Source organism: Streptomyces sp. NPDC002446, from assembly GCF_053595675.1.
The window spans coordinates 113,032-332,168 of the sequence record NZ_JBSFYC010000002.1 but is presented as its reverse complement, the minus strand read 5'-3'; the positions used below and the strand labels follow the sequence as shown (position 1 = coordinate 332,168).

General features: G+C 69.9%; 195 protein-coding genes, 1 tRNA gene and 5 pseudogenes (1 of these 201 running past the window's edge). 104 read left to right on the top strand and 97 right to left on the bottom strand.

Features of this window, described 5'->3' with window-relative positions:
- Nucleotides 1-889, top strand: an 889-nt coding sequence (locus ACWD6P_RS03185; protein ID WP_451442251.1) for a sensor histidine kinase, incomplete at its 5' end; no start/stop codon positions are given.
- The gene (locus ACWD6P_RS03180) at nt 886-1,557 is read left to right on the top strand and encodes a response regulator (RefSeq protein WP_451442250.1); all 672 of its coding nucleotides are present in this window, start codon (nt 886-888) and stop codon (nt 1,555-1,557) included. The genes ACWD6P_RS03185 and ACWD6P_RS03180, both read left to right, overlap by 4 nt.
- A gap of 92 nt (nt 1,558-1,649) precedes the next feature.
- On the opposite strand, the gene ACWD6P_RS03175 is transcribed toward ACWD6P_RS03180, so the two are convergent.
- On the bottom strand, nt 1,650-2,522 hold the full coding sequence (locus tag ACWD6P_RS03175; protein ID WP_451442249.1) for an HpcH/HpaI aldolase/citrate lyase family protein: 873 nt from the start codon (nt 2,520-2,522) through the stop codon (nt 1,650-1,652).
- Between the two features lie 33 nt (nt 2,523-2,555).
- Entirely contained in the window at nt 2,556-3,623 is a 1,068-nt protein-coding gene (locus tag ACWD6P_RS03170) for an HpcH/HpaI aldolase/citrate lyase family protein (protein WP_451442248.1), read from the bottom strand.
- A gap of 367 nt (nt 3,624-3,990) precedes the next feature.
- Between ACWD6P_RS03170 and ACWD6P_RS03165 the strand changes: the two genes are divergently transcribed.
- The 3 genes from ACWD6P_RS03165 to ACWD6P_RS03155 all read left to right on the top strand — a co-directional run bounded on the left by ACWD6P_RS03165 (nt 3,991) and on the right by ACWD6P_RS03155 (nt 6,403).
- Nucleotides 3,991-5,103: an ABC transporter substrate-binding protein gene (locus ACWD6P_RS03165; RefSeq protein ID WP_451442247.1), complete on the top strand. Its 1,113-nt coding sequence runs from the start codon at nt 3,991-3,993 to the stop codon at nt 5,101-5,103.
- A gap of 104 nt (nt 5,104-5,207) precedes the next feature.
- Nucleotides 5,208-5,582, top strand: coding sequence for a 5-carboxymethyl-2-hydroxymuconate Delta-isomerase (locus tag ACWD6P_RS03160; protein WP_451442246.1), 375 nt, complete (start codon nt 5,208-5,210; stop codon nt 5,580-5,582).
- Complete coding sequence (locus ACWD6P_RS03155) at nt 5,579-6,403, top strand: M55 family metallopeptidase (protein ID WP_451442245.1); 825 nt, start codon at nt 5,579-5,581, stop codon at nt 6,401-6,403. Before ACWD6P_RS03160 ends, ACWD6P_RS03155 begins: the two co-directional genes overlap by 4 nt.
- Here the strand turns inward: ACWD6P_RS03155 and ACWD6P_RS03150 are convergent.
- Complete coding sequence (locus tag ACWD6P_RS03150) at nt 6,381-7,679, bottom strand: MFS transporter (RefSeq protein ID WP_451442244.1); 1,299 nt, start codon at nt 7,677-7,679, stop codon at nt 6,381-6,383. The two genes, ACWD6P_RS03155 and ACWD6P_RS03150, sit on opposite strands and share 23 nt — an antisense overlap.
- Before the next feature lie 101 nt (nt 7,680-7,780).
- Here ACWD6P_RS03150 and ACWD6P_RS03145 point away from each other — a divergent pair, with 101 nt between their 5' ends.
- Nucleotides 7,781-8,680 carry a LysR family transcriptional regulator gene (locus ACWD6P_RS03145; RefSeq protein ID WP_451442243.1) on the top strand — a complete coding sequence of 300 codons (900 nt, stop codon included), beginning with the start codon at nt 7,781-7,783 and terminating at the stop codon, nt 8,678-8,680.
- Nucleotides 8,681-8,756: 76 nt separating this feature from the next.
- Nucleotides 8,757-9,572: an endo alpha-1,4 polygalactosaminidase gene (locus ACWD6P_RS03140; protein WP_451442242.1), complete on the top strand. Its 816-nt coding sequence runs from the start codon at nt 8,757-8,759 to the stop codon at nt 9,570-9,572.
- A gap of 21 nt (nt 9,573-9,593) precedes the next feature.
- On the opposite strand, the gene ACWD6P_RS03135 is transcribed toward ACWD6P_RS03140, so the two are convergent.
- Nucleotides 9,594-9,935 (bottom strand): hypothetical protein, encoded by a 342-nt coding sequence (locus ACWD6P_RS03135; RefSeq protein WP_451442241.1) that lies wholly within the window; start codon nt 9,933-9,935, stop codon nt 9,594-9,596.
- Nucleotides 9,936-10,199: 264 nt separating this feature from the next.
- On the opposite strand from ACWD6P_RS03135, the gene ACWD6P_RS03130 reads away from it, so the two are divergent.
- Nucleotides 10,200-10,916 (top strand): hypothetical protein, encoded by a 717-nt coding sequence (locus ACWD6P_RS03130; RefSeq protein ID WP_451442240.1) that lies wholly within the window; start codon nt 10,200-10,202, stop codon nt 10,914-10,916.
- 27 nt (nt 10,917-10,943) lie between these two features.
- Here ACWD6P_RS03130 and ACWD6P_RS03125 read toward each other — a convergent pair whose 3' ends face one another.
- Entirely contained in the window at nt 10,944-12,257 is a 1,314-nt protein-coding gene (locus tag ACWD6P_RS03125; RefSeq protein ID WP_451442239.1) for a helix-turn-helix transcriptional regulator, read from the bottom strand.
- A gap of 270 nt (nt 12,258-12,527) precedes the next feature.
- On the opposite strand from ACWD6P_RS03125, the gene ACWD6P_RS03120 reads away from it, so the two are divergent.
- The 7 genes from ACWD6P_RS03120 (at nt 12,528) to ACWD6P_RS03090 (ending at nt 19,938) form a co-directional block, all read left to right on the top strand.
- Nucleotides 12,528-13,466 carry an NADP-dependent oxidoreductase gene (locus tag ACWD6P_RS03120; protein WP_451442238.1) on the top strand — a complete coding sequence of 313 codons (939 nt, stop codon included), beginning with the start codon at nt 12,528-12,530 and terminating at the stop codon, nt 13,464-13,466.
- A 226-nt stretch (nt 13,467-13,692) separates the two neighbouring features.
- On the top strand, nt 13,693-15,018 hold the full coding sequence (locus ACWD6P_RS03115) for a M64 family metallopeptidase (RefSeq protein WP_451442237.1): 1,326 nt from the start codon (nt 13,693-13,695) through the stop codon (nt 15,016-15,018).
- A gap of 149 nt (nt 15,019-15,167) precedes the next feature.
- The gene (locus tag ACWD6P_RS03110; protein ID WP_451442236.1) at nt 15,168-16,046 is read left to right on the top strand and encodes an aminoglycoside phosphotransferase family protein; all 879 of its coding nucleotides are present in this window, start codon (nt 15,168-15,170) and stop codon (nt 16,044-16,046) included.
- Nucleotides 16,047-16,156: 110 nt separating this feature from the next.
- On the top strand, nt 16,157-16,462 hold the full coding sequence (locus ACWD6P_RS03105) for a hypothetical protein (protein WP_451442235.1): 306 nt from the start codon (nt 16,157-16,159) through the stop codon (nt 16,460-16,462).
- Nucleotides 16,463-16,641: 179 nt separating this feature from the next.
- Nucleotides 16,642-16,713: transfer RNA gene (locus ACWD6P_RS03100), tRNA-Pro, on the top strand.
- A gap of 3 nt (nt 16,714-16,716) precedes the next feature.
- A complete protein-coding gene (locus ACWD6P_RS03095) occupies nt 16,717-19,068 on the top strand; it encodes a hypothetical protein (protein WP_451442234.1) in 2,352 nt (783 codons plus the stop codon).
- Between the two features lie 156 nt (nt 19,069-19,224).
- Complete coding sequence (locus tag ACWD6P_RS03090; protein WP_451442233.1) at nt 19,225-19,938, top strand: SDR family oxidoreductase; 714 nt, start codon at nt 19,225-19,227, stop codon at nt 19,936-19,938.
- A 47-nt stretch (nt 19,939-19,985) separates the two neighbouring features.
- On the opposite strand, the gene ACWD6P_RS03085 is transcribed toward ACWD6P_RS03090, so the two are convergent.
- The 3 genes from ACWD6P_RS03085 to ACWD6P_RS03075 form a co-directional block, all read right to left on the bottom strand.
- A complete protein-coding gene (locus ACWD6P_RS03085; RefSeq protein WP_451442232.1) occupies nt 19,986-20,423 on the bottom strand; it encodes a VOC family protein in 438 nt (145 codons plus the stop codon).
- A 78-nt stretch (nt 20,424-20,501) separates the two neighbouring features.
- A complete protein-coding gene (locus ACWD6P_RS03080) occupies nt 20,502-22,337 on the bottom strand; it encodes a glycoside hydrolase family 15 protein (protein ID WP_451442231.1) in 1,836 nt (611 codons plus the stop codon).
- A gap of 197 nt (nt 22,338-22,534) precedes the next feature.
- Entirely contained in the window at nt 22,535-23,524 is a 990-nt protein-coding gene (locus ACWD6P_RS03075; protein ID WP_451442230.1) for a GlxA family transcriptional regulator, read from the bottom strand.
- 162 nt (nt 23,525-23,686) lie between these two features.
- Here ACWD6P_RS03075 and ACWD6P_RS03070 point away from each other — a divergent pair, with 162 nt between their 5' ends.
- Nucleotides 23,687-24,583 carry an NAD(P)-dependent oxidoreductase gene (locus ACWD6P_RS03070; RefSeq protein ID WP_451442229.1) on the top strand — a complete coding sequence of 299 codons (897 nt, stop codon included), beginning with the start codon at nt 23,687-23,689 and terminating at the stop codon, nt 24,581-24,583.
- A 123-nt stretch (nt 24,584-24,706) separates the two neighbouring features.
- On the top strand, nt 24,707-25,060 hold the full coding sequence (locus ACWD6P_RS03065; RefSeq protein ID WP_451442228.1) for an MmcQ/YjbR family DNA-binding protein: 354 nt from the start codon (nt 24,707-24,709) through the stop codon (nt 25,058-25,060).
- Between the two features lie 11 nt (nt 25,061-25,071).
- On the opposite strand, the gene ACWD6P_RS03060 is transcribed toward ACWD6P_RS03065, so the two are convergent.
- Entirely contained in the window at nt 25,072-25,233 is a 162-nt protein-coding gene (locus tag ACWD6P_RS03060; RefSeq protein ID WP_451442227.1) for a hypothetical protein, read from the bottom strand.
- A 413-nt stretch (nt 25,234-25,646) separates the two neighbouring features.
- A complete protein-coding gene (locus ACWD6P_RS03055; protein WP_451442226.1) occupies nt 25,647-26,528 on the bottom strand; it encodes an NmrA family NAD(P)-binding protein in 882 nt (293 codons plus the stop codon).
- A 197-nt stretch (nt 26,529-26,725) separates the two neighbouring features.
- Between ACWD6P_RS03055 and ACWD6P_RS03050 the strand changes: the two genes are divergently transcribed.
- Nucleotides 26,726-28,006 carry an MFS transporter gene (locus ACWD6P_RS03050; protein ID WP_451442225.1) on the top strand — a complete coding sequence of 427 codons (1,281 nt, stop codon included), beginning with the start codon at nt 26,726-26,728 and terminating at the stop codon, nt 28,004-28,006.
- A gap of 81 nt (nt 28,007-28,087) precedes the next feature.
- Complete coding sequence (locus tag ACWD6P_RS03045) at nt 28,088-28,525, top strand: hypothetical protein (protein WP_451442224.1); 438 nt, start codon at nt 28,088-28,090, stop codon at nt 28,523-28,525.
- Here ACWD6P_RS03045 and ACWD6P_RS03040 read toward each other — a convergent pair.
- The 5 genes from ACWD6P_RS03040 to ACWD6P_RS03020 form a co-directional block, all read right to left on the bottom strand.
- Nucleotides 28,480-29,208, bottom strand: coding sequence for an ArsR/SmtB family transcription factor (locus tag ACWD6P_RS03040; protein WP_451442223.1), 729 nt, complete (start codon nt 29,206-29,208; stop codon nt 28,480-28,482). The genes ACWD6P_RS03045 and ACWD6P_RS03040 overlap by 46 nt on opposite strands.
- Before the next feature lie 252 nt (nt 29,209-29,460).
- Complete coding sequence (gene hemC / locus ACWD6P_RS03035; RefSeq protein ID WP_451442222.1) at nt 29,461-30,396, bottom strand: hydroxymethylbilane synthase; 936 nt, start codon at nt 30,394-30,396, stop codon at nt 29,461-29,463.
- Between the two features lie 271 nt (nt 30,397-30,667).
- Nucleotides 30,668-32,179, bottom strand: coding sequence for a glycine betaine/L-proline transporter ProP (gene proP, locus ACWD6P_RS03030; protein WP_451442221.1), 1,512 nt, complete (start codon nt 32,177-32,179; stop codon nt 30,668-30,670).
- Between the two features lie 220 nt (nt 32,180-32,399).
- Nucleotides 32,400-33,098, bottom strand: coding sequence for a class F sortase (locus ACWD6P_RS03025; protein ID WP_451442220.1), 699 nt, complete (start codon nt 33,096-33,098; stop codon nt 32,400-32,402).
- Nucleotides 33,099-33,226: 128 nt separating this feature from the next.
- Nucleotides 33,227-33,571, bottom strand: a complete 345-nt coding sequence (locus ACWD6P_RS03020; protein WP_451442219.1) for a hypothetical protein — start codon at nt 33,569-33,571, stop codon at nt 33,227-33,229.
- Between ACWD6P_RS03020 and ACWD6P_RS03015 the strand changes: the two genes are divergently transcribed.
- On the top strand, nt 33,566-33,979 hold the full coding sequence (locus ACWD6P_RS03015; protein WP_451442218.1) for a hypothetical protein: 414 nt from the start codon (nt 33,566-33,568) through the stop codon (nt 33,977-33,979). The two genes, ACWD6P_RS03020 and ACWD6P_RS03015, sit on opposite strands and share 6 nt — an antisense overlap.
- A gap of 1,014 nt (nt 33,980-34,993) precedes the next feature.
- Here ACWD6P_RS03015 and ACWD6P_RS03010 read toward each other — a convergent pair.
- Nucleotides 34,994-35,719 carry a Mut7-C RNAse domain-containing protein gene (locus tag ACWD6P_RS03010; RefSeq protein WP_451442217.1) on the bottom strand — a complete coding sequence of 242 codons (726 nt, stop codon included), beginning with the start codon at nt 35,717-35,719 and terminating at the stop codon, nt 34,994-34,996.
- A 265-nt stretch (nt 35,720-35,984) separates the two neighbouring features.
- On the opposite strand from ACWD6P_RS03010, the gene ACWD6P_RS03005 reads away from it, so the two are divergent.
- The 3 genes from ACWD6P_RS03005 (at nt 35,985) to ACWD6P_RS02995 (ending at nt 39,528) form a co-directional block, all read left to right on the top strand.
- A complete protein-coding gene (locus tag ACWD6P_RS03005; protein WP_451442216.1) occupies nt 35,985-37,274 on the top strand; it encodes an ATP-binding protein in 1,290 nt (429 codons plus the stop codon).
- Nucleotides 37,275-37,503: 229 nt separating this feature from the next.
- Complete coding sequence (locus ACWD6P_RS03000) at nt 37,504-38,700, top strand: cytochrome P450 family protein (protein ID WP_451442215.1); 1,197 nt, start codon at nt 37,504-37,506, stop codon at nt 38,698-38,700.
- A gap of 126 nt (nt 38,701-38,826) precedes the next feature.
- Nucleotides 38,827-39,528 carry a bleomycin resistance protein gene (locus tag ACWD6P_RS02995; protein ID WP_451442214.1) on the top strand — a complete coding sequence of 234 codons (702 nt, stop codon included), beginning with the start codon at nt 38,827-38,829 and terminating at the stop codon, nt 39,526-39,528.
- A gap of 6 nt (nt 39,529-39,534) precedes the next feature.
- Here ACWD6P_RS02995 and ACWD6P_RS02990 read toward each other — a convergent pair whose 3' ends face one another.
- Complete coding sequence (locus ACWD6P_RS02990) at nt 39,535-40,302, bottom strand: chitinase (protein WP_451442213.1); 768 nt, start codon at nt 40,300-40,302, stop codon at nt 39,535-39,537.
- 307 nt (nt 40,303-40,609) lie between these two features.
- Between ACWD6P_RS02990 and ACWD6P_RS02985 the strand changes: the two genes are divergently transcribed.
- Both ACWD6P_RS02985 and ACWD6P_RS02980 read left to right on the top strand, forming a co-directional pair.
- A complete protein-coding gene (locus ACWD6P_RS02985) occupies nt 40,610-41,305 on the top strand; it encodes an aspartate/glutamate racemase family protein (RefSeq protein WP_451442271.1) in 696 nt (231 codons plus the stop codon).
- Nucleotides 41,306-41,447: 142 nt separating this feature from the next.
- A complete protein-coding gene (locus tag ACWD6P_RS02980) occupies nt 41,448-41,762 on the top strand; it encodes a hypothetical protein (RefSeq protein WP_451442212.1) in 315 nt (104 codons plus the stop codon).
- Nucleotides 41,763-41,940: 178 nt separating this feature from the next.
- Here the strand turns inward: ACWD6P_RS02980 and ACWD6P_RS02975 are convergent, their stop codons facing one another.
- Nucleotides 41,941-42,171, bottom strand: a complete 231-nt coding sequence (locus ACWD6P_RS02975; protein WP_451442211.1) for a DUF6296 family protein — start codon at nt 42,169-42,171, stop codon at nt 41,941-41,943.
- 787 nt (nt 42,172-42,958) lie between these two features.
- Between ACWD6P_RS02975 and ACWD6P_RS02970 the strand changes: the two genes are divergently transcribed.
- Complete coding sequence (locus tag ACWD6P_RS02970) at nt 42,959-43,123, top strand: hypothetical protein (RefSeq protein WP_451442210.1); 165 nt, start codon at nt 42,959-42,961, stop codon at nt 43,121-43,123.
- 143 nt (nt 43,124-43,266) lie between these two features.
- On the opposite strand, the gene pqqE is transcribed toward ACWD6P_RS02970, so the two are convergent.
- From pqqE to pqqA, 5 genes and pseudogenes are all read right to left on the bottom strand, one after another.
- On the bottom strand, nt 43,267-44,346 hold the full coding sequence (pqqE, locus tag ACWD6P_RS02965; protein WP_451442270.1) for a pyrroloquinoline quinone biosynthesis protein PqqE: 1,080 nt from the start codon (nt 44,344-44,346) through the stop codon (nt 43,267-43,269).
- 173 nt (nt 44,347-44,519) lie between these two features.
- Nucleotides 44,520-44,777, bottom strand: coding sequence for a pyrroloquinoline quinone biosynthesis peptide chaperone PqqD (gene pqqD, locus ACWD6P_RS02960; protein ID WP_451442209.1), 258 nt, complete (start codon nt 44,775-44,777; stop codon nt 44,520-44,522).
- The gene (gene pqqC, locus ACWD6P_RS02955) at nt 44,774-45,451 is read right to left on the bottom strand and encodes a pyrroloquinoline-quinone synthase PqqC (protein WP_451442208.1); all 678 of its coding nucleotides are present in this window, start codon (nt 45,449-45,451) and stop codon (nt 44,774-44,776) included. Before pqqC ends, pqqD begins: the two co-directional genes overlap by 4 nt.
- Nucleotides 45,448-45,594 (bottom strand): hypothetical protein, encoded by a 147-nt coding sequence (locus ACWD6P_RS02950; RefSeq protein ID WP_451442207.1) that lies wholly within the window; start codon nt 45,592-45,594, stop codon nt 45,448-45,450. Before ACWD6P_RS02950 ends, pqqC begins: the two co-directional genes overlap by 4 nt.
- Before the next feature lie 89 nt (nt 45,595-45,683).
- Nucleotides 45,684-45,758 (bottom strand): annotated as a pseudogene (pqqA, locus tag ACWD6P_RS02945) (pyrroloquinoline quinone precursor peptide PqqA); the annotation flags it as partial.
- A gap of 626 nt (nt 45,759-46,384) precedes the next feature.
- Between pqqA and ACWD6P_RS02940 the strand changes: the two are divergent.
- From ACWD6P_RS02940 to ACWD6P_RS02930, 3 genes are all read left to right on the top strand, one after another.
- Nucleotides 46,385-47,554, top strand: a complete 1,170-nt coding sequence (locus ACWD6P_RS02940; protein WP_451442206.1) for a PQQ-dependent sugar dehydrogenase — start codon at nt 46,385-46,387, stop codon at nt 47,552-47,554.
- Between the two features lie 180 nt (nt 47,555-47,734).
- The gene (locus ACWD6P_RS02935) at nt 47,735-48,448 is read left to right on the top strand and encodes an alpha-ketoglutarate-dependent dioxygenase AlkB family protein (protein WP_451442205.1); all 714 of its coding nucleotides are present in this window, start codon (nt 47,735-47,737) and stop codon (nt 48,446-48,448) included.
- A gap of 150 nt (nt 48,449-48,598) precedes the next feature.
- Complete coding sequence (locus ACWD6P_RS02930; protein WP_451442204.1) at nt 48,599-48,868, top strand: DUF2277 domain-containing protein; 270 nt, start codon at nt 48,599-48,601, stop codon at nt 48,866-48,868.
- 83 nt (nt 48,869-48,951) lie between these two features.
- On the opposite strand, the gene ACWD6P_RS02925 is transcribed toward ACWD6P_RS02930, so the two are convergent.
- Together ACWD6P_RS02925 and ACWD6P_RS02920 are read right to left on the bottom strand one after the other, a co-directional pair.
- Nucleotides 48,952-49,779, bottom strand: a complete 828-nt coding sequence (locus ACWD6P_RS02925; protein ID WP_451442269.1) for an endonuclease/exonuclease/phosphatase family protein — start codon at nt 49,777-49,779, stop codon at nt 48,952-48,954.
- A 465-nt stretch (nt 49,780-50,244) separates the two neighbouring features.
- Nucleotides 50,245-50,862, bottom strand: coding sequence for a flavin reductase family protein (locus tag ACWD6P_RS02920; RefSeq protein WP_451442203.1), 618 nt, complete (start codon nt 50,860-50,862; stop codon nt 50,245-50,247).
- Nucleotides 50,863-51,209: 347 nt separating this feature from the next.
- On the opposite strand from ACWD6P_RS02920, the gene ACWD6P_RS02915 reads away from it, so the two are divergent.
- The 5 genes from ACWD6P_RS02915 to ACWD6P_RS02895 all read left to right on the top strand — a co-directional run bounded on the left by ACWD6P_RS02915 (nt 51,210) and on the right by ACWD6P_RS02895 (nt 56,277).
- Complete coding sequence (locus ACWD6P_RS02915) at nt 51,210-52,022, top strand: phytanoyl-CoA dioxygenase family protein (protein WP_451442202.1); 813 nt, start codon at nt 51,210-51,212, stop codon at nt 52,020-52,022.
- 250 nt (nt 52,023-52,272) lie between these two features.
- Nucleotides 52,273-52,845: a hypothetical protein gene (locus ACWD6P_RS02910; protein ID WP_451442201.1), complete on the top strand. Its 573-nt coding sequence runs from the start codon at nt 52,273-52,275 to the stop codon at nt 52,843-52,845.
- A 402-nt stretch (nt 52,846-53,247) separates the two neighbouring features.
- On the top strand, nt 53,248-53,985 hold the full coding sequence (locus ACWD6P_RS02905) for a VOC family protein (RefSeq protein WP_451442200.1): 738 nt from the start codon (nt 53,248-53,250) through the stop codon (nt 53,983-53,985).
- 622 nt (nt 53,986-54,607) lie between these two features.
- A complete protein-coding gene (locus tag ACWD6P_RS02900) occupies nt 54,608-55,396 on the top strand; it encodes an ATP nucleotide 3'-pyrophosphokinase (RefSeq protein WP_451442199.1) in 789 nt (262 codons plus the stop codon).
- 419 nt (nt 55,397-55,815) lie between these two features.
- The gene (locus ACWD6P_RS02895; protein WP_451442198.1) at nt 55,816-56,277 is read left to right on the top strand and encodes a hypothetical protein; all 462 of its coding nucleotides are present in this window, start codon (nt 55,816-55,818) and stop codon (nt 56,275-56,277) included.
- 342 nt (nt 56,278-56,619) lie between these two features.
- On the opposite strand, the gene ACWD6P_RS02890 is transcribed toward ACWD6P_RS02895, so the two are convergent.
- The 6 genes from ACWD6P_RS02890 to ACWD6P_RS02865 form a co-directional block, all read right to left on the bottom strand.
- Nucleotides 56,620-57,630 (bottom strand): ABC transporter substrate-binding protein, encoded by a 1,011-nt coding sequence (locus ACWD6P_RS02890; RefSeq protein ID WP_451442197.1) that lies wholly within the window; start codon nt 57,628-57,630, stop codon nt 56,620-56,622.
- 47 nt (nt 57,631-57,677) lie between these two features.
- Nucleotides 57,678-58,451, bottom strand: a complete 774-nt coding sequence (locus ACWD6P_RS02885) for an ABC transporter ATP-binding protein (RefSeq protein ID WP_451442196.1) — start codon at nt 58,449-58,451, stop codon at nt 57,678-57,680.
- A gap of 1 nt (nt 58,452) precedes the next feature.
- Entirely contained in the window at nt 58,453-59,472 is a 1,020-nt protein-coding gene (locus ACWD6P_RS02880) for a FecCD family ABC transporter permease (protein WP_451442268.1), read from the bottom strand.
- A gap of 242 nt (nt 59,473-59,714) precedes the next feature.
- The gene (locus tag ACWD6P_RS02875; RefSeq protein ID WP_451442195.1) at nt 59,715-61,043 is read right to left on the bottom strand and encodes an MFS transporter; all 1,329 of its coding nucleotides are present in this window, start codon (nt 61,041-61,043) and stop codon (nt 59,715-59,717) included.
- Nucleotides 61,040-61,885: a Rossmann-like domain-containing protein gene (locus ACWD6P_RS02870; RefSeq protein WP_451442194.1), complete on the bottom strand. Its 846-nt coding sequence runs from the start codon at nt 61,883-61,885 to the stop codon at nt 61,040-61,042. The genes ACWD6P_RS02875 and ACWD6P_RS02870 overlap by 4 nt, the downstream gene beginning before the upstream one ends.
- A gap of 80 nt (nt 61,886-61,965) precedes the next feature.
- The gene (locus ACWD6P_RS02865) at nt 61,966-62,970 is read right to left on the bottom strand and encodes a pyridoxal-phosphate dependent enzyme (RefSeq protein ID WP_451442193.1); all 1,005 of its coding nucleotides are present in this window, start codon (nt 62,968-62,970) and stop codon (nt 61,966-61,968) included.
- A 508-nt stretch (nt 62,971-63,478) separates the two neighbouring features.
- Here ACWD6P_RS02865 and ACWD6P_RS02860 point away from each other — a divergent pair.
- Entirely contained in the window at nt 63,479-64,372 is an 894-nt protein-coding gene (locus ACWD6P_RS02860) for a GHMP family kinase ATP-binding protein (protein ID WP_451442192.1), read from the top strand.
- Between the two features lie 82 nt (nt 64,373-64,454).
- On the opposite strand, the gene ACWD6P_RS02855 is transcribed toward ACWD6P_RS02860, so the two are convergent.
- The 4 genes from ACWD6P_RS02855 to ACWD6P_RS02840 are packed head-to-tail and all read right to left on the bottom strand — an operon-like array spanning nt 64,455 to nt 68,405.
- Complete coding sequence (locus ACWD6P_RS02855) at nt 64,455-65,411, bottom strand: class I SAM-dependent methyltransferase (RefSeq protein WP_451442191.1); 957 nt, start codon at nt 65,409-65,411, stop codon at nt 64,455-64,457.
- A 51-nt stretch (nt 65,412-65,462) separates the two neighbouring features.
- Complete coding sequence (locus tag ACWD6P_RS02850) at nt 65,463-66,248, bottom strand: ABC transporter ATP-binding protein (RefSeq protein ID WP_451442190.1); 786 nt, start codon at nt 66,246-66,248, stop codon at nt 65,463-65,465.
- The gene (locus ACWD6P_RS02845; RefSeq protein WP_451442189.1) at nt 66,245-67,405 is read right to left on the bottom strand and encodes a FecCD family ABC transporter permease; all 1,161 of its coding nucleotides are present in this window, start codon (nt 67,403-67,405) and stop codon (nt 66,245-66,247) included. The genes ACWD6P_RS02850 and ACWD6P_RS02845 overlap by 4 nt, the downstream gene beginning before the upstream one ends.
- On the bottom strand, nt 67,395-68,405 hold the full coding sequence (locus tag ACWD6P_RS02840) for an ABC transporter substrate-binding protein (RefSeq protein ID WP_451442188.1): 1,011 nt from the start codon (nt 68,403-68,405) through the stop codon (nt 67,395-67,397). Before ACWD6P_RS02840 ends, ACWD6P_RS02845 begins: the two co-directional genes overlap by 11 nt.
- 114 nt (nt 68,406-68,519) lie before the next feature.
- Between ACWD6P_RS02840 and ACWD6P_RS02835 the strand changes: the two genes are divergently transcribed.
- From ACWD6P_RS02835 to ACWD6P_RS02815, 5 genes are all read left to right on the top strand, one after another.
- Nucleotides 68,520-69,344, top strand: coding sequence for a TauD/TfdA family dioxygenase (locus ACWD6P_RS02835; RefSeq protein ID WP_451442187.1), 825 nt, complete (start codon nt 68,520-68,522; stop codon nt 69,342-69,344).
- A 414-nt stretch (nt 69,345-69,758) separates the two neighbouring features.
- Nucleotides 69,759-76,001: an SDR family NAD(P)-dependent oxidoreductase gene (locus ACWD6P_RS02830; RefSeq protein WP_451442186.1), complete on the top strand. Its 6,243-nt coding sequence runs from the start codon at nt 69,759-69,761 to the stop codon at nt 75,999-76,001.
- Nucleotides 76,001-76,342, top strand: coding sequence for a hypothetical protein (locus ACWD6P_RS02825; protein WP_451442185.1), 342 nt, complete (start codon nt 76,001-76,003; stop codon nt 76,340-76,342). Before ACWD6P_RS02830 ends, ACWD6P_RS02825 begins: the two co-directional genes overlap by 1 nt.
- Nucleotides 76,339-77,907, top strand: a complete 1,569-nt coding sequence (locus ACWD6P_RS02820; protein ID WP_451442184.1) for a PfaD family polyunsaturated fatty acid/polyketide biosynthesis protein — start codon at nt 76,339-76,341, stop codon at nt 77,905-77,907. Before ACWD6P_RS02825 ends, ACWD6P_RS02820 begins: the two co-directional genes overlap by 4 nt.
- A 73-nt stretch (nt 77,908-77,980) precedes the next feature.
- Entirely contained in the window at nt 77,981-78,472 is a 492-nt protein-coding gene (locus ACWD6P_RS02815; protein WP_451442183.1) for a peptidylprolyl isomerase, read from the top strand.
- Nucleotides 78,473-78,816: 344 nt separating this feature from the next.
- Here ACWD6P_RS02815 and ACWD6P_RS02810 read toward each other — a convergent pair whose 3' ends face one another.
- The 5 genes from ACWD6P_RS02810 to ACWD6P_RS02790 form a co-directional block, all read right to left on the bottom strand.
- Nucleotides 78,817-80,460, bottom strand: coding sequence for a purine-cytosine permease family protein (locus ACWD6P_RS02810; RefSeq protein ID WP_451442182.1), 1,644 nt, complete (start codon nt 80,458-80,460; stop codon nt 78,817-78,819).
- 169 nt (nt 80,461-80,629) lie between these two features.
- Nucleotides 80,630-81,046 (bottom strand): hypothetical protein, encoded by a 417-nt coding sequence (locus ACWD6P_RS02805; RefSeq protein ID WP_451442267.1) that lies wholly within the window; start codon nt 81,044-81,046, stop codon nt 80,630-80,632.
- Nucleotides 81,047-81,221: 175 nt separating this feature from the next.
- Nucleotides 81,222-82,067, bottom strand: coding sequence for a calcium-binding protein (locus ACWD6P_RS02800; protein WP_451442181.1), 846 nt, complete (start codon nt 82,065-82,067; stop codon nt 81,222-81,224).
- Nucleotides 82,068-82,312: 245 nt separating this feature from the next.
- Nucleotides 82,313-83,257 carry an alpha/beta hydrolase gene (locus tag ACWD6P_RS02795; protein ID WP_451442180.1) on the bottom strand — a complete coding sequence of 315 codons (945 nt, stop codon included), beginning with the start codon at nt 83,255-83,257 and terminating at the stop codon, nt 82,313-82,315.
- 311 nt (nt 83,258-83,568) lie between these two features.
- Nucleotides 83,569-84,579, bottom strand: a complete 1,011-nt coding sequence (locus tag ACWD6P_RS02790; RefSeq protein WP_451442179.1) for a zinc-binding dehydrogenase — start codon at nt 84,577-84,579, stop codon at nt 83,569-83,571.
- A 120-nt stretch (nt 84,580-84,699) separates the two neighbouring features.
- Here ACWD6P_RS02790 and ACWD6P_RS02785 point away from each other — a divergent pair, with 120 nt between their 5' ends.
- Entirely contained in the window at nt 84,700-85,332 is a 633-nt protein-coding gene (locus tag ACWD6P_RS02785) for a TetR/AcrR family transcriptional regulator C-terminal ligand-binding domain-containing protein (protein WP_451442178.1), read from the top strand.
- 321 nt (nt 85,333-85,653) lie between these two features.
- Here the strand turns inward: ACWD6P_RS02785 and ACWD6P_RS02780 are convergent, their stop codons facing one another.
- Together ACWD6P_RS02780 and ACWD6P_RS02775 are read right to left on the bottom strand one after the other, a co-directional pair.
- Nucleotides 85,654-86,151 carry a DUF488 domain-containing protein gene (locus ACWD6P_RS02780; protein ID WP_451442177.1) on the bottom strand — a complete coding sequence of 166 codons (498 nt, stop codon included), beginning with the start codon at nt 86,149-86,151 and terminating at the stop codon, nt 85,654-85,656.
- A 355-nt stretch (nt 86,152-86,506) separates the two neighbouring features.
- The gene (locus tag ACWD6P_RS02775) at nt 86,507-87,094 is read right to left on the bottom strand and encodes a cupin domain-containing protein (protein ID WP_451442176.1); all 588 of its coding nucleotides are present in this window, start codon (nt 87,092-87,094) and stop codon (nt 86,507-86,509) included.
- A 168-nt stretch (nt 87,095-87,262) separates the two neighbouring features.
- On the opposite strand from ACWD6P_RS02775, the gene ACWD6P_RS02770 reads away from it, so the two are divergent.
- Nucleotides 87,263-88,438: an alanine racemase gene (locus tag ACWD6P_RS02770; RefSeq protein ID WP_451442175.1), complete on the top strand. Its 1,176-nt coding sequence runs from the start codon at nt 87,263-87,265 to the stop codon at nt 88,436-88,438.
- 79 nt (nt 88,439-88,517) lie between these two features.
- On the opposite strand, the gene ACWD6P_RS02765 is transcribed toward ACWD6P_RS02770, so the two are convergent.
- On the bottom strand, nt 88,518-89,261 hold the full coding sequence (locus ACWD6P_RS02765) for a thioesterase II family protein (RefSeq protein WP_451442174.1): 744 nt from the start codon (nt 89,259-89,261) through the stop codon (nt 88,518-88,520).
- 193 nt (nt 89,262-89,454) lie between these two features.
- On the opposite strand from ACWD6P_RS02765, the gene ACWD6P_RS02760 reads away from it, so the two are divergent.
- The 5 genes from ACWD6P_RS02760 to ACWD6P_RS02740 all read left to right on the top strand — a co-directional run bounded on the left by ACWD6P_RS02760 (nt 89,455) and on the right by ACWD6P_RS02740 (nt 102,094).
- The gene (locus ACWD6P_RS02760) at nt 89,455-96,903 is read left to right on the top strand and encodes an SDR family NAD(P)-dependent oxidoreductase (protein ID WP_451442173.1); all 7,449 of its coding nucleotides are present in this window, start codon (nt 89,455-89,457) and stop codon (nt 96,901-96,903) included.
- An 85-nt stretch (nt 96,904-96,988) separates the two neighbouring features.
- Nucleotides 96,989-98,503 (top strand): MFS transporter, encoded by a 1,515-nt coding sequence (locus ACWD6P_RS02755; RefSeq protein WP_451442172.1) that lies wholly within the window; start codon nt 96,989-96,991, stop codon nt 98,501-98,503.
- 178 nt (nt 98,504-98,681) lie between these two features.
- Nucleotides 98,682-99,875 carry a macrolide family glycosyltransferase gene (locus ACWD6P_RS02750; RefSeq protein ID WP_451442171.1) on the top strand — a complete coding sequence of 398 codons (1,194 nt, stop codon included), beginning with the start codon at nt 98,682-98,684 and terminating at the stop codon, nt 99,873-99,875.
- A gap of 321 nt (nt 99,876-100,196) precedes the next feature.
- Nucleotides 100,197-100,910 carry a tRNA-dependent cyclodipeptide synthase gene (locus tag ACWD6P_RS02745; protein ID WP_451442170.1) on the top strand — a complete coding sequence of 238 codons (714 nt, stop codon included), beginning with the start codon at nt 100,197-100,199 and terminating at the stop codon, nt 100,908-100,910.
- Nucleotides 100,907-102,094: a cytochrome P450 gene (locus tag ACWD6P_RS02740; protein WP_451442169.1), complete on the top strand. Its 1,188-nt coding sequence runs from the start codon at nt 100,907-100,909 to the stop codon at nt 102,092-102,094. The genes ACWD6P_RS02745 and ACWD6P_RS02740 overlap by 4 nt, the downstream gene beginning before the upstream one ends.
- A 179-nt stretch (nt 102,095-102,273) precedes the next feature.
- Here ACWD6P_RS02740 and ACWD6P_RS02735 read toward each other — a convergent pair whose 3' ends face one another.
- Entirely contained in the window at nt 102,274-102,918 is a 645-nt protein-coding gene (locus tag ACWD6P_RS02735; RefSeq protein ID WP_451442168.1) for a LysE family translocator, read from the bottom strand.
- Between the two features lie 35 nt (nt 102,919-102,953).
- On the bottom strand, nt 102,954-104,237 hold the full coding sequence (locus tag ACWD6P_RS02730) for an NAD(P)/FAD-dependent oxidoreductase (protein WP_451442167.1): 1,284 nt from the start codon (nt 104,235-104,237) through the stop codon (nt 102,954-102,956).
- Between the two features lie 139 nt (nt 104,238-104,376).
- Between ACWD6P_RS02730 and ACWD6P_RS02725 the strand changes: the two genes are divergently transcribed.
- From ACWD6P_RS02725 to ACWD6P_RS02670, 12 genes are all read left to right on the top strand, one after another.
- Complete coding sequence (locus ACWD6P_RS02725; protein WP_451442166.1) at nt 104,377-104,910, top strand: GNAT family N-acetyltransferase; 534 nt, start codon at nt 104,377-104,379, stop codon at nt 104,908-104,910.
- Nucleotides 104,911-105,169: 259 nt separating this feature from the next.
- Nucleotides 105,170-105,814 carry a hypothetical protein gene (locus ACWD6P_RS02720; RefSeq protein WP_451442165.1) on the top strand — a complete coding sequence of 215 codons (645 nt, stop codon included), beginning with the start codon at nt 105,170-105,172 and terminating at the stop codon, nt 105,812-105,814.
- A gap of 223 nt (nt 105,815-106,037) precedes the next feature.
- Nucleotides 106,038-107,570 carry a PepSY-associated TM helix domain-containing protein gene (locus ACWD6P_RS02715; RefSeq protein ID WP_451442164.1) on the top strand — a complete coding sequence of 511 codons (1,533 nt, stop codon included), beginning with the start codon at nt 106,038-106,040 and terminating at the stop codon, nt 107,568-107,570.
- A 1-nt stretch (nt 107,571) separates the two neighbouring features.
- Nucleotides 107,572-107,841 carry a hypothetical protein gene (locus tag ACWD6P_RS02710; protein ID WP_451442163.1) on the top strand — a complete coding sequence of 90 codons (270 nt, stop codon included), beginning with the start codon at nt 107,572-107,574 and terminating at the stop codon, nt 107,839-107,841.
- A gap of 59 nt (nt 107,842-107,900) precedes the next feature.
- The gene (locus tag ACWD6P_RS02705; protein WP_451442162.1) at nt 107,901-108,809 is read left to right on the top strand and encodes an ABC transporter ATP-binding protein; all 909 of its coding nucleotides are present in this window, start codon (nt 107,901-107,903) and stop codon (nt 108,807-108,809) included.
- The gene (locus ACWD6P_RS02700) at nt 108,806-109,585 is read left to right on the top strand and encodes an ABC transporter permease (RefSeq protein ID WP_451442161.1); all 780 of its coding nucleotides are present in this window, start codon (nt 108,806-108,808) and stop codon (nt 109,583-109,585) included. The genes ACWD6P_RS02705 and ACWD6P_RS02700 overlap by 4 nt, the downstream gene beginning before the upstream one ends.
- An 86-nt stretch (nt 109,586-109,671) precedes the next feature.
- A complete protein-coding gene (locus tag ACWD6P_RS02695) occupies nt 109,672-111,114 on the top strand; it encodes a sensor histidine kinase (RefSeq protein ID WP_451442160.1) in 1,443 nt (480 codons plus the stop codon).
- A gap of 15 nt (nt 111,115-111,129) precedes the next feature.
- Nucleotides 111,130-111,759 carry a response regulator gene (locus ACWD6P_RS02690; protein WP_451442159.1) on the top strand — a complete coding sequence of 210 codons (630 nt, stop codon included), beginning with the start codon at nt 111,130-111,132 and terminating at the stop codon, nt 111,757-111,759.
- 294 nt (nt 111,760-112,053) lie between these two features.
- Complete coding sequence (locus ACWD6P_RS02685; protein WP_451442158.1) at nt 112,054-112,872, top strand: AraC family ligand binding domain-containing protein; 819 nt, start codon at nt 112,054-112,056, stop codon at nt 112,870-112,872.
- Nucleotides 112,873-113,067: 195 nt separating this feature from the next.
- Complete coding sequence (locus tag ACWD6P_RS02680; protein ID WP_451442157.1) at nt 113,068-114,531, top strand: L-lactate permease; 1,464 nt, start codon at nt 113,068-113,070, stop codon at nt 114,529-114,531.
- A 57-nt stretch (nt 114,532-114,588) separates the two neighbouring features.
- A complete protein-coding gene (locus tag ACWD6P_RS02675) occupies nt 114,589-115,449 on the top strand; it encodes an MOSC domain-containing protein (RefSeq protein ID WP_451442156.1) in 861 nt (286 codons plus the stop codon).
- A gap of 137 nt (nt 115,450-115,586) precedes the next feature.
- Entirely contained in the window at nt 115,587-116,147 is a 561-nt protein-coding gene (locus ACWD6P_RS02670; RefSeq protein ID WP_451442155.1) for a 2'-5' RNA ligase family protein, read from the top strand.
- Between the two features lie 73 nt (nt 116,148-116,220).
- Here the strand turns inward: ACWD6P_RS02670 and ACWD6P_RS02665 are convergent, their stop codons facing one another.
- Entirely contained in the window at nt 116,221-117,480 is a 1,260-nt protein-coding gene (locus ACWD6P_RS02665; RefSeq protein WP_451442154.1) for an MFS transporter, read from the bottom strand.
- Between the two features lie 528 nt (nt 117,481-118,008).
- On the opposite strand from ACWD6P_RS02665, the gene ACWD6P_RS02660 reads away from it, so the two are divergent.
- The 3 genes from ACWD6P_RS02660 to ACWD6P_RS02650 are packed head-to-tail and all read left to right on the top strand — an operon-like array spanning nt 118,009 to nt 121,559.
- On the top strand, nt 118,009-119,436 hold the full coding sequence (locus ACWD6P_RS02660; protein WP_451442153.1) for a family 2B encapsulin nanocompartment shell protein: 1,428 nt from the start codon (nt 118,009-118,011) through the stop codon (nt 119,434-119,436).
- Nucleotides 119,437-119,452: 16 nt separating this feature from the next.
- Nucleotides 119,453-120,670, top strand: a complete 1,218-nt coding sequence (locus ACWD6P_RS02655; protein WP_451442152.1) for a family 2 encapsulin nanocompartment cargo protein terpene cyclase — start codon at nt 119,453-119,455, stop codon at nt 120,668-120,670.
- Between the two features lie 28 nt (nt 120,671-120,698).
- Nucleotides 120,699-121,559, top strand: a complete 861-nt coding sequence (locus ACWD6P_RS02650; RefSeq protein ID WP_451442151.1) for a geranyl diphosphate 2-C-methyltransferase — start codon at nt 120,699-120,701, stop codon at nt 121,557-121,559.
- A 137-nt stretch (nt 121,560-121,696) separates the two neighbouring features.
- On the opposite strand, the gene ACWD6P_RS02645 is transcribed toward ACWD6P_RS02650, so the two are convergent.
- Nucleotides 121,697-122,584, bottom strand: a complete 888-nt coding sequence (locus ACWD6P_RS02645) for a LysR family transcriptional regulator (RefSeq protein WP_451442150.1) — start codon at nt 122,582-122,584, stop codon at nt 121,697-121,699.
- A gap of 184 nt (nt 122,585-122,768) precedes the next feature.
- Here ACWD6P_RS02645 and ACWD6P_RS02640 point away from each other — a divergent pair.
- From ACWD6P_RS02640 to ACWD6P_RS02615, 6 genes and pseudogenes are all read left to right on the top strand, one after another.
- Nucleotides 122,769-123,320 (top strand): annotated as a pseudogene (locus ACWD6P_RS02640) (DUF6817 domain-containing protein); the annotation flags it as partial.
- A complete protein-coding gene (locus ACWD6P_RS02635; protein WP_451442266.1) occupies nt 123,315-124,208 on the top strand; it encodes a ketopantoate reductase family protein in 894 nt (297 codons plus the stop codon). The pseudogene ACWD6P_RS02640 and the gene ACWD6P_RS02635, both read left to right, overlap by 6 nt.
- Nucleotides 124,209-124,534: 326 nt before the next feature.
- The gene (locus tag ACWD6P_RS02630) at nt 124,535-124,726 is read left to right on the top strand and encodes a hypothetical protein (protein ID WP_451442149.1); all 192 of its coding nucleotides are present in this window, start codon (nt 124,535-124,537) and stop codon (nt 124,724-124,726) included.
- A 304-nt stretch (nt 124,727-125,030) separates the two neighbouring features.
- Nucleotides 125,031-126,089 (top strand): PP2C family protein-serine/threonine phosphatase, encoded by a 1,059-nt coding sequence (locus ACWD6P_RS02625; protein ID WP_451442148.1) that lies wholly within the window; start codon nt 125,031-125,033, stop codon nt 126,087-126,089.
- Nucleotides 126,090-126,221: 132 nt separating this feature from the next.
- Nucleotides 126,222-126,719, top strand: coding sequence for an EF-hand domain-containing protein (locus ACWD6P_RS02620; protein ID WP_451442147.1), 498 nt, complete (start codon nt 126,222-126,224; stop codon nt 126,717-126,719).
- 691 nt (nt 126,720-127,410) lie between these two features.
- Nucleotides 127,411-128,742, top strand: a complete 1,332-nt coding sequence (locus ACWD6P_RS02615; protein ID WP_451442146.1) for an aldehyde dehydrogenase family protein — start codon at nt 127,411-127,413, stop codon at nt 128,740-128,742.
- Between the two features lie 134 nt (nt 128,743-128,876).
- Here the strand turns inward: ACWD6P_RS02615 and ACWD6P_RS02610 are convergent, their stop codons facing one another.
- From ACWD6P_RS02610 to ACWD6P_RS02590, 5 genes are all read right to left on the bottom strand, one after another.
- Nucleotides 128,877-130,601, bottom strand: a complete 1,725-nt coding sequence (locus tag ACWD6P_RS02610; protein WP_451442145.1) for a mycolysin — start codon at nt 130,599-130,601, stop codon at nt 128,877-128,879.
- A gap of 271 nt (nt 130,602-130,872) precedes the next feature.
- Nucleotides 130,873-132,771, bottom strand: a complete 1,899-nt coding sequence (locus tag ACWD6P_RS02605; protein ID WP_451442144.1) for an ArnT family glycosyltransferase — start codon at nt 132,769-132,771, stop codon at nt 130,873-130,875.
- A gap of 139 nt (nt 132,772-132,910) precedes the next feature.
- Nucleotides 132,911-133,393 carry a poly-gamma-glutamate biosynthesis protein PgsC/CapC gene (locus ACWD6P_RS02600; protein WP_451442143.1) on the bottom strand — a complete coding sequence of 161 codons (483 nt, stop codon included), beginning with the start codon at nt 133,391-133,393 and terminating at the stop codon, nt 132,911-132,913.
- Nucleotides 133,390-134,727: a poly-gamma-glutamate synthase PgsB gene (gene pgsB, locus ACWD6P_RS02595; RefSeq protein WP_451442142.1), complete on the bottom strand. Its 1,338-nt coding sequence runs from the start codon at nt 134,725-134,727 to the stop codon at nt 133,390-133,392. Before pgsB ends, ACWD6P_RS02600 begins: the two co-directional genes overlap by 4 nt.
- Before the next feature lie 13 nt (nt 134,728-134,740).
- Nucleotides 134,741-137,071 carry a cache domain-containing protein gene (locus tag ACWD6P_RS02590; protein WP_451442141.1) on the bottom strand — a complete coding sequence of 777 codons (2,331 nt, stop codon included), beginning with the start codon at nt 137,069-137,071 and terminating at the stop codon, nt 134,741-134,743.
- 987 nt (nt 137,072-138,058) lie between these two features.
- On the opposite strand from ACWD6P_RS02590, the gene ACWD6P_RS02585 reads away from it, so the two are divergent.
- Nucleotides 138,059-139,348: an alpha/beta hydrolase family protein gene (locus tag ACWD6P_RS02585; protein ID WP_451442140.1), complete on the top strand. Its 1,290-nt coding sequence runs from the start codon at nt 138,059-138,061 to the stop codon at nt 139,346-139,348.
- Between the two features lie 109 nt (nt 139,349-139,457).
- Nucleotides 139,458-142,130, top strand: a complete 2,673-nt coding sequence (locus ACWD6P_RS02580) for a terpene synthase family protein (RefSeq protein WP_451442139.1) — start codon at nt 139,458-139,460, stop codon at nt 142,128-142,130.
- A 105-nt stretch (nt 142,131-142,235) separates the two neighbouring features.
- On the opposite strand, the gene ACWD6P_RS02575 is transcribed toward ACWD6P_RS02580, so the two are convergent.
- Complete coding sequence (locus tag ACWD6P_RS02575; protein WP_451442138.1) at nt 142,236-142,688, bottom strand: hypothetical protein; 453 nt, start codon at nt 142,686-142,688, stop codon at nt 142,236-142,238.
- Between the two features lie 89 nt (nt 142,689-142,777).
- Here ACWD6P_RS02575 and ACWD6P_RS02570 point away from each other — a divergent pair, with 89 nt between their 5' ends.
- The gene (locus tag ACWD6P_RS02570; protein ID WP_451442137.1) at nt 142,778-143,236 is read left to right on the top strand and encodes a nucleoside deaminase; all 459 of its coding nucleotides are present in this window, start codon (nt 142,778-142,780) and stop codon (nt 143,234-143,236) included.
- A gap of 110 nt (nt 143,237-143,346) precedes the next feature.
- Here the strand turns inward: ACWD6P_RS02570 and ACWD6P_RS02565 are convergent, their stop codons facing one another.
- Nucleotides 143,347-143,859 carry a DUF1877 family protein gene (locus tag ACWD6P_RS02565; RefSeq protein WP_451442136.1) on the bottom strand — a complete coding sequence of 171 codons (513 nt, stop codon included), beginning with the start codon at nt 143,857-143,859 and terminating at the stop codon, nt 143,347-143,349.
- 245 nt (nt 143,860-144,104) lie between these two features.
- Nucleotides 144,105-144,557, bottom strand: a complete 453-nt coding sequence (locus ACWD6P_RS02560) for a winged helix-turn-helix transcriptional regulator (protein WP_451442265.1) — start codon at nt 144,555-144,557, stop codon at nt 144,105-144,107.
- Nucleotides 144,558-144,661: 104 nt separating this feature from the next.
- Here ACWD6P_RS02560 and ACWD6P_RS02555 point away from each other — a divergent pair, with 104 nt between their 5' ends.
- A complete protein-coding gene (locus ACWD6P_RS02555; RefSeq protein WP_451442135.1) occupies nt 144,662-145,951 on the top strand; it encodes an MFS transporter in 1,290 nt (429 codons plus the stop codon).
- Nucleotides 145,952-145,981: 30 nt separating this feature from the next.
- Here the strand turns inward: ACWD6P_RS02555 and ACWD6P_RS02550 are convergent, their stop codons facing one another.
- Nucleotides 145,982-146,677: a hypothetical protein gene (locus tag ACWD6P_RS02550; protein ID WP_451442134.1), complete on the bottom strand. Its 696-nt coding sequence runs from the start codon at nt 146,675-146,677 to the stop codon at nt 145,982-145,984.
- Between the two features lie 554 nt (nt 146,678-147,231).
- On the opposite strand from ACWD6P_RS02550, the gene ACWD6P_RS02545 reads away from it, so the two are divergent.
- On the top strand, nt 147,232-148,392 hold the full coding sequence (locus tag ACWD6P_RS02545) for a hypothetical protein (protein WP_451442133.1): 1,161 nt from the start codon (nt 147,232-147,234) through the stop codon (nt 148,390-148,392).
- Here ACWD6P_RS02545 and ACWD6P_RS02540 read toward each other — a convergent pair.
- The 4 genes and pseudogenes from ACWD6P_RS02540 to ACWD6P_RS02525 form a co-directional block, all read right to left on the bottom strand.
- A pseudogene (locus tag ACWD6P_RS02540) lies at nt 148,383-148,574 on the bottom strand (hypothetical protein); the annotation flags it as partial. The gene ACWD6P_RS02545 and the pseudogene ACWD6P_RS02540 sit on opposite strands and share 10 nt — an antisense overlap.
- Nucleotides 148,555-149,424 (bottom strand): NAD-dependent epimerase/dehydratase family protein, encoded by an 870-nt coding sequence (locus ACWD6P_RS02535; protein ID WP_451442132.1) that lies wholly within the window; start codon nt 149,422-149,424, stop codon nt 148,555-148,557. The pseudogene ACWD6P_RS02540 and the gene ACWD6P_RS02535, both read right to left, overlap by 20 nt.
- 63 nt (nt 149,425-149,487) lie before the next feature.
- Entirely contained in the window at nt 149,488-150,114 is a 627-nt protein-coding gene (locus tag ACWD6P_RS02530; RefSeq protein ID WP_451442131.1) for a LysE family translocator, read from the bottom strand.
- Between the two features lie 147 nt (nt 150,115-150,261).
- Nucleotides 150,262-150,839, bottom strand: a pseudogene (locus ACWD6P_RS02525) (alpha/beta hydrolase); the annotation flags it as partial.
- A gap of 379 nt (nt 150,840-151,218) precedes the next feature.
- Here ACWD6P_RS02525 and ACWD6P_RS02520 point away from each other — a divergent pair.
- Nucleotides 151,219-152,883: a GAF domain-containing protein gene (locus ACWD6P_RS02520; protein ID WP_451442264.1), complete on the top strand. Its 1,665-nt coding sequence runs from the start codon at nt 151,219-151,221 to the stop codon at nt 152,881-152,883.
- 107 nt (nt 152,884-152,990) lie between these two features.
- Here ACWD6P_RS02520 and ACWD6P_RS02515 read toward each other — a convergent pair whose 3' ends face one another.
- The gene (locus ACWD6P_RS02515; protein ID WP_451442130.1) at nt 152,991-153,737 is read right to left on the bottom strand and encodes a response regulator; all 747 of its coding nucleotides are present in this window, start codon (nt 153,735-153,737) and stop codon (nt 152,991-152,993) included.
- A 167-nt stretch (nt 153,738-153,904) separates the two neighbouring features.
- Between ACWD6P_RS02515 and ACWD6P_RS02510 the strand changes: the two genes are divergently transcribed.
- A complete protein-coding gene (locus tag ACWD6P_RS02510) occupies nt 153,905-155,380 on the top strand; it encodes a globin domain-containing protein (RefSeq protein WP_451442129.1) in 1,476 nt (491 codons plus the stop codon).
- A 150-nt stretch (nt 155,381-155,530) separates the two neighbouring features.
- Nucleotides 155,531-156,028, top strand: a complete 498-nt coding sequence (locus tag ACWD6P_RS02505) for a pyridoxamine 5'-phosphate oxidase family protein (protein ID WP_451442128.1) — start codon at nt 155,531-155,533, stop codon at nt 156,026-156,028.
- 184 nt (nt 156,029-156,212) lie between these two features.
- On the opposite strand, the gene ACWD6P_RS02500 is transcribed toward ACWD6P_RS02505, so the two are convergent.
- Nucleotides 156,213-157,418 carry a winged helix DNA-binding domain-containing protein gene (locus ACWD6P_RS02500; protein ID WP_451442127.1) on the bottom strand — a complete coding sequence of 402 codons (1,206 nt, stop codon included), beginning with the start codon at nt 157,416-157,418 and terminating at the stop codon, nt 156,213-156,215.
- Nucleotides 157,419-157,515: 97 nt separating this feature from the next.
- The gene (locus tag ACWD6P_RS02495) at nt 157,516-158,226 is read right to left on the bottom strand and encodes an NADPH-dependent F420 reductase (protein WP_451442126.1); all 711 of its coding nucleotides are present in this window, start codon (nt 158,224-158,226) and stop codon (nt 157,516-157,518) included.
- 90 nt (nt 158,227-158,316) lie between these two features.
- On the opposite strand from ACWD6P_RS02495, the gene ACWD6P_RS02490 reads away from it, so the two are divergent.
- Nucleotides 158,317-159,279, top strand: coding sequence for a helix-turn-helix transcriptional regulator (locus tag ACWD6P_RS02490; RefSeq protein WP_451442125.1), 963 nt, complete (start codon nt 158,317-158,319; stop codon nt 159,277-159,279).
- 594 nt (nt 159,280-159,873) lie between these two features.
- Nucleotides 159,874-160,065, top strand: a complete 192-nt coding sequence (locus tag ACWD6P_RS02485) for a hypothetical protein (RefSeq protein WP_451442124.1) — start codon at nt 159,874-159,876, stop codon at nt 160,063-160,065.
- A gap of 248 nt (nt 160,066-160,313) precedes the next feature.
- Here the strand turns inward: ACWD6P_RS02485 and ACWD6P_RS02480 are convergent, their stop codons facing one another.
- A complete protein-coding gene (locus ACWD6P_RS02480) occupies nt 160,314-160,886 on the bottom strand; it encodes an EF-Tu/IF-2/RF-3 family GTPase (RefSeq protein ID WP_451442123.1) in 573 nt (190 codons plus the stop codon).
- Nucleotides 160,887-161,526: 640 nt separating this feature from the next.
- Here ACWD6P_RS02480 and ACWD6P_RS02475 point away from each other — a divergent pair.
- The 8 genes from ACWD6P_RS02475 to ACWD6P_RS02440 all read left to right on the top strand — a co-directional run bounded on the left by ACWD6P_RS02475 (nt 161,527) and on the right by ACWD6P_RS02440 (nt 168,882).
- Nucleotides 161,527-162,057, top strand: coding sequence for a hypothetical protein (locus tag ACWD6P_RS02475; protein ID WP_451442263.1), 531 nt, complete (start codon nt 161,527-161,529; stop codon nt 162,055-162,057).
- Nucleotides 162,058-162,374: 317 nt separating this feature from the next.
- Entirely contained in the window at nt 162,375-163,559 is a 1,185-nt protein-coding gene (locus tag ACWD6P_RS02470; RefSeq protein WP_451442122.1) for a zinc-dependent alcohol dehydrogenase, read from the top strand.
- 495 nt (nt 163,560-164,054) lie between these two features.
- Nucleotides 164,055-164,648: a hypothetical protein gene (locus tag ACWD6P_RS02465; protein ID WP_451442121.1), complete on the top strand. Its 594-nt coding sequence runs from the start codon at nt 164,055-164,057 to the stop codon at nt 164,646-164,648.
- 501 nt (nt 164,649-165,149) lie between these two features.
- Entirely contained in the window at nt 165,150-165,383 is a 234-nt protein-coding gene (locus tag ACWD6P_RS02460; protein WP_451442120.1) for a hypothetical protein, read from the top strand.
- Nucleotides 165,384-165,525: 142 nt separating this feature from the next.
- Nucleotides 165,526-166,008: an AAA family ATPase gene (locus ACWD6P_RS02455; RefSeq protein ID WP_451442119.1), complete on the top strand. Its 483-nt coding sequence runs from the start codon at nt 165,526-165,528 to the stop codon at nt 166,006-166,008.
- Between the two features lie 343 nt (nt 166,009-166,351).
- Complete coding sequence (locus ACWD6P_RS02450; protein ID WP_451442118.1) at nt 166,352-167,263, top strand: SigB/SigF/SigG family RNA polymerase sigma factor; 912 nt, start codon at nt 166,352-166,354, stop codon at nt 167,261-167,263.
- Between the two features lie 407 nt (nt 167,264-167,670).
- A complete protein-coding gene (gene gvpJ, locus ACWD6P_RS02445) occupies nt 167,671-168,165 on the top strand; it encodes a gas vesicle protein GvpJ (RefSeq protein WP_451442117.1) in 495 nt (164 codons plus the stop codon).
- A 3-nt stretch (nt 168,166-168,168) separates the two neighbouring features.
- The gene (locus ACWD6P_RS02440; RefSeq protein WP_451442116.1) at nt 168,169-168,882 is read left to right on the top strand and encodes a GvpL/GvpF family gas vesicle protein; all 714 of its coding nucleotides are present in this window, start codon (nt 168,169-168,171) and stop codon (nt 168,880-168,882) included.
- Between the two features lie 39 nt (nt 168,883-168,921).
- Here the strand turns inward: ACWD6P_RS02440 and ACWD6P_RS02435 are convergent, their stop codons facing one another.
- Nucleotides 168,922-169,479, bottom strand: a complete 558-nt coding sequence (locus ACWD6P_RS02435; RefSeq protein WP_451442115.1) for a hemerythrin domain-containing protein — start codon at nt 169,477-169,479, stop codon at nt 168,922-168,924.
- A gap of 358 nt (nt 169,480-169,837) precedes the next feature.
- On the opposite strand from ACWD6P_RS02435, the gene ACWD6P_RS02430 reads away from it, so the two are divergent.
- The 3 genes from ACWD6P_RS02430 (at nt 169,838) to ACWD6P_RS02420 (ending at nt 172,690) form a co-directional block, all read left to right on the top strand.
- Nucleotides 169,838-170,368 carry a hypothetical protein gene (locus tag ACWD6P_RS02430; RefSeq protein ID WP_451442114.1) on the top strand — a complete coding sequence of 177 codons (531 nt, stop codon included), beginning with the start codon at nt 169,838-169,840 and terminating at the stop codon, nt 170,366-170,368.
- A gap of 458 nt (nt 170,369-170,826) precedes the next feature.
- Nucleotides 170,827-171,912 carry an AI-2E family transporter gene (locus ACWD6P_RS02425; protein ID WP_451442113.1) on the top strand — a complete coding sequence of 362 codons (1,086 nt, stop codon included), beginning with the start codon at nt 170,827-170,829 and terminating at the stop codon, nt 171,910-171,912.
- Nucleotides 171,913-172,084: 172 nt separating this feature from the next.
- A complete protein-coding gene (locus ACWD6P_RS02420; protein ID WP_451442112.1) occupies nt 172,085-172,690 on the top strand; it encodes a lipoprotein in 606 nt (201 codons plus the stop codon).
- Nucleotides 172,691-172,775: 85 nt separating this feature from the next.
- Here the strand turns inward: ACWD6P_RS02420 and ACWD6P_RS02415 are convergent, their stop codons facing one another.
- A complete protein-coding gene (locus ACWD6P_RS02415; RefSeq protein ID WP_451442111.1) occupies nt 172,776-173,336 on the bottom strand; it encodes a hemerythrin domain-containing protein in 561 nt (186 codons plus the stop codon).
- A 309-nt stretch (nt 173,337-173,645) separates the two neighbouring features.
- Between ACWD6P_RS02415 and ACWD6P_RS02410 the strand changes: the two genes are divergently transcribed.
- Nucleotides 173,646-174,218 (top strand): hemerythrin domain-containing protein, encoded by a 573-nt coding sequence (locus tag ACWD6P_RS02410; protein ID WP_451442110.1) that lies wholly within the window; start codon nt 173,646-173,648, stop codon nt 174,216-174,218.
- 60 nt (nt 174,219-174,278) lie between these two features.
- Here ACWD6P_RS02410 and ACWD6P_RS02405 read toward each other — a convergent pair whose 3' ends face one another.
- The 9 genes and pseudogenes from ACWD6P_RS02405 to ACWD6P_RS02365 form a co-directional block, all read right to left on the bottom strand.
- Nucleotides 174,279-174,455: a hydrophobic protein gene (locus ACWD6P_RS02405; protein WP_451442262.1), complete on the bottom strand. Its 177-nt coding sequence runs from the start codon at nt 174,453-174,455 to the stop codon at nt 174,279-174,281.
- A 79-nt stretch (nt 174,456-174,534) separates the two neighbouring features.
- The gene (locus ACWD6P_RS02400; protein ID WP_451442261.1) at nt 174,535-174,927 is read right to left on the bottom strand and encodes a gas vesicle protein K; all 393 of its coding nucleotides are present in this window, start codon (nt 174,925-174,927) and stop codon (nt 174,535-174,537) included.
- A gap of 102 nt (nt 174,928-175,029) precedes the next feature.
- Nucleotides 175,030-175,230: pseudogene (locus tag ACWD6P_RS02395) on the bottom strand (gas vesicle protein); the annotation flags it as partial.
- A gap of 14 nt (nt 175,231-175,244) precedes the next feature.
- A complete protein-coding gene (locus ACWD6P_RS02390) occupies nt 175,245-176,129 on the bottom strand; it encodes a GvpL/GvpF family gas vesicle protein (RefSeq protein ID WP_451442109.1) in 885 nt (294 codons plus the stop codon).
- The gene (locus tag ACWD6P_RS02385) at nt 176,126-176,620 is read right to left on the bottom strand and encodes a gas vesicle protein (RefSeq protein WP_451442108.1); all 495 of its coding nucleotides are present in this window, start codon (nt 176,618-176,620) and stop codon (nt 176,126-176,128) included. Before ACWD6P_RS02385 ends, ACWD6P_RS02390 begins: the two co-directional genes overlap by 4 nt.
- Nucleotides 176,621-176,623: 3 nt before the next feature.
- Entirely contained in the window at nt 176,624-176,890 is a 267-nt protein-coding gene (locus ACWD6P_RS02380) for a gas vesicle protein GvpG (RefSeq protein ID WP_451442107.1), read from the bottom strand.
- Nucleotides 176,891-176,912: 22 nt separating this feature from the next.
- Complete coding sequence (locus ACWD6P_RS02375) at nt 176,913-177,626, bottom strand: GvpL/GvpF family gas vesicle protein (RefSeq protein ID WP_451442106.1); 714 nt, start codon at nt 177,624-177,626, stop codon at nt 176,913-176,915.
- A gap of 3 nt (nt 177,627-177,629) precedes the next feature.
- Nucleotides 177,630-178,070, bottom strand: a complete 441-nt coding sequence (locus tag ACWD6P_RS02370) for a gas vesicle structural protein GvpA (RefSeq protein ID WP_451442105.1) — start codon at nt 178,068-178,070, stop codon at nt 177,630-177,632.
- A 110-nt stretch (nt 178,071-178,180) separates the two neighbouring features.
- Nucleotides 178,181-178,501, bottom strand: coding sequence for a gas vesicle protein GvpO (locus tag ACWD6P_RS02365; protein ID WP_451442104.1), 321 nt, complete (start codon nt 178,499-178,501; stop codon nt 178,181-178,183).
- A 335-nt stretch (nt 178,502-178,836) separates the two neighbouring features.
- Here ACWD6P_RS02365 and ACWD6P_RS02360 point away from each other — a divergent pair, with 335 nt between their 5' ends.
- From ACWD6P_RS02360 to ACWD6P_RS02350, 3 genes are read left to right on the top strand one after another with little or no spacing between them, the layout of a single operon-like run.
- A complete protein-coding gene (locus tag ACWD6P_RS02360; protein WP_451442103.1) occupies nt 178,837-179,394 on the top strand; it encodes a hypothetical protein in 558 nt (185 codons plus the stop codon).
- A gap of 32 nt (nt 179,395-179,426) precedes the next feature.
- Complete coding sequence (locus ACWD6P_RS02355) at nt 179,427-179,855, top strand: hypothetical protein (protein WP_451442102.1); 429 nt, start codon at nt 179,427-179,429, stop codon at nt 179,853-179,855.
- 23 nt (nt 179,856-179,878) lie between these two features.
- Nucleotides 179,879-180,031, top strand: coding sequence for a DUF6131 family protein (locus ACWD6P_RS02350; RefSeq protein ID WP_451442101.1), 153 nt, complete (start codon nt 179,879-179,881; stop codon nt 180,029-180,031).
- On the opposite strand, the gene ACWD6P_RS02345 is transcribed toward ACWD6P_RS02350, so the two are convergent.
- The 6 genes from ACWD6P_RS02345 to ACWD6P_RS02320 form a co-directional block, all read right to left on the bottom strand.
- A complete protein-coding gene (locus tag ACWD6P_RS02345) occupies nt 180,022-182,082 on the bottom strand; it encodes a SpoIIE family protein phosphatase (RefSeq protein WP_451442100.1) in 2,061 nt (686 codons plus the stop codon). The genes ACWD6P_RS02350 and ACWD6P_RS02345 overlap by 10 nt on opposite strands.
- 197 nt (nt 182,083-182,279) lie before the next feature.
- Complete coding sequence (locus tag ACWD6P_RS02340) at nt 182,280-183,284, bottom strand: HEAT repeat domain-containing protein (protein WP_451442099.1); 1,005 nt, start codon at nt 183,282-183,284, stop codon at nt 182,280-182,282.
- A gap of 3 nt (nt 183,285-183,287) precedes the next feature.
- Nucleotides 183,288-183,959 carry a HEAT repeat domain-containing protein gene (locus ACWD6P_RS02335; RefSeq protein WP_451442098.1) on the bottom strand — a complete coding sequence of 224 codons (672 nt, stop codon included), beginning with the start codon at nt 183,957-183,959 and terminating at the stop codon, nt 183,288-183,290.
- A gap of 145 nt (nt 183,960-184,104) precedes the next feature.
- Nucleotides 184,105-184,860 (bottom strand): PE-PPE domain-containing protein, encoded by a 756-nt coding sequence (locus ACWD6P_RS02330; RefSeq protein WP_451442097.1) that lies wholly within the window; start codon nt 184,858-184,860, stop codon nt 184,105-184,107.
- A 179-nt stretch (nt 184,861-185,039) separates the two neighbouring features.
- Entirely contained in the window at nt 185,040-187,238 is a 2,199-nt protein-coding gene (locus ACWD6P_RS02325; protein ID WP_451442096.1) for a serine/threonine-protein kinase, read from the bottom strand.
- A 196-nt stretch (nt 187,239-187,434) separates the two neighbouring features.
- Nucleotides 187,435-187,965, bottom strand: coding sequence for an NTPase (locus ACWD6P_RS02320; protein ID WP_451442095.1), 531 nt, complete (start codon nt 187,963-187,965; stop codon nt 187,435-187,437).
- Between the two features lie 123 nt (nt 187,966-188,088).
- Here ACWD6P_RS02320 and ACWD6P_RS02315 point away from each other — a divergent pair, with 123 nt between their 5' ends.
- On the top strand, nt 188,089-188,541 hold the full coding sequence (locus tag ACWD6P_RS02315; RefSeq protein WP_451442094.1) for a YbhB/YbcL family Raf kinase inhibitor-like protein: 453 nt from the start codon (nt 188,089-188,091) through the stop codon (nt 188,539-188,541).
- A gap of 125 nt (nt 188,542-188,666) precedes the next feature.
- Here ACWD6P_RS02315 and katG read toward each other — a convergent pair whose 3' ends face one another.
- The 5 genes from katG to ACWD6P_RS02290 form a co-directional block, all read right to left on the bottom strand.
- Nucleotides 188,667-190,856, bottom strand: a complete 2,190-nt coding sequence (katG, locus tag ACWD6P_RS02310) for a catalase/peroxidase HPI (protein ID WP_451442093.1) — start codon at nt 190,854-190,856, stop codon at nt 188,667-188,669.
- A gap of 330 nt (nt 190,857-191,186) precedes the next feature.
- Nucleotides 191,187-191,888, bottom strand: a complete 702-nt coding sequence (locus tag ACWD6P_RS02305) for a response regulator (RefSeq protein ID WP_451442092.1) — start codon at nt 191,886-191,888, stop codon at nt 191,187-191,189.
- Between the two features lie 142 nt (nt 191,889-192,030).
- Entirely contained in the window at nt 192,031-193,254 is a 1,224-nt protein-coding gene (locus tag ACWD6P_RS02300; protein WP_451442091.1) for a sensor histidine kinase, read from the bottom strand.
- Nucleotides 193,255-193,439: 185 nt separating this feature from the next.
- Nucleotides 193,440-194,756 carry a serine hydrolase domain-containing protein gene (locus tag ACWD6P_RS02295; protein WP_451442260.1) on the bottom strand — a complete coding sequence of 439 codons (1,317 nt, stop codon included), beginning with the start codon at nt 194,754-194,756 and terminating at the stop codon, nt 193,440-193,442.
- Between the two features lie 246 nt (nt 194,757-195,002).
- The gene (locus tag ACWD6P_RS02290; RefSeq protein WP_451442090.1) at nt 195,003-195,578 is read right to left on the bottom strand and encodes an AAA family ATPase; all 576 of its coding nucleotides are present in this window, start codon (nt 195,576-195,578) and stop codon (nt 195,003-195,005) included.
- A gap of 292 nt (nt 195,579-195,870) precedes the next feature.
- On the opposite strand from ACWD6P_RS02290, the gene ACWD6P_RS02285 reads away from it, so the two are divergent.
- A complete protein-coding gene (locus ACWD6P_RS02285) occupies nt 195,871-197,130 on the top strand; it encodes a pyridoxal phosphate-dependent aminotransferase (protein WP_451442089.1) in 1,260 nt (419 codons plus the stop codon).
- Between the two features lie 105 nt (nt 197,131-197,235).
- On the opposite strand, the gene ACWD6P_RS02280 is transcribed toward ACWD6P_RS02285, so the two are convergent.
- Entirely contained in the window at nt 197,236-197,595 is a 360-nt protein-coding gene (locus tag ACWD6P_RS02280; RefSeq protein WP_451442088.1) for a hypothetical protein, read from the bottom strand.
- A 420-nt stretch (nt 197,596-198,015) separates the two neighbouring features.
- Between ACWD6P_RS02280 and ACWD6P_RS02275 the strand changes: the two genes are divergently transcribed.
- Nucleotides 198,016-199,569, top strand: coding sequence for an alpha/beta hydrolase (locus ACWD6P_RS02275; protein WP_451442087.1), 1,554 nt, complete (start codon nt 198,016-198,018; stop codon nt 199,567-199,569).
- Nucleotides 199,570-199,619: 50 nt separating this feature from the next.
- Here ACWD6P_RS02275 and ACWD6P_RS02270 read toward each other — a convergent pair whose 3' ends face one another.
- Nucleotides 199,620-199,853 carry a hypothetical protein gene (locus tag ACWD6P_RS02270; protein ID WP_451442086.1) on the bottom strand — a complete coding sequence of 78 codons (234 nt, stop codon included), beginning with the start codon at nt 199,851-199,853 and terminating at the stop codon, nt 199,620-199,622.
- Nucleotides 199,854-200,109: 256 nt separating this feature from the next.
- On the opposite strand from ACWD6P_RS02270, the gene ACWD6P_RS02265 reads away from it, so the two are divergent.
- A complete protein-coding gene (locus ACWD6P_RS02265) occupies nt 200,110-201,996 on the top strand; it encodes a sulfatase (RefSeq protein ID WP_451442085.1) in 1,887 nt (628 codons plus the stop codon).
- Here the strand turns inward: ACWD6P_RS02265 and ACWD6P_RS02260 are convergent.
- From ACWD6P_RS02260 to ACWD6P_RS02240, 5 genes are all read right to left on the bottom strand, one after another.
- Nucleotides 201,951-203,126: a sensor histidine kinase gene (locus tag ACWD6P_RS02260; protein ID WP_451442084.1), complete on the bottom strand. Its 1,176-nt coding sequence runs from the start codon at nt 203,124-203,126 to the stop codon at nt 201,951-201,953. The genes ACWD6P_RS02265 and ACWD6P_RS02260 overlap by 46 nt on opposite strands.
- A complete protein-coding gene (locus ACWD6P_RS02255; protein ID WP_451442083.1) occupies nt 203,123-203,953 on the bottom strand; it encodes a response regulator transcription factor in 831 nt (276 codons plus the stop codon). The genes ACWD6P_RS02260 and ACWD6P_RS02255 overlap by 4 nt, the downstream gene beginning before the upstream one ends.
- Before the next feature lie 4 nt (nt 203,954-203,957).
- Nucleotides 203,958-204,512, bottom strand: coding sequence for a DM13 domain-containing protein (locus tag ACWD6P_RS02250; RefSeq protein ID WP_451442082.1), 555 nt, complete (start codon nt 204,510-204,512; stop codon nt 203,958-203,960).
- Between the two features lie 117 nt (nt 204,513-204,629).
- On the bottom strand, nt 204,630-205,511 hold the full coding sequence (locus ACWD6P_RS02245; RefSeq protein ID WP_451442081.1) for an NAD(P)H-binding protein: 882 nt from the start codon (nt 205,509-205,511) through the stop codon (nt 204,630-204,632).
- Nucleotides 205,508-205,942 (bottom strand): nuclear transport factor 2 family protein, encoded by a 435-nt coding sequence (locus tag ACWD6P_RS02240; RefSeq protein WP_451442080.1) that lies wholly within the window; start codon nt 205,940-205,942, stop codon nt 205,508-205,510. Before ACWD6P_RS02240 ends, ACWD6P_RS02245 begins: the two co-directional genes overlap by 4 nt.
- A 99-nt stretch (nt 205,943-206,041) precedes the next feature.
- Here ACWD6P_RS02240 and ACWD6P_RS02235 point away from each other — a divergent pair, with 99 nt between their 5' ends.
- A complete protein-coding gene (locus tag ACWD6P_RS02235; protein ID WP_451442079.1) occupies nt 206,042-206,650 on the top strand; it encodes a TetR/AcrR family transcriptional regulator in 609 nt (202 codons plus the stop codon).
- Nucleotides 206,651-206,810: 160 nt separating this feature from the next.
- Here the strand turns inward: ACWD6P_RS02235 and ACWD6P_RS02230 are convergent, their stop codons facing one another.
- Entirely contained in the window at nt 206,811-207,704 is an 894-nt protein-coding gene (locus tag ACWD6P_RS02230; RefSeq protein WP_451442078.1) for an MBL fold metallo-hydrolase, read from the bottom strand.
- Between the two features lie 82 nt (nt 207,705-207,786).
- Between ACWD6P_RS02230 and ACWD6P_RS02225 the strand changes: the two genes are divergently transcribed.
- The gene (locus ACWD6P_RS02225; RefSeq protein WP_451442077.1) at nt 207,787-208,638 is read left to right on the top strand and encodes a LysR family transcriptional regulator; all 852 of its coding nucleotides are present in this window, start codon (nt 207,787-207,789) and stop codon (nt 208,636-208,638) included.
- Nucleotides 208,639-208,734: 96 nt separating this feature from the next.
- On the opposite strand, the gene ACWD6P_RS02220 is transcribed toward ACWD6P_RS02225, so the two are convergent.
- Nucleotides 208,735-209,112, bottom strand: a complete 378-nt coding sequence (locus ACWD6P_RS02220) for a hypothetical protein (RefSeq protein WP_451442076.1) — start codon at nt 209,110-209,112, stop codon at nt 208,735-208,737.
- Between the two features lie 679 nt (nt 209,113-209,791).
- Between ACWD6P_RS02220 and ACWD6P_RS02215 the strand changes: the two genes are divergently transcribed.
- A complete protein-coding gene (locus ACWD6P_RS02215; RefSeq protein ID WP_451442075.1) occupies nt 209,792-211,033 on the top strand; it encodes a cytochrome P450 in 1,242 nt (413 codons plus the stop codon).
- A gap of 140 nt (nt 211,034-211,173) precedes the next feature.
- Here the strand turns inward: ACWD6P_RS02215 and ACWD6P_RS02210 are convergent, their stop codons facing one another.
- A complete protein-coding gene (locus ACWD6P_RS02210; RefSeq protein ID WP_451442074.1) occupies nt 211,174-212,754 on the bottom strand; it encodes a phosphodiester glycosidase family protein in 1,581 nt (526 codons plus the stop codon).
- A 363-nt stretch (nt 212,755-213,117) separates the two neighbouring features.
- Here ACWD6P_RS02210 and ACWD6P_RS02205 point away from each other — a divergent pair, with 363 nt between their 5' ends.
- A complete protein-coding gene (locus ACWD6P_RS02205) occupies nt 213,118-213,657 on the top strand; it encodes an EF-hand domain-containing protein (RefSeq protein WP_451442073.1) in 540 nt (179 codons plus the stop codon).
- Nucleotides 213,658-213,704: 47 nt separating this feature from the next.
- Here ACWD6P_RS02205 and ACWD6P_RS02200 read toward each other — a convergent pair whose 3' ends face one another.
- Nucleotides 213,705-214,919: a carboxylate-amine ligase gene (locus ACWD6P_RS02200; protein WP_451442072.1), complete on the bottom strand. Its 1,215-nt coding sequence runs from the start codon at nt 214,917-214,919 to the stop codon at nt 213,705-213,707.
- A gap of 73 nt (nt 214,920-214,992) precedes the next feature.
- Here ACWD6P_RS02200 and ACWD6P_RS02195 point away from each other — a divergent pair, with 73 nt between their 5' ends.
- The 3 genes from ACWD6P_RS02195 to ACWD6P_RS02185 all read left to right on the top strand — a co-directional run.
- Nucleotides 214,993-215,214, top strand: coding sequence for a hypothetical protein (locus ACWD6P_RS02195; RefSeq protein WP_451442071.1), 222 nt, complete (start codon nt 214,993-214,995; stop codon nt 215,212-215,214).
- 91 nt (nt 215,215-215,305) lie between these two features.
- A complete protein-coding gene (locus tag ACWD6P_RS02190; RefSeq protein ID WP_451442070.1) occupies nt 215,306-216,589 on the top strand; it encodes a hypothetical protein in 1,284 nt (427 codons plus the stop codon).
- Between the two features lie 384 nt (nt 216,590-216,973).
- Nucleotides 216,974-219,137, top strand: partial view of an ATP-binding protein gene (locus ACWD6P_RS02185; protein WP_451442069.1) — the 5' portion only. 383 nt of this gene lie beyond the right edge of the window; the window shows 2,164 of its 2,547 coding nt (coding positions 1-2,164); the start codon lies at nt 216,974-216,976; its stop codon lies off the right edge, out of view.

The following is a 219,137-nucleotide window of genomic DNA, read 5'->3' as shown; positions in this document are numbered from 1 at the left end:
GCTCAGCGTGCTGGCCGGGCTGATCAACATGTCCTTCGCCGCCCCCGGCCGCGACAACGACCTCCCTTTCGGCGCCGTGAGCTTCGCGACCGCGGTGGTGGTCGGCGCCTCGCTGCGCCTGAGCCGGGTGGCCCGTACCCGGCTCGTCGAGCAGAAGGTGCTCACCGCCGAGGAACGAGCCCGCCGCACCCTGCTGGAGGAGCGCGGCCGGATCGCCCGCGAGCTGCACGACGTGGTGGCCCACCACATGTCGGTGATCTCCATCCAGGCGCAGGTCGCTCCGCATCTGGTCGAGAATCCGTCGGACGCGCTGAAGGAGAACCTCGCGGGCATACGGGAGAACGCGGTGGAGGCGCTGACCGAACTGCGGCGTGTGCTGGGCGTACTGCGCTCGGAGGACGCCCCGGCGCAGGGCGCGCAGCATGCCCCGCAGCCCACTCTGGACCGGCTGGACGAGCTGCTCGGCAAGGTCCGCACGGCCGGGGTCGCCGTCGCCGCCGAGACCACGGGAGAGCCGCGCCCGTTGGCACCGGGCGTCGAACTGTCGGCGTTCCGCATCGTGCAGGAGGCGCTGAGCAACGCGATGCGGCATGCGCCGGGGGCGGCGGTGCGGGTGACGGTCGGCTACCACGCCGGCGGGCTGGCGCTGCGCATCGCCAACTCCGCGCCGGACGGTCCCGCACCGCCCTCCCCCGGCTCCGGGCACGGGCTGCTGGGGATGCGCGAACGCGCCGCCATGCTCGGCGGTGAGCTGGCCACCGGCCGTACCCCGGACGGCGGCTACGAAGTGACCGCGCTCCTGCCCGACAACGCCCTGGAACCACCCGCCGCTCCCGCCGGCCCTACTGCCCCGGCTTCGTCTGACACCCCTGGTGAGGACATCCGATGACGACCATCCGTGTGCTGATCGCCGACGACCAGGTGATGGTCCGCCAGGGCTTCACGGTGCTGCTCAACGCCGAGCCCGGCATCGAGGTCGTCGGCCAGGCCGTGGACGGTCTGGACGCCGTCGCCAAGGTCGGCGAACTCGCCCCGGACGTCGTCCTGATGGACGTCCGGATGCCCCGGCTCGGCGGTATCGAGGCGACGCGCCGCATCACCGAACCGGCCGGCGCGACCGTCAAGGTCCTCGTCCTGACCACCTTCGACCTCGATGAGTATGTGTACGAGGCGCTGCGCGCGGGTGCCTCGGGGTTCTTGCTGAAGGACGCCTCGGCCGCCGAGCTCGCGCAGGCGGTGCGGGTGGTGGCGGCCGGTGACGCGCTGCTCGCCCCGAACATCACCAAGCGGCTGATCGCCGAGTTCTCCCGGGTCACCAGCGCCCCTCGTGCCCCGCTCAAGGACCGCGTCGGGGATCTGACGGAGCGTGAGACCGAGGTGCTGTCCCTGATCGCACAGGGACTTTCGAACGGGGAGATAGCCGAGCGGCTGGTGGTGGCGGAGCAGACGGTCAAGAGCCATGTGGGCCGGATCCTGGTCAAGCTCGGTCTGCGCGACCGTACGCAGGCGACCGTCTTCGCCTATGAGACGGGACTGGTGCGCCCGTCCGGGTACTGAGGGCGCCGCGGATGCCCGGTACGCGTCCGCGCCCGGGCATCCGCAGCACGCTTCCCGCGTCCTGCCGGGAAGGCCTCGTCAGGCCCCGGAACTCATCGCCCGGCGACCGCCGCGGCGAGCGCGAGGATCCGGCGGGCGTCCTCGACATGCAGGTTCTCGATCAGGCGCCCGTCGACGGTGGCGACTCCGCGCCCCTCACGGGTCGCCTCGTCGAACGCCTCGATGATCTTTTGTGCACGGTCGATCTGCGCGTCGGACGGCGCGAACACCCGGTTGCAGGGTTCGACCTGCGCGGGGTGGATGAGGGTCTTGCCGTCGAATCCGAACTGCCGTCCCTGCACGCATTCGGCCTCGAAGCCCTCGGGGTCCTTCACGTCGTTGTAGACGCCGTCGAGGATCACCTTGCCGCTCTCGCGGGCGCCCAGCAGCGCCAGCGACAGGCCGGTCAGCAGCGGGGCCCGGCCGGGGACGTGTTCGGCGTGGAGCTCCTTGGCCAGGTCGTTGGTGCCCATCACCAGCACGGTGAGCCGCTCGCTGGCGGCGGCCACCGCACGGGCGTCCAGCATGGCGCGGGGGGTCTCGACCATCGCCCAGATGGCCGTGCGGTCGGGGGCGCCGGCCGCTTCGAGCGCGCGCTCGACGTCGCGCACGGTCTGTGCGGACTCCACCTTGGGCACCACGACCGCGTCCGGCCCCGCCTCGGCGGCGGCCCGCAGGTCGTCGGCGTGCCAGGCGGTGCCCGGCGCGTTGACGCGGATCGTCACCTCGCGGTAGCCGTACTCGCCCGAGGCCGCGGCGGCCGCGACCCGCTTGCGGGCGTCGGCCTTGGCGTCGGGGGCGACGGCGTCCTCCAGGTCGAGGATGAGGGCGTCGGCGGGGATGGCCTTGGCCTTCTCCAGGGCCCGTTCGTTGGCGCCGGGCATGTAGAGCACGGAGCGGCGCGGCCGCAGGGTCGCGTCGGACATCGGTCTTACTCCTTGTTCTGCTGGTCCTAGGTCCTAGCTCTGCTGGGATTCCGCGGCCGCGTAGGCGTCGCGCAGTTCGGGGTCACGGGCGGCGAGGGCGTCCGCGAGCTGGGCGACCACCTGGCACTGCTTGTACGAGGCGTCGTCCTGCATCTTGCCGTCGATCATCACCGCGCCGGTGCCGTCGCCCATCGCCTCGATGACCCGGCGGGCCCAGGCGACGTCGGCGGGCTCGGGCGAGAAGACCCTCTTGGCGATGGCGATCTGGACCGGGTGCAGGCTCCATGCGCCGACGCAGCCGAGGAGGAAGGCGTTGCGGAACTGGTCCTCGCAGGCGGTGGTGTCCTTGATGTCCCCGAACGGCCCGTAGTACGGCAGGATGCCGTGCGCCGCGCAGGCGTCGACCATGCGCGCGAGGGTGTAGTGCCACAGGTCCTGCTGGTAGGTGGCCCGCGGCGCGGTGCCGTCCGGGCCGTGCGGGTCCTCCCGGACCAGGTATCCGGGGTGTCCGCCGCCGATGCGGGTGGTCTTCATCCGGCGGCTGGCGGCCAGGTCGGCGGGGCCGAGCGAGATGCCCTGCATCCGGGGGCTGGCTCCGGCGATCTCCTCGACGTTGGCGACGCCGGTGGCGGTCTCCAGGATGGCGTGCACCAGGATCGGCCGCTGGATCTGGGCCTTGGCCTCCAGCTGGGCGAGCAGCCGGTCGACGTAGTGGATGTCCTCGGCGCCCTCCACCTTCGGCACCATGATCACGTCAAGCTTGTCGCCGATCTCGGTGACCAGCGTCAGCAGGTCGTCCAGCGCCCACGGCGAGTCCAGGCTGTTGATCCGGGTCCACAGCTGGGTGTCGCCGAACTCCGTGGCCTTGGCGATCTTCACCAGGCCCGACCGCGCCGCCTCCTTGCGGTCGGCTGCGACGGCGTCCTCCAGATTGCCGAGCAGTACGTCCACGGTGGGGGCGATGGCCGGCACCTTCGCCGCCATCTTCTCGTTGCCCGGGTCGAAGAAATGGATCATCCGGGACGGCCGGAACGGTACGTCACGCACCGGTGTCGGCGCGCCGACGGCCAGCGGGCGGAAGAAGTCCTTCGGAGAGCGCATGCAGTCTCCCTGGTCGGATCGAGGGGTGCGGGCCGCCGCCGGGTGTCCGGCGGCGCATCCGGCCTCACTTTAGGCCCGCGCGACGGTGACGCTACTGATCAGTACGTGTGCTGTTGGTCACCGATCCGGATCCGGGTGTGAGCAGTTGCGGTACTTGCGGTACAGAAGGCGCAGCCGAGATCGATCTCGCTGAAGTCGGCGAACAAATAATCGGTTGCCTGTTGGCGATGGTGGTGTATGCAATGTCCGGCATGGTCACCCGGTGCGCCCGCCACGGCGAGATTCAGACGAACGCGGACCACCGGGCCTTACCGCTCTGCGATCTGGGCAGACCGCAACCGCATCGTCACTCGGGAGACGCCAACGCATGACTACGCCACCACCGTCACCTGTTGCGGAGCGGACTGACGGATCGTCCGTCCAGATCGGCGCTCTCGTGCCGCTGACCCGGCCTGGTTGGGTCGAGGCGGGCCAACACCTGCTCGCTGGGCTTGAGTTGGCCGTGAGCGACGTCAATGAGGCCGGCGGGATCGCCGGAAGGCCCCTTGAGCTGGTGGTCCGGGACACCGCTGCTGATCCGCAGCGGGCCACGGCGGCCGTCGAGGAACTGGCCCGCCTGGGCGTGGCCGCCTTGGCGGGCGAGTACCACAGCGTCGTCGCTCGCGCCGCTGCCACCAGGGCCGATGCCCTCGGCCTGCCGTACCTCTGCTCGTCAGCGGTTCTCGACGCGCTCACCGAACAGCCGACGGAATGGGTCGCGCGCCTCTCCCCGCCGCAGTCCCACGGCTGGCAGACCTACGCGGACTTCCTCCTCGGCGCGGGCCACCGTCGCATCGCCGTGGCAGCCCAGCCGAGTGTCTACTGGGCCGCCGGAGCCCGCATTCTGCGGGACCACCTCGCTCCACGCGGCGGCACCGTCATCGAACTCGACATGAGCGCACTCACCCCCGCGGCCGTGTGCGACGCACTCGTCGAGCATGGCGCGACAGCCGTCCTTCTTCTGGTCGGCCTCCCGGAGCCGGCGGTCTCGATCGTCACGTCCGTCCGCCGCGACCAGCGCCTCGCCGAGATCCTGATCGGTGCTCCGGCCGGGCAACCGGAGTTCGCCGAATGGGCGACGTTGCTGGGCGACGACGGCACCGCGGTCCCGTTCTTGCGCTACCTGCCCGAGCGCCTGACCCCACTCGGCGCACGAGTCGAGACGACCCTTTGCGAGCGGCTGGCCGAAGCGCCCTCCTTCGTCGCCTTCGAGGGCTACGACACGGTCACCGTCCTCGCCGAAGTGCTGCGTTCGCACGGCGCGGACCGGGCGCGCATCGCCGCATCCTGGCCGCGCGTCGCAGTCGAAGGCACCCGCGGTCAGATCCGGTTCGCCCGCACGCCGGGCATCAGCGTGTGGCAATGGGCTTCGCCGCCGGTCCAAGTCGTTGATCGAGACCCGGCGGAACCCGATCGCTTCCGGATCCGCCACACCGGCTGAGAGAGCACGGAGGTCCGACTGCACCGCCTCCCCCGCCCTCCCCGGGCATCCTCATCCGCAAGCCCCCCCCGGCGCCCCTCCACAAGCCGAAGGAGAACCCGAAAATGCCGCACATCCTCGTCGATTACGACGAAGCCCTGCAGAAGTCCTTCGATCGCCCTCGCTTCGCCCGCGAACTGCACTCCCTGGCCGCCAAGACGGTCGACGGCATCACCGTCGAAAGCTGCAAGACGCGTTTCCGCCGCGTCGACGAGGCCGTCATCGCGCACGGCGAGCCCGGACAGGCCCTGATCCACGTGGAGTTCGCGATCCTGCCGGGCCGCACGGCGGAGGCCAAGGTGGCGCTGGGCCAGGCGGTCCTGGATCTGGTGCGCAGCCACACGGCGTCGGTACCCGGCGTGGCGGTCCATGCCTCCGTGGACGTACGCGACCTCGGCGCGGCCTACGCCAAGCATGTGGCGCCGGCGAGCGAGCGGTGAAGATCTTCGTGTCCTCCGACATGGAGGGCACCGCAGGGGTGGTCGACTGGGAGCAGTGCAGGGCCTCCGGCCCCCGCTACGAGTACTTCTGCGAGCTGCTGCAGGAGGAGGTCAACGCCGCGATCGAGGGCGCCCTGTCCGCCGGGGCCACCGCGTTCCTGGTCAACGACTCGCACGGGGCGATGGCCAACCTCCGGCCGGACGGGCTCGCCGGCCGCGCCCGGTACCTGTCCGGCCGGCACAAACCGCTCTACATGATGCAGGGCCTCGACGCCTCGTTCGACGGTGTCTTCTTCGTCTCTTACCACGGGTCGATGGCCGGCACCCCGTCAGCCCTGTCCCACACCTACAACCCGCGGGCGATCGCGGGTGTGTGGCTGAACGGGACGCCTGCCGGGGAGAGCGCGGTCAATGCGCTGGTCGCGCTCGCGCACCGGGTTCCGGTGGTGCTGATCACGGGGGACCGGACGACCGCGGAGGAGGCCGAGCCGTTCTGCCCCGGTATCCGTGCCGCGGTGGTCAAGACCTCGGTGTCGCGCTTCGCCGCGGACAGTCTGCATCCCCAGGAGGCACGTGAGGTGATCCGGGAGGCGGCCCGGGAAGCGGTCCTGCGGCTGCCGGATGCCGCCCCGCCCGCCATCGAGCTGCCGGCCACGCTCACCGTCCGCTTCCGCAACGCGGACATCGCCGAGATGGCGACCTGGATCAACCGGGTGGAGCGGACCGACGAGGTGACGGTCCGGGTGACCGACGACGACCCGCTGCGGCTGTACCGGACCTTCGTCACGATCGTGCTGCTCACCCGGGGAATCGCGGAGTGACGCCGCCCCGGCCCCGGTTGAGCAGGACGAACGCGGCGCAGACCAGCACCGCCAGCAGCGCGCCCGTCCCGAGCAGCGCCGGTATGCCGATCGCGGTGGAGGAGAGTGCGGTGAGGGCGTACGGCGTGAACATGCCGGTGTAGGCCAGGGTCCAGAACAGGGCGGTCAGCCGGGCCAGGCGCGCCCGCGGGGCGAGGGCGGCGACTTCCGTGAGGCCGAAGCTCAGGGTCAGTCCGTAGCCCGCGCCGAGGATCGCGGCCGCGCCGAGCGCGAGCCACGGCTGCGCGGTGGCCGCGGCGGGTGCGGCGCAGCCGAGTCCGGCCGCGATCACCAGGAGTCCGGTGATCCCGTTGGCCAGCCGGTGCCGGGTGGCGAGGTGACGGGCCAGCGGCTGTACGGCCAGTCCGGCACCCGGGACGACGGCGGTGGCGACTCCGGCGTAGACGGTCTGCCATCCCGTCAGGCCGCCGTCGACCATGCCGGGCAGGGTGACGAAGCCGACCGTCGGTGCCGCGAACACCCAAGGGGCGACCGGCAGTACGGCCCGCCAGAACCGGGCCCGTGAGAACGGCTCCGCTGCCGGTGCGGTGGCGGCGGTGCCAGGCTCCTCGGCCGGCCGGGGCCGCCCAGGCCGGGACTCCGGCGCGCCGAACGCGGCCGCGCCCGCTCCGATGGCCAGTACGAGGTGCGGCAGATACGCGGTGAGCATCGGGTACGGCGCCCACTGGGCGATCAGTGCGGCGACCAGCCCTCCCGAGGCGAAGCCCGCCGAGACGAACATCCCCGCCCGCTTGGCGGCGGTGCCCGGCGACGCCGTCGGGTCGTACGGCGGGGAGGACAGCTCCTTGACCCATGCGCTGCCGGCGGCCAGCAGCGCGCCCGCCCCTAGGCCAGTCAGAAAGCGGCCCGGCAGCAGGCACCAGGTGGCGGCCGCGCCTGCCATGAGCAGGCCGGTCGACAGCAGACTGACGCCCAGGGCGAGGAGCGCCACCGGGCGGCGGCCGTATCTGTCGGCCAGCGGGCCGCCGGTCAGCAGCCCGGGGATCAGGCCGACGACGTACACCGCGAACAGTCCGGTGACCGCGGACTCGGACAGGCCCGTCTCGGTGCGGTAGGCGCCCAGCAGGGCGGAGAACTGGTTGGCGCTCCAGCCGGAGGCCGTCATCATCCAGCCGACGCGTCGTCCGTAGCGGCGCCGCGGCGCGGGGGCGGGGTCGCTGGTGTGGTCGGCGGCGTACGGTCCGGGCCGGGCCGGGCGCTTGGCTGTGCTGTTCATGGCGCTCAGTCTTGCCAGCGCCGGTCCCCGGGCGCGGCCGCCGTTCACACATCATGAATGCCCGTGCGGGCTCCGCCCTGCCGCCCTTTAGGCTGGCTGACATGGACCTTCGCTTGCTGTCGTCCTTCCTGGCGGTGGTCGAGGAAGGACATTTCAAACGGGCGGCCGCCCGGCTGTTCCTCTCCCCGCCCGCGGTCACCCAGCATGTGCGGCAGCTGGAGAGCCAGCTCGGCACACGGCTGCTGCACCGCAACCCGGTCTCCCCCACCCGTGCCGGAGCGCGGCTCGCCGGGCACGCCCGTACCCTGCTGGCCGCCGCGAACGCCGCGCTGGACGACATCGCCGACGTCATCCGCGAGCCCCTCCCCGATGCGCCGCGCCCGCTGCGGATCGGCATCATGGGCCATGGCTCGGCGGAGCTGACGCCCGCCGCGATCAATGCGTTCCGAAGGGCCCGGCCGGAAGTCCCCGTCACGCTGCGGCAGTTGGACTTCACCGAACACGTCACCGCGCTGACCGAGGACCGGGTGGACGTCGCCTTCGTGCGGCCGGCGCCGGACGACGAGCGCGTCGCGGCGGATGTGCTCACCACGGAGCAGCGCATCGTCGCGGTGCCGGCGGCGTCCGCCCTCGCGGACGCCCGGCAGGAGGGTGTGCGCGTGGCGGACATCATCGACCTGCCGTTCGTCCGCGTACCGGGCCACACCCCGGCCCCGTTCACCGACTACCTGTACTTCAACCACGAGGCGCAGCGCCGCAGTCCGGACTGCGCGCTGACGCCCCACGAGGTGCTGACCGGCGTGGTCGCCGGCCGCGCGGCCGGCTCGGGGCTGAAGTCCTTCGCCCGCTACTACGCCTGGCCCGGGGCGGCGTTCGTACCGGTACTGGACGCTCCGTGGGAGAGCAGCTACCTCGCCGTACGGGCGGACGACGCGAATCCGGAGGTGACGGTCTTCCGTGCCCTGACCTTGGCACTGGCCCCGGAGCTGAGCCCCCGATGAGCCGCTCCGTCGCGGGCCCGGCTCGGCGAGGTGCCCGGAACGCGAAGGGCCCGAGGCCCCCGCGTAGGCTCCGCTCATGCCCCCGCTCCGCCCCTTCGCCGTCGTCGCCGTCGTTCTGACCCTGGCTCTCGGCACGGCGTGCTCCGCCGCCCGCCCGCACCAGGACACCGGCTCCGTGCGGCCGCCGGACGCGAACGCCGTGTTCGACTATCAGCTCGGCGGCGCCTATCCGCCGCCCGGCAAGGTACGGGCCGTCTCCCGTGACCGCACCGCCAAGCCCGCTCCCGGCCGCTACAACATCTGTTACGTCAACGCCTTCCAGGCCCAGCCCGACGCCGCGGACACCTGGGGCGCCCGCCACCCCCAACGGCTCCTGCGCGACGAGCACGGCGAGCCCGTCATCGACGAGGACTGGGACGAGCCCCTGCTCGACATCTCCACCGCCGCCAAACGGGAAGCGCTGATGGACATCGTCGGCCCCTGGATCGACGGCTGCGCCGAGGCGGGATATGACGCCGTGGAACCCGACAACCTCGACTCCTACGAACGCTCCGGCAACCGGCTCACCGCCCGCCATGCGGCGGCCTTCGCCGAGCTCCTCGCCCGCCGCGCCCACCAGCGGCAGCTCGCCGTCGCCCAGAAGAACACCACCGATCTGCTGCCTCAGCGCCGTCGCATCGGCTTCGACTTCGCCGTCGTCGAAGAGTGCACCCGCTTCAAGGAGTGCGCCGAATTCGCGAAGGCCTACGACAACAGAGTCTTCGTCATCGAATACCGGAAGAAGGACTTCACGGCGGCCTGCCGCGCCTGGGGCAGCAGCCTGTCCATCACCCTGCGGGATCGCGAGGTGCGGCCGGCCGGCGCGGACGGCCATGTCGACGAGCGCTGCTGAGCGGCCGAGGAGCGGGCACGGCTATGCGGTCCCCTGACCGACCGCGGTGCCGTTGATCTTCTCGATCGCCTGCCGGGCCTGCTCCTGCGGGGAGCGTGCGGGCAACGGCGACACGGTCGTGCCGGCGACCGCCGGCTGCGCCCGCTCCGGTGCCACCGCCTTGGGCTGGGGCGCGGGCGGCCGGATGCGCAGCCGCTGACCGGCGGCCTCGTCCAGGGTCACCGGACGCTTCACCCGGGCGGCGAGCCTGGCCGCCTCCTGGCCGAGCGCGGCGACGTCCTCCCACTGCAGACGCACCACCAAGGTCAGCTCGGCCTCTCCGTCCGGCAAGGCCTGGATCGATGGGAAACCGCGGTCAGTCATGGGCCCTCCTCGCGTCGTGGACCGGTGTCCACGGAACTCGAAAACGATGAGACCGGGACACGGACATGAAGGAGTACGCAGAGCCGGCCGCCACCGTTCACCACTGATCGCTTCCGTTCACCGCAGATCGCCGTCGGCCGGGCACCGGCCCATGCCAGGGGCGCATTCGCGTCGGTCGCGTCGATCCCCGTGCGCCCTGCCCGACTGTCACACCCAGCCGTCACCATGGAGCCAGCAGCCCACCACCGGCTTGGAGGCCGACTGATGGACGCACAGCGCCTGCCCCGACTCGACGACGCCGACTACGAACAACTCGTCCTCGACAACGCCCATCCCCCCGCGCGCGACCCGGACATCTGGGCGGCCCTGATCGACCCCGCTCATATCGACCGGACCCGCACCGCCCTCAACACCCTCTTCCAGCGCAACTCATCGGTGCTCCGCAAACGCCGTGAGGAGCGCGAGCAGTTCCGGCTGGCGTGCTTCGCCCGCGGTCAGGCCGGCAAGGAGGAGTGGTTCGCCTCGAAGCGGGAGTACGACGCATGGCGGCACCGCGCGGCGAACTTCAGCCGGACGGTGCAGAACGCCCTGTCGGAGATCAACAAGGTGAAGAAGGACATCAACCGGTCCCTGAACCACCAGGTCGCGCAGAACCACCGGGACCGCCTGCGCGACCTCGCCCTCGCCGTGCACCGACACCAGGCCGCGCATGCCAGGTCCGGCGGCATCGCCGAGCAGGCCGACTACGAACTGTGGCGCGCCCTGGACCGGATCACGGTGCCGATAGGGCCGTCGAGTGAGCCAACCTCGCTGCGGACGATGCTCGACATCTACTGGACCGATGTGACACCGGTGGAGGAGACCGAGGAGCAGCGGGCGCAGGCCGAGCTGACGATGCGTTCGGCGCCGGGCGGGCAGGCCGCACGGTTCAGCGGTGTGCCCCGGGCCCGGCATGTCGACAACGGAAAGCACCTCGCCTGACCTGGTCTTATGGTCCGGGTCGGGCGTTCAGGCGACGGCGTGGAAGAGCGCCGCCGCCTCGCCCCGCGATCCGACGCCCAGTTTGGTCAGGATCTTGGCGACATGGAACTTCACCGTCGACTCGCTGATGTGCAGGTCCTGGGCGATCGCCCGGTTGCGGTGTCCGAGCGCGAGCCGGGCCAGCACCTCCAGCTCCCGTTCGCCGAGCGCGATGAGCGGGTCGGGGGCGGGGTCCTGGGAGACCCGCAGCGGGATCGTCACCGACACCGTGGTCCCCCAGCCGGGCACGGCATCGACGTCCAGCCGTCCGTTCAGTACGTCGAGGCGATCCGTGACCCGGCCGCTCGCCAGGGCGTCAGGAGTGAAGGCGCCGGGCCCGTCGTCCCGTACGGTCGCGCGCAGTTCGTCATCGGTGACCTGCCAGCCGACGTGGACACGGCTCACGGTCTCCTGCTCCAGCACCTTCAGCAGCACGGCCCTGACGACCGCTCGCGCCGTATGTGCCACGTCGGCGGCCACCGTCCGCGTGGAGTCGGGCGCGCCCAGCTCCAGCCGGACGGGGCTGTAGCGCACCAGCGGCCGGAGCGAGTCGGCGAGCCGGGCGAAGGCCGCTGCGGCGGGCTCTTCGGCGATCTCCTGGTCCCGTTCGGCCTCCGCCCGCAGCTCCACCAGAGCCGAGACCGCGAGGTCCGTAGCGGTGGCCCGGGCCGCCGCATCGTCGAGGGTGCGGCTGCGCAGCACACCCAGCAGCCCGGTGAGCGCGGCCGAGTACGCCTCGCCCAGCTCCGCGATCACTCGGGCCCGGGTCCCGGCGGCGGTCCGCGAGCGGGCCAGCGCACCGGGCATGGCCTCGGCCGCCAGCCGGTCGAAGTGGCTGGTCACCACGTCCCACAGCGCCTGTACGAGGGCGGCGGCGGGCGCAGCGACCACCGGCAGCGCGTCCCCCTCGCCGACCGCCCCGCCGCCGTCTCCGGCCCCGTCCCCCGCGCCCTCCCGTACGAGCAGCAGGACGGCGCCCCGGGGTGTCGCATGGCTCGTCACGACGAGCACGGGGTGCTCGGCACCGGCGAGGGGGAGGGTGCCCTGCCACGGGCGGCCAGGGGTACCCGAGGCGAGCAGCGGCGCCAGGTCGGCGGTGGAGAGCCGGCCGGTGATCTCCGGGTCGCCGTACGTCTTGAACGGTGAGTGCGCGCAGTGGGTGGAGAGTTCGGCCGCCGCCCGGTGCGGGACCAGTTCGGCAAGGACAGCGGAGAGCCGCGGCAGGATCTCGCCCAGAGGCTGGCGGATCACCTCGTATGCGGCGGTCAGGGCGGGTACGGATCCGGTTGCGGTCAACTCCATGTGCCTCAGCGTAGTCAGCGGCTCCGTGGCGGGCGCTGGCCTTTCGGCCAGGCGGGACTGTCCTGATGGCCGGCGGCCCGCCCCCTCCCCACCGACAAGGCTTGAAGCCGGCACACGGATCCAGCAGACCCGGCACGCCCCACACCTGCAGTGCATCGGGCGCATCGGGTTCGTCGGTGAGATCCAGCACCTTCAGTGCAGTGCCCACTTCATCTACGACTTCATCTACTACCTCATCTACTACTTCAGGGCATCAGCGGGGAGTTCTCTATGCAGGCGATCATCTACAACGAGTTCGGCGGCGCGGACGTGCTCACGTTCGGGCAGACCGACAAGCCGGAGCCCGGCCCGGGTGAGGTGCGGGTCAGGGTCGTGGCGGTCGGCGTCAATCCACTGGACTACAAGCGGCGTTACGGGTGGGTGGAGCAGCACTACCCGACGACGTTCCCCGCCGTGCCCGGCCTGGAGTTCGCCGGTGTGGTGGACGCGCTGGGCCCCGACGTCGAAGGCACCGCCGACCGGGGGGCGGGGGACAGTCTGGCCGTCGGCGACGAGGTCTTCGGCTGGACCAGGACCGGCGCGTACGCGGAGTACGCCATCGCGGGTGATCTCGCACGCAAGCCGGCCGAGCTCTCGTTCGCGGCCGCGGCGGCGCTGCCCGTCGCCGGTGAGACCGCACAGCGCGTACTCGATCTGCTGGGCCTGAAGGCGGGCGAGACCCTGCTGCTGCACGGCGCGGCGGGGGCGGTCGGCCAGGTCGCCGTGCAGCTGGCGAGGGCCCTGGGCGCCAAGGTGATCGGTACGGCGTCACCGGTCAACCACGACTTCCTGCGCGCGCTGGGCGCGGTCCCGGTGGCGTACGGGGAGGGCCTCGCCGACCGGGTCCGGGCGGCCGCCCCGCAGGGCGTGGATGCGGTCTTCGACGCGGCCGGTCATGACGCGCTGCCGGCCTCGATCGCACTGCGCGGGACCACGGACCGCATCGTCACCATCGCCGACATGAACGCCACCGATCACGGCGTGCCGTTCTCCGCGGGTGGCACGCCGCCGGAGCAGGTCCGCGCGGGCCTGGCCGCGCACGCCCGCCTCGCCGTCGAGGGCAAGCTGACCGTGCCGGTGGTCGAAACCTTCCCGCTCGCCGACGCCGCCAAGGCCCAGGAGCTGAGCGAGGCGGGCCACGTGCGCGGCAAGCTCATCATCGAGATCTGAATGGAGATCTGAACCACCGTGCCGGGTGGGGTAGGCAGGTGCGCGCGGCCCGCCCCTCCCGGCATCGGCGAGGCAGAACCACGCTCGCCTCGTCCCGAACTCACCCATTCCCATACTCAACTTGTCACACTTCCGTTGCCCATACCCTCCGAAGCCGCTTACGTTGAGCGCGCTCGATCCGTCTCAACTCGCCGTCCCTACGGCGGGCTTCGGAAGGAAACCCCCCATGATCAGACGCACCTCCGTCGGCATATCCATACGGACCGCCGTCACCGCCGGTCTGGCCATCACGGCACTGGCCGCCGCGACGGCCGCCTCGGCCGCACCCCCAGACGCCACCCCGGCCGCCCCGCACGGCCAACGCACCCAGCAGGTCGAGTACTTCACGGGTACGGGCGGCCACCCCCACAAGGCCACCGTCCCCGTCTCCAAGCCCCTCACCAGGTCCGAAAAGGCCGCGATCGCCGCGGGCGACGGCGATGTCACGCCGATCGTGCAGAACGGGCCGGTCGGCAAGAAGCTCGATGTGGCCTTCATCGGCGACGGCTACACCGCCGACCAGCAGGAGGACTTCCACGCCGACGTCCGCGCCAAGTGGGCCAAGATGACCGCCGTCGAGCCGTACGCCTCGTACACCAACCTGTTCAACGTCTGGGCGGTCGACGCGGTCTCGAACGAGTCCGGTGTCTCCGGCGACCCGGCGCAGGACGTGGTCCGCGACACCGCGCTCGACTCCGCCTTCTTCTGCGACGGCATCGAGCGTCTGCTCTGTGTCGACACCGGCAAGGTCGAGTCGTACGCCTCCAAGGCCCCGGCCGCCGACCTCGTCGTCGTGCTCTCCAACTCCACCAAGTACGGCGGCGCGGGCTACAACGACGTCTCCTCGCAGGTCGGTTACGACGGGATCGCCACCGCCTCCTCCGACAACGACCAGTCCGACCAGATCGCCGTGCACGAGACCGGTCACTCGCTGGGCAAGCTCGCGGACGAGTACGACTACGGCCAGTCCGGCACCTACACCGGCCCCGAGCCGGCCGAGGTCAACATCAGCAAGCTCTCCGCCGAGGAGATGACCGCCCAGCAGCAGAAGTGGTACCGCTGGATCGGCCAGGAGTCACCGGACGGCGGCCAGGTCGGCGCGTACGAGGGCGGCGGCTACTACCAGTACGGGCTCAACCGCCCCACGGAGAACTCGATCATGCGGACGCTCGGCCGCGAGTTCAACCTCCCCGGCCGCGAGGCGATGATCGCGGGCTTCTACCGCTATGCGAGCACGCTGAGCAGCCCGGTGGCCACCGACCGCGCGCTGCGCCGCGGAGACCGTATCCGTGTCACGGCATCCACGTCCGCGCAGCTCAAGTGGTACGTGGACGGCCGTGAGCGCAAGGCCGCGCGCGGGAAGACAGCGGTCACGCCACGGGCTCTCGGCGTCCCCGCCGACGGCCGCGGCCACACGGTCACCGCCCGCGCGACGGACGGCACGAAGGCGGTCCGCGACCCGGCACTGCGCAAGCTGCTCACCGGATCGCTGAGCTGGCGGGTCGCCCCCTAGTACCGGCCGACGACCTACGATGATCCGCGCTGTGGCAGCCGGTCTTGCCGACCGGCTGCCACAGCCGCGTGGACGGCTGCTCCGGCTGTCCGGCTGCGCTGACACACACCGACGTCAGGCTGGGGGAAGCTGCTATGTGCGCCGGCAGGATGCACGCCGACGAAGTGGACATCGACGAGTCGCTGGTACGCCGCTTGCTCGGCGGGCAGTGTGCGCGGTGGGCGGACCTCCCCGTCGCACGGGTCGACTCCGCCGGCACGTCCAACGCCATGTACCGGCTCGGCGAGGACATGGTGGTACGGCTCCCCCGCGTCCCGGGCGCCGCCGACGACGTGGCGAAGGAGCACCGGTGGCTGCCGCTGCTCGCCCCGCCGCTTCCGGTCGCCATCCCCGTACCGCTGGGCAGGGGAGCGCCCGCCGAGGGCTACCCCTTCCCGTGGTCCGTCTACCGCTGGCTCGAAGGCGAGACCCCGGTCATCGGCCGCATCGCCGAACCCGGCCTGCTGGCAAAGGACCTGGCGGAGTTCGTCACCGCGTTGCACCGGATCGACCCGGCGGACGGGCCGCCTTCGTACCGCAGCGAACCCTTGGCGGCGCGGGACGCTGCGACCCGTGAGGCGATCGCGGCGCTGCCCGGTCTCGTCGATGCCGAAGCGGCGGTCGCGGTCTGGGAGGCCGCCCTGGCGGCGGCCGTGTGGCCCGGACGGCCCGTGTGGATCCACGCCGACCTGCAGCCCGGAAATCTGCTGACGGCCCGTGGACAGCTCAGCGGCGTCATCGACTTCGGGTGCCTGGGCCTGGGGGATCCCGCCGTCGATCTGATCGTGGCGTGGTACGTCCTCCCCGCCGAAGCCCGTGCCGCCTTCCGGGCCGCCCTGGACGTCGATGAGGCGACCTGGACCCGAGGGCGCGGCTGGGCACTCTCCATCGCCCTGATGGAACTGCGCTACTACCGGGAGACGAACCCGGTGATGGCGGACATCGCACGGCAGGTCATCCATGAGGCCCTCGCCGAACGCCGCCCATGACGCATGTGACCCAGGTCACACGCAAGGCTGTCATACGCCGAGCGCTCCCCGTCCGTGTACGGAGCGACGGGCCCGCAAAGGGGCCCAACACTACGGGGAAAGGAAATCACGTGCGTAACAGGCGAATTCTGACCACGGCCCTCGCTGCCGCCGCGCTCACCGTCGTCAGCCTGGGCGGCGCCGCCCAGGCCCACGCCACCACCGGCGCCAAGGCCGCCGAGCCGACCGTCTCCCCCGCGCAGCACCAGGTCAAGCCGATGGACGGTCCTCCCGGAACGGTGTGGACCGGCAAGAAGTTCTGGACCCTCAGCGGATGCCAGGCAGCCGGCACCGACCTGGTCAGCAGCGGCAAGTGGGCCGACCCGTTCTGCGACGGCTCGGGCCTGCAGTGGGACCTGTGGGCGCGTCCGCTGTAAACCCTCGCGGCTTCCGGAGCATCACGAGTAGCCGCAGATAGCAGCATCGAGCAAGTCGGCTCGTCCCCGCGCAGGTCCGCGGCAGCGCGGGGACGAGCCGATGCGATGCCTCTCCCCACCCGAAAACCCGTTTGAACCACCATGGCGCACGGGCCTAGTCTCCAGCTCATCGACACCGACGGCGTGTAGCTCAGCAGGAGAGCACCGGGCTTGGGACCCGGAGGGCGCGGGGGCAGAACCCGCCACGCCGGCTTATGAACGATGACGCTGAGCAGCAGCCTCGCACCGGGACCGCGCCGTACCCAGTCGGTCGGTCCTACGCCCTGGGCCAGTTGACCCGGGCCTTCACCACCGCGCTGACCCACGAGGACGCCGCCACCCGCGGCCGCGCCGAGGACCGTGCCCGCCGCTGGCGGGACGTGCTGGGCGGCCTGGCCGAAGGCCGGCTGACGGTGGGATCACGCACCCCGGTGGCCGGGCTTCCGGCCTGGGTGACTCCCGAGGTGGTCCGCGGAGGGTTCGCGACCGGCGCGGCGAGCGCCGGCGGACCGCTCCAGCCGTACGAGAGGGACGCGGCGCGCCGGGCGGGCGTGCCGGCCGACCGCCGGGCGCTCTTCCTGTACTTCCTGACGGATGCCGGGCTGGCCGAACTGTGCGCGCTGCTGGACACCGGGCGCTACGAGGTGACGGTGCCGGAGGAAGCCGCGCTGCTCACCGTCGCCTGGCTGGTGCGCTCGGGGCGGGTGGCCGAGGCCGTGGAACTCGCCGACGTACTGGAGCCGTTCGCCGACCGGCTGCGCTTTGCTCCCCGGCCGTCCGCGGCGCCCGCTCCGGAGGTCACCGCGGTGCACCGCCGAACGGTCGCCGACGCCGGCCGGACACTGGCGCGACGGCGGCCCCACCCGGCCGTCGAGGCGCAGCAGGAGGCCCTCACGGTCTGGCAGCCGTTCGCCGACGAGCTCCTCGTCCACTGGCTGGAGACCGCCGGATCCGGTCGCCTTCTTCTCCCCGCCCCGCACGATGGCTGGTACGAGCGCGGTGCCGCCCTGCTGCGCCGATACGAGCAACTGGCGGCGGCGCACACGCGCTGCGGTAAGCATCGCAGCCCCAAGGAGAACCTGGGCATCCTGCGCGGCGCCCTGGAGGAGGCCGTCGCCGGGCGTCCCCTCGACCCGCGCCGGCTCGGTCTGCTGCGGCACGCCGTCGATTCCATGGTGCGGCGGCGCGGGGTGCCCGGTTCCGAGCCGCACAGGGCGCTGCGTGCGCATCAGGCGGCACAGGCGGCGCTCCCCTCGCACCACGCCCTGGCTCAGCTGGTGCTGCGCCGGCTCGGTGAGCTCCCCCAGGACACGGGCGCCCCCGATGTCGCCCCGCTGGTCGCCGCGGTGACCGAGCAGGAGCATCGGGAGACCGGTCTGCCCGTAGGAGCCCTGGTTCCGGCCCCGATCCGCCGGGTCGTCGAGGCCACGCTCAGCGCTCCGATCGGCACCCTCGTCGAGCGGGGTGTGGTGCCGTCGGCCGAGGTCCTGGCCGAGCTGGTGCCGCAGCTGGTCGCCGCGACCACCGCCCAGGCCTACTCCGACCCGGCCCTGCGGACGCTGGTGGCGGCGAACTACCGGGCGTTCCGCCGTCGTCGTTCGCTGCTGCTGCTCAATCTGCAGCGCCAGGTACGGTTCGAGGAGCTGCCCTGGGCGCGGGCGGTGGCCGGGCAGCGGGGTGACGACGCGGCCCGGGAGGACGCCCACACCGCCCTGCGGCAGCTCGGTGAGCTGGCCGTACAGGGGTTCCCGGGGACCGTCCTGCCCAACCCGCTGATCCGGGAACTCGGCGTGCTCGCCCGCCAGGCCGACCTCGGCGCGCCCATGGTCGAGGAGCTCGCCGCGGACATCTTCATGGGCACCTTCACCCCGAAGTTCCTCACGGCCGCGCGCATCGCCGCCGACCTGCTGCGCGGCACGCTCTACGAGCGCTACTACGGGATCGACTACGCGGCGATCCGCAACCTGGCGATCGCCGAGGCGAGCAGCGCGCTGACCCGCGGATACCCGTCGCGCACCGCACCGGATTTCGCGAAGCTCTGCGTCGAACGGGCCGGGGGATCCCCGTTCGGCTCGGTGGCGGCGAACGGCAAGGTGATCGAGCAGGCGCAGATCCTCACCACCCACAATCTGGCCACGCTGGTCCACCGCGTCGGCATCGCCCCGGCGCCGGGCTGGGACGACCTGGCCCGCCGCAGCTTCCGTACGGTGTGCCGGCTGACGGCCCGGGTGCAGCACAACCCCCGCCCGCTGACCACGATCAAGGACGCGGCGTACGCCTGGCGGCATCTGCTGTTCCAGCTGTCGCTGTGCGCTCCCGGCGAGCAGGCCCGTGTGCTCGCCGGCCTGGACGAGGAGACCGCCCGTCATCCGGCCCATGTCGCCGCCCGGCTCGCTCCCGCGCTGGAGGGGCTGCGACTGGTCGCCGCCGGCGGGAGCTTCGCCCCCGACGGGACCGCGCTGCGCGGCCGCGCGCGCCGGTTCCTGGGCTGGAGCACGGAGCGCCACTGGATGCGGGACGGCGCAGCGCTCCCGCACCCCAAGGACCGGGGCGGACAGCCCAGTTGACATAGAACGCACTCCAACTGATGGAATCCGGATCCGCGCCTGCAGCATCGAACACCAGCAACGGACGCGACCCCGCGGTCCTGCCATCGGCAGTCCCGCAACGCCCTGGTCAGGGGCCTGGTCAGCGGACGTGATCACACGCATCCAGGGGTACCCATGACCGACTCTTCCGCCGCTTCTCCCGTCACCCTGATCACCGGGGGTGGCAGCGGCATCGGAGCGGCAACCGCCCGGCAGCTGCTGGACCGAGGGCATCGGGTGACCGTCACCGGACGCGATCAGGGCCGTCTGCGCCGGTTCGCCGAGGAACTCGGCACGCCCGCCGGGTTGTTGACCGTGCCCGGGGACTCGGCCGACTACGACACGGTCCGATCGGCCGTCGAGGCCACCGTCAAGGAGTTCGGGCGGCTGGACACCGTCGTCGCCAATGCCGGTTTCGCCACCCATGACACCCTCGCCGACGGGGATCCCGCCGGCTGGCGGGAGATGGTCCTGACCAACGTCCTCGGCCCCGCCCTGCTGATCAGGGCCGCCCTGGCCGAGCTCAAGGAGACGCGGGGGCGGATCATTCTCGTCGGCAGCGTTGCGGGGTTCGTCCATACCCCCGGCAATATCTACGGGGCGACGAAGTGGGCGGTGACCGGGCTCGCCGAGAACACCCGGCGCATGGTGACCGGCGATGGCGTCGGTGTCACCCTGATCGCGCCGGGGCGTGTGGAGACGCCGTTCTGGGAGGGCCTGGGCGCGCTTCCGGAAGGAAACCTCCTGACGGCCGATCAGGTCGCCGACTCCATTGTGTGGGCGATCGGACAGCCCAGCGGCGTCGACGTCAACAACGTCATCATCCGGCCGGTGGGCCAGCCCGTGTGACCTGACGCGGCCCGGTGTGCCCGCCTCCCAGGCGGGCACATCTGCCCTCAGACGACCGGCTGCCCGATGCCCAGCATGTTCCCCTCGCTGTCACGGAACCAGGCGCCGCGTTCACCCCGGGCGCCCTTGCTCGGGTAGTTCCCGTCGATCTCGACGATCCCGTCGCTGGTTCGCCCGCCGCCCAGCAGGCCGGGCAGATCGACGTCCTCGAACACCACGCCACGCCGCCTGAGTTCCGCCACGACGCGTTCGATGTCGTCGACCTCCCAGGCCATCTGGGTGAACGTGCCGGGCGAGGAGCCCGCCGACTGGAACACCACGAAGTCCCCGCCCGCGCACCGGTACAGCAGGCCGCCGGGCCGTTCGTCGACGGGCTCCAGCCCGAGCCGCTCGGAGTAGAAGCGGCGGGCCCGGTCCAGGTTCTGCGCGGGAAGCCTGGTCGCCACGCGGGCGCCGGCCAGAATGTCGCTATTGTCTGCCGTCATGGGTCCACTGTGCCGTGAGCAGCGGCCGGAGGGACGGAGGCACGGGCAGCTGCCACGGCGAGGGGCGCGGGCCCCTCCTCACCCCAGCGCCCGGTCCAGGTTGAAGGCCGCGCTGATGAGGCCCAGGTGGGTGAAGGCCTGCGGGAAATTGCCGATCTGTTCGCCGGTGCGGCCGATTTCCTCGGCGTAGAGACCGAGGTGGTTGGCGTACGTCAGCATCTTCTCGAAGGCGAGGCGGGCCTCGTCCACCCGGCCGGCGCGGGCGAGCGCCTCGACGTACCAGAAGGAGCAGATCGAGAAGGTGCCCTCCTCGCCGCGCAGTCCGTCCGGGCTGCTGCGGGGGTCATAGCGGTAGACCAGGGAGTCGGACACCAGGTCCTCGCCCAGTACGTCGAGGGTGGAGAGCCATTTCGGGTCGGTGGGTGAGATGAATTTGGCCAGCGGCATCATCAGAACGGCAGCGTCGAGAACGTCGTCGCCCTCGTGCTGGACGAATGCCTGCCGCTCCTTGGACCAGCCGCGGTCCATGATCCGCCGGTAGATCGCGTCGCGGGCCCGGCCCCAGCGGAGCATGTCCGCCGGCAGACCGCGGTGCTGTGCGATGCGCATCGCCCGTTCGATGGCCACCCAGCACATCAGCTGCGAGTAGAGGAAATTCTGGATCTTTCCGCGGGTCTCCCAGATGCCTTCGTCCGGCTGGTCCCAGTGCTCGCAGACCCAGTCGACCAGCGTGCCGATGGTGTCCCAGTGGCCGCTGGAGAGGGGCTGGCCCCATTTGTCGTAGAGGTAGAGGGAATCGATGAGGGCACCGTAGATATCGAGTTGCAGCTGGTTGACGGCGTCATTTCCGATGCGGACGGGTGCCGAGCCCAAGTGGCCTTCCAGGTGGGTCAGTTCTTCCTCGGGGAGTTCGCTGCGGCCGTCGATGCCGTACATGATCTGCAACGGGCCGTCGCAGCCGGAATCGCGGCAGACATTCTCGGACAGGAAATGCACAAAGGACTCGGCCTCGTCCGAGAATCCCAGTCTGAGCAGCGCATAGATGCAGAATGCGGCATCCCTCACCCATGCGTAGCGGTAGTCCCAGTTGCGCTCGCCGCCGATCTGTTCGGGCAGGCTGGTCGTGGGCGCGGCCACAATGGCGCCGGTCGGCGCGTACGTCAGCAGCTTGAGGGTGAGCGCGGAGCGGTGCACCATTTCCCGCCAGCGGCCCCGGTAGCGGGAGTGGGACAGCCAGTTGCGCCAGTACCGCACCGTGGCGCCGAACAGTTCCTCCGCCTCCAGCAGGGCACAGCTCCGCTGCTCCACCCCGTCGCCGATCCGGTCGAGGGCGAAGACCGCGGCGTCCCCCTCCTCCAGCGTGAAGGAGGACCGGGCGTCCGGGCCGTCGACCGTCACCGGGACGCTGGACGTCAGCGCCAGGGACAGGTCCGGGGAGTCGAAGACGGTCTGGCCGGACCGTGTGCTCACGGTGTGCGTCTGCCGGCCGTAATCGAACCGGGGCGATACCCGGGCGGTGAACGGCAGCGATCCGCGCACGCACAGCACCCGGCGGATCAGCCGGTGGCGGTCCGCCTCGCGTGAGTCGTCGACGATCGGCATGAAGTCCTGGACCTCGCCGACGCCGTTGTCCGCGAAGAACCGGGTGATCAGGATGTTGGTGTCGGGGAAGTAGAACTGCTTCGTCCGGGCGGGCACATCCGGTGCGAGCTCGAAGGCCCCGCCGCGATCGGCGTCCAGGAGCGCCGCGAAGACGCTGGGGGCGTCGAAGCGTGTGCAGCAGTACCAGTCGATGGTGCCGTTCGTGCCGACGAGCGCGGCCGTGCGCATATCGCCGATCAGGCCGTGCTCGGCGATCGGTGTGTAGCGGGGCGCGTCCGCCTTGCTGGGGCGGAGGCTCTCACAAGCGGTCATACGACCTCCCCTGCACTGGGGAGCAGGAGCAATGGATTCAGGTTACCTCTGGGTGGTCACGGGCCGCGAACAGTGCCGTCGAGGGTGGCTGACCTGCGCGGAAGCCGGGCCGCGGGGTGCAGCCCACCGGCCGGACGGCGGGCCGGTCGATCAGCCCGAGCCCGCTCCCGCCCCGGCCCGATCAGCCCCGGCCCCGATCAGCCCCCGCCCCTCGGAAACGCCCGCCGGTACTCCCCCGGCGACACCCCCACCTGCTTGATGAAGTGATGCCGGAGGTTGTTCGCGGTGCCCAGTCCGCTCAGCTCCCCGATCTTGTCGATCGGCAGGTCGGTGGCCTCCAGCAGGCTCTGGGCACGGCCCAGGCGCTGGTTGAGCAGCCACTGGAGGGGCGTCGTCCCGGTGGCCGCCTGGAGCCGGCGGTAGAACGTGCGCGGGCTCATCGCCGCCCGGCGCGCCAGGTCCTCGACCGACAGCGGCTGATCCAGGTGCTCGCGCGCCCATTCCAGTACGGGCCCGAGCCCCTGGTCGTCGGTGACGGGCACGGACAGATCGATGAACTGTGCCTGGCCGCCGGGCCGGTGTGCGGGGACGACCATCCGCCGTGCGAGCTGGTTTGCGACATGCGCGCCCAGGTCCCGGCGTACGAGATGGAGGCAGAGGTCGAGTCCGGCGGTCAGCCCGGCGCTGGTCAGCACGTCGCCGTCGTCCACGTACAGCACCGAGTCGTCGACCTGCACCTTCGGGTAACGCTCGGCCAGCTGGGCGGTGTGCATCCAGTGGGCGGTGGCACGGCGCCCGTCGAGCAGCCCCGCTTCGGCGAGCGCGAAGGCGCCCGTGCACAGGGAGACCATGCGGGCGCCCGCGTCGTAGGCGCGGCGCAGGGCACCGATCAGGTCCGGTGGCAGCGGCCGGCCGTCCTCGACGCAGGGGTCGGGCACCGATGGCACGATGACCGTGTCGGCGCCGACGAGATCGTCCAGCCCGTAGCGGGTCCGCAGCTCCAGTCCGGTGCCGTCCGCGGCGGCCGGCTGCCCCTCCGCTCCGCACAACCGCAGGTCGTACCAGGGGTCCGCCAGGTCGGGCTGCGGCTTGCCGAAAACGGTGCACGGGATGCTCAACTCGTAGAGATCCCAGGAGGGAACCCCGATGTCCGTGGGCACCACCACGGCGACGGAACCAGCGCTCATGCCCTGAAGGGTATGGCAGGAATTTGGTGCCGACCGTCACGGCTGTCACTTCTTCCGGCCACCGCAAACTGCGAGCGTGTCCTTACGCGCACGACACGAGGTCCGTACGCGAACGACAACCGCCGCGGTATCAACCGCGGTCGGCGAACAAGGAGTTGCGCCATGAACGCCCCGCACACGAACGACCTGGCTCCGCATCACCCTGCCGTCACCGTCCTCGGATTGGGCTCGATGGGCTCGGCGCTGGCCACCGCGCTGCTGGAGCGCGGCCACCCGACCACCGTGTGGAACCGCTCGGCGCACAAGTCCGAGCCGCTGGTCGCCCTGGGCGCCCGCCCGGCCGCGACACCCGAGGAGGCCCTCGCCGCGAGTCCGCTGATCATCGCCTGCGTACTGGACTACGAGGCACTGCACTCCGTCCTCGACCCCCTCACCGGCTCCCTCGCCGGCAAGGTCCTGGTCAACCTCACCTCCGGCTCCCCGGAACAGGCCCACGAAGCGAGCGCCTGGGCCCGGTCGCACGGCGCCGACTACCTCGACGGCGCGATCATGACCACCCCGCCGGGTGTCGGAAGCCCGGAGATGATGTTCCTCTACAGCGGTTCCGGCGCCGTCTTCGAAGCCCACCGGCCCACCCTGGCGGCCCTGGGCGACCCCTTGCACCTCGGCACCGACCCCGGCCTGGCCTCCCTCTACGACTCCGCCCTGCTCGGCCTGATGTGGTCGACCATGACCGGCTGGCTGCACGGCACGGCCCTGGTCGGCGCGGAGCGGACACCGGCCACCGCCTTCACCCCCCTCGCGATCCGCTGGCTGACCGCCGTGACCGGATTCCTGACCACCTACGCGCCCCAGGTGGACGCCGGCCACTACCCGGGCGACGACGCCACCATCGACGTGCAGATCGCGGCCATCGACCACCTCATCCACGCGGCATCGGCACGCGGTATCGACAACGCGCTGCCACAGCTGCTGAAGGCGACCATGGAACGCACCAAGGCCGCCGGCCACGGCCAGGCCAGCTACGCCAGCGTGATCGAGGTGCTCAGAGGCGCCTGAGCAGGCCGTCGTGGCGGGGAGCGGGCATCGGCGCACCGGCGGGGAGTCGTCCGTCATCCCGGGGATGAGAAATACACATTCATTCGTGCAGTTCTTCGTTCTTTGTACGTCTAAAGTGGTGACGTGATCGATTCCGCCGATGTCCGCCGTATCGCCCTCTCCTTGCCGGAAACGGTGGAGAAGGAAGCCTGGGAAATGCCCACGTTCCGGGTCGCCGGGAAGATGTTCATCACGATCCCCGACGATGAGACATCATTCGCCGTGCGCTGCCCCATCCACGAACGTCACGAGCTGATCGCGGCGGAACCGAAGAAGTTCTGGGTGCCTCCGCACGAGGCCGGCTCGTCATGGGTGCGGGTTCGGCTGGCCGAGCTGGAGGACATGGAAGAGCTGCGGGACATCCTCGTGGACTCCTGGAAGCAGGCAGCCCCGACGCGGCTGTTGGAAGCCTTTCCGGTGCTTCCCCCGTCGGACTGACCGCGCTCCGCTCACCCGTGGTGGCGGCGCAGATCACTCCAGTCCAGCGCCTGGGACGCCTTCAACTGCGAGCGCTCCGCGGCTTCGCGGGTCTCGGCGAGGATGTCGCCGTGCTCCTCGACGAGCTCCTCGTAGATGGGCGTGCCATTGGAGGTGTGTGTCGCGCCGTTCATGTCGATGGTCCCAATCCCGTGTGTGTTTATGGGGGCGGCTCAGCAGGTTTCGCCGCCCCGGGGAAAAGGAGCACCTCAGGTGTCAGCTGAACTCTTGGTGCGCAAAGGGAGGTTGTCCCCACTCATGCGCCGCTCCCCCGTGCGGCGCGGGACATCCTGTCATGCGCGTGCCGAGCACGCAAAAGATCATCCCAGAGGCTGAGACCGCTGATGGCCGTTGATGGCTATTGATGGACCCTGATAGCCGTTGATGAGTATTGATGAACGATGTCGACCAAATGCACGGTTTGCGCGAAGCATAAATGCGCAGTTCGCCCCTTACGGGCGGCACATCCTGCCTGACAGCCCGTCAGGCAGCGGAAGCCCCGGTAAGCCGACCGCGAAACGGAGCCGCTGCTGCCTGGCCGAACTGTTTACGACGCTTCGGCGATCCGGTGGCGGAGATGGTCGTAGGCCCAGGCGGCGAGGGTGGTCGGGGTGGTGGTCCGGATGGTGCGGCGCTGTTCGGGCACGAAGTTCTCACGCAGGCCGGTCGACATTCCCAGCACGGCCTCGACCAGCCTGTCGGCCATGCCCGCCTGCTGGAGCCGGGCGCGCATGGCGTCGTCCGTGATCCGTTCGACGCCGATCCGCCGGCCGGTGGCGTCGGCGAGGATTTCGGCGACCTGTCGCCAGGTGAGATCGGCCGGTCCGTGAACCGCCTGCACACAACGTCCGGACCAGGTAGTAGACAGCAGGCGAGTGGCGGCCACCTCGGCGATGTCGCGCGGCGCCACCCAGGCCATGGGTTGGTCGAGCGGAAGGATCACCTGGAGGGTGCCCGCTCGTAGGGCATCGAGTTGAAGTTCGAGATTGGTGAAGAAGTAGCCGCAGCGGAGGTGCGTGACGTCGACGCCAAGGCCGTCCAGAGCGGTTTCGGTGTGCGCCAGACCGTCGATCTCACCGGCGCCGTGACGCTTCTCGGCGCCGACGCTGCTCTGGAAGACGACGCGGCAGATGCGGTTGGCGGTGACGGCGCGGACCACGCTGCTGGTGGCGCGGGCGTAGTCGGCGAGGGGGTCCTGGCTGCCGGTAACCGGGTCCACCCAGAACAGCGCGTCAACGCCGTCGGTGGCGGCGACCACGGCGTCGGCATCGTATTGGTCGACCGGCACGGCATCCACCTCGTCCCGGAGGCCGGGAGCCAGCCGACCGGGGTCGCGCAGCAGGACGCGCGGCCGGACACCGGCGCGGACCAGCGTGGCGACGACATGGCGGCCGACGTTGCCGGTCGGGGTGGTGACAGCGATCTGCACGATTTCGTCCTCTCCTCGTCGATGGCTCGACTTCAGGCTAGGAGCAGAGGCGGCCTGAACCTGTCCTCCTCTCCTAGAAGGCTGCGGGCATAGATCCAACTCACTTGTCACCACCACCTTGCCCTTGCACGTAATAGGCAGAATGCTAGAGCAGTTCTTACCATCGACACTGCCGACCCGGAACGCGGAGCTTCGTCATGCCCACACTGATGCCGGATTCCGGCCCCCAGCGCGTCCTCTCCGCCTCGAACTTCGTCTACACGGTCGGCAGCGGCCTCTATCTGACCGCCGGAGTCCTGTACTTCACCGAGGCGGTCCGCCTCCCGGCGACCCAGGTGGGCCTCGGCCTCGGCATCGCCGGCGTCGTCTCACTGGCCGTGGGCATCGCTGTCGGTCATCTCGCGGACCGGCACGGAGCACGCGGCGTCTACGCCACCACCCTCGTCGTTCAAGCGCTGGCCACTGCCGGCTTCCTACTGGCGGACGGGTTCTGGCCGTTCGTCCTCGCGGTGGGCACGGCCACCGGGGCCAAAGCGGCCGGATTGGCCGCACGCAGCCCGCTCATCAGGCACTACGGCGGGGACCGCCCGCAGGCATTCCGCGCCTATCTCCGTGCCGTGACCAACGTGGGCATCTCCCTGGGCGCCCTTCTGGCGGGCTGGGCCGTCCAGGTGGGCACCCTCCCCGCCTACCAACTCCTGGTCATCGGCAACGCGGTGGCCTTCGCCGCGTCGGCAGCGATCCTGATCCACCTGCCGCCGGTCAACCCCGTCCCCACCACCGGCGGCCCCCGCTGGACCGCCCTGCGAGACCGCCCCTACCTCGTGCTCACCGCCCTCGACGGCATCATGGCCGTCCAGTTCAAGGTGCTCACGGTGGCCGTCCCGCTCTGGCTGGTCACGGCCACCACCGCCCCGCGCTGGCTCATCTCGGGCACCATGCTCGTCAACACCGTCATCGTCATCGCGTTCCAGATACGAGCCAGCCGCAGCATCGATTCCCCAGCGGCCGGCGGAGCCGCCTACCGCCGAGCGGGCGTGGCCTTCCTCGTCTCCTGCTCTCTGGTCTCGCTGTCTGCCGGGACACCGGCGTGGGCCGCGGCCACGCTTCTCATGACCGCGATGGTGATCCACACGATCGGCGAGCTGTGGCACTCCGCCGCGGGCTTCGAAGTGTCGTTCGCCCTCGCCCCACAGCACGCCACCGGCCAGTACCTCGGTGTGTTCGGCCTGGGCGCCGGACTGGCCGAAGCCCTCGCGCCGACCCTGCTCATCTCCCTCTGCATCACCTGGGGCCGCCCCGGGTGGTACGTCGTAGGAGCGCTGCTCACCCTGACGGGCCTGGCAGCACCACTCGCCGTCCGCTGGGCGCAACGCCACCCGCACGCCCAGCAGACACACCCAGAGCAGACGCCCCCAGAGCGGACGCCCCCAGAAGTTGCCCCGGCAGGAAGCCGCGCCTCGGACACGGTGAGGTGACACTCCGTCACCCATGTGCCGCGATCTCGGCGATCTGGCAGACTCCCCGGCCGGGCCGATCAGTGCAAGGGGAGGCACCTCATGGGTGAGGCGCGGTATGTGAGGTTTCAGGGGACCACGCGGAGTCCGCACGGGCACTTTCCCGGCATCTTCGCCCTCGCCAACGGTCTCGCGCGCGACGGCCGACTGACCGATGAGCAGTACCGCTTCTGGCGGGCGGGCAACGACTGGTACGACGCCCACTACGCCAACCCCTCCGACGTCGATCCCACCGTCTACGACCGCGAACTCAACCCGGGGGCGGTGGCCTGGTTCAAGACCACCGCCGTGCACCTCCTGGAGCGGGTGGACGGCTACCTCGACCTGCTCGCCCAGCACGGGGTGCCGTGCGAGCGGCTGGAGTCCGCCGCCCCGGGACGGATCGTCTACGAGGACGAGGACCAGGTCGTGGTGGTGCCCGTCGCCCCGCCCGCTCAGTCGCCCCGCAGCAACGCCTCCCCCAGCGACCTGAGCGTGTGATGGACGCTGCCGCCCGTGCGGCAGGAGGAGATCAGTCCGGCCTCGCGGAGGATCGCGGTGTGGTGGGTCGCCGTGGCCGGTGAGACGTTCAGTCTGCGGGCCAGTTCGGAGGTGGTGCAGCCGGCGGCGACGACCTCCAGCGCCGCCGCCCGGGTGTTGCCCAGCAGGGCGGCACACGGGCTCTTCGCATCGGTCCGCAGGCGGTGGTCGCCGGTGGTCCGCTCCCAGCCCGGGGTGCGTTCGACGGGATACACCAGCACCGGCGGCAGCTCCGGATCCCTGAGCATGATCGGGCTGCGCCAGCAGAAGAAGGACGGGATCAGCCGCAGTCCCCGGCCGCCCAGGTGGACGTCGCGGTCCACGCTCGCGAGATGCACTTCCAGTACGGGCGACCGCCAGCGCAGCGTCGGGTGCAGGGTGCTCAGCAGCCGCTGCACTCCGCCGCACTGCAGTGCCCGGCTGCGCTTCGACCGGTCCGCCTCGATGTGACAGCGGAGCTGGGTCTCGTACGGGCGGATGGCGACGGTGTGGTAGGCGCGTACGGCGTTCGCGATGCACGGAAGATCCCTGGAGTCCAACTCGCGTACCCACAAGGGGACTTGGCGTGCCCGGGCGAGCCGTGCGAGATCGGTGCGGAGCCGGGTGCGCGGGGTGGCGGCCAGATCCTGGAGGCCCTCCTCCACGCAGACTGAGCAGGACCTCCCACAGCGGGTCGGGCCGTTCGGCGATATGCGTCCTGGCGAGATCTTCCAGGCTGAAGTGAATGCGCACGGTCATCCGTGCTCCCCCGTTTCCCCCGGTCACAGATCACCGCCCGCTGAACGGCGGCGACCTATCCGTTTCAGCCTACGACGTGACCATGCCCGGTCAAGGGAACCGTGCCGCGCGTCGGTCCGGGGCGGGCCGGGTTCCCCCGGCCCGGGAAGCGGGCGACTTCAGTGCGCGATGCCGTCGATCAGCTCGCGCGCACCCTGCCGCAGCAGGGCGACGGCCACGGAGGTACCGAGCGTCTCCGGAGTGAGCGGTCCGGCCCATTCGTGCGCGTTGAGGACCGTCTTGCCGTCCGGGGTGAAGACGCAGGCCCGCAGGGAGAGTTCACCGCGCCGGTCGGTCCGGGCGTACCCGGCGATCGGGCTGTTGCAGTGGCCTTGCAGGACGTGCAGCAGCATGCGCTCGGCGGTGGTCTCCTGGTACGTCTGGGGGTGGCCCAGGCCGCTCACGGCGTCGATGGTCCTGGTGTCGCCCTCGCGGCACTGGAGCGCCAGCACGCCCGCGCCGATGGGCGGGCACATCTCGTCCACGGACAGGATCTGGGTGATCACATCCGTACGGCCGATGCGTTCGAGCCCCGAGACCGCCAGCAGCAGCGCGTCCGCCTCGCCGGCCGCGAGCTTCTCCATCCGGCGGTTGGCGTTGCCGCGCATCGGCACGCACTGCAGATGCGGGTGGGAGGCGGCGAGTTGGGCGATCCGGCGGACGGACGAGGTGCCGATCCGGGTGCCCGCGGGGAGTTCGTCGAGGCCGAGCCCGCCCGGGTGGATCAGTGCGTCACGGACGTCATCGCGCTCCAGGAAGGCGGCGAAGGTCGTGCCGGCCGGCAGCGGGCGATCGCCGGGGATGTCCTTGACGCAGTGCACCGCGAGGTCCGCCTCGCCGGCCAGGAGGGCGGCGTCGACCTCCTTGGTGAACGCTCCCTTCCCCTCTACCTGGGAGAGCGCGCCCATCCAGCGGTCGCCGGTGGTCTTGACCGGGAGTACCTCGGTGACGATGCCGGGGTGCAGCGCACCGAGTTCGGTGCGGACGCGCTCCACCTGGGCCAGAGCCATCGGCGAGTCGCGGGAGACGATGCGGATCAGTTCAGGGGCGGACATGGGCCCACGATAGACCGTCAGTTCCGCCCTACGGTCACCGGCAAGCCCCGACCGCGTCCGGGCACGTCGTGCGCGAGGGCGGTGCGCCCTGGCACACCCTGCTGGGGGCCACCCGACGCGCCGCCGCCCTGCCGGGACACCCCCGCCTGACCGGTCGGAACCCGGGGCGCAGACGTCCGCCGATACGTTCCGGGCGCTTGCGCCGACCGGGTGAGCGGGCGTCAGGCCCGCGCCGGCGGGTACGCCGACCGGTCATGCCGTCCGGCCGCCCTCAATGCCGCGCCCACGGGTGCCGGAGCCGGATCCAGATGTCCCGCGCCCGCCGCCCCGCCTCCGTGCGGCTCCTGGCGACCAGCTGGTGGGCCTGCTCCTCGGTCTCCACCATCGGGCCGGAGCCACGCAGCGGCTTGCCCGCCGTCTCGTGCAGGAAGAAGGTGGCGATCAGCCCGATGACACCGGCGGCCATCAGGTAGTACGCGGGGATCATGGTGCTGCCGGTCGCCTGCACCAGCGCGGACGCGAACAGCGGCGTCGTACCGCCGAAGAGCGAAACGGAGATGTTGAAGGAGATGGAGAGCGCGCCGTAGCGCAGCCGGGTCGGGAACAGCGCGGGCAGGGTGGCGGCGGACGTGCCGGCGAAGCACACCAGCAAGAGCCCCAGGATCAGACATCCGAAGGCCGGCAGCAGGATGCCGCCGGCGCGAATGAGCAGCACCGCGGGCACCGCCAGGGCGATCATGGCGGCGCTGCCCGCCATGAAGACGGGCCGGCGTCCCCAACGGTCGGAGGTACGGCCCACGGTGGTGATGGTGAGCACCACGACGATCATGGTGCCGAGTACGAGCAGCTGGGAGGTGAGGGGGTCTTCGCCGAGGGTCTCGGTCATGAACGTCGGCAGATACGAGGTCACCATGTAGTTGGTGACGTTGTAGAGCAGCACCAGGCCCATGCAGATCAGCACCGCCTGCCAGTGCCGGGTGAAGATCTCCTTCAGTCGGCCCTTGCCGGACTGCCGGGCCTCCTCGACCGGGTCCGCGCCGACCGCGGCGCGCACCTCCTCCGCATCGTGGTGGGCCTGCTCGGCCTCACGCTGGAACGCCGGGGTCTCCTCCAGCCGCAGCCGCATGTACAGGCCGATCAGCCCGAGCGGTCCGGCGACCAGGAACGGCAGCCGCCAGCCCCAGTCCACCAAACCGTCCTCGCCGAGTACGGCCGTCAGGACGGTCACCAGTCCGGAGCCGAGCGAGTAGCCGACGAAGGTGCCGAAGTCGAGCCAGCTGCCGAGGAATCCGCGCCGGGTGTCCGGAGCGTATTCGGCGATGTATGTGGTGGCGCCGGCGTATTCGCCGCCGGTGGAGAACCCCTGCACCAGGCGGCAGATCAGCAGCAGAATCGGTGCGGCGAAGCCGATGGTGCTGTAGGAGGGCAGAAATCCGACGGCGAAGGTGCTGACCGCCATCATGATCATGGTGGCGGCGAGGACGCGTTGCCGGCCGATACGGTCGCCGAGCGGGCCGAATACCAGGCCGCCGAGCGGACGGACGAGGAACGCCGCGGCGAACGTGGCGAACGCCGAGACCACCTGGGCCCCCGGCGAACTCGACGGGAAGAACACCTTGCCCAAGGTGCCCGCCAGATAGGCGTAGACCCCGAAGTCGAACCACTCCATGGTGTTGCCCAGCGCGGCCGCCGACACCGCCCGGCGCACCGCGGGCCGGTCGGTGACCGTCACGTCCTCCGCGCTCAGCGGCTGTTTGCGGCGGCGCAGCAGGGTGCGGAGCATACGGTCGGTGGCGGCGGAACCTCCGCGGGCCGGCTTCCTGCCCGTGCGTGGTTTCGGCGGCCTTCGGCGTCCGGCGCTCATCTCATGTTTCCTCGCCGCTCGTGGTTTCCCTCAGGTGGTACGGCAGTGCCCAGGCCTGCGGTGTGCGGCGGCCTGGGCACTGTCCGGATACACCGGTGCGGAAGCGGCAGGGGAACCTCCGGGTGCGGAAGGGCCCCGCTCAGGCGCGCCGGTACGTGTCGAGGTGGGCGAAGACCACCACGTTGTCGACGTAGTCCTTGACCTTCCTGTCGTATGCGCCACCGCAGGTGATCACACGCAGCTGCGCACTCGGCACGTCGGCGTAGACCCGCTCGTTGGGGAACTTCGCCTTGTTGAAGACCTCGACGGAGTCGACCCTGAAGGTCGCGATCACGCCGTCCTCACGGGTGATGTTGATCGAGCTGCCGGGCTTGAGCGATTCGAGTTGCATGAACACCGCCGGTCCGGTCTTGGTGTCCACATGCCCCGCGATGATCGACGAGCCGCGCTCACCCGGCGCCGGACCCTCCTTGAACCAGCCCACGAGGTTCCGGTTCGTCGAGGGTGGTGCGTCGAGCTGTCCGGTGGGCCCGATGGCCAACGGTGTGAAGGGCGCGTCGACGGCGATCGCGGGGATCGTCACCCGCTTCGGCGCGGAGCGGGGCAGGGCCAGGCCGGGTGCGGCCGGGGCGGTGGCCCGGGGCGTGGCGGAGGCGGCGACGGCGGTGGGGGACTGCGGCTTGGGATCGGCCGAGGTGTCCACGGAGTTGTAGACGAGGAGGGAGCCCAGCAGGAACGCTGCCGCGGACCACAACAGGCCGCGGCCGACGGGACGGGACGCGGAGGCGGTCCGGGCTGGGTTGGTGTTCGGCTGGGGCGGCGACTGCTGGGCGGTCATGTGAGGGTGCCTTTCGTGAACGGGGCGGCGGCGAGGCGTGAGGGGCAGCGGAACGCAATCGCCGCGGCCACCGTCCACGAGGAACGGTGGCCGCGACGGCGCAGCGGCCTCCGTGCAGGGCAGCCTTGTCAGGCCGCCGCCGAGCCCGAGGAGCGACGGCGCAGCATGTAGGCACCGGCGCCGAGACCACCGACCATCAGCAGGGAGCCGGCTGCCATGCCGCTGTTGGTGGCCAGGCCACCGCCACCGGTGTGGATGCCACCGTGCGGCTTGCGGTGGTGACCGCCGTAGCCGCCCTTGTCGTGGTCGCCGTAGCCACCCTTGTCGTGGTCGCCGTAGCCGCCCTTGTCGTGGTCGCCATAGCCACCCTTGTCGTGGTCCCGGCCGTGGTCCCGGCCGTGGCCCCGGCCGTGGTCGTCGTCGTCCCAGTCACTGACCACGGTCTTGGCCAGGAAGCCGCCACCGGTGTGCACACCACCGCTGGGCTTCTTCTTGCCGCAGTGGTCCCGGTACCGGCCGTGGTCGCGGTCACGGTCGCGGTCCCGGTCACGACCGTTGTCACGACCGTTGTCCCGGCCGTTGTCACGACCGTTGTCCCGACCGTTGTCACGGCCGTTGTCCCGACCGTTGTCGCGGCCGTGGTCGCGGCCGTTGTCCCGACCGTGGTCGTCATCGCGGTTGGCGTGATCGTCACGACCGTTGTCCCGACCGTGGTCGCGGCCGTTGTCACGGCCGTTGTCGCGGCCGTGGTCGCGGCCATTGTCACGACCGTAGTCACGACCGTAATCGCGGCAGTGCCTGTCGCGGTCGTGGTCGCTGGAGGAAGTACCACTGGCGGCGGCGTTGTCCTCCATGATCATGGCGTTTGCGGCTGGAGCTGAGATTGCGAGGGCCGCCGTGATGGCGGCCGAAGCGAACAGGGAGCGAGCAGTGCGCATGGGGACATGTTCCTTTCGGCACGACTGCGAAGGCTGACTGTTTGTCGGCACATCGGAATCGCAGTAGCGACGTGATCACCGTCAGCCGAATCGCGGCCGCGCACCACCGGAGAACGTTGCATTCGGGGTACCCCCTGGGCTCTTCGGGTGGCGGAAAGAAGCGGATTCACCCGTTGGACGGCGCGCGTCGTCGGCGTGTCGCGTAACGAGTGGGCTAAAGGGGCTCCGACGCCGTTCCGCAGCGGCACGAGCGGCCCGGGGACGGGCCCGCGAACCGACGCCCTCCGCGACACGCCGAGGGGCCGCCGACCGTCGGAGTCCGCAGATGACGGTCATCCATCGGCCCGCCTCCTGCGGTGCGGTGCCGGGGCCGCCGACCTCGCGCTCGGCCGGGAGCCGGACCGTAGGGGCACGCACGGGCCAGCGGCCCGCCGAACCCCCGGCTGCCCCGCCCGGCCGGCCTGGCCCGCCTGGCCCGCCTGGCCCGCGGCGCCGCTTCCCCCTTCTGCCCGAACTCGCCTGACGTGGCGCGCCCGACCGCCAACCAGCTGGTGAACACGCCCCCCTGACCAGCTGTCAGCGGAACTCCCTCACGGATCCGCCGAACGACGAGGTGGCCAACGCCCCTTTACCGATGCGCGATTCCGTGGCCATGACGACGATCCCGCAGCCCTCACCAGGTACCGGGGCACGCGCACGGACGCCCGGCACAGGGACGCCCGGACGCAGGGACGCCCGGATGCACGGACACGCGGACACGCGGACACAGGGACGCCCAGATGCACGGGCACACGGGCACACAGATACACAGGCACACGAGCACACGCCCCAGCGACGACCCAGCGACGCCACAGCCCCGTCGCCCCAACCGCACCCACCACGCACCCACCACGCCCCCCATCACCCGGACTGGCGAATTCCTACCGCCGGCCGGCTGCCTCGGCGTGCCGCCGTGGTTCAGGTGGCGCTTTCCCTGAGCGCCTTCTCGACGATCGCCTCCAGCCGTGCGTGGTGAGCGCCGCGCCAGTAGACCCGGCCGCAGGCGGTGCACTGCGCGAAGACGTCGTACGTACGCTGCGTGCCGTGCTGGAGGTGCTCGCGCACCGAGTCCTTGTCGGCGTCCGCCAGTCGGCCGTTGCACGCGGTGCAGCGCGTCCACGGGGCGAGCGCGGGGGCGAAACGCTCCAGTACGTCGCGGAGTTGGTCGTCCGGCCGGTCGCTGTAGACGAACGCGCCCGCCCAGATCTCGCGCCGGCGCAGCAGCCCCCGGTCCCGGGAGAGCAGCACCCGCCGCTCCTTCGCCGAGAGCGTGGCCAGTGCCGCGTCGCCGGGGTCCTCGTTCGTGTACGCGGCGTCGACACCGAGCAGCCGCAGCCTGCGCGCCAGAGTGCCGAGATGGACGTCGAGCAGGAAGCGCAGCGGCGCGCCGGGAACCCGCTGCGGGCGCTCGACGCCGTACACCTCGATGCGCTCGCCCGCGGCCGGGACGTGGGAGGCGGAAACCTCGGCGCCGTCCACGACGAGTCGCCCCACCTCGGTGAGCGGGACGCCCAGCGACTCCACGACATGGCCGAGGGTCGACGCCCCGTCGGTCACCACGGGCGTACGGGCGGCGCTGCGCTCTGCCGCGACGAAAACGTGCAGCTCAGGGGCGAAGCTGAGGTGGATCTCGGGTCCGTTCACGCCGGACAGCATGTCATCGCCCGGCCGGGGCCAGCCAGCGGATTTTCCCGCCGGTCAAGCGGATTCCCGCCGGTCAGAGGCCCGCGGCCGGCTCGCGCGGCGGCCGGCTGCCCCCTGACCGCGGCTCCGCCGATCTGGCTACATACGGACCGTAGCGATCCACGGCCCGCTTTGTGCACGGTGGAGCAGGCCCCGCTCCCCCACCGCCCCTAGCCTCGCTGCCACCACATCACCACGATCACCATCATCACGAGGGGCGGTACCGGTGAACTGGCTCATCCATGACTACCGCGAGAAGGATCTCGCCGAAGTGGTCCACCTGATCGACTCCACCGCCGAGCTCGGGCAGGAGTCCGTCTTCTCGCTCGCCGAGTGCATCAGTGCGCTGACCTCTCGGCAGCCCGCCGTGGTGGCCGTCCACCAGGGCGTACCCATCGGGGCCGCACTCGCGTGTGTGGCCGGTGAGCGGGGCTGGGTGATGCGGATCGCGATCTCCTCGGCCTGGCGCGGGCGGGGGCTGGCGAGTGCGCTGCTGGTGGAGCTGGAGCGGCGGCTGATCGCCGCCCGGGTCAGCCGCATCGCCTACGTACTGCCCGAGGAGGACCTGCTCGGAGAGGGCCTGCTGAACGCGGGCTACACGCGCCAGCCCGCCGTGGCGTACTTCGAGAAGGTCGAACCGCACCACGGGCCGGTGGCCAGTCTCCTGGACGATCTCGGCGGGCGGTTCCTGCCCGCGGACCTGTGGGCCAAGGTGGCCGGTATGGAGGCGGAGAAGGACCTCATCGAGCGGCGGGTGGTACTGCCGCTGGCGGAGCCGGAGCGGGCCGCCAGGCACGGGGTCCGGCCGCCGCGGGCGATCGCCCTGTTCGGTCCGCCGGGGACCGGCAAGACCACCTTCGCCCGGGGCATCGCCGCCAAGCTCGGCTGGCCGTTCGTCGAGCTGCTTCCGTCCCGGCTGGCCGACGAGGGCAATCTGGCGGCGGCGCTCCGCAGCGCGTTCGCCCGGATCGCGGAGCTGGAGCGGGTGCTGGTCTTCATCGACGAGGTCGAGGAGATCGCGCCGGTGCGCCATGAGCCCGCGCAGCCGGGCGGGCTGCACGGCGTGACCAATGAGCTGCTCAAGCTGATACCCGGCTTCCGGGAACAGGACGAGCGGCTGCTGGTGTGCGCGACCAACTCGATCCGCTCGCTGGATCCGGCGTTCCTGCGTCCCGGCCGGTTCGACTACGTGATCCCGATCGGTACGCCGGACGCCGCGGCCCGCTCGGCGATCTGGTCGCGGTACACGGACGGCCGGGCCGATGTGGATGTGGCAGCGCTGGTGGCGGCCAGCGAGCTGTTCACCCCGGCCGACATCGAGCACGCCGCCCGGGTGGCGGCCCAGGCCTCGTTCGAGCGGGACCTGGAGGCGGTGGGGGTCGGCGCGGGCGTGCACGGGCGGCTCGGGGCGAGTACCGAGGACTATCTCGCCGCCATCGCCCAGTGCCGGCCGACCGTCACCCCCGCGATGATCGACGAGTTCAGCGCGGACATCACGGCCCACGCCCGCTGCTGACCAGCGGTGTCTCCCCGGGCGCGACGGCGGTCCGCGCCCGGCGGCCCGCGCACTGCGTACGGAGGACACGGCGCACTGCGTGCGGAGGACACGGCGCACTGCGTACGGAGGACATCGCACGAGGCGGCTCCTCCGCCGGGCCGATGCTGCCGCTGGTCGGCGCACATACGGTGCTGCACGGAGCCGGGCCACGGGCTTCATCGGGAATCGTCGAGAGGGCGGACAACGTATGCCGGGCATTGTCGATCTGGGTGCCTACGGTGAGGACTTCACCGCGGATCCGTACAAGTACTACGCCGAGCTGCGCGCCCAGGGACCGGTGCACCGCGTGCGTATCCCTCATGGACCGGAGGTATGGCTGATCGTCGGCCATGAGGCAGCCCGGGCCGCGCTCACCGACCCCCGCCTCAGCAAGAACTGGCGCGCGACCGACCTGCTGGACGCGGCGGCCGACGAATCGGCGCTGTTCACGAACATGCTGGACGCGGACCCGCCCCAGCACACCCGGCTGCGGAAGCTGGTGGCCAAGGAGTTCACGGCCCGCCGCGTGGAGGCGCTCCGGCCGCGGGTGCAGCAGATCACCGATGAGCTGCTCGATGCGATGCTCGCCGCGCCCGACGGCCGGGCCGACCTCGTGGCGGCCCTCGCCTTCCCGTTGCCGATGACCGTCATCTGCGAACTCCTCGGCGTCCCCGACATCGACCGGGAGGCCTTTCGCGGCTGGTCCAACGAGCTGGTCTCGCCGACCAGCGAGGCGGCGGCGCAGGCGTCGACGCGCGCGATGTCGGAGTACCTCGTCGGCCTCATCGAGGCCAAGCGGAGCACTCCCGGCGACGGCCTGCTCAGCGCGCTGATCCGCACCAGCGACGAGGACGGCGATCAGCTCTCCCGCGAGGAGCTGATCGGCACGGCGTTCCTGCTGCTGGTCGCCGGCCACGAGACGACCGTCAGTCTGCTGTCCAACGGCGTACGCGCCCTGCTGCAGCGCCCCGCCCAACTGGCCGCCCTACGGGACGACTACTCGCTCCTCGACAACGCCGTCGAGGAGATGCTGCGCTACGACGGCCCGGTGGCGACGGCGACCGGGCGCTTCAGCCTGGAGCCGGTGGACATCGGCGGCACCCGGATCCCCGCCGGCGAGACCGTACTGGTCTCCCTGGCCTCCGCCTCCCGGGACCCCGAACGCTTCGCCGCCGCGGACGACTTCGACATCACCCGCGACCCCCGCGGACACGCCGCCTTCGGCCACGGCATCCACTTCTGCCTCGGTGCCCCGCTGGCCCGTCTGGAGGCACGCATCGCCATCCGCTCCCTCCTGGAGCGCTGCCCCGATCTCGCTCTGGACACCGACCTCGACGCCCTGACGTGGCGCTCCGGAATGGTCATCCGGGGGACGGAGCAACTGCCCGTGCGCTGGAAGGCGTAGCGCACACACCCACCTGCGACCGGCGGCTTGGCCGAGCCCCCTCGACCAAGCCACCGAAAGAACCCGCACCGCACCCCTCCCCCGCACCCTCCCCACACTATTCAACTTTGACTAGAATCACGCGGCATGACCGAGAAAACCATCCCGATCCTTCCGTGCCGCACCCTCCAGCCCGTCCTCGACTTCTACCGCGCACTCGGCTTCGAGGTGACGTTCCAACAGAAGAGCCCCAATCCGTACGCGGTCGTCGAGCGCGGCGGCATCCAGCTCCAGTTCTTCGGGATGAAGCACTACGAGCCGGCCGACTCCTTCAGCACCTGCTTCATCCGGACCGATGACGTCGACGGGCTGTACGCGGCATTCCGAGCCGGACTCAAGGCCGCGTACGGACGCATACCGACCCGCGGACTGCCGCGCATCGGACCACTGAAGGACACGACCTACGGAACGCGCCAGTTCCTCATGACCGACCCGGGCGGCAACTGCCTCCGCATCGGCCGCCAGACCAGCGAGGACCTGCACCACCGACCCGCCCCCAAGGAGACCTTCGCCCGCGCCCTGCACCACGCCTCCCTCCTCGCGCACTCGAAGGAGGACCACACGGGAGCCGCCAAGATCATCGACCGGGTGCTGAACCTCGCGGACGAACAGCCCACCCCCACCCAGCTGCTGCGCCTCCTGATACTGCGCGCGGACATCGCCCGACACCTCGGCGATGAGGAGACCACCGCCTCCGCGCTCACCAGAGCGGCCGCGATCCCCCTCACCACCGAGGAACGGACAGCGGTCCACGACGACCTCACACGCCTCGCGGAGCCGCAGGCCTAGAAACGTTCAGCAGCTGAGGTTGTCGCCGGGCGTGGTCCCCAGGATCTGCACAAAGCGCTGGTAGTTGTTGATCCGGCTCTGGACCTGGTCGGGATTGCCGCCATTGCATTCCAGGGAGCCGTTGATGCTGCGAATGGTCTCGCCGAAGCCCGCGCCCGTGACCATCGCCTGGTGCGGGGTCATGGTGCCCGGCCCGGTCTGGGTGTTCCAGTACCAGAGCGCGGTCTTCCAGGCGACGGCGGCGTCCTGCTCCACCAGATAGGGATTGTTGAGCAGATCGATGCCCAGCGCATCGCCCGCCGCCTTGTAGTTGAAGTTCCAGCTGAGCTGGATCGGCCCGCGCCCGTAGTAGGCAGCCTGACCGGCCGGACATCCGTACGGCTGGGTGGCGTCGCAGTAGTGGGGGTAGTTGCCGGTGTTCTGCTCCACCACGTGCACCAGGCCGCCGGTTTCATGACCGACGTTGGCGAGGAAGGCGGCGGCCTCCTGGCGCTTGACGGTGTCACTGCCGGTGTTCGCGAACTCCGGGTAGGCACTGAGCGCCGCGGTCAGACCGCTGTACGTGTAGAACGGATTCCGGTTCGGGAACATCTGATTGAACTGCTCCTCGCTGACGACGAACCCCTCGGCTCGCACATCGGCACCGTCCAGCGCCGCGCCACACGACGGAGAGCAGCTCACCGTGGTTGCCACCGCGGCCGACACCGGCACAACGAGGGCGACACCCGCGGCCATGGCGACGGCACTCAGCAGCGCAGCGGTACGAGATCTCATACAGGACTCCTTCGCGCGGCCGCACTCCGGGCGGGCAGGCACAACGGCCGCTGCGTGTGTGTGGGGGGGGGAATTGCCTTACTGCCTTGCGGACTTACTGCCGGGCATGTGACGACCGCGTACGACGCCCATCGAGAGCCGCGGTCTAGACCAACCTCAGGCTATGGGCGGGAACTTGAGCATGTCCAGACCAATGCACTGATCCGCCGACCGCCGCCCGTCCGACGGCAAGATCGCGACGCCGCAAGAAGACGCCGCAAGAAATAGCTCAGTCGCGTCGCCACCCATGTGCGAGAGTGACCCGATGATGCGAACAATTGGCCTGCTCGGAGGCATGAGCTGGGAGTCCACCGCGGAGTACTACCGGCTGCTGAACGAGCTGACGCGCGAGCGTCTGGGCGGCCTGCACTCCTCGCGCTGTGTGCTCTACTCCGTGGACTTCGCGGAGATCGAACGGCTGCAGGTCGCAGGGCAATGGGAGCAGGCCGCCGAGATACTCTCCGAGGCTGCCCGCTCCCTGGAGGCGGCCGGCGCGGACATGCTGCTGATCTGCACCAACACCATGCACAAAGTCGCCGACCAGGTGTCCGCCGCGGTCACCATCCCCCTGCTGCATCTCGCCGACACCACCGCTGATGCCGTACGCAGCGACGGACTGCGCCGCGTCGGGCTGCTGGGCACGGCCTTCACCATGGAGCAGGACTTCTACCGCGGTCGCCTGGAAAGCCACGGCCTGGACGTACTGGTCCCGGATGCCGCTGGGCGAAGCACCGTCCACCAGGTGATTTACGAAGAGCTGTGCCGCGGCATCGTCCGCGAGGAGTCTCGCGCGTCCTTCATGTCCGTCATCAGGGACCTCGTCGCCGCCGGGGCCGAAGGCATCATCCTGGGCTGTACCGAGATCGAGCTGCTCATCGGCCCCGAACACAGCCCGGTCCCCATCTTCCCAACCACCCGGCTCCACGCCGAAGCGGCCGTCACCCAAGCTCTCGCCGCCAGCTGAACCCGCAACGCCACCCGACCTCTTGCCGCCCCTCCCCCTTCCCCCTCCCCCCGGTGACCCGTGCGACGACCGCCAACTCTTCGCGGCCCATTCATTTTTGGGTCACGCCGAGGTTTGAACCAGCGACAGGTACGCTGACGTGGTGTCGCGTACCGAGTTAGAACGACTGGCCAGGATCCGGATGCAGATCACCGGGGAGACACTCGAACGCGCCATGGCCGTGCTCGGTGGGGAGCTCACCGTTCCCAAGCCGCAGTCCGCCCGCGAACCCGGCAGCGAGGCCGAGTCCGGCCCCGACGAGGCCGCCGATATCCGCGACACGGGCGCTACGAGCGAAGCCGGCGAAGCCATCGAGGCCGACGCCGATGCCACTGCCCCTGGCCCCGCCGCCGACCCCGAACCCGACCGCGACCGTCAACGGAAGGCTCAACGGCGGACCCACCTACGCGGACTGTGATCGCACTCCGACGGCCGAAGCAGCGGCGGCAGCGGTCCGCAAGCGACCAACGACACAGCGTGATCAGCGCAGAGCGCGAAGAGCACGAAGAGCACGAAGCGCCTCACCCTCTGGGACGAAGGGATGAAGGGACGAACGGGCTGATGCCCACCGACCGCCTCAGGAGCGAGCAGCAGGCTCACGGGATGAGCGGCCGTGCCAGCAGCGGCGTGCTCAGTACCTGGTGCCCCCCGCTGGCCAGCATGCGGACCTCTCCACGGTCGCTGATCTCCGCGCGCACGATCCCCGACTCATCTTCGTAGACCGGATACCCGCCCGCTCCCGCACGCTCGGTACGCCGGACGATCACCACGTCGTCCTCCACGGCGGACGCTTGAAATACCAGCTCATAGCGTTCCGGGTAATCCATCGGGGCCTCCCGACACGGCTCGGCAGGTGCTCCGGGCGCCGCTCTCCGCCGGCGCGGCACGCGCGCCGCTGCACCTCGGCTCTTCCATCGTCGCCCACTGCCGCCCACCGCGCCTCAGGAGGGCATGAAAAGGACCGCTTACCGGCCAAGCCGACCCCTTCCGAGGTGCCCGAAAGCGAGCCGCCGCCCTGCCCGACTGCCTCGGCCGCCCCGACCGTCTCGGCCTTCACCAAGCGCATCATCCAGCAGGTCCTACCACCCCTCCTCAATCGGAACGGTCGGTGCCCCGCCCCCGTGCGCTGTCACGGGAGCGGGGCGGATCCGAGGAGCGCCAGCAGCTCGGATAGTTACGGAACCACCGTACGGGTCACCACTGACAACGGCGGGACGAAGGAACCGACGGGCCGGGCATGCGGCACCAGGGACCCGCCGCAATGAGTGGCGGCCGGCAGCAGAGACATCATCCGATCGGGTTAACACCCTGCAGCGAGCCGGACCGGGTGCTGCTCAGATCGGTCCCGGGTGGGAGACGGGCTCGAGTCCGAGTACCGTCCGCCCGCGCTACGGCCGGGTAGGGACGTACGCAGAGCGTGTGGAAATGGACACATGCGGACGGCGAGGAAGCAGAAGGGATCGGCAGTCCTTGCTGGTCAGGAAGTTGAGGTGACGTCGAGACACCGGCCGGGGCGTGAAGTGTGGCCTCACGGGCGATGCACGCGGGGAGGCGTTGTCAGTGTCTGCCCCTAACATTGCTCATATGTCCCCAACTCCTCCCGCCCATACGGGCGTGCCTGTTCCTGCCGCCGAGGCGAACGAATCGATTCGGCGGTTTGTGCGTGCCCGGCGCGGACTGGCGTGGACGGCACAGGACATGGCCGAGTATGCGGTGCTGCTGGAGATCTGGACCCTGGCGGTGCGCTCCGAAGTCACGGAGGTCGTCGAGGCGGCATAACGGACGCCCCGTCACCCGCCCCGCCCTCTCCACCTGGTGCACCGTCGAATCCGCCGCGCAGCCCCAGCCTCAGCCCCGGCCCCTGCCCCAGCCCCAGCCCCAGCGCCTCCATGCTCCATGCTCACCCCCTCGATACTTCGCGCTCAGCCCCTCGCCCCCTCAGCCGTCCCGTTTCCGTCCGGTCGTGTGGCGCGGTGCGTGGGCCTGCGCGGTCGGCCGAGTCCGGTGGCGGACTGCTGGGGCTGGGCGTCCACCACATCGCGTACGAGAGCATGGTCCGGCGACAGGCGGCAGGCGGGGTCAGTGGCCGCGGCGTCCCCGGTGAGCGCGAAGGCCTGGCACCGGCAGCCGCCGAAGTCCTTTTCGCGCAGGTCACAGCTGCGGCAGGGCTCGCGCATCCACTCCGTGCCCCGGTAGCGGGTGAAGGCCGGGGAGCGGTCCCAGATCCATTCGAGGCGGTGATCTCGGACATTGGGGGTGTCGAGGCCGGGAATCGACGCGGCTGCCGGGCAAGGCAAGGCCGTTCCGTCGGGAGCGACCGTGAGCGAGACCGCACCCCAACCGCCCATACAGGGCTTTGCATTGCCGTCGAAGTAGTCAGGGACAACCCAGACCAGTTCGAGGGTGCCGGCGAGCTCCGCCCGTCGGCGCTCCATGGTCTGCTGTGCGCGGGCGAGCTGTTCACGGGAGGGCAGCAGCTCGGCCCGGTTGCGTAACGCCCAGCCGTAGAACTGGGTGTTGGCGAGTTCTATGCGGTCCGCGCCCCAGGCCGCGCCGAGGTCGATCAGCGCGTCCAGCGCATCGAGGTTGTGGCGGTGGAGTACGACGTTGAGGCCGAGCGGCAGTCCTGCCTCGCGGACCAGGGTCGCGGCCCGTTCCTTGGCGTCGAAGGAACGGCGTCCGGCGATCAGATCCGAGGTTTTCGGCTCCGCGTGCTGGACGGAGAGCTGCACGCTCCGCAGTCCCGCGCCGACCAGCCGGCCGAGCCGTACCCGGCTGAGGCCGACGCCGCTGGTGATGAGCTGGGTGTGGATCCCGGCCCCGTCGGCCGCCGCGACGATCGCATCGAGGTCGGGGCGCAGCAGCGGTTCGCCACCGGAGAGGTGTGCACTGACCACTCCGATATCGGCAGCCTGGCGGAACACATCCACCCACTGCCCTGTCGTCAACTCCTCTGCTTTGTTGGTGAGTTGGAGCGGATTGGAGCAATACGGGCAGTGCAGCGGGCAGCTGTGGGTGAGTTCGGCGAGCAGAGCCCAGGGGCGGGGCGGCGGAGGCCCTGCCTCCGCCCTTCCTCCTGACCTCTCCCCAGGCCCAGGCCCAGGCCCCTGCCCGCTCCCCTGCCCCTGCTCCTCCTCCTGCCCCTCCTGCTCCTGCTCCTGCTCGGACGCTCTGATCACCGCAGCCACCCCTCCTCCCGTATCCGCCCGAGGAATTCCGGCACTTCCACTGCCACCGGCGCGCCCGGATAGCGGCGGCTCAGCTCCGCCACGATGTCCGCAACGTCGCGCCGTCCGTCGCACAGCCTCAGTACCGCCCCCGCGCCCCCTTCCAGCACCACGACGCGTTCGGGGAGGAGCAGCAGATCGGTGTCGCGTACCCGGTCGTGACGGAGATGAACGCCGGGCGCCAGCGCCGGGCACCAACGGGTCACGGCCCCTCACCTCTCTCGACCGCGTCCAGCAGCGCCCACAGCACCTGGCATTTGAACGTCAGCGCGGCGACCGCCAGGTCCTGCTCGGCCTCCGTGCGTGCCCACTCCAGGACCAGCGCCAGCGCCTCCTTGCTGTCCCGTCGCCCCTGGCTCTGCCGGCCGCGGAAGTAGTGCAGACCTTCGGCTTTGATCCAGCGGTAGTGCTTCTCGAACGCGTCGATGCGGGTGCGCATGATGTCCGGGGCGGACAGTTCCGTGAGCGAGGCCGCGACCGCCTCGAGCGGCGACCGCAGCCGACAGAAGTTGACATAGCCGTCGACGGCGAGCCGCACGCCCGGCAGCACACCGGACTCGTCCATCAGCAGCGACCGGTCGAGCCCGGCCGCCTCGCCGAGCCGCAGCCAGCGCTCGATACCGCCCTCGCCGTCCTGCCGCCCGTCATGGTCCTGGATCCGGCGCACCCACATTCGGCGCAGTTCCGGGGTGTGCAGCTTCGCCATGATCAGGGCGTCCTTGACGGGGATATGGCGCTGGTAGTGGAACCGGTTGCGGATCCAGCGACGCAGCTCCTCGGGCGTCAACTCCCCCTGATGCATACGGACGTTGAAGGGATGGCGATCGTGGTAGCTGTCGCGCGTCACGCCCCGCAGCCGCTCCTCTAACGGCGTGCTCATAGCGCGATCTCCATGCCTTCCGCGTCCACCGCGAGCCCCAGCTCCGCCAGCTGCTCGTGCTGTGGCGCGGTGGGGACGACGAGCGGGATGGCGCTGATCTCGACGCCGGATCCCCTGCTCCGCGATACGGTCGCCAGGCCCAACTCTCGCCATTCCAGGGCTACATAAGGCTTGAGGATGAGGATGTCATCGAGGTGCGGCGCCGAGCACCTGCTGCAGCACGGCGGGGCGCTCAGCGGTTGGCCAGCGCATAAGCGGTGACTTCGAGTGCGGTCTCGATGACCGTGTAGCCCGGAGTCTGCCAGGCGTCGGCCGGTTCGAGGCGTGGGGCGGCGGCGGGCCGGGAGGTGCCCGAGTTCCACGGCTCGACGGCGATCCCAGCGCCCTTTTCCGTGACGTCATCCGCGATGGGCTCGCTCACGGCGGCCGTACGCACAGCGACCTCATTGATGCGGGAATTCATGCCGATTCCAGCCTTTCGTAGGGGGACGGGGCGTGGAAGTGTGTGTCTGCGAGGCGGGTCGAGGAAACCAGCGGGGCAACACCCCTTGCTGCAGTGCAGAATCCTCAGCCGCCGGGTCACGGTCAAGGGCAGGACGAAATATTGGTCCAACCCCTTGGGTCCTTTCGTATCGCCCCAAGCGCCTCAGCAACTGCAACTCCGCTGCTCATTAGGGCTATCTACAGAACGCACCCTCACGCCAGAGATCTTTTGACATCAACTCGCCTCCCCACAAAGGGATATAGCTCCCACCTACCCATCCCATGACTCGCTCCCTCGACTCCCTCCCTTGACCCCACTCCTGAAGCGCAGTACTTTCCGGACGCCCTGAACCAACAGGAAACTTTCCTATCAGCCTGTCAGCCTGGCGCCGCCGATGTTCGCCCCCGAGGGAACGCCCCCACCGCACATCCCTGACCGGAGGACCTCCCATGCGCACGCGCACCAGAGCCGCGCACCACACCCGATCCACACCCCACACCCGATCCACACGCCGCACCCGATCCACACGCCACACCCGATCCACACGCCACACCACGCTCACCGCAGCCATCGCCACCGTCCTGGCCACCGGGCTCCTCATCTCGTCCGCCGGTTCGGGCGCTGCCGCCGACAGCACCGCACTCGCCACTGAGCCCGGCACTCCCAAGACCGTGTCATCGGGCTGGTCCATACCCTGGGGCCTGAGCTGGCTGCCCGACGGCTCGGCCCTGATCACCGAACGCGACTCGTTCAAGGTCTTCACACTCGCCCAGGACGGCACCAAGCGGGAGGTCGACGAGGTCCCCGAGGTCGTCACCACGGGCGGCGAGGGCGGACTACTGAGCATCGCCGTATCACCGACCTGGAAGACCGACCACCATGTCTATGTGATGCACACCGCCTCCGAAGGCAACCGCATCGCTCGCCTGACCTTCGACGGCAACACGCTCGGCGACTACAAGGTGCTGGTGGACGGCATCGAGAAGAACAGGTACCACAACGGCGGGCGCATCAAGTTCGGCCCCGACGGCTATCTCTACGCGACCACCGGCGACGCTCAGGCCCCCGACCTCGCACAGGACACGAAGTCGCTCAACGGCAAGATCCTCCGGATGACCCCGGACGGCGAACCGGCCCCCGACAACCCCTTCGGCTCACTGGTGTACTCCTACGGCCACCGCAACCCGCAGGGCATCACCTGGGATTCCCAAGGCCGCCTGTGGGAAGGCGAGTTGGGCAACACCAAGTACGACGAACTGAACCTCATCGAGCCCGGCAAGAACTACGGCTGGCCCACGTGCGAGGGTGAGTGCTCCACGGCCGGGATGACGAACCCGAAGCGGCAGTGGCCGGTCGCGGAGGCCTCACCCAGCGCGGTCGCCTACGCCGACGGGGCGATCTACATGGCGGCGCTGCGCGGCGAGCGTCTGTGGCGCATCCCCGTCGACGGGACGAATGCCGGCACCCCCAAGGCGTACTACACCAACGACTACGGCCGACTGCGTACGGTCGAGTCCGTCCCCGGCACGCAGTCCCTGTGGCTGACCACCACCAATGCCGACAACAACGGGGACGGCGGGCCCGGCTCGGACAAGGTGTTCCAGATCGACCTGACGTAGCTGCTGATCAAGCAGGTGCTGGTCCGCCAGCCGCGACGTCCCCGCAGCCGCAGACTTACCGGGAGGCTTACCGGGCGGCCGACGCCACCGGCGACCGATGACCAACGACACCCGTCATGGCACGCTGGAGAGGGAAGCGCGACAGAGCCGTAGCGCGAGGGACAGGCAGGTCAGGAGCAGATGAGCACGCCACTTCCCGGTTTCGAGGACTGCGGGGAGCCTGAAGAACGGGTCCGCGCCGCCCGTACGGGCCCAGGTCGCCGGGAACTCGCCCCCGGCGCCGTGCATGTCCCCGGCTGGCTTTCCCTGGCCCAGCAGCGTGAGCTGGTCACCGCCTGCCGTGGCTGGGCACGCGGCCCGGCCCCCATCCGCCACACCCGGCTGCCGCGCGGCGGCGTGATGTCCGTCCAGACGGTGTGCATCGGCTGGCACTGGCAGCCGTACGCGTACACCCGCACCGCCGACGATGTGAACGGCGCCCGGGTCGCCGAATTCCCGTACTGGATGGTCGAGTTGGGCCGACGCGCGCTGGTCGAGGCGTACCAGGACGCCACCGCCGGTGACGCCTACACGCCGGACACCGCGCTGATCAACTTCTACGACGGCCAGGCGAAGCTCGGTATGCACCAGGACAAGGAGGAGCGCTCCAGCGCGCCGGTGGTCTCCCTCAGCATCGGCGACAGCTGCGTCTTCCGGTTCGGCAATACCGAGACCCGCACCAAGCCGTACACCGATATCGAGCTGGCCTCGGGCGATCTCTTCGTCTTCGGCGGGCCGTCCCGCTTCGCGTACCACGGGGTGCCGAAGGTCCGCCCCGGCACCGGCGACCCGGCAACCGGTCTGAGCAGCGGCCGCCTCAACATCACCATGCGGGTCACCGGCCTCGACGGATAGCTCGACCTCGACGGAGGGACAGCACCGGCCACCGGCACCTCATGCACCGATGCGATGCCAGCGTTACGGGTCTTCGATCGATGCCGGCCGGCGTCACGGGCAGCCTCAGCTCCAACGGCCAGTGTCAGTGCCGCGAGGCACACTGGATTCATGTGCCGCAGTATCAAGACTCTCCGTCCGCCCACCACCCCCGAGGTCACCGACGAGGACATCCGGGCCGCGGCCCTGCAGTACGTCCGCAAGGTCTCCGGATTCCGCGCCCCCGCCGCACACAACCGCGAGGTGTTCGATGACGCCGTGGACGCTGTGGCGGCCGCGACCCAGAAACTCCTCGACGGTCTGCAGATCCGCGGTTCCACCGCCCACCAGCGCCCCACCCCTCAGCAACAAGACCATCGCGGCCCTCAAGCGATCAAGTGATCAAGCCATCAAGCGCTAGCAGAACCCCTCGCGAAACACTCACGCCCTCACGCCCTCGCGAGACCGGGACGGCGAAACCGTCCTCACCACTCCACCAACGCCTGCACCGGTAGGTGATCGCTTGGAAACTGACCGTGCGCGGAGTAGGTATTGATCGTTGCCCGCCGCGTACGCACCCTCGGCGAGGTGAGGATCCAGTCGATCCGGTCCCCGTCCCGCACCAAGGGCCGGTATCCGTGAAAGGTCGCGTACTGCGTGCTGCGCTCATCGGCCGCGTCCCAGCTGTCGACGAGCGTCCCCCCATTGAGCATCGCCTCGTACACGGGATTCTTGTGCGCCGCGACATTGAAGTCACCCGTCACGATCCGGGGCAGCGCGGGATCCAGTCCGCCGAGCCGTTCCGTGATCAGACCGGCGGACCGCTCCCGCGAATACTGATTCAGATGATCGAGATGCGTATTGAGCGCATAGAACTCGCGCCCCGTACGCAGGTCCCGGAAACGCACCCAGGTCGCCATGCGGATAACGGTGTTTCCCCAGGTCGCCGAAGCGATCAGATAGGGCGTGTCGGAAAGCCAGAAATGGTCGTACTCGACGGGAACGAGCCGCCGTACATCATAGAAAATCGCCGCGAACTCATCCTTGCTCCCGCCACCCCGCCCCGTCCCCACCCAGTCGTACTGCGGCCCCAGGTCCTCGGCGATATCGCGCAGCTGCCCGTACAGCCCCTCCTGGGTACCGAGCAGCTGCGGCGCCTCATGACGCAAAAGCGACCGCATCACGGGTCTGCGCTCGGCCCAGGAGTTCGGCCGGGTGTCCGAGGCGTACCGCAGATTGAAGGTCATCACCCGCAGTGCCCGCCCGCCGTCTGCGGCGTACGCGGTCCCCGACCCGTACGCCGCAGACACCATCGGACCGGCAACCGCGGTAGCAGCCACCGCCCGCAGGGCAAACCGCCGGTTGAACGGCGCAGACTCAGCGGACTCATCCGAAGCGGAAGCGAAACCCGTCACAGCGAGACCCGTCACAGCGACTCCCGTCACTCAGTCAGCCGACCCCGACCGGCCGGCCATCCCTCACGGCCAGACACCTCACGAGCCAAACCACCGGCCCGGCCCCAACCCCGACAGAGTCTCGAACACCGCAACAATCCGGAAGTAGCCCACAAAGGAACCCGCTTGGAACCTACTCGGAACCCTTGGAACCACCAGGGACACACGCCCAGGACTCACACACGACCGGGACGCACACATGGCCGGGACGCACACATGGCCGGGACGCACACCCGACCCCGTCAGGCCCAGGCCCTCCCAGACCCCAGGTCCCAGATCCCAGATCCCCCACAGTTCCTCCCCGCTCCTCCCGCGCCCCTCCCGCTAGCGGTCGCCGGCTGGCCCCTGCCAGTCCGCATGCCGGATACGAGAGATCTCCCGTACGCCACCGACCGTGGCCCACTCGTCCTTACCCAGCCGCGACAACGGCTTCAGCTTGGAAATCTCCGGGTGCCCCTCGACCATCACGTCCTGCGACACCACCGCATGCACCACCCGACCGAAGACGACGGTGGAGTCCCCGATCCCGACCGTGGTGTGCACCTCGCACTCCAACGCCACCGGCGAAGCCGCCACCCGCAACGGCTTGACCCGCAAACTCGGCTCGGAATCGATCCCAGCCGCCTCGAATTCACTCACTCCATGCGGAAAGTCGGTACCCGTGTCATTGATCTGCTCAAAGAGTTCCTCCGGCGCGAGGTTCACCACGAATTGCCCGGTTGCTTCAATATTGCGCAGAGTATCCTTGCGCCCGACGGAACTGAACTGCACAACGGGCGGCGCAACACTCGCAATCGAGAAGAAGGAGTGCGGGGCGAGGTTGTGCGTCCCATCTGCAGAAGTAGTGGCGACCCAGGCAATCGGCCGCGGGACCACCGTCGAGGTCAGCAGCTTGTAGAACTCGTTGCGGGTCATGTCAGCGGGATCAAAGTCGATGCGCATGGTGATCAGTATCCAGGAGGACGACCGCGGATCACACAGCGGATCCACGGCACCACCAAACCCCTGAGTTCGGCAGAAAGTGCCCGGCACCGGGAGCCACCGAGCCATCCTGCAACCTCCACGACCACCTGGCGTCACACGCCCCCAAGCACCCCGTCGCCTACCTGCGCATCTCCTCCGACCGCTTCGGCCTCGAAGTCGGCGTCGACCGCCAGCCGCGGGATCTCGAAGACCTCATCGATTTGCTTCCGGTCTCAGAGAGGCAAGAGGGGGCTCGGTGATCACCCGACAAAGACGGTGCGGCGAATGTCGGGTGATCGGGAACGGTGTCGCCGCACGATGGGGGCATGGATGACACGACCTTGATATCCCGATTCCTCCGCGACGGCTTCGTGAAGTTGGAGGGCGCCGTCGCACCGCGCGTGGCCGCGGACTGCGCACGGCTGCTGTGGCGAGAGACGGGCTGCGACCCGGACGATCCAGCGACGTGGACGCAGCCCGTGCACTGGGTGGCCGGCATGGCGCAGGGGCCGTTCGCCGCCGCACCCAACTCCCCGACCCTGCACCGCGCGTACGACCTGCTCGTCGGCGCGGGACGCTGGGAGCCGCGCTACTCGCTGGGCACGTTCCCGCTGCGCTTCCCGCACGAGGAGGAGCCGGACGACGCGGGCTGGCACATCGAGGGGAGCTATCTGCCGGAGGGCGAGAGCTGGTACTTCACCAATCTGCGTTCCCGGGGCCGGGCGCTGCTGATGCTGTTCCTGTTCAGCGAGGTCGGTGAGGAGGACGCCCCGACCCGGATCCGGGTCGGCTCACACCTCGATGTGCCGAAGGTGCTGGAGAAGTACGGGGAGGACGGGGCGAGCGGGCTAGCCCTTGCGCCCGACCTGGTGGCGGCGTCCGACCACCGGCCACTCGCCCTCGCCACCGGGTCCCCGGGCGACGTCTTCCTGTGCCATCCGTTCCTGGTGCACGCGGCGCAACCGCACCATGGGGTGCGGCCGCGTTTCATGGCCCAGCCGCCGCTGATGCCGGCCGCGCCGTACGAACTGGAGCGGGCCGACGGTGCGTACTCACCCGTGGAGATCGCGATCCGTCGGGGCCTGGGACAGAACACCCCCGGTCCGGACGGGGACGGCACCGACTGCAGCGCCGGGTAGCCACGCTTTGTCCGTTCCTGGAACTGGGCGGAGGACCAGTGCCCGGGCAGCGGCACGTCCGGCAGCGCCACGCCATACCCTGTCGATCTGCCGCACACCCTGGCCGAGGACGCCGTCGAACCGAGGGAACTGCTGCGCGCCGCGTCTGTGCCGGGCCCCTACGTGCTGGTCGCGCACTCCCTCGGCCGTGCCTACACCCGCCGCTTCGTGCAGTTGTCCCCTGAGGAGGCGGCGGGCGTGCTCTACCTCGATGGCACTTCGATGGCACCTCGATGGCATTGTCGAGCGCTGGGAGAGCTACATGCCGCGGCTGCGCCCTCAGAAGGTCCAGGGGACGGTGGCACTGCTGCTGGTGTGTTTGCTGTCGCGGGGCATGTATCGGCGGATGTTCGCGTCGTGGACTCGCGAGATACGCCAGCTTCTGGTCGCGCACCACCTCACCGTGGCGGCGCAGCGGGCGGGTGCGTTGGAGCGCAGCAACCAGCCGGAATGGCTCGACGAGCTCAGGGCCGGCGGCCCAGTGCCTGATACGCCGCTGATCGCGGTGACGGCAAGGGGCGTCGATCCCGGCATGCGTGTGATCACGCCCCCGAAGAAGCTGCGGCAACTGTACGCGGGCAAGCAGCGGCTGCGGCTCTACGACGCCCTCGCCGCGTCGGTGACGCATGGCGAACACCGCATTCTGAGGGCAGCCCGCCACAGCACGATCAACACGGACTGCCCGGACGCCGTCGCGCCCAGGTCATCCGTGATCTGTGGCAGCGAGTGTGTTGTGTTGAAAGGAGTGCCAGGGCCAATGCTCACCTTGCGGTTGCGGACTTGACCGGACTTCTCGGGGGCGGTGCACGGGACGCCTCGTCGGCGTAGGTAGGCGCGATTCGCGCGGGATGACACTGCGGGATCGACGCCTTCGTCGACCTCCAGCGCAAGATCGTGCGGCACTGCGATGCCATCCGCACCGCGCTGACCACCGGCATGTCCGACGGGCTGGTCAAGTCGACGAACACCAAGACCCACACCGAGACCCACACCAAGACCCGCCGGTCATCCGACGAGGCTTCGGCTTCCACTCCGCCGACGCGATCACCGCCCTCGTCACGCTCACCCTCGCCGGAGACAAACCCCCCTCCCCGGCCGCCGACTCGCAATCGCCCGAGCCGTACATGCAGCAGGAGAGCCTGAATTCGTACACCTGCCCGATGGGAGATCACCTAAGGTGTGCGGCATGACGCTGCAACTTGTTCAGGTGAACTTCAAGGCCCGGGACGACTCGGCGCTCGGACAGTTCTGGGCGGAGGCGCTCGGCTGGGGTGTTTCCAGCGAAGGGCCCGGCGTCACCAACCTGGAACCCGTGGGCTTCGACTGGCCGGACCCGTCCGCCGTCTGCATCGATCTCGTCCGCGTCCCGGACCCGGAGACGGTGAAGTACCACGTGCACATCGAGCTCGCCACCACCTCCGACGCCCATCAGGCGGAGTTGGTCGAACGGCTGAAGGAGCTCGGGGCGACGCCGGCCGATGTGGGCCAGGGCGACGCGCCGTGGACGGTGATGGCCGACCCGGAAGGCAATGTGTTCCGCGTCCTGGAGCCCCGGGAGCTCTACCGGGACACCGGGCCGATAGCCGCCGTGGTCGTCGGCTGCGCCGACCCGCGGGCCATGGTCCGGTTCTGGGGCGAGGCGATCGACTGGACCGTCCACGAGCTGACCGACGACCGTGCCCTGCTGCGCTCCGTCAAGGGCGTCGGGCCGTATCTGGAGTTCCGCCGCACGCCCGACGACGAGGTCGTATCGAACCGCATCCATCTCGACGTGATGTCGGACCCCGTCGAGGATCAGGCGACGGAGGTCGCCCGGCTCGAAGGCCTCGGCGCGACACGGGCCGACGTGGGTCAGGGTGACGTCTCCTGGGTCGTCCTGGCCGACCCGGCGGGCAACGAGTTCTGCGTCCTCGGCCGGGGCTGACGCGGAACTCCGTCCGCGCCCTCATGGCGGTGCGGCAGTGCGCGGCGCCGGGCCCCGCCCTCCCCGGCCGCCAACTCACGACAGCCTGACCCACGCATACGGCAGGAGAGCCCTGAAGAGGAGCCAGCAGCTTCGCTTGGCGTGCCCATGTCTCGTTGCCTGCCGCCTCGTTGGAGAAGCCGCGGGGACGTGAAAGGGGTCAGCGTGGCTGGTGACGGATGACCTGGGGGTCGCATCGAACCGCTGCTGCCGATTCACACTCGACGGGAGCGGAGTGCGGGCCGTCCAGCGGTTCTCGGAGCTCTCGGGGAACCCCATGCGCCCGCAGAGCCCGGCCCGCGGGTCACCGTCCGCAAATCCATGCCGCGCGACCGCTCGTCTGCGAGGAATGGCACACGCCGAGCGGGCGCCCGAACCGGCATGTCTCTGGTCACTTCAGGGCCTTCCGCCGGAACGGGCCACGCGAGATCTCGGCCACCAGCTGGGCTAAATAGCGTCGCAATCAGTCCACTCCGCGCCGGGCGAGGCATACCTCCGCCCTGGAGAAGCCAGGATCTCTTCCAGATCACATGGCAGCCGTATGCCGTATGGGTGCCGCATCCAGGAAGGAACCCTGCAGACGATGAGGATCACAGCCAGGGCGTTCCGGGCCGTCACCGCGCTCACCCTGAGCGCCATTGTGGGACTGGGCCTGGCGACGGGGACGCAGGCCGCGTCAGCGCAGGACAACACGGTCCACCCCAGTGCCCGGCCGGGCACCGAGGGCGGAGGTTGGCAGGGTGAGGGCGGGCTGTCGTTGAGCCCGGCGGACAACACACGCGTGGACGCCTATCTGGAGCAGGCCAAGAAGGCGGAGCGGTCCATCAGCCCGCAGGTGCGGGCGGCCGCGGTACTCAGCGCCGCTGAGGTCATCAGCTTCGACCGCCGCCTGAAGTCCCCGGATTCGCTCAAGCGCAAGGTCGCCACCTCGATGAAGGAGAACCCGGGCCAGAACGTCGGCGAGGCCCTGGCGAGGATCAGCGACTCGGTGCGCTACACCCTCCAGTGGCCCGACCACCGCTACAGCGCCGGTGTCACCATCGCCTCGCACACTCTCGCGGCCTGGGGCAACGACAGCACCAAGTGGACGAACCGCTGGGGCAGCGGGAAGGGCTACAAGGGTCTCAACACCGGCTGGCGCGCGCCGGGTTCCGGACATCCGTTCGAGATCCAGTTCCACACGCCGACGAGCAAGTGGGCACAGGAGGAGACGCACAAGCTGTACGAGGAGCAGCGGCTGCCCACCACCACACCCGAGCGCGCCAAGGAACTCCAGGAACAGCAGGACGCGATCTTCGCAATGGTTCCCGTCCCGCCCGGTGCCGACCGTCTGACCGCTCCCCGCGTACCTGTCACCGCCTCCCGTCATTGATCCGCTCACCCAGCGCAGGGCCTCGAAGCAGGTGAAGGCGGGCTTTAAGGCGAGATGGGCACCGAGCACACTGAGCACAGGAGCCGGCAACGACACCGCGCCCACATCAGCCCCCCCCCGCCATCTGGGAGGACTTCGAGGCCCCGCCATACCTGCGGCGGTCAAGTCGCCTCGACCTGCAACCCGCAACCTCCACGACCACCTGGCGGCATACGCCCCAAGCGCCCAGGCGCGTGCGCGGACAGGACGGTCATCACGGGGTTCCCTGGGGTCGCCGGTTCAGCGCCCCGGCGCGTGCGCGGACGGGACCTGCGCCCGTCGCGCGGCGTTTGGGATGCCGGCCCGCTCAGGGGCGGGCCGCGGGGCCGCGCCCCCTACGCTCGTGAACGGTGCTGTCCGTGCTGACGAGGGGGACCCGCATGACCGAGCCCGACCCGGTGATGGCCGAGATCGGCCGTGGTATCGAGCTGAGCCACAGCGGCGAACGGGAGGTGGCCCAGCGCTTGTTCGCCGGCATCTGGGACGCGATCGGCGCCACCGGCGACGCGTTCCATCGCTGCGTGCTCGCCCACTCGATGGCCGATGTCCAGGACGATCCGCGCGAGGAACTGGTCTGGGACTTACGGGCGTTGGAGGCTGCGGACCTGATATCGGACGAGCGGGCGCGGCAGGGGGGTGTCGACGGCTCGGTCGCGGTTTTCTATCCGTCTCTGCACCTCAACCTTGGGGACGTCTACCGGAGGCTCGGCGACCTCGACCGTGCCCGCGATCACCTCGCGCGCGGACGTGCCGCGGTCGGCGAACTGGGTGACGACGAGTACGGGCAGCTGATCAGGGGAGGGCTGGACCGGCTCGCTCACCTGCTGTCGGTCGGTCCTTAACCGGTTCACCGGCAAAGCAACGTTGGGGCAGTTGGGGCAGGCGACAAGCATGACCGGACAGCTCGAGTCGCCCGGTGTTGCGCGATTCACCGGTGCGCCTTCAGAGGGTACGACCGGGATTCCTCGGTCGACGAGGGCCGCCGGTGATCTCCGTCAGCTCGGCGCGCCGGGCGGCGTACCGCTCGACGATCACCTCGCGCTGACGCTGTCCGAGGGGTTCCGCTCGGTGTGGTCGGGCATGGCCACGGCGTGCTTGCAGCGCAGCACAGTGCAGCACAGTGCAGCGCACCGAGTCCGGGGCCATATCCGTTCCGACACGGCCCCGGACCTGGTGCGGCTCGCTCAGCTCTTCAGTTCGCGCAGGTACTTGCCGAACTTCTCCAGGCCGTCGATGTTGCGCGGCCCGCTGATGCCCTCGTTGTAGTCGAGGATGAAGAAGTTGTTCTTCTTGACCGCGGGCAGTTCCTTCGTGTGGGGCGACTTCTTCAGGAAGTCGATCTTCTTCTTCGCGGGCTGGTCGCCGTAGTCGAAGATGATGATGACCTCGGGCTCGGCCTTGGTGACGGCCTCCCAGTTCACCTGGGTCCACCGCTGGTCGAGGCCGTCGAAGATGTTCCTTCCGCCTGCGGCCTTGATGATGTCGTTGGGCGGGACCTGGCTGCCCGCGGTGAAGGGCTGGTCGGTGCCTGAGTCGTAGAGGAAGACGGGCACCCGGCTGCCCTTCGGCGCCTTGGCCTTGACCGCTTCCACCCGCTTCTTCAGTCCGCCGACGACCTTGTCCGCCTTGTCCTCGACCTTGAAGATCTTGCCCAGCCGCTCCAGGTCGGTGTAGAGCGCCTCGAACGGGGTGACCTTCTCGGGGTACTTGGGGTAGTTGAAGCAGCTTTCGGTGTGCATGAAGCTCTGGATGCCGAGCTTGTCCAGGATCTTCGGGGTGATGCCCCGCTCGTCCTTGAAGCCGGAGTTCCAGCCCGCGACGACGAAGTCGGCCTTGGCTTCCACGACGAGTTCCTTGTTGAGGAGGTCGTCGCTGAGCATCTTCACCTTGGCGTACTCGGAAGCCCACGGGGACTCGCTCACGGGCGGGTTCGCCGGCGGCATGACGTAGCCGTGCACATGCTTGGTGAGGCCGAGGCTGAACAGCTTGTCCGCGCTGCCGCCTTCGTAGGCGACGGCTCGCTTCGGGGTCGTGTACTCGACGGGTTCACCGCACCTCTTGACGGTGACCTTGTCGGACGCCTTGGCGTCCGATTCAACGTCGGCGCCGCAGCCGCTGAGCAGCAGCGTGCCGGCGAGCGCGGTTCCGAGAGCGGCGCGTTGCCGCACCGAACGGGGAGATCGGGTTATGCGCATGACGTGATGCTGCCTTTCACAGGGATGAGCTTCACAGGGATGAGCTTTCACAGGGATGGGTTGAGCGAATACAACAGCTGGGGGTCGCCCGTCAGCGGGTGCGAGATGACGCTGGCCTTGACGCCGAAGACGTCATCGACGAGTTCCGTGGTGAGGACCTCCTCGGGCGTACCCGCGGTCACCAAGCGGCCTTGGGAGAGCACGCCGAGCCGGTCACAGGCGGCTGCGGCGAGGTTGAGGTCGTGCAGCACGACGAGGACGGTGAGTCCCGCGCCGCGCAGGAGCGAGAGCAACTCGACCTGGTGGCGTACGTCGAGGTGGTTGGTCGGCTCGTCCAGCACCAGGATCTGCGGCTCCTGGACGAGGGCGCGGGCGAGCAGGACGCGTTGGCGTTCCCCTCCCGACAGGGTGAGGACTCCGCGGCGGGCGAGGTGGCGGATGTCGAGCTGGTCCATCGCCCGCTCACACAGGTCCCGCTCCCGGCGGCCGAGTGCCTGGTTACCCCGCAGATGAGGCGCGCGTCCGAGGGCGATGACCTCCTCGACCGTGAAGTCGAGCTCGACGGCGCCGTCCTGGGTCATGGCCGCGATGACTTGCGCACTGCGGCGCATCGCCATCCGGGAGAGGTCGTCCTCGCCGACCCAGACGGTGCCGGTGCTGGGGCGCAGTGCGCGGTACACGCACCGAAGAGCGGTGGACTTCCCGCTTCCGTTCGGGCCGACGAGGCCCACCACCTGGCCGCTCTCCACCTCCAAGGACAGGTCGCGTACCAGGCTCTTGCCGTCTGTCACCACGGAGAGTTCGTCGATCCTCAGGTCCATCTCAGCGGCCTCCGAACATGTAGCCCTTACGGCGCATCAGGACGATGAAGACCGGTACGCCGACGAGTGCGGTGATGACGCCGAGGGGCAGCTCGCGCGGGGCCGCCAGCGTCCGGGATGCCAGGTCGACCCACACCATGAAGATCGCACCGACCAGAGGCGCCACGGCCAGTACCCGGGCGTGGGTGGCGCCGACGACCATGCGGACCAGGTGGGGCATGACCAGTCCGACGAAGGCGATGGCACCGCTGACGGCGACCATCACCCCCGTGACGAGCGAGACGAGCACGAGCAGTCCCTTACGGTGCCGGTCGGGGCTGATGCCCAGGCTCGCGGCGGTCTCGTCCCCGAGGGCCAGGAGGTCCAGTGCCCGCCCGTACCGGTACAGCACGATCAGCCCGAGCACCACGGACACGGCGACGACGGGCAGCGCCCCCCAGGTCGCGGCGCCGAAGCTGCCCATGGTCCAGTACAGGACCATGCTGGTCGCCTCGCTGTCCGGCGCGAAGTAGATGATCACGCTCATGATCGCCTGGAAGCCGAGCGACATCGCCACACCCGTCAGGACGAGGCGCAGCGGTGACAGCGCACCGCGGCTGGAGGAGGCGACGTAGACCAGGAGCGACGCGATCAGGGCGCCGATGAAGGCGCCGGCGGACACCGCGTAGATGCCCAGCGCCGCCAGCCCCCCGGTGACCGTGACGCCGACGGCGCCGACGGATGCCCCCGAGGAGACGCCCAGGACGAAGGGGTCGGCGAGCGCGTTGCGGACCATGGCCTGGATGGCGACGCCGATGGCGCTCAGCCCGGCCCCGACCAGAGCCGCGAGCAGCACCCGCGGCGTGCGGATCTGCCAGATGATCTGGTACGTCGTGACGTCGTCGGCTTGGATGCGCCCACCGCTGAGAGCCGCCCACAGATAGCGGGCGGTTTCCCCGGGTGTGATGACGGCGGACCCCAGGCCGATGGCGACGACGACGGAGGCCAGGAGGACGGCGAGCAGTGCGGCGCAGGTGATCACCAGGCCCTTGCGGGAGGCGAGACGGTCCTTCACACCCACAGCGGGTTCGGAGGGTGTCACCTCGGCTGACCCCGCCGTGCCGGTGCTTGCCGGCGGTGTGGAGATCGTGGGCGGGGGCATGGTGCCGACCCTTTCATTTCGATAATGGTAACCATATTCAACAATGAAACAATGGCGGAATCTAGCACGCCGCCTCGTGTCGTCCGCCCCTGCCACCGGGGCGGACGACACCTGCCCTGCCCCTACGCGGAGGCCGGTTCGTCGTTCGGCTCCGGATCCGCCGCTGGCTCGCCCGAACCCGAGCCCGCACCCGAGCCCGCGCCCGAGCCCGAGCCGCCGCGAAGCACCAGGAACGCGGCCCCCAGCGCTGCGACGACCAAGGCGCCGAAGACGGCCGCGACGCCGGGGTAGCCGGCAAGACCGAGCCCGGCGCCCCCCAGCGCGGCGCCGACGAAGACTCCGAGGCTCTGGCCCGCGGCGTTGAGGCTCAGGGCCGAACCGCGCAGCGAGCCGCAGCGACGGACGAGGAGGCTGACGGCGCACGCGGCCACGATTGCGTGGCTGGCGGCGTGGAGCGAGGTCAGCGCGAGGGCGAGCGGCAGCCAGTGGGTGAAGTAGAAGCCCACGACCGACGCCAGGGCCGCGAACAGCCCGATGGCCAGCATGCGTTCGGTGCTGACCCGGGGGTTGTCGGCGTTCGTGATCCTCCCGGTGAGGAGGTTGCTCACGAAGAACGATGCGCCGCTCAGCGTCCAGACGAACGCGAAGAGGGCGGGGTCCAGTTGGAAGCGGTCGTCGTAGTAAGCCGCCAGGTAGGAGAGGTAGCCCATGAACACCGCGGTGCGCAGCAGGGAGATGAGGAGCAGCGGCACCGCCCCGCGAACGGCTCCCAGGGCCTTGAACGACGCAAGGTAGCTCAGACGCTGCACGTTCCCGGTGTCGTCGGCCTGCTTCCGCCTGCCCCGTGCGAAGAAGACCACGGCGAGGAGGAGGGAGACCGCGGTCACGGCAACGAGGTCTCCCTCCCAGCCCCAGAACACCGCGGGCAGGGCCACGACCGGTGCCGCGAGCATGGCGGTCATCGACTGCACCGCCGTGACCAGGGTTGCCGCGCGGCCGGCCGCCTTACCCGTGCCGAAGCGATCGGCGGCGGCCGCGGTGAGGGCCGGGTTCAGCACGGACGTGCTGGCCCCCACCAACAGACAGAACACGGCGATCAGGAGGAAGTCCCCGCTCGCGCCCAGGGCCGCCGAGGCACCCAAAGCGACCAGACCGCCCACGGCCGCCCGGTCCTTGCGCACCCGGTCGATGAAGGGTGCGAGAGCGGTGCCGACCAACAGGGCCGCGAGGCCGCCCAGTCCGCGAAGTCCGCCCATCGCCGCGACGCTGGTCCCGGCCTCCTTCGAGATGGGCACCAGGTAGGTGCTGAAGATGGTGAACGGCAGCAGACCGACCGCCGATGCCAGCAGGACCGGCCACAGGGCACGGGCCATCCGCAGATCGCCCGGCAGCGGCTCCTCGGCTTCCGTACCCCCGCGGTCCGTCGCGGGGTCCTTGGTGTCGATGCTCACTCCCCCTCCCCGTTCGCGAGCAGGGGCTTGCCGGCGCGGTAGCGGTACATGGGCGTCGGGTCGGCGCTGAACTGGGAGCAGGGGAACGGTTCGGCGTTCAGGGCGGTGACTCCGGCGGGCAGGAACGCGCGGGCCACGGCGCTTCCCGTCTGTGCGTAGACGATCAGCGGCACGCCCTGGTCCCGGCAGTGCTGGAGGATGAGGTCGAACGTGCCGTTGCTCAGGGTCATGCCGGTGGCCACCACGGCATCGGCTTCCTTGAGCACCGTGGTCATGTCGTCGCTGACCTCCTCGCCCCACTGGGTGGTGCGCAGGTTCAGGTCACAGGGCAGGCAGACGCCGCCCCGGTCGCGTATCGCCGCGACCAGTGGGTTGACCACGCCGATGAGCGCCACCTTGGCGCCCGGCTCGATGTCGAGCAGACCGGCGATGGCGGCATCCCGGGCGCGGGCACGGACTTCCGGCGTTCCCAGGGGCAGCATGACCGTCTCGGCCTCCGCTGCGTCCCGGTGCGGCTGCACCTGGGAGAGGTAGGCGTCGAGGGCGGCGATACGGACGGGCGTCGACTCGTTGCGGAGCAGGGTGTCCAGGGTGTGGCCGGAGGCGTTCTCGCAGAAGTCCGGGGCGAGTTCACCGGCCTCGAAGGAGCAGGCACCGAAGGACTGCCCCACACGGAGCACGAGGTAGTGGTTGTGGTAGGTGACCTCGCTCCCGGCCAGCCGAGTCGTGTGGTAGAGCCAGAACGCGCTCGTGACCGCCAGGTCCTTCGGATCGGGGCCATAGGCGCCAGACAGGATGGAGTCGGTCAGTTCCGCAACTGTCTGCGGCGTGGCGTGTGACATTTCAGGTTCTCTCGTCGGGATTGTTGTGGTGCTGTGAGGGAAATCGGTTCGCTGGAAGCGGGATCGTTGAGGCGCGGTGCTCAGCTCTCACCCGAAGCGCAGAGGTCGGGCCACGACGTCGTCGACCAGGGGTGTCTCAGCTCTTCAAGACCGGTGATTTCATGCGGCTTCAGGGTGTCTACGTCCGGGGCTTCCGCGTGCTTGGCATAGGCGCTTTCGACGTAGCGGTGGCCGGTGTCGGCGGCGATGAAGACGTGCGTGCGGGAACTGTCTCTTCGGCGTTCCCACAAGGTGGTGAGATAGGCCGCACCGGTCGACAGGCCGGCGAAGATACCGCTGGTCCGGAGGAGTTCCACGGCGCCGGAGAGCGCGCAGTCGAAGTTGACCCAGTGAATCCTGTCGTACAGCTTGTGCCGGACGTTCTCGAATTCGATGGCACTGCCGATCCCGGCAATGATCATGTCCGGGTCCGAAACGTGCTCCGAGCCGAAGGTGACACTGCCGAAAGGCTGTACTCCGACCAGGGACACATCTCGGCCCGCCTCGCGCAGATACGTGCCGATGGCGCCGGTGGAGGCCCCCGAGCCGACTCCGCCCACCAGGGTCAGTGGCCCGGAAGGCGCCTGCTGGTCGATCGCTTCGGCCACATCGCGGTAACCGTAGTAGTGGATGCTGTCGTGGTACTGCCGCATCCAGTGGAACGAAGGATTCTCCTCAAGGATCTCCGCAATGCGCCGCACCCGGAGTTCCTGGTCCAGGCGCAGGTTCTTCGACGGCCTGACCTGTTCCAGCGTGACGCCGAGAATCTCCAGCTGCACACGAAGGGTCCGGTCCACGGTCGTGGAACCCACGATGTGGCACTTCATTCCGTACCGGTGACAGGCAAGTGCCAATGCCTGTGCGTAAATTCCGCTTGAACTGTCGATGAGTGTGTCACCGGGCTTGACGACACCGGATTCCAGGAGGTGGCGGACCGCTCCCAGAGCCGAATAGATCTTCATCGTCTCGAACCGGAGACAGACCAAGTCCGGCTGCAGGGCAACGAGATCAGGCTTCTTGACTGCTTCTGCTATGTGTTCGTACATTCCCGTCTCCCCGTCAAGTGGCTATGTGAGCTATGTGTCGACGCAGCTTGAACAGGTAGGTCTGAACATTGTCCGTATCCCAGGTCTGCCGATAGCGCTCGGCCACCGTCCGCACACCGTCCGGGTCTACGTCGATCGCGTAGTAGCCGCGATACGGCTGCGGCTCTGCTCGCTCACGCTTCCTCCTGGTGCTGGACATGAGCCCGGGTGACCCGAGCGCCGAGAGCATCACACTAAATGAAAATGATTGTCAAGACCGGTAGGCCCATCCACCCATCCGTTACGACGGGAGTCCTGCAATAGGCCGACCGCGTAGCCCAGTTGACGCGACGCCGCCAAGCACGGGAGCACGGGCGCCGGCTTGCCCTCCAGTCCTCGTTCAGATAGAAATGATTATCACTTTCGATTTGCGTGCCGCCAGACGACAAGGAGAAGGAGCCTCGTGAAGCTGTCCCAGGAGGTCATGTCGCGACCTCGTCTGCCACGGCAGGCACCGACACCCACGGGCATGGGAACCGCCTTCGGGACATTCGGCGAACTTCTCCAAGGCGTACTGCCTGAGAAGGACGGGGACTTCCTGGTGACGCTGCCTGTCGCCCGGTGGACGAGGGCCACCTTCCGGCAGAACCCGGACTCCGACGAACTGGTCGTCCACCCGCCCCAGAAGACCAAGGCCCGCCGTCTGGCATGCATGATCCTTGAGGAGGAGGCACAGGCGACGGGAGGACTGTTGACCGTCCACAGCGTGATCCCGGAGGGCAAGGGACTGGCCAGTTCCTCCGCCGATCTGGTCGCCACCGCACGGGCGGTGGGCCAGGCGCTGAACGTCGAGATGCCGGCCTCCCGGATCGAGCGGCTGCTGGCGCGCATCGAACCCACCGACGGGGTGCTCTACCCGGCGATCGTCGCCTTCCACCACCGCACGGTGCGGCTGCGTGCCGTCCTCGGGTCCCTCCCGGCCATGGGGGTGGTGGGGATCGACGAAGGCGGCTCGGTCGACACCGTTGACTTCAACCGCATCCCCAAGCCCTTCACCACGGCGGACCGGCACGAATACGCCCGCCTGCTGGACGGCCTCGCCGACGCCGTACGCCGGCGGGACCTGGCGGAGGTCGGCAGGGTGGCGACTCGAAGTGCCTTGATGAATCAGGCACTTCGCCACAAGTGGACCTTGGATCCCCTGCGCGAGATCTGCCGTGAGGTCGGCGGACTGGGAGTGGCCGTCGGGCACAGCGGTACGACCCTGGGAGTGCTACTGGACGCCACGGACCCCGCGTACACCCACCGCGTCTCCGCGGCGGCGCAGGCGTGCGCGGAGCTGACGGGCAATGTGGCCGTCTACCGCACGCTCAGCTTCCCGAACACGCTCTACGCGGGGTCCGGCCTTCCCGTCCCCGTGTGATCCGGCTCAGGGCAGGTCGAAGGGCAAAGTCATCCCGGGGACGTGGAGGCGAACGGGCGGCGGGACATGAGTCTCCTGTACGTCAACTGGTGTGCGGCATCGGGCCGGTGAGCTCGGTGGGGGTCAGCCGGGAGCCGGCGCCTCGGGGGCGGCGGGGCGGGGCGACGCGGCGAAGGTTCCCGGTGCCGATGAGTGTGGAGCAGTCGATCGCGTCGCGGCCTTCGGCGAGCATGGCTGCTGTGAACCGCTCGCGGACTCGCTCGACCCCGTCGGCCGGCAGGCCGTCGAGCAGCTCCCTGGCGGCGGTGCCGAGCACCAGGGACCACAGCAAGTCCGAGTCGGCGGGCAGGGCGAGCGGGTGGCGCTCCACGTCGATGAACGACAGCGAACGGGCGGTGAGCCAGTCCCGGTACGACTCGGGCGTGTCGATCGCTTCGATCGGTTCGAGTGGATCGAGTGGTTCGAGTGGTTCGAGTGGATCGAGTGGATCGAGTGGATCGAGTGGATCGGCTGATGGTGGCGTGTCGGCGAGTTGCGGCCTCTCGGGCAGTACGGCGCGGAAGATCAACTCGGGCAGGGGCTCAAGCGCGCCTCGTGCCCAGACAGTCGCGCTCAACCGGCCTCCGGGCCGTAGCTGCCGCAGTAGCTGCTCCGTCCCTGCGGCCATGTCACGGAAAGAGAAGATCCCGAGCGAACACACCACTGCGTCGTAACCACCGGGCGGAGCAGGCCATTCCAGGACGTCTCCGTGCGCGAAGCGCAGGTTGGCCAGTCCGCGGGTGGCTGCCATGGCGCGCCCCCGCTTGATCGAAGGCTCCGCGAGGTCGACGGCGTCCACGGTGCCATGGGGAGCGATCTGCTCCGCGGCCGGGATCGCGGACGCCCCCGAGCCACAGCACGCGTCGAGCACGTTCGCGCCGGGCCGCAGCCGGGCAGCGTTGACGGTCGCCGCGCCGATCGGAGACCACAGCGCACCAAATAGTCGATCGAAGTCCTCGGCTCCATCCGTAGCGCCGGTCGTCAGGTCGCGCCATTTCATGCAAACCCCTCCTGAGAGCGAGGCCAGCGTATATGAAAATGACAACCACTTCTATATAGCGCGGTCGCCCGCCGAGGCAACGCCGCGGTAGGAGACTGCGAGACTTCCCATGCCGTCGTGACCGACTTCGGCGTCGACCTCGAAGACGGACGCGAGGCGGTCCGGGGTGAGGACATCCTGCGGCTTGCCTGAGGCGGCCACCGCACCTTGGTGCATCAGGATGAGCCGGTCGCAGAACCGGGCGGCCAGGGACAGGTCGTGCAAGGCGACGAGGACGGTCTGGTCCGTGGCGGCCAGCAGGCCCATCAGTTCCAACTGGTGCTTCACATCGAGGTGGTTGGTCGGTTCGTCCAGCAGGATGCCCCAGGGCCGCTGCGCCAGTGCCCGCGCGATGTGAGCGCGTTGGCGCTCGCCGCCGGACAGGGTCTGCCATGCCCTTGCTCTCAGGTCGGTGAGCCCGACCCGGGCGAGGGCAGCGTCGATGACTGTCCGGTCGGTGCGATCGAGGCCCCGCCAGCGGTCCCGGAAAGGGGTCCGCCCGAGCGCGACGACGTCGGCGACACGCAGATCGCTGTCGGCGTCGGCGGATTGCTCGACGAAAGCGATGTGCTGCGCGAGACGACGCGCAGTCCATCCCCGGATGTCGTGGCCGTTGTAACGGATCACACCCGTCGTCGGAGTCCGCAGGCCGGCGACGCAGCGCAGTAGCGACGATTTGCCCGAGCCGTTGGGACCGATCAGGCCGACCGTCTCGCCGGACCGTATTTCCATCTCCACGTCCCGGACGATGGCCCTGTCCCCCACCGCCCAGCTCACCTGCTCCATCTCGATCTTCACAGCTCACCACGTTTCCGCAGGATGACGAGGAACAGGGGGACTCCGAGCAGGGCCGTGAACACCCCTACGGGCACCTCCTGCGGTGCGAACGCGACTCGGGCCAGCGCGTCGGTCCACACCAGGAAAACCGCGCCGGCCAGTGCGCTGAACGGCAACAGGACGCGGTGGAGCGGTCCGACGAGGAACCGGACCCCGTGCGGGACGATCAGCCCGACGAACCCGATCGCTCCCACGGAAGCGACGGCCACCGACGTCAGCAACGCCGTCACGACGAGCAGCACGATCCGCGTCGCCCGCACGTTGATGCCCAACGACGCCGCAGTGTCCACACCGAAGGCGAACCCGTCGAGCGCGGTTGCGGACAGCCAGACCACGGCCAGGCCGATCACGGCAACGACGGAACAGATGATCACTGCTTCCCAGCGGGCCGACGCCATCGAGCCGAGCAGCCAGTAGGTGATCGCGCGCGTCGTGTCGGCATCACCGGCGGCGATCAGAACCAGCGAGGTGAGAGCGGTGAAGAGCTGGCCCACGACGACCCCGGTGAGCACGATCTTGGACGAGTCCAGACCGCTGCGGCGCAGCAGCAACATCAGCAGGCCGAAGGACACCAGCGAGCCCACGAAGGCTCCGCCGGTGATGCCCAGGGTGCTCGCGCCGATGCCGAGGAGTACGACCACGACGGCGCCGGCGGACGCGCCCGAGGAGACACCGAGCAGGTAGGGGTCGGCGAGCGCGTTACGGGTGATCGACTGCAACGCCGCACCGCACACCGCCAACGAGGCGCCCACCACGGCGGCCATCAGAACGCGCGGGGCCCGAAGATCCCAGATGAGCGAGTCGAGCAGCCGCGGAAGCGGTTCGACCGGCAGACCGAGACGGCTGCCCAGAGCGCGGCCGAGGTCGGCGTAGCCGACACCGCTGGTGCCGATGCGCACCGAGACAGCCATCGAAGCCAGCAGCGCCGCGACGGCGAGGAGGGACAACGCCAGCCAGGGCAACGCGGAGTTGGCCGGAAGGGGCGACAGCGGCTCGTGGGCAGCTTCTCGGACGTCGGCGCTCCGGGCCGCGGGATGCAGCACCGATACGCTTTCGTCCCCCGGTGACGGGGCGGTGGGCGGTGGTCCGCTGACCTCCTCGGTGGGGCTAGCGGACATAGCCGAGGTCCTTCATCCCGTCCACGAACCGCTGCAGGGCGTTCACGGTACGCACGGACGGGTCCATCTCGATGCCGGGCAGCTCGATGATCCGGTTCTTCCGTACCGCCGCCAGCTGTGACACGACCGGGTGCTTCCGCATCATGGTGCGCTTCTCCTCGGCGCTGTCGCCGGGCGTACCACGCTCGGACAGATCACCGATGACGATCACATCCGGATCGCGCTTGGCGATCTCCTCCCAGGACACCTCCGGCCATTCCTCGCTGACGTCGTCGAACGCGTTCCTGGCCCCGATGAGCCTGCTCATGTCGCTGGGCATCCCGCCTTTGCCCGCGACGTACGGAACGCCGTTGAACACCGAGTACACCCACACGACGGAGGGCCGGCCGACCAGGTCCTTCCGAGCCTTGACCGCCTTCGTGGTCACCTTCCGCTGCCTGGACACCAACGCGGAGGCCCGGTCCTCGACGTGGAAGATCCGCCCCAGGTTCTCGTAGTCCTGGAACAGCCGCTCAAAGGGCGTCAGGTCGGGCCGGTTCGCCTCCGGGCAGTCCACCGCGCTCACGAACGACGGCAGCCCCAGCTCCCGAAGCTCGTCGCGGGTGCCGACCCGGTCCTTCGTGTACAGGTCGGTGAACGACGAGACCACGAAGTCCGGGGTCGCCGCGCGCAGCTGCTCGCCGGTCAGGATCTTCGGATTGAGCACCGGCACCTTTTCGTAGGCGGCCCGGTACTCCGGCGCGACCTTCGTCTTCAGATTCGATGTGCCCACCATGCGCTCCTGCAGCCCCAAGGCCAACAGGGTCTCGGTGGAGGACTGGTCCAGCGTGACGACCCGCTCCGGCGGCTGCGAGAACGACAGGCGCTGCCCGCAACTTGCCACCTTCACGGTCTGTCTCGACGCGCCGGAAGCCGACGAGTTCTCGGCGGGGGCGGAGCAGCCGACACCCCCCACCAAGATCAGTGCGAGCGCGAGGCTGAGTCGAGTACGGCGCGGCATGGGACTCCTTAGCGGCCAACGAGGGCCGGAAGGGGGACGCGGGGCTACCGGGTAGCCTATCGGTAATGATTTTCATTATAGTGTTGGCGTATTGCAAGCACTTCGCAGTAAGGGATGCCGGCCGACGTCGGCTCACACAATCCGCCCCCACAGGAAGAATCGCGCGAACCGATGCACACCTCCCATTGCCCGGCCTTGGGCGTCGCACCTGCCCGCGTCGACATCAGGAACACAGACGAGATCCGGCAGAGGCTCGCCGGCGACGGCGCAGTGATCCTGACCGGACTCGACACGACCGCCGACGCACTCGTCACAGCGGCCGCCACCGCACTCGGCCAACGCCTCCGGCAGGTCTTCCCCCTGCGTAAACGGACGTCACAGGACGGCAAGTCCGTCCATCTGCACGCCGACAGCTTTGACGTCATCGTCGACGTGGGAGGCGTCCAGCACCGGCGACGTGACCCCGACGAGGACTACGTCGCCATCCAGTGCGTCCGGCCGCCGAGTTCAGGCGGCGAATCCTTCGTGGCCGACGCGTACCGCTTCGCGGACGACTGCGCAACGACGGACCCCGAACTGTGGGAATTCCTCACCCAAGCCGACGTCGACCTCTACGGAGCTTGGGGAGCGCTGCGGGGACTTCCTGCGACGCCCCGCGTCGCCAGGCACGTGGAGTACACCCGCACCGGCCGACGCATCGTGCGCCGCACCGACGGCGCCGCACCACTGCACCGGGATCCCGATACCGAGTACGTCCAGGCCATGCTGGGTCGCTTCCAGAAAGCCGTGCACGATCTGGAAGGCGCTCTCCCACGCTTTGAGCTCGCCGAAGGAGACCTCCTGTTCCTGGACAACTACCGCTGCTGGCATGGCCGCGAGCCGCACATCGGGGACCGCACCGTGCGCATTCTCACGCTGCGCAGCAGCGACGCCAGCTGACAGGCCGCGCCTGGTCCGGGCTGAGGCGGCTCGGTTCAACACCCCAGTCGACCACCGTTGACCACCGTTGATATCTGATCGGCTTTTAGAGATTGTTTATCCCGGTGATGGGAATTGGTTCTCGGTAGCGCGCGAATTCGCCGCCAAACTCCATCGCTGGAATGCGATGCACCATTCGAGCAGAGTTCCATGGCGCATACGATCGAATCTTCGGTGGTTGACTTGCTCGTCGAGGTCGGTCCATCGGGGTAGATCACTGTCCGACCTGTCAGGTGAATACCGCTACGGGCGGTCCCGGTTGGCACCTACCGGGGGAATACCAAAAGCGCTATCGTCACACAGAGAGCCCAATAATCCCGTTTCCGCCGAGCCGACAATGGGTGTCGGCTGATTCTTCCGTTGGTCGCTGTGTGAGTGGGGTGCCCAGTGGTGCAAACCGATGCTGTCGACCGCCGCCTGGCTCACGATCCGATTGCGATCGTGGGCATTGCCGGGATGTTCCCCAAAGCAAGGGACGTGCAGGAGTTCTGGGAAAACATCGTCGTGGGCCGCGACTGCTCCGAGGAGGTCCCCGAGGCGTGGTGGAGCACGGAAGACCACTACGACCCCGACCCCTTCGCCGAGGACCGGACCTACTGCCGCCGCGGGGGGTTTCTGGATCCGGTGGTGTTCGATCCGCGGGAGTTCGGGATGCCGCCGAAGAGCGTCGACTCGGTGGGCCTGGTGCAGCTGCTGAGCTTGATGGTGGCCAAGGACGTGCTGGCCGATGCGGGCCGCGGGCGTCGGGACTGGTTCGATCCGGAGCGTGCCGGGGTGGTGCTCGGCGTGTGCGGTACCAACTCCACCCTGATCCCACTCGCCTCGCGGCTGCTCGTTCCCGAGATGGTGCGGACGATGGTCGCCTTCGGGATCCCCGAGGAGCAGGCGCGCCGGGTCACGCGCACGCGCCTGACCGGCCTGCCGGAATGGACCGAGGACTCATTCCCCGGAGTCCTTGGCAACATCGTCTCCGGTCGGATCGCCAACCGGCTGGACCTGCGGGCCGCCAACCACACCGTGGACGCGGCCTGCGCCAGTTCGTTGGCCGCGCTGCGCTCATCTGTCGATGAACTCCTCAGCCGTCGCGCCGACTTGATGGTCACCGGCGGTTGCGATGCGGACAACTCGATCGTTCCCTATATGTGTTTCAGCAAGACCCCGGCGCTCTCGCTGACTGGTCGGGTGCGTCCCTTCGATGTGGAGGCGGACGGCACGCTGGTCGGGGAGGGCGTGGGGATGCTGGCGCTCAAGCGCCTGGGCGACGCCGAACGGGACGGCGACCGGGTCTACGCGGTGCTGCGGGGACTGGGCAGCTCCAGTGACGGGATGGCGCAGAGCATCTACGCGCCCTGTGGTGACGGCCAGTTGGCCGCGCTGCGCAGAGCGTACGAGGACGCCGACTGCGCACCGCGGTCGGTGGAGCTGATCGAGGCCCACGGAACCGGTACGCCAGCCGGCGACAGCGTCGAACTCAACGCGCTCAGCGAGCTGCTGTCCGCTGCCCCCGGCGAGAGCCGCTTCGCCGCTGTGGGAAGCGTGAAGTCGCAGATCGGCCACACCAAGGCCGCGGCCGGGGTGGCCGGGATGATCAAGGCGGTGCTGGCGTTGCATCACAAGGTGCTGCCGCCCACCATCAATGTGGACACCCCCAACCCGGCGGCCACTGCCGAGAACAGCCCTCTCTACCTCAACACCACCACTCGCCCTTGGGTGCGTGACGCCTCCCGGGAGGTGCGCAGGGCGGGCGTCTCCGCGTTTGGGTTTGGAGGGGTGAATTATCACGCCGTCCTGGAGGAATATCCCTGTGGGGAGGGGTACGCAGAGCACGCGCTGCACCGCACTCCGAAGGCAATGCTGTGGCATGCCGCCGACCCGGACGAGCTGCGGGGGCGCCTGGAGCGGGGCGACGCCCCGGACGACGGTCCGGTACCGGCCGGACACGCCCGGGTCGGATTCGTGGCCACCGGGAAGGAGCACCGCGACGCGCTGCTGGCCACGGCCGTCCAGCAGCTACGGGTGAACTCCGGCCACGACAGCTGGAGCCACATTCGTGGCATCCACTACCGGCGCCGGGCCCTGCCGCAGGAGGCGAAGGTCGGCGCACTGTTCTCCGGTCAGGGCAGCCAGTACGTGGAGATGGGCCTGCATGCCGCGATGGCGGTGCCCCCGGTGCGGACCGCCTTCGACGCCGCGAACGCGCTCTTCCCCTCCGCTGACAGTCTGGCCCGCACGGTCTTCCCGCCGCCCGGCGACCGGGACGGCCGAGCGGGTGAGGACCGGCTGCGGCGGACGACCTACGCGCAGTTGGCGATCGGTGCGCTGTCCATGGGGCAGTACCGCTACCTGCGGGAGCTGGGATTCGCTCCGCACGGGCTGCTCGGCCACAGCTTCGGGGAACTGACCGCACTGTGGGCGGCCGGCGTCTGGGACGACGAGGCGTTCATGGCACTGGCACACGCGCGTGGGCGGGCCATGGAGCCCCAGCCGGGCCGGGAGGGCGACGCCGGCACACTGGCGGCGGTACGGGCACCCGAGCCGGAGATCCGCCAGGCGCTGTCCGCGCACCCCGGACTGACGGTGTGCAACCGCAACGCCCCGAACGAGTACGTGGTCGGTGGCCCGGTCCCCGTTGTGGAGCAGTTCGTGCGCGAATGCGTCAGCCAGCGGGTTCCGGCACAGCGACTGCCGGTCGCCGCCGCCTTCCACACCTCCCATGTGCAGCACGCGGTCGAGGCATTCGGCGCGGCCTGCGCCACGACCGCATTCGCGCCCCCGGCCCTGCGGGTCTACGCCAATACGGCCGGGGCCGGCTACGGCCAAGCCCCCGAGGCCAACCGCCACACCCTCGTCGAGCAGCTTTGCCGGCCGGTGGACTTCGCCGCCCGACTGGAGGAAATGTACGCGGACGGTATCCGGGTCTTCGTGGAGTTCGGGCCCAAGCGCACCCTGACCGGTCTGGTGGAGCGAACCCTGGGCGAACGCGACGTGACGGCGGTCGCCTGTGACATCGGCGGTGCCGCCGACAGTTGCGCGGCCTTGAAGCAGGCCGCTGTCCGACTTGCCGTTCTGGGGCTGCCGCTGAGCGGCATCGACCGCTACGACGCGCCGCCGCGGGCCGAGCGCCCCGCCCCTTCCAAGGTCGCCCGCGTCCTGGAGGGCCCGCTCTTCGCGACCGTGTCCCGCCGCCCCGTCTACGAGGGTCTGCTCGCCGAGGAGGCGTCTCGTACCGTGGGTCAGGAGGGCCGCGCCCTGCCCCAGGAACAGGAACCCCCGGCGCCCGCCGCCGACGCGGGCCCCGCGGCAGAGGAATGGCGGCCCGACCCGCTCTCCCGCGCCGCCGCCGAGCATTTGGCCGCGCACACCCGCTACCTGGAGGGCCAGTTGCACACGGCGGAGCAGTTGACCCGACTGCTGAGCCAGAGTGCCGCGGACGGGCGGGTGGACGCGTCACTGGCCGCCGCGGTCAACACCGTCGCCGAGCACAGTCTGGCCCTGGGGGATGCGCACACCCGGGCCGGGGAGGTCATCAGCAGCCTGCTGCGGCTGCCCGCCAACGGCCAGGCGCCGCCGCCGGGTCCGTACCCGCACGGCGACGCGTCACCGGAGCTGTCGGGCCACCGGGAGGCGGACGACGACAGGCCCTCCTCGCTCGTCGATTCTCCAGCCGGAGAGCCGCCTGCCGATTCGGGTACGTCGCAGAGCTCGGGCAAGTCGGCGTTGGCGCAGCTGTGGGCTGTGGAAAGGGGCGACGCCGAAGACGAGCGGCCTCCGATGGACATCGGCGACCTGGATCTGGAGGAGTTGGAACGGGTCTTCCGCGAAGTCGTGGCCGAGAAGACGGGCTACGACGTCGACATGATCGAGCCCGATATGGACATCCAGACGGACTTGGGCATCGATTCGCTGAAGCAGGTGGAGATCGGCGCGGAGATGTGGCGTCGCTACCCGGTGATCAGTCGGGGCGAACTGCACCAGTTCAGCGAGGCCAGAACGGTGCGCGAGCTGATCGAGAAGCTCCATGAGGTCCTGACCATCTCCCAGCCCCAGCTGCAGTTCTACATCGGCGACGGCGAACTGGGCCGCGCCTTCGTCGCGTTGCGCGAGCTGCCCGAGCCGGACGTGTGCCCGGACGCGTACCCGGATCAGCCGCACGCCCTGCTGCTGGACGACGGCGGCGACCTGTCCGCCACGCTCGACGCGTCCCTGCGCTCGCGCGGCTGGCGGACCAGCCGCTTGTACGTCCCCTGCGCCGCACCGGGCACCACTGACGGGCAGACCCGTGCCTGGGGGCTGGAGGACTGGGAGGAGGCCACGCTCTCCGGGCGCCTTGCCGAGGTCTTGGCCGATGAGCCCCGTCTCGATCTGTGCGTCCTCCCGATCAGCCCTTCCCACGCTTTGCCTGCCGCCCAGATGGTCGAACGGCTCCGGTACGCCGTGCTGGTGGCCAAGCACGTCTGCCCCGCACTGCGCAGGGCGGCTGCGGGCGGGAAGCGCGTCGGGCTGGTGACGGTGACACAGCTCGACGGGGCCCTCGGCTACGCCGGGGCCGGCGGCGACCCGGCCCTGGGCCTGGCCGGTGGTCTGAGTGGGCTGGTCAAAACGGTCGCCCTGGAGGAAACGAGCCTGTTCTGTCGTGCGCTGGACTTCGCGCCCGGGCTGTCCGCTCAGCGCGTGGGCGATGCCTTCATCGCGGAGATCACCGACATCGCCACGGACCTGCGGGAGGTCGCCCGGGACGAGACGGACCGCCGCACGCCGTTCCTGTCCGAGACACCGTTCCCGCCCGAGGACTCTCCCCCGTCGCTGCCCTCGCCGCGGGAGGCGGAGCCCGCCGACGCACGGGAATCCGGTGCGACGACGACGCTGACCGGGGACGATCTGCTGCTGGTCACCGGCGGAGCCTCCGGGATCACCGCCTGGTGCGTGGCCGCGCTGGCCCGCGAGCACCGGTGCGGCTACCTTCTCCTCGGCCGCACCCCACTGGCCGAGGAACCGGACTGGGCGGCCGGGGCGGACAGCGCCGAGGAGCTGCGTGCCGCCCTGCAGAGCCGGGCACGCGAGGCGGGCGAGGACCCCCGCGAACCCGCAACCCGAACACGGATCGACGAGCATGCCGGGCAGCTGCTGCACCAGCGGCGGATCCGCACCGCGCTCGACGAGCTGCGCGCGCAAGGCGTCGAAGCCGAGTACGTGGCCGCGGACGTCCGCGACGCCCACGCGCTGGCGCAGGCCCTTGCCCCGTACGCACCACGCATCACCGGGGTCATCCACGGGGCGGGTGTTCTGGGCGACCGGCCGCTGGCGGAGGTGACCGCGGAGTCGATCACACCGGTGGTGGACACCAAGCTCCGCGGCCTCCAGCATGTGCTCGACGCGCTGGACGTCGACCGCCTTCGGCATCTGGTGCTCTTCTCCTCAGTGTCCGGCATCTGGGGCAATCTGCGTCAGGCCGACTACGCCCTTGCCAACGAGGCGTTGAACCGCTTCGGCTGCGCCTTCCAGGTCGCCCACCCCCGGTGCCGGGTCGTGCCGATCGCCTGGGGCCCATGGACCAGCGGCATGGCGTCCGCGGTGCAGCAGCTCTACAAGGAAGCGGGGGTGCCGATGCTGACCCGGGAAGCCGGGTGCGCATACTTCCTGGACCGGATGAGCGACCGGGAGCGCGACGCGGCCGGGGTCACCGTCGTGGGTCCGCTCGTGCCGCTGTACCGCCGGGTCGACCAGTTGCCCCCCGCGGGTATCACCGCGCACCGCCTCCTGACCGGCCTCGGCAAGGAGCCGGTCCTGCGCGACCACCGTATCGGCGAGGTGCCGGTGCTGCCCATGACGGCCGCCGTGGGCTGGGCCCTGCACACCGCCGAACGTGCCCAGGGCGGCAGTCAACCGGTGTTCGATGTCCGCGACTTCCGTATCGTCCGGGGCGTCTTCTTCCCCGAAGGACACCCGGAGCGGTACCGCATCCAGCTGAAACCGGAGCCGGAGGCCGGCCCGGACACCGTACGGGTGACCGTCCACGACGCCACCACCGCGGACGAACAGCTCCACTACGAGGGCGTCTTCCGACGGGCCGAGCGGGCACCGGATGCGCCGCGCGAGCAGCTGCCCCACTACGAGGTCACCGAGGCACTGCACCCCGGCTACGACGACGGAAGGCTCTTCCACGGCCCGACCCTGGCCGGTCTGCGGAACGGTTTCGTGGACGAGTCCGACCGGCTGATCGTGACCGCCCGAATGCCCGACCCGCCGCTCGGCAAAGGGTCTTTCGGGGGCCGCCTCTACAGTCCGGCCCTGGCCGATCTGTTGCTCCAGGCCGGACTGCTGAACCTGCGGCGGCAAGGCGGCGACGGACTCCTCCCGATGCCGGTCAGCGTCGAACGGATCGAGCTCTTCACCCCCTTGCCCAGCGATGAGCCATTTGTGATCATCTCCTCCGGCCACTCCAGCGACAACCCACTCTTCACCACTGGCACATTGACCGCCTGCGCACCCGATGGACGGATCCACCAGCGCTGGAGCGGGGTGCGCTCCCTGTGGATCGATCCGGAGACCGCAGCCCGCGGCACCAGGGCCCGTACGGGCTCCCCCATCCGCAGCCAGCTGTTCCCCGGGACGCCGTGATGGAAGAACTCACCTTCGAGGGCGTCTCGCTCGGCGAACTCACCGCCCCGCTCGGCCCCCCGTCGCCACGGCAGGCGGACGGGGCGCCGGTCGGACGGCCCGGCACGCCCCTCCCCCTCTCTCCCGCTGCGCTGGTCGCAACGCTGGTCGAGCAGCTCCAGCGGGCCCACGCCTCCGTACTCGATGCCCACCAGGCCATCGCTGCCTGGCAGTTCGCCCACACGGCCCCGCTCGCCAACACCGCGGACACCCGCCGGACGAACGAGCGGTGGACGTCAGGTGGGCAACATCGGCGTACAGGTCACGTCCGTACGGCGGAACGACAGGGGGACGCGGAATGACGACCGTCCGGCACGACCCCGAGGGGTTGTACGAGGTGCTCTCGGCACTCGACCTTCCCTGCTACATCGTCCGAAGCGGGGGCCGGACCGGTGCCACCAACCGCCTCCCCGCGCCGGGCTCCGACACCACCCTGCTCGCCGCCGTGGGGCCGCTGCTCCCCCAGCGGCTGGGCTCCGCGGACTTCCGGCGCCACCACGGCGTCCGCTACGCCTATATGGCGGGCGCGATGGCCGACGGCATTGCCTCCGTGGAGCTGGTCACCGCGCTGGCCCGCGCCGGGTACCTGGCCTCGTTCGGCTCCGCGGGGCTGCCCGAGGGCCGGATCGACCAAGCCCTCGGACGCCTGGCGGGTGAACTCGCCACCACGGGCACGCCGTTCGCCTGCAATCTCATCCACAGCCCCCTCGCGCCGGCGATGGAGAGAGCCTGCGTGGACCTGTGCCTGCGCCACAGGGTGCCCTGCCTGGAGGCATCCGCCTTCGTCCAGCTCACCCCGGACCTGGTGCGCTACCGGGTGGCCGGACTGCGCCGGGACCCTGCCACCAGGGTCCGGGTCGGGCACCGGCTCATCGCCAAGGTTTCCCACCCGCACACCGCCGAACTGTTCCTGCGCCCGGCCCCCCACGAGATCGTCGCCGAACTCAAGGCCCGCGGACTGGTCTCCGCCGAGCAGGCCGAACTCGCCCGCACCGTTCCCATGGCCGACGACATCACGGCCGAGGCGGACTCCGGCGGACACACCGACCGCCGTCCGCTGGCCATTCTGCTGCCCGCCCTCATCCAGCTGCGCGACCGGATCGCTCACGAACACCCGCACCCGCACGGCACCCCGGTACGCATCGGGTCCGCCGGCGGCATCGGCACCCCGCACGCCATGGCGGCCGCCTTCGCCCTGGGCGCGGACTATGTCGTCACCGGCTCGATCAACCAGTCCACCACCGAAGCAGGCACCTCCCCCGGCGTGAAACGCCTGCTGGCCCAAGCCGACCTGGCCGACTGCACCATGGCACCGGCAGCCGACATGTTCGAACAGGGCGTACAGGTGCAGGTCCTGGCCCGCGGAACCCTGTTCCCCGGCAACGCAGCCCGCCTCTACCGCCTCTACCGGGACAACCCCAGCCTGGACGACCTCCCAGCCGACGAAAGCCGCACGCTCCAAGAGCGCATCCTGCGCCGCCCGTTGGAACACGTCATGGACGAGTGCACCGTCTACCTGAAGACCCATCATCCTGACCAGCTCCCACGCGCCGAGCGAGACCCGAAATACCGGATGGCCCTGGTCTTCCGCTGGTACCTGGCGATGGCCTCACGCTGGGCCACCTCCGGACACGCCGAGCGCTCCCGCGACTGGCAGATCTGGTGTGGCCCGGCGATGGGCGCGTTCAACGCCTGGACCGCGGGTAGCGTCCTGGCCGCCCCGGAACGGCGCCAGGCCGCTACCGTCGCCGAACATCTCCTGCGCGGCGCGGCCTTCCACAGCCGGGTCAGCCAGCTGCGCCTGTCCGGCGTACGCCTCCCGGCCTCCTGCGCCGCATACCGCCTGCCGTCACCTGAGCCCAGGTGAGCCAAGTGAGCCCATCCTGGACACGTAGTCGTCCTTACGCCTGAGTGCTCTCCGGCAATGCCAGACTGACGGCATGCAAAATATCTACTTTGACATCACGATCGACGGCAAGGACGCCGGACGGATCGTCTTCCGTCTCTTCGACGATGTGGTTCCTGAGACGGCAAGGAACTTCCGCGAACTGGCCACTGGCCAGAACGGATACGGCTATGCCGGGTCGAGCTTCCACCGGGTGATCCCGGAATTCATGCTGCAGGGTGGCGATTTCACCCACGGCAACGGAACCGGCGGCAAGAGCATCTTCGGGGCGACGTTCGCCGACGAGAACTTCTCCCTCAAGCACGACAGGCCCTTCCTGCTGTCGATGGCGAACCGTGGGCCGAACACCAACGGCTCTCAGTTCTTCATCACCACCGTGGCCACACCGTGGCTCGACGGCAAGCACGTCGTGTTCGGCGAGGTCACCGAGGGTGAGGACCTGGTCAAGCGGATCGAGGCGCTCGGCTCCCGCAGCGGGGCGCTGTCGTACGACGTCGTCATCGCCGAATCCGGAACCGTCACCTGACGCGTGGCGAACGCCGAATTCCCTGTCGGTACCAGCATCAAGCGCAACCAGGCCCTTACCAACGGCCGCGGCGACTCCGCCTTACGGCTGCAGGAAGACGGCAACTTCGTCCTTTACCGCGATGACAAGGCCGCCTGGAGAACCGAGGCTCCACCCTCGTAGTACAGGACGACCACAACGTCGTCATCTACAACCCGGAGGGCCGCCCGATCTGGTCCACCAACACGGGCGACTGATCCAACTGATCCATACGACAGTGCGGCGCCCCGTGCCGACGCTTCGTCGGCGCGGGGCGGCGCGTGGGTGCTGCGGACGGCGGGGCAGTCGGCCCGCCAGTCGCGCACCTAGTAGGCGGCGGGCAACACATGGTCGCCGGCGCGGTCGGTGCTCAGGCACAGCGAGCAGACCACCGCGTCGTGGGTGTGGCAGGCGGCCAGGTCCGGGCGCTCGAAGTCCTGCCGGCAGACATGGCAGGTGGAGATGGTCGCGCTGGGGTTGCCGTCCGCGTCCAGCAGCGGTTCGTCGATTCCGTCATCGGTGCGCCGCAGGTAGTAACGGCCCTTGGTGGCCAGCGCCATCAGCGGCGTGAGGACGAAGGCGATCAGGGCCGCCGCGACCGGTGAGTACGGCTGGAGGAAGTCGCCCAGGACATGGAAGTACATCGCGATCGACAGCCCGGAGGCGGCGACGAAGGCCACCACTCCTACGGGGTTGACCGGATAGAGCATGCCTCGGCGGAACTCGGGAGCGTGCGGGGACAGCTTCAGCAGGTACTTGTTGACGATGATGTCGGTGGCGACGGTGACGACCCAGGAGATGGCGCAGTTGGAGTAGAAGCCCAGGATGGCGTTGAGGAAGCTGAACATGTCCGCCTCCATCAGGACCAGGGCGAACGCCAAGTTGGCCAGGACGAAGACCATGCGGCCGGGGTAGCGCTTGGTGACCCGGGTGAAGGAGTTGGTCCATGCCAGCGAACCGGAGTAGGCGTTCGTCACGTTGATCTTGATCTGGCTGATCACGACGAGGACCACGGCCAGCGGCACCACCAGCCACGAGGGCAGCATCGCGGCGAAGGCGCCGGTGAACTGCTGGATGGGCTCGGTGGCCGCGGCCGGGCCCACCTCCGCGAGGACGTAGACGGCCAGGAAGAGCCCGATGGCCTGCTTCAGCGCGCCCAGCACCACCCACCCGGGGCCGGCCATGACCACGGCGGTCCACCAACTGCGCTTGTTCGCCTCGGTCTTGGGCGGCATAAAGCGCAGATAGTCGATCTGCTCACCGATCTGCGCGATCAGCGACAGGCAGACGCCCGCGCCCAGCAGCACCGATGCGGTGTTGACGCCGCTGCGGCCGTCGGAGCCTGCATACGAGACGAAGCGTTGTACCGTTCCCGGGTCGGTGGCGACCAGATAGAGCAGCGGGCCCGCCATTAGCAGCAGCCAGACCGGGGTCGTCCAGACCTGGAGCTTGCTGAGCGCCTTCATCCCGTAGATGACCAGCGGGATCACCATGAAGGTGGAGACCAGATAGCCCAGCCACAGCGGCAGCCCGAAGCCCAGCTTCAGCCCCTGCGCCATGATCGAGCCTTCCAGCGCGAAGAAGATGAAGGTGAAACTGGCGAAGATGACGCTGGTGAGCACCGAGCCGTAATACCCGAAGCCGGAGCCGCGGGTGATCAGGTCCAGGTCGATGTTGTACCGCGCTCCGTAGTAGGCGAGCGGAAAACCGGTGACGAAGATGACCACGGCCGCGACGAGGATCGCGGCCAGCGCGTTCCCGGTGCCGTGGGTGAGGCCGATGCCCGCGCCTATGGAGAAGTCGGCCATATAGGCGATGCCGCCCAGCGCGGTGGTCGCCACCACCATCGGTGTCCAGCGGCGGTAACTGCGCGGCGCGAACCGGAGGGTGTAGTCCTCCAGGGTCTCCGATACCGCCTGCCCGCGGGCGGGCTCCGCCGCGACAGCCGGTTTCGCATCAGCCTGGGTCATGCCGCGCCTCCTGGGGTGCCGGGGGAACTGCGACGTGCTGCGTCGCTCACGGCCGGACGTTAGGAAGCGCGTGTTACCGCGGCGTACTTCCCGGGTGAACCGGCTGTTTCCGAATGCCCGGCCGCCGCCGGCCCCCGCGCGGGGGGGCAGCGTTCCTGCCGCAAGGCCGTTACGACGAAGACACCGAAGCCCCGTATATCGACAGGGCTGCAATCCCGAACACGCAGGCAACTATCACCCAGTAGCCGAAGCCCCTCCTCCTCGCTCTTCTCCCCTTTCCCGCGGCGGAGTTGGTCGCTTGGTGAGGTGCCGCCGGTCTGGATGCGGCTGGCGTGGGGCCGGAGGCCGCTTCGGCGAGCAGACGGCGGCAGGTCGCCGCCAGCTGGACGGTTTCAGTGGAGAGCGGCACCACAGCTTCTGACCGCGCCGGCGCGGTGGTACCACCGTCGAGGATGCGCCCCGCACGGACGAGGATCTCGTCCCTGCCTCCAGCTGGCGCGAGACTGATCCAGCGCTGTACATGCTCGCCCCGGATGACCACTCCCCCGGACCGCTCGCGGTAGACGGTGTGTTCCCGCCAGAGCATCTGCGCTAAAACCTGTGCGGTTTCCCGCAGTTGGACGCTCACGATCTCCCCCTACGCCACTTACCGAATCGAACAAGCATCGCACTGTAGCGGTAGGCCACGGCTCTGGGCCATTCCATGGGAACCCGTGCAAGCTGCGGGACGGACGACCGTGGGGGCGGTCATCCGGTGCAGCTCAGTCCTGGTGCAGTTCGTTGCGGCCGGGGCCGCCGGAGAGCTTGTCGGTGCCCGGGCCGCCCCACAGGGTGTCGTCGCCGCTGTTGCCCCACAGCGTGTCGTTACCCGCCTCGCCGTACAGCTTGTCGTTGCCCTTGCTGCCGTAGAGGACGTCGGCGCCGCCACTGCCGTGCAGGACGTCGTTGCCGTCGTCGCCGTGCAGGTTGTTCTCCTCGCCGGTACCGGTCAGGGTGTCGTTCCCGGTTCCGCCGGAGCAATCCTGCCCGCAGTGGGTGAGGGTGTCGTTGCCCGGGCCGCCGAAGGAGCCGAAGCCGAACGGGCCACCGCCGCCGTCGAGGCGGTCGTCGCCGTCGTCGCCGTGGAGCATGGCGGACGCGGATCCCTTGAGCACGTCGTTGCCCGAGCCGCCGTAGACCCCGGCCCACGCATTGCTGTCCGGTTCGAGCGTGCCGGTGTCGTCGTTGTCGCCGAGGTCGATGTCGTAGCTGTCCGAGTCATCCGAGTTCTGCGGGATCTCGACCGCGCAGCGCACGACGGTGCGGTCGCCCCGCGTGGGGTACGTGCACTCGTCCGCGCTCGCCGCACTCGCGTCGATGGCGATGTCGTACCGGTCGCGGAAGGTGAGGACGTAGTACGACTCGAACTCACCGCGGTGCTCGATCTCTTCGTCGACCGTCAGCTTGTTCTGCTGGCCCGGGGCGGCCTTGTACCAGAGCTCGCCTTCCTCGTGGACGACGGTGGCCGTGGCCCTCGGGGCTGCCTGGGCGGCCGGCGCCGCGAGGGCGGTTGCGCCGAGGGCGAGGGCAAGGGTGGCGGTGGCAGCGAGGGTGGAGTGGGTGCGCATGCGGAAGTGGCCCTTCGGGATGTCAGTGCGCCGGGGTGCTGGTGGTCACTGGGTTAGACCAGGGGGCCGAGAACGGAGTTGCGCCATCGGTCATGAACAACGGCGGACCAGGCAGTGGCCGGGACGTGGACGGCTCCGCAGGGACGGCAACCCGCAACGGCCGCAGGGCCCTTGAGCTTGGCTACTTCCGATCACTATCACTGGCTGGCAAGCGGGCTTGTCACCCTGCCGACTCCTCCCACGGCTCAGGCCGTGGTGTTGAGCCGGCGGGTGAGCTGGGTGTACAGCTCGGCGACGGCGGCGTCGGCCTCGGGCGAGAGGGGGAACATGTTCAGGAAGCCGTGGATCAGCCCGTCGTAGTTGCGGACGAACACCTCCACATCGGCGTTCCGAAGGGCCTGGGCGTAGGCGAGGCCCTCGTCGCGCAGCGGGTCGTACTGGGCGGTGGCGACGATCGCGGGTGCCAGTCCTGCGAGGCTCTTGGCGCGCAGCGGGGAGACTTGGGCGGTCCTGCGGAGCACGGGGTCGTCTCCGGCATAGAGATGCTGGAGGTCGGCGATGTTCTCGGCGGTGAGCATGTAGCCGGTGGCGTTCTCGGCGCGGGACGGGTAGTCGCCGTCGAAGTCGGTTGCCGGGTAGGCGAGTAGCTGGGCGGCGAGGGGGAGGTTCTCGTCGCGGAAGGTCTGAGCGATCACGGCGGCGAGGTTGGCGCCCGCGCTGTCCCCGGCGACTGCGAGGCGGTCGCGCTGAGCGCCGTACTGCTCGATGTGGTCGGCGACGTGGCGGGTGGCGGCCAGGCAGTCCTCGTAGGGGGCGGGGAAGGGGTGCTCGGGGGCCCGGCGGTAGTGGACGGCGACGACGACGGCGCCTGCGTCGCGGCACAGGCGGCGGGTGACGAGGTCGTGGGTGTCCAGATCGCCGGTGATCCAGCCGCCGCCGTGGAAGAAGACCACCGTCGGGACCGGCCCCCCGACGGCGGGCCGGTAGATCCGCACGGGGACGTCCCCGGCGGGACCGGGCACCGCGGTGTCCTGCACGGAGCCGACGTCGATCGGATGGCTGAGGGCCGTCGTGGCCGCCAGCTGCCGCTGCGCCTCACGCAGCACCTGGGGGTCGGTTGTCCGGATGGGCGTCGAGGTGACGGCGTTGGCCTGGTCGAGGACAGCAGCGAGAGCGGGGTCGAGAGTCATGGATGGCCCCTTCCTGAAGGAACAGTGCTGTGGGGGGATGGGAGGGCGGATCTGTGGGGTGGGAGGTGCAGGTGGGGTGGGAGGTGCAGCGGGAGCGGGCGCGGGCGCGGCGGCTGCCCGCTGAGAGGACGGGATCGATGAGCTCTTGGGCATCGACCGCGAACGGTTTGCGGCAGCGTGGCGGGCGGTGTTCACAGCGCGGCTGGGGCCGCCGTCGGATCTTGTCGGGACACTGTCGGACATTCTCGGGACACTGCTGCGGCTGCTCTGCCGGTGGCGGTTGTGCCGGCCGGACCGGGCGGCGGATGAGGTCAGGGGCGCAGGATCAGCCGGATCGGCTCGCCTTCTTTGGTGTGCAGGCGTTGGACGGCCTTGGGGGCGTCGGCGAGGGGCAGCACGTCGGTGATGGAGCGTGAGAAGTCCAGCCGGCCGCCTTCCATCAGGGCGACCAGCTCTGGGACGGCGTCCACGGCGGAGCCGTAGTGGCCGAGGATCTGGTGCTGCAGATAGCTGAAGAGTGCGCCGTCGGTGACGCTCAGAGGTTTGTCGGTCAGCCCTACCAGGACGAGGCGTCCCTTGGGCGCGAGAACGGTCAGTGCCTGCTCCCGGACGGCGGCGACACCGGCGAAGTCGAAGGCGACCTCCAGCGCCCGGCTGCCGGTGGCCGCCAGGACCTGCTCGCGCAGCTGGGGATCGGCCGGGTCCAGGGCCAGGTCGGCACCGAACTCCACGGCACGTCGGCGGGCGGCCGGGAGGGGGTCGACGGCGATGATCGGGTAGGCGCCGACGGCGCGCAGCAGCTGGACGGCGTGGGCCCCGAGCCCGCCTATCCCCCACACGCCCACGGCTTGCGCCGGCCGGACCCCGGCAGTGGCGGTGATGGCTCCCCAGGGGGTGGAGACCGCGTCGGGGATGATCGCCGCCTGTTCGAAGGGGATCACGTCGGGCAGGTTGAACAGCGTGTCGACACTGGCCAGCGCGTACTCGGCCCAGCCCCCGTCGTAGTCAACCCCGCGGGTCAGGACCAGATCGTCGCGGATGTCCCCCGCCTGCAGCACGACCCGCTGCCCGGCCGACCAACCGGTCACATCCCGTCCGAGCCCGGCGATCGTGCCGGCGACCTCGTGCCCGAGTGTGACGGCATCCCGCTGCAGGTACGAAGGGGTGAGGGTGCCGTCGATCAGGTGGACGTCGGACAGGCACACCCCCGCGGCTTCGACCTTGACCAGGACCTGTCCGGGTCCCGGGACGGGTCTGGGCACCTCCTCGATCGTCAGGGTGCGCGTGGGGATGTGCAGCCGCGCGGCGCGCATGAGCTCCATGACGGGGTCTCTCGTTCCGGTCGGTGACCTTGACCTGCGGTCTATCGCAAGTCGTCTTGCGTTACACCGTACGTCCGCCGATCCCCTATCGCAAGAACACTTGCGATAGGGTTTTGTGTCATGACGAGCGAGAAGGAGGCGCCGCCGCTCAGGCGCCGTGGTGAACGCATGCGCCAGGCCGTCCTGGCCGCCACCGTCGACCTGCTGACCTCGCAGGGCCTGGCCGCGACCACCGTCGGCGCCGTCGCGCGCGCGACCGGCGTCCACGAGACCTCCGTCTACCGGCGCTGGAAGACCCGCGAGAACCTCGTCTTCGACGCGCTGGCCACCCACTCCGACCAGGCCCTCCCAACACCCGACACGGGCGACGTGCGCGCGGACCTCACCGCGCTGTTCACGGCTCTGGCCCGATACCTCGCGACACCGGCCGGCAGCGCGCTGCTCCACCTCGGCACCCTGCGCGGGGAGGACGACCTGGAAGACGGGCGGCGCTCCTACTGGAGCACCCGCCTTGAGCGTGCCGAGGCCCTGGTGCGCCGCGGCATCGACCGAGGAGAACTGGCCGCGGACGCCGACCCTCACCTGGTGGTCGAGGCCATCACAGGCCCCCTGCTGGCGCGGGTACTGCTCACCGGCGAGCCGCTGGAAGAGACTCTGGTCCCGCGCCTCGTCGACCTGGTCCTGGAGGGGGCGCGCGGAGAGGGGGCGCACGGAGAGGGGGCGCACGGACTTCGCGATCAAGGTCAGCGATAGGCAGCGCCTTGTCGATCATGAGGTGAGCCGGATGCCAGGCCCTGCATCCGGCACGGGCCTGTGCGCCTCGCCCGCTCGACTGCTGCCCGCAAGGCCGCCCTCCGGCGGTCGGCTTCGCGGCGCTGCCTGATCCCGGTCCCGGCCGTTTTCCGATCAGCTCGCGCGTTCCCATAAGCCCGCGCCGAACCGCCGGGCCGGCCTCCCTTTCCCATCAGCTCGGGGCCTTCCCATCAGCTCGGGGCCTTCCCATCAGCCCGCGGGTTCCCATCAGCCGCGCGTTCCCCGAAGTTGCTCCACCGGGGAACCCGCCGCGCGCCGGCCTCAGCCGGGAAGGAACTGCTGGCCCGCGTCGTAGATGAGCAGCCGGCGTTCGGGCCACAGCCGTGCCTCCGGGCTGACCAGGTGCGGATGCAGCCTGCCGTCGTGCATAAGGTGCAGCACCTTCGCCTGGCGGGCCAGGACCAGGAAGTCGGAGACCATCTTGCGGTGGCAGCGCCACCACACGGATTCGGCGCACATCAGCGCGGTGCGCTCCGCGGCAGCGTCGGCGAGCAGATCGTCGATGGCACCAAGGAACTCCGGGGAGCGCATATGTGCGGCGTACCCGGCGAAGGCCCGGTTGCGCAGTGCGGTGTCGGGCGTGTCCGGCCGTGGCGTCCGTCGTCCGCCGAGCCGCTGCTCCCAGCGGTAGGCGATCCCGGCCTGCGGGAGCCACCGCTCCATGAGGTGGCGTCCGGCGTCGGGATTGTGCCGACTGCCGGGCGCCCGCCGCACATCGACCAGGCGGCGCACCCCGGCACCCTGCAACAAGTGCGTCATCTCTGCGGCACCGGCCGTGCCGTGGCCGAAGGTCAACAGGAGCACGCCGGCGCCGGGCCCGGTAGCGTACGCCGACGCGCCGCCAGCGGCGTCGTCAGGCCGGCCCTGGTGTCGAAACCGCGCCATGAACGTGCTGCCCTCCTTCGCCCTGTGCGCTCCTTCGCCCTGTGCCTCTCCTTCGCCCTTGTCACATCCCCCGCACAGCCCGAGGCTGCCTTTGCCGGTCACCCCCTGCCCTCCCATGCTCGCCAACCAGCCGATCGCCTGCCACACCGGCATCCTGGTCGGCAGGATGCCGGGGCGCCGGGACGGCATGCGTTACTCGTGAACCGATCGCACCGGGGAGGGTCAAGGGTCAGAAACTCGGCGGGGTCTCGGCCCAGACGCAGACGGCCGGGACGTCGCCGGGGTTGCTGTAGCGGTGCGGGGTGGCGGAGGGGAAGCTGACGCAGTCGCCAGGGCCCAGGCGGTAGTGGACGCCGTCGACCCAGTAGTCCAGTTCGCCGCTGAGCAGGACGCCGACCTCCTCCCCGGTGTGGCTGTGCGGCCGGTCACCGGAGGAGGCTCCCGGGGCCACCTCCAGCATCATCATCTCCAGCCGGCCGCCGTGCTCGGGGTTGAGGAGGGTGTAGGTGACCCCCTCCACACCGGCCCGGGTCAGCTCGACGCGCTGGTCGGGGCGGGTCAGGACGCGCTGTTCGCGGTCGACGGCGTGCAGCAGCCGGCTGAGGGTGGTGCCGAGGGCGTTGACGATGGTGCGCAGCGTGTTGATCGTCGGGCTGTTCACGTCCCGCTCGACGTTGCTGAGGTAGCTCCGGGACAGCCCGGTCTTCTCGGCGAGCTGCTCCAGCGTCAGCCCCCGCGCCTGCCGTTCGCGGCGCAGGTGCCGGCCGATTCCCTCGTCCGCGTCGGATGCCGCGCCCTGGACACCGTCTTTCGCCACGTACCTTCGCCCCTCTCCCGCGTCTAGTAAACAGGACGTCTCGTCCACTATACCGTTTGCCCGTCCGTCTCATATCCTCTACTGTCCGTCGTCTATAGAAGACGCAGAAGACGCCGAGGCGAGCGTCCGCTCGACACGGACGTACCGCCGACACCCCCTTGAGGACAGATGGACTCCGCTCCCGCTCACCCCGCTCACCCCGCCCACCACCAAGCTCGCACACTGCCCGAACTCCGCCTCCATCTGGGCGCGTTGGAACACAACGTGCACCTCATGGCGGACTGGTGCCGCGCACACCGCCTCGAACTCTGCCCCCACATCAAGACCACGATGACCCGCCCCGTGGTCGAACGGCAGCTGACCGCCGGGGCATGGGGCGTGACCGTGGCCACCGCCCGTCAGGCCGGCATCGCGCTCGGCTGGGGAGTGCGCCGGATTCTCATCGCCAACCAGGTCGTACACCCCACCGACCTGGCGCTCCTGCGACAACACCTCGACGCCACACCCGATCTGGAGCTCTACTGCCTCGTCGACTCCGAGACCGGGCTCCACCGCGCCCGTGCGGCCTTCAGCGGCGCCGGCAACCCCCTCCGGATGCTGGTCGACGTCGGCGTGCCGGGCGGCCGTACCGGAGTGCGCGGCGCCTTGGCGGCATACGAGCTGGGGGCGGCCGTGGCGAAGACGGGCGACGGGCTGCGGCTGGCCGGTGTCGCCGGGTACGAGGGCGTGCGGCCCAACCGCCGGGACGCCGCCACGCTCGCCGCGGTCGACGCCCACTGCCGCACGACGGCCGACGCCTTCGCCTCCCTCGCCCCCCTCTACCAGAACCCGCGCCCCGTCTTCAGCATGGGCGGCTCCGCCTTCCCCGACCGCGTCGCCGAGACCGTGGCCGACCTCGCACACCGGGCCCCCGACCAGCCCCTGATCCCGGTGCTGCGCTCGGGCTGCTACGTCACCCACGACCACGGCACCTACGCCCAGGTCTCACCCCTGCCCGGACTCCGCCCGGCCCTCACCGTCCGCGCCGCCGTACTGTCCACCCCCGAGCCCGGCACCGTCGTCGTCGGCGCCGGAAAGCGCGAACTCCCCTACGACGCCGGCCTGCCCGTCCTCCTCGCCGCACACACGGCAACGGGCGCCCCGCGTCCCACGGCACAGGCCACCGCGGCCCAGATCTACGACCACCACCTGGTCCTCACCGACGCACCGGGCCTGGACGTGGGCGACACCGTCGACCTCGGCATCTCCCACCCCTGCTCAGCCTTCGACCGCTGGCCCGACATCGCCGTCACCGACGACAGCGGAGACATGCTCGACGTGTGGCACCCGCAGTTCCACCCGTAACCACCGTGCGCGCACCGGCGGACGCGGACGTGTTACGTGTTACGTGTTACGTGCTCCAAGGGCGCTTACGCCCGATTGCCTAGCTGTGCACTACTGCACGCAGGATTTGAGCGATCGGAGTGACCGCCTGCGAAATGTATCCATGCCCACCCAGAATGTTGTGGCGAACGATGGGGCAGCACGCGGCGTGTGCCCATTTTTCGGCTGAAGACGGCGGGATCACTTCATCATTCAGGGCAGTGATGACAGTGACGGGGCACGTCAATGGGCGAGCCTCGCTGCCGTGTTGATAGGTGTCGACCAGCGAGAGGTCGTGCCTCAGTGCGCGGAGCATTTTCTGCCGCATCGGCTCTGCGTTCGGCAGGGGGATCCCGAGTTGACCGGCGAGGTTCTCGATGTCTGCCGCCGACTTTTCATCGGTGCCCAGGCGGATTTCTGAGTATTCGATGGGCGACAGTGCAGCCGAGGAGTAGAGGCCGAGCGCAGGCTGGGAAATCTCCTGAAGGCGCCAGGCGGTCTCGTAGCCGATCAGCGCGCCCATGCTGTGACCGAAGATGACCAGAGGTTCGGTGATGTAACGCCGTACCTGGTCCGCCAGTTCAGCAGCGAGGCTTGCGACGCTGGGAGCAGGCGGTACGTCATCGCGTGCCCCGCGGCCAGGGTATTGAGCCGCCAGGACACGGAAACCGCCACCGAGGTGTCGCACCCACGTCGCATAATCAACGGCGTTTCCACCGAGGGCGGGCATCAGCAGGATCGCTGTGTCACCGTAAGTGCGTGGCGGGGTGAAGTCGTACAGCACACCACTGCCAATTCGTTTCACGGGCTTCCCCTATGCGCTTCCGGCGGATAAGCGGAGAGCATCTCCCTCTCGCCTCCTCGTCATACAGTATGACTATGCCATCCACCGCCGAGGCGATTTCGGTAATTAAGGCACACGGAGGGTCGTTGTAGTACTTTCGTGCGCGCATGCACTGCATCGTCCGGCACATTCGATCGCGGAATGGGATGTCTACGTGCGATCCGATAATCAGAAAACTCTTGTAGCGATTACAGGGGTGGGGTTCCGCCTGCCTGGCGGCCTCGACAACCTGGATGCGCTGTGGACCGCTCTCGTACAGGGGAGGGACGTCGTCACGGAGGTCCCGCCCCAGCGGTTCGACTCGGGTTCGTTCGTTCACGCCAATCCGCGGCGTCCGGGAAAGACCTATACCGCAGCGGGGGGATTTCTGGACGACATCGCGTCCTTCGACGCCGAGTACTTCGGTATTTCGCCGCGCGAGGCCGGTCGCATGGACCCTCAGCACCGGCTGCTGCTGGAGATGACCGCCGAGGCGGTGGATGACGCCGGTCTGCGCCCCCGCGACCTCGCGGGCTCTGACGCGGGCGTGTTCGTGGGAGTGTCGAACCACTCCTACGCAACGCTTCAGATGAGCCGGCTGGCCACCGTCGATCAGCACACCATGACGGGCATCGCGAGTGGGAACACCGCCAACCGGATCTCGCACGCCTTCGACCTGCGAGGGCCCAGCCTCGCCCTCGACACCGCCTGCTCTTCCAGCCTGGTCGCCCTGCACCACGCCTGCGAGCTGCTGCGCACGCGCGGAGGGGTCGCCCTGGCCTGCGGCGTGAACGTACTGCTGGGGCCCCACGAATTCGTCGGCTTCTCCAAGGCGGCAATGCTGTCGCCCACAGGACGCTGCCGCTCGTTCTCGGCGCAGGCCGACGGGTTCGTACGGGCCGAGGGCGGGGCGGTCCTGGTCCTCAAGACGCTGGCGGACGCCGAGGCGCACGGAGACCGGATCCACGCGGTCATCGCCGCGACAGGCACCAATACCGACGGGCGCACCCCGGGTCTGGCTCTTCCCAGCGCCGATGCTCAGGCCGCCCTGCTGAGGGACGTCTACGCCGGCGCTGGACTCGCCCCCGCCGACCTCATCTATCTGGAAGCCCACGGCACCGGGACCCCGGTCGGCGACCCGTTGGAGTGCCGGGCCATCGCGGAGGCGCTGGCGCACCACCGTCCGCAGGGCCAGCCTCTGCCCATCGGTTCCATCAAGTCGAACGTCGGCCATCTCGAACCCGCCTCGGGGCTGGCGGGGCTCCTCAAGGCCCTGCTCGTCCTGCGGCACCGCAAGATCCCTGCCTCCCTGCACGGTGAGCCGGCCAATCCTGCGATCGACTTCCCCGCCCTCAATCTGCTTCCGGTCTCGGCCGTGACACCGGTGGGGACCCACAGCACAGGGCTGGTGGGCATCAACTCGTTCGGCTTCGGCGGAGCCAACGCGCACGCGGTTCTCGCACCGGCACCCGCCTCCGTTCCCCGGCCGGAGGTTCCCCGGGGCGCGCTTCCTGTGATGGTCTCGGCCCGGACGCCTCAGGCACTGGAAGAATCCGCCGCCGCATTGGCCAGGCATTTCGAGGGCGTGGCCCCCGAGGGGTTCTACGACACCGCCTACACCACCGTCAGGCGCCGTGGGCACCATCCCTGCCGTTCGGTGGTACTCGCCCCCGATCCGGGCACCGCGGCCACCCAACTGCAGGACGAGGTCAAGCAGACGGGGCCGGTCGAGGCGCTGCCACGGGGTGAAGTCGCCTTCGTCTTCAGTGGCAATGGAGCGCAGTGGGCGGGAATGGGGACTCGGCTGCTCGCCGAGTCGCCGTCGTTCAGGGACGCCGTGGAGACCGCGGACCAGGCGCTCACACCGTTGGTGGGCTGGTCGGTCCGCGACGAGCTGAGCGCACCGGACGAGGGCCGTCTGGCGTTGACCGAGGTCGCCCAGCCGCTGCTGTTCGCGGTGCAGGTGGGGCTCGTCGCGGCGTTGGCCGAGCGCGGGGTGCACCCAGCGGCGGTTATGGGACACAGTGTGGGGGAGATCGCCGCCGCCTACGCGGCGGGCGCCCTCGACCTGGCCGCCGCCGCCCGGGTCGTCGCCGTGCGCAGCCAGGCACAGGCCCTGACCGCCGGCAGGGGAGCGATGGCGGCCGTCGGGCTGTCGGCCGAGCAGGCCGAACGGGAACTGGCGGCCTTCTCCGGGAGCCTGGAGCTGGCCGCCGTCAACAGCCCCCAGGACGTCACCGTTGCGGGCAGCGAAGACAGTCTGAAGAGACTCGCCGATGTGCTCGCGGCCCGCCAGGTCTTCTTCCGCAGGCTCGACCTCGACTACGCCTTCCACAGTCGCTGGATGGACGGCATCGAGGAGCCGCTCCGCACGCGGCTGGCCGGCCTGTCTCCGGGCGAGACCCGGATTCCGTTCGCGTCTACGGTGACCGGACGGCTTGCCGCGGGTAGCGACCTGGCGGCCGAGTACTGGTGGCGCAACGTCCGCGAGCCGGTGCGCTTCTTCGACGCCGTTGAGGCGCTCGCCGAGCAGGGCTGCGACGCTTTCGTCGAGATCGGGCCGCATCCCGTACTGGCCCACTATCTGCGCCGAAGCGCGAAGGCCTGCTCCTCGGAGACGATCGCGGTGGTGCCCACCATGGCCCGGGACGAGGATGGTGCCGATGCCGTGGACGCCGCTGCCACCCATCTCATGGCGGCCGGCGCCACCATCGACTGGGGCGCCTGGTTCCCGGTGGCGGGGCGTGCAACGGACCTGCCCGCCTATCCCTGGCAACGTGAGAGTCACTGGAACGGTTCGCCGGAATGGTTTCGGCAGGACTGCGGGGAGGGACCCGCGGTCCACTCCCTCCTGGGCGGGAGCACCTCGCACCCGGACCCTCTGTGGCAGGCGGACCTCGACCCCGACACCCTGAGCTGGCTGGCCGACCACCGTGTGGGCGGGTCGACGATCGTTCCTGCCGCCGCCTACGTCGAACTCGGTCTGGCTGCCGGTTTCGCTCTGCACCAGGCGCCCGTGCAGGTCGAGGCAATGGCCGTCAACCGTGCACTGGCGCTGCCGTTCGACGACGCCGCCATGGACGTGAAACTGCAGGTCCGAGTCGACCCGGAGGATGGCGGCCTGCGGATCTCCAGCCGTAATGGAGCCGGGCCCTGGCGCGAACACGCCCGCGGGCGCATCCGGCGGATGCTCGGCCGTCAACCGGAGCGGCTCGACCCCGCCACGCTCCTCGCGGCCCTGCCCGGTCATCTGCCGGCAGATGACCACTACGCAGCCGCGGCGCGTGCCGGGATCGCGTACGGGCCGGCCTTCCAGGTCCTCACCGACCTGTACGTCGGGGACCAGGAGGTCATGGCGCGCTACGCGTTCGCCGGATCCTGCGAGGGCTATCGCATCCATCCCGCGCTTCTCGACGCCGCGATCCAGGCAGGGGCCCCGCTGCTCGGCACGTCGGAGTGGGCTCATGAGTTCCAGCAGGCGGCCATGCTGCCCGCCGCCGTCGAAAGGGTCCGGGTGTGGAAGAAGCCCCCTGCCGAGGGCTGGGCGCACGTACGGCAGAGGGAGAGTTCGGACAACGAGGTGTGCTGGGACATCCGGCTCCTCGATGACGAGGGATACGTCATCGCCGAAGTGGACGCATGCAGGCTGCGGCGCTTCGCATCCGGCGCCGGCCCCGCCAAGCGGCTCACGACCGTGCTGCGCGCGGCCCCCGCCGGGCCCGACCCCGATGTCGCCCGGTACCGCCCGCCGGGCCCTCACGAGTTGACGCGGGCCGTTGCCGCCGCCAACGATGCCCGACGCCGCCGGTGGGACGGTCCTCTGTACGAGCGTCTCGCCGGCCTGGTCGAGTTGATGTGCGCACACTTCACCCTGCGCGCCGTCGAGATCATCGCTCCCGACAGGCAGAGCTTCTCGGTCGAAGACCTCATCGCCGCCGGCGTCCTGCCCCGCCACCGGCGCCTGCTGGGCGCCCTGCTCGGCCAAGCGCAGCGCCTGGGGCTGCTTCACCACGACAACGGGCTATGGACACGGGAGCAGCCAGCCGATCCACAGAATGCCTTGGCCCGCGTCTTGCACAGCACGCCCGGCTCGGCCGCCGAAACCATGCTCTACACCAAGTGCGGCACCCACCTCCCGGACGTACTGATGGGCCGTCAGGAGGCCGTGGACCTGCTCTTCGGCGACAACGAGCACCATCTGCTGGAGAACCTCTACACCGCCACCCCCGTGGCGCGGCACTACAATGCCGCGGCCGCGCTGCTCATCGGCGAGCTCGCACGACGCTGGCCGGCCGACCGCCCACTGCGCGTCCTGGAGATCGGAGCGGGCACCGGCGGACTGACCGCCGCCCTCCTCAAGGTCCTCCCGCCGGAGCGCACCTGCTACACCTTCACCGACGTCTCCGAAACGTTTCTCACCAGGGCCCGTTCCCGTTTCGCCGAGTATCCGCATGTGCGCTTCAGCACCCTCGACATCGACCGGGAACCGGCCGCCCAGGGCATGCTCGCAGGAGCCTTCGACCTGGTCGTCGCCGGGAACGTGCTGCACGCCACGAGCGATCTGCGCCAAAGCCTGCACCGTGTCACGGAGATGCTCGCCGACGGCGGGCATCTGCTGGCCATCGAGACCCACAACCCCGACGTCCTCGTGCCCTGCTTCGGGCTGCTCGACAGCTTCTGGTCCTCATCCGACGCCGACCTGCGGCCCGGGCACCCGTTGCTCGACGCGCGGCAGTGGCCCGCTGTCCTGAACGGCTGCGGTTTCGACGAGGTGGCTCAGATCGGGGCGGAGGCTGACGTAGCCCGTGGGGACTATTCGGTTCTCCTGGCCCGCCGCGCCGACCGGCCGCTCCCGGCCCCGGAGCACGGACAGGCACCGAGCCATGAGGCGGCCACCTCCTGGCTGGTGGTGGCCGAGGATCCAGGAGGAGCGGCGTCCGACGCACTCGTCGAGGTCCTCAAGGAGTCCAGCGAGGCACCCGTCGCCGTGATGTGCGCGACCACCGACCCGGATCAGTGGTCGGCCCATCTGTCCTCCAGCGATCCGCGGCCGGGCATCGTCCTTCTGTGCAGCGATCGTTCCGACTCCCCGGACGGGTCCGGCCCCCGTCCCCTCCTCGGTGACGAGGCCACCCTGGAGCAGGCCGTCGCACGTACGGCCATGCTGGGCGGCCTCGCACGAGCGTGCACCCGGCTGCCGCAGCAGAGCGCCCCGCGCCTGTGGCTCGTCACCCGGCCCTCGGGGGCGCTGCCGTCACCGGATGCTCCCATGGCGGTGCACGATGCGGTGCCGTGGGGCGCGGCACGCACGCTCGCCAACGAACTGACCAAGTTGGCCGTACGCCGCGTGGCCCTCACCCCTACCGCGGACCCGGCCGCCGATGCCCGCCGCCTGGCACGCGAACTCCTCACCGGCCTCCCCGAGGAGGACGAGATCGCCCTCACCCCGGGCGGCCGTTTCGTGGCCCGCCACCAACCGATGCCGACGATCACCAGCGCTGCCCACCAGAGCCACTACCAGCTTCAACTGCGCCGCCCAGGAAGGACGTACGAGCTCAGGTGGGTCCCTGCGGCCCGACCTGCCGAGCCCGGCCCGGGCGAGGTGGTCATCGAGGTTCGAGCGGCCGGCCTCAACTACCGCGACGTCATGATGGCCGCCGGCCAGCTGCCTCCCGGCGCGGAGAGCCCGGCCCCGGGCGACACCAGCCTCGGGCTCGAATGCGCCGGTGTCATCACCGCGGCGGGCCCCGGCACACCGCCCGATGAACTCAAGGCGGGAGACCGGGTCTTCGCCTTCGCTTCCGGCGCGATGGCCTCCCACGTGGTCGTCCCAGCGGGCGCGGTCGGCAAGATCCCCGATCACCTCTCCTTCACCGAAGCCGCCACGATGCCGGCGGTGTTCTTCACCGTGCACCACGGCCTGGAGCACCTGGCGCGCCTCGCCCCCGGCGAAACCGTACTGATCCACGGGGCCGCGGGCGGTGTCGGACTCGCTGCCCTCCAGTACGCGCGGCACATCGGGGCCCACGTCATCGCCACGGCCGGCACCCCCGCCAAACGTGCCCTGCTTCAGCTCCTGGGAGCCGCACACGTCCTCAACTCACGGACGCTCGCCTTCGCCGACCAGGTACGGGAGCTGACCGGCGGCCAGGGCGTCGACGTCATCCTCAACTCCCTCGCGGGCGAGGCCATCGCCCGCAACCTCGACATCCTCCGTCCCGGCGGGCGCTGCGTGGAGCTGGGCAAGCGTGACATCCACACCGGTGGCCGGCTCCCCCTCCACCCGTTCCGCAACAACCTCACGTTCCACGCCGTCGACGCCCACCAAATGCTCAGCAGGCAACCGGACCTGTCTGCCACGCATTTCGCCGAGATCACGGGGCGTACCCGGGACGGCGTCCTGCGGCCCGTGTTGCACCAGGTGTTCCCCGCGGCCCATGTCGCAGATGCCTTTGCCGTCATGCAGCACTCCCGGCACGTCGGCAAAGTCGTGATCTCCCTGGAGGACCCGCCGGACATCACCGTCAGCCACCCGGCCCTGACCTGCGACCCCACCGCAACGTACCTGGTCACCGGCGGTCTCAGCGGACTGGGCGCCACCACCGCCGAGTGGCTGGCCGACCGCGGGGCCCGCCACCTCGCGCTGCTCAGCCGCCGCGGCAACGCCTCACCCGAGGCAGCTGCCCTCCTCGACCGGCTGGCGGCGCGAGGAGTGACCGCCACGGCCTACGCGGCCAGCGTCACCTCCCCCGGCGCTCTCGGCAACGTCTTCGCGGACATCACTGCGACCGGACACCCCCTGCGCGGCATCGTCCACTCCGCGATGGCGATCGAAGACCACCTGCTCACCGACCTCCAAGACCACCACATCCGCGCCACGTTGGCCCCCAAGGTGCGCGGCACGGCCCTCCTCGACTCCATGACCCGGCAGCTGAACCTCGACTTCTTCGTCGTCTACTCCTCGATCGCAGCGCTAGTGGGCAACCGCGCCCAGGCCGCCTACGGCGCCGGCAACCTGACCATGGAAGGCGTCATCCGCTCCCGCCGGGCCGCTGGATGTCACGGTCTGTCCGTGGGCTGGGGTCTGATCGGCGAGGTCGGCGCGGCCGCCGACGAGGCGATCTCGACCACCTTGCAGAGAATGGGCCTTGACCCCATCGCCCCGCGGGAGGCCATGGCAGCGCTCGAAGACCTCCTGGCTCAGGACACCACCGTCGCCACGGTGGGGTACTTCGACTGGGTACGGCTCACCAGCCTCCTGCCCTCCCTGCGCGCCCCTCGGTTCGAGCTGCTCCGGCCCCCCGTTGACGAGAGCTCCGAAAAGGAGGGAGGGCTCTGGCGGACCCTCGCGGCCTGCACCGAAGAAGACCGGGCCACAGCCATCGCGGACCTGCTCACCCGCCTCATCGGCCGCGTCACCCACATCCCCGCCGACCGTCTGAACCGCAGCACCCGCCTGGACCGCCTCGGGCTGGACTCGCTCATGGCCACCGAACTCGTCGTCGCCCTCCAAAGCGAACTCAACTGCGAGGTCCCGGCCATGGAAGTCATCAACGCCGACAGCATCAACGACCTCGCCCAACGCATCATGCGCCTCCTCTCCACCGCCATGGAGACGGTGTGAACGGCCGGCGACGCCGCGCCGTCACCGCACGTCTTCGCACCCGTGCCCGTGACACGGCCGGCCTCCCCTGCCGCCTCCGTACGCCATGAACGCCCCGTCGGCCGCCTCACCCCACCGCGCCGCCGCCACCGCCGTACTCTGCCTGGGCCTGTTCGTGCTCGGCCTGGACCTGACCGTCCTCAACGTCGCCATCCCCGACCTTCAAGAGGACCTGTCGCCCCCGATGGCACAGGTGCAGTGGATCGTCGACGGGTACGCCCTCGTCCTGGGCGGCACCGTACTGGCGGCCGGAGCGGTCACGGACCGCATCGGCCGACGCCGGGCCTTCGTCCTGGGACTGGCGGTGTGCGGGGCGACATCCGTCCTGGGCGCGACCGCCACCGCCCCGGGACAGGTGGTCGCCGCCCGGGGCGGGATGGGTGCGGGCGCCGCGTTGATCATGCCCGCCACCCTGTCGGTCATCACCCACCTGTATCCCGAACCGGCCCTGCGCAGACGGGCCATCGCCATCTGGGCCGCCGTGGGCAGCGCCGGCGGTCTGACCGGGCCGGTGCTCGGCGGATGGCTCGTCGAACACTTCTCCTGGCGCGCAGGGTTCTGGATCAACCTCCCCGTCACAGCCGCCGCCATCATCCTTGCGGTCTACCTGGTACCGGAATCCCGGGCCCCGAACCCGGACCGCATCGACCTGATCGGCGCCGCACTCTCCTCCCTCGGCCTGCTCACGCTGGTCTGGGGCATCATCGAGGCGCCCACCCGCGGCTGGGCCAGCCCGCCCGCACTGGCCGCGTTCACCGCCGCACTCCTGCTGCTCGCCGCCTTCCTCGGCTGGCAGGCACGCTGCCGGGCACCCATGCTGCCGCTGCCGCTGCTCCGGGACCGCCGCATCAGCGCGGGCGCAGCGGCGCTTGCGCTGATGTCCTTCGCGCTGTTCGGCGCCTTGTTCGTCATGACGCTCTACCTGCAGGGCGTGCTCGGCTTCACCCCGTGGCAAGCGGGACTGCACACCTTGCCGCTGCCGGCAGCGCTGGGCTTCGGAGCGCTGACAGCGCTCCCCCTGCTCGCCCGCCGTGACGCGGTGCTCACCATCGCCCTCGGTCTGGCCCTGGTGACCGTGGCCTTCGCCGTTCTGGCCGGCACCGGCACCGACTCCGGCTATGCCCGACTCGCCGTCTTCCAGCTCATCGCCGGATTCGGCGCGGGCCTGGTGGCCGCGGCAGGCACCGAATCCGTCATGGGCGCCGTACCGCCGCGCCAGGCGGGCCTCGGCTCCGCGATCAACGACGCCACCCGCCAGGTCGGCTCCACCCTCGGGGTCGCCGTCCAGGGCTCCGTCCTCACCACCTTCTACACCTCCCGCCTGCACACGCTCACGGCCCGCGCCGACCTCCCGCCCGACACCCTCCGCATGCTCACCAGGAGTTCATCACCCAACGCCGCGACATTCGCCCGCGTCCCCGTCGGCGCCCGGCTCGAACTGCTCACGGCCGCCCGCCAGTCCTTCATCGACGCCACGGCGATCACCGCGACGACAGCGGGCGCCGTCACCCTGGCAGCCACAGCAGGGGCCGCCTACTGGCTCCTCCAGGGGTCCCGGTAGTACTCGCCGAGGAGTTGGCCGGAGGCCCGGTCGGTCACCGGTCGGTCACTGCCGAGTACGTGCCTTCCCAGTGTCCCGGGCGCTGTGCGCCGCGTTGCCTTGTTGCGCACTGCCGCGTTGCCCGGTGGCGCCCCTCAGCGTTTGCCTGCCGTAGACCTCTCTTGAAGGAAGTTTCGATATGCCCCTTCCAGCCCATATCGCCATGATCGGCACGCCTATGGCGAGCCATGTGCTGCCCAGCCTGGAGATCATCCGCGAGTTGGTGGCCCGCGGCCATCGCGTGACGTACGCCAACGCCGACCACATCGCCGAGCTGATTACCGACACCGGTGCGGAGCTGGTCCGCTTGACCTCCACTCTGCCGACCGCCGCCGGCGACTGGCCGCAGGATCCCATCGCCACCGCATCCCTCTTCCTCGATGAGGCGATGGCCGTACTGCCGCAGCTGCGCGCCGCGTACGACGACGCCCCCGCCGACCTCTACCTCTACGACATCGGCGCATACGCGGGCCGCGCGCTGGCCGAGGCGCAGGGCCGCGGCCACGTCCAGCTGTCACCGACGCATGTGGCCTGGGACGGTGCCGAGGAGGAGATGGATGCGGCGTTTGCCGGGCTACCCGGAGGCGCCGCCCACCGTGCGCGCTTCGCAGCCTGGCTGGACCGGTGCGGTGCGGTGACCACGAACGTGGAAGAGTTCACAGCTCGGCCGCGGCGGGTGCTGGCCTTGATCCCGCGCGCCCTGCAACCGCATGCGGACCGGGTCGACAGCAAGGCGGTGACGTTCGTCGGCCCGTGCTGCAGCACCGGTGAGAAGCAGGGCGGCTGGAAGCGGCCGACCGATGCGGAGAAGGTGCTGCTGGTGTCGCTGGGCGGCTCGGCCTACCCCAGGCAGCGGGAGATCTACCAGCAGTGTGTGGCGGCCTTCGCGGACCTTCCGGGCTGGCATGTGGTGCTGCAGATCGACAGCGGCAGCGATCCGGACGGGCTGGGGGAACGGATTCCTCCCCACTTCGAAGTGCTGCCGTGGGTGCCGCCGTCGGCGATCCTTGAGCAGGTGGACGCATGGGTGACACACACCGGTATGGGCAGCAGCGGTGAGGGCCTGTACGCCGGTGTGCCGATGATCGCGGTACCGCACGGGGCCGAGCAGTGCCTCTACGCCGACCGGCTCGTCGAACTGGGTGTCGCCCGTCGGATCGACTCCGCGGACGTCACGGCGGCGGCGCTGCGTACGGCCCTGATGGAACTCATCGGCGATCCACAGGTCGCCGCGCGCTCGGCATGGCTGTGGGCCGAGGTGCGCACCGAGGGCGGCATCCGTCGGGCCGTGGATCTGATCGAGGAGCAGCTGGCAGAGGAGCGAGTGGGCTGATAGCGCCGGGCAGGCGCCACGCGGGGCCGGCCGACCAAGGAGGCGGCGAGGAACGGCAGCCGGGCAATGGCGCGCCTTCCCCGCCCCCCGAGGGTTCGGCCCGCACAGCTTCGCAACGAGCTCATTCGCGATCACCAGGCCGCACGCGATCATCAGGCCGCACTTGTGAACGCCATATGAACTCAACTAGGCGGCCTGACCTGGGAGTTAATTCCTGGTTCGGCATCATCCAGAACCGACGTTCAGGTAGGTTTCCGCTGTCGCCGCCACACCGGGAACACCGGGTTCCCAGGGACTAGCGGCACGTAGGGACATCGTCTCTTGACGACAGCGACCGAGACTTTTCACGTCCGTCCGTACACCCCGCACTGCCAGGTCATCACCGACGAAGGTGATCACGCCGTCATCGGCATCTCTCCGGGGAACTCCTACTTCACCCATCAGCGAGTCCTCGGCCTCGCCGCCTGGGGAGTGGAGAACTTCCGCCAGGTCGATCTCATCTATACGGATCTGCATGTCGCCGACATGTACGAGGCGCTCGGATATCCGGCCGTCGACGCCCAGCGCAAGGCCGTGAAGAACCTGCGCGGTGTACGGGCAAAGGTGACCGCCGCCGTCGCCGCACTCGACCCGGACGGCACCAGGCTCCGCGGCCGCCCCATGTCCGCGCTGCTGGACAACCCCGCCTATCGGGTCATACGCGAGGGCCTCGACGATCGGCTGTCCACCGACCCGGCGTTCCGCGAGGTCTGCGATCAGCTCGTGACCCAGTTCCTCACCAGCAAGGTTCTCCACGGGCAGCAGCCCACCGACCGTCAGCGTCAGGTCTGCCTCGACTACATCTGCGCCGAAGCGCCGCTGTTCATCGACACCCCCGCAATCATGGGCGTCCCCTCGTCGCTCAACTGCTACCACCAGGCACTGCCGATGGCCGATCTCCTGTACTCCCGCGGGCATGGCCTGCGCGCCACACGCAACCAGGGCCACGCCGTGATCACCCCCGCCGGCACTCTCACCGAAGGACACGTCCAGTGACGACCGCCCCGACCCTGATCGACTTCCCGTTCTCCCCGCGCGGCGACCGCCTCCCCCCGGAGATCGAGCGGCTTCGTGCCACCCCGGTCACCCGGGTGCGCACCATCGCCGGGGACGAAGCCTGGCTCGTCTCCTCCTACGAGCTGTGCAGACAGGTGCTAGAAGACCCCCGCTTCAGTCTCAAGGACACCTCCGCCCCCGGAGTCCCCCGGCAGTACGCGCTGACCATCCCGCCCGAGGTGGTCAACAACATGGGCAACATCACCGGCGCCGGTCTGCGCAAGGCCGTACTCAAGGCGATCAACCCCAGGGCCGGCGGCCTGCCGGAGTGGATGACCGACCACGCCGCCCACCTGGTCGACGGCATCCTCAGCTACGGCCCGCCGGTCGACCTGCGCGGACGGTTCGCCAGCCCCTACGCCGAGCACCTCCACTGCCACATCCTCGGCATCCCCCGCGATGACGCACCACTGCTGGCGTCCAGCCTCGACATCGCGTTCATGAACTCGGCGTGCCCCATCGCCGGGGCGCGCCTGAACTGGGACCGGGACATCGCCTATATGACCGGGCGGCTCAACGACCCCGCCACCGACGGGCTCATGGCCGAACTCGCCGCCCTCCGCGGTGACCCCGACTATGCACACCTCACCGACGAGATGCTCGCCACCGTCGGCGTCACCATGTTCGGCGCCGGAGTCATCTCCACCATGGGCGCCTTGACCATGGCCGTGTTCACGCTCCTTCAGAACCCCGAGGTGTGGGAGCAGCTGTGCGCGGAGCCGGGCAAGATACCGGCCGCCGTGGACGAGCTGCTGCGTGTGAACCTCTCCATCGCCGACGGACTGCCCCGCCTGGCCATGGACGACATGCAGCTCGGCGACACCGAGATCAAGAAGGGCGAACTCGTCCTCGTCCTGGTCGAGGCCGCCAACACCGACGAGAGCGTGTTCCCCGACCCGCACACCATCGACATCGACCGGCCCAACGCGGCCGCTCACCTCTCGTTCGGCTACGGCGGGCACTACTGCCCCGCCGTACCGCTCGGCAAGAAGCACATCGAGACGGCGATCGAGACCCTTACCACCCGCATACCCAGCCTGCACCTGGCCGTCCCCATCGACCAACTCGTCTGGCGCACCCGCTTTATGAAGCGCATCCCGGAGCGCCTGCCGGTCGCCTGGTAGGAACGGCAGTGCCGGTGGTAGGAACAGCAGTGCCGGCGTGAGCCGGCGCCCGGCACCACACGATGGTCCCGACCTGAGAGAGGTCGGGACCATCGCTCTTATGGAAATCGCGGGACGACTCAGCAGCCGCGGATCGAACAGGCCGGGTCCCGTCCCAGCAGGGCTTTCTGCCACACGCATCAGTCGGCGCGGCCCGTCGCAGCCACCGTCACGCCCAGGCCGATCATCGCAAAGCCGCCCGCCCCGCCGATCATCGACAGACGTCGGTCCGAGCGGGCGAACCAGGCACGGGCCGCCGAGGCACCCAGGCCCCACAGCGTGTCCGTGACCAGGCCGATCGTGACCGGGACCAGGCCCAACAGCATCATCTGGAGGGGAACACGGCCCGCCGAGTGGTCCACGAACTGCGGCAGCACCGCCGCGAAGAAGACAATGCCCTTCGGATTGGTGACGCCCACGAAGATCCCGTCCAGGATCGTGCGCAGATCGCCGTGCCGCTCACCCGCCGGGGCCGCCATGTCCGCCGCGCGCATGTCTTTGCGGCGCCGGAACGCCTGCACACCCAGGTAGACGAGGTACGCCGCGCCGGCCAGCTTCACGCCCATGAACACTGCCGCCGAGCTCTCCACCAGCGTGCCAAGGCCCCACGCCATAGCGATCACCAGGACGTACGAACCGACCAAGTTGCCGACGACCGTCGCCAGCGCCGTGCGCCGGCCGTGGGCAAGAGCTCTGCCGATCACGAACAGCACACTCGGCCCCGGAACAACGATCACCAGCAGCGACATCGCCGCGAACGCGAGAATGCTCTCCAAGGACACCATGTGTCCGTCACCTCCTGGAGTGGTAAGGGCGCCGGTCATGACCCTGTGTGTGACAGGTGCGCGGATGGCGCAGCCGCCTCGCGATGCCTGATGTTGACGGCCGAGGCCTTGGCCACTGCCATGGGGTTCAAGAAACGCAGCGGACCGATCAGGCGGGATCCAAACAGATGCATGTGCCGCGCCACCGACTCATCGCGCGTTGCCGCCGAATACATCAGCCGTTCCAAGGGATTGAACGGACGGGCCTTGGCGTAGTCGGCGGCCAGAAATTGGTGACCGCTCAGCCGGCGCCGGTGTCTGCGTGCGTACAGCGCGAGCGACCTGTCGAGGTCGCCCCGACCGGTCGCGGCCGAGGCGACCGCCGCTGCCAGCCATTGCGCGGACTGCAGAGCCCACCCGCATCCCACTCCCCACAGGGGATCGCTGGTCAGGGCGGCGTCGCCGATGAGCGCGACGCCCGGTGCGGTCGGCTTGCGGCTGTGGAGCGGGTAGTTGACAGTGCCGGTGATCTTCGTGATGCGCTCGGCGGAGTCGATGGGCGGCGCCTCGGGCAGGGCGCGGACGAATTCGAAGAAGCTGCCCTCCAGGTCTTCCCGGAAGGCCGGCAGCCGCTTCTTGTCCGGGAGCACCGCGAGGACCGTCACCCCGTCGTCGTTCGGAAACGCGTACGCCATGTCGGGCTCGAGGAACCAGGCGTGAGCGACCCCGCCGTGCAGCGGAAGGTTGCGGAAGTGCGCGAAATAGCCGAACCGCGCGTTCTCGTACAGCCGAGCAGGCACCCCGGCGAACGTCGCTACGGCCGAGTCCTTGCCGTCGGCGCCGACCACCAGGCGGGCCCGGATCTCGCGCTCGCCCTGTGGTGTCGACGCGCACACCCCCACGGTTCGCCCGGCTTCCCGGACCAGCCTGGTCACCTGGTGGCCGAGGAGCAGATCGACGCCAGGGGTCTCGGCCGCCTGGGACCTGATCATCGGGTCGAGGGTGCTGCGCCGGATGTTGTACCCGTACGGCAGCTCGGGGCCCGCCGGCGCGGCCCGCGGCTCGATCCAACCCCAGCGGGTGTACCAGCGGGCCTTGTTGCGAACGGCCCCCGCCTTCTCCAGAGCGGGGATGAGGCCGAGTTCGTCCAGCACCGGGTAGGCGTTGGCCGTGAGGGAGTGGGTGCACAGCACCTTGTACGCATCGGGGTCCGAGCGGCGTTCCAGCAGTGCGACGCGGACACCGCGTCGAGCGAGCAAGATCGCCGCGGCGCTGCCGGCGAGGCTGGCTCCGCTGATGACGACGTCGTAGTCGTATCCCGCGCTCTCAGGCTTGGTCATGCGCTGATCGCCCCCTTTGGAGTGTGGTGCCGTTCATGGGAGTGGTGCAGTGCAACTGCTGTCAGGTGCATGAATAGTTGTCAAGAGTTGTGGATCGCCGATTACCGGTGAGGCCCTTGCATTGGGCAGGATGGGCGCCATGACCGAGATCCACACCCCCCGCCTCCTGCTCCGTCGCTGGAGTGACGACGACCTTGCGCCCATGGCGGACATCAATGCGGACCCGCGGGTCATGCGCTGGGTGGACGACGGCTCGGTGCGCGACCTGGACCACACGGCAGAGGCCATCGAGCGGTGGGAGGAGGAGTGGGACGAGGAGGGCTTCGGTCTCTTCGCCGTCGAGCTGCTGGCCTCGGGTGAACTGGCCGGCTTCACCGGGCTGTCCGTACCCGAGTTCCTGCCGGAGGTGATGCCCGCCGTGGCGATCAGCTGGCGGCTCGGCGCACAGTTCTGGGGCCAGGGATACGCGTCCGAAGCCGCCCAAGCCACACTGGAGTTCGCTCTGCAGGACCGTGGCCTCGACCACGTCATCAGCATCAGCCGGGCGGGCGACGACGCCTCCGAGAACGTCATCCGCAAGCTCGGCATGGTGCTGGAGCGCGAGACGACACACCCGCTGTACGGCTTTCCGCTGCGCGTGCACACCATCGATCTCACCGAGTACCAGGCGTAAACAAGCCAGTCGTAGCCCAGCCCCGTGGCGGTATGGGAGCTCTGGCCGGTTTGACCTGCCGGCACCTCGTGTGATTCCCCTCACTCGGAGGGTCGGCCCCACCTCCGTACGCGGCCGCCCATGTACGCGCTGCACGCACAACAGCCGCTACGGGGCGTGGAGGTGACTTCCCATCATGGACGTCACCTCCATCCATACGGCTCGTCGCGTCTCACTGACATCTGATCGCTTGCGCATAAATGCTGGATAAGTTGTGCCGGTGCGCAGACCGGGACGTTGGGCCGGGCGGACCGGAAGGGGTCTGCTGTGCGCTTCCGCGTGCCTGCTCCTGGGTGCTGGGAGCCATGTCTCCGCTGGTGGGCGACTGCCCGGCGCGGGCGCGCTGGGTTTCCTGTTCGCCGTCCTGACCGTCCAGGGCGCGGTGCTCTTCGGTGGGCGGCGGCGACGCTTCGATGTGACGACGCTGACGCTGGGCGGGACTCAGTTCGCCCTCCACCTCGCGTTCCATCACCTCTCGATGCTCGACGGCGGCCACGCCATGCCCGTCGGGCATTCGGCACACCACATGGCCGGGAGCATGACCGGGAGCATGACCGGCCCGCACATGGACGGCATGGGCCCGGCGGACATGGCGGCCGGTGGCGGGCATGCGTTGTCACCGGCCATGTCCCTGGCCCACGCGGTCGCCACGCTCGGGACCGCGCTGTGCGTCATCTACGGAGAGCGGGTACTGCGAGGGCTGGCGGCCCTGGTCGTACCGGACGTCTGCTTCCAGGCTCCCCGGGCGCTCCCCTTCACCCCGCGCCTTCGGCCGGTCCTCCCCTCGTCGGCGCGCCCCCGGTTCGGTGTGCTGCTCGCACGTTCCCGACCCCGGCGGGGCCCTCCCCCAGCGGCCCTGGCCTGACGGGCCCCTCTCGCCGTTCTCTCGCGCCGCCTGTGCAGCGGCGCCGATGAGGCATGCGCAGGGCGGAGTCGGACCGGGGCACTCGCGTCATCAACACCGCCACCCCGGCGGATTCCCCCTTCACGGCTTCGCGGCGCCTCCGGCACGTCCGGTATGTCCGGCACATCCGGCACGTTCGGTACATCCGGCACGTCCGGCGGATGCCGCCCTCTGAGGAACGTGCATGTCTTCCATAACCGAAGAACCACCACAAAACGACCACGACCAGATCGACGCCCCACCGGCCGAGGACGCCGCCGCGGTCGGCCTCGCCGTCGCCGTCGCCGAACCCGAGCCCACCCCCGCGCCGGAATCCCGGCCCGGCCGCTCCTGGCAGGGCGTGCGGGCCCTGCTCGTCCGGCTGCACTTCTACGCCGGCGTGCTCGTCGCCCCCTTCCTGCTGGTGGCCGCCCTGACCGGGCTGGCCTACACCTTCACTCCGCAGCTCGACCAGCTGGTCTACGGCGACCAGCTGCGCGTCGAGCGGGTGGGTGACAAGCCGCGTCCGCTGGCGGACCAGATAGCCGCCGCGCGGGACGCGCACCCGGAGGGCAGCCTGGCCTCCGTCATCACCCCGCCCGGTCCGGAGGACACCACGCGAGTGGTGCTGTCGGTGCCGGAGCTCGGTGAGAAGCAGCGCACCGTGTTCGTCGACCCGTACACCGCCGAGGTGCAGGGCGAGCTGACCACGTCATGGGGCGCGACCCCGCTCACCACCTGGCTCGACGAACTCCACCGCGATCTGCACCTGGGGGAAACCGGGCGCCTCTACGCAGAGGTCGCCGCAAGCTGGCTGTGGGTGATCGTCGTGGGGGGCCTCATGCTCTGGCTCGGACGCAGCCGGGGGCAGCGGGCCAAGTCCGTACGCGGCGTGCTGCTGCCGGACCGTTCTGCCCGTGGCGTGCGTCGCACCCGGAGCTGGCACGCGGCCACCGGTGTGTGGCTGGCTCTCGGTCTGCTTTTCCTCAGCGCTACCGGCCTGACCTGGTCGAAGTATGCGGGTGAGCGGTTCGGGCAGATGCTGGACGCGGTCAGGGGCCACGCCCCGGAACTGGACACCTCGCTTCCCGGCGCGAAGCCGTCCGCAGAAGACGGGGGCGCGTCCGCAGAAGACGGGGGCGGGGAGCACGCGGGGCACGGCGCCGCCCACGAGACCGCCTCGGCGGATCCGGCCGACTTCGACGCGGCCCTGGCGGTTGCCCGGGACGCCGGGCTGGGCGGCAAGGTAGAGGTGACGCCTCCCGCCGACAGTGCCGGCGCGTGGACCGTGGCGCAGAAGGACAACGTGTGGCCGGTGCACTACGACCAGGTCGCCGTGGACGCGGAGAAGGGCGAGGTCACCTCGCGCAGCCGGTGGGCGGACTATCCGCTGCTGGCCAAGCTCAGCAAGCTCGGTGTGCAGGGGCATATGGGGGTGCTGTTCGGGATCGCCAACCAGATCGTGCTGGCCCTGGTCGCCCTCGGCCTCACCACCGTGACCATCTGGGGCTACCGCATGTGGTGGCAGCGCCGCCCCACCCGCGACGACCGCAAGGCGGTACTCGGTAAGGCCCCGGCCCGCGGGGTGTGGCGCGGGCTGCCGCTGCCCGTGCTCATCTTGGGCATACCGGCCGTCGTCGCTCTCGGCTGGGCGCTGCCCGTCCTGGGCGTCACCCTGGCCGGGTTCCTCGTCCTGGACGCGGTGGCCGGTCTCGTCCGACGGAGCCGGGCGGCATGACGTGAGCGGGAGGGCGCGCCTCGCACGCGCCCTCCCGCTGCTCGTCAGGCACCGGGGAGACCGGCGGGCGCGGGTCTGCCCGGCCGCCCTCCGGGACGTGGCCGCGGTGGAGCGCAACACCCGCCGCACGATGGGCAAACGGCCCTCGGGGCGGCCGGCACAAGTGGTCGATGAGCTGGTCGAGACCGTGGCGGGCACCCGCCATCTGCGGGAACAGACCGCTTTGCGGCTGTCGGGGATCCGCGTACCCCGGCATCAACCGATCGGTTGATGCCCCTTCGAGCGCGATGGGCGATGCCCGCGGGAGCCGTACGCGGCGATGCTCGGAGCATGTCAGTCATCGAGGTCAGCGACCTGCGCAAGGTCTACGGCGAGCGGGCCGTGGTCGACGGGGTGTCCTTCTCCGTCGAGGAGGGCGAGATCTTCGGGATCCTCGGCCCCAACGGCGCCGGCAAGACCACCACCGTCGAATGCATCGAGGGACTCCGCATCCCCGACGCCGGATCCGTCAAGGTCGCCGGGCTCGACCCGAACACCGACCACGACCGGGTCACCCAACTCCTCGGCGCCCAGCTCCAGGAGAGCGAGCTGCAGGCCAAGCTCACCGTCCAGGAGGCACTCGAGCTGTACAGCGCCTTCTACGACCGGCCCGCCGACTGGCGGCCCCTGGCCCTGCGCCTCGGTCTCACCGACAAGCTCGGCACCCGCTTCGGCAAGCTGAGCGGCGGCCAGAAGCAGCGCCTGTTCATCGCGCTCGCGCTGGTCGGCGGCCCCAGGGTCGTCGTACTCGACGAGCTCACGACGGGGCTCGACCCACGCGCCCGCCGGGACACCTGGCAGCTGATCGAGGAGGTGCGCGCAAGCGGTGTAACCGTGCTCCTGGTCACCCACTTCATGGAGGAGGCGCAGCGGCTCTGCGACCGAATCGCCGTGATCGACCAGGGCCGGATCGCCGCCCTCGACACCCCGGCGGGCCTGATCAGCAGGTCCGCGAGCTCGACGGTCATCTCCTTCACGCCGTCGCGCCCGCTCGACCCCCGCGAACTGGCCGAGCTGCCCGCCGCCGTCTCCGTCTCGACGGGCGACAAGGACGGCCGGGTCTCCATCAACGGCACCGACGAGACCGTGAACGCGGTCATCACGTTGCTCGCCCGCCATCACATCACCGCCCATCAACTCCGAGTGTCCGACGCGACGTTGGACGACGCGTTTCTGGACCTGACGGGAGCCACGGCATGAGCACAGCCACCGCCACCACCACCGCGACCGGCCGCCCCGCCGCGGCCCGTGCCGTCTTGAAGGCCGAGGCACGGCTCTTCCGCCGCGAGCCCGCCGGGCTATTCTGGATCATGGTCTTCCCGACGTTGCTGCTCGTGGTGCTCGGCTCCATCCCGAGCTTCCGCGAGACCAACGCCTCCCTCGGCGGTATCCGCCTCGTCGACGCGTACGTCCCCGTGGCGGTCCTGCTCGCCATGATCATGGCCGGACTGCAGGCCATGCCGCCGGTCATCACCGGCTACCGCGAACGCGGCATCCTGCGCCGGATGTCCGCCACCCCGGTGCGGCCCGGTGCGCTCCTCGGCGCACAGATGGGGCTGCACGGCGCGGCCACCCTGGTGTCCACGGCACTGATCCTGCTCGTGGGCCGCCTGGCCTTCGGCGTACCACTGCCGCGGCAGATCTTCGGTTACGTCCTGGCCCTCGCCCTCGCCGTCCTGGTGACACTCGCCCTGGGCGCCCTGGTGTCGGCGCTCTCCCGCACCCAGAAGATCGCGACCGCCTTCGGCTCGATCGTCTTCTTTCCGATGATGTTCAGCGCGGGCGTCTGGCTGCCGGTGCAGGCGATGCCCGACACCCTGGCCCGCATCGTCGAGCTGCTGCCGTTCGGCGCCGCCGCGCAGGCCCTGGGCGAGGCCGCGTTGGGCGACTGGCCATCCTGGTCCCACCTCGGTCTACTCGCCCTGTGGACCGCGGTGCTCTCCACGGCCGCGGCCCGCTGGTTCCGCTGGGAGTGAGGGGTGGCGGGACGGGTGGCGGGGCAGCGGGCGTGACGATTGGCATGACGAGTGGCGTGACAGGTGGCGTACAGGACACTGAGGCCATGCTGAGCCACACAGGGGCGGGGCGGACGCGTAACGAGTCCGTCCGGGGTGCGCCGACCGGGGACGCGGGGGCAGAGCCCGAGAACCGGCCGATGGGACTGCTCGCCGTCGGTCCCGCCGCGCCCACTCCGCCCGCCGCGCCCGCTTCACCCGCCGAGCCCGCTTCCCCCGCCGTCCCCACCGACCTGCGGGCCGTGCAGGCCCATGCCGAAGTAGAGCAGCGCTGGGGGTCCTTCCTGCGCTGGGGCCCCTACGCCTTCCTCGGCGTGGGCACCCTTCTGTCGGCCGCCACCGCCGCCCCGCTGATGAGCACGGGTGAGCGGTACGCCGCCGCGGCCCTCGTGCCCGCGGCCCTCGCGCTCCAGCTGTGGTGGAGCCGGGCGAACCGCCGGCACACCGGTCCGTCCGTCGCAGGCACCCTCTACTACGGCCTGCGCTGGGGCCTCGCCTTCACCCTTACCTGGCTCAACCCGCTCTTCGCCTTCTACGCCGTGATGGGCTACTTCGGTGCCGAACGGCTGCTGCCCCGGCGCCTGGTGCGCACCGGCCTGGTCGCGACCGCCGTCATCATGGCGGGATCCAACTCCGGTGGCCTGCCGCCGCACGGACAGACAGGCTGGTTGCTGTTCGGCGGTGTACTCGCCGCCCACATCGGACTGCTCTATGTCTTCAGCCATCTCACCGCCCAGGAAGAGGAGCGCACCCGCGTCCAGGCCGACACCATCGCCGAGCTGGAGGACACCAACGCCCGGCTGCAGCAGGCCCTCGACGAGAACGCGGCCCTGCACGCCCAACTTCTCGTCCAGGCGAGGGAGGCCGGTGTCAGCGACGAGCGGCGCCGGCTCGCTGCCGAGATCCACGACACCATCGCGCAGGGCCTGACCGGCATCATCGCCCAGCTCCAGGTCGTCGCGAACGCCACCGACCCGGACCTCGCCCGGGACCACCTGGACCGCGCCGCCGACCTGGCCCGGCACAGCCTCGGCGAGGCCCGCCGCTCCGTACAGAACCTCGGACCGTCCGCCCTGGAGCACCATGCCCTGCCGGAGGCCCTGCAAGCGACCGTCACCGAATGGGCCGGGCGGGTGGGCGTCCGCGCCGAGTTCACCGTCACCGGTACCGCCGAACCGCTGCACGAAGAGATCGAGGGAACCTTGGTCCGCATCGCCCAGGAGGCCCTGTCCAACACGGCCCGGCACGCCCGGGCGACCCGCGTCGGCGTCACCCTCTCCTACATGGACGACGAGGTCGCCCTCGACGTACGCGACGACGGCCACGGCTTCGACCCGCTCGCCATCCCGCCCCGCACCGGCACCGGCGGCTTCGGCCTCGACGGCATGCGGGCCCGCGCGGAACGCGTCGCGGGCACCGTGGACGTCGAGTCGGAACCGGGGCACGGGACGGCGATCTCGGCCCGCGTACCGTTGGTGCGCCACAACTGACAAGGACCGGACGCTTTGATCACCCTCCTCATCGTCGACGACCACCCCGTCGTACGCGACGGACTGCGCGGCATGTTCGAGTCGGCCACCGGCTTCCGCGTCCTGGGCGAGGCCGCCGACGGCGTCGCGGCCGTCGACCTGGCCGAGCAACTCGACCCGGACGTCGTCCTGATGGACCTGCGGATGCCGGGCGGTGGCGGTGTCGACGCGATCACCGAGCTGACCCGCCGGGGCGCCCGCGCCAAGGTCCTGGTCCTGACGACGTACGACACCGACTCGGACACGCTCCCCGCGATCGAGGCCGGCGCCACCGGCTATCTCCTCAAGGACGCGCCACGCGAGGAGCTGTTCACGGCGGTACGGGCGGCAGCGGAGGGCCGCACCGTACTGTCCCCGGCGGTGGCGTCCCGCCTGGTGACGGCCGTACGCACGCCCGCGGCCCCCGCCGGCACGGCGCTGTCCGCCCGGGAGCGGGAGGTGCTGGCACTCGTCGCCAAAGGGACCTCGAACCGGGAGATCGCCCGGGTACTGTTCATCAGCGAGGCGACGGTGAAGACGCATCTCACCCATACGTACGGCAAGTTGGGCGTGAACGACCGTGCGGCGGCGGTGGCGGTGGCCTACGACCGGGGGATCCTCGGCTAGCCCCGCAGGATCTGCGTCCGCCCCGCACCGCAGCGCCGGCGCGATGCAGCCATCGGCAGCCGGCCAGCCACGACACGACTTTCGGCCATCCGGCACCTTTACAGTCGGAGAATGACGACCTCAAGCAGGAGAACGAGTCACTGAAGAAGCAGCTCGAAGAAATGCGAACGATCAGCAGGGGACCGGTCTGGCAAACGAGCGAAGTCAGACCGCTTTGAGACGTGGCTGATGCCTGGTGTCCGGGCTGTGAGCAGGGCCATATGCCCGGGGATGCTTGTCTGCGAGCATGCGCTGATGGGATCGGGAGGCGAGCATGCTCGGCTATGGACCGCAGCCGGCAGTTCGCGGGTGGATCTGCTGGCTGCTCGTTTCGAGCGCTTCGCCTTCGACCGGCACAGCCACGAGGAGCTGGCCGTCGGCGTCATCGAACAGGGCGCAGAGGGGCTGCACATGGCCGGCGGCAAGGTCGTGGTTCCGGCCGGGCAGCTGGTGGTCCTCAATCCCGGGCAGGTGCACACCGGTTTCGCCGCCGACGAGTCCGGCTGGCGGTACCGGATGTTCTACTTCGACACGGCGCTCGTCGACGAGTTGGCCCGCGAGCGCCTGGGCGCTGCGGCTGTCTGGTTTCCGGATACGGCCGTGCGGGACGCCACGCTGTTCGCCCGGCTGCGTCACGTCCACCGGGAGCAGGAGCACGCGGGCGATCCCTTGACCGCGGAGTCCCTGCTGCTCGGCGGCCTGGGCTCGTTGCTGCGTCGGCACGCCCGTACCGGCCGGGTGTCCGCCGTCGGCACGCGGCAGGATGTGCGCCGCGGTCCGGATCTGGCCCGGCAGCTGCTGCACGACCGCTGGACCGAACCGGTCACCGTCGCGGAGCTCAGCGCGGCAGCAAACATGCCGCGGGCCTCGCTCATTGCCGCCTTCCGCCAGGCGTACGGGCTGCCGCCGCACGCCTACCTGCTGCGGCTGCGCGCCAACCGAGCCCGCCGCCTGCTGCTGGCCGGGCAGCGGCCGGCCGAAGTGGCGGCCGCTACGGGCTTCGCCGATCAGTCGCACCTGACCCGCATCTGCAAGCGCTACTTCGGGGTCACCCCGGGGGCCATCCGCGCCTGACCGTCAGAGTGCGGCGTCGTCCCGCGACTTCCGTGGCCGTGATCGTCGTGCCGCGACTTCCGTGGCCGTGATCGTCGTGCCGCGACTCCCGTGGCCGTGATCGTCGTCCCGCGACTTTTGTTCAAGACCGCCGCCGGTCGTGCCGCGAGGCTGTGCCTCAGCCGTGCAACGAGAACACGAAAGGCGGCTGGAACGATGGTGTGGGCGATAGCGGTGTCCCCTCTCGTCATGGTGCTGGGGATGATCACGGGGTTGCGCCGGCCGGCGCACTGGGCAGCGCTCGCGGGCGTCGCTCTGGCGGCGGTCCTGATCTGGTGGCTGCCGGACTTCGCGCTGCCAGAAGGCGCGTTGACGGCAGCGGCCGGGGGAGCCGGTCTGCTGGTGCTGAACGCCGCCGCGGTGATGCTGCCCGGTGTCTACCTCAGCCAGGTGCTCACTCGCCGGGAGGTACACCGGTCGCTGCAGGAGTGGGTGCGCGGGCTACCACTGCCCGGCCCCGCGAAGGTCGCCCTGGTGGTGGCGGGCATCGCCCCCACGGTGGAGGCGCTCACCGGCTTCGGGGTCTCACTACTGGTCACCGTGCCGGTGCTGCTCGCTCTCACGCCGCCCGCGACCGCGCTGCGGCAGGCGATGCTCGGCATGAACATCATGCCGTGGGGCACCCTCGGCCTCGCCACGGTCATCGGCGCCGCGCTCATCGGCACGGACACGGCCGCGCTGGGCACCGCCACCGCGGTCACCAGCAGCCTGGTCTTCCCCCTGGTGACCGTCTGGGCGGCGCTGCTGGCCCGCCCGCAACACCGGCTCCGTACCGCCGTCGTGGCCGCGGGCGCGGGCGCGGCGCTCTCGCTCGGGCTGCTGCTGCTCAACCGGGCGGGTGTGGTCCAACCGGCCGGTGTCCTGGCCGGGCTGCTCACCACGGCGGTGGGGCTGGCGCTGTGCGCCGTCCGCCGGGCACCTTCCGGCGTGGGGACCGAGCCCGCCGGTCGGCTGTTCCCACCGCGCGCGGTCCTGCATGCGTACGGCCTCGTCCTCGGCGGCATCGTCGTCACCCGTGCGGCTGCAGCGCTCGGCGTTCCGCCCTTGGAGCTGCACGCGGGCAACGCAAGCTTCGCGCTGCTGTCCTCGCCGGGCCTGCCCCTGCTGGCCGCCGCCCTGCTGCTGGACCGGGGCCGGCTGCGCGGCTCGGACGCCCGGGCCGCGCTGATCCGCGCCGGCCGACCACTGCTCGCCCTGACCGGGTTCGTCGCCCTCGGCCGGCTGATGGCGGACAGCGGCATGATCGGGGAGATGGGCGCGGCGGTCGCCGCGGCGCCGCCGCTGGTCATCGCGCTTGCCTCCCCCGCGCTCGGCATGCTCAGCGGCTTCATCACCGGCTCCAACGTCGGCGGCAACGCGCTGATGATGCCGCTCCAGGAGCGGCTGGCCCCGCACGGCGACGGCCTCGACGTATGGTTCGCGGCCCTGCAGAACAGCGCGGCGGGCCATGCCGTCTTCACCTCGCTCCCCATGATCATGCTGATCCTGGCGGTGGCCGGCGAATCCGCGAAGCGCGCGGGTGTCGTGGAGCACGGCCTGCTGCGCTTCGGCCTGCGAGTGGCAGCTGCGGTATACGCCGCCCTGGCGGCGACGGCCGTCGCCCTGGTCTCGTTCGCGTGATCCCCGGACGGTACTGCGGCGAGCCACGACCAAGCGCAACGCGATGAAGGAGACACCGTGAAGAACGAACTCGGCACAGTGGAAGCCTTATGGCGCTACCCGGTCAAGTCGATGCTCGGCGAACCGGTGTCCTCTACAGCGGTGGCCGAACACGGACTGGCGGGAGACCGGTGTCTCGCGGTCGTCGACCGGGGCTCGGGGAAGGTCGCCAGCGCGAAGAATCCGCGGCTGTGGAGGGACCTGCTCAAGTGCACTGCGACTCTTGAGCAGGGTCATCCGCGTATCGAATTGCCGGACGGCAAGCTGGTCTGGAGCAACGACACCGACATCGACGACGTCCTGTCGGCCGCCCTCGGCCGGGCCGTCACACTGACCGACACGCTGCCGTCGCAGGGCATGCTCGACCGCTCCGTACCGGAGCAGGTGCTCCGAGAAGGGCTCGACGCCGAGGTCCGGGCGGACGTCCTGCAGGTCGGCTCGCTGGCGCCCGCCGGCACATTCTTCGACTTCGCCCCCCTCCACCTGATGAGCACCTCCACCCTGCGCCAAGTGGCCGCGCTCAGCCCCCGTGGGACCGTAGAAGCAGAGCGCTACCGCCCCAACATCGTCATCAAGACGGACGGTGTGGGCTTCACCGACCATGCCTGGGTGGGCAGGGAACTGAGCATCGGCGACCGGCTCACCCTCCGCGTAGTGGCCTCCACCCCCCGCTGCGCCGTCCCGACACTCGCGCACGGCGCACTGCCTCCGGACAAGGCCGCCCTGCGCAGCCTCGCCGAACACCACCGCATCATCGCGATGCCCGGACGCCGCCCCGAGCCGTGCGCCGGCGTCTACGCCCAGGTGATCCGGCCGGGGCACATCGAACGGGGCGACGTAGTGCGCCTTTCGTACGACGCCGTGGCGGGCGCACGGTGACCTCGGCGGCGCTCCGCGCGCCCCACAGGAGTGGCCGGCCCGGCCTGCCGTGGCGGGCACGCCGACTCGTGTGATGCGGGCGCGGCTCGGACCATGGGAGTGTGGGATGGAATCCGGATTTCGGCGGGGCCGAGCCGATGGACGTGCTCGAGGTAGTGCCGACGGCCCGGACTGCGGTGGCGTGGCTGCCGCCGCAGGAGCTCTGGCCGGCGATTCAGGAGATCCGCTGGGAGCATGATCCGCAGGTACGGCGGTGGCCGCCACATGTGAATCTGCTGTTCGGCTTCGTACCGGAGGACGAGTTCGCACGGGCTGTGCCGCTGCTTTCCGCGGGGGCGGCGGAGTGCGCGGCGTTCACGGCGCGTCTGGTCGGCGTTCGGTACTTCCGGCACCGGCATGACGCGACGGTGTGGCTCGATCCGGCCGCGGCAGGCCTGGAGCCGTGGACCCGTCTGCACCGGGAGCTGGGGCTGCGGTTCCCCCTCTGCCGTGGGCGTGGCGGTCGCTTCACTCCACATCTGTCCCTCGGCCGCACTCGGCATCCGCGGCCGCTGGCCGCCGTGTGCGCCGGCCGGCTCGGCGCATTGTCGGCTGTGGTGGAGGAGGTGGCCCTGCTCTCCCGGCGCGGCGAGGGCCCCATGCGGCCCCGAGCCGTGATCACGCTGGGCACGGGTGAGGTCCACCGACTGCTGGAGTAGTTGGGCCGTGTCCGGTGGGTTGTGTGGCTGACGCAGACGACTAACTACCTTCGGCCCGTGCCCCGTTGCGGGCTCAGCTACGCGGCCCGGTCGGCGCCGGGGCTCGGTGGATGCCGACCGATGCGCTGGGGAGGCGGAGGGTCGCGGTCAACGAGACCGCCAGGGCGCAGGCCATGACGGAGTAGGCGGCCCGGTAGTCACCGGTGGTGTCGGTGAGGAGGCCGGTGACGTAGGGGCCCGCGAAGCTGGCGAGGCTGCTTGCCGCGTTGACACTGGCGATGGCGGTCGCCGCGTGGGAGCCGGACAGGACCATGGTGCACCGGCTCCAGAAGGCAGGAATCGCGGTCAGAATTCCTGTCACCGCCACGGTCAGTGCGGCCAGCACGAGGACGGGTGAGGGTGAGAGTGCCGCCGCGCCCGTCGCGGCTGCGGCAGCCGCGACGGGCGCGGCGAGGAGATATGTCCGAGGGCCCACCCGGTCGCCGTGGCGGCTCCACGCGAGCATGACGATGGCTGTGGCCACGGACGGCAGAGCCGCGAGCGCGGATGCGGCGGACGCCCCGGCGCCGGGGAAGAGAGCGGTGGTGACCTTGGGCAGGAAGAACTGCAGGGCGTACGCGGCGAAGCTCGGGCCCGCATGCACCACGGTGAAGTGCGCGACGTGACCGAACGTGATCCGGTCCGCCGACGAGGGCGGGGCGTCCTGGGCCAAAAGGGCTTCGAGTTCGCCGCGTTGGGGCGCCGTCAACCAGGACGCATCGCGTGGTGTGTCGGGCAGCAGGCGCAAGGCAGCGACGCCCAGGACGACAGCGGGCGCGGCCTCGATCAGGAACATCGCCCGCCAGCCGCTGAGACCGAAGAGGGCAACGTGGTCGACGAGCAGGCCAGAGGCCGGCAACCCGACGATGTTGGAGACGGGGATGGCGAGCAAGAACAGAGCCAGGGCGCGGGTGCGCTGCCGGCAAGGGAACCAGGCGGTCAGGTAGGCGACGACGCCGGGGAAGAATCCGGCCTCGGTCATCCCCAGCGCGAACCGGGCCAGATAGAGGCTGTGCGCGTCGGTGACGAACGCGGTGGCGGCCGAGCACACACCCCAGGCGGTGATCACACAGCACAGCCAGCGCCGGGCACCGAACCGCTTCAACGCCACCGCCGCCGGGACCTGGAAGAGCACATAACCCACGAAGAAGATCCCGGCGGCAGTGCCGTAGGCGGTGGCGCTCAGCCCCAGATCCGCGTTCATCGTCAATGCGGCGACGCCGATGTTCGCGCGGTCAAGGAAGTTGACGACATACAGCACGAACAGCAGCGGCAGCAGTCTGCGTGCCACCACGCGCACCACGCCTGTGCCACCAGCCGTTGCCGCCCTGTCAGCCCTGGTCTCCGTGCCCATCGCCATCGGCCGCCTCCGTGCCAGTGGTCCCGTCGTGCCTCGTTCAATGAACGCGCCGGAGGGAGATCAGTTGTGCGGCGCGTGGGACGGCGGGTGCTCGACAACCCGAACGGGGCAGCCGCCTGGCCCACCGGTGGCGGACCTCTCCCCGCGTCCCCCGCTCCGGCCCCCGCTCCCCCTGCCCAACCGCACGTTATCGGCCACCTCGATCAAGGAGCGCGCAGCGGCGGTGCTTGCGCATGACACCACATCAGCCAGCCCAAAAGGGCAAACGTCGCGGCATATTGGACATAACGACCACTCTGTCCGGTGACGCAAATGCATCGGTGCACTTCCGGCCACCTCGACCAACATCATTAAGCGCTGCTTCACTTGCGCGGCGGGAGCCCATCATCGCCCGATCGGGGCATTTCAGGGGCTCCCTCTTGACGTATGCACGTATGCGCCAGACGGAAGGGACCGGAGCGGATGTCGACCGCAGTGCACCGGCAGCAGCCGGAGCAGCCCGAGCAGACAGCAGGCCGGGCACAGCTCAGTCTGGGGATCGCCGCCGCGCGGAACCTCGCGACCACCACCAAGACCGTGCCGCAGATGCAGGGCCTCAGCTCGCGGTGGCTGCTGCGGGCGCTGCCCTGGGTGGAGGTCAAAGGCGGCACGTACCGGGTCAACCGGCGGCTGGCGTATGAGGTCGGCGACGGCCGGGTGACGTTCGTCCAGGAAGGGGCCGCGGTCAAGGTCGTCCCCGCCGAGCTGGGCGAACTGCCGCTGCTGCGCGGGTACGACGACGCCGAGGTGCTGCGGGCGCTGGCCGAGCGGTGCGAGCAGCGGGAGTACGCATCCGGCCAGGTGATCGCCGAGCGGGGTCGGACACTCGACGAGGTCCACCTGATCGCCCGCGGCAAGGTGGAGAAGCTCGCCCCTGGCGCGTACGGCGATGAGTCCCGGCGCGGCGTGCTGGCGGACGGCGGGTTCTTCGGCGGGCAGGCTGTGGCCGAGGAGCCGGGCACGTGGGAGTTCACGGCGCGCGCGATGACGGCGTGCACGGTGCTGGCGCTGCCGCGGGCCGCGTACGAGGAGGTGGCGGGCCGCAACGAAGGGCTGCGGGCGCACGTCCGGCGGCGCCAGGCCGACAAGGCGCGGCCGCAGAACAAGAAGGGCGAGGCGGCCATCGCCCTCGCCTCCGGGCACCTGGGCGAGCCCGTGCTGCCGGGCACGTTCGTCGACTACGAGCTCCAGCCCCGCGAGTACGAGCTGAGCGTGGCGCAGACGATCCTGCGGGTGCACAGCAGGGTCGCGGACCTCTACAACGACCCGATGGACCAGGTCGAGCAGCAGCTGCGGCTGACGATCGAGGCGCTGCGTGAGCGCCAGGAGTCCGAGCTCGTCAACAACCCCGAGTTCGGGCTGCTGCACAACGCCGACTACAGCCAGCGCATCTCCACCCACTCCGGCCCACCCACCCCGGACGACATGGACGAGCTGCTCAGCATGCGGCGCGGGACCAAGGTGTTCTTCGCCCACCCCCGGGCCATCTCGGCCTTCGGTCGTGAGTGCAACAAGCGGGGCCTTGCCTTCGACACCGCCGAGGTCGATGGCCATCCCGTGCCGGCGTGGCGGGGCGTGCCCTTCCTCCCCTGCGGCAAGATCCCCGTCTCGGAGGCCGGTACCTCGGCGATCCTCGCGATGCGGCTGGGCGAGGAGGGGCAGGGAGTGGTCGGGCTGCGCCAGACCGGGATCCCCGACGAGTACGAGCCCGGGCTGAACGTCCGGTTCATGGGCATCAACGAGCAGGCGATCATCTCCTACCTGGTCAGCACGTACTACTCGGCGGCCGTTCTCGTGCCCGATGCGCTCGGCGTCCTGGAGAACGTCGATGTGTTCGGCACGCCGGCCTGAGGCCTGAGGAGTCTCCGTGTCGCTGCTGTCCCGTATGACCGCGCCCGCGGCCCGCCACGACGTGGCGCGGCTGGTGGCCACGCTGCTCACCCCTGTCCCCCACCAGAGCGTCCGCCCGGCGGCACCGAAACGGCTGCCCGGAACCGGTGGCGGCCTCCCGGAGAGGTTCGCCCTGCCCCCGACCGGGCCGACGGGGCTGGGCACCTCGGCCGCCCGTATCGCGCCCAGGCGCAAGGACGTTGGGGGCGTCGCCGTCGACGCCGGGGACACCGCCGTCCCGGACCTGTACTGCCCGCCCGCGCTCCGCGTCGACCCGGCGCTCGCCAACGAGGTCAACGCACGCCTGGTGGCGTGGGCCGAGGAGATCGGCCTCTACGCCGGCCGGCTCGACCGCGTCCGCGCGGCGGACTTCGGGCGCCTGATGATGCTGGCCCACCCCGACACCGACGACCCTGACCGGCTACTGGCGGCAGGCAAGTGTGCGCTGGCGGAGTGGGCCACGGACGACTACTACTGCGACGACGAGACGATGGGTTCCGCGACGGCGCTGCTCGGCGCGCAGCTCGGGGTCGCGTACGCGGCCGTCGACCCCGCCCACCCGCCGCTCGGTTACGTTCCCGCCGTCGAGAAGGCCATGCGGGACGACCCGGTGCGGACCGCCCTGCGCACCGGCTTCGCGCACCTGGCCCGGTACGCGGACCCGTCCCAACTGGCCCGGGTGCACCACGAAGTGGCCGTCCTGTTCGTGGGCTACTGCCAGGAGGGTTCCTGGCGCACTCAGGGCCGGATGCCCGCCGTCTGGGAGTACCTGGCGCACCGTCAGATCAACAGCTTCCTGCCGTGCATCGCGATGACCGACATGGTGGGCGGCTACGCGCTGCCCGCCGCCGAGTACTCCGATCCACGGGTGCGCCGCGCCGTGACCATGGCCTCCACGGCCGCCACTCTCGTCAACGACCTGTACTCGATGGCGAAGGAACGCCACTCGGAGAGCGTGGAGTTCAACCTGCCGACCGTGATCGCCGAGGAGGAGCGGTGCTCGCCGCGCGAGGCGGTCGAGCGGAGTGCGGCGATCCACGACGAGCTGGTGCGCACCTTCGAGACGGAGGCCGCGACCCTGGCCCTGACCGGCTCGCCCCAGCTGCGCCGCTTCCTCGCGGGGGTGTGGGCCTGGCTGGGCGGCAACCGCGCATGGCACAGCGGCAGCCCCCGCTACACCTCACCGACTTCCTGACCTCCGCACACTGCAAGGAGCCCCACCCATGACCACCACGCCTGCCGCCTCCGTTCCCGTCCTGCGCACGGCTTACCAGAAGTCCGTGGCGGACTACTGGAACCGCGAGAAGGACCCGGTCAACCTGCGCCTGGGCGACGTCGACGGCCTCTACCACCACCACTACGGCCTCGGCGACTACGACCCCTCCGTCCTGGAGGGCCCCGAGGACACCCGCGACGAGCGCATCATCGCCGAACTGCACCGCCTGGAGTCGGCCCAGGCCGATGTCCTGCTCGACCACCTCGGCCCCATAGCCCCGGAGCACCGTCTGCTGGACGCCGGCTGCGGCCGCGGCGGCACCAGCATCATGGCCAACGCCCGCTTCGGCTGCCAGGTGGACGGTGTGTCCATCTCCGAGACCCAGGTCGAGTTCGCCAACGGCCAGGCCCGCAAGCGGGGCGTCGACGACAAGGTGCGCTACCACTTCCGCAACATGCTGGACACGGGCCTGCCGACCGCCGCCTTCCAGGGCATCTGGAACAACGAGTCCACCATGTACGTGGACCTGTTCGACCTCTTCGCCGAGCACGCCCGCCAGCTCGCCTTCGGCGGCCGCTACGTCGTCATCACCGGCTGCTACAACGACGTGACGGGTGGCCGCTCCAAGGCCGTCAGCCGCATCGACGAGCACTACACGTGCAACATCCACCCGCGCAGCGCCTACTTCCGGGCCATGGCGGCCAACGGCCTCGTCCCGATGAACGTCGTCGACCTGACGGCCGCGACGATTCCGTACTGGGAGCTGCGGGCCGAGTCCTCGCTGGCCACCGGCGTCGAGGACCCGTTCCTCACCGCCTACAAGGAGGGCAGCTTCCACTACCTGCTGATTGCGGCGGACCGGGTCTGAGAGAGCGTCTGGCCCAGGTTGGCCGACGGTGGGTCACAAGGACCTCCGGTGTGGTGCAGTACGAGACGGCTCCACCACACCGGAGGTCTTCGCCGCGGTCCCCGTACTTCACCGACCGCCAGACCCGAGGACTTCGCTCAGGCCGCCGACAGGCGGGCGACGGTGTCGGCGAAGGACCGGGCCAGCGGCGAGAGCGTGTCCCAGCAACGTACCGCCCAGCCCGCGGTGAGGTTGGGCAGGGCGGGTATGGGGACCAGGCGCAGGTCGGGATGGCCGGGGCCGCGCCAACCGGGGAGGGCGGGGACGACCGCATGACCGAGGCCCAGCTCGGCCAGGAGGATCGCGGTGTCCCAGTCGGCGACGCTGGTGTCGAAGACGGGCCTGACCCCCGATTCCGCCAGCCAGGAGTCGAGATGTGACCGGGATGTCGCGTTCTCGGGGAGCCCGATGAGATGTACGCCTTCCAGGTCGGCCGGCTCGATGAGCGACCTGGCCGCCAAGGGGGCATCGGCTCTGACGGCCAGCACCCAGGGAAGCTCGACGACCGGTCGCTGCTCGATGCCGCGGACCGGGTCGCCGAGGGTGATCCATGCGAGGTCGACGCCGCCCACTGCGAGCGTCTCAAAGCAGCTGCGGCTGGAGTACTCGGTCTGAAACTCAAGGCTGACCTGGGGAAAGCGCCGGCGGAAGTCGACGACGCCGGCGGACATGAAGTGCCGGACCGTGGTGGCCCCGGTGGTGATCCGCACCGAGCCGCCATCGCCGCGTACCAGATCTTCGAGCCGGCGCAGGGCGTGGTCGATGCTTCCGAGGCCGTCGGCGACCGCCGCGCGAAGAACGTGTCCGGCCTGCGTCGGCACAACGCCCCGAGGGTGCCGTTCCAACAGGCTCAGCCCCAGCTCCCGTTCGAGCCGTTTCACATGCTGGCTGACCGCCGACTGCGTACACGACAGGTCGCGGGCGACCGCACTCAGCGAGCCGGACTGGCACACGGCGGCGAAGACACGGAGATCGTCAAGAGTCATGGTCATCAAAGGTAATGCTTGGGTGTCACCAAGGAAATCCGAGGATTGACTTGGGTTTTCAGGGTGCTTCATGATCACTGCAGGGCCCAGGGCGGCAACCCGCCCGTGCCTTCGCAACGGTCCGGACGTGAGGCGAAGGCACGGGCGGGTGCCGACCCGCCACGTGCCGAGAGGAACTGATCCCTTGTCCACTTCCCCCTCCACCACCGCTCGCGCCGTCGCGCTGCTGCGCGAGTGCGGCGCCGAAGACCTCGCTCACCCGGGCGGCACTCTCCTCGCCCACCTGCTACGCGTACGGGAACGACTCGCCGCATGGGGCGCTCGCCCCGCCCTCCAACTCGCCGGCCTGTGCCACGCGTTCTACGGCACCGACGGCTTCGCCACCGCCCTGCTTCCCCTCGACCGCCGCGATCAACTGGCCGCCGTCATCGGCACCGAGGCCGAAGCCCTGGTGTACCTCTACGCCAGTTGCGACCGCGGCGCCTCCTACCCCGCGCTCGCCGACGGCGACGCCGACGCCGACGCCGCTTTCCGCGACCGGTTCACCGGCCGTACCTTCACTCCGGATCTCGGGCTGCGACGGGACTTCGCCGAACTGTCCGCCGCCAACGAACTCGACATCGCCCATGTCGATCACGCCTTCCGCCGGACCCGGGGTCCCGACCTCCTCGCCCTGTTCACCCGCTTCCGGCCGCTCCTGAGCGGCTCCGCCTGGAAGGACTGCCACGCCATGCTCACTCCCCGGACCGTGGCGGTGCTCGGCCCGGGCGGCGTCGGCGGCCTCCTTGGCGCGCTGTTGTCCCGTGCCGGGCACCGGGTGATCTGCGTGGCGGGAGAGGCGACCGCACAGGCACTGCGCCGGGACGGTCTTCAGGTACGCAGCGCACAGTTCGGTGACTTCACCGCGCCGGTGGAGGCGGACACCGAGCTGCGCGAGCCGGTCGATCTGTGTCTGGTGACCGTCAAGCACACCGCCCTCGATGCGGCGCTGGAGCGGATCCCGCCCGGCATGCTCGGCGACGGCCTCGTGCTGCCGCTGCTCAACGGCATCGAGCACCCGGCCGCGCTGCGCCGGCGCTACGGCACGCGGAGGGTCACCCCCGGCGTGATCCGGGTCGAGTCAACTCGCGTCGCACCAGGTCGAGTTGAGCACGGCAGCCCGTTCATCGAGATCGACCTGACCGGACCGGAAGAGCAGCAGGACACACTGGAAGCACTGGCCGCGATGCTCCAGGCCGCCGGAGTGCGTACCCGTGTGGCCGAGGACGAGGCCGCCGCGCTCTGGGCCAAGCTGGCGTTCCTCGCGCCCTTCGCGCTGCTCACCACCCGCTACGGACTCACCATCGGCGACGTACGGACCGAACGGCGCGAGGAGCTGGTGGCACTCGTCGAGGAGGCAGCCTCCGTCGGCCGGGCCTGCGGAGCGCCCACCGATCCCGCCGGGGCCCTGGCGCTGTACGACGCCTTCCCGCCGGGCGCCAAGTCGTCGATGCAGCGCGACGCCGAGGCGGGCCGTCCGCTGGAGCTGGACGCGGTCGGCGGCGCACTGCTGCGGGCGGCCGCACGGCACCACATCGCCGTGCCGGTCGCGAACCGGCTGATGACCGAGCTGACGACCGGCTGATGATCGAGCTGACGGCCGGCTGACCACCAGCGTTCGGGCCGGTGTCGTGTTGGGCCGGTGTCCAGCCAGGCCTGAGGGCGCGGCACAGCTCACCCAGGTGGCGGTTCGCCCGTCTCCGCCTGGACAGCCGCCTCCGTCGAGCCGCCGTGCCCATTCGGCCCACAAGAGCAGCGCGAAAAGATGCCGTGTGCGTCACCTACGGCAAGGATGCGTAGTACGCGCAACCATCTCCGGTGCGTTCTCCCCGCTCCCCGCACCCCCAACGGGGGGCGGGGAGATACCGGCGCGTGAAGGGCCGGGGGCTGGCAACAGAGGGGCACCTCGTCATGACGGAAGAGCCACCGACCCCAGACGCCTCCGCATCCGCCCGCCGGCTGCAACGTCTCTTGAAGCCCGACACGGCCGGCGAAGAGCAGGAGCAGCCGGACGACACCGAGGGCACGGCCGCAGAAGGCAAGGACGCCAGACGTCCACTTCGCGGCCTCGGCTCGGAAGAGAACACGGAGCACACCGAATGAGCCGGGCATTCGATCGTCGACCCGGTCAGCCCATCCGCTCCGTGGCGCCGACACCCTCGGCGGGCACCTCGTCCGGCAGACGGGTCACGGCACCGACGTCTCTCTGAGCCATTGAGGCGCCCGGCCCTCCTCGGCCTCGGCACCATCGCCCAGCAGGGTGCACCGTCCGGGCGCAGGCGGCCGACTCCGACTCACCAGAGCGCCATGTCCGCTATGCGTGGATATCATGCCAAGTGTGATCAAGCCTGGACGGCTGCACCTCCGACGTCGCCACGGCCGGGGGCCACTCACTCTGCTGTCTCCGGTGATCCTGACCGTTGTCATCGCCGGCCTGGCGTACGCCACTCCCCCAGAACTGGCTTTCAGCCGGCTCCTGCCCGCAGCGCCGGCCCTCGCCGCCGCCATGTGGCCCGTGCTTCCCACGGTCCTGCTGGGGACGGTCTGCCTTCTTCTCATGATCGGCCTCGGGATCGTGTTCCCCGGCCTGGGGACGTGGTGGACGGCGGCGGGGATCGTCGCTGTCACCGTGGCGGCCGCGTACGGAAGCCATGTCCGGCTCCGGCGGGAGCAGACCCTGTTCCAGGTCCGACTCGTCGCCAACGCGGCGCAGCAGGTGGTCCTGAGCCCGATGCCGCGCCGCTTCGGGGGCGTCCAGATCGAGGCGCTGTACCTCGCGGCCGCGGCGGAGGCCAGTATCGGCGGCGACTTCTACGAGGTGGTCGACACGAAGTACGGGGTCCGGCTGCTCATCGGCGATGTGCGGGGCAAGGGGCTGCCGGCGGTGGGCTCGGCCGCGGCGATGGTCAACTCCTTCCGGGAGGCGGCCTACGACGAGGCCGACCTGGTCAATATCGCCCGCCGCCTGGAAGCCAGCAGTACCCGTTACAACGCCGCCTTTCCCCCCGAGGGCATGATGGAGCGCTTCGCCACCGCGCTTCTCGCCGAGATCCCCCACGAGGGCGGCAGTATCGGAATCCTCAACTGCGGACATCCCCCGCCGCTGCTCCTGAACCGCGGGGAGGTCCGCGCCCTGGAGCCCACCGCTCCCTCACCGCTTCTCAACCTCGCGGAGCTGATCGGTGATCACTACAGCATCGACACCTTCGGCTTCGCCCCTGGCGACCTGCTGCTCCTCTATACCGACGGTGTCGCCGAGGCGCGCGACCGCGACGGCGAGTTCTTCCCGGTGGCGGCCTGGTTGCGCCGGCAGACCCCGGGGCAACCCGGCGAACTGCTCAACGCTCTGCACCACGACCTCCTCCACTACAGCAGAGGACGCCTCGACGACGACATCGCCGCCCTCGCCGTGCGCTGGTGCGCCTCTCCGGAGCCGCTTGACGGTCAGCGGGACCAGCCCGCTTAGCCCTCCGACAACCGGCCGTCTCTTCACGGCACCGAAGGCCGACGCGTACGCCACCTCTCCGTTCACTCGTGAGGGGTAGCCGGGCGTCGGGTGCCGCCCTGCCGGGAGCTGCGACTGGCACGCTGTGGTGGCATGACCACTACCAGCAACAACGCACTCATCGAGGAGTTCCGGCGGATGGACGCCGACGGCGACGGGGTCGTCGACCTCACCGACTTCCTGCGTGCGCCACGCAAGCTCCTCGCCAGCCTCGGCGTCCCCGAGGACGCGCCCAAGGCCCAGGCTCTCATTCGGGCCAACGAGACCCAGTGGGCCTCCTTCCTCTCGCTGGGCGACGCCGACGGCGACGGCGCCCTGACCGCCGACGAGTACGTGACCACCCGCACCTCGCCCGAATTCCGCTCCCCGAACCGTCCGGGCAAGGGAGAGGTCTGCCAGACCCTCTTCGCCGTCCTCGACGGTGATGACGACGGCACCATCAGCCAGGACGAGTTTCTCCGCGCGGCCGACTTCCTGTGCATGCCGCAGCACGACGCGTCGGGCTACTTCGCGGCCCTCGACAGCGACAACGACGGACAGCTGAGCAGCAAGGAATTCCTGAAGGCGGTCAAGCGCTTCTACACGAGCTGAATCAGCCGCAGACAGTCCGTGGAGGCCACCCGTCGCGGGTGGCCTCCACACTGACGGAAGCATGTAGCCCCGTCGGAGGCTTTCCCGTTTGCTTCTGCAGGTTGCGCGGTACTCATTGCATGCTCTACCGCCAGGGGAGCAGCGAAGAGGTCCTTTGCGACCAGAAATTTCCGGAGGCATGCGTGACTCAGGTGCACTCCGACCCATCAGGTCAGCCCGGAGGAGCTGTCCGACCACTACGCGAAGATCGCGCGTGCCCATTTCGACCTGCACAACGCACGCGGCCGGCTGGACTTCGGGGACCCGTCGGAGCCGGTAGAGCTGCTTGCGGCGACCGCACAAGCCTCCGCGACGAGGTACGACGCCCAGACCAGTCTCTTCGGCGGCCTGGGCTTCGCATTCCTCACGAACGTCAAGTCGCCGACGGCGATCGAATCAACCGTAAACGTCAACTGGTGGGGCATGAGCGGCGAATACATCGGCTCGTTCGCCGGAGGCGGTATCTCCGGCGGCCTTGGCGTGGCCGGCGGGAAGGGGCAGATCGTACGCGCCTGACGGCACCGCACGCACTCCATTGGCGACGCGGAAGACCCGCCCCGCGGAGGGGCGGCGGCGCGCCCTCGCGCTGGTCTGCGGCGCGGCCATAACGTATGGGTGCAGGCTGCCGGCACGCCCGTTGGAGAGCACCGACATGGCACCACCCGTCACCGATGCGCTCATACGCGACCTGCTCGGCGCTCCCCTGCCGCAGGCGCTGGCCGCGAGCGGACTGACCGGACCGCCGGACGGCCACCTTCCGGTGATCGGGGTGTTCTCCCGCCGCCCGCTGCTGTCCCTGCCGCTCTCCCGCCCCGACGAGGCCCGGGCCGCGGTGGCGGATGCGCGGGACGCCGCGCGGTCATGGGGACGTATCTCCGCCACACAGCAGGCAGGTTGGAGCTGTCGACTGCAACGGGCGCTGGCGGTGCGCCATGCGGCGCTGCGGATCGTCCTCCAGGACGCATCAGGTCTCGGGCCCGCCGATGCCGAGGCCGAACTCCGCGGTGTTCGGGGGACATTGCTGCAGCATGCCGCCGCGGCGAGCCAGCAGCGGGCACCCTGGCGGCGCCCCCGCCCCGGCACGTCGTCCCCCTCCCCACCGCAGCGTCCCACCGTGGCCATGTCGCACGTGGACGGTGCCCGCCCCCTCGTGTCGCTGCTCGAAGGGGCCCTGCCGGCTCTGCTGACGGGAGTGGCCGTGGTCTCCGAGGTCGACCACCGCACCGCGGTCAGCGCCCTGGCCGTGCTTGCGGCGGCCCGGGAGGCCGGGCTGCCGCGCGGGATGTGGGCGGTGGTGGTGGACCGGCGGGCGGCCGACCTGCGGTGCGTACTGGCTGAGCATGTCGACCGGGTGGTACCGCAGTGCTGTGCGTGGGACCCCTGGCGCCCGCCGCCGCCCGGACTCCTGGTGCTCCGACACGACGGAGACACACGGGCCGCCGCACGGGCCACCGTCCGGTCCTGCTTCGCCCGCGCCGGACGCCGCTGCGCGGCCACCCCACTGGTCGCGGTGCACGAAGCCCGCCTCACCGCCTTCCTGGACCACCTCGCACGGGAGACCGCGCGCTTCCGCCCGGTCACCGCACTGCCGCACCGGCAGTGGCGGGCCCGTCTGGCCGCATGGACCGAGACCGCGATCGGCGCCGGGGCACGGCCGGTCCGGGCGGGGGCGGCCTCCGGTCGGGCCTCACCGTCGGTGCCGGACCCGATCATTCTGATGGCGGCACCGCTCGGTGTGGAGGGGCTGCCGAGGCCGTCCGTCGGGCCGGTTGCGCTGCTCGTCCGGTTCTCGGCCTGGGCGGAGGTTCTCCACCTCGCCCGGCGCACCGGGCCGCACCTGGGCGTCTTCACCCGCACCCGGCTCACGCAACTGGCCCCGCAGTTCGCCGGGCTGGCCGCCACCCGTATCCGGCTCAACGCGGCGCCCGAAGCCGGCCTGCCGCCCCGCCTGGCCCACGCCGACCTCGGCGACCTCGGCGTGTGATGCCTGCCAGCGGCGACTCGATCCGCCGGGGGCCTGGGCCGGGCCAGGAGCCTCCCCTTCCTTGGGAAAACGCGCACGGACCGGGCCGACGGTCGGCCCGGTCCATGGGTCCATGCAGCTGACAGCGGTCGGTATCAGTACTGGATGGTGTGGTTGTAGAGGATGTTCCGGGCTGTCGAGCCGCTGTCCAGGCCGTAGTCGGGCCGGTCGTCGACGAAGTACTCGCGGAAGCTGGACTGCCAGGTCCGGGACATCATGGTGTTGCTCTTCGTCCAGCCGCCGTCGACCTGGGACCACAGGTCGACCAGCGCGGTGGCAACGCGGGCCTCGCAGGCGTCGCCCGCGTCGATGCCGGTCGTGGTGCGGTCATTGGCGAGGTTCAGGGAACTGCCGTTGCCCCAGTAGTACGTGGTGTCGTTGAAGGTGTGGAACGCCACCGCGTTGGCGAAGCCCTCGGTCCAGCCGCAGCTGGTGGAGGAGGTGCGGTTGACGTAGTGGGGCGAGCAGTTGCTCACGTTCGGCCACCAGCCGTTGTAGAGCTTGCCCATGAGCGCGTGGCCCGCTTCGTGGACGGTGGTGTGCTCGGAGTCGGGGTCGTTGTCCGCGAGATGGATCTTGTCGTCGTTGGTGGTCCAGTACGTGCCGTCGGTGGAGCCGGGGTACCACTGGACGGTGATCGGGGTGCAGTGGCCGTCCTGCTGGCGGCTTGCCCAGCAGTTGGTCGTGGAACCGCGGTTCCACCACAGCTTGTTGAGGGTGTCGAGGGCGTGCCAGGCACGGCTCTGTCCCTCGTTGGCGTACACGTTGCCCAGGCTGGTGCTGCCCGAGATGTTGCTCAGCGAGTAGGTGGCGGTGGAGTAGAGGCGGCCGTTGCCGTCGACCACCGACCACATCCGGCCGGCCTGTGTCTGGAACTCCACCCAGGCCTGGGAGGTGACGGAGGCGCTGGGGGTGTAGCAGAGGTTGAACTTGCCGTCGCCGTTGCCGGTCATCCCCGTGGCGAGCTTCTGCGTGGCGCTGTTGGCGGTGGGCTTGCCCCACAGGGTGATGTTGGCGTTGCTGACCGGCTCGTCCCGGTTGGCCTTGCCGTTCCAACTGCCGCCCTCGGCGGACTGGAAGCGATTGCGGAAGGTGCCGCTGACACAGGTCTGGGCGTTGGACGCGGCCGCGGCGGTGGCGCGTGGGGAGGCCGGGGCTGAGGCAGCCGAGGCACGGGCAGAGACAGGGGCAGGGGCCTTGGGGGCGACCGGCCGTGCCTTGCGGGCACCGGACCCGGGGCGGTGGACCGGGGCCGCGTCGCCCTTGGTGACCGAGACGCCCTTGTCGGAGGAGCCGTTGGACGTGCCGACGGTGAGCTCCACCGAGTCGTGCCCGGCGCGCCGCGGGTCGGGATGGTCGATGTCGCTGATGTCCGCCTGGATCTGGGCGGGTCCGGCGGCGACGGCCTTGACCTTGAGCTTGACGGTGCGGGTGCCCGGGGTGAGGGCGAGTTCCTGGCTGGTGCGCTGGCCGAAGCTGTCCGTGGTGGGCGCGGCGAGGCCGGATTCCCCGCCGGTCATCCGGAGCGCGGGCGGCAGTTGGACGGACAGGCCGGCGCGCTTGACGTCGTCCTGCGCCTGGACGTCCACGGTGAGGGTGGCCTGCTCGCCGACAGCAGGAAGACGGTCGAGAGAAGCGGTGACGCCGAGACAGCTGAGCGGCGCCTCGGAGCTCTTCGCCGCGGGGCGGATCGTGCAGGTGCCGCCGGCCGGGGTGGTCGTGCCCGCGAACGCGGACGGCACGACGACGATGGCCAGACAGGCGCCGACGCCTGCCAGTGCGGTCAGAGCGGCGGGTTTGGTAACGCGTATTCGGGACATGGCATGCCTTTCTGCGGCGCGCACGGCCCCGGTCGGGCACGACCGGGTCCTGTGCACGCGGGCAGAGCTGTGAGGGGGGTAGGGCACTGCGCCCTGGGCACTGCAGCGATCAACCATCGGACCAACCTTTGGCCAGAGCAACACCCTAGGTAACAGTGGCCGAAACCATATACCTATGGCTTGCGCATGTCATCGCTCAATGCGGTGACGAATCGGACAGTCCTCGGTCGGCGGCGCGCTGATGCGTCGCCGAACTCGCCCTGCGTGCAGGTCAGTTGGCTCGTCGAGCGCAGTCGTAGAGGGTGAAGCTTCCGTCCGAGGTCCGGCCGTAGGCGCTTGGGGAGACGGGCGTGCAGTGTCGCTTCACCCAGGCCGATGCCGGTGTGGGCGGGCGGCGCGTGGTCAGCAGGGCGTAGCGCACTCGGTGGGCGGAGACCAGGTCGCTGAGCCGTTGTGCGGCCGGATAGGGGGTCAGGCCGGTGAAGCCGCCCATGACCAGAACGGGTTGGGAGGTGGCGCGCAGCAGCGGCTCGGCACCGTAGGCGGCCTGGGTGGCGAGCAGGTACTTCTCCCCGGAACGGTGCGCGGAAAGGTAGTTCAGCAATGCGGCGTCCCGCGCGGACGGCTTGTTCAAGGGGTATCGCCGGAACGTGGGCCGGTGGTGGGGCCGGTCGCGGTAGTCGGGTCCCACCGGCCCGGCCAGCGGCGACAGCGGTGAGCCGGCATACCGCGGGTCCAGGCAGGAGGTGGCCCAGACCGCCGGGGCGAGCAGTACGGACGCCAGAGAGGCCGCCAGGGCGCCGTACACCGCCCGTGGCGTGGTGCGTGGTCCGCGGGTGCACAGGCCGACGGTCCCGCACAGACCGAGCATCAGCACCATCGGCAGCAGCCAGGGCGCGAATTCGCTGTGCGAGCCCTCAATTCCCACCGCCCACAGCGCCGTGAGCCCGGTTGCGAGGGGCAGCGCCGCTCGGCGTCGGCCACCGGCGCGGTACTCGGCCCAGAAGAGGGCGACTCCGCCGCCGGTCAGCGCGGCGAGGGCCGGGGCCAGTACGGCGGTGTAGTAGCCGTGGTTGCCGTTGGAGTTGCTGAAGACCACGACGTGCACCACCAGCCAGCCTCCCCAGAGCAGGAACCCCGCCCGCGGCCCGTCGGTGCGCGGCTGTCCGTTGCGCCACCACACGCCCAGCGCCAAGGCCAGTACGGCGAGCGGCAGGAGCCAGGAGATCTGCGGGCCCACGTTCTGGTTGACCAGCATCGTCCAACCGGTGTTGTCGGTGGTGCGGCTGGCTGCGGTGCCGGCGACGGCGCCCAGCGCATGCGGGTCGTGGCCGAAGCGGCTCAGCCCGTTGTAGCCGAAGACCAGGGTGAAGGGGTTGTTGTTGGTGGTCGCGTCGATGTACGGACGGTTCGGTGCGGGGGTCGCCCACACCAGCAGCAGCCAGGAGCAGGAGACGACGAGGGCGGTTGCCCCGGCGAGCAGCAGCCGCCAGGCCCGGTTCCACCGTGAGCCGGGCGCCGCCATCTGGTACACCGCGGCGAAGACCGGCAGAACGAGCCACGCCTGGAGCATCTTGGCCTGGAAGGCCAGTCCCACCCATGTCCCGCAGATGAGCAGCGGCAGCAGCCGCCCGGTGGCGACGGCCTTCTGCAGCGATCCCGCGGCGAGGACCAGCAGCAGGACGAGCAGGGTGTCGGGGATGGTGTGCCGGTCGAGTACGACGGTGACCGGGGTGAGCGTGAGTACCAGCGCGGCGAGCAGCCCTGCCCGTGGGCCGGCCCAGGCACGGACGATCCGGTGCAGCGCCCAGACGGCCAGTACGCCTTCCAGTACCTGCGGCAGCACCGCCGCCCAGTTGTGCGGTCCGAAGAGCTTGATGGAGAGGGCCTGCGGCCACAGCGCACCGGGGATCTTGTCCACGGTGACCGAGCCGCTCGGGTCCAGCCCGCCGAAGACGAAGGCGTGCCAGTTCGCCGCCATCGACCGCGCGGCCGCGCTGTAGTACGGGTGTACCCCGGCTTGGTCGATGCCCCAGGCGTAGAGCACCGCGGCAGTGGCCAGGATCAGCAGAAGTGCGGGCAACTCCCGGTCACTGGTGATGCGTTGACGGAACCCGGTGGTGCGCCGGCGGCGGCCGCCGGGCTTCCGGGCGAGGGTGGTCGTGGCCATGGCGGGGTCTCTCATGGGACGTCGGGCTGGGGTGCGGGATCGTTCGTCGACTTCACGGGCGGCGGTCCCTACGCGACCTCGGCCGAGCTCTTCGATCGACGTGCGGATGGGCGCGGCGGACGCGGGCGGTACGGCGAGATCAGCCGATGGGCAGCGCCCCCAGCAGCAACCCGGCGACGAGCACCACATACGTGCCGAGGGTCACCGCGGTGGTGGAGATCACGGTGGCGGCCAACGGTTGGCGGACCAGCTGATACGCGATGAGGCCGGGCACGATGAAGCCCAGGGTCTGGGCGGTGTAAAGGAGCGGGAACTCGTGCTGCAGCGCGAGCAGCACCGTGGTCTGGAGCAGTACCGCGGACAGCACCACGGCCGCGAACAGCCGCTTCCCGTAGAGGATCACATGGCGCTGGAGGAGCTTGGTCGCGGCGAAGGTGAGAGCGGTGACGCCGATCACCATTGCGGCCCGGACCACATCGGTGACGAGGGTCAGCGCCAGCCAGCCGGGGGTGATCATGCCGCCGGGAGAGAGGTTGGTGGTCAGATAGCAGACCAGCGAGAAGACCAGGCCGAGGGCTATCCCCAGCGCGATGGTCTGCGGAGTGACGTTGACGGGGATCACAGCGGGTTCCTTGTCGGCTGGTACAGGGCGTCGGCATGGGCAGCGGCGGGGCTCGGGATGTGCGGGCCGGGCCGGCGGCGGTTCAGCGGCGCCACCCAGCTGTAGGGCTGCGGCTCGGGCGGGTGCGCGACCGGAAGCGGCTCGTCGGCGTCGTCAGCGGGCAACTTGCCGAGGTGCTCCAGGAACAGCTCGCCCTGGCCGTGGATGTTGCCGACGGCCACCAGCGAGGAATCCGGGCCCAGTTCGGCGAGGATGGCGCGGGTGAGCTCCTGTGCGTCGCGCCGGTCGCCGCCCAGGTCCACCACCCGACCTGACGACCAGCTCGGCGGGATGCCGTCGCGGGCGCTCTTGGTCGGATGCCCGATGAGCAGGACGGTCTCGGGCGCAAGGTCGGGGATGATCGCTCCCATCTGCCCATTGCGTTCGACCCGGTCCGGGCGGCAGTTGATGACCACGTTCAGCGGGCGGCGGATCGCACCGAGCTCCTCCAGCTGACGGACGTTCATCAACGTCGACTCGGGGTCGTTGGCGGCGAAGACATTGGCGAAGCGCAGCCGCTTGCCGGCGGGTGTGCGGTAGCGCTCGACGGAGAGCACGCCGGGGTCCGGCGGTGCGCCCCACATACCGCGCAGTGCGGTGGCCCGGTCCACCCCGAGCAGTTCGGCCACGGCCAGCGCGATGGCGACGTTCTCCTTGAAGGTGAACCAACTGAACCCGCGCAGCTCCTCATCGGTGACCGACTCCGGATCCACCACGAGAAGGCGGCACCTCCGTTTGGCCGCCTCCTCCTTGAGGATGTGCAGCCGCTCCCGCTCAGCGGTGACACAGACCCCGCCGACCGGCATCGACCGGGACAGGGAGCGGGCCACATCGTCCAACGTCGGCCCCATTTCGGCGAGATGGTCCTCGCGTACGTTGCACAGCACGCCGATGGTGGAACGGATCAGCTTCTCCTGGTTGATCTCCTGAAGCGCAGGCATCACCGCCATGCACTCGATCACCAGAGCGTCCGGCCGGTAGGCCGCAGCGCGCCGGACGATGCCGATCTGCTCGACGACGTTGGCGATGCCCAACTTGCGGTACACCGGTTCCTCGGTGGCATCCGGGTGGATGAACCGGGCAGCGGTGCCGGTGGTCTTGGCCACGGTGACCAGATCACCGCCGCGCAGCGCCCCCGCGCACAGCCGCGTGATCGAGCTCTTGCCGCGAATGCCGTTGACCAGCACCCGAGTGGGGATCTGCGCCAGCGCGGCGTAGTGGCGGCGCTGCTCCAGCACACCGGCGACGAGCAGCACGGCACAGCTCAACAGCAGCACAACATAGAGGAAAAGCACGTCAGTTGATCCTTCACTGCCGCGGCGAGCCGCCGCTCTGGAACGATGGGACAGGGGCAGCTGCCGCGTAGGCCCTCCCGCCGCCACGGTCCCGCTCCACCAGCGCCTGCCGGAGCAGTTCCAGGCTGCGCGTGACCGAGCCGCACTCGTCGTGGTGGACCGGGTACAACACCGTGCGACGGTCACCGGCGGCCAGCCGCTCCGCGCATCCGGTGACGGCGCGCAGCGGCCTGACCACCACGATGTGCAGCCAGCTCAGGCATGCGACGCCCACGGACAGGGCGAGCAGACCGGCCAGCATGGTGCGCGCTTGCAGCTGATAGGCCGCCAGTTTGAGCGCTGCGGCAGGCTCGGCGGAGACCACCCGCCAGCCGAGTCCGGCGACGGGCCCCTTCTGCGCCAGTGGCGCCGCGGCCGCGACCGACGGGCCCTCGCCCGGGGCGGTCCCCGCATGCAGTACGGCCGACGCCGGGCTGCCCGCGCTGCCAGGTGCTGCCTCGGTCCTGGCCGCCAGACGGGTGAGGCCCCGGTGGGGAAGAGGCTGGAAGGCCTGAAAGCCGACGCTCGCCGCAAGCACCCTGTGGCGCTCGTCGGTCAGCCACACACTGCCGAGCCCCTGTCGCGCCACCAGGGAGTTCAGCGCGTTCACGCCGATCTCGGCGACGACGACGGCCGGGACGGCGTCCTTGGTGTTCCCGGCCTTCCCGGCCGCCGGGATCTGGGCGTAGGCGGCGATCGCGGGGATCGTGCCCGACGTGTTGACCTGGGTGATTCCGTCGCCGGTTGGCGCACGGTCGAGGGTGCGCAGTGGCTGCTTGCCCACCCGCAGTACGACTGCTCCGGTGCGGTCCAGCACATACAGCGACCGGAACGTGGGGTGGTCGGCGTGTTCGCGCCGCAGCACCTCCGCCGCCCGCTCGCGTGACGCACCGGAGAGGGCTGACGCCGCCGCCGCGAGGTCGGTGCAGCTCCGGCCGAGGGACCGCCGCACCCGGTCAGCGGCGGCCTCGGTGCGCGCCTGCTGGTTGGCGACGGCGGCTGCCGGTGCGGCCTCGGCTGCCGGTACCCGGTTGAGCAGGAACAGCAGCGGCACTCCCCACGCGGCGATCACGAGTGCGCAGGCGAGGACCAGAGCCCGGCCACCGGGGCGGCGCCGCACCGGGCGCACGGGCTCCGGTCCCGTCTCGCCGAGCAGTTGGCGGCGTATCGACTCCAGCGCCCGGCCGATCCTGCCGGGCTCGCCGAACGCGGCAACCGGCACCGGCCGCGCCAGCCCTGCGCGATCCCCGGGCATTTCGCCTGCAGCCTTCGCCAGCCGGGCAGCGGACAGGTGCAGCCGCAGCAGCGGACGCTGCATGCTGGCCCACTGCACCAGGGTCACCAGCACGGCGATGACCACCAGCGCACCCGCGGCCACGAGGGCGAACCAGGTGTGGTCGGCTCCCTCCTTCGCCGGGGGCACATCCCTGACCGTGAGGACGGTCAGTTCCAGGCCGGAGGTGTCTCCCTTGCCGTCCGCCGCGGCGACCGATGCCCACCCCGTGACCCTGCGCAGCCCTTCGCGACCGTCACCGAGCACGCTGCCCGAGACGTCGCCGGTGTGGGGACCGCCGTTCGCGACGTTCGCCGCAGCGGCAGGCAGAGCCCGGTGGTCGGTGAGGGGTGCCAGGGCCGGGCCGGTGGTGGTGGCGGCTGCAAGCACCCTTCCCTTCCGGTCCACCAGTTGACCGGTGCGCCCCGCCCCGTACACCGCTGGAGCAGCGACCTTTTCCGAGACGACAAGCAGGAGTTCGCGCTCCGCAGCATCCTGACGTTCCGTCAGATCACCTGCCTGATCGTGGTTCTCGTCCTGCTTGCCGCCGTCCGGAGCGGCGACGGCCACCCTGGCGAAGAGCAGCAGCCGCGGTTCGCCACGGCCCGAAAGGACCAACCGGGGCGCGATGTTCGCGGTTCCGGGCCGCGCCAGCGCCGCCACATCCACCCCGGTCAGCGGCACCTTTTCGCCACTGGCGGCCAGCGGTCTGCCGGTGTGCGGGTCGAGCAGCACACCGCCGCCAGCAGGGTGCCCGGCCGGAAGGAGGGACCGCAGTAGGGCAGCCGGAGTGCTGCGGCCGGCGGGCGCGTCCGACGCCGCAGCGCGGCGCACTGCCGTGGCCCTTGCGTTGATGGAGGTCCCGACCGAGTCGGCGGCATCCTCGGCGATCTGGCGTTCCGCATCGCGTAAGGCCTGGGGGACGTCCTGTTCGTGAACGGTACCGAGACCGAGTGCGGTGAGCGCGGCAACTGCCAGCAGGGCGCAGAGCAGTGCGGCGATCGGCGGGCGGACGCCTCCGAGCAGCGGCATGTCGGCGCGGCGTCGGATGCGGTGCGGACGGGGCGCGCGGGCAACAGCGGGCAGGACAGTGTCCTCTCGGCGGGTGGGGAATGGCCGTGCGACAACTCGACCAGGATGAATACGGGGAGCACAGGATAATCACAAGCCTGTTCGTGCTGGGCCCTTGTATACCGGCTCACGGGAACTGCGCTCAACTCCCCTTGGGGGAAGTTGTTTCATCCAACTCCAGCCCCATGCCGGTCCTGGCGTAATTCCCAAGCCCCCTACCAACCAGGGCGATTGCCCGCAGGTTCCCTGTCCGCATTCGCCGCGTCACTTACAGTCGCAAGTCCGCTGAAGGCGCCCCTTGAAGCCGCCCCTTCTCAAGGAATCTGCAAACACGCAAGGGCAGTTGGCGAGGCTCGACGATCACGAACTGGCGCGTAACAAAAACACTCAGTGAAAACGATGAGCAACGCAGCGGAATTCTGGATCCGATGGCCACCATCCGGCGATGGCGTGAATCAGCCATCTCCCCCAGTGGCCTTCTGACCGGGGCAGGTGCCCGGCAGCCGCCGCGCCGAGGCACCGGAACAGCCGCCCGCGCAGGCCCTCCGGCGACTTGGGCCTTTGCTGCTGCGACTGGTTCCCCGAGGCCGCCGACCCGCCCGGATCCGACAACTACCACCGGCCGCATCAGGCCAATTCTCCAGCGCGTGCCCCGCATTGACACTCGACAGCGCTCGACTCGATGGCATACTCCACGAGCGCCGACAGGACGTTCTCAGCGCATATGAGTCCCGGAAAAGTCCGGTCGCAGATGCCCGGAATCGGAGGGGACACGAAGCCGACACCGTGCATTTCTGTACGCGTCAGCAGCGCCCATCCCACCAAGCGTCGCGGGTATAACTGCCCGCGAAATCACGTGGGTTGGCGCGGCCATGGCAAACTGCCTATACGATGCTCGCCAGCCGATCACTGGTCACACGGCGATCACCACCATGGAGGGGGCTGCCCATGAAACACGCACGAAGGCGCCAGAGCCGGTTGCGCACCCGGGTCGCCGGCACCACAGGACTACTGACCCTCGCCCTGGGCGCCGGGATCGCGCCGGCCACCGCCGCCGAGAAGACCACCACGACACCCATGACCACGGCAGCGGCCCTGGATACAGCGGCGCCCTCGGACACCGCGGCGCCCATCAACACCGCGCCGGCCCCGGGCCAGCTGACGCTCCCGGCCCCGTCCGGCCGCCATGGCGTCGGAATGGTCGACCTCCACCTGCGCGACACGAAACGGACGGACCCGTGGGTACCCGGGAACCAGCCGCGCGAGCTGATGGTCTCGGTGTGGTATCCGGCCACGGACACCGACCGCTATCCCGCCGCGCCCTGGCTGCAACCCGCCGCCGCCGCACACTTTTTGGCCCGCTCCCAGGTGCCGCCCGGAGCGGTGACCCTGCCCACCACTGCCGGGCACATCGGCGCACCGGTTGACCGCGGGGCCGGCAAACTACCGGTGCTGCTGTACTCGACCGGGCTCCACTCGCCCCGCGCGATGGGCACCGCACTCGCTCAGGACCTGGCCAGTCGCGGCTACATGGTCGTCACCATCGACCACACCCACGATGCCAGCGAGGTGGAGTTCCCCGGGGGCCGGGTTGAGGTGAACACCATGCCGCCGGGTTCCCACTCGTCCGACACGATCGCCGTCCGGGCGGCGGACACCCACTTCGTCATCAACCAGCTGGCGTCGCTCGCCCGCGGCCACAACCCGGACGTGGACCACAAGCCGCTCCCCCGCGGGCTGTCCAAGGCCGTGAACATCAACCGCATCGGGATGTTCGGCGCTTCCCTGGGCGGAGGTGCGGTCCCCGCGGCCATGCATGCGGACTCCAGGATCGACGCCGGCGCGAACCTGGACGGCCAGTTCTTCGGGCCCTCGACCACCCAGCCGCTCAAACGCCCCTTCCTGCTGTTCAGTTCCCAGAACCACAACCGCAACACCGACCGGAGCTGGGCGAAGTTCTGGGACCACCTGCACGGAGAACGCCTCGACCTGAAACTCCGCGGCTCCGGGCACAACTCCTTCGTCGACAACCAGGTCTTCTTCCCCCAGGCAGCAGGCGCGTTCCGACTGACCCCCGAGCAACTGGTACAGATCCTCGGCACGATCGACCCCAACCGCTCCATCGAGGTCCAACGCACCTACCTCGCGGCCTTCTTCGACAAGCATCTGCGCCACCGGCACGGCCGCCTGCTCGACGGCCCCTCGCGCCATTACCCGGAGATCGACTTCGTGCGCTGAAACACCGTTCCGGTGCGACCACACGATGGGGCGAGACCTATGGACACCCAGCGTGTTCAGAAAGTTACGATCGGCCTTCGTTGCTCTCTGCGTCGGGATGGTGTCAGGCATGTCCGAGGACGGTCACGGTCGCAGCCGGTTGGTCGGTCGCCTTGCCGAACGGGTAGGAGCCGAGGGCGCGATCAAGGACGCGTGCGGGAGCCGGGTAGCCGAGTCCGCGCTGTTGGTGGCGCTGCTGGGGGCGGAGCGCTCGCTCCCGCTCGTCCGGGACGAAGTGATCGGCTACCTGCGAGAGGCGCGGCCTGACGACGAGGGCAGCCAGATCCTGCGCGAGGCCGCTCTGGGGCACCCGGACATGCGCCGGGCGGAAGCCTTCCGCGCGACGTTCGGGCACAGCACCGGAAACCGCAAACAGCGGCTGCTGCGGACGGTGTTCGCCCTGTTCGGACTGGCCCCCTTCGACGACGGGCCCGCCGTCGAGTACCGGGGTCAGGCGATCTGGACCGAGCTGTCCCTGTGTGCCAGCAACATCCTGCACGACCACGCTCACGGCCGCGCCAACCCGACCGATCAGGCGTTCCTGGTGAGCAGGCTCGCCGGTGCGGTGCCCGCCCGGGTATGGCAGGGCAACGCGCTGGCGCATCTGATCGGGCTGCACGCGCTGCACACCTTCCAGCCGGGCGGCCCGCTCATGGCCAGCGGGGTGACCGCGGTGGCCGGTGCCCGGCGTCCCGATGGCGGCGTCCCGTTCGTCACTTCGCAGGACGTCTTCAACACGGCGCTGGCGGGAACCGCGCTGGCGGCGAGCGGGCACGCCCCGGAGCTGGTCGCCCGCATGGCCCATTGGATCGCCGACCGGCAATGGGCCGACGGCGGCTGGGGATACAGCACCGAGACCTCCCAGACCGACGTGGACGACACCGCCCGCTGCATGGAGTTTCTGCACGCCGTGAACCCCGGGCGCTACCAGGGCGTACTCCAGCGCGCGGGGAGCTACCTGACCGCCATGGCCGGGCCGGACGGCGGATTTCCCACCTATGTGCGTGGCCACGCGGCAGACATCGACATGACCGCGGGTGCCGTCATCGCGCTGAGCCCCCAGTGGACCCGACACGCCGAGCTGCTCGAAGCCGCGGTGCGCTATCTGCTCGATCACGGCCGGGACGACGGAACGTACGAGCGAAGCTGGACGGTGAGCGAGTCCAGCCTGCTCGGCCGGGTCCTCGACGCGCTGTCCCTGGTGCCCGAGTCCGGACTACGCGTCCAGCAGGCGATTCGGGCGGGCGTGCACCGCCTGTGCGCCACCCAGAACACCGACGGTGGCTGGGGGCAGCATCCCGGCGCGGACAGCGATGTCCTGTCCACCGCGCAGGCCATCGCGGCCGTCGCCCGCCACGGCCCCCGTCCGGTCGCCGACAGGGCGGCACGCTGGCTGCTGAGCCGGCAACACGATCACGGCGGGTTCACCTCGATCCCCGACCAGGTCGGCCCGCGCCCCCTGCCGTACGACTTCCCGGTCCTAGCGGACGTCCACGCGCTGCACGCCCTCAACACGGTCAGCGCGGGCACGTCCACTGAACCCCGGAACAGCGGGTCCGGTGAGCCCGCGAGTGAGCCCGGCGGGGCGGGGCGGCGACTGCCCGCGTTCTACTGCCCGTTCCCGCCCGCCGCCCATCCCTTGTCGGCGCAGGCGGACGCCCGATCCGTCGCGTGGATGCACGAGTACCAGCTGTGCGCCAACGACGACGAGCGCGCCCGTATGGCGCAAACCGGCTGCGGGCACCTCGCCGGCCGGATGACTCCGACCGGCCGCGCGGACCTGCTGCAGATCTTCTCCGACTACACCCTGTGGGCGTTCGCGTTCGACGACGAGTACTGCGACGAGGGCCCTCTCGGCGAGCGACCGGGCGAACTCGCCGACGCCGTCGTACGGATGCTGCGCTGCGCGGAGGTCCCGGAAGAGCCGGTGTACGGCGATGACCGGTACGGGATGAGCCTGCGGGATGTGCGGATGCGCCTCGACCTCGCGGCGTCCCCACTGCACGGCGGACGGTTCGTCGACGCGATGCGCGGCTACCTCCTCACCGAGGTCCGCAAGGCCGGGTTCGTGGCCCGCGGACAGCGCCCCGGGCTCGACGACTACACGCTGGTGCGCCTCTACAGCGGCGGGTCGATGGTCTTCACCGAGCTGGTCGCGGTGGTCAACGGCTGCCCACCGCCGCCGCACCTGGTCGAGGACCGACGGGTCCGCGCGATCACCGAGGTCGCCGCGACGCTCGTCGACTGGGAGACCGACGTCTTCTCCTACGCCAAGGAGAGAGCGCGGACCGGGGACGGCTTCAACCTCATCGACGCCATCCGCCAGGAGTACGGATGCGCCGAGGACGCGGCGTTCGACCGGGCGATGACCATGTGGGACCGGATCATGACACTGTTCATGAGGCTGCGTTCCCGGCTCACGGCCGAACTGCCGGAGCTCACCCCGTATGTCGAAGGACTCGCGCAGTACATCCGCGGTGTGCTCGACTGGTCACTGGAAACCGACCGCTACGTCTATGTCGACGGCCGCGGTGGCCACCGCGCCAACCGCCCAGGCGGCTGGCGCGACACCCCTCGTGACGATTCCCCCGCCCCGCTGCCCCTCCCCTCGATCGCCTGGTGGTGGCAGCACGCCCCAAGCCTCTCCTCCCCCACCTCCACAACCACCGTCCCCACCGGCCCGTCCGGCCTCGGCACCGCAGCCGCCCGGGTCTTTCGCCCTGGGGCACGTACTACTACCTGACGGGCCATCACATCCGATGCCGAACTCCGTACGTTCGCGTCGGAGTGAGCGGAGTGAGCTGCCTCGCCGATCCGCTGGCGAGCCCCGGTCTGTGCTGCTCTGCGGCTACTGAAGCGGGGTGCCCACGATAAGGAGCACGGCGGCAAGGTGGGCTATGACCCAGGACACCCGGTAGCTGATCGTGCGCCGATTCCTGGTCACGAGCAGGCGCTTGAAGGAGTCCTCCGCCCGTTCGAACTCGGCCGTGTCCGTCCACTGAACCCAGACGACCGGTAAGCAGAGCACGGAAGACGCGCCACTCGTCGCAAGCGCTGCGACGATCAGCGCCTTGCCGGTGGACGTGCCGTCCGGGACGACGGAGAGCACGATGGAGGCGGCCGCCATGAGGAGCGCGTCATAACCGAGGAGAACCTGAGCCTTCGCGTCGAGAACGCTGAGGCATGAGTAGAGGTACTCGTGCTCGTAGACCTCTTCCTTGCGTGGCTCCAGCCGACGGATGGCGGCCAGGTGCAGTGGCAGATGGTGTCCCCGGTAAATGCCTTGAAAGAGCCAGGACATCAGACGTCCGCTCAAGTTCCGCACAGCGCTGTCCCCCTTCAGCCGCTGTCTCCATTGAGCACGAATCCCGCGAAGAGCACAATGGGGGCATGGATCTCATTCGGGAACGGACCCTGCTCGACGTCGCGCTGGAGGAGGCCCGCGCCGGGCTGGAAGAGGGCGGCATCCCGATCGGGGCCGCGCTGTACGGCGCGGACGGTGCTCTGCTCGGGCGTGGGCGAAACCGGCGTGTGCAGGACGGCGACCCCTCCATGCACGCCGAGACGGCCGCTTTCCGGGCAGCCGGACGGCAGCGCACCTACAGCGGGACGACCATGGTCACGACGCTCTCCCCATGCTGGTACTGCTGCGGACTCGTGCGTCAGTTCGGCATCTCGCGTGTGGTGATCGGCGAGGCCCGGTCCTTCGACGGTGGCCAGGCATGGCTCGCGGAGCACGGTGTGCAGATCGTGGTGCTTGACGACGCAGAATGCGTGGCACTGATGCGCGACTTCGTCGCGGCCAGACCGGAACTCTGGCTGGAGGACATCGGGGAGTCGAAGCCGTAGCCGTAGCCGTAGTCGAAGGTCCGGAGGGGTGTGCGATGTGGTCCGTCAGTTGGCCGGCCTAAGGGTCGCGGACCGGCCTAACGGTCGCGGACCCGGGAATTCCGGGCGGGTCAGAACGCGAAGTGCTTGACCACCGCCAAGCCCCGCTCCGCCGACCTGCGGTAGAAGGCTCGCAGGTCCTCGTGGTACCGAGCCAGACACTCCCGCAGTTCCTCATCCGGTTGGGAGGAGGGCAGTTGCCGCCACTCCTGCCACCGGTCCGGGAACGACACCCCCTCCAGGTACGCCGCCGCGCGCGCCACCTCCGGCGGGTCGAGCACCACATGGCCCGGGCCGCCGCCGGAGTCCGGTATGTGCCGGCCACCGAAGACGGGGAGCTCCCGGTCGCCGCCCGACTCCGACCGGGGCCAGTAGAGCTCGTTCAGCTGAAAGAAGTCGCTCTCCAGCCACACTGCGTCCCCTGCCCGGACCCGTCGGCGCAGCTCGTCGAACTCCACGTCGAACAGGGCTTCACAATCCGACGCGTCCTCGGGCAGCTCATCGGCGAACGGCAAGCGGTCGCGAAGGTCGACCTGGTGCGCGTCCGCGTCGTCACCGAGCCGTCGCTTGGCCAGTGCCAGCATCCCGGCGCTGGTGTCGATGCCGGTGACGACGGCGCCGCGGTCGTGCAGTGCGGCGGACTAGTCATTCACCCGGGCCGGATCCGCAGACCGGGCGAGGCGCTCGGGCACATCGGTTACAGGTCGTTCCATCGTCGCAGGCTAGTAGTCACAAGATCCGCCGGGCAGGCCCTGGGCAGGGGGCGGCTGAGATGCGCGCTCATGCCCTCCTCGCCGGCGCCGCACGAGCCGGCCGGAGCACATCGACCTCACTGGGTGGAGACCTTGTGGACGGTGGTGTCGTCGGGGTTCAGTCGTCGACCGTCCGCGGACAGCACTTCCAGTGCGCGGAGGCGATGTCCCTGTCGGCGGTCGACCAACTGTGAGTGTGGTTCGCCGGGGGCGAAGAAGTTCTGTTCGCCCCACTGCCGCAGTGCCACGATGACGGGGAAGAGCGCCTCGCCCTTCGGGGTCAGTACGTACTCGCGGTAGGCGCTGCCGTCCGAGGCGGGGACGGATTCGAGGACTCCGCCGGCGACCAGGGTGCGCAGGCGTGCGGTGAGGATGTTCTTCGCCACGCCGAGGCTGCGCTGGAACTCCCCGAAGCGCCGGCTTCCGTCGAAGGCGTCCCGCACGATCAGCAGGGACCACCAGTCGCCGATCGCGTCCACCGACCGGGCGACGGGACATTCGCTGTCGTCGAAGCGTGTCCTGGTGACCATGTCGTCCCTCACTCTCACGATGGTTGCAACATGCTACCAAGTCGGGCTACCGTCGCCGTCATGATTGGTGGCAAGTTGAAACCAGTTTGCGGGGAGGAGTGCTGATGCACGGCAACGGTGAGGCTGTGGCACGACGGACCGAAGCCCGAAGCGGAGGAAGCGAGGGGAGCAAGGGAAGCGGGGCAAGCGAGGGAAGTGAGGGCAGCGGGGGAGATTCCGCGTTCGTCCTTTCCCGTGGTGTCGTCGTACTGTTCGCCGTCGCCTGCGGGGCCGCGGTGGCCAACGTCTACTTCTCCCAGCCGCTGCTGGTGACCATCGGCCATGACCTCGCCATGAGCCCGGCACTTGTCGGCAGCGTAGTCACCCTCACGCATGTCGGATACGGGCTAGGACTCTTCTTCCTCGTGCCGCTGGGCGACGTGGCCGACCGCAGACGGCTCGTCGTGGCCCAGCTGCTGCTCCTGGTGGTGGCGCTGGCCGTGGTGGCCGCCGCCCGGACGGCGGCGGTCCTGCTCGCGGGCATGGCCGCGACGGGGCTGCTCGCGGTCGTCACGCAGACGCTGGTGGCCTTCGCGGCATCACTGGCCCCTCCCGCCGGGCGCGGACGGGTCGTCGGTCTGGTCACCAGCGGCGTGGTCGTCGGAATCCTGCTCGCCCGCACCGCATCCGGCCTCATGGCCGACCTCGCGGGCTGGCGCTCCGTCTACCTCGCCTCGGCGTCGCTCACCGCACTGCTCGCCCTGGTGCTGTACCGAGTGCTGCCGCGCCACATACACGCTCCGCAGACGACCCTGCGCTACGGACAGCTTCTGCGCTCCACGATCACCCTGTTCGCACGGGAACGACTGCTGCGGCTCCGGGCCCTGTTCGGGCTGCTGATCTTCGCCGCCTTCAGCACCCTGTGGAGCAGCGTCGCGCTGCCGCTCAGCGCGGCCCCGTACTTCCTGCCGCACAGCGCGATCGGGGCGCTGGGACTGATCGGTGTCGCCGGCGCCCTGGCCGCGACCGCGGCGGGCCGCCTGAACGACCGCGGACTCTCCCGGCGGACCACCGGCCTCGCCCTGGCCCTGCTCGCCGCCTCGTGGTTGCCCTTGGCCTTCACCCGCAGCTCGCTGTGGGGCCTGGTCGTCGGGGTGATCCTGCTCGACCTCGCCGTGCAGGCGGTCCATGTCACCAACCAGACCCTGATTTACGCGCTGCACCCGGACGCGGGCAGCCGGCTGATCGGCGGATACATGGTCTTCTACTCGATCGGCAGCGCCACCGGCGCCATCGCCGCGACCTCCCTCTACACGGTGGCGGGCTGGGGCGCCGTATGCGCACTGGGTGCGGCGTTCAGCTGCCTCGGGCTCGCGCTGTGGGCGCTGGTAGACACAGACGCACCTTCCGCATGATCAAACAGATCCTGGATGTTGTCGGGGTGTTCATGCCTCTATGCGCAGCCAGGTGTCGCCTGTGCGGAGCCAGAGGGAGCCGTCGCGGCCTTGGCCGCAGTGCATGACGACTCGACCGGGCACCCGAAGCCGGCGGCGGCTGGTCACTACCCAGGTGGTGCCGGTGAGCTCGGCACGTATGAGCTCGATGGAGCGCTTGTTGTGGTCGCGGCGGGTGAGTACTGCCCGGTTGCCGCGGACCGCGAATCCGTCCGGTTGGGGGACGGGGCTGGGATAGCTGGCCACTTCGCCGGTGGACGGAGTGATCCGTGTCAGGAAGGTGCCGCCTCTGCTGGTGCCGGAGTACCAGACGAGCCATACCTTTTCGTTCTCGGTCGCCGCGGTGCAGCCTTCCAGTGGGTGATCGGGCAGCCGTCCCTTGGGAGCCCAGGACGTCTGGCCCAGGGTGTTCCAGCCCGCGAGGCCCGCTCCTGACTCGGGGTGGCCGCCGTAGATGCCTTCGTCGCCGTAAGCGGTCCAGATGCCGCCGTGGACGTCGGTGATCAGGGCGGGGATGTCGTCGCCGACGCAGAACTCGGCTTCAGGTGTGCCCAAGGGGGAGAACACCACGGCGTTGGGCGTCCAGGGGCCCTCAGGCTCGTTCCGGAACGTACGGCCGCGCACCAGCAGGAACCGGGAGTCCGGGAGCAGGGCCAAGTGGCTGGGCCAAATCCGGATGTCCTTCACCAGGATGCGCCGCTCCCCCTGCCCCGTGCCAGTGCCAGTGCCAGTGACAGTGACCAACTCACCGTTGAATGGGACTGTTGGCTTCCAGCCGATCCACCCCTTGATGTAGCGGCTGCGGTCAAGGTATCGCCGGTGGACCAACAGGACCGCTAGCTCCCCGGCGGGCCCGACGCTCCACCAGAGGGCTCGGTGCCCCTGCACGGCATCGGCAGCGGGAAGTCGCCACACATGGTGTATCGCGGCATCGGAACGAGCCGTCATGGGGCGGAGGTTCATTGGCAGTCGCCTTTAGGACTCCGGAAGCTAGGCCCCGAAGAGCGCTACCTTACCTGGCCCTCGCCCAGTCCAACTCCAGTGGCCCACCCGCCATCACGCAGTCCACGTCTCGCCACACAAACATTCCGCAAGCGCACTGATCACGACTTCGCGACTTCGCACAGGCCTGGCAGCACATCTTTCCACGCATTCATGGATCTGGGCAGCGGACCGCTTCTCGATAGCGCTGTCGACGTGCTTTGCTGCATTGACGCTCGCTCTTGAGAAGGGATTTCGTCATGTCCGACAGGGGCGGGAGGCACACCGCCCGCGACTCCTGGTTCTACCCGAGTGTGCTCGACAGCGATCTCCAGGGAACGGACCTGCCTGAGGAGATCAGAGCCGAAACCCGGGCCTGCGCCTGGGAGTACATCCGCTGCGTGGTACCCGAGTTCACCAACTGGAACCGCTATGTCGCCCTCACACGAATCATCATCATCGGCATCGTTGCCGAATTCCACGGGGGCATGGTGGACATCATCAACGGCCGCCAGCCGTTGGGCTACGACCTCGACGAACTTCTGGACACGCTGTTCGAGGGAACCCCAGCCAACGAATCCATGGCTCGTGAGTACCGAACCTTCCTGGTGATCACCGCAGAGAAGGCCAGCGAGAATCGCAACTCGGAGCTGTTTCGTCGATATGTGAACGCTCTTGCTCAGTCGCCGAGGGACTGGTTCCGTCTACGGGACTGCGATGCGCTGGCCCGGTTTACGATGGCCGCAGCGCTCACCTGCAACGACCTGGACGACGAGTGGTTCAGCGAGGAGGAGTTCCACATCCTCACCGAGTTGGGCGACACCCTCTATGACGCGGTCGCCTACTACAAGCACCGCGCAGAGGGTGAGACGAACAGTACCTTCGCCTACGTCGGGGGTGACCTGCGCAGCGAGTGCTATCGACGATGCCGGGAAGTACTCTGGGCTCTGGACGCTGCCTGGGCACCCAGCCGTGCGCGACGGCACGCCGTCAATTTCCTTCGCTACTTCGGCGGCCCCATCCACATGATGATGCGACGGTACCGGTTTACCGAGGAAGACCTGACCATCGGGAGAGCCGAGACCGAACGGGTAGTGCGCCAAACCCGCGGGAACTTCAAACTCTGGTACCGCGTCGATGCCAACGACACAAGCCTTCCTGAGCACCACCTCGACGAGGTGGCGTCCCAACAAGACCGGCTGTTCTTTCCCGGCTTCCTCACGATGCTGGAGAATGCCCAGAGCCCTCGGTGTCCTCGCTGCCGCTATCGGACCTTCTATGGAGCCGAAGCGTCAGGAAGGTTCGGCGGAGTGGAACTCTGCCGCGAGTGCCGAGAAGAATGGCGGAACTACTTGATGACCTTCCCTGACCGGGCCGCTCAGGTACTCCCCATCACCCGGGGTCTTACGCCAGCACGGTAGACGCCGAACAGCGGGACGAGTTGACGCAGCGTCAGGTTGGTACGCCAGTAGGCGGCGGCCAGCAGGGCCCGGTCCTCCAGCGGCGGACTCCATGGCAGGCCTCGTCGGACCGCGTCTGCTTCCTGACCGCGCAGCGCGGTCACGAACTTACGGAAACAGCAGCTACGGGGCGGCCAAGGCATCGCGCAGTAGTTGCCGGACTCCGCGAACAGGCCGGTAACCGAACGCGTTTGCGGCGGCAGTCGAGTCGTACACCCGGTCCAGGCGATCGGGCACTGGCCACCCCTGGTCGCGGAATGCCTGGAAGACGTCCGGAACCCGTTCGGCGAGCACCGCGCCCGCATCGCGGGAAAGGGCGAGGCAGTCTTCTCGGTGAAATGGGTGCGGCCCGGAGATATTGAACCTGCCGGTCACGGTGGGGTGCGTCACGGCCAGGACACCTGCCGCTGCTACGTCGGCAGCGTCGACTGCCCGGTGCAGCAGGTGGCGGGCCCGCACAGGCAGTGGCTCCGGAAAGCATCGCGATATGCGCAGCGTGACCGAAGAAACGGCGCAGGCGGCGACCAGCTCCTCTGCAGCCAGTTTGGTCTCGTCGTAGATGTCCCTGGGAAGCGGCGTGAGCTGCTCGTCCACCCAGACCGCACGGTCGGTGGGCACCAGGGCGTGTCCGTACACACTCGTACTGCTGATGTAGAGAACCCGCCGGGCGCCGAGGCCGGCAGCATCGTCGAGCAGGCCCGCGGTCATACCGACGTTCACGGCTCGGAACTCTTCATCGGCCACGCGCCCGACGTGCGGGGCGTGCAGCGCGGCAGTATGGACCAGGACATCGGCCGACTGCAATGCGGCCAGCCGCACGGGCCGGTCTCGCAGGTCTCCGACGACACTCGTCCAGCGTCCGGGGACCCGGTCCACGCCGCGGACCACCCAGCCGGCTGCGTCGAGTGCCGCAGCCAGGGCCGATCCGACCAGGCCCGAACTTCCCGTCACCGCAACCAGCCCAGCAGCGGCTCTTTTCGTTGCCCCATGCATGCATGCGACTGTACGGCGTGGAACCGATCTCCTGAGATGCAACGGCTAAATAGGGAGGCGGAGTCAGCTCGCGGTCGCGGTTCGAATCCCCAGCGCGATCAGCACGGCTCCCGCCAGACGGCTCATCCCACATCGGAACCGAGGTGTGTCAATCGTTGTGCGCGCGGCGGCGACCACAGACGTCCAGAACAGCAACCACACCAGCACAACGGCCACATGCGCGGCCGCAAGCGCCGCGATCTGTGGCGCGATGGGGCGGCTGGAAGTGAGGAACTGCGGTACCAGGGTGAGATAGACCGACGCCGCCTTCGGATTGAGGACGTTGGACCACAGTCCCTGGCCAAAGCCCCCGAGCCGCGCCCACGGCAAGTGCCATCGCCTCGCTGCCGTTGGTTCGACGCTTCGCCGCGTTGAGCGCCACGTGGTCACGCCCAACCAGATGAGATAGATGCCGCCCAGGAGCTTCACCACCGTCAACGCCCGAGCCGACGACATGACCAGAGCCGACAAGCCAACCGCGCCAAACGTTGCATGCACCAAGAGTCCGCACGCTGAGCCAAATGCGGCGCGCACGCCATCGGACCGCGAACCCGCGATCACCTGCTGCGTGACGAGGATGAAACTGGTGCCGGGAATCAATGTGAGGGGTGTGACCGCGGCTACAAAGCCGAGTACCTGATGCCACTGCACACAACGAGCCTATGCAACGGGCACGCGCCAAGCCACGGGTTCCCCCGTCCTGTTCGGGGCAGGCCAGAGCGGGACCAACCGCGTCCGCGTCGACTAGAAGATCGTTTCCGGCCGACCTGGACCGCGGTAGCGGCGTCCGGTGGGCAGATCCGACTGCATGGCGAACTCGATCGGGACGGTGATCTGCTTCGCCGTCTCGACCAGGGAATCGGGCCACATCAGGCCGAAGACCGCGGCCGTGATCCTGGGCTCGGCCGCCACCAGCGGCACCCCGATCGCGGTGCCCAGGGCGAGGCCGACGTAGCCCACCGGGCCATCGGCGACGCGCTCCGGAAGTTCCTGAAGGGCGTCCAGGGTCGCCTGCCACTCGGGCACGGCGAGCTCCGCCAGGCGGGCGTTGTAACGGACGACGATCGGTCCTTCCGGCTCGCCCGCCGCCTGCGCCTTGCGCAGCTCGGCGATCTCCTGCTCGTCGCGCGCGCGGTGCGCGGCCGGTCGCCGTGGCCGGGCGCGTCGATGACGGCGACATGGAAGCCGCAGCCGGTTACGAGAAGGTGGGCGCGACCCGCCATCGCCGGATGCTTCTTGTGGGCGCCGCCGCCGTGGCCCATCAGGACCAGGGGCGCGCGATCGGCGCCGGAGGCCGGCGACCAGAGAACGCCGGGGACCTCGCCGACGGTGAAGTCGCGTTCGACCATGGAGCGGCCGGAGCCGGGAAGAGCCATTGGCACGGGGGAGACCGGCCCTTCCCGGCAGACACATCGTCAGCCGGCGACCGCTGCGGCGACCAGGGCCGAACGGCCCTCTCGCGGGCGGCGATCGGCCCTCGGTGGCCCCCGGTAGCCCTCGGTGGTCCCCGGTAGCCCTCGGTGGCCCTCGGTGACGGGGTCGGTCGGCCCTCTTTGTAGAGCCTTCGGATGGCCGGTCGGCGCCGGTGCGCGCCGGCGTTGCCGCGTTGATCACGTAGGCTGCCGAGCAGACGTACGGGATCTTTGGAGCAGCACGGTCATGTCCGAATCGCAGCAGTACGCACCGGCCGTGAGCGATCCGCACGGGCCGCAGCTCCGCGAGCCGGACCGGGTGCGCAGCCTGCTCGACGCCGTGATGAGCCTGGGGCGGGGGCTCGAACTCCCTCAGGTGCTCAGGGGCATCGTGGAGGCGGCGGTCACCCTCGCCGACGCGGAGTACGGGGCGCTTGGCGTGGTCGGGGACGGGCAGCTGTCGCAGTTCCTGCCCGTCGGGATGTCCGACGAGCTCATCGGGCTGATCGGCCGGACGCCGTGCGGTCGCGGCATCCTCGGGGAGTTGATCCGCAATCCGGCGCCGCTGCGGCTCAACGACCTCACCCAGCATCCGCACAGCCATGGCTTTCCGGCCAACCACCCCCCGATGCGGACCTTCCTCGGAGTGCCGGTCCGGGTCCGCGACGAGGTGTTCGGCAACCTCTACCTCACCGAGAAGCGCGGCGGCGGCTCGTTCGACGCGGACGACGAGGCCGTGTTGACCACGCTGTCCATCGCGGCGGGGGTGGCGATCGACAACGCCCGCATGTACCACGAGAGCCGCCGCCGCGAACGGTGGCTGGAGGCACTGAGTGAGATCACCCGCAGCCTGCTGTCCGGTACCGACGCCGACGAGGTGCTTCGGCTGATCGCGCAGCGCGCGCAGGACGTCGCCGGCGCGGACTCCGCGGCGGTCCTGCTGCCGGGTGCGGGTGGCCATGCGCCCTCGTCCGCGGAGGAGCTGACGGTGGCGGTGGCGTGCGGTACGGGCGCGAGCCGGATCCTCGGGCTGCGCGTGCCGGCCGACGGTTCACTGCCCGGGATGGCCGCCCGCAGCGGCCGGCCGGTGGTCAGTGCCGATCTACGGGCCGACCCACGGGCGTACCCGCTCGTCCCAGGGGCCTCCGGCGACGGAACCGTACACCGGACCGAGGAAGAGGAGCCGGACGGCGCCGCGCCGGACGGGGAGCCCACGCAGATGTACGGGCCGACGGTCGCCGTCCCGCTCCAGGTGGACACCGGCTGCGGCGCGCTGCGGCTGAGCCGCCTGGCCGGGCGGGCCGCCTTCGACGATGCCGAGGTCACACTGATATCGGGCTTCGCCGACCAGGCCGTGATCGCCCTGGAACTCGCCCGTCGGCGGGCCGAGTCGGAGGAGCTCACGGTGCTCCATGAACGTGACCGGATCGCCCGGGACCTGCACGACCTCGCCATCCAGCGGCTGTTCGCGACCGGCATCACCCTGCAGAGTGCGACCCGGCTGATCGACCGTCCGGAGGCCGCCGAACGGGTCGGCCGCGCGGTCAACGACCTGGACACCACCATCAAGATCATCAGGTCCACCATCTTCGGGCTGCGTACCACCGGGGACGGCAAGGACGGCCGTGGTCTGCGCCGGGACCTGACCGAGACCGTGCAGCGGGCGGCCGGCCCCCTCGGCTTCAGTCCGGCGCTGCGGATCGACGGCCCGGTGGACGCCGCGGTCCCCGACGACCTGGCCCCTCACCTCGTGGCGGTGACCGCGGAGGCCCTCAGCAACGCCGCCCGCCACGCCCACGCCCGCCACCTGGACGTGACGCTGTCGGTGACCGCGGACGCGGTGACGCTGACGGTGACGGACGACGGGGTGGGCGTGGGGGACGCACCGCACACCGGAGGTCTGGCCCACATGCGGGCCCGAGCCGACATGCACGGCGGCCGGCTGGCCGTCGAGAGGCCGGAGGGCGGTGGCACCCGCATCGTGTGGCGGGTGCCGCTGCCCGGCTGACCTGATGCCTTCCGGTGCCGGACGCGGTCACAACGCGGCAGCGTTCGCCCCGGTGTGACCGTGTCCGGGAGTGGCAGATCAGGCCCCCGAGGCTCCCGGTGCTGCGGTCACGCCCGTGGCCCCTTCAGCCGCTCGGCGACCATCGCCGCCTGGACCCGGCGGCCCACCCCCAACTTGGACAGGATCGCGGACACCCGGTTCTTGACCGTCTTCTCCGAGAGGAACAGCCGGTCAGCGATCTGACGATTCGTCAAACCATCGCCGATCAGGTCCAACACCTCCCGCTCGCGCGGTGAGAGCCGGCCGAGTTCGGAGGTCTCCGCCTCGGCCGGCTGCTCCCGGCCCGGGTCGCGCAGCCGCTCCATCACCCGCGTCGCGGTGCGCGGATCCAGCATCGACTGCCCTGCCGCCACCGTGCGGATCGCGTGCACCAGCGCGGTGCCGTCGATCTGCTTGAGCACATAGCCGGCCGCTCCGGCCATGATGGCGTCGAACAGCGCCTCGTCGTCGTCGAAGGACGTCAGCATCAGACAGGCCAGCTCCGGGACGCGGGCCCGCAACTCCCGGCAGACCTCGATCCCTTCGTGGTCGCTGTCGGGTCCGTCGCTGCCGCCCAGCCGGACGTCGAGCACGGCCACCTGCGGCCGGACCGCCGGCACCCGGGCGAGGGCCTGCCGGGCGTCGCCCGCCTCCCCGACGACCTCGATGTCCTCCTCCGCCTCCAGAAGGTCCCGCACTCCGCGGCGGACCACCTCGTGGTCGTCGAGGATGAAGACGCGCAGCGGCGTCGCGGGGGCGGCGACGGGCGCGGCGGCGGGCGCGGCGGGGGCAGGGGGAACGGGCTGCTGGTTCATGCACTCTCGCTCTGTGGTTCTCGCGGATCGGTGGGGCACAAGGGCCCCGGCCACGAGGTTCGTCGGGCCCGGAGGCCCGCGCAAGGGCCGAACGGCCCTGGGGACCGGGGCCCCTCGGGCACCGCACCGCATTGCGACACTGGCGCTCCCGTCAGGAGGTCGATTCCATGCAGCAGTCCTACCAGCCCGCACGTTCCGCTTCGTCCGTGCCGTCCGGACGGCCCGCCGCGGGTACCGTCGGCGGCGAGTACCACGCCCTGCTCGCCCGGCACGACGCCATGCGGCTGCGGCGGCGCATCCTCGGCCAGGGCCGGGCAACCGCGCCGGCCTTAACGCCCGCCGCCTACGACGGCGCCGCGGACCAGCGGCTGATCACCCAGTACCTCGACCTGGTCACGCCGTTCGGCGACCTGATCGCCCGCCTCTACGACGAGATGTTCGCCCGGTGGCCCTACCTGCGGTCGCTGTTCCCGGCGTCCATGGACTTCCAGCGGGCGCATCTGGCCCGCGCCTTCTGGTACCTGATCGAGAATCTGCACCGCCCCGCCGAGGTGGCCGCCTACTTCCGGCAGCTCGGCCATGACCACCGCAAGCTCGGGGTGCGGCCGGTGCACTACGAGGCGTTCGAGACGGCACTGTGTGCGGCGCTGCGGCGCACCGCCGGGCCCCGCTGGATCGAGGCGGTGGAGGAGGCGTGGGTGCGGATGGTGCGGTTCGCCGTCGCGTCGATGGTGGACGGCGCCGACGCCGCGCTCGCCGAACCCCCGTGCTGGCAGGGCACGGTAACCGCCCACGAACGGCGCCGCCCGGACCTCGCGGTGCTGCGGGTACGGCTGCACGAGCCGTACCCGTACCAGGCCGGCCAGTTCGCGGCGGTCGAGTGCCCACTGATCCCCCAGGCGTGGCGGCACTACTCCCCCGCGTCGGCGCCGGGGCCCGACGGCGAGGTGGAGTTCCACGTCCGGCGCACCGGCCCCGGCGGGGTCAGCGAGGCCCTGGTCAGCGGCACCGGGGTCGGCGACATCCTGCGGCTGGGCCCGGCGCACGGCACGATGACGCTCCGGGAGGAGGACCGCTCCCGCGATCTGCTGATGGTGGCGGGCGGCACGGGCTGGGCGCCGATCAAGGCGCTGCTGGAGGAGTGGGCGGGCCGTCGCTGCGGTACGGGCGGTCTTCCGCGGCGCGCGGCTGGCCGGGTCCACCTCTTCGTCGGCGCCCGCAGTCGCGCCGAGCTGTACGACGCCGCGGCGCTTGCCGAGTTGGCGGCACGCCACGAGCGGCTGCGGGTGGTCCGGGTGCTGGACGAGGACGCCGTCCCGGAGAACGACGGCCCGTCAGCCGGGTACGGCCCGTCGGCCGGGTACGGGCCGCTGGCCAGGTACGGTCCGCTGGCCGAGGCGGTGGCGCGAGACGGGCGGTGGTCACACCATCTCGCCTTCGTCAGTGGTCCGCCGGCCATGGTCGGTGCCACAGTCGCGCGGCTGACCGCGGCCGGTATGCCGACCGACCACATCCGCCACGACCCGGTGCCGGGGCCATTGGCCCCATCGGCCCCATTGGCCCCATCGGCCGGCGGCTGCGCGGCGTACACGGTGGACGGGGCGGACGGGGCGGACGGGGCGGTGTCCGGCGCGGAGGGGTGACCGCCGCGGAGGGGTAACGCACCAACCGGGCCCCTTAAAAGTTGCGCGGTCCGAGGCGGGCCGAACGGCCCCTGGCGGGTGGGCACCGGGGGCCTTCCACTGGCCGACGGCTCAGTGCGTCAGCAGTGTCACAAGGACAGGGAGCACACCGTGAACGACACCCCGGCCCGGCAGACCACCGGGACAGCCACCGACTCAGCCACCGACGCCACGCTGGTGGCCTGGGCCGACCGCGAGGCGTCCCGCCGCAGCACCGCACTGGACCGTGCCGAGGCCCTCCGCCTGTTGGGCAGCGTGTCGCTGGGCCGGATCGTCTTCACCCAGGACGCGCTGCCGGCCATCCGCCCCGTCAATCACCTCCTGCACCACGGCGAGGTGATCATCCGCACCCACGAGGGCGCGGCGCTGACCACCTTGGCCGAGCAGGCGGAGGACGAGGGGGTGGTCGTCGCCTACGAGGCCGACGTCATCGACCCGGCCACGCACTGCGGCTGGAGCGTGGTGGTGACCGGCTACTGCCACCTTGTGACCGATCCCGACGACCTGGCGCACTACCAGGCGTTGCTGCATCCCTGGACCGACCACCAGATGTCCTACGCGCTGCGGATCCGCCCGGACCTGGTCACGGGGTTGCGGCTGTCCCCCTAAGGGATTCCCGAGTACCGGGCGAAGTGCCCTGTACTGTCGCCGGGTTGCGGCCGAGGACGAGCGTCGCGGTCGGCTCCAGGGGGAGCTCCAGGCGGGTCACCGAGGCGTACCCGGCGTCGCGCAGCAGGTCCTCGGATCCGTCCAGCACCACACCATTCCCCCTACGGCCAACCTCACCCCCGGCTCAGGGGCTCTTCCGCGGCGCGGCAAGATGTCGTTCGAGCGGGGTGCGGTAGCAGGGGGTGACGCGGGTGCCGGCGAGGAAAGCGGTCAGGCGGCCGATTTCGGTGTCGATGGCGTTGCGGGCTTCGTGGCCGGGGTCGGTGAGGAGGTAGTGGTTGATGTGGCCGTGCGGGTGCTGGGTCCAGGCGCCGATGATGCGGCCGTTCCACCAGATCGTGGGGCCGATGTTGCCGTTGCGGTCGAAGAGGGCCTTGGTGTGTGCGGGGTCGAGGTACCAGTCGCGGTGGCGCCAGCCCATTGCCGTGGGGTCCAGGCCCGGCAGCAGGGCCGCCGCGGGCTCGGGGGCGTCGGGGAGGGTGGCGAGGTCCTCGGGCAGGAGGTAGCCGGTGCCGGCGTCGAGTTCGACGGCCTGTGCGCCGGTGGCGGCGAGGGCCTTGCGGGTGTCGGTGAGGTTCCAGCCGGTCCACCACTTCAGGTCCTCCACGGTGACGGGGCCGAATGAGGCGAGGTAGTGACGGGCCAGGGTGGTCTTGGCTTCAGGGGCGGGTATGTGCGGCAGGGGCTGGGCCGGGGCCCAGCGGAACTGTGCGGAGGTCCATGAGCCGGCCGGGCGGGCCCGGCGTATACGGCCCTCGGCGGCGAGCACACCGAGGATCGTTGCGCTGGCGCGTTGGCGTGACTCGTACGGCTTGCCGGGGGAGTTGATGATCTGCTCGCGCAAGTCGGGTACGTCAGAGGCCAGTTGGGCGGCGGTGGCGGCACGGCCCGCGGCGAGGACCGCCAGCGTGGCCTGCTCGGCGGCCGCGTAGCGCGGACCGTCCCAGCCGAGCGCCTCGCCGAGTCTCGCCTGGGCGTCGGCGCGGTGGCGGGAGAGGTCGCGGACGGTCGCGGCCTGGACCGCGGGGGCGAGTCGGGCAGGGACGACGAACATGGTGCGGCGCATGCATCGGATGCGCTCAAGGGCCGGGCGGCCGTGCGGGGTACCGGCCGGGGTGTCGTAGAGGGCCTGCTCGATGGCCGCGGGGGTGGGCTGGTGCATGCGGGCCGCGGCGGCGAGGAAGACGGTGGCGGGGTCGGTGGCGTGCAGACCGGTCAGGGCCGCGGCCACCTCCTCGGGCGTCTTCGCCCGGACGGACGGCGCGAGGAGGTGGCGGCAGGTGAGCCGGGCCCGCCGCTCGGCGGCGGTGATGCGGGGAAGGGAGGTCATGGGAGGGAGAGGGGGGTAGTGGGCAGGGCGCAGTGGGGGGTAATGGGCAGGGCGCAGTGGCTGTGGCGGGCCATGGCTCCGGCTCCGTGCGGGCGGTTCAGCGGACGACCTTGATGCCGAAGTGGGTGCCGAAGCCGAGGGCGAAGCCGATGGCGCTGTGCATGTGGGCGTACATCTCCATGCCGCGGGCGGCGACCAGGGGGCCCAGGTCGAGGATGTCGCTCCAGCCGTACGCCGTGAGCAGCTCGGTGACCTGCTTCTTGGCGTCGGCGTCCGCCCCGGCGAGGAACATGGTGTGGTCGCCGCCGCCGATGGCTTTCGGGTCGACGACGGTGGCCTGCTCCTGGGTGACGAACGCCTTGACGACCTTGGTGGCAGGCAGGGCCCGCTGGATCTGCTCGGCGAGGCTGTCGCTGTCGCACGGGTCGAGCTTCGGCATGACGCCCCAGGGCGTGGGCCACGGGTGCTCGATGTCGGGGTTGTAGAGGAACGGCACCGCGTAGTCGATGAGCGTCTTGCCGGCCAGCTGCTCGGTGGCGGCGGACAGGGCGGCGACCGCGTTGCGGCCGTCGATGCCGTTGATGACCAGCTCGCCGTGGGCGGCGGCGTCGGCGAAGGTGTGCAGCTCGATGCCAGGGTGCTCGGCGAGCCAGGGGCCCAGCGGCGGAGTGCCCATCATGTCCGGCTCGGTACGGGCCAGGGTGACCTCGGGGTCACGGGTGCCGACGTGGACCTCGTGGCCGAGTTCGGCGAGCTTGGCGATATGAGCGCGGGCGCCGCCGCCGGTGCCCAGAACAGCGATTTTCATGGAATTCTCCCGTTTTCTTCGTTCGGACGATTCCACACTAGGAGGACTTCAGGACAGCCTGTGTCCTTTGACCGGGGCAGAGTGGAAATCATGACGAGCGATATGACCGCCCGCATGCTGCGGCTCCTGTCCCTGCTGCAGACCCGGCGCGAATGGTCCGGCGCCGACCTGGCCGACCGCCTCACGGTGACCGTGCGCACCGTCCGCCGCGACATCGACCGGCTGCGCGAGCTGGGCTACCCCGTCGACAGCGCCCGCGGACACACCGGTGGCTACCGCCTGGTCTCCGGCACCGACCTGCCGCCCCTCCTCCTCGACGACGAGGAGGCCGTCGCCATCGCCGTCGCCCTGCGCACCGCCGCCGGCGGACTGACGGGCATCGAGGAGACGGCCCTGCGCGCCCTGGCCAAGCTCGAGCAGGTCCTCCCCCGCCGCCTGCGCGGCCAGGTCACCGCGCTGCAGACCTCGCTCACCGGCATCACCTGGGAGACCCGCGGGCCGCGCGCCGACCCCGCCCTCCTGGCCACCCTCGCCGTCGCCTGCCGCGACCACGAGATCCTCACCTTCGACTACACCACCCGCCAGGGCACCACCGCGCCGCGCCGGGTGGAACCACAGCACCTGGTCGCCTCGGGCGACCTCTGGTACCTCCTCGCCCACGACACCGACAAGGACGACTGGCGCATCTTCCGCCTCGACCGCATCACCGACCCCACACCTACCGGCCGACGAGTCCCGCCCCGCGAGATACCCGGCGGCGCCGACCCCGCCGGTTACGTCGCAGAGCGACTGTCGGCCGCCCCCACCCGCTACCGCGCCCTCGCCACCGTCCACGCCTGCGCCGACGACATCCGCTCCCGCACCCGGGGCCTGGCCACCCGCATCAAGGACCTGGACGAAACGACCTGCCGTGTCGACGCCTCCGACGACCACCTTCCGCGCATCGCCCAGACCCTGGCCGCCCTAGACACCGACTACACCCTCGACGCCGACCCCGAAGTCCTCAACCACCTCCGCACCACCGCCCACCGCACCCTGCGCGCTACGAACTGACGCCCAGGGGCCAGACACCGCGGGGCCGGCACGGCGGCCGCCGGAGGCGCGCATCTTGGCGCACTGAGTGAGATTGGCGTACGCGCCGACCCGCCGCCGCTACCACTGCCACTGCCACAACCACCGCCACCGCGTCGGCGGCCGTACGGACCGGCAGATAAACCACGCGGGCAGACGCTGTTCAACAGCGCCTGCCCGGCTCATCCCTTGGATTACGAGCTCCGGTCTGCGGCATCGACCTCTCATCCATTCATGCCGGAGCCTCTCCTTCCACTATCCTCCCGCGCCGCCTGGCAGAACAAGGCCCACCGGCTCCACCGGCGGCGGTCCGCTACGCCGTCGCTTCTCGGGCGCGGCACGGAGCTTCACGGAGCTGCACGGTCAGCGGACCATGTCCGCGGAACTGCGGCGGGTCCGCAGGTGGGCTCTTGCACGGTCGCCCGGAGCGATCGCGCGGATGCCATTCGTGTCGGCCGCCGGGGAACGTTGAGGGGAAAGTTGAGGGGAACGTTGAGCGCCCTATGCGATCTTCTCGGAGGCGTGCGACGCTGATCGAAAGTCGATCTATCTACATCATCGTTAGGGCTGATCACCATGGGCAGGAAGTCCGATGCGCAAGAGGCCCGCGAGCAGGTCGAGGCGAAGTTGAACGAGGAGCGGAAAAAGGCAGCGGAGCGCTCTGGCCGCTCAACGGCTGCCGACGACGAGGCCTGGAAGAAGAAGTTGCGCCAGCAGCAGGAAGAACAGGACCGGCGTGACACCTTCGACGAGAATTACGAAATCTGAGCGTGCCGCCCGCGTCACGACATCGGGGCAGTAGGCCCCGGCTCCGGCTCCGGCCAACCTCCTACCAGGAGTGGGCCAGAGTGGGCCTGGCGGGGCCGGTCGGCCCGAAGTCGAGCGGCTGATCGGCAAGCTGAAGGTCCACAGGGCTGTTACGACGCGCCGACGCGCTTCGACAAGCGGTCCTTCGTCTTTCAGGGCACGGTCACCGTTACAGCGATCCGATCAGCCTCTGGCTCCACTCATGAAGCTCAGCGCGGGAGTTGGGTCACGATGCCGGACCCAGCGGCGCGATGGTGGTGGCGGAAGGCGAAGGACCTGCCTTCCTCCAGGGCAACAGGCTCTTCCAGTACCACCGTCACCTCGGCCCCGTGAAGTGGCCGCACCACATCGGCGCCATGAAGCGTGACGGTGCCCCACACCGCAGCGGCTCCGATGTAGAAGTGAAGGCGATCACCGGAAACGACGTCCGCACTGCCCTGCTCCTCTGACAACAGCGTGATGTCTGCGGTGAACGCGGCGTGGGCGCTGACCGAGCCCGGCGTCACGAGCACCTGGCCCCGCTCGACCGCGTCCGCTGTGACGCCGCGCAACAGCACTGCGACGTTCATCCCCGCACACGCCTCGTCGATGCGCGCGTGGCCCTGGTCAATGTCCGCGACACAGGCGATGACGCGGCTGCCGGAGCCGACGATCTCCACCTCATCGCCCTTGCGCACCCTCCCGCGCTCGATGCGTCCAGTCAGCATGACCGCCCGCCCCTGCTGCAGGCAGAAGGCATCCTCGACACACATCAGGAACGGATTCCCCACCGCATCCGCCACCGACTGCCCCCTTGACCCCCTTGATCCACCCACGTTTCCCCGAGACCGCTATGTGACTGTGCTCGTCAGCCGCAGACGGGAGTCTGAGGCTAACAACCGCTGAACAGGCAGCCCGCGTTCCATCGCAACCTGACCGGGACCCACCGGACACGCCCCAGGGCACGGCAGCGGCAGCGCTCCCCCGCGGCCGCCGCCGCTCCAGCCAAGCCTGCGCACTAGCAAGACGGCCGCCGGGAGACTTTCGCCGCCTGTGCGGGACAGCATCGCGCTGACCGCGGCCGGCGGCTATACGGCGGCCGACGGCTATACGGCAGCTGGCGGCTATGCGGTACTGAGGCACTGAAGCCACGCCCAGGCGCGGCACGGCGTGCGAGGGCCCAAGAGTGCCGGTGGGCGGGCGGGACCGGCTGGGGGCCAGATGTCGGGCAGGGATCGGCTGGGGCCAGATACCGGGCGCACTTCTCGGCACACCGGGCACACGTCTCGGCACATTGTGCGTGATCTGCGTCATTTCGCCTGATAGCCCTGGCGCCTAGGCTGCCGGGCGCCCGGGACCGCGGGCGGGCCCGACTCCGCGTTTCCCGTGACGGCCCGCGACCCGCAGTTACCCCGTGGCGCGCCGAAGAAGGGACGCGTGCCGTTGTCCACCGATATCTCACCGGTCATAGCCTCCACCGCGCAGTGGCTGCTGCGCTCGTACCCCGTGACCGGCGGTGCCCTCGACGCCGCCCTTGCAGAGGCCCAGGCGCACCAGGCAGCCACGACCGCAGCATGGCTGCGCTACCCCACGGCAGCGGACGCGGCCGTCGTCGCTCTCGTCGGCCCCGGCGGCTCGGCCCGGCTGGACTGGATCACCGGGGCTGACACGTCCGGACCCGATGCATCAGAGGAACCGTGGCGCAGTTGGGTCGACGAGGTCGTGGCGAGCTGGGCCGCGTGTCTGCTGACCACGCCCGCGCTCGCCGACGAGGCGGTGGCCGCCCTCGCGAGGTCTGAGCATGCCGCCGGGGTGAGCCTCGACTTCCGCCGCCTGACCAGGCCCGACGACCGGGATCGCCGCGCGGCGGCACTACTGCGCCATCCGGACCTCCTCCGCCCCGTCGCCGATCTGCACCGCGCCGCGCTCGTACGGCATCTGCAAGGCGACCAGCTCAACACGCACCCCGCCTAGCTAGGGGCGACCGGTAGTCAAGGCGAGGCGAGTCCAGCCCTCCGGCCCTCCGGCCCGTACATTCCGTGACAACCGGCGCCCAAGGTCCGCCGCCGAACGTCGACCGCTCGGACGTTTGCGTGCGGGAAAGGCCAGCCGGAGACTGGGCACAGCGGCTGACGGCGTCGAGCACTGCGCGTCCTGCCGCGCGCACGGGGATCCTCCCGGAGCGCGTCTGAGCGCGTCTGAGCGCGCCTGGCAAGCCGATGTGACGCCTCGCCCGGCAACGTACGAACGTACGAGTCCTTGCCGACCCCGGTACGGCGAAGGAGGACAGGGTGCGGGCACTGACATGGCACGGCAAGCGGGACGTACGTATCGACACGGTTCCTGATCCGAAAATCGTCGATCCGACCGACGTCCTGGTCAAGATCACATCCACCGGCATCTGCGGGTCCGATCTCCACCTCTACGAGGTTCTGGGGCCCTATCTGGAACCCGGCGACATCCTCGGCCATGAGCCGATGGGAATCGTCGAAGAGGTGGGACCCGAGGTGACCGCGCTCGCTCCCGGCGACCGGGTGGTGGTGCCCTTCAACGTCTCCTGTGGCTCGTGCTGGATGTGCGACCGGGGGCTGCATTCACAGTGCGAGACCACCCAGGTCAGGGAACACGGCATGGGCGGGGCGCTGTTCGGCTACACCAAGCTCTACGGCCAGGTGCCGGGTGGTCAGGCGGAGTATCTACGGGTGCCGTTCGGCGACACCCTGCCCGTCAAGGTCCCGCACGGTCCCCCGGACGAGCGGTTCGTCTACCTGTCCGACGTCCTGCCCACCGCCTGGCAGGCGGTCGCCTACGCGGACCCGCCGCCCGATGCCCACGTCGTGGTGCTCGGACTGGGGCCGATCGGCGACATGGCCGCCCGGATCGCCCGGCATCGCGGGGCCCGGCAGGTGATCGGGGTGGATCTGGTGCCCGAGCGGCTGACCCGCGCCCGGGCACGCGGTGTACACACGCTGGACGTGGAGGTGCTCGGCGGGGACCTGGGTGACGAGGTCCGCCGGCTCACCGACGGGCGCGGCGCGGACGTGGTCATCGAGGCGGTCGGCATGGAGGCCCACGGGGCGCCCGTGGTGAAGGCCGCGCAACAGGTCGTCAGCCTGCTCCCGGATGCGCTCGCGGAGAAGCTGATGTCGCGCGTCGGAGTGGACCGGATGGCCGCCTTCCACACCGCCATCGACGTGGTCCGCCGGGGTGGGACGATCTCCGTGGTCGGGGTGTACGGCGGCGCGATGGACCCGCTGCCGCTGCTGACCATGTTCGACAAGCAGGTCCAGCTGCGCATGGGGCAGGCCAACGTCCGGCGCTGGGTGGACGACCTCCTCCCGCTACTCACCGACGAGGACCCGCTCGGCGTCGAGGGGTTTGCCACGCACCAGTTGCCGCTGAAGGACGGCCCGCAGGCCTACAAGACCTTCCAGACCAAGGAAGACGGCATGATCAAAACGCTGCTGCTGCCCTGACCGCCCGGCGACCTGCTGGTGCCCCGTGACGCTGCCACCGGGACGGCGCGGCCGTCGGCGCCGGGGAAGGCCACACCCGACCTGGGCTACCGCGGCCGCGGAATCGCCCCGGTCTACCTGGATCTGCGGCCCCGTGACGCCTTCGACTCCGGCGGTGAGCACAGCGGCCAGCGGCCAGCGGCCAGCCCATCCCGGCACGCCCTGGCTTTCGTGAACTACCTGAAGAGGAGGGGGAGTTACGCGCTCCACCGGTTCCACACCCCTTCCCGCACTAGTACTGCAACGGTGCTTTTCCTGATGGTTTGGCAGGTTCGGGTGGTGTGTGGCCGCGTCGTTGGTAGTGGCTGATGCGGGCTTGGTGCTGTCGTTGACGGCGCCAGTTGGACCAGTGCAGGCTCTCGCTGCCCGCACCACAATTACTGACGGCACACCGACAACTCACTTGCCATGCGGGATCTTTAAACCGCGCACACATGGTTCGCCTAGTCTCGGGGCATGGAGTGGACCGACCCGCGCGATATGGACGACGACGAGTACGCCGAGTACCTGCGCGAAGAAAAAACCCGAGACCACATCAGCGCCCACAACCAGGTGCTGGAGAAGTGGCTGGAACAGCAGCGCACCGGATTCCCCGCCTGGGCGAAGGAACGCGCCGGCCGCGGGCCGTGGGACTTCACCGTGGATTCTCTCCCCCGGCTCGAAGCGCTCATCCGGGACGCGTTCGACAGCCCCGCTCAGGCCCGCAAGGTGATGGACACGCCCCTGGTCGCGGTTGCGGCCTGGTACCTCGGTGAGGTCCACAACCGCGCCTTCGGCACCCAGTGGCAGCTCCACCCCTCCTTCGCCGACGACAACCCCCTCGACCACCGGCCACACATCACCCTGCCCTGGGAACGCCGGGAGGAATTCCACTACACCGACCCCGAGCACATCGAGGACGACGCGCGCCCGATCTACTCCCCCACCGAAATCTTGTGCAACCTCCCGGCCCGTCCTGCGGATCAGGGCCTCCTGCACCGCATCAGTAGCCGGTGGGAGGTACCCACCTCCTGCGACGATTCGCCCTGCCGCTACCACCCCAACAGTTAGCCGCTGCGCAAGGCACTAGGTGGGTGTCCGATGGGGCAGGCCCTAAGCCTTACCGGGGTTCCCCCTGTACTCCGCGCTCGCTCCCTGCCCGGCACAGATGCCGACCTGGGCTGGGCGACATCACGGACTCCGTGACCGGCTCCCAGCGGACCTTCGACGCGCTCGCGGCCTGCACTGCCCGGAGAAGCCGTGGAAATCCGGATCGCTCCCGGACCCCGCTCCCGGACCGCTCCCGGAGTGCCCTGAAGCTCGCCTGAGACCGAGCCCGGGTTAGGCCCGAGCGGCCGACGTCGGCTCCGGCACCCGCCCGCGGACTTCAGCAAGGGCGCCGAAGAGGGCAACGAGGCCCAGACCACGGAGGTCCACCGGACGGGCGCTATGAGGTCGGTGTCGCTCCAGATGGACCTCTGCGGCGCGCTGGGGCACGGATTCCGTGAGGACATGTGTAAAACACCCCGGGGCGGAAACCCGACCCGCCCCGGCTCAGGGAAGGAGCGCACCATGGCAGCCTGTGAGGTCTGCGGCAACGAGTACGAGATGGCCTTCGAAGTCCGCGTGGCCGGCGCCGCCCACACCTTCGACTGCTTCGAATGCGCAGCGCACAAGCTCGCACCCGTCTGCGAGAACTGCGGCTGCCGCATCCTCGGCCACGGTCACCAATCCGACGGCACGTTCTTCTGCAGCGCCCACTGCGCCCGTACCCAGGGACACATGGCGCTCGCCGACAGGGCCTGAGCAGCCCAGAAGGGGGCTGTTCTTGTTGCTCACAGGCGCTCCCATCAGAATCGATCGAGGCTGGTAGGAGCGACGGCCGACGGTGACGACACCGCTGCCACGGCTTTCACCCGAACGCCGACGGCGTGCCATCGTGATGGGTATGGCGACTGGAATGGACGTGGCCGTGCTCATCGGGCTGCAGGCGTCCGGGAAGTCCACCTTCTACGTGCAGCGCCTGTCCGGCCGGTACGAACGGGTCAGCAAGGACCTGTTTCCCCGGGGCGCCCGTAACAAGCAGCGGCGGCAGATGCGGCTGGTGGCGGAGTATCTGGCCGCCGGGCGCGCAGTGGCGGTGGACAACACCAACCCGTCCCCCCGAGAGTGGGCCCCGCTGGTGGAATTGGCTCACGCCTACGGTGCCACGGTGACGTCGTACTGGTTCCCTCCCGACGTGGCCGGCTCGCTGCGCCGCAACGCCGCGCGCCAGGGCCGTGCCCGCGTCCCGGACGTCGGCGTCTTGGCCACGCTGAAGCAGTTGCGCAAGCCATCTCCGGCGGACGGGTTCGACGCGGTATGGGAGGTGTGGTTCGACGGCCGGGGCGGCTTCGAGGTGCGCCGTGAGCCCCCGGGGCCCGCCGGGTAACCCGAGCGGATCGCGCACGACCAGAGTCCGGAGCCGGGGGCCGTGACGCCGAGGACGAGCGCGCCGTGCCCAGCCCTCGTCGGCGGGCCTCTCGCCCGGCAGCAGAGTGGCGAGCCCTGTCGGCCGCCGGCTGACAGTGCCACTACCCCACTACAACATTCGAGTCACGCGGCGTTGACGATGGAGTCATGGCGCCTGGTCGCTGTCCATGACGCCAACTGAGCTTCCCTGGTGCCGAATTGAGTCAAGGGAGAGGGCTTGCATGACTGACTCCTGACATGGCGTGTGGGGGAACGGGTAGGGGCCGACGACGGGGCCGACAGCAATCGCTAGGAGCCACAGCATGACGAGCAACGGCACCACGACGGCAGCGACGGCAGCGACGGCAGCGACGGCACGAACGTCCGCGAAGAGTGCGTCCACGGAGAGCCTCACCACGGCGCCCGCGGAGCCCTTGCCGTTGATCGAAGAGCCGCGGTGCGTCGCCCCGGCCGACGCACGGGACCTGTCGCGGCTGTTCCTCGAACGACTCGCCATCACTGAGGAAGGAACCCCGGAGTACCAGTACGCGCGCAGCACCCTCATCGAGATGAACCTCTCCCTGGTCCATTACGTAGCCCGGCGGTTCAAGAACCGCGGCGAGAGCGTCGAGGACGTTCTGCAGGTCGGAGCCGTCGGTCTGATCAAGGCGATCGACCGCTATGACGTGTGTCGGCACGTCGAGTTCACCACCCTGGCCGTCCCCTACATCCAGGGCGAGATCAAGCGCCACTTCCGGGATCAGACCTGGGACGTCCATGTGCCGCGACGGCTCCAGGAGCTCCGTACCGAGCTCGCCCGCACCCGCGATCGGCTGGCCGGGGAGGGCAACCATGAGCCCTCCCCGGCCGAACTCGCCACGCATCTGGGGCTGGAGGAGGACGAGGTCCGCGAAGGACTCGTGGCCTGTAACGGCTACGACGCCGATTCCATCGACAGGCCCCTTCAGGCGGGTGGAAGCAAGCAGCCGGGGCTCGTCGCCGATCTCGTCGGCGACGACGACCCGGCCCTGGAGCTCGCGGAGCACGTCCAAGCCCTCAAACCGCACCTCGCGCAGCTCAATGCCCGTGAACGCAAGCTCCTGCGACTGCGTTTCGGAGCGGAGATGACACAGGCCGAGATCGGGGAGGAACTCGGTGTCACCCAGATGCAGATATCGCGTCTGTTGAGCCGAGCGTGCAACAAACTGCGCGAGGGGCTCCTCATCGAGGAGTGAACTGAGGCGAGGCCAGGACGGCTGCAGCCCGGTGCCGTGCAGTGCAGGGGCAGGGCAGGGCAGGGCAGGGCAGGGCACCTCGCGCAGGGTTACCAGGGAATGCGCAAAGTCACCAATTCCTGGAGCTCATCTCAGCGATGCGCCTGGCGATGCGTTACAGCGATGCGTCAAGGGGTCGAGCAATTGAGCTCGATATCATGTAATGGCTCCCCTTGAGTGGCGAGGAGGAATTAGTGGCGAGGAGGAATTGGCGGCTTAGAAACGCCTCGCCTCCCTGCCGCTACACGCGACGCGGGACCGACTCACGTCGCTAGAGGCCCGCGCCGGGCCGTCACGGCAGCACCGTTCGCCAGGCGAACGGCACGGCCACTCACCGCGCACGGGGTGAGCCGGCGAAGGGAGGCACCATGACGATGGTGCCGCAAGGCGAAAGAGCCGCTTCCCGGGGTGGCGGGGGCTCTGGCAGCCTCTACGACATCCTCGACCTGATCTTGGACCGCGGCCTGGTCATCGACGTCTTCGTCCGGGTGTCGCTGATCGGCATCGAGATCCTCCAGATCGAAGCCCGCATCGTCGTGGCCAGCATCGACACCTATCTCCGTTTCGCGGAGGCCTGCAATCGCCTCGACCTGGAGGCCGGAGCCAAGAAGCCCGCGGGACTGCCGGACATGATCGGTGAGATCACGGAGGGCGGATCGAAGGGCAAAGCCAAAGGGGCGCTCAGCGGTGCTGCCGAAGCGGTGACCGACGCTCTCAAGGGCGTCGGCGCGGGCGACGACGAGTCCGACGAAAGGGAGGATGAAAGGAAGGGTGAAAGGAAGCAGGAGCCCGCGCGCGAGAAGGAGCCCGCGCGCAAGCGGGAGCGGCCACCCCAGCGGCCAGCCCGGCGCCGAAGGGAATGAGCGATGGCCGTTTACGTCTACTCGATCGTCGCCAGCACTCACCCCCAGCGCCTGGACGGCCTGGACGGCGTGGGCGACCCGCCCGGTGAGCTGCGTACGGTATCCGCCGGGTGGCTCTCCGCAGTCGTAAGCGACGCCCCCGACGACCTGCAGCCCAAACGCCGCGACCTCCTCGCCCACCAGGCCGTCCAGATCCGCCTGATGGCCGACGGCACGGTCCTGCCGTTGAGGTTCGGCTTCACCGCCACGGACGATGACGCCATACGCACGGTGCTGGAGGACGGCGCCGACGATTTCACCCAGCGACTGCGGGCCCTGGAGGGCTGCGCCGAGTACCACCTGAAGGCCGCTCAGGACGAGGATGCGTTGCTGCGCCAGATCCTTATGGAGTCCGATGACGCACGCGGACTCAACGAGCAGATCAAAAGCGGCAGCGGCGGTCCAGATCTGCCGGTCGCCCTTGGTGAACTGGTCGCCCAGGAGGTGCAAGCCCGCCAGGAGCGGCTCGCCGCCTCCGTCATCGAGACGCTGCGGGGACTGGCGCGGGAGGAACGCGTGTCAGAGCCGATCGGCAACGACTTCCTGAATGTGTCCTTCCTCGTGGACCGGGACCACGAGGAGCGCTTCCGCTCCGCCGAAAGGGAGCTCGTCGACGAGTTGGGCGACGACTTCGACCTGCGGCTGCACGGCCCGCTGCCCGCCTACAGCTTCGTTTGAGGCGATGGTCAGTCGCTGGAGAGGTTGGCGGCGGCCCGGCTATTTCCCGCGGCCGGTGATGTAGTCGCGCGCCCGGTCCACCAGCCCCAGGCCGGGGGCGAGCAGCTTGTTGACCGGTGGCGTGCTCGGGACGCTGGGGTGCGGGCGGGTCGGGGCCGTCGCCTTCGCGGCCCGGACCTTGTTTCCCAGCTCTTCCAGCACGTAGGAGTGGACTTCCTCGCGCAGCCGAAGGAACAGGTGGTTCTCCTCGTCATCGACGTGCGCGGTGACCTCGGTGTGCAGCTTCACCACCAGCCGGTCGAAGTCGGGGTCACCGGCGTCGCGCTGTTCGAGGTCCTTGAGCAGTTCTTCGACGCGGGCGTGGTCGGCGATCTCCTTGTCCGCCAGGGCATCCCCCTCTTCCATGTGCTCACGTACCGCGGGGTAGAGATGCTGCTCCTCCGCAACGAAATGCCGCACCAGCTCAATCGTCAACGCATCCACCAGGAGCTTGCGGCGCTCGCTGCCGACAGGCGCGTCATGGAACTGCTTGAAAAGCTCCGCGAACCCACGGTGATCCGCGGTCAGCTCCGTCATCACGTCCCCGCCATGCTCCACGGCACGCCACCTTTCACGTCGGGCCAGGGCCTGTCCGATGGGTCAGATGGGGGTCAGGGTCGGAAAGGCCCTGGCGGCCTCTCCGGCCGTCGCACCACGGGTTCCCGATCGTGGGCCGCAATAACACCCGTATGCGTGGTATTGCTCCCGCTGAAGGGCCGCCACGGGATGTACGCAGTACGCAGATCCTGGCCTGATCGTCTATACGCAGACCCTGGCCTGATCGTCGACTCGCGCGGCTCATCCCCTTGGACGACCGCGCCTGAGCCGGGCTTCGCAGGCGGTCACGGTGGGATGGGTCGAAAATGGCCACTCAGGCGCAGGAGGGATCACCTGGTCCCAGTTAGGGAGGTCGGTCATGGGCGGTTCGCTTGCGGAATCGCGGATGGTCGCGGTCTACCTCAATGATCACTTTGCCGGTGCCACGGCCGGTGTCGAGCTCTGCCGAAGCATGGCCCGGGCTCACCGCCGTACGGGCCTCGGCGGTGACTTGAAGAGCCTCGCCGCGGAGATCTCACTCGACCGGCAGGCACTTCTGCGCCTCATGGCCTCCCTCGGCGTTCCCGTCCGCCGATACAAGGTCTACGGAGCCTGGACGGGTGAGAAGTTAAGGCGACTGAAGCCCAATGGCCGCGTCCTCCGTCGTTCCGGTCTCAGCACGGTCGTCGAGCTGGAGGCGCTGCGTCTCGGTGTCGAGGGCAAGACACTCCTATGGCGCACTCTCCTGGACTGGGCGCCCCAGGAACCGCGCCTGGACGGCCGACGGCTCCACGAACTCCTGGACGGAGCGCGTCAGCAGACAGAGTTGCTGGATGGGCTGCATGCCAGGGCCACCAGGATGCTCCTGTCCGACCGGTCCAGTGAACGGAACGCGGAGACCGACCGGTGAGCCCGCCTCTGGCCACTGCGGCGGGCGCGCGGTCGACGCTGCCAGCGGCATCGCGTCGAAGGTGAGGGTCTCTCGAAGGTGAAGGCCTCTCGGAGGTGTGGAACCGTCGAGGGCGCGTCCCGGCCGGATCAAGGATCAAGGAGCCTGATCCGGCCGTTTGACGGTGTTCAGGCGCTGCTCACACCCGTGAGCGAGCCCAGGCAGGGCCCGGGGGTGGCGGTGGTTTTCCTCCATGCCTTCTGGGATAAATGATCATTTGATCACTCACAGAGACCTGCCCGAGGCGGGCGTCTCCCCAGCGGCGCGAACCGCGGCGGGGCGCGGGAGGAAGTGCCCAGGTGAGCAATAGGTATGGCCGCCCCGCACAGCGGCCCAGCAGGCGGGGAGCGGGGAACCCCCGGCCACGGCCCGTGGTTCTGGGCAGCCGTTCCACGGGGGCGGCAGGCCGGGGCCGGTCGATGTCCGCCGTACGCGGTGCTCGGGCGCGCGCCGCCGGTGCACCGGTCCCCTCCGGACTGCGGATGGCCGCCGCGTACGCGTGGCGGCTGCTGGCAGTCGGAGTAGCGGTGTACGGGGCGTTCACGGTGCTGGGCCGCTTCCAGCTCGTCGCGGTCGCGGTGTTCGTCGCCCTGGTGATCACCTCGGTGCTGCGCCCCCTGACCGATCTGATGGCCCGCCGACTGCCCCGAGCGTTGGCTGTGGTGATTTCCTTGCTGGGCAGCATCGTGGTGTTGTTGGCGCTGCTGGCGCTCGTGGGCAACGCGGTGGCCGGGGAATGGGACCGGCTCGTGGGAGAGTTCGGCGGGGGCATCAACCGGATCAAGCGATGGTTGGAAGGCCCTCCGTTGCACGTCAGCCATGCCGCGCTGGCCGACCTGCAAGAAAAGATCGTCTCCTTCCTGGCCTCGCACCGCTCCGCCCTGATCAGCGGCGCGCTCAGCGGAGCCGGCCGGGTCATCGAGCTGGTCACCGGGGGTGCGCTGGCGCTCTTCTGCTCGGTCTTCTTCATCCACTCGGGCGAACGGCTGTGGCTGTGGACCTGCGGCCAGGTGCCGGAGACCGCCCGTTCCCGGTGGCATGGTGCCGGGCGGGCGGCGTGGCACACCTTCGCCGGCTACACCCGCGGCATCATCATCGTGGCCGGCAGCAACGCCCTGCTCGTCGGACTCGCCCTGTTCCTGCTGGGGGTGCCGTTGGCCCTGCCACTTGCCCTGCTCGAGTTCATCGCCACCTTCGTCCCGCTGATCGGCTCGCCCATCGCACTGGCGGTGGCCACCATGGTGGCTCTGGCGGGTCGCGGCCCGCTCATCGCCCTGCTCGTACTGTCACTCATCGTCGTCATCGGCCAGCTCGAAGGCCATGTGCTGCACCCGCTCGTGTTGAGCTGGGCGGTGCGGCTCCATCCGGTCGTCGTCGCCATCTGCGTCATCGCCGGCAGCATCGTCGCGGGGGTCGTCGGTGCGGTCGTGGCCGTCCCCATGGTCTCGGTCGCCTGGTCCGTGATCCAGGCCCTCCGCGCCCCGGCCGCCGGTTCACCAGCGTGACGCCTCCCCTGTCCCCTTCCCCTGTTCCCTACGGGACGGCGAACGCGCGCCCCGCGCCCCGCGGCGTCGGAAAAGCTCTGGTTCAAGTTCAAACGTGTCGTATAGGCTGCGGCGATTTTTCAAAACGGCATGCCAACAGTGACGGCATGCTCAACAGTGGGGGATTTTCGGAATGCGCAAGGCATCGCAGGCCGTGGTGGGGGCGTTGGTCGCGATGAGCGTGCTCAGCGGCTGCTCGTTCGGCTGGGGCGGGGACGAGAAGAAGAAGGTCGCCGAGAAGAAGCTGGGCGACAAGGGCACGGCGTGCGAACTGCCGGTGCGCTTCACCCTCGCGACGTCCTGGAAGGCACAGGCCATCACGCGGGAGACGGTGGACCGGATGGGCCCGCTCGGCCACCAGGGGCCGCTCACACCCGCCTGCGAGCTCGACGCCAAGCCGGCCGGGCACATCGGATTCCTCACCGTGTGGTCCGGCACCAAGGGCGCTGCCGCGCCCGGCGGCAGCGCCCGCGCCCTGATGAAGAAGTTCGTCGCCGCCGAGAACTTCAAGAGCAACGTCAAGTTCCGCAAGGCCAAGGCCGGTGGCCTGCCCGCCACCGAGGCCAGCTACACCGTCACCGACCTGTCCGCCGGCGAGGTCAGGCCCGAGCGCGCGCTGGCCGTGATGACCAAGCACGGTGGCGTGGTCATCCACCTCGGAGGGCTCAACGCAGACGAGCACAAGGCGATGCTCCCGGCGTTCGAGCTGGCCAAGAAGACCCTCGGCCTGACCTCCTGACCTCCCGACCTCCTGAGCGACGCCGCCGCGCCCCGGGGCACGCCCCGAAGCCGCCCAGTCGACTCAGCCGGACGGATCGGACCCCTTACGACTTCCCGCGGCCGGTGACGAAGTCCCGGGCGCGGTCCACGAGGCCGACCCCCGGTGCAAGAAGCTTGTTCGCCGGCGGCCTGACGGGGGCGGAGGGGTGCGGACGGGTCGGAGCCATCTTCTTCGCCATACGGATCTTGTCGCCCAGCTTGTCCAGGGCCTCGGGGGAACAGGCCGCCCGCAGCTGGGGGAAGAGATTGGCCTCCTCGTCCTGCACATGGCTGGTGACCGATTCCTTGAGTGCCATGAACAGCTGGTCCATCTGCGGGTCGTCGGCGGAGCAGCCTTCGACCTTCTTGAGGATCTTCTCCACCTCCCCGTGGTCCTTGAGCTCCTTGTCCGCCATCACATCGCCGTTGTCCACATGCTCGCGCACCGACGGGTACAGGTACTGCTCCTCCGCGACGGAGTGCCGTACGAGCTCGATGGTGGCCTCATCGATGAGCCGCTTGCGTTCGGGGTGGCCGCTGGGCAGGGCCGCGATCCGCTCGAAGAGGTCCTTGACCTCGCGATGGTCCGTGGTCAGTTCTTCGATGATGTTGCCGCCATGCGTCATGCGCGCCTCCTGAAAAGCAGTGGTCCCAAGAGCCCGCGCAGTGGTGCGGCGGGCGTTCACCACGTGTTCCCGGGCTCGGCGCTCGCTTAACGGGGTAAGGCGGGCCTCGGCCCTGGTTGGCGCCCGACCATCACCCGTGCTGCGGCATGTCGGGGCACCCACACCGCAGGCCTGCTGCTGCCCGGCGGGCCGCGCCCGTTCCCGAAGCGCTGGGGCGAGGCAGGCGTGCGACGCTGGAGGGGGGCGAAGCCGTTGCGCTGTCGGGCCCGGGGCCGTCTGTCGCAGCGCCCTCGGAAAGGCAGACAGATCATGGAGCACGACGACGCCGACATCATCGAGGAGCTGACCGCCGACCACCGGGAAGCGGACAAGCTCTTCGAGCAGTTGTCCGAGGAAGCCCTCGGACGCACCGAGCGGAAGCTGCTGTTGGACGCCCTGACCATTGAGCTGGTCCGCCACTCGGTCGCCGAAGAGATGTATCTCTACCCCGCCGTGCGCGAACATCTGGAGAACGGCAGACGCTGGGCGGACAACGAGATCGCCGAACACAGCAGCATCGAGGAGCGGCTCAAAGACCTCGAAGGGCGCAATGCCGAAGACCGTGACCTCGACCGGCTCGTACGAGAACTGCGCGCCGAGGTCACGACGCACACGGAGGACCAGGAACGCGATCTCTTCCCCCGGGTGCGCGACCGCGTCCTCCCCTTCGTCCTGGAGAACCTCGGGAAGAAGGTCCGCGAGGCGAAGAGGGCCGCCCTCCCCCGTCGTCACCCCCAGGCGCCCGGCGTCGCGCCGCTGAGCAAGCTCCTGGCTCCTGGGGTGGGGCTGGTCGACCGCGTGCGCGACTACACCACGAGCCGCGGCCACCCCGTCACCAGCTGATCGGGGAGTGGGCCGACGGCCCCTGCGGGCCGGGCGCTGGCGGCTGCTTCTCAAGCCGTCTCACCACCGGTACCAGCGTCCGCGTCGGCCACCGGCACCGGTACCGGTGGAACGCATGAGAAAGCCGAGCAGCCAGAACGCCAATACGACAACGGCAGCTATCCACAGCGCCTTCAACGCGAAACCGGCGCCGAAGAGAATCAACGCGATAAGCAGGACGAGAAGCAGGGGGACCATTTCCTTCACCTCTTCTGAGTCGCTGAGTCGGTGGGTGGGGAATTGGTGCGGGTACTCTTACTCTTGGTCGCCTTGCCCGCTAACTTCCGCTGAAACACTGGGCTTTCAAAGGGCACGGGGCAGTTCCGCCGGAATCGGGGCGTGGCAGCAGTGAACCCAGCGGGCCCAGGTCGAGGTTGAGGTCGTCCATCGTCAGCCCGTAGGTGTCGCAGAGTTCCGACATGCGGTCCTGGAGGATCATGAGCGTCATGCCGATCCGTTCTTCCTGGTCGTCACTCAGGTCACCCTGGTCGACGCGGTGCAATGCGGTGCGCTCCATGAGTTGCCGGAGGAGCTCGACCACCGTCAACACCAGTTTGATGAGGTCCCGTTCAACCGTCTCCGGATCGGCTTTCATTCGCTGGGAAATTCCGACCGGCTTTGCCGCGGCCGTGTTTGTCTGCGGGGAGCGTGCCGGGGCGTTCCTCGTCATGGAGCATTCCTTGTCATGGAGCATTCCTTCCAGGGGACGATGAAAAGGATGAAAAGGAGGTGGGTGCGGGTCGTCGGGCGCAATTGACCGAATGACCGCACGCAGGTCGATACACACCAGATCCACGTCGGCGATGGACAGCACGATGTCTCCGGTGAGGACGACACCTCCGTTCAGGAGACGGTCCAGCAGATCGATGAGGGCGATCTGCCGACCCGCGAGTGACTCGAATGGCTCGAATCGCTCGGATCGCTCGGATGTCTCCAGTGACTCGAATGGCTCTTCCGTCACGTCAGGGGGCATCGGGGTCATCGGGGTCATCCCATGCTCCCGTCCGCCGGGGGTGACGTCGCGAAGGAGTACGGCGCCCAGGGGCCGGTGATCTCGATGCGTACGCCGATGGCGTCATCGGCCAGGCCGACCAGCGCCTGATGGAATTCCCGGATCCGGTCGGCGGGGACGAGATAGGCCTCGTTGGCGAGGTTCTCGCCCGTGCCGGGCGCCAGTTCACCTTGCTGCGTGCGATGCCGGGCCACGGCCCTCGCGAGGCTCGCCGCCCGGCTCCGTACGTCGCCGACGAGGCTGCCCGCCGCACGGTACGCCTCGCGATGTGTACGTTGCTGGGCCCGACGCCGCTGCAGATAGGCGCGGCCCGGGCTGGCCAGGGAGGATGCGGGGTCCGCGCCCGTTGCGTCAGGCGCCGCTGCGGCGGCGCGTGGGACCGCGTGGACCTTCACGCCCAGCTCGACGTGGCCTTCGAGCCGGGAGAGCAGCTCACCGAAAGCCGTACAGCGCTCCTGAAGCATCGACCGCACGCGGTCATCGTCGAGGTAGACCGTGGCCAGCCGCATGGGGAGTACGGTCGCGTCGGCGTGCGCGGCCTCGACGACCGCATGGTGCGTACGCGCCATGACCTCCAGGTCCGCCAGGTTCTCCAGCTGGGCCTTCATGCCGTCGGTGGTGAAGGTGTGCGCCGGAACGGAGGAGACCAGCGCGGCGAGGTCGCCGGCGACGACTGCCCGCACACGGCCGCCCCGCAGACCGGTGAGCTGCGAAGCCGCGGCGCCGAAGGACGGGGCGGCGCGGCCGACGGCGTAGACGTAGGAGGACCAGGGACCGGATTCCTGGGGGGCGGTGGGCTGGTGCGCGGGCTGCCCGGACGATGCGGCTGGGCCGTCCGCGACCGGCGTATGAGCGTTCACTGGCCCTCCTCCTGATCCAACCGGTTCGCCTGCTGATCCAGCCGGCTCTCCTCCTGGTCCAACCGGTTCACCTCCTGGTCCAACTGGTGCACCCCGGGTCCGTTGGGAGCTCCGATCGCCGCCCGCAGCTCGGCCAGCTCGGCACGGAGCTTCTTGTTCTCCTCGGCCAGTGGCGCATCGGCCGGCGGCTCACTGCCGGCGACCGACGGACGCCTTTCGGAGGCCCGCTGTGGTGTCCGGGCACGGGAGGACAGCGAGGGGTCGTACTCCCACCAGTCGATGCCCATCTCCTTCGCCTTGTCGACGGAGGCGACGAGAAGGCGGAGCTTGATGGTCAGCAACTCGATATCGAGCAGATTGATCTGGATGTCGCCGGCAATGACGACGCCCTTGTCCAGGACGCGTTCCAGGATGTCGGCCAGATTGGCGGAGGCTCCTTGACCGCTGTACGGGGCCGTGGGCCCCAAACGTCCGGCCAGCGAATCGGACATGTGTCAGCTCTCCTCCTTCGCGGGCTCCACGCGGGACGCGTTTGCTTCCAGCCACTCCAGCCGGTCCAGCAACTCGTCCTCGCGTACGTCGAATTCCTCGGCCCCGATATGGCCGGACAACAACTGCTCTTCCAGAATGCCCAGTTCCTCACGGACCGGCTCGGGGTCGTAATGCTCGCGCTCCGCGGCGAGCATCACCTGGTCAAGGACCCAGACCGTGCCCCGGAGCGGGGCCATCGGCAATGTCAGAAGCTGTGTGAAGAGGCCCATTCCGATCTCTCCGCGCGCCGCTTCAGACAAAGCTGTACGGCGGCAGCGGGCCGTACAAATGGAAACTGTAGGTCCGGCCGCGCCGCCGCGCCTCCTCGTCGACCGCATGGGCGAAGACGACCGCCTTCTCCCGCTCGACGAGGAACGACGCATTGAGGAAATGGTGCCTGGTCGGTTCGCCGGCCGCGGTGCGCACCGCGGACCGGGCGAGCCGGGTCACGATGTCGGTACGGGCCCGCTCCTGGCGGTCGTGGATCTCCTGCGAAATCAGCTCACCGAGCGCCACTTTGTCGTCGAACGCGCCGGGATTCTCCCGGGTGCGGTCGTTGAGCCGGCGTACCGCGGCGGACTCCTGGGCGATCTCGCGCACCAGGTCGTCCTCGTCGCGGGCGACCTTGAGGTGGTACTCCCGGCAGTCGGCCACCTCTTCCAGGCGCTGGGTGTAGGTGTCGTGGGCTTCCTCCAGCACGGAGGCGACCTGATCGTCGTCGGGGCCGACCAGCCCGAAGCGCATCGGCAACGAGGCGCCGTCGGCCATCAGCCGCTCCTGGACGTCCTGGTGGGCCACCACGTCCCGGCGCTTGGCCCGGAGCTCCGCCGGCGCGTCACTGACCACCGCGCACAGATCCTTCGTCCGGATGGTGCGCAGCTGCGCCGCGGGGTTGCCCACTCCGGTGATTCCGGACAGCCGCAGGGGGTGTTCGGCCCTGGTGATGGCGTAGACGTATGTCGTCATGGGTCAGTCCTCCTCACGGCGGCGGGCGGTACGACGTCCGGCGGCGGCGGACGCTTTGCGGGCCGGGCCTGGTTCTTCCTCCTGGGGTTCCCGGCCCTTGTGCAGGGACTCACTGACTGCCTCCACGGCGCCTGCCAGGGCGCCCTTGGACTTTCCCTTGGCGCCGTGCTCGGTCGCCTCACCCACCAGATCGGTGAGCTGGCTCGGCGCCTTACGGCCGGATTCCAGATCCAGGCGATTGCATGCCTCGGCGAAACGCAGATAGGTGTCCACGCTCGCGACGACCACACGCACATCGATTTTGAGTATTTCGATGCCGACGAGGGAGACCCGTACGAAGGCATCGATGACGAGCCCCCGGTCAAGGATCAGCTCAAGGACGTCATAGAGATTTCCCGAGCCGCTGCCGCTGGTCGGCGCGTTGGATTGTTGAACGACAGTCACGGTCGATCGTCCCTTCCAGTGGACTGGAGCGGGTCATGGAACCGGTCATGTCACGATTCACGCCATGCGCTGCCGGACGTCTGACAACTCAGGTGTCGACGCCGCACAACTCAGGTGTCGAGGTGGCCCCGCGCATATCGACGCACTCTCTCGTATTGCCGGAGCCGGCCCTGGGGGTCCAGATCAACGCGGTAGGAAGCCATCACACTCGTGGTGTCAGGGACCCTTTCGATCTCCACGACCTCCACGTTCGCCGACCAACCGTCGTGTGTGGGCTTGAGCGCCGAGACCGTGCCCGGCTCGCTTGAGAGCATCTCCGCAAGTTGCCGTGCGGCATGGCGCATTGCCGTCGAAGCCGCGATCCGCTCCGCCCTGCCGCTGTCCGCTGCGTTGCGCTCCTGGTCGTCCCCATCCTCTTCCTCGGTCGCCATGATCCCGCCTGTCGTACGTCGTGGGGTTGCCTTCTGTCGAAGGACGGTTGGCCGTCTGCTGGCGATAGAGGTTCGGGTGCCCCCGGGTCTCGGGCCTATGCGTGGCAACCGCGTGCGGGGCTGCATTTCGGGGGTGCCGTTTACCGGGGATGGGGACCTCGGCTTCAGCGGACGGGCCGACCCTGTGACGCCCTCGCCCGCGCTTGAGCGCCTCGACCGGGGGCTCATCGTGCGACCAGGGAGGCGATCTAGTTCAAACATAAACCTAATTCAGGCGATATCGAACAAAAGGCATAAAATGGTGGGGCGATCTGCATCGAGGGAGGTTGCTCTTCATGTCAACAGGGACTCTTCTGGCGATCGTCATCCCCGTGGCCGTAGTGCTGATTCTGATCGGTGTGGCCGTGGGGCTCTTCATGCGCCATCGCCACCTGCGCGAGCGCTTCGGACCGGAGTACGACCGGACGGTGGAAGGCGCCGACAGCCGTATAGCCGGTGAGCGGGAACTCAGGGCCCGCGAGAAGCGGCATGACGCGCTCGACATCAAACCCTTGGAAGAGGGGCGCCGGGAACGCTACCGGCACGACTGGGACGACGTGCAGCACGAATTCGTCGACCGGCCCGAGGAGGCCGTGCACGACGCGGACCGCCTGGTGACCTCGCTCATGCACGAACGGGGCTACCCCACGGAGGACTTCGAGCAACGTCTCAAAGACCTCTCCGTCGAGCACGGGCGCACTCTGAAGCACTACCGGGAAGCCCATGAAATCGACACCCTCAGCACGGAACACAAGGCGACCACGGAGCAGTTGCGAGGGGCCATGACGCACTACCGCGCCCTGTTCGACGAACTGCTCACCAACGGCGGACAGACTCGCCACGCGCGCGCCTGACCCGGGCCGCGAAAGACGCACCAGGAGGACCCATGCAACGCGACCCCACCTCGGACCCCATGAGCACGGGTCTGTCCACCGAAGACCTCGCCCAGCCGAAACAGGCCCCGCCGGACGAGGCACCGCCCGAGGCCGCTGCCATGACCGAGCGGACCCTGGAGGAGGAAGCCGGGCCGTCAGGTGGCGACGAAGCGCCCCCGCTCCTCTCAGGGGAAGACGACCAGACCTTCCGCGATCGCTGGGACAAGATCCAGAGCACCTTCGTGGACGACCCGCGCGACGCCGTTCGGTCGGCGGATGCCCTGGTCGCCGACGTCATGCAGACGCTGGCCACCACCTTCGCCGAACAGAAGCAAGGGCTGGAAGGCCAGTGGAAGCGCGGCGAGGAAGCCGACACCGAAGACCTGCGTAAGGCGCTCCAGCACTACCGGTCGTTCTTCAACCGTCTTCTCACCGCCTGAACGGGCCGCGACGGGAGAGAATCATGATCATTCTGGGCATCATCCTGCTGGTGATCGGCTTCTTCACCGGCATCTCCATCCTGTGGACCATCGGGATCATCCTTGCCGTGATCGGCGCCATACTGCTCCTGCTCGGCTCGCTCGGCCATGGCGTCGGCCGACGCCACTACTGGTAGGGCCCGCCTTCGCGCCCGAGAGAGCCGGGCGGTCGGGTGGCCTGGGCGATGAGCAGTGTTGCGTCGTCGTGCTCGTCACTGCGCAGAGCGTTGAGGAGCAGGTCGCATACCGATTCCAGGCTGGTCGGCGGATCGGCCAGGACGCGCAGCAGGGCAGCCAGGCGGTCATCGATCGGCTCATCGCGGGTTTCCACGAGGCCGTCGGTGTAGAGGACCAGCCGGTCCCCCGGGGAGAGCCGCAGTCGTGTGGTGTGGAAGGTGACGCCGCCGACCCCGAGGGGGGCGCCGGAGGGCAGGTCGAGCAGTACCGGTGACTGCCCGGCGCGCAGCAGGACCGGGGGGAGGTGCCCGGCCGTGGCGATGCGGCAGGCGGCCTGGTGCGGGTCGTAGTCCGCCACGACGCAGGTGGCGATGTCGTGTTCCAGGCCGGTGACGTTGGCGTCGACGTGCTGGAGGATGTGGGCGGGGTCCAGGCCGAGGGTCGCCAGGGTGCGGATGGCGGTACGCAGCTGTCCCATCGTGGCCGCCGCCGGGATGCCGCTGCCCATGACATCGCCGATGATCAGAGCGGTCCGCTCCCGGGAGGTGGGGATGACGTCGAACCAGTCGCCGCCGACAGAGCCGGCGGAGCGGGCGGGCCGGTAGCGGTAGGCGATCTCCAGGCCGCTGCGGGTGGGCGGCTGGTGGGGCAGCAGGTGGCGTTGGAGGGCTTCGGCTGCTTGGCGCTGGCTCTGATATCCGCGGGCGTTGTCGATGCAGACGGCGGCACGGGAGGCGAGTTCCTGCGCCAGGGAGAGATCGTCGTCGTCATATGGGTGGGAGGTGGTCGAGCGCTTCAGGTCGAGGGCGCCGATGACCTGGTCGTGCGCGATCAAGGGGACCACCAGGCGCGGATGCCGGGCAACGCCGTCCGGGACCGGGGAGGAGGCATCCGGCGGCACCGCCGGGGAGCTGCCCAGAGCACGTATGGGCTTGCCGGTCTCCAGGCACTGGACGACCAGTGGATCGGCGGCGTCCGGGACGGAGCTGCCGCAGGGCGCTGCTGCCGCCGGCGGAGCCGCGGCGGCGAGGTGGAACGCAGGGTGGTCCGCCGGGTGGGCGCATTCGGTGAAGCGGTCGAGAAGGGCGACGGTGGCGGCGTCGGCCAGCTCTGGTACGCAGACCTCGGCCAGTTCCCGGGCTGTGGTGTCCACCTCCAAGGTGGTGCCGACGCGCTTGGAGGCGTCCGCGATCAGGGCCAGCTGCCGCCGGGCGCGGGCGGCCTGCATGGCCGCGTAGTGCTGCTCGGTCACGTCGACGACCGACGTGGCCAGCCCCAGCACATTGCCGGCGGGATCTTCCAGGCAGTAGTACGACACCCGCCAGGCCCGCTCCCTCTCCGGGCTGTCCGGGGTACGGCCCGTGGTGAACTGGTCCAGCTCGGGTTTCCCGGTGGCGAGCACCTGCCGCATGGTGGCTTCGATGGCCTCGGTGTCCAAGAACGGCAGGACCTCTCGGACGTGACGGCCGATGTGCTCCGCAGCCGGCAGACCGTTGAGGCGCTCCAGAGCGGCATTGACGGTGACGAACCGCAACTCGGGGTCGAGCACGCCGACCCCGATCGGGGTCTGGGAGATCAGGCGCACCGACAGCGCCAGGTCACGCTCCACCCGCCGCAGGGTGGAGCGGTCACCGGCAAGGCCGAGGGCGAAGAACGTGCCGTGCTGGTCCTCCAGGCGCATATTGCGGAACTCCACCAGCCGCGTACTGCCGTCCTTGCACCTGATGGGCAGGACCCCTGCCCATGGCTCGCCGTCCTCGATGACCTCGGCGAACAGGTCGATCGCCAGGTCCAGATGCTCCTCGTCCACCAGAAAGCGGACCGCCAAGGCACCCAGTGCCTCGTGGGAGGCGTAGCCGAAGAGCTCCTCCGCCTGCGGACCCCACAGGACGATCCGCCCCTCGGAGTCCAGCACGACCACGGCCACGCCCAGGACGTCCAGCAGCCCGCCCGGGAGCGCCGGGCCCGCCTCCGCGGGCGTCGGTTCGGTACTCCAGAAACCGTCGCTCATCGGCAGTGCCTCCCTGCTCCAGGCGCCCGGCTACCTCACCATCGTCGCGCTGTTGCCGTCGTGTGTAGGGATGAACGTGGTCTCTTTCTCCAAGGGGCACTGGGGCCAGCTTCTCCGCCCGGTACTCCCCTGTCGCGCCCGACTGCTCCAAACAGAGCTGACGACGTCACCCGGGCCGCAGCACCCCAGGAAATGCGTTATTGCGCGTTGCGCAGTTGGAGAATGTAGGTCGCGGTGAGCGCAACGGCTCGGTCGTCGTCATGGGACAGCTCTGCGAGGGCACGTGTCGTGGTCGTCCCCGGGATCTCCGCGAGCGCCTGGGTCAGCCGTCGGCGTGCGGACGCTTCGAGGGTGCCGTGGGCGAGGCGGTCTACGAGCCTGGTGGCGATCCGGTCCGCCCATGCGGGATCACGTGCCAGCGCGCTCAGTGCATCGGCCGCATCGGCGTCGTTGGTCTCCTCGACGATCATGTCGATGAGCGTCGGAACCGCGTCGGGCACTCCACGCGCCCCGAGCGCCGGAGCCGCACACCTGCGGACCACGATGTCGGAGCTGGTGAGGGCGTCCCGCAGCAGTGCGGTCGCCGCACCGTTCGGAATCTCGGCGATGGCCTGGACGGCACGTTTCCGCACCTCGGCCACCGGTGAGCCCAGGCCCTCCGCCAGTAGCGCCAATCCGCTCTCGCCCGATCGCGCCAGAGCCCATCGAAGGGCTCCGGCGACGATCGGGTCCGTCTCGCTCAGCGCTGCCTCCACCAGCGCTTCCACTGGCACCGGAACCTCTTCGGCCGAGGACAGGGCCGCCCGCTGGCGCGTCCCCGCGCTCTTCGACCCCAGCGCATGGAGCAGTGCAACGGTCTGGAGGACGTCCTCCCAGCCGGCGGGTTCCGCGGCACCGATCCGACGGAGTCGCGTGAGCAGCTCCGTCTCCGCCGCGATGCGTTCTCGTGTCTGGCGGATGAGGTCGGCGACGAGCTCCGAGGGCGTGAAACCGGGATCTTCGAGCGCGCGCCCGACTTCACGCAGCGACAGCCCCAATGACCGCAGGCTCTCGATATGGAAGATCCGCCGGATGTCCTCGCTGGAGTACTCCCGGTAGCCGCCTTCGGTACGCCCCGTCGGCCGCACCAGGCCGAGCGAGTCGTAATGCCTGAGCATGCGGGCGCTGACCCCGGACCGTCGTGCCACATCACCGATCAACACTGCCTATCGCCCCTCCTGGCTGTTCGTGCCGAGGGCTACGATGCGCTTCGCCTCCTCGATCGCGAAATCGAATCCGGCATCCGGGTTGCGCCACAGCCGTTCCGTGGCGATCGCGTGCTGACGTATGCGAAGGGAGTGATCCGTCATCGCGGCACGCAGGGTCGGCATGATCACCTCACCGAGTGCGATCAGCGCCCGGCTGAGGCTCAACTGCGTCTCCCGCTCGCCGCGCCCGAGCTGTGTCGCCAACACCCCGGCCAGCTCGGGTTCTTCGCCTTCGGGCACGAGCACGACCGCCGCCCGCCAGGCGCTCCGCGCCACCTCGTCGTCGGCGTCGGTCAGCAGCGCCCGGGTGACCGCAGGCCACGCTTGCCGGTCCCCGATCTTGGACAGCGTGTGCAACGCCTGGCTTCGTGCCTGCGCACGCTCCGAGCGGAGTTCGTCGATGAGCTTCGGGACGGTCATTGACGGGGAGTGGCGGGTGAGTGCCCAGGTCAGCATTTCCCGCACATAGAATTCGGGGTCGATCGCGCATCGTTCGACGAGCTTGTCGATGAACCGCGGGTCGGGGGTCGTGCCGACCGCCAGCGCTGCCTGCAGCCGCACCGACGAGCTGCTGTTCTCCAGCCCCTGCAGAGCTCGCATCGTGTTCGTGTCCTCTCTCGGCATGGTCATCGGGAACCACCTCCTTGGCTGCAGTGAAGACGTTGTCACGGTGTCAAGGTCAAGCGGGCCATGCCGTGAGCGGGCCAGTCGTCCGTTGCCCACGGGGTCCCGCCGCCGCCTGCCTCCCCCGGGCCGCGGCGGCGGGCATCGTGGGTTAGGAGTCCAGCCAGGTGATCCCGTTGCCGCCGTCGTTGGCGATGGTCCGGGTCATGGCGTTGCCGTCCTTGGGGTAGTTCCCGTGCTTGGTGAAGTAGCCGAGGACGGAGTCGACCGAGGTCGCGTCGCACACCCCGTCGCCGCGGATGCAGAACCGTTCGACCGGAACGCCCGGGAACTCCTCCGGCCCGGCACCGGGTGAGGTGAACCCGAGTGCGCTCCAGCCCTTCGGTACGCGGGACGCGATTCCGGTGCCGGGCTGCATCGGGTCGGCGTACAGCATGCCGTTGACCTGCGAACGCGGGACGGCGGTCTCATTGTTGGCGATCTTCTGGAGCACCACGTCCGCGACCTGTGCACCTTGGGAGTAGCCGACGATCGTCAGGCGTGCGCTCGGGTCGCGGCGGTGGGTCTCCTCGGCGGCCGCCAGCAGATTCTTGTACCCCTCGTTCACGCTGGCGTCGTAGCTCGGTGCGCTCGGGTCCGGTTGGAACGCCTTGCTGCCCACCCACGGTCCGGCGCTCGCCGGGTAGCAGACCGGAACGACCTCGTCGCCCTCGTCCAGGTGCTGGTTCGCGAATCCATAGCTCGTGGTGCACCCGGGCGCGTCCGCCGCGGCGCCCGTGCCACCCACCTCGAGGTAGTAGTGGTGGACGTCGTCGGCCTGCGCGACGGTGGGTGCTACGACGGCGGTGCCGGCCACCATCGCCCCCGTCATGGCGGCGGTCCCCACCACCCGTGTCAGCCTGCTCATCTTCGCCATTGCCTGGGTCTCCCCCTCGGGTTGAGACGTACCTGCGTCGAACGGCGGTGACGCTAGCCACCGCCGTTGAAATCGCGCTGAAACGGCAATGAGTGCGCTGGTGGGGCGGCCGAGGGCCGGAGGGCCCGTGCGGTGCCGCCGGCCCTCGGAGATCATTTCGTGAGGGGTTGTCAGTCGTACGCCTTCAGGCACAGCAGCGTCGCGCCGTCGTCCACCTTCGTGGACCAGTACGTGTTGGGGTCGTACTGCCCGTGGCGGCAGACCTCGGTGCCGGCGCCCGCCGTGGCCCGGTAGATGTCCGTGACGACCAGGATCTCGTTGTACGCGGCCGGAACCCTGCGGTCCGTGCAGTTCGGGGAGGACAGCATCGCGATGCTGCTGACGTAGTTGCCGTCGTGCTTGGCGAGCAGACAGTCGCCCTGGTGGTACTGGCCGGTGAGGCAGAGCGCGGTCCGCTCGCCGCTGCTGGTGGAGTAGTACGACCAGGTGGCCTTGCCGACGCCGGACGCGCAGCCGCCGCTGGTGCCGGTGACTTTCACGCGCGTCCCGTAGCCGCAGGACGTCGTGTTCGGCTCCTCCTCGCTCCAGTCGTACCTGCTGTGACCGCCGTACCCGGTGTCGACGACGTCCAGACAGTCCCCGCCCGAGACGGCCTTGAAGGCGTCTTCGGTGGGGTCGGGCTCGGGGGAGCTGGTCTCCGGCTCGGGTTCGGGCTCGGACTCGGTGTCATCGGAGCCGCCGCTGGAGGAGCTGGACGAGCTGGAGGAGCTGTCGGTGTCGCTGTCACCGAGCGTGTCACTGCCCCCGAGGCTGCTGGTGCTGCCGCCGCCGCTGCTGGACAGGGTGAACCGCGGGGTGGGGCTGCTTGTCGGAGTGCCGTCGCCCTGCTTGTCCCAGGGCTGCCAGATCAGGACCCCGATGAAGAGGGCGACCAGGAGCAGGCCGCCGCCCCAGCCGTCCGAGGAACTCGACTGCTTGGCGGGCTTCTTGGCCGCTCCGGACTTCGGCGGGGCCGTGGGTGTCGATGTCGTGCCGGTGCTCTTGTTCTTGGTGGAGGTCTCCGTCCTCTCCCGCGCTATGCGCTCGCGTTCCTTGCGCTGCCTCTCCTTCCGCTCGCGCTCCTTCTGCTCCTTTGTCTTCCTCTCTTGCTCCTTGCGCTCCCGCTCCCTGCGTTCTGCCTCTTCCTTCCGCGCTTGTTCCCTGCGCCTTCGCTCCTCCTCTTCCTTACGCGCCAGCTCCCGCGCCTCCGCCTCCGCCTGCTCCTCGGCCTGCGCCCGCACCAAGGCGTCCCGCTGCTTGCGCAGCGCCTCCAGTTGCTCGCGCATCTCGCTGAACGCCTCATTCGAGCCCTCCGGGGCACCCTCGGACTTCATCTGCGTCGGCGCTTCGGCCGCATCGAAGTCCACCGTCCCGTCGCGCAGTTGGCGCCCCTGCTCGGCGTACTCCTCGATCAGCGCGGTCCACGCCGCCGGCAGCCACCGCTCGGTATCCCGGTCCGCCGCCACCTGGTCGAGGTCGGCGAGGATGTCCCGCAGTACGTCGGACGGCGCGGGACGCCTCCCGGGGTCGACCTCCAGCAACGGCAGGATCAGCGGTGCCAGCTCCGGCGGCAGCCCGCTCGTGTCGAGCTCGCCGCGCTGGACGAGGGCGAGGACCCCGATGGAGCGGTCGGTCTGCTCGTACGGCGGGCGGCCGACCGCGAGGAAGAAGAGCGTGGCACCCAGGGAGTACATGTCGGAGGCGGCGGTGGACCTCTTGCCGCACGCCTGCTCCGGCGAGGTGAACGCGAAGGTGCCGATGGTCGTCGTCGAGCTGGTGTGGTCGTGGGCGTGCGAGATGCCGAAGTCGATGAGGCGGGGGCCGTCATGGGGCAGCAGGATGTTCAGGGGTTTGATGTCCCGGTGGACGACCCCCAGGCCGTGCAGCTCGACCAGCGCCCGGGCAGCCGCGGCCGCGACCCGCCGTACCGCGTCGACAGGCAACGTCCCGGCGCTGACGACGAGTTCACCCAGGTTGGGGGCCGGTATGAACTCGATGGCGAGCCACGGGCGCTCCGCCTTCGCGTTGGCGTCGAGCACCGTGGCGGTGTACGCACTGTCGACCCGCCCCGCCAGCTCCACCTCGCGGGCGAACCGCTCCCGGTCCGGCCTGCTCACGATCCCCTCGGCGAGGAGCGTCTTGACCGCGACGAGCCCGTGGTCCACCACGGTTCCGGTAGGCCCGGCGGCGCTGGCGGGAGTCCCTGGTGCTTCCTGCCGGGCCAGATAGATACGGCCCATGCCGCCCGTGGCGATCCTCCGCAGCAGCCGGTAGGGGCCGAGCCGCCGCGGATCGTTGGATTCGAGTGAATAGAGCTTCATTCCGGCCATGAGGCATCACTCCCCATGTGCGTCCCCCGTCTGTGCTGTTGTCCGCATGCGCCCCGTGCGATCTGCGCGGCCGCGCCATTCTGCGGTCAAACCGTGTCATGGCAAAGGGAGTTGGGGAAGTCCGTGTGGCCGTAGCGGCCACGGCCGGCTGCGAAACCTGAAGCCGGGCTGCGTCTCCGTGCTGCGGATCCCGCCCTCAGTCAGTACTGCCGAACCGGGCTGCCAGATCACTGGGGAGGGCGTCCCGGTTCGTCCGGTTCACCTGGACGAGTTCGATGTCGGCGCGGTGCTTGAGGGCATCGGTGAACGGGTCGCTCTTCGCGTGGACGGTGGCGACGATATCGACGTCGGATGTGAACAGCCGCCGGATCACGTCCTGGAACGCGGTGCTTGCCAACTCCATACGCCCGAGCTCGTCGATCAGCACGAGGTCCCCGCGAGCCGGGTCCGCTGCTCTGAGCGCCGGCAGGGCGAGCCGCTCCATGACGCCCGGGTCGACGCCGTATCGACCCACCCGTGGCGGACCCGGGAGGTCGATGTGGGCGAGGATGGCCCGCCGACCGCTGTCCAGAGTCTCCAGCGCGAAACCGGTCCGGGTGCCGCCTTGCCGGATCTCCTCCGTGATGAAGCCGACGACCCTGCGAGGGAGCAGCAGCGCGGCCAGTCGGCGGACAACGGTCGTTTTGCCCACGCCGGGGCGTCCCTCCAGCAGGATTCTCGTCGGCATCTCGGCTCCCTCTCAGGTGTGTCGTACGAGGTTCCCGGTGCGCCGATCGCCGTACGCGGCCAATCGGGTGCTCTGCCCACGTGGACCGGTGCCGACCGGGCCGATCGGGGTAGAGCCGCGCGCATGACAGGAATTGAGCTCAGTAGTGTGGCGTTCAACGACCATGCGGCCATCCCCCGACGCCACAGCGGGGAGGGCGACGACGTCTCGCCGCCGCTGGCCTGGTCGGCGGTACCGGCGGAGGCGTCGGAGTTGGTCCTGCTCTGCGAGGACCCCGACGCACCGGGCGGGTCGTTCCTGCACTGGCTGGTCACCGGTATCGATCCGGAAAGTACCGGTGTGGCGGAGGGAGAGTCGCCTCCCGGCAGCCAGGAATGGCCCAATGGATTCGGCCGGGTGGGCTGGGGCGGTCCCATGCCTCCGCCGGGGCATGGCAGGCACCGCTACTTCTTCCGCCTGTGGGCCGTTTCGGAGTCGCCTGCCCTGCACGGCAAACCGACGGTCGACGCCGTGCATCGTGCCGTGCGAGACCAGGAGTTGGCGAGCGGCACGCTGGTGGGCACATACCAACGTTGAGCACGCTGGTGGGCACCTACCAACGTTGATCACCGTCGTGGGCGTCGTCCGCCGGAGCGGCGCGCCCTGGCCTGATCCCGAGGACGTCCCGGTCGGCCGATGAGTGGCCGACCGGGACATCGGCCTCAGGCCAGGTCGAACCGATCGAGGTTCATCACCTTGTCCCACGCTGCCACGAAGTCACGTACGAACTTCTCTCCCGCGTCCGCGGACGCATAGACCTCCGAAACGGCTCGGAGCTGGGAGTGCGAACCGAAGATGAGGTCGACGGCGGTGGCGGTCCACTTGGCCTCGCCCGTGGCGCGATCCCGGCCTTCGAAAACGTTGTCATCCGAGGCCGACGCCTTCCACTCCGTGTCCATGCCGAGCAGATTGACGAAGAAGTCATTGGTCAACGCCTCCGGCCGCTGTGTGAAGACGCCATGCGAGGATCCCGCGAAGCCGGTGTTCAGGGCGCGCATACCGCCGATCAGAACCGTCATCTCGGGAGCGGTCAGCGTCAACAGGCTGGCGCGGTCCAGCAGAAGCGTCTCCGGCGACAGCTTCTCTCCCGCCCGGAGGTAGTTGCGGAACCCGTCCGCCCTGGGTTCGAGTACGGCGAACGACTCCACGTCGGTCTGCTCCTGCGAGGCGTCCGTGCGCCCCGGTGCGAACGGGACGGTGATGTCGTACCCGGCGTTCTTCGCGGCCTGCTCGACGGCCGCGCATCCGCCCAGGACGATCAGGTCGGCGAGGGACACCTTCTTTCCGCCGGTCTGCGAGCCGTTGAAGTCCTGCCGGATCTGCTCGAGGGTCTGCACCACCTCGGTCACCTCGGGCAGGTCGTTGACCTCCCAGTCCCGTTGCGGCGCGAGTCGGATCCGTGCCCCGTTGGCCCCGCCACGCTTGTCGGTGCCGCGGAAGCTGGCGGCCGACGCCCAAGCGGTGGTGACCAGCTGGGAGACGGACGGACCCGAGGCGAGGATCCTTTCCTTGAGGGCAGCGATGTCCTCGTCCGCGATCAGTTCGTGATCGACCTCGGGGACGGGGTCCTGCCACAGCTGCGGCTCGGGAATCCACGGGCCGAGGTAGCGCGAGCGGGGTCCCATGTCGCGGTGCAGCAGCTTGTACCACGCCTTGGCGAACGCCACCGCGAGCTTGTCCGGGTTCTCGTGGAAGCTCTTCGCGATCGGCCCGTAGACCGGATCCAGCTTCAGCGCGAGGTCCGTCGTCAGCATCATGGGAGCGTGCTTCTTCGACGGGTCATGGGCATCGGGCACAGTGCCCTTGGCCGAGGGGTCCGTGGGAGTCCACTGCTTCGCGCCGGCCGGGCTCGTCGTCAGCTCCCAGTCGTAGCGGAACAGGTTGTCCAGATACCCGTTGTCCCACTTCGTCGGCTGTGCGGTCCATGCGCCCTCAAGCCCGCTGGTGAGCGTGTCGGCGCCCTTGCCGGTGCCGTGGGTGTTCCGCCAGCCGAGGCCCTGCTGTTCGAGGGGGCACGCCTCGGGTTCCGGGCCGATGTACGAGGGATCGACCGCGCCATGGCACTTGCCGAACGTGTGGCCGCCGACGATGAGCGCCACCGTCTCCTCGTCATTCATCGCCATCCGCCCGAATGTCTCACGGACGTCCCTGGCCGCGGCCATGGGATCCGGGTTGCCGTTGGGCCCCTCCGGATTGACGTAGATCAGTCCCATCTGCACGGCACCGAAAGGCGTGGCGAGTTCCCTGTCGCCGCTGTAGCGCTCGTCTCCGAGCCAGGTGTCCTCGGGCCCCCAGAAAATCTCCTCGGGTTCCCAGATGTCCTCTCGCCCGAAGCCGAACCCGAACGTCTTGAACCCCATCGATTCCATGGCGCAGTTGCCGGCGAAGACCAGCAGGTCGGCCCAGGAGATCTTCCGGCCGTACTTCTGCTTGACCGGCCAGAGCAGACGGCGCGCCTTGTCGAGGCTCGCGTTGTCCGGCCAGCTGTTGAGGGGGGCGAAGCGCTGAGCGCCGGCGCCGCCACCGCCCCGGCCGTCGGCGATGCGGTACGTGCCCGCGGCATGCCAGCTCATCCGGATGAAGAGCGGCCCGTAGTGGCCGTAGTCGGCGGGCCACCATTCCTGCGAGGTCGTCATCACCTCGAAGACGTCCTGCTTCAGCGCGTCGACATCGAGGTTCGCGAACTCTTCCGCGTAGGTGAAGTCCTCGTCCATCGGATTGGAGCGGGACGAGTGCTGGTGGAGAATCTGAAGGTCCAGCTGATTCGGCCACCAGTCCCGGTTCGAGCGGGGCCGAGTCGGTGTGGGGGCCGGGGAGGGGATTACTGGGTTCTCGCTTTCGCTGCCGGACACGTCCGTCCTTCTTCCTGTTTCGGTGCTTCCTTCTGCTGGCTGCTTGCTCGTGCCGTCGGTTGCTTTGTCGGCGTCGAGCACTGCGACCCGCGCTCGTCGCGCGCCATGGCGCCCGCCGGCTGGAAACGCCTGACCAGGCCCGCGGCAGTCAACGCGGGCCAGCGGCCGGCGAGAACCTTCCTCATGCACGACGCCGGTGATCGAGCCTGGGTCGGCGTCCGTATGGTCGCGCACCGCAGACCGCACTGCCACGAGAACACGCAGGGCACCGCCACGTAACAAGACTCGAAAGGCAGAGACGATCCGGTCGCCTGTACGAGGCGGGGGAGTCTACGAGGGAGCCGCCGCGGGGGCGTGCGGGGTGTTCGCCGGGGACGGTGTGACGAGTCCCGTCTCGTAGGCGCAGATCACCGCCTGGACGCGGTCCCGCAGCCCGAGCTTCATCAGGACATTGCTGACATGCGTCTTGACGGTGTGGTCGCTGACCACGAGGGTCGCGGCGATCTCGGCGTTCGACAGGCCCCGGGCGAGGAGTTCGAGGGTCTGCAGCTCGCGGGCGGTGAGGGCGTCGAGGCGGGGCGGGGTGAGAGCGCCGTGGGGCCGGGCGTGAGCGGTGTATTCGGCGATGATGCGGCGGGTGACGGAGGGAGCGAGCAGGGAGTCACCGGCGGCGGTGACGCGGACGGCGTGGACGAGGTCGTCGCGGCGGACGTCCTTGAGGAGGAATCCGGCGGCGCCCGCGCAGAGCGCGTCGTAGACGTAGTCGTCCTGGTCGAAGGTGGTCAGCATGACCACCCTGGTGGACAGTTCGGGGTCCGCGCAGACGGTGCGGGCGGCGGTGATGCCGTCGGTGCCCGGCATGCGGATGTCGAGGAGCAGGACGTCGGGGCGGTGGGCGCGGACGGCGTCGACGGCCTCGGCACCGTCGCCGGCCTCGGCGAGGACGGTGATGTCGGGCTGCGCGTCGAGAATCATGGCGAAGCCGGAGCGGACGAGCTCCTGGTCGTCGGCGATGACGACGGTGATGGCCATGCGGGTCCCCCTCCCAGGTCGGGCGGTGCATCGTAGCGCCTCGTGGTCCAGCGGGGTTACTGCAGGTGGGCGGCTTGCGGCGCCTGGGCGGCCGGGGTCACAGCGGGAGGCGGGCTCGCACCTCGACGCCCCCGGACGGGCGTCACAGCGGGAGGCGGGCTCGCACCTCGAAGCCCGGGTGGGCGTCGGCGCGGGGGCCGGCCGTCACCGTGCCGCCGTGGGCGGCCGCGCGCTCGCGGAGGCCGATGAGTCCGTGGCCGCCCTTCGGGCCGGTGCCGCGGCCGGTGCCGTCGTCCGTCACGGACACCGCCAACTCCCCCGCACGCCAGGCCAGGTGGACCGCCGCCCGCGTGGCCGTGGCGTGCTTCACCACGTTCGTCAGGGCCTCCTGGACGATCCGCACCGCCGTCACCTGGAGGTCTGCCGGAACGGACGGCCGGTCGCCGGTCTCCTCCAGCCGTACCCGCAGACCGGTCGCGGCGACCTGGTCGACGAGGATCCGCAGCTCGTCCAGGGTCGGCTGCGGGGCCCGGTCCGGGAGGTCGGCGTCCTTCAGGAGGCCCAGCATGCGCCGTAGCTGTGCCATCGCGTCGCGCCCGCTCTCGGCGATGGCCTCGAACGCCGCTTCGGCCCGCTCCGGCTTCGTACGCACCGCTACCGGCCCCGCCTCCGCCTGAACGATCATCAGGCTGACGGCGTGCGACAGCACATCGTGCATCTCGCGGGCGATCCGGGCCCGCTCCCGCTCGGCCGCCCGCTCCGCGTCGATCCGTTCGCGCTCCAGCACGGCGGCGAACTCCTCTACGGAGCGAGTGTGTTCGCGGCGGGCCCGCGACAGCATCCCCAGCGCATAGGCGCAGTAGAGGACAAACGTGCTGAAGAGGATCTCCCGGTCCGCGCCCTGCCCACCCCCGCCGGACTTGAGACCGACGACCACCAGCAGCGCCACCGGCAGAATCGCCACGAGCAGCGCGCGGCGCCGCCAGCGGCCGGACTGCGTGGCGATCGTGTAGATGAGCAGCAGGTCGGGGTAGGCGAGGGGCTGGCCCGGCCCGTCGTACACCTGGTAGGCCAGGTGCAGCGCGGTCGAGGCGAACAGGACGAGGAAGGGGGCCCGGCGCCGCCACACCAGCGGTACGTTCCCGGCCGTCATGAACAGGTAGCTAGCCGCATCGGCGGTGGGCAACGAGGGGGCGCGCTCGGTGACCCACGGGATGGTCATGGCGATCTGGACGACGAGGGCGATCGCGATGTCGACCGGGTAGGTGCTCTCGTCGCCGAGAAGCCGCCCGAGAAACCGCCCGAGGCGCGGTCCGAGGGGCGGTCCGAGGCGCGGTCCGAGGGGCCCGGGACACGGATGTGGCACAGGCCGCACGACAGGCACCGCCGCCTTCGCCACCCCCGCTTCCCTCTCTTCCCTCGCTTCCCTCACTTCCCCTGCTTCCCCTGGTCCCCCTGCTTCCCCCACCGTGCCGGTACTGCTCATGGCGGTCTTCCCCATCTCTTCCGCTCCCCTCCCCTCGTCCGGACCGGATCAGTATCCGGGGCCGGTCACCGGGCGAACGCGGCGGCCGCGATCTTCAACGTCAACGGGTTCTGTCCGTCGGCCTTGGCATCCTTCGACGTCGCGGAGAACGCCACCACCCGCTGCAGGTCACGGGTGCCCGCGACACCCGTGGTGTAGCCGTAGCGGGCGCCCGTCTTGCCGTACAGCCACTGGCCGGTGGGCAGCTTCATCATCCGGGTCAGGCCCATGGTGTACGCAGCGCGCGCATCGTTGGCCGGGTCCTCGTCACCGTCGTACATCGGCACGTCCGGCACCTGGAACATGTGCTCCAGCTGCGCCTTGGGGACGACCCTCCCGGCGAACAGCGCCGTCGTGAAGCGGGTCAGGTCCGCGGTGGAGGAGATGATGTCCCCGGCGGCCCAGCTCGCCGACATGTTCCACTCCGTCACATCGACGAGCCGTGTGCCGCCCCTGCCGTCCGGGAGCACCTGGTAGCCGCGGTTGTGGCGGCCCTTGAGGCGGGGGTCGGTGCCGGGCAGGGAGGTGTCCTTGAGGTGCAGCGGGCGCAGGATGCGGGCGGCGACCTCGTGCTCGTAGGACCGCCTGGTGGCGTGCTCGATCAGCAGGCCCAGCACTGTGTAGTTGATGTTCAGGTAGTGCTGCTTCGTGCCCGGGGCGAACTCCTGGCGGTTCTTCCCGGCCAGCTCGATCATCTGCCGCGGGGTCCGGCTCTCGTAGCGGTGCTCGATCTGGTCAGCGGTGTCGCCGCCGACCTCAGCGGCGGGGATGCCGCTGGTGTGGTTCAGCAGCTGGCCGACCGTCACCGGCTGGTAGGAGCCGGGCAGTAGACCGGGCAGCAGGCGCTGGACGGTGTCGTCCAGCCGCAGCCGGCCCTCGGCGACCAGTTGCAGGGCGACGGCGGCGGTGAACACCTTGGTGGTACTGCCGGCCCGGAAGCGGGCGTTGTCCAGTACTGGCCGCCCGGTGGTCAGGTCGCGTACACCGGATGCGCCTTTCCAGGAACCGGCGGTGCCGCTGACCCGGACCTGGGCGGAGGTCGCGATGTCGTCCGGCAGCCCGGAGATCGCGGCGCGCAGGGCCGCGGCGTTCGGGCCGGGCAGGGCGTCCGCCCGACCGGCCGGGGCGGACGCCACCGCGCCCGTCGCGGCCTTGGCGTGTGCGGGGATGGCGGTGGCGGTGGCGGCCGGGAGGACTTCGCCGAGCACGACGACGGCGGCGGTCAGGGCAGCGGCGGTGGCCGCGGTGGCGGTGAGGATACGGCGGCGGGGCAGTTCGCGCATGGCGGGCTCCGGAGTTCGGACGGCGGCGGCGGCCGCGTCGGGCTGCTGTGTGCCGTTCATCCTGGTCACCGGCCGGCATCGTGTGATCGCCCGCGGGAGCGGTCCTGCCTCTCCCCCGCGCGACGGAGCCGACCGGGCGGCTCACCCTCGCGAGGGAGCTGGGGCCTGTCCGACGGTCAGGGCCGGGCCCGCGGCGCGCTCCTGCTGGCCGACAGCCCCGGGGCACTGAGCCCCGGCGGCCTGTCCCTGATGGAGCGCCTCCTCAAGTCAGACGGCCCCGCGACCGGGCCCGGCCGTCGGGCGGGATCAGGAGACGGCGCCCTCGGACCAGGCCCGCTTGAGGATCTCGTCGACCGTCTCTTCGACGGTCTGCCGGGAGTTGTCGAGCCACAGCCCGATCCGGGACGTGTCGTCCCGGAGCACCTTGTCCAGGTCCTCGGGCTGCCAGTCGGGCCCGTAAGCGGTCTTGTTGCGCTTCTCCTCGCGCCGCGCCACGACCTCCGGGTCGGGTGCCAGCACGACGACGGCCAACGGGCGGCTCTTGATCATCTCGGTGATCTCCGCCAGGTGCTCGCCGATCAGGATGTCCTGCAGTACGGCGGTGAACCCGGCCTCGGCGTAGGCGTCCGCGGACGCGGCGGCCAGCCGGTACCGCAGGCGGAGCTGCGCGACCGCCTCCGGCGTGGGCTCGGCCGTCATGTGCTCCTGACCGTTGACGATCATTCGGCGGAACGAGTCACCGCGTACGTGCACCGAACGCGGCAGGCGCTCGGCGAGGGCCTGCGCGACGGTCGACTTACCCGCGGCCGAGATGCCCGAGACGACGATGACGCCGGGGGCCTCGTCAGCCGTGACGACGGCAGGGCTGGTGTTGTCGGTCATGGACGGAGGGGTTCCTCTCCAGTGCAGGGACATGGGTCATGCGTGCAACCCAGGCGGTCGCAGCGCGCGCAGCATCGTGCTGATCCGCCCGGGTGACTTCGGCGGAGGCGCCGTTTCCCGCTGGTACACCGCGGATACCCGACCAGAGCGGACGCTCCGGGCCGCAGAGGGCAGACACGCTGGAAGGGACACGGCCATCACCGCCGACGAGGACGTCACAGAGAACGCTACCGCCGCCATCCTGTACGGGATCACCGACCCCGAAGAGCGACTTGCCCTCCACCATGTGTCGTTGACGGCACCGGTGCTGAATCTGGCGGTCGCCGAGAACGTCCTCCTCTACGACTCGCTGAAGGAGAACGTCTTCAAGAACCCGGAGATCGGCCCGGAGGACATCCGCTACAAGAGGTCGTACGAGACGGACGAGCTGCGGCAGGACATCGCGCGACTGCTCAAGGAGACCATGTCGCCGGCCGTCGGGGCCGAGGACATCTACGCCACCGCGGGAGTCTCCGGAGCGCTGGAGTGCCTGGCCTTCGCCCTCGAACAAGGCAAGGTGCTCAAGCCGGGCGACCAGGTGCTGCTACCCGCCCCCTCCTGGCAGGGCTTCAAGTGGTGCTTCGAGCAACGGCCCGGCCTCCGGTGCGTGTTCGCCCCCCTGCCGACGACCGGCGACCACGCGTTCCAGCTGACGCTGAAGGCTCTCCAGGACGTGTACGGCAAGGCGAGTCCCCGCCCCAAGCTGCTGGTGCTGACCAACCCCAACAACCCGCTGGGCGTCAACTACAGCAAGGAGCTGCTGGAGAGCATCTACACCTGGGCGCTGAAGCAGACCGACATGCACATCATCTCGGACGAGATGTACGCCCACAGCCAGGTCGCCAAGTCCAAGCCCGGCTTCCACAGTGCGTTCGCCCTCGACCTCTACCCGCAGTACCAGGACCGCGTCCACGTCGTCTGGGGCCTGGCCAAGGACTTCGGCCTCTCGGGCTTCCGGGCGGGCTTCGTCCTCTCCCGCTCCACATACGTCCGCAACGCGATGCGGGGTGGCAAGGGGCTGAAGGAGATGTCGTGGTTCAGCCCGCTGGACTCGCTCAAGAACGTGGTCGTGGGGAAGCTGTTCCGTGCGGGTGCGGGTGCGGACAAGGGGCGCTGGTACCCGGAGCAGTTGATGCGCAGCGTGTATCCGGAGGCGCTGACCGCGAGTTACGAGGCGGTGAAGAAGGCGCTGAGCAATGCGGGCGTCCCCTTCCTGAGCAACAACACGGACAACTCGGCCCAGTTCTTCTTCCTCGATCTCCGGAAGTACCTCGGCAAGGTGCCGGGGATGGCGGACGGCGACGCATGGCTTCCGGTGTTCCCGGAGATCGACGACCGGGAGGAGAAGCTGCGTGCGTACCTGGAGAAGGAGGCGCAGGTGCAGCTGCTGCCGGGGCAGACGCTGTTCTGCCCGTCCGCCGGTTACTTCCGGCTGTGCTTCACCGCGTACGGCCGGGAGAAGGTCGTGCAGGCGGTGGACCGGATCGGCGCGGCGCTGAAGAAGCTCGGCTGAACGGGCGGAGGGACGGGCGGCTGAACGGGCGGAGGAACGTACTGACGCGGGCCGCCCGCCATGGACCGGTCCAGTCGAGTCCGGTCCATGGCGGGCGACGGAGGCTCAGCAGGTGACGACCTTGCCGTAGGAGCCCCTCCCCCAGTGCCAGGTCCATGCCTGGCCGTGCTGGTAGGTCAGGCACTGCGAGTCGGGCCCCCAGTCGATGACCACCTTCAGGTGCATGGCCCGGCCGCAGTCGTTGCCCACGGTCACCTTCTTCTCGTGCTTGATGACGTCCCGCCGGACGCAGGCCGGAGCGGTGCCCTGGATGCTTGCGCCCTCCGTGGCCTCGGTGGTGGCGCGGTCGCCGGGGCTCACCTGTGCGGGCGCGGCCATCGCGTTCCCGGCCGGCAGGGCGAGCCCACCGCCGAGCGCCGCCGCTGCGGCGGCGAATGCGAGACGCTTACGGAGCGCGTTCCTCATGACGCGGAGTCCTTTCCTCGGGTGCTCTGGCGTTCCCTGACGTGAGGGAGGGCGGCGGGCCACGCCGCCCGAGCTACGCCATCGAGCGTGCGGGGCAGACGACCGCGATGGCCATGCCCCTCGCCGATCTGCCGCACTCCTGGGACGTCCCACCCGCTGACCAGCGCGAACGGCCCCGGCCAGGACGCCAGCGTGGGACGCCGCGCGGCACCGACCCGGCTCCTGCCGCCACCGGACGCCACCCAGCCGATTCAGCCGATTCAGCCGATTGCGATGCGTAGGGGCCCGACCGCGCTGCGTATGCCCCCTATCGTGACTGTGACGGAGCCGATAGCGGGGTGGCCGCTCCTGTGCGCATGCTTCCCAGGGGGCAGCGAGAGAGCGAGAACGACGATGCCCATTCCCCGCAGGTCCATACCCTTGGCCGCCGGTGCACTGGCCGCCGCCACATTGGTGGTGACGGTCTGCGGCGCCGGTGGCGTCGCAGCGTCCCAGCCCGGCGACGCCAAGGGCATGAGCACGTCCGTCCCGGTGCTGCCCGCGCACTTCACGGAGCAGAAGGTCCGGTGGACGGCCTGTGGCGCGGACGTCACCCCGAAGGCCGTGCCCGGCGCGGAGTGCGGCTGGGTGGAGGTGCCTGTCGACTACGCCGCCCCGAACGGGGAGACCGTCAAGCTGCGCGTGTCGCGGGTGCGGGCCGAGGACCACGGTCGTCGGCTGGGGTCTCTGTTCTTCAACCCCGGCGGGCCCGGCGCGGGCGGTGCGTCCGACGTGGCCAACGGAAACTGGCAGGCCGGTGGACAGGCTCGCGCCCGCTACGACCTGGTCGGCTTCGACCCACGAGGCATAGCCGGGTCCGGGCAGATCACGTGCCCCGACGGCGTGGCGCAGGGGCCCGAGAACCCGCCGCGTACCGAACCGGAGGCCGAGAAGACGTTCGCCGACGCTGCTCGGCAGTCCCAGGCCTGCCGAAAGGCGAGCGGCGCTGTTTTCGCGCACATGGACAGTGCGAGCGTCGCGCGCGACCTGGATGTGCTGCGTACGGTCCTGGGGGACGCCAAGCTGAATTACACCGGCATCTCCTACGGCACCTTCATCGGCCAGCAGTACATGAAGCTGTTTCCCGAGAAGGTGGGCCGGATGGTGCTCGACGGTGTCGTCAACCCCGCCGCCGACATGCGGCAGGTGGCCCGGCTCGACATCAAGACCGCCGATGACGCGACGCGGCGATACGCCCAGCACCTCGTCGCCCGCGGGGATGCCCGGCTGGGAGCCACGACCGGGGAGATCCTGCGAAGGCTCACCGCGTTCGCCGAGAAGCTGGAGCAGAAGCCGCTGCGAGGGGCCGACGGCGAGGAATTCACCGACACCGCCCTGTCCTCATATCTGGGAACGGCCGTGACGGACGAGAAGAGCTGGAAGCCGCTGACCAAGGCGCTGGTGGCCGCCCTGGGCGGGGACGGGACCGCCTTCGAGCGCTTTGACACCGAGATGACCGGCGGGAGCGGTGGCCAGCAGCCGACACCGCAGGAGGAGCGGGCCGAGGAGAACGTGTCCTTGAGCATGCCGGCGGTGCTGTGCCTGGACTCCCCGTCCGCGCCGAAGTCCCCCAAGGAGATGCTCGACACCGCCGACGCGTTCGCCAGGCAGTCGCCGCTCTTCGGGCGCTACTACGCCTGGCAGATGATCGACTGCGCGACATGGCCGATCGCGCCCAAGGGTGCGGCCCAGCCGGTCAAGGCGCCCGGGGCGGCACCTGTGCTGCTGGTGTCGTACACCGAAGATCCGTACACGCCGCTGGCGAACGCGCAGGCCGTGCACCGGCAGTTGAACAACAGCTCACTGCTCGTACGCAAGGGCCAGGGGCACGGGGCGTACGCCTCGGAGCATCCGTCCACGTGCACCGACCGCGCCGTCGACACCTATCTCGTCGGGGGAAAGCTGCCGGACAAGACCGCCGCCTGCCCGCGCTGACAGGCGCCCGTCGATTTCCGGGCCGCGTGCCTACAGACCGGGCCGTGTGACTACAAACTGTGCGTGCAGCCTTGCTCGCCGTAATACCACTCGTACTGGCCCATGACCCACGGGTCCGCCGTGATCGTGAAGGTGCCGCGCGGGGCGGGACAGTGGAACGTCGTGGTGACGATGCCGCGGCCCGGCGGAGGCTCCGGCGCCATGGTGGCCGCGGAGGCGATGCCGGCGCCTCCGGCGCCGAACAGTGCGGTGACGAACGCTATCGCGATGATCTTCTTCATCATGACTCCCAGTCCCATCGCGTGCGGGAACTGCCTCTGAGGACGATACACGCAACCACCCAATTCGGAACAAGGGGAAAATTCACCCGATGTCCGGGATGGGTGTGGGCAACGGTGCGGCCAGGAGAGCGTGTGATGGGTGACGACCGCCGGTTGAACCGAACCCTCCGCCCGTCCGTACAGAGAGGTGCGGCGGCTCTGGTCTCGCGGGTCTGGTCTGCCGTGCCACCACCGGGGCCCGCACGGAAGGACCTGCGCGTTGTCACTCTCCACACACTCTCCTCAGCAGCCGAATGCGAACGCAGCGGCTACGGCGGATGCGGCAGCCACGGCCGAGGAGCCGATCACGGGCACGGGCCTGCCGCCGGAAGGCCCTCCGGAGCGGATCCCGGACGACACCTCCGCGGGTGACGACCCCGCTGGTGACGACCCCGCTGGTGGCGGCACCTGGCGCGACCGTCACCCGTCCATCGCGCGGACCCTCGCCTACGCCACCACAGCCCTCTCCGCCCTGTTGGTCGTCCTGGCTCTCCTCCTGCCGAATCAGCTCGCTCTCCTGACAGCCAGTCAGTTCGCGCGCATCCCGGTGGAGGGCATCTTCAGTGCCGCCCTGCTGCTCGCCCTCCCGCCGAAGGCGAGGCGGGTGGCGGCTGTCCTCGCCGGGGCCGGTCTCGGCCTGCTGACCGTGCTGAACCTCCTCGACATCGGCTTCAACGAGACGCTCGGCCGAGGGTTCAACCCGGTGTTCGACTGGGTCCTGTTCGACGATGGCGCGTCGTTCCTCCAGGACTCGATCGGCCGGGCGAAGGCGACCGGTGTCACGATCGGAGCCCTGGCCCTCGTTCTCGCCCTGCTCGTCCTCGTGACGCTGGCGGTCGTCCGGCTCAGCAACCTCATGGCCCGGCACAGCGCCACCGCGAGCTGCACCACCCTGGTGCTCGGGACCGTCTGGGTCGCCTGTACGGCGCTCGGCGTGCAGGTGGCCGGCGTGCCCGTCGCCGCGGAGAGCGCTGCCGGGCTCGTACAGAACCGTGCGGAGCAGGTGCGGGCGAGCCTGGCGGACGAGCAGGCGTTCGCGAAGGAGGCCGCCGCCGATGCGTACCGCGACACCCCGGGCGACCGGTTGCTGACCGGGCTGCGCGGCAAGGACGTCATCTTCACGTTCATCGAGAGTTACGGACGCAGCGCCATCGAGGACCCGTTGACGGCTCCGGGAGTCGACGCAGCCCTCGCAGACGGCACCAAACGGCTGCGCGCGGCCGGGTACTCCGCACGGAGCGGCTGGCTCACCTCGGCGACGTACGGCGGGAGCAGCTGGCTGGGCCACTCCACCTTCATGTCGGGCCTGTGGATCGACAACCAACAGCGCTACCGCACCCTCACCGCCGGCGACCGCCTGACCCTCACCGGCGCCTTCCAACGCACCGGCGGCTGGCGAACGGTCGGCATCATGCCGGGCCTGACCAAGGGCTGGCCGGAGGCGTCCTTCTACGGCCTCGACCATGTCTACGGCTCCCGGGACCTCGGCTACAAAGGCCCGAAATTCAGCTGGTCGACGATGCCCGACCAGTACGCCCTGTCGGCCTTCGAGCGCCTGGAGCACGGCAAGAACCACACCGGAGAGCGGGCCGGGCAGCGAGCCGGGCAGCACTCGAAGCCGCTGATGTCGTTCGTCGTCCTCACCTCCAGCCACAACCCCTGGGCGCCCCTGCCCAAGACGATCGGCTGGGACGAGATCGGTGACGGATCCGTCTACCACGCCGTCGAGAAGGCGGGCAGAAACCCCGTGGACGTCTGGAAGCACACCGGCCAAGTACGCACCGAGTACGGCAAGTCCATCCAGTACTCGCTGCACAGCCTCGTCTCGTACCTGCAGAAGTACGGCACCAAGAACACCGTCCTCGTCTTCCTCGGCGACCACCAGCCCGTCGCAAAGGTCTCCGGCGACCACGCGAGCCGTGACGTCCCGGTCACGCTCGTCGCCCACGACCCGGCCGTACTGAAGCGCATTTCCGGCTGGCACTGGACGCCCGGCCTCAAGCCCGGTCCGAAGGCACCGGTCTGGCGCATGGACACCTTCCGCGACCGCTTCCTGACCGCTTACGGCCCGCAGTCCGGTTCCGCTCCGTCCCGGCCCGGCCCATGACCGCGAGCCTGAAAGACGTCGGCGGTCGGGAGGCTGATCTCGAAGCGGCAGCCGGCGCCCGCGTTGCGGACCGAGGCCTGCCCCGCGTGTGCCTCGACGATGCCCCGTACGATCGCGAGGCCCAGCCCGGCGCCGGTGTCGTCCCGCGGTGTGCGGGCCTGACCGCCGCGCCACCCCGTGTCGAAGACCCTGGGCAGGTCCGGCTCCGGGATGCCGCCACAGCCGTCCTCGACCGCGACCACCACCCGGTCCTTCTCCCGGCGCGTGCTCACGGCGACCGTGCCGTCAGCCGGCGTCGCCCGGATGGCGTTGACCAGCAGATTGCCCAGCACCCGCGTGATGCCCTGTCCGTCGACCCGTACGGGGAGCGGCGCGACCCCGCCGTCCAGCAGCCGCACCCCCCGCTCCTCGGCCAGCGGCCGGGCCCCGGCCAGGGCGTCGTCCACCAGGTCGTAGACCGAGACCCTGGTCAGGGCAAGGGCGAGGGTTCCGCTCTGGATGCGGGAGAGCTCGAAGAGGTCGTCAACCATACCGGCGAGCCGCTCGACCTCCGTGCGGATCTGGGCGTGGTAGCGGCCCGGCTCCTCGACCACACCGTCCTCCAACGCCTCCGCCATGGCCCGCAGTCCCGCGAGCGGCGTTCGCAGGTCGTGCGAGATCCAGGCGACCAGCTCGCGGCGCGACGCGTCCAGCGCCCGCTCGCGCTCCCGCGACCGGGACAGCCGGGCACCGGCGTCTTCCAAGGCCGAGGCGAGGGCGGCGAGCTCGGCGGTGGGCGGGTCGGCCGGGGCGGTGAACCCGGCCTCACTGCCCACCGTACGGGCCGCCGCCGCGAGTTCCCTGCTGCCCGCGGCGATCCGGCGGCCGAACAGCAGCGCCGCGGCGAGCGAGACCACGCCCGCCACGGCCACCACGATCAGGACCACCCGGAGGTCGTGCCCGGACAAGAACATCTCCAGCGCCACGGCGACCGTGCCCGCGGCCATGGCGACGACGGCGAGGGCCGCCACCGCGAACATCGACACGACGACCGAGCCGCGTCGCAGCAGCCGTACGGCGGGGGCGGCCAGCAGCCCGGCGAGCAGGGCTCCCAGGGCCGCGAGGGCGACGATGAGCAGCATGTCCGTCACGGTCGTGGCTCACCCCTGCCGCTCTCCGCGCCGGTCCCGCCGTACGGGGCTTGGCCGTCATATGTGCCGTTGACGTCGTCACGGCCTTGTCCGTCACACGGATCGAAGCGGTATCCGGCACCCCACACGGTGGTGATCAGGCGCGGCGCCGCCGGGTCGTGCTCGACCTTCTCGCGCAGCCGCCGCACATGCACGGTCACCGTCGACAGATCGCCGAACTCCCATCCCCAGACCTCCCGCACCAGCTCCTCGCGGGAGAACACCCGGCCCGGATGGCGCAGCAGGAAGAGCAGCAGGTCGAACTCGCGGGAGGTCAGGGAAAGTTCGCGCCCGCCGCGTTCCACGCGCCGCGCCGCCGGGTCCGCGGACAGGTCACCGGCCCGCAGCAGCGCCGGCCGGGCCGCATCCGGCGGCGGTGCCTCCGCGCGCCGCAGTACGGAGCCCACGCGCAGGACGAGTTCGCGCGGGCTGAACGGCTTGGTCACATAGTCGTCGGCGCCCAGCTCCAGCCCCAGGATCCGGTCCGCCTCGTCGCCGCGCGCGGTGAGCATCACCACCGGCACCGGCGGTCCCCCGCCCGCGCGCAGCCCGCTGCAGACCTCCAACCCGTCCAGCCCCGGCAGCATCAGGTCGAGGACGACCAGATGCGGCCGGAAGACGGCGGCGCGATCCAGTGCGGTGAACCCGTCGGCGGCGTGCTCGACCGCGTAGCCGGCGCGGGCGAGATAGCCCGTGACGACCTCGGCGACGGTCGGATCGTCCTCGACGACGAGGACACGGCGGCCGGGAACGGCGGCGGAACGGGCGTCCGAGGGCGGGCTGTCCACGGCGTCAGCCCCCAGCCCGAGCGAGATCGGCGGCGCCGAAGGAGACCGAGAACCTCGCGCACCAGATCACGGCGGAGCGGAACTCCGAGGGATCCGTGCCGTCCGGGAGGGCGTAGTTCTGGTTGCCGAGGTTGCCCTTGAGCTTGCCCAGCTCGATGGCTCCGGCGCCGAGGCCCTTCTTCACCGCACCGGCGTGCCGGGGCGACAGGTAGACCCGTACGTCGGGGCCTTCCGAGGTCTTCAGGTCCTCCAGCCGCAGCACCTGGCCACCGTCCGCCAGCCGCACCGTACGGGCGATGCCGCTGGTGGCGTGCTCGTGGGAGACGAAGCGCCCCTCGGCGAGGTCCCGGGGCCGTGTGGACATCCCGGAGCCGTCCATCCCCGGCTTGCCCGCCTTCTGCATCGAGGGCGCGGAGACGCTCGGCAGCGCCTCGTCCACGGTGGTGCTGGTGAACGCCTTCCACGGCTGGAAGAGAAAGAGCCCGACGCCGGCGGCGAGCAGCAGCACGGCGAGAGCGGGCACGAGGGTACGGCGCGACAGCCGAAGACGGCGCGACACAAGGGCCTCCTGAGGTGCGGGCGGGGCGACCGGCGCCGCCCCGTCAATCATGCGCCCAGGAAATCAGCCCGGGCCCCGCCGGGGGTCCCCGCGGAGCCCGCCGTAAGACTCCGGTAATCACGGCCGGCGGCGCGGACGAGCGGCAGGCCCCGGTAGGCCCAACTCCCGTGCGGCGACCGTCCGGAAGTCGTGCGGCGGACGGCCGGTGACGCGGTGGACGGTGGCGGTGGTGCGGTCCTCGGCCCCTTGGGCGATGGCGCGGTCCATACCGGCCAGCATCTCGGCGAAGTCGAGCGGCATCAGTGCGGCCAGTCGGTCGCGCAGGGCGTCGTATGTCAGGGGGTGGTGGACCACGGGGCGGCCGGTGACCTCGGTGACGATCGTGGCGATGTCGTCGTGGCTGAGCGCTTGTGGTCCGGTCAGGAGCAGGTCGGTGTTGGGCGCGCGGTCGTTCGTCAGGGCGTGTACGGCGACCGCGGCGATGTCGTCGGCGTCCACGAAGCCGACCCGGCCGGTCCCGGCCGCGGTCCGGATGACGCCGTCGTTGCGGATGCTCTCGGCGTGGGCGTGGGTGCCGGTGAAGTTCTGCATGAACCAGGAGGGCCGCAGCACCGCCCACTGGTCGAACAGGCCGGGCAGTGCCTGGTGCACCGTCCCCACCGCCGGGCCGCCCTCGGGGATGGCCGACGAGCTGAGGAGTACCGCCCGGTGTACGCCGGCGGCGCGGGCCTGCCGGAGGAAGGGCAGCATGACCGCGGCCGGGTCCGGGTCGCCGACGGGCGGGACGAGGTAGACACGGTCGGCTTCGCTGAGGGCGTCGCCGAAGGTCGCCGGGTCGTACCAGTCGAAGCGCACCGGTTCCGCATCCGGGAGCGCGGTGGCGCGACGACTGGCGGCCCTCACGCGCTGACCTGCGGCGATCAGTTGCGCGGTGGTGCGGCTGCCCGTGGTACCGGTGGCGCCGACGACCAGGGTGGCGGCGGTTTCGGTGGCGGTCATCGGGCGCTGCTCCCCGTGAAGTTCATTGCGGGTTCGTGGACCGCGAGGGGGTTCCAGTAGTCGCGGTAGGAGGTGAAGTGCCCGTCCTGGACGGTCACGACGGCGATGTAGGTCATGTCGAAGGGGCTGCCCGTCGTGACCAGGCGGCCGACGCCGCGCATCTCGACCACGATGGTCGCCGGGTCGGTGGTGGTGTGGATGCGCAGGTCGGGGAAGTCGTGCAGGTCGATGTGGTCGGGGTAGTCGCGCATGTAGGCGGCGATGGCCGCCCGCCCCTCCAGCCGCTCGGGCCAGCCCCTCGGAGCGAAGGGGAATTCCATGACGCCGTGTTCGGCCCACAGGCCGACCCAGGCGGGAATGTCCTTGTCCAGGAGCAGGCGCAGGCCGTGGCGGTACAGCTCCGCCGGCGGAGTGGAGGTGTCTGCGGGCATGGGTCTCTCCGTCCCGTACGATACGGACCAGCGGTCCGCTTCTTCGGTTCGAAAGATACGGACCGCCGGTCCGCATCGCAACCCGGAGGAACCCACGCCATGCCCGAACGCAAGCCACGCAAGGACGCGGCCCGTAACCGGGCAGCCGTCTTCGCCGCCGCCGACACCCTCTTCTCCCAATGCGGCAGCCCCGAGGAAGTGACCATGGCCGATATCGCGGCTGCGGCCGGCGTCGGCAAGGCCACGCTCTTCCGCGCCTTCGGCGACCGCACCGGGCTGATCCGCGCGCTGTACGAGGCACGACTCGAACCGGTCAGGAACGCCGTCGAAGAGGGCCCGCCACCACTGGGGCCCGCCACCCCACCGCTTGAGCGCGTACCGGCCCTGCTCGACGCCGTCCTGTGCTTCAAGCTCGACAACCGCCACCTCGCGCTGGCCCTGGAGGGAACCGGCACGGACAGCCCCTATCGGACGGCCAACTACGAGCAGTGGCACGCCCTGCTCCGGGACCTGCTGGATCGCATCCCCGGTCTGACCGAAGGCGACTTCACCGCCCACGCGCTGCTCGCCGCCACCCGAGCCGATCTCGTCGCGTACCTGGCCGGGGAGAAGGGGGTGCCCCGCGACGAACTGCGCGAACAGCTGGCGGACTTCACCGCCGGAATCCTCGGCACCCACGCTCAACGAGGACCGGCCGCCGAACACTGACACCCGCCGGACGGGCACCCCCTGTGCCTCACCCGCCGGACGGGCACCGCCTGTGCCTCCCTCCACTCGCGAGGCACCCTGGGCCGACTTGGCCGCGCGGATCGTGCGCCGGCAGCCACGGCGGCGCGCTGCCACCGCCGTTCAGGTGGGAGCCGAGGGGTCATGCGGCGTGTTCAGCGCACAGGCACCCGACGCCCCGCTCGATCCACTCCCCGCCGGCCCACTCCGGATGCCGCTCCATCAGCAGCGCCCGGACCTCGGCGACGATGTCGCCTTCGCCCATGGCGGAGTCACGCCGCTGCCAGGTCTCGTCGCGCAGTTCGCGCAGGTAGTCGCGGACGTCGGCGAGCACCTGCGGGCCACCGAGGTCGCCATGGCCGGGAACCACCACCCGGGGGCCGGTGGCGGCCAGCCGGTCCAGCACCGACAGCCAGCGCACGCCGGAGACGTCCGTGTCATGCGGCGGAAACCACGGGAAGATGGCGAACTGCCCGGTCTCGACCAGATCCCCGGCGAACAGCACCCCGGCGTCCGGCACTTCGACCACCTGGTCGCCCTTCGTGTGGCCCCGTCCGGTGGCCCGCAGCCGCACGGTCCGGCCGCCGAGGTCCAGGTCGTACCCGCCGTCGTAGACCACGTCGGGGACCGGCACCCGGACACCGTCGAGGCGGCCGGCGACCGGCCCGCCGAAGCCGCGGAACATCTCCAGATAGCCCGGGCCCTTCCTCTTCAGGTCGTCCGCCTGTGCGCGGTTGACCAGGTACGTGGCCTGACCGGCGAATACGTGCGCGCCGTAGGCGTGCTCAGGGTGAAAGTGCGTCGTGGTCAGATACAGTCGGCGGCCCTTCGCCACCTCGGACGCGAAGGCGAGGACCTGCTCGGCGTTGGCGGTGCCGATGCCCGTCTCGACGACCAGTACGGCTTGCGTACCGCCGATGATGCCGATGTTGGGTACCAGCCCGATCCGTTGGTTCGGGATCACCAGCAGGCCGGGGGCGATCTCTTGGGCACCGGCCACCTGCACGGCGGGGTCCGTCATCAGTTCGTCAGTCATGCTCCGATACCACCGCCCGGGCACCGCAGCCGTCCAAGACCGGCTGGGTGGTCTCGATACCGGGCGGATATCGTCGCCGGTCATGGAGCTACGCACGCTGCGCTACTTCGTGGCCGTCGCCGAGGAACTCCACTTCGGCCGGGCCGCCGCCCGGCTGCACATGAGCCAGCCGCCGCTGAGCCGGGCGATCAGGCAGTTGGAGACCGACCTCGATGCCATGCTGTTGCGCCGCTCCGCCGCAGGCGTCACGCTCACCCCGGCGGGGGCGGCGCTGCTGGACGAGGCACGTGTCCTGCTCGACCGGGCCGACCGGGTACGCGTACGCGTGGCCGCGGCGGCCGGCGCCGCGACCCTCACCGTCGGCATCCTGGGCGACGGCACCGACCCGGGCGCAACGCGGCTGGCCGCCGCCTACCGCCGGCGGCACCCGGGCGTCGAGGTCCGCATCCGCGAGACCGACCTCACCGACCCGACCTGCGGGCTGCGCGCCGGACTGGTCGACATCGCCCTGACCCGCGGGCCGTTCGACGAGACCGGCCTGACGGTGCATGAGCTGCGCGCCGACCCCGTCGGCGCCGTGCTGCGCGCCGACGACCCGCTGGCCCGCCGCGACCGCCTGGAACTGGCCGACCTCGCCGACCGGCGCTGGTTCCAGTTCCCGGAGGGCACCGATCCGATCTGGCAGTCGTACTGGAACGGCGGCGAGCCCCGCGAGGGTCCGGTCGTGCGCGCCGTCCAGGAGTGCCTGCAGGCCGTGCTCTGGAACGGCACGGTGGGGATGGCCCCGCTCGGGCACAACCCACCCGACGAACTGGCCGTGGTACCGCTCACGGACATGGCGCCGAGCCGCGTGGTGGCGGCATGGAACGAGGGCGACACGAGCGCGCTGATCCGGTCGTTCACGCAGATCGCGACGGCCGCCTACCGCGACTGAACCTCCCACCGCACCAGGAAACACCGCTATCAGCGTCAACCTGCGCGGCCGCGAGCTGGTGCGTCTGGACCGCTCCTGCGGCTTCTGCCGGGCCTGTCACCAGATGAGGACTCCGCCTCCCATCGCGCTCGCTCGCCTGGCGGCATCCTCGATGATTGCCAACCGCACGGAGATCACGCCCCTGTGTTCCTCGATCGTTCGCACATCTTCCGTATCTGCAGCGATCCTCTCCAGGTTCTCGCGGAGCAGGAGGCACTCACGCAGGAATGCGGGGACCTGCTCGGGTTCGACCTGCAGGTCCGCCTCGGCTAGGACCGGCAGGAAGACGGCTCCGAGCGAGCGCACCACTTCCGCGCCCCACACGCGAGTGCGCCAGCTCTCGAAGCCCGCGGCGTCCGAGCATCCGTCCGGAACGTCCTGCACCTGCGGCTCACCGTCCGCACCGACAACGAAGACATCTACCGACAAGCTCATGAGCGCAGTGGAGCACAGCCTCGACCGGGCGGTCCAAGGGATTCACCGCCATCGGGGCTGCAGTCAGCACGCTCAGGCCGCGTATCTGCAGAACTCCCCCACAGGGGTGAATCTGCATCTGGCTCTCGCTGTCCCGCCACTCCGCTGGACCAAGTGAAAGTGCTGCTCAGCGAGTTGACGTCGGTTCGCGATGCGCATGTCGGGGTGGGCTGGTGCGGAGGCCTTCCCCTCGTGTCGCGCCCGCGTTTCTTGGAACATTGCGGTATCGGCACCAGTGGGCAGCGGCGACGCCGAGCCGCGCATGTCTTCCGCGCCCCTGCCCCTCGCCGTCTCTGCCTCCACCTCCACCTCTGCCTCTGCCTCTGTCTCCGTCCCCGTCCCTGCCGTCGAGGGCGCGCGCCTTTCCCGCGGAAGCGGAAGGAGTTGCGGAGCCTTCAGAGCCGCTGGCATTCCCCGCTCCCTCGACCCCGGCACCACGTGAGGAACGCGTCAAAGCGCTCTTCGTACTGCGCCACCAGGCGAAATGCAGTCCGCTCGATCACCACTGCCGCGATCTTGAAAAGGACAGCACTATGCACCCTCGGCCCCCCGCACGAGCATCGGCCCTGGAAACGGTCCTGTTGGGCGTCACCGTCCTCATCCCCACCCTCGCCCAGGGGGCGGTCCTGCGCCGCCCCGTATGGTCCGCCTTGCCGCCAGGTTCGACACCAATCGCAGGGCCAATCGCACCCTCGCGCGTCTGCGCCGACGACACGGCGAGGGACCGGTCTCCGTCAGCGTCCCCGGACGGCGGGTACTGCTGCTGCTCTCCCCTCAGGACGCCCGGCGCCTGTTCACCGCCACCCCAGCCCCCCTCACCCCCGCCAACCGGGAAAAGACCGGCGGCCTAAGCCACTTCGAACCCGACGGAGTCCTCATCTCCCCCACCGAAGGCCGCCCAGAGCGCCGCGCCTTCAACGAGACGGTCCTCGACTGGGGAGCCCCGGCCCACCGCCTCGTCCCCGCCCTCACCCCCCGCATCCGCGAAGAGGCACAGTCCCTCCTCGCCCTCCACCACAGCTCCGCCCGCCCCCTGGACTGGGACGACTTCTCCGCAGCCTTCTGGCGCATCATCCGCCGCATCGTCCTCGGCGACACCGCCCGCGACGACCACCGCATCACCCAGCAACTGGCCACGCTGCGTACCACCGGCAACTGGCTCAGCCTCCGCACCCCGAAGGACCGGACCCGCGACGCGTTCCTCGCCCGCGTACGCGCCTACGTGGACAGCGCCGCGCCCGACAGCCTGGCCGCCCTGGTCGCCGCCACCCCCTGCGCCGAAGCGGCCCACTCCGTAGGACAGATCCCGCACTGGCTCTTCGCCTACGATGCCGCCTCCATCGCCACGTTCAACGCCCTCGCCCTCTTGGCCAGCCACCCCGAACACGCCGACCGGGTACGCACCGAACTCGCCGGCACAGAGCCCACCCAGCCGGCCACCGCCGACACGCTGCCCTTCCTCCGAGCCTGTGTCCAAGAGTCGCTACGCCTATGGCCCACCTCACCGGCCGTCCTCCGCGACACCACCGCGGAGATCACCTGGCACAACGGCACCCGCACCCCGGCCGACACCGGTGTCGCCTTCTACAGCTCCTTCTTCCACCGCGACCCCCAACACCTCCCCCATGCCGACCAGTTCGAGCCCGACGCCTGGCTCGACGGCAGCAACGAGGACAACTGGGCGCTGGCTCCCTTCAGCCACGGCTCCGCGCAGTGCCCCGGTCAAGACCTCGTCCTGTTCACCGCCGCGACCCTCCTCGCCACCCTCCTACGCGACCACGATGCCCATCTGCTGCTCCCCCGCCGCCCCCTCGCCCCGCCGGCCCCGCTCCCCCACACCATCGACCACACCTCACTCCGCTTCGCACTCATCCCCCGCTAAGGGGCCGCAGCGCGCCCGAGACCTCCGCGCCAGGCCTTTGAGCAGGTCACCGGTTGGTCCCTGCAGCAGCCGGTGTCCGCCCGCCCTGGAGTGAACGGCTGGCTGGCCCAACGGATCAGGGTTCGTTGCAGGGCTCCGTGTCAGCGGGTGAGCAGCAACGCGTCGCCCACTGCCCGCTCGGTGCCGTCCGACGGTGAGTTGATCACCTTGCCGTTCACCACCGTGCTCACCGAACCGCCGCCATCGAGAGCCATGGCGTGCACCGCGCCGAGGGACTTCATCAGCTCCGCCCCTTCGTTGAGCCCGAATCCGTCGCTGCGGCCGGGCTGGCGGCCGTCCGCGGCGACAAGGAGTAGGCGGCCTTGACGGTCGACGCCCAGGAGCATGCGCGGGTTGCGCTTGATGCCCCAGGTGTACGCGAAGGACGGGTCGCCGGTCCGCTCGATCCCATCGGCTCCGTAGTTCACCGCGACCGCTCCGTTGCGCACCAGCTCGGGGCCGCCGTTGACGATGTCGTCCTGCGGGCCGAGTTCGAGCTCCTGGCCATGCTCGTCCAGGATCCCGTGCCGCACCTTCAGTTCGCGGCCCGGCTTCGCGTGCGTACGCAGCCAGGAGGCGCCTTCGCCGACGCCGGCCAGTACGCTGCCGCCCTCGGGCACGGCACCGCCGCGCGGGCGCACCTCCCGCACCCGGCCGCTCGCGTCGAGTACCGCCTCGACGCCGTCACCGGCCGGGGTGCTCGCGCCCAGCTCGTCGGTGAACTCGACGAGCTCGTCCGGGTCGGTGCAGGTCACATCGTGCTGCGGCCGCTCGGTCGGGGAGTCGCCGCCGACACCACCGCAGTTGCGGACCAGGCCCGGCACGCGGTTGATGCCGTCCACGATCGCGGACGCCCCGCCCTCCCGGACGCTGAGCTCCGTGCGCAGCTTCTTGAACTCCGGGCGCAGACCGTCGCCGCGCAGCACCGCCGCTATCCGGCCGTTGGTCGCCGCGCTCTGCAATTCCCCGTCGTACGCGGCGATCCCGGCCGAGGCGCCCGGTATGCCGTCCTTGCCCTCCATGACGAAGAAACCCGCGTTGACGCCGAGCAGGGCATCGTCGCCGGCGGCCATATCGCTCACCTTCTCCCGGCCGGCGACACCTGCGCCGTACGTGGCCTGCAGCGCACCGCGATATCGCTTCGGGTCGACGATCACCACCTTGACCTGGGCAAGTCCGGTGCCGGGCGCACCGTCCGCGCCGGTCCACTCGCTGACCGCATCGAACCCCGCGCCCACAAGAGCCTGACGCTGGGCATCGGCCTCGGCCCGGGTGCCGTACACCCCCACCCGGACACGCACACCGACCAGCCCCCGGCGGTCCGAACCCCGCGGCCATTCGACCCGCTCGCCACGAGCGCTGAACCCGGCGCCGCGCAGCCGCTCCACCAGCGCCTCCGCGCCCTGCTCGGTGGCGAGGTGAGCACCGTTCGCGCGCACCGTCAGCGTCCAGTGGTCCGCGCCAGGCCGGCCCGAGATCCTCCCTTGGTACAGATCGGCACCGGAGGCGAGGCGGTCGTGCTGCCAGCCGGCGATCGGCTGAGGGACGGCGGTCGTCGCAGCGGCAGCCGCGGTATCTCCGTACGGGTCGACGACGACACCGGGTGCGGCGAGCCCCGCCGCGGCGACGGCCACCACCGACGCCTTCACGGCAACTCTGAACGGACGGCGTGCGAGGGCCACTGGCACTCCTAGGTTGCGGACGGGCGCAGACGGGCACAGACGACGGTCGCTCTCGCGGGTGAATCCCATAAGGCCGGCCCGTGAACTTACCTGTGGCGGGGCGGGGCGGGACGGTGTGCCTTCCCGCCGGGGGGAGGCGCTGCGCCAGGCGGGTTCCGGGAACGTAGCCCTCGGACTCGCCGAGCACGGTGTCAGAGAGTGACGCGAGCTGCGCCGGGGCAGGAGGCCGGATTCGGACAAGGGGGCGGCCCTGCTCCGGCCGGGTCCCGCGCGGGGCAACGCGCCGGTTGCTTCCCGGCGGCGGACCCCGACGGCCTGCACAGTGGAAGCCCAGCCCGCACTCCGAGAGAAGGTGCCGTGTCCGTGAGCGATGTGCTGCAGCAGAAGTACGAGCACAGGTTTCGCCAGCTCGATGCCGACGGCGACGGGAGCATCAGCCACCACGACGTACGTCTCCGCGCCCGGCTGCTGGCCGACGCTCTGGGCGTCCCTGCCGACGACACCGCGGCGCAGGCCGCGGAAGCCGCAGCCGACGTGTACTGGCACGGCATCGTCCGCCACACCCCCGACGGTCAGAGCCAGGAGGTGGACTGCTCGGCGTTTGTGGCCGCGCTCACGGCGGCCCGGGAAGCCGGCGCGCTCCACGCGATGGTGCAGCCCGCGGTCGTAGCGCATTTGGCGCTCACCGACCGGGACGGAGACGGCAGCATCGACCTCCGCGAGTTCACCGTGGCCCAGCAGGCGGTCGGGATCCCCTCCGACCAGGCACAGTCCGTATTCCGCGCACTGGACCGTGACGGCGACGGCCGTCTGACCCTGCCCGAATGGGAAGCCGCAGTCTGGGAGTACTACGCCAGCACCGACCCCGAGGCCCCCGGAAACCGCATCCTCGGCACCTGCTGACGACCACCCGCTCCCAGGCGATGCCGCCCCCGTCCTCGTCCCCGTCCTCATCCCCGGCCTGATGCGCGGCCGGCAGGTGTGGCGGAGGCAATCAGATGGTCGACGACATCGGGGAAGCCGGCGCGGCGCTGGTAGGCGGCGCGCTGGCGGTCGGCGCCATTGCCGTGGGCTCGCAGTCGTGACCACCCGTCGCGCACCAGCTCCAGATCGCCGTTGCGCCGCAGAGCAGGGTGAATCCAGGTCAGAAGCCGATCCACGTACGTCGTCACGGAGACCAGACGGCTGTCGGGCAGGTTGACGGATTGCCCGCCCAGGCCGTCGCGTGCGGCACGCCAGGAGGCGGCGCGCAGGAGTTCCGGCCGGGGACGTGGAGCCGCTTCCCCCGTGTCGATGGCCTGCAGCGCGGTCGCGACCATGGCTCTGACGATCGCGGAGAGCAGGACGGTCTCGTCGGCGGTGGCGGTGGCGTCAGCCACTCTGATCTCCAGGGTCGGCACATGGCTGGAAGGTCTGATGTCCCAGTACAGGCCGCCGCGGTCCAGGACGGCGCCGGTCTCGATGACGCGGCTGACCAGGTCCTCGAAGTGCCCGGGGGACTCGAAGTACGGCGGCGGACCGGCGACCGGCCAGCGCGCTGCGGTCATCGTGCGCCAACTTGCATAGCCGGTGTCCCTGCCCGCCCAGTAGGGCGAGTTGGCGAACAGGGCGATGAGGGCCGGGATCCAGGGGCGCAGGTGGTTGCTGGCCTGGAGGGCCCGGGCCAGGTCGGATACGCCGACGTGGACGTGGCAGGCGCAGGCGGTCTGCTCGTCGTCCAGGGCGCGGAACGTCGCGATGCTCTGTGCGTATCGGCGCCCCTCCGAGATGGGTGGCGGAACCGACTGGCCGAGTACGGGAGATCCGCTGGAGATGATGCGCAGCCCTTGTCGTCCGGCAGCATCGGCGACTGCGGCTCTCATCGACCGGATCTGATCGCCGAGGTCCTTCATGGCGGTGTGCGGTTCGGTCCTCGCTTCGACCTGGTAGCAGGTGAGTTCGGTGCTGACCCGGTCGCCGAGCCCGCAGGAAGAAGCCTGCGTCACCACCTTCTGAGCCTGCGGCGTCACCTCCCGGGTCGCCGGATCGACCAGCAAGTACTCCTCCTCCACCCCCACCGTCAGCAGGTCCGGAGTCCTCGCAGGGGCATGGTGCCGACCATGACCGGTCGGGAGATGGTCTTTCGCGTCTGAAGTACCGTCAGCTTCATTACCCACAGCGATCATATTGTCATGGAAAGTAGCAAAGCTTGGGGCGGGAAAGCGTCGAATTCGACCTGGGGAGGAACGGGAACGGGGCATGCGTGAGCGGACGCGGGCACTGGTCATCGGCGGCGGGCCGGCGGGCCGGCGGGCCGGCCGGCACATCCGCGGCGCCTCCGGCCGGGCCGGGGTACCGGCCGCGCGACAGCTACACGACATAAAAACCCTCGGGCATTGCCTCTCGAACGACCGGCGCGAAATCGCCGCCCCTGCACGGGAGTTGCCATCCGACATCCATGGCCTGAACTCCATGGCCTGAACTCATTTAACACGAATTTTCGGGCGTTTGTTGAGGAGTGGGCCATGGGCATCGATGCGCATGCACAGTCGCCAAAGAGAGAGGACGGAATATGACCGTCAACGGAAACGGCGCCTCCGCCGATGAACCGTACGTCATTCACGGCCGGGGCAAGGACAAGGCTCCGGCAGGTGCCTTCTCCCTGTTCGCCGACGCCAACTACAACGTGGGCGGAGACCGGGACAAGATTCTCGTCATCCCGGTCAAGGGAACGGCGAACAACTTCAGTGATTACGGATTCGACCAGAGCGGTGACGGTGTGAGTGCCGTCGTGAACAACACCGAAATCGACAACGTCCTTTTCACGCGGACGAACCAGCAGGGTTCGCAGTTACCGGTCAAGGCCGGCGAGTCGATCGCCGATCTGACGAGGATCCCGCTCGCCGGCAGCCCCACCGGCTCGTGGAACGACCAGGCCCAGTCGGCTCTCGCGTTCGTCCGGCCCGTCCCGACGCCGGTCTTCACCGTTCCCGCGGCCAGCGCGAAGACCGAGGACCGCCGGCAGCTCGTCCGCGGCAACGCGGCGCCCGACGTGCAGCAGGTGCTGCTGTACGAGGGGGCCAAGCAGCTGGGCACGTGCCCGGTCAAGGACAGCAAGTGGGAGTACGACCCGGATTCCGACTGGAGCCTCGGCCAGCACGACCTGTCCGCCATCGCCGTGCGGGACGATGTGCAGTCCGGCAGGGCGTACCTGCGCTTCTACGTGATCCTCCCGACACCCGTCGTGGACATCAGGTCTCCCCAGGACGGTGCGGAAGTCGACCCCGGCGTGTCCGTCGACGGTGTCGCGTTCAACGCCGATTCGGTGACGCTCGTCGACGGAAGCACCCAGCTCGGCACCGCACCGGTGACGAGCGACAAATGGACTTTCTCCCCCGAGGGCGGCTGGAGCCTGGGAAGTCACAGTGTGACGGTAAAGGCCGTCCACGGCGCCCAGGAATCCGAACCGGACACGGTCCGTTTCACTGCGGTCCAGCAGAACCTCACCGTCGATTACACCTTCAATTCCAGTTGGCAGGACTGGCAGTCCGGAAAGTACATCTACTCCTACGACGTCACCATGTACGCCGGCGAAACCGACGTCCGGCACTGGAACGTCGGATTCGGTCAGCTGCCGGACGGTTCGGTCCTGGCCCCGGAGTTCGAGACCGGCTTCTGGGGAATGATCATCAACGACGGCTCCGACGGAAACGTCGTCCTCGGCTCGCCCCCTGAGGGAATCCACATCGTCCCGAAGGGCGGCCATCTGACCATCCGCGTCCTCGTACTCATCCCCACGCAGGACGACGCCTACAAGAAGCTCTACGGCCTCTTCGCCAAGGTGGTGAAGGCGTAGGCGGGTTGACAACCCGCAGGGTCCGGCAACCGAACCGCGGAGGTTGCCGGACCCTACTCGCCGTGCCGAGTGCGCGGTTGCGCCGTTGCACGTCCGCAGGTTGCCTCTTCAGGTGTTAGGGATGCGTCAATGTCGCACCAACGGCCGTAAGGGACCCGTCAAGAGGAGCGAGGGCGGGCCGTCGCTGCGGTTCTCTCTCCTGGTCGCGCGGGCTCCGTTCGACCGAATCCTGCACAGCAACTCACGTTGACCGATGTGGCCTTCGTGGACACCGCCCCTGCACATCCGAAGCACTTCTCCAGCGCGCCCGGTCTGGGCTACCGCTTCGACCCTGACGACCCAGGCTTCGCGCCCTGACCGAGACGACACTGAGAGCGAGAGCACGTGGCACGCGGCAAGCTTCGAATATACCTCGGCGCGGCACCGGGCGTGGGCAAGACGTACGCCATGCTGTCCGAGGCACATCGGCGGGTGGAGCGCGGCACGGACTGTGTGGTCGCCTTCGTCGAGCACCACGAGCGGCCGCGCACTGAGGTGATGCTGCACGGCCTGGAGCAGACCCCGCGCAGGGAGATGGAGTACCGCGACACCCGTTTCACCGAGATGGACGTGGACGCGATCCTGGCGCGCAGGCCGGCCGTCGCGCTGGTCGACGAGCTGGCCCACACCAACGTCCCCGGCTCGCGCAACGCCAAGCGCTGGCAGGACGTCGAGGAGCTGCTGGAGGCCGGGATCCATGTGATCTCGACGGTGAACATCCAGCATCTGGAATCCCTCGGCGACATCGTCGAGTCGATAACGGGTGTGCGGCAGAAGGAGACCGTTCCCGACGAGGTGGTGCGCCGCGCCGACCAGATCGAACTGGTCGACATGTCGCCCCATGCGCTTCGCCGCCGTATGGCGCACGGCAACATCTACAAGCCCGAGAAGGTCGATGCGGCGCTGTCGAACTACTTCCGGCCGGGCAACCTCACCGCGCTGCGCGAGCTGGCGCTGCTGTGGGTCGCCGACCGGGTCGACGAGTACCTCCAGGAGTACCGGAGCGAGCACCGGGTCTCGAAGATCTGGGGCTCGCGTGAGCGCATCGTGGTCGGCCTGACGGGCGGCAGCGAGGGCCGTACGCTCATCCGGCGCGCCGCCCGCCTGGCCGAGAAGGGCGCCGGCGGCGAGGTGCTCGCCGTCTACATCGCCCGCAGCGACGGGCTGGCCTCCGCCTCGCCCAAGGAACTCGCCGTTCAGCGCACGCTCGTCGAGGATCTGGGCGGCACCTTCCACCACGTCATGGGCGAGGACATCCCCTCCGCCCTCCTCGAATTCGCCCGCGGGGTGAACGCCACCCAGATCGTGGTGGGGACCTCCCGCCGCAAGTCGTGGCAGTACATCTTCGGCCCCGGTGTCGGGGCGACCGTCGCCGTGGACTCGGGGCCCGACCTCGACGTCCACATCGTCACGCACGAGGAAGCCGCCAAGGGCCGCGGGCTGCCGGTCGCCCGCGGCGCGCGGCTGGGACGGTCCCGGATCGTCTGGGGCTGGCTGGTCGGATCGGTGGGGCCGGGGCTGCTGACCTTGCTGCTGTTGGAGGTCGGGGCGGTGCTTGGACTCGCCAACGACATGCTGTTGTTCCTCGTACTGACGGTGGCGGCGGCGCTGCTCGGCGGGCTCCTGCCTGCGCTCGCCTCGGCCGTGGTCGGCTCGGTCCTGCTGAACATGTACTTCACGCCGCCTGTCGGCCGCATCACCATCGCGGACCCCAAGAACATCCTGGCGCTCATGATCTTCGTCCTGGTGGCGATCTCGGTCGCGTCCGTCGTCGACGTCGCCGCCCGGCGCACCCATCAAGCCGCCCGCCTGCGCGCCGAGTCGGAGATCCTCTCCTTCCTGGCGGGCAGCGTGCTGCGCGGCGAGACCACGCTGGACGCCCTGTTGGAGCGGGTGCGCGAGACCTTCGCGATGGATGCGGTGGCACTGTTGGAGCGGGAGAACGACACCGCCCCCTGGACCTGCTCGGGCAGCGTGGGGGACGCCAGCCCGCTCGAACGCCCTGAGGACGCGGACGTCGACATGCCCGTCGGCGATCACCTGGCGCTCGCCCTGTCGGGCCGGGTCCTGCCCGCCGAGGACCGTCGCGTGCTGGCCGCCTTCGCGGCGCAGGCCGCCGTCGTCCTGGACCGCCAGCGCCTGCAGTCCCAGGCAGAACAAGCCCGAAAGCTGGCCGAGGGCGACCGCATCCGCACCGCCCTGCTCGCGGCCGTCAGCCATGACCTGCGCACGCCCCTGGCCGGCATCAAGGCCTCCGTCACCTCCCTGCGCTCCGACGACATCGAATGGTCCGACGAGGACCAGGCCGAACTCCTCGCGGGCATCGAGGAGGGCGCCGACCGCCTCGACCAGCTGATCGGCAACCTCCTCGACATGTCCCGGCTGCAGACCGGCACCGTCACGCCCCTGATCCGCGAGATCGACGTCGACGAAGTGGTGCCGATGGCGCTCGGCGGCGTACCGGAGAACAGCGTCATCCTCGACATCCCCGAAGAGCTGCCGATGGTCG

Excerpts from the sequence above, each read along its gene's own strand:
- ACWD6P_RS02320 (WP_451442095.1), bottom strand. The coding sequence starts at position 187,965 with ATGCCGACGAGAATCCTGCTGGAGGGACGCCCCGGCGTGGGCAAAACG.
- ACWD6P_RS02270 (WP_451442086.1), bottom strand. The coding sequence starts at position 199,853 with ATGATGAAGAAGATCATCGCGATAGCGTTCGTCACCGCACTGTTCGGC.
- ACWD6P_RS02680 (WP_451442157.1), top strand. The coding sequence starts at position 113,068 with ATGGTGTGGGCGATAGCGGTGTCCCCTCTCGTCATGGTGCTGGGGATG.
- ACWD6P_RS02605 (WP_451442144.1), bottom strand. The coding sequence starts at position 132,771 with ATGGCCACGACCACCCTCGCCCGGAAGCCCGGCGGCCGCCGCCGGCGC.
- ACWD6P_RS02610 (WP_451442145.1), bottom strand. The coding sequence starts at position 130,601 with ATGTCCCGAATACGCGTTACCAAACCCGCCGCTCTGACCGCACTGGCA.
- ACWD6P_RS02350 (WP_451442101.1), top strand. The coding sequence starts at position 179,879 with ATGATCATTCTGGGCATCATCCTGCTGGTGATCGGCTTCTTCACCGGC.
- ACWD6P_RS03095 (WP_451442234.1), top strand. The coding sequence starts at position 16,717 with ATGAACGATGACGCTGAGCAGCAGCCTCGCACCGGGACCGCGCCGTAC.
- ACWD6P_RS02450 (WP_451442118.1), top strand. The coding sequence starts at position 166,352 with ATGACGAGCAACGGCACCACGACGGCAGCGACGGCAGCGACGGCAGCG.
- ACWD6P_RS02195 (WP_451442071.1), top strand. The coding sequence starts at position 214,993 with ATGCGTGAGCGGACGCGGGCACTGGTCATCGGCGGCGGGCCGGCGGGC.
- ACWD6P_RS02415 (WP_451442111.1), bottom strand. The coding sequence starts at position 173,336 with ATGACGCATGGCGGCAACATCATCGAAGAACTGACCACGGACCATCGC.
- ACWD6P_RS02580 (WP_451442139.1), top strand. The coding sequence starts at position 139,458 with ATGTCCGAGGACGGTCACGGTCGCAGCCGGTTGGTCGGTCGCCTTGCC.
- ACWD6P_RS02735 (WP_451442168.1), bottom strand. The coding sequence starts at position 102,918 with ATGGTGTCCTTGGAGAGCATTCTCGCGTTCGCGGCGATGTCGCTGCTG.
- ACWD6P_RS02220 (WP_451442076.1), bottom strand. The coding sequence starts at position 209,112 with ATGAGCTTGTCGGTAGATGTCTTCGTTGTCGGTGCGGACGGTGAGCCG.
- ACWD6P_RS02385 (WP_451442108.1), bottom strand. The coding sequence starts at position 176,620 with ATGTCCGATTCGCTGGCCGGACGTTTGGGGCCCACGGCCCCGTACAGC.
- ACWD6P_RS02190 (WP_451442070.1), top strand. The coding sequence starts at position 215,306 with ATGACCGTCAACGGAAACGGCGCCTCCGCCGATGAACCGTACGTCATT.
- ACWD6P_RS02770 (WP_451442175.1), top strand. The coding sequence starts at position 87,263 with ATGGACTCCGCTCCCGCTCACCCCGCTCACCCCGCCCACCACCAAGCT.
- ACWD6P_RS02380 (WP_451442107.1), bottom strand. The coding sequence starts at position 176,890 with ATGGGCCTCTTCACACAGCTTCTGACATTGCCGATGGCCCCGCTCCGG.
- ACWD6P_RS02645 (WP_451442150.1), bottom strand. The coding sequence starts at position 122,584 with ATGACTCTTGACGATCTCCGTGTCTTCGCCGCCGTGTGCCAGTCCGGC.
- ACWD6P_RS02730 (WP_451442167.1), bottom strand. The coding sequence starts at position 104,237 with ATGACCAAGCCTGAGAGCGCGGGATACGACTACGACGTCGTCATCAGC.
- ACWD6P_RS03025 (WP_451442220.1), bottom strand. The coding sequence starts at position 33,098 with ATGACCGCCCAGCAGTCGCCGCCCCAGCCGAACACCAACCCAGCCCGG.
- ACWD6P_RS02795 (WP_451442180.1), bottom strand. The coding sequence starts at position 83,257 with ATGACTCTCGACCCCGCTCTCGCTGCTGTCCTCGACCAGGCCAACGCC.
- ACWD6P_RS02440 (WP_451442116.1), top strand. The coding sequence starts at position 168,169 with ATGGCCGTTTACGTCTACTCGATCGTCGCCAGCACTCACCCCCAGCGC.
- ACWD6P_RS02575 (WP_451442138.1), bottom strand. The coding sequence starts at position 142,688 with ATGTCCTGGCTCTTTCAAGGCATTTACCGGGGACACCATCTGCCACTG.
- ACWD6P_RS02560 (WP_451442265.1), bottom strand. The coding sequence starts at position 144,557 with ATGGTCACCAGGACACGCTTCGACGACAGCGAATGTCCCGTCGCCCGG.
- ACWD6P_RS02200 (WP_451442072.1), bottom strand. The coding sequence starts at position 214,919 with ATGATCGCTGTGGGTAATGAAGCTGACGGTACTTCAGACGCGAAAGAC.
- ACWD6P_RS02900 (WP_451442199.1), top strand. The coding sequence starts at position 54,608 with ATGAGGATCACAGCCAGGGCGTTCCGGGCCGTCACCGCGCTCACCCTG.
- ACWD6P_RS02820 (WP_451442184.1), top strand. The coding sequence starts at position 76,339 with ATGACGACCGTCCGGCACGACCCCGAGGGGTTGTACGAGGTGCTCTCG.
- ACWD6P_RS02905 (WP_451442200.1), top strand. The coding sequence starts at position 53,248 with ATGACGCTGCAACTTGTTCAGGTGAACTTCAAGGCCCGGGACGACTCG.
- ACWD6P_RS02515 (WP_451442130.1), bottom strand. The coding sequence starts at position 153,737 with ATGAACCAGCAGCCCGTTCCCCCTGCCCCCGCCGCGCCCGCCGCCGCG.
- ACWD6P_RS02485 (WP_451442124.1), top strand. The coding sequence starts at position 159,874 with ATGGGCAGGAAGTCCGATGCGCAAGAGGCCCGCGAGCAGGTCGAGGCG.
- ACWD6P_RS02780 (WP_451442177.1), bottom strand. The coding sequence starts at position 86,151 with ATGACGCACTTGTTGCAGGGTGCCGGGGTGCGCCGCCTGGTCGATGTG.
- ACWD6P_RS02815 (WP_451442183.1), top strand. The coding sequence starts at position 77,981 with ATGCAAAATATCTACTTTGACATCACGATCGACGGCAAGGACGCCGGA.
- ACWD6P_RS03085 (WP_451442232.1), bottom strand. The coding sequence starts at position 20,423 with ATGACGGCAGACAATAGCGACATTCTGGCCGGCGCCCGCGTGGCGACC.
- ACWD6P_RS02700 (WP_451442161.1), top strand. The coding sequence starts at position 108,806 with ATGAGCACAGCCACCGCCACCACCACCGCGACCGGCCGCCCCGCCGCG.
- ACWD6P_RS02620 (WP_451442147.1), top strand. The coding sequence starts at position 126,222 with ATGACCACTACCAGCAACAACGCACTCATCGAGGAGTTCCGGCGGATG.
- ACWD6P_RS02670 (WP_451442155.1), top strand. The coding sequence starts at position 115,587 with ATGGACGTGCTCGAGGTAGTGCCGACGGCCCGGACTGCGGTGGCGTGG.
- ACWD6P_RS03075 (WP_451442230.1), bottom strand. The coding sequence starts at position 23,524 with ATGAGCGCTGGTTCCGTCGCCGTGGTGGTGCCCACGGACATCGGGGTT.
- ACWD6P_RS02490 (WP_451442125.1), top strand. The coding sequence starts at position 158,317 with ATGACGAGCGATATGACCGCCCGCATGCTGCGGCTCCTGTCCCTGCTG.
- ACWD6P_RS03175 (WP_451442249.1), bottom strand. The coding sequence starts at position 2,522 with ATGTCCGACGCGACCCTGCGGCCGCGCCGCTCCGTGCTCTACATGCCC.
- ACWD6P_RS02975 (WP_451442211.1), bottom strand. The coding sequence starts at position 42,171 with ATGGATTACCCGGAACGCTATGAGCTGGTATTTCAAGCGTCCGCCGTG.
- ACWD6P_RS02565 (WP_451442136.1), bottom strand. The coding sequence starts at position 143,859 with ATGCTGGCACTGGCCAAGCGACGGCTCGGTGACGACGCGGACGCGCAC.
- ACWD6P_RS02925 (WP_451442269.1), bottom strand. The coding sequence starts at position 49,779 with ATGGTGTCTGCGGCGTACGGGTCGGGGACCGCGTACGCCGCAGACGGC.
- ACWD6P_RS02360 (WP_451442103.1), top strand. The coding sequence starts at position 178,837 with ATGTCAACAGGGACTCTTCTGGCGATCGTCATCCCCGTGGCCGTAGTG.
- ACWD6P_RS02430 (WP_451442114.1), top strand. The coding sequence starts at position 169,838 with ATGGGCGGTTCGCTTGCGGAATCGCGGATGGTCGCGGTCTACCTCAAT.
- ACWD6P_RS02985 (WP_451442271.1), top strand. The coding sequence starts at position 40,610 with ATGCGAACAATTGGCCTGCTCGGAGGCATGAGCTGGGAGTCCACCGCG.
- gvpJ (WP_451442117.1), top strand. The coding sequence starts at position 167,671 with ATGACGATGGTGCCGCAAGGCGAAAGAGCCGCTTCCCGGGGTGGCGGG.
- ACWD6P_RS02940 (WP_451442206.1), top strand. The coding sequence starts at position 46,385 with ATGCGCACGCGCACCAGAGCCGCGCACCACACCCGATCCACACCCCAC.
- ACWD6P_RS02495 (WP_451442126.1), bottom strand. The coding sequence starts at position 158,226 with ATGAAAATCGCTGTTCTGGGCACCGGCGGCGGCGCCCGCGCTCATATC.
- ACWD6P_RS03110 (WP_451442236.1), top strand. The coding sequence starts at position 15,168 with ATGCACGCCGACGAAGTGGACATCGACGAGTCGCTGGTACGCCGCTTG.
- ACWD6P_RS02510 (WP_451442129.1), top strand. The coding sequence starts at position 153,905 with ATGCAGCAGTCCTACCAGCCCGCACGTTCCGCTTCGTCCGTGCCGTCC.
- ACWD6P_RS02650 (WP_451442151.1), top strand. The coding sequence starts at position 120,699 with ATGACCACCACGCCTGCCGCCTCCGTTCCCGTCCTGCGCACGGCTTAC.
- ACWD6P_RS02295 (WP_451442260.1), bottom strand. The coding sequence starts at position 194,756 with ATGAACGGCACACAGCAGCCCGACGCGGCCGCCGCCGCCGTCCGAACT.
- ACWD6P_RS02520 (WP_451442264.1), top strand. The coding sequence starts at position 151,219 with ATGAGCCTGGGGCGGGGGCTCGAACTCCCTCAGGTGCTCAGGGGCATC.
- ACWD6P_RS02465 (WP_451442121.1), top strand. The coding sequence starts at position 164,055 with ATGGAGTGGACCGACCCGCGCGATATGGACGACGACGAGTACGCCGAG.
- ACWD6P_RS02885 (WP_451442196.1), bottom strand. The coding sequence starts at position 58,451 with ATGGACCTGAGGATCGACGAACTCTCCGTGGTGACAGACGGCAAGAGC.
- ACWD6P_RS02660 (WP_451442153.1), top strand. The coding sequence starts at position 118,009 with ATGTCGACCGCAGTGCACCGGCAGCAGCCGGAGCAGCCCGAGCAGACA.
- ACWD6P_RS02715 (WP_451442164.1), top strand. The coding sequence starts at position 106,038 with ATGTCTTCCATAACCGAAGAACCACCACAAAACGACCACGACCAGATC.
- ACWD6P_RS02375 (WP_451442106.1), bottom strand. The coding sequence starts at position 177,626 with ATGACGACATACGTCTACGCCATCACCAGGGCCGAACACCCCCTGCGG.
- ACWD6P_RS02835 (WP_451442187.1), top strand. The coding sequence starts at position 68,520 with ATGCCGGCCGACGTCGGCTCACACAATCCGCCCCCACAGGAAGAATCG.
- ACWD6P_RS02845 (WP_451442189.1), bottom strand. The coding sequence starts at position 67,405 with ATGTCCGCTAGCCCCACCGAGGAGGTCAGCGGACCACCGCCCACCGCC.
- ACWD6P_RS02870 (WP_451442194.1), bottom strand. The coding sequence starts at position 61,885 with ATGTCACACGCCACGCCGCAGACAGTTGCGGAACTGACCGACTCCATC.
- ACWD6P_RS02990 (WP_451442213.1), bottom strand. The coding sequence starts at position 40,302 with ATGAGATCTCGTACCGCTGCGCTGCTGAGTGCCGTCGCCATGGCCGCG.
- ACWD6P_RS02995 (WP_451442214.1), top strand. The coding sequence starts at position 38,827 with ATGACCGAGAAAACCATCCCGATCCTTCCGTGCCGCACCCTCCAGCCC.
- ACWD6P_RS02630 (WP_451442149.1), top strand. The coding sequence starts at position 124,535 with ATGACGGAAGAGCCACCGACCCCAGACGCCTCCGCATCCGCCCGCCGG.
- ACWD6P_RS03125 (WP_451442239.1), bottom strand. The coding sequence starts at position 12,257 with ATGGAGTTGACCGCAACCGGATCCGTACCCGCCCTGACCGCCGCATAC.
- ACWD6P_RS02695 (WP_451442160.1), top strand. The coding sequence starts at position 109,672 with ATGCTGAGCCACACAGGGGCGGGGCGGACGCGTAACGAGTCCGTCCGG.
- ACWD6P_RS02865 (WP_451442193.1), bottom strand. The coding sequence starts at position 62,970 with ATGTACGAACACATAGCAGAAGCAGTCAAGAAGCCTGATCTCGTTGCC.
- ACWD6P_RS02425 (WP_451442113.1), top strand. The coding sequence starts at position 170,827 with ATGTCCGCCGTACGCGGTGCTCGGGCGCGCGCCGCCGGTGCACCGGTC.
- ACWD6P_RS02935 (WP_451442205.1), top strand. The coding sequence starts at position 47,735 with ATGAGCACGCCACTTCCCGGTTTCGAGGACTGCGGGGAGCCTGAAGAA.
- ACWD6P_RS02840 (WP_451442188.1), bottom strand. The coding sequence starts at position 68,405 with ATGCCGCGCCGTACTCGACTCAGCCTCGCGCTCGCACTGATCTTGGTG.
- pqqC (WP_451442208.1), bottom strand. The coding sequence starts at position 45,451 with ATGAGCACGCCGTTAGAGGAGCGGCTGCGGGGCGTGACGCGCGACAGC.
- ACWD6P_RS02635 (WP_451442266.1), top strand. The coding sequence starts at position 123,315 with ATGCTCACTCCCCGGACCGTGGCGGTGCTCGGCCCGGGCGGCGTCGGC.
- ACWD6P_RS02790 (WP_451442179.1), bottom strand. The coding sequence starts at position 84,579 with ATGGAGCTCATGCGCGCCGCGCGGCTGCACATCCCCACGCGCACCCTG.
- ACWD6P_RS02245 (WP_451442081.1), bottom strand. The coding sequence starts at position 205,511 with ATGACCGCCACCGAAACCGCCGCCACCCTGGTCGTCGGCGCCACCGGT.
- ACWD6P_RS02230 (WP_451442078.1), bottom strand. The coding sequence starts at position 207,704 with ATGACTGACGAACTGATGACGGACCCCGCCGTGCAGGTGGCCGGTGCC.
- ACWD6P_RS03160 (WP_451442246.1), top strand. The coding sequence starts at position 5,208 with ATGCCGCACATCCTCGTCGATTACGACGAAGCCCTGCAGAAGTCCTTC.
- ACWD6P_RS02420 (WP_451442112.1), top strand. The coding sequence starts at position 172,085 with ATGCGCAAGGCATCGCAGGCCGTGGTGGGGGCGTTGGTCGCGATGAGC.
- ACWD6P_RS02215 (WP_451442075.1), top strand. The coding sequence starts at position 209,792 with ATGGTCCGCCTTGCCGCCAGGTTCGACACCAATCGCAGGGCCAATCGC.
- ACWD6P_RS02785 (WP_451442178.1), top strand. The coding sequence starts at position 84,700 with ATGACGAGCGAGAAGGAGGCGCCGCCGCTCAGGCGCCGTGGTGAACGC.
- ACWD6P_RS02615 (WP_451442146.1), top strand. The coding sequence starts at position 127,411 with ATGGCACCACCCGTCACCGATGCGCTCATACGCGACCTGCTCGGCGCT.
- ACWD6P_RS03000 (WP_451442215.1), top strand. The coding sequence starts at position 37,504 with ATGCCGGGCATTGTCGATCTGGGTGCCTACGGTGAGGACTTCACCGCG.
- ACWD6P_RS02455 (WP_451442119.1), top strand. The coding sequence starts at position 165,526 with ATGGCGACTGGAATGGACGTGGCCGTGCTCATCGGGCTGCAGGCGTCC.
- ACWD6P_RS02555 (WP_451442135.1), top strand. The coding sequence starts at position 144,662 with ATGCACGGCAACGGTGAGGCTGTGGCACGACGGACCGAAGCCCGAAGC.
- ACWD6P_RS02895 (WP_451442198.1), top strand. The coding sequence starts at position 55,816 with ATGACCGAGCCCGACCCGGTGATGGCCGAGATCGGCCGTGGTATCGAG.
- ACWD6P_RS03060 (WP_451442227.1), bottom strand. The coding sequence starts at position 25,233 with ATGAACGGCGCGACACACACCTCCAATGGCACGCCCATCTACGAGGAG.
- ACWD6P_RS02805 (WP_451442267.1), bottom strand. The coding sequence starts at position 81,046 with ATGCTCTGGCGGGAACACACCGTCTACCGCGAGCGGTCCGGGGGAGTG.
- ACWD6P_RS02405 (WP_451442262.1), bottom strand. The coding sequence starts at position 174,455 with ATGGTCCCCCTGCTTCTCGTCCTGCTTATCGCGTTGATTCTCTTCGGC.
- ACWD6P_RS03050 (WP_451442225.1), top strand. The coding sequence starts at position 26,726 with ATGCCCACACTGATGCCGGATTCCGGCCCCCAGCGCGTCCTCTCCGCC.
- ACWD6P_RS03090 (WP_451442233.1), top strand. The coding sequence starts at position 19,225 with ATGACCGACTCTTCCGCCGCTTCTCCCGTCACCCTGATCACCGGGGGT.
- ACWD6P_RS02355 (WP_451442102.1), top strand. The coding sequence starts at position 179,427 with ATGCAACGCGACCCCACCTCGGACCCCATGAGCACGGGTCTGTCCACC.
- ACWD6P_RS02335 (WP_451442098.1), bottom strand. The coding sequence starts at position 183,959 with ATGACCATGCCGAGAGAGGACACGAACACGATGCGAGCTCTGCAGGGG.
- ACWD6P_RS02315 (WP_451442094.1), top strand. The coding sequence starts at position 188,089 with ATGACAGGAATTGAGCTCAGTAGTGTGGCGTTCAACGACCATGCGGCC.
- ACWD6P_RS02855 (WP_451442191.1), bottom strand. The coding sequence starts at position 65,411 with ATGAAATGGCGCGACCTGACGACCGGCGCTACGGATGGAGCCGAGGAC.
- ACWD6P_RS03145 (WP_451442243.1), top strand. The coding sequence starts at position 7,781 with ATGGACCTTCGCTTGCTGTCGTCCTTCCTGGCGGTGGTCGAGGAAGGA.
- ACWD6P_RS02240 (WP_451442080.1), bottom strand. The coding sequence starts at position 205,942 with ATGCCCGCAGACACCTCCACTCCGCCGGCGGAGCTGTACCGCCACGGC.
- ACWD6P_RS02570 (WP_451442137.1), top strand. The coding sequence starts at position 142,778 with ATGGATCTCATTCGGGAACGGACCCTGCTCGACGTCGCGCTGGAGGAG.
- ACWD6P_RS03115 (WP_451442237.1), top strand. The coding sequence starts at position 13,693 with ATGATCAGACGCACCTCCGTCGGCATATCCATACGGACCGCCGTCACC.
- ACWD6P_RS02910 (WP_451442201.1), top strand. The coding sequence starts at position 52,273 with ATGGCACTTCGATGGCACCTCGATGGCATTGTCGAGCGCTGGGAGAGC.
- hemC (WP_451442222.1), bottom strand. The coding sequence starts at position 30,396 with ATGTCCGCCCCTGAACTGATCCGCATCGTCTCCCGCGACTCGCCGATG.
- ACWD6P_RS03045 (WP_451442224.1), top strand. The coding sequence starts at position 28,088 with ATGGGTGAGGCGCGGTATGTGAGGTTTCAGGGGACCACGCGGAGTCCG.
- proP (WP_451442221.1), bottom strand. The coding sequence starts at position 32,179 with ATGCTCCGCACCCTGCTGCGCCGCCGCAAACAGCCGCTGAGCGCGGAG.
- ACWD6P_RS02755 (WP_451442172.1), top strand. The coding sequence starts at position 96,989 with ATGAACGCCCCGTCGGCCGCCTCACCCCACCGCGCCGCCGCCACCGCC.
- ACWD6P_RS02280 (WP_451442088.1), bottom strand. The coding sequence starts at position 197,595 with ATGAGGAACGCGCTCCGTAAGCGTCTCGCATTCGCCGCCGCAGCGGCG.
- ACWD6P_RS03180 (WP_451442250.1), top strand. The coding sequence starts at position 886 with ATGACGACCATCCGTGTGCTGATCGCCGACGACCAGGTGATGGTCCGC.
- ACWD6P_RS02365 (WP_451442104.1), bottom strand. The coding sequence starts at position 178,501 with ATGGCGACCGAGGAAGAGGATGGGGACGACCAGGAGCGCAACGCAGCG.
- ACWD6P_RS03080 (WP_451442231.1), bottom strand. The coding sequence starts at position 22,337 with ATGACCGCTTGTGAGAGCCTCCGCCCCAGCAAGGCGGACGCGCCCCGC.
- ACWD6P_RS03120 (WP_451442238.1), top strand. The coding sequence starts at position 12,528 with ATGCAGGCGATCATCTACAACGAGTTCGGCGGCGCGGACGTGCTCACG.
- ACWD6P_RS03140 (WP_451442242.1), top strand. The coding sequence starts at position 8,757 with ATGCCCCCGCTCCGCCCCTTCGCCGTCGTCGCCGTCGTTCTGACCCTG.
- ACWD6P_RS03170 (WP_451442248.1), bottom strand. The coding sequence starts at position 3,623 with ATGCGCTCTCCGAAGGACTTCTTCCGCCCGCTGGCCGTCGGCGCGCCG.
- ACWD6P_RS02345 (WP_451442100.1), bottom strand. The coding sequence starts at position 182,082 with ATGAGCGACGGTTTCTGGAGTACCGAACCGACGCCCGCGGAGGCGGGC.
- ACWD6P_RS02725 (WP_451442166.1), top strand. The coding sequence starts at position 104,377 with ATGACCGAGATCCACACCCCCCGCCTCCTGCTCCGTCGCTGGAGTGAC.
- ACWD6P_RS02590 (WP_451442141.1), bottom strand. The coding sequence starts at position 137,071 with ATGCCGCTGCTCGGAGGCGTCCGCCCGCCGATCGCCGCACTGCTCTGC.
- ACWD6P_RS02535 (WP_451442132.1), bottom strand. The coding sequence starts at position 149,424 with ATGCATGGGGCAACGAAAAGAGCCGCTGCTGGGCTGGTTGCGGTGACG.
- ACWD6P_RS02810 (WP_451442182.1), bottom strand. The coding sequence starts at position 80,460 with ATGACCCAGGCTGATGCGAAACCGGCTGTCGCGGCGGAGCCCGCCCGC.
- ACWD6P_RS02800 (WP_451442181.1), bottom strand. The coding sequence starts at position 82,067 with ATGCGCACCCACTCCACCCTCGCTGCCACCGCCACCCTTGCCCTCGCC.
- ACWD6P_RS02290 (WP_451442090.1), bottom strand. The coding sequence starts at position 195,578 with ATGACCGACAACACCAGCCCTGCCGTCGTCACGGCTGACGAGGCCCCC.
- ACWD6P_RS02585 (WP_451442140.1), top strand. The coding sequence starts at position 138,059 with ATGAAACACGCACGAAGGCGCCAGAGCCGGTTGCGCACCCGGGTCGCC.
- ACWD6P_RS02410 (WP_451442110.1), top strand. The coding sequence starts at position 173,646 with ATGGAGCACGACGACGCCGACATCATCGAGGAGCTGACCGCCGACCAC.
- ACWD6P_RS02235 (WP_451442079.1), top strand. The coding sequence starts at position 206,042 with ATGCCCGAACGCAAGCCACGCAAGGACGCGGCCCGTAACCGGGCAGCC.
- ACWD6P_RS02920 (WP_451442203.1), bottom strand. The coding sequence starts at position 50,862 with ATGCGCATCGACTTTGATCCCGCTGACATGACCCGCAACGAGTTCTAC.
- ACWD6P_RS02705 (WP_451442162.1), top strand. The coding sequence starts at position 107,901 with ATGTCAGTCATCGAGGTCAGCGACCTGCGCAAGGTCTACGGCGAGCGG.
- ACWD6P_RS03130 (WP_451442240.1), top strand. The coding sequence starts at position 10,200 with ATGGACGCACAGCGCCTGCCCCGACTCGACGACGCCGACTACGAACAA.
- ACWD6P_RS02930 (WP_451442204.1), top strand. The coding sequence starts at position 48,599 with ATGTGCCGCAGTATCAAGACTCTCCGTCCGCCCACCACCCCCGAGGTC.
- ACWD6P_RS03070 (WP_451442229.1), top strand. The coding sequence starts at position 23,687 with ATGAACGCCCCGCACACGAACGACCTGGCTCCGCATCACCCTGCCGTC.
- ACWD6P_RS03150 (WP_451442244.1), bottom strand. The coding sequence starts at position 7,679 with ATGAACAGCACAGCCAAGCGCCCGGCCCGGCCCGGACCGTACGCCGCC.
- ACWD6P_RS02860 (WP_451442192.1), top strand. The coding sequence starts at position 63,479 with ATGGGAACCGCCTTCGGGACATTCGGCGAACTTCTCCAAGGCGTACTG.
- ACWD6P_RS02460 (WP_451442120.1), top strand. The coding sequence starts at position 165,150 with ATGGCAGCCTGTGAGGTCTGCGGCAACGAGTACGAGATGGCCTTCGAA.
- ACWD6P_RS02915 (WP_451442202.1), top strand. The coding sequence starts at position 51,210 with ATGGATGACACGACCTTGATATCCCGATTCCTCCGCGACGGCTTCGTG.
- ACWD6P_RS02305 (WP_451442092.1), bottom strand. The coding sequence starts at position 191,888 with ATGGCCATCACCGTCGTCATCGCCGACGACCAGGAGCTCGTCCGCTCC.
- ACWD6P_RS03165 (WP_451442247.1), top strand. The coding sequence starts at position 3,991 with ATGACTACGCCACCACCGTCACCTGTTGCGGAGCGGACTGACGGATCG.
- ACWD6P_RS02400 (WP_451442261.1), bottom strand. The coding sequence starts at position 174,927 with ATGACGAGGAACGCCCCGGCACGCTCCCCGCAGACAAACACGGCCGCG.
- ACWD6P_RS02225 (WP_451442077.1), top strand. The coding sequence starts at position 207,787 with ATGGAGCTACGCACGCTGCGCTACTTCGTGGCCGTCGCCGAGGAACTC.
- ACWD6P_RS03135 (WP_451442241.1), bottom strand. The coding sequence starts at position 9,935 with ATGACTGACCGCGGTTTCCCATCGATCCAGGCCTTGCCGGACGGAGAG.
- ACWD6P_RS02325 (WP_451442096.1), bottom strand. The coding sequence starts at position 187,238 with ATGGCCGGAATGAAGCTCTATTCACTCGAATCCAACGATCCGCGGCGG.
- ACWD6P_RS02545 (WP_451442133.1), top strand. The coding sequence starts at position 147,232 with ATGTCCGACAGGGGCGGGAGGCACACCGCCCGCGACTCCTGGTTCTAC.
- ACWD6P_RS02330 (WP_451442097.1), bottom strand. The coding sequence starts at position 184,860 with ATGAGCAGGCTGACACGGGTGGTGGGGACCGCCGCCATGACGGGGGCG.
- ACWD6P_RS02750 (WP_451442171.1), top strand. The coding sequence starts at position 98,682 with ATGCCCCTTCCAGCCCATATCGCCATGATCGGCACGCCTATGGCGAGC.
- ACWD6P_RS02685 (WP_451442158.1), top strand. The coding sequence starts at position 112,054 with ATGGGATCGGGAGGCGAGCATGCTCGGCTATGGACCGCAGCCGGCAGT.
- ACWD6P_RS02890 (WP_451442197.1), bottom strand. The coding sequence starts at position 57,630 with ATGCGCATAACCCGATCTCCCCGTTCGGTGCGGCAACGCGCCGCTCTC.
- ACWD6P_RS02500 (WP_451442127.1), bottom strand. The coding sequence starts at position 157,418 with ATGACCTCCCTTCCCCGCATCACCGCCGCCGAGCGGCGGGCCCGGCTC.
- ACWD6P_RS02825 (WP_451442185.1), top strand. The coding sequence starts at position 76,001 with ATGGAAGAACTCACCTTCGAGGGCGTCTCGCTCGGCGAACTCACCGCC.